Source organism: Larkinella sp. C7 (assembly GCF_006149005.1).
Lineage (GTDB): Bacteria > Bacteroidota > Bacteroidia > Cytophagales > Spirosomataceae > Larkinella.
The window spans coordinates 1-230,686 of sequence record NZ_VBSL01000006.1; the positions used below are offsets into that span (position 1 = coordinate 1).

Annotated in this window: 194 protein-coding genes, 1 tRNA gene, 3 pseudogenes and 1 riboswitch (1 of these 199 cut by a window edge); of the genes and pseudogenes, 94 read left to right on the forward strand and 104 right to left on the reverse strand. The window is 51.5% G+C overall.

Translation table 11 applies throughout. The features are described 5' to 3' along the window. Nucleotides 1-2,064 (forward strand): annotated as a pseudogene (locus tag FH871_RS33150) (hypothetical protein); the annotation flags it as partial. Here FH871_RS33150 and upp read toward each other — a convergent pair. After that, on the reverse strand, nucleotides 2,065-2,709 hold the full coding sequence (gene upp, locus FH871_RS16240) for a uracil phosphoribosyltransferase (protein ID WP_138992476.1): 645 nt from the start codon (nucleotides 2,707-2,709) through the stop codon (nucleotides 2,065-2,067). Nucleotides 2,710-2,839: 130 nt separating this feature from the next. Between upp and FH871_RS16245 the strand changes: the two genes are divergently transcribed. The 3 genes from FH871_RS16245 to FH871_RS16255 all read left to right on the forward strand — a co-directional run bounded on the left by FH871_RS16245 (nucleotide 2,840) and on the right by FH871_RS16255 (nucleotide 8,208). Continuing rightward, nucleotides 2,840-4,633 carry a hypothetical protein gene (locus FH871_RS16245; protein ID WP_138992477.1) on the forward strand — a complete coding sequence of 598 codons (1,794 nt, stop codon included), beginning with the start codon at nucleotides 2,840-2,842 and terminating at the stop codon, nucleotides 4,631-4,633. 74 nt (nucleotides 4,634-4,707) lie between these two features. Continuing rightward, nucleotides 4,708-5,286 carry a D-sedoheptulose 7-phosphate isomerase gene (lpcA, locus tag FH871_RS16250; protein ID WP_138992478.1) on the forward strand — a complete coding sequence of 193 codons (579 nt, stop codon included), beginning with the start codon at nucleotides 4,708-4,710 and terminating at the stop codon, nucleotides 5,284-5,286. A gap of 72 nt (nucleotides 5,287-5,358) precedes the next feature. Further along, entirely contained in the window at nucleotides 5,359-8,208 is a 2,850-nt protein-coding gene (locus tag FH871_RS16255; RefSeq protein ID WP_138992479.1) for an AsmA-like C-terminal region-containing protein, read from the forward strand. 23 nt (nucleotides 8,209-8,231) lie between these two features. On the opposite strand, the gene FH871_RS16260 is transcribed toward FH871_RS16255, so the two are convergent. Then, nucleotides 8,232-9,290, reverse strand: coding sequence for a class I SAM-dependent methyltransferase (locus tag FH871_RS16260; RefSeq protein WP_138992480.1), 1,059 nt, complete (start codon nucleotides 9,288-9,290; stop codon nucleotides 8,232-8,234). Between the two features lie 318 nt (nucleotides 9,291-9,608). On the opposite strand from FH871_RS16260, the gene FH871_RS33155 reads away from it, so the two are divergent. Further along, nucleotides 9,609-9,995, forward strand: a complete 387-nt coding sequence (locus tag FH871_RS33155; RefSeq protein WP_171062861.1) for a cupin domain-containing protein — start codon at nucleotides 9,609-9,611, stop codon at nucleotides 9,993-9,995. A gap of 117 nt (nucleotides 9,996-10,112) precedes the next feature. Here the strand turns inward: FH871_RS33155 and FH871_RS16270 are convergent, their stop codons facing one another. From FH871_RS16270 to FH871_RS16320, 10 genes and pseudogenes are all read right to left on the reverse strand, one after another. Then, nucleotides 10,113-11,276: a P1 family peptidase gene (locus FH871_RS16270; protein ID WP_138992482.1), complete on the reverse strand. Its 1,164-nt coding sequence runs from the start codon at nucleotides 11,274-11,276 to the stop codon at nucleotides 10,113-10,115. Further along, a complete protein-coding gene (locus FH871_RS16275) occupies nucleotides 11,273-12,289 on the reverse strand; it encodes a proline iminopeptidase-family hydrolase (RefSeq protein WP_138992483.1) in 1,017 nt (338 codons plus the stop codon). Before FH871_RS16275 ends, FH871_RS16270 begins: the two co-directional genes overlap by 4 nt. A gap of 634 nt (nucleotides 12,290-12,923) precedes the next feature. Further along, nucleotides 12,924-17,390, reverse strand: coding sequence for an S-layer family protein (locus FH871_RS16280; protein ID WP_138992484.1), 4,467 nt, complete (start codon nucleotides 17,388-17,390; stop codon nucleotides 12,924-12,926). 774 nt (nucleotides 17,391-18,164) lie between these two features. Further along, nucleotides 18,165-20,303: an FAD-binding protein gene (locus FH871_RS16285; RefSeq protein WP_138992485.1), complete on the reverse strand. Its 2,139-nt coding sequence runs from the start codon at nucleotides 20,301-20,303 to the stop codon at nucleotides 18,165-18,167. A gap of 83 nt (nucleotides 20,304-20,386) precedes the next feature. Beyond that, a complete protein-coding gene (locus FH871_RS16290; RefSeq protein ID WP_138992486.1) occupies nucleotides 20,387-20,965 on the reverse strand; it encodes a Crp/Fnr family transcriptional regulator in 579 nt (192 codons plus the stop codon). Between the two features lie 136 nt (nucleotides 20,966-21,101). Next, nucleotides 21,102-21,377 (reverse strand): hypothetical protein, encoded by a 276-nt coding sequence (locus tag FH871_RS16295; protein WP_138992487.1) that lies wholly within the window; start codon nucleotides 21,375-21,377, stop codon nucleotides 21,102-21,104. 69 nt (nucleotides 21,378-21,446) lie between these two features. Beyond that, the gene (locus tag FH871_RS16300; protein ID WP_138992488.1) at nucleotides 21,447-22,268 is read right to left on the reverse strand and encodes an alpha/beta fold hydrolase; all 822 of its coding nucleotides are present in this window, start codon (nucleotides 22,266-22,268) and stop codon (nucleotides 21,447-21,449) included. Nucleotides 22,269-22,478: 210 nt separating this feature from the next. Further along, nucleotides 22,479-22,675: pseudogene (locus FH871_RS34195) on the reverse strand (transposase). A 594-nt stretch (nucleotides 22,676-23,269) separates the two neighbouring features. Continuing rightward, complete coding sequence (locus FH871_RS16315; protein ID WP_138992490.1) at nucleotides 23,270-24,040, reverse strand: formyl transferase; 771 nt, start codon at nucleotides 24,038-24,040, stop codon at nucleotides 23,270-23,272. Then, nucleotides 24,030-25,013, reverse strand: coding sequence for a polysaccharide deacetylase family protein (locus FH871_RS16320; protein ID WP_138992491.1), 984 nt, complete (start codon nucleotides 25,011-25,013; stop codon nucleotides 24,030-24,032). Before FH871_RS16320 ends, FH871_RS16315 begins: the two co-directional genes overlap by 11 nt. Nucleotides 25,014-25,474: 461 nt before the next feature. Here FH871_RS16320 and FH871_RS16325 point away from each other — a divergent pair, with 461 nt between their 5' ends. Then, nucleotides 25,475-26,131: a hypothetical protein gene (locus FH871_RS16325; RefSeq protein ID WP_138992492.1), complete on the forward strand. Its 657-nt coding sequence runs from the start codon at nucleotides 25,475-25,477 to the stop codon at nucleotides 26,129-26,131. 9 nt (nucleotides 26,132-26,140) lie between these two features. On the opposite strand, the gene FH871_RS16330 is transcribed toward FH871_RS16325, so the two are convergent. The 17 genes from FH871_RS16330 to FH871_RS16410 form a co-directional block, all read right to left on the reverse strand. Then, nucleotides 26,141-26,524 carry a TfoX/Sxy family protein gene (locus FH871_RS16330; RefSeq protein ID WP_138992493.1) on the reverse strand — a complete coding sequence of 128 codons (384 nt, stop codon included), beginning with the start codon at nucleotides 26,522-26,524 and terminating at the stop codon, nucleotides 26,141-26,143. Between the two features lie 36 nt (nucleotides 26,525-26,560). Then, on the reverse strand, nucleotides 26,561-27,265 hold the full coding sequence (locus tag FH871_RS16335; protein ID WP_229317343.1) for an AraC family transcriptional regulator: 705 nt from the start codon (nucleotides 27,263-27,265) through the stop codon (nucleotides 26,561-26,563). Nucleotides 27,266-27,437: 172 nt separating this feature from the next. Continuing rightward, nucleotides 27,438-28,400 carry an aldehyde reductase gene (locus tag FH871_RS16340; RefSeq protein ID WP_138992495.1) on the reverse strand — a complete coding sequence of 321 codons (963 nt, stop codon included), beginning with the start codon at nucleotides 28,398-28,400 and terminating at the stop codon, nucleotides 27,438-27,440. A gap of 161 nt (nucleotides 28,401-28,561) precedes the next feature. Continuing rightward, nucleotides 28,562-29,314 carry an SDR family oxidoreductase gene (locus FH871_RS16345; protein WP_138992496.1) on the reverse strand — a complete coding sequence of 251 codons (753 nt, stop codon included), beginning with the start codon at nucleotides 29,312-29,314 and terminating at the stop codon, nucleotides 28,562-28,564. A 72-nt stretch (nucleotides 29,315-29,386) separates the two neighbouring features. Then, a complete protein-coding gene (locus FH871_RS16350; protein ID WP_138992497.1) occupies nucleotides 29,387-29,962 on the reverse strand; it encodes a Crp/Fnr family transcriptional regulator in 576 nt (191 codons plus the stop codon). 35 nt (nucleotides 29,963-29,997) lie between these two features. After that, nucleotides 29,998-30,684: a PD40 domain-containing protein gene (locus FH871_RS16355; RefSeq protein ID WP_171062862.1), complete on the reverse strand. Its 687-nt coding sequence runs from the start codon at nucleotides 30,682-30,684 to the stop codon at nucleotides 29,998-30,000. Nucleotides 30,685-30,976: 292 nt separating this feature from the next. Continuing rightward, on the reverse strand, nucleotides 30,977-31,366 hold the full coding sequence (locus tag FH871_RS16360; RefSeq protein ID WP_138992499.1) for a VOC family protein: 390 nt from the start codon (nucleotides 31,364-31,366) through the stop codon (nucleotides 30,977-30,979). A gap of 107 nt (nucleotides 31,367-31,473) precedes the next feature. Continuing rightward, nucleotides 31,474-32,604 (reverse strand): NAD(P)/FAD-dependent oxidoreductase, encoded by a 1,131-nt coding sequence (locus tag FH871_RS16365; protein ID WP_138992500.1) that lies wholly within the window; start codon nucleotides 32,602-32,604, stop codon nucleotides 31,474-31,476. 73 nt (nucleotides 32,605-32,677) lie between these two features. Then, nucleotides 32,678-33,433, reverse strand: a complete 756-nt coding sequence (locus FH871_RS16370; protein WP_138992501.1) for an AraC family transcriptional regulator — start codon at nucleotides 33,431-33,433, stop codon at nucleotides 32,678-32,680. An 81-nt stretch (nucleotides 33,434-33,514) separates the two neighbouring features. Continuing rightward, nucleotides 33,515-34,411 (reverse strand): NmrA family NAD(P)-binding protein, encoded by an 897-nt coding sequence (locus FH871_RS16375; protein ID WP_138992502.1) that lies wholly within the window; start codon nucleotides 34,409-34,411, stop codon nucleotides 33,515-33,517. 28 nt (nucleotides 34,412-34,439) lie between these two features. Next, nucleotides 34,440-35,378, reverse strand: coding sequence for an alpha/beta fold hydrolase (locus tag FH871_RS16380; RefSeq protein ID WP_138992503.1), 939 nt, complete (start codon nucleotides 35,376-35,378; stop codon nucleotides 34,440-34,442). A 73-nt stretch (nucleotides 35,379-35,451) separates the two neighbouring features. After that, a complete protein-coding gene (locus FH871_RS16385; protein ID WP_138992504.1) occupies nucleotides 35,452-36,015 on the reverse strand; it encodes a Crp/Fnr family transcriptional regulator in 564 nt (187 codons plus the stop codon). Between the two features lie 16 nt (nucleotides 36,016-36,031). After that, nucleotides 36,032-36,397 (reverse strand): DUF2200 domain-containing protein, encoded by a 366-nt coding sequence (locus FH871_RS16390; protein ID WP_138992505.1) that lies wholly within the window; start codon nucleotides 36,395-36,397, stop codon nucleotides 36,032-36,034. 60 nt (nucleotides 36,398-36,457) lie between these two features. Continuing rightward, on the reverse strand, nucleotides 36,458-37,051 hold the full coding sequence (locus FH871_RS16395) for a dihydrofolate reductase family protein (RefSeq protein WP_138992506.1): 594 nt from the start codon (nucleotides 37,049-37,051) through the stop codon (nucleotides 36,458-36,460). A 157-nt stretch (nucleotides 37,052-37,208) separates the two neighbouring features. Then, nucleotides 37,209-37,634 (reverse strand): DUF1801 domain-containing protein, encoded by a 426-nt coding sequence (locus FH871_RS16400; RefSeq protein WP_138992507.1) that lies wholly within the window; start codon nucleotides 37,632-37,634, stop codon nucleotides 37,209-37,211. Between the two features lie 82 nt (nucleotides 37,635-37,716). Then, nucleotides 37,717-38,217 carry an SRPBCC domain-containing protein gene (locus tag FH871_RS16405; RefSeq protein WP_138992508.1) on the reverse strand — a complete coding sequence of 167 codons (501 nt, stop codon included), beginning with the start codon at nucleotides 38,215-38,217 and terminating at the stop codon, nucleotides 37,717-37,719. Then, the gene (locus FH871_RS16410; RefSeq protein ID WP_138992509.1) at nucleotides 38,207-38,539 is read right to left on the reverse strand and encodes a helix-turn-helix transcriptional regulator; all 333 of its coding nucleotides are present in this window, start codon (nucleotides 38,537-38,539) and stop codon (nucleotides 38,207-38,209) included. The genes FH871_RS16405 and FH871_RS16410 overlap by 11 nt, the downstream gene beginning before the upstream one ends. A gap of 251 nt (nucleotides 38,540-38,790) precedes the next feature. On the opposite strand from FH871_RS16410, the gene FH871_RS16415 reads away from it, so the two are divergent. Further along, nucleotides 38,791-39,513 (forward strand): DoxX family protein, encoded by a 723-nt coding sequence (locus FH871_RS16415; protein ID WP_138992510.1) that lies wholly within the window; start codon nucleotides 38,791-38,793, stop codon nucleotides 39,511-39,513. 25 nt (nucleotides 39,514-39,538) lie between these two features. On the opposite strand, the gene FH871_RS16420 is transcribed toward FH871_RS16415, so the two are convergent. Both FH871_RS16420 and FH871_RS16425 read right to left on the reverse strand, forming a co-directional pair. Then, entirely contained in the window at nucleotides 39,539-39,940 is a 402-nt protein-coding gene (locus FH871_RS16420; protein ID WP_138992511.1) for a DUF2809 domain-containing protein, read from the reverse strand. A 166-nt stretch (nucleotides 39,941-40,106) separates the two neighbouring features. Continuing rightward, entirely contained in the window at nucleotides 40,107-41,885 is a 1,779-nt protein-coding gene (locus FH871_RS16425; protein WP_212768241.1) for a hypothetical protein, read from the reverse strand. A 519-nt stretch (nucleotides 41,886-42,404) separates the two neighbouring features. On the opposite strand from FH871_RS16425, the gene FH871_RS16430 reads away from it, so the two are divergent. The 3 genes from FH871_RS16430 (at nucleotide 42,405) to FH871_RS16440 (ending at nucleotide 47,278) form a co-directional block, all read left to right on the forward strand. Continuing rightward, the gene (locus tag FH871_RS16430) at nucleotides 42,405-45,212 is read left to right on the forward strand and encodes a TonB-dependent receptor (RefSeq protein WP_138992512.1); all 2,808 of its coding nucleotides are present in this window, start codon (nucleotides 42,405-42,407) and stop codon (nucleotides 45,210-45,212) included. Between the two features lie 48 nt (nucleotides 45,213-45,260). Then, entirely contained in the window at nucleotides 45,261-46,613 is a 1,353-nt protein-coding gene (locus tag FH871_RS16435) for a T9SS C-terminal target domain-containing protein (RefSeq protein WP_138992513.1), read from the forward strand. 200 nt (nucleotides 46,614-46,813) lie between these two features. Then, nucleotides 46,814-47,278, forward strand: a complete 465-nt coding sequence (locus tag FH871_RS16440; protein ID WP_138992514.1) for an Rrf2 family transcriptional regulator — start codon at nucleotides 46,814-46,816, stop codon at nucleotides 47,276-47,278. 92 nt (nucleotides 47,279-47,370) lie between these two features. Here the strand turns inward: FH871_RS16440 and FH871_RS16445 are convergent, their stop codons facing one another. From FH871_RS16445 to FH871_RS16475, 7 genes are all read right to left on the reverse strand, one after another. Continuing rightward, nucleotides 47,371-48,846 (reverse strand): DUF4301 family protein, encoded by a 1,476-nt coding sequence (locus FH871_RS16445; RefSeq protein WP_138992515.1) that lies wholly within the window; start codon nucleotides 48,844-48,846, stop codon nucleotides 47,371-47,373. A 118-nt stretch (nucleotides 48,847-48,964) separates the two neighbouring features. After that, complete coding sequence (gene ybeY / locus FH871_RS16450; RefSeq protein ID WP_138992516.1) at nucleotides 48,965-49,384, reverse strand: rRNA maturation RNase YbeY; 420 nt, start codon at nucleotides 49,382-49,384, stop codon at nucleotides 48,965-48,967. A 100-nt stretch (nucleotides 49,385-49,484) separates the two neighbouring features. Continuing rightward, nucleotides 49,485-50,639 (reverse strand): acyltransferase family protein, encoded by a 1,155-nt coding sequence (locus FH871_RS16455; RefSeq protein WP_138992517.1) that lies wholly within the window; start codon nucleotides 50,637-50,639, stop codon nucleotides 49,485-49,487. Nucleotides 50,640-50,784: 145 nt separating this feature from the next. Beyond that, on the reverse strand, nucleotides 50,785-53,058 hold the full coding sequence (locus tag FH871_RS16460; protein WP_138992518.1) for an ATP-dependent helicase: 2,274 nt from the start codon (nucleotides 53,056-53,058) through the stop codon (nucleotides 50,785-50,787). Between the two features lie 116 nt (nucleotides 53,059-53,174). Further along, nucleotides 53,175-53,807: a redoxin domain-containing protein gene (locus FH871_RS16465; protein WP_138992519.1), complete on the reverse strand. Its 633-nt coding sequence runs from the start codon at nucleotides 53,805-53,807 to the stop codon at nucleotides 53,175-53,177. Between the two features lie 341 nt (nucleotides 53,808-54,148). Beyond that, on the reverse strand, nucleotides 54,149-55,429 hold the full coding sequence (locus tag FH871_RS16470) for an MFS transporter (protein WP_138992520.1): 1,281 nt from the start codon (nucleotides 55,427-55,429) through the stop codon (nucleotides 54,149-54,151). Nucleotides 55,430-55,552: 123 nt separating this feature from the next. Then, on the reverse strand, nucleotides 55,553-56,782 hold the full coding sequence (locus tag FH871_RS16475) for a peroxiredoxin (protein WP_138992521.1): 1,230 nt from the start codon (nucleotides 56,780-56,782) through the stop codon (nucleotides 55,553-55,555). Between the two features lie 200 nt (nucleotides 56,783-56,982). Between FH871_RS16475 and rsmH the strand changes: the two genes are divergently transcribed. The 13 genes from rsmH (at nucleotide 56,983) to FH871_RS16545 (ending at nucleotide 69,742) form a co-directional block, all read left to right on the forward strand. Beyond that, complete coding sequence (rsmH, locus tag FH871_RS16480) at nucleotides 56,983-57,912, forward strand: 16S rRNA (cytosine(1402)-N(4))-methyltransferase RsmH (protein ID WP_138992522.1); 930 nt, start codon at nucleotides 56,983-56,985, stop codon at nucleotides 57,910-57,912. A gap of 153 nt (nucleotides 57,913-58,065) precedes the next feature. Then, complete coding sequence (locus FH871_RS16485; protein ID WP_306439241.1) at nucleotides 58,066-58,425, forward strand: FtsL-like putative cell division protein; 360 nt, start codon at nucleotides 58,066-58,068, stop codon at nucleotides 58,423-58,425. After that, nucleotides 58,422-60,602, forward strand: a complete 2,181-nt coding sequence (locus FH871_RS16490; RefSeq protein WP_138992523.1) for a penicillin-binding protein — start codon at nucleotides 58,422-58,424, stop codon at nucleotides 60,600-60,602. Before FH871_RS16485 ends, FH871_RS16490 begins: the two co-directional genes overlap by 4 nt. Before the next feature lie 31 nt (nucleotides 60,603-60,633). Further along, nucleotides 60,634-62,088, forward strand: coding sequence for a UDP-N-acetylmuramoyl-L-alanyl-D-glutamate--2,6-diaminopimelate ligase (locus FH871_RS16495; protein WP_138992524.1), 1,455 nt, complete (start codon nucleotides 60,634-60,636; stop codon nucleotides 62,086-62,088). 158 nt (nucleotides 62,089-62,246) lie between these two features. After that, nucleotides 62,247-63,464: a phospho-N-acetylmuramoyl-pentapeptide-transferase gene (mraY, locus tag FH871_RS16500; protein ID WP_138992525.1), complete on the forward strand. Its 1,218-nt coding sequence runs from the start codon at nucleotides 62,247-62,249 to the stop codon at nucleotides 63,462-63,464. Nucleotides 63,465-63,509: 45 nt separating this feature from the next. Further along, nucleotides 63,510-63,875 (forward strand): hypothetical protein, encoded by a 366-nt coding sequence (locus FH871_RS16505; RefSeq protein ID WP_138992526.1) that lies wholly within the window; start codon nucleotides 63,510-63,512, stop codon nucleotides 63,873-63,875. 126 nt (nucleotides 63,876-64,001) lie between these two features. Beyond that, complete coding sequence (gene rplM, locus FH871_RS16510; protein ID WP_114407664.1) at nucleotides 64,002-64,451, forward strand: 50S ribosomal protein L13; 450 nt, start codon at nucleotides 64,002-64,004, stop codon at nucleotides 64,449-64,451. Between the two features lie 86 nt (nucleotides 64,452-64,537). Then, nucleotides 64,538-64,924, forward strand: coding sequence for a 30S ribosomal protein S9 (gene rpsI / locus FH871_RS16515; RefSeq protein ID WP_114407663.1), 387 nt, complete (start codon nucleotides 64,538-64,540; stop codon nucleotides 64,922-64,924). Nucleotides 64,925-65,089: 165 nt separating this feature from the next. After that, complete coding sequence (gene rpsB, locus FH871_RS16520) at nucleotides 65,090-65,932, forward strand: 30S ribosomal protein S2 (protein WP_138992527.1); 843 nt, start codon at nucleotides 65,090-65,092, stop codon at nucleotides 65,930-65,932. A gap of 166 nt (nucleotides 65,933-66,098) precedes the next feature. Continuing rightward, nucleotides 66,099-66,932, forward strand: coding sequence for a translation elongation factor Ts (tsf, locus tag FH871_RS16525; RefSeq protein ID WP_138992528.1), 834 nt, complete (start codon nucleotides 66,099-66,101; stop codon nucleotides 66,930-66,932). 203 nt (nucleotides 66,933-67,135) lie between these two features. Beyond that, complete coding sequence (locus FH871_RS16530) at nucleotides 67,136-67,747, forward strand: RNA polymerase sigma factor (protein WP_138992529.1); 612 nt, start codon at nucleotides 67,136-67,138, stop codon at nucleotides 67,745-67,747. Nucleotides 67,748-67,981: 234 nt separating this feature from the next. Beyond that, nucleotides 67,982-68,815 (forward strand): hypothetical protein, encoded by an 834-nt coding sequence (locus FH871_RS16540; protein WP_138992531.1) that lies wholly within the window; start codon nucleotides 67,982-67,984, stop codon nucleotides 68,813-68,815. A 30-nt stretch (nucleotides 68,816-68,845) separates the two neighbouring features. Next, nucleotides 68,846-69,742 carry a DUF3078 domain-containing protein gene (locus tag FH871_RS16545; RefSeq protein WP_138992532.1) on the forward strand — a complete coding sequence of 299 codons (897 nt, stop codon included), beginning with the start codon at nucleotides 68,846-68,848 and terminating at the stop codon, nucleotides 69,740-69,742. Here FH871_RS16545 and FH871_RS16550 read toward each other — a convergent pair. After that, on the reverse strand, nucleotides 69,739-71,601 hold the full coding sequence (locus FH871_RS16550; protein ID WP_171062863.1) for a histidine kinase dimerization/phosphoacceptor domain -containing protein: 1,863 nt from the start codon (nucleotides 71,599-71,601) through the stop codon (nucleotides 69,739-69,741). The two genes, FH871_RS16545 and FH871_RS16550, sit on opposite strands and share 4 nt — an antisense overlap. A 39-nt stretch (nucleotides 71,602-71,640) precedes the next feature. Further along, nucleotides 71,641-72,423: a response regulator gene (locus tag FH871_RS16555; protein WP_138992534.1), complete on the reverse strand. Its 783-nt coding sequence runs from the start codon at nucleotides 72,421-72,423 to the stop codon at nucleotides 71,641-71,643. Nucleotides 72,424-72,632: 209 nt separating this feature from the next. Here FH871_RS16555 and FH871_RS16560 point away from each other — a divergent pair, with 209 nt between their 5' ends. Continuing rightward, complete coding sequence (locus FH871_RS16560) at nucleotides 72,633-73,010, forward strand: LytTR family DNA-binding domain-containing protein (RefSeq protein WP_138992535.1); 378 nt, start codon at nucleotides 72,633-72,635, stop codon at nucleotides 73,008-73,010. Between the two features lie 87 nt (nucleotides 73,011-73,097). Continuing rightward, nucleotides 73,098-73,454, forward strand: a complete 357-nt coding sequence (locus FH871_RS16565) for a LytTR family DNA-binding domain-containing protein (RefSeq protein ID WP_138992536.1) — start codon at nucleotides 73,098-73,100, stop codon at nucleotides 73,452-73,454. A 74-nt stretch (nucleotides 73,455-73,528) separates the two neighbouring features. Here FH871_RS16565 and FH871_RS16570 read toward each other — a convergent pair whose 3' ends face one another. After that, the gene (locus FH871_RS16570) at nucleotides 73,529-74,467 is read right to left on the reverse strand and encodes a hypothetical protein (RefSeq protein WP_138992537.1); all 939 of its coding nucleotides are present in this window, start codon (nucleotides 74,465-74,467) and stop codon (nucleotides 73,529-73,531) included. 283 nt (nucleotides 74,468-74,750) lie between these two features. On the opposite strand from FH871_RS16570, the gene FH871_RS16575 reads away from it, so the two are divergent. Both FH871_RS16575 and FH871_RS16580 read left to right on the forward strand, forming a co-directional pair. Beyond that, on the forward strand, nucleotides 74,751-75,584 hold the full coding sequence (locus tag FH871_RS16575; protein WP_138992538.1) for an Fpg/Nei family DNA glycosylase: 834 nt from the start codon (nucleotides 74,751-74,753) through the stop codon (nucleotides 75,582-75,584). A gap of 110 nt (nucleotides 75,585-75,694) precedes the next feature. After that, entirely contained in the window at nucleotides 75,695-76,885 is a 1,191-nt protein-coding gene (locus FH871_RS16580; protein WP_369008803.1) for an acyltransferase family protein, read from the forward strand. 82 nt (nucleotides 76,886-76,967) lie between these two features. Here the strand turns inward: FH871_RS16580 and FH871_RS16585 are convergent, their stop codons facing one another. From FH871_RS16585 to FH871_RS16595, 3 genes are read right to left on the reverse strand one after another with little or no spacing between them, the layout of a single operon-like run. Beyond that, entirely contained in the window at nucleotides 76,968-77,702 is a 735-nt protein-coding gene (locus FH871_RS16585; protein ID WP_138992539.1) for a DUF3823 domain-containing protein, read from the reverse strand. A gap of 12 nt (nucleotides 77,703-77,714) precedes the next feature. After that, complete coding sequence (locus FH871_RS16590; RefSeq protein ID WP_138992540.1) at nucleotides 77,715-79,505, reverse strand: RagB/SusD family nutrient uptake outer membrane protein; 1,791 nt, start codon at nucleotides 79,503-79,505, stop codon at nucleotides 77,715-77,717. Between the two features lie 13 nt (nucleotides 79,506-79,518). Beyond that, entirely contained in the window at nucleotides 79,519-82,794 is a 3,276-nt protein-coding gene (locus tag FH871_RS16595) for a TonB-dependent receptor (RefSeq protein WP_138992541.1), read from the reverse strand. 303 nt (nucleotides 82,795-83,097) lie between these two features. Here FH871_RS16595 and FH871_RS16600 point away from each other — a divergent pair, with 303 nt between their 5' ends. The 4 genes from FH871_RS16600 to FH871_RS16615 all read left to right on the forward strand — a co-directional run bounded on the left by FH871_RS16600 (nucleotide 83,098) and on the right by FH871_RS16615 (nucleotide 92,034). After that, a complete protein-coding gene (locus FH871_RS16600; RefSeq protein WP_171062864.1) occupies nucleotides 83,098-85,686 on the forward strand; it encodes a galactose oxidase in 2,589 nt (862 codons plus the stop codon). 238 nt (nucleotides 85,687-85,924) lie between these two features. Continuing rightward, nucleotides 85,925-88,384 (forward strand): glycoside hydrolase N-terminal domain-containing protein, encoded by a 2,460-nt coding sequence (locus FH871_RS16605; RefSeq protein ID WP_138992543.1) that lies wholly within the window; start codon nucleotides 85,925-85,927, stop codon nucleotides 88,382-88,384. A 27-nt stretch (nucleotides 88,385-88,411) separates the two neighbouring features. Continuing rightward, the gene (locus FH871_RS16610; RefSeq protein ID WP_138992544.1) at nucleotides 88,412-90,652 is read left to right on the forward strand and encodes a c-type cytochrome; all 2,241 of its coding nucleotides are present in this window, start codon (nucleotides 88,412-88,414) and stop codon (nucleotides 90,650-90,652) included. Between the two features lie 95 nt (nucleotides 90,653-90,747). After that, nucleotides 90,748-92,034 carry a glycoside hydrolase family 71/99-like protein gene (locus FH871_RS16615; protein ID WP_138992545.1) on the forward strand — a complete coding sequence of 429 codons (1,287 nt, stop codon included), beginning with the start codon at nucleotides 90,748-90,750 and terminating at the stop codon, nucleotides 92,032-92,034. 9 nt (nucleotides 92,035-92,043) lie between these two features. Here FH871_RS16615 and FH871_RS16620 read toward each other — a convergent pair whose 3' ends face one another. The 3 genes and pseudogenes from FH871_RS16620 to FH871_RS16630 form a co-directional block, all read right to left on the reverse strand. After that, nucleotides 92,044-92,736: a thiopurine S-methyltransferase gene (locus FH871_RS16620; RefSeq protein WP_138992546.1), complete on the reverse strand. Its 693-nt coding sequence runs from the start codon at nucleotides 92,734-92,736 to the stop codon at nucleotides 92,044-92,046. A gap of 242 nt (nucleotides 92,737-92,978) precedes the next feature. Further along, the gene (locus FH871_RS16625; RefSeq protein ID WP_138992547.1) at nucleotides 92,979-93,494 is read right to left on the reverse strand and encodes a hypothetical protein; all 516 of its coding nucleotides are present in this window, start codon (nucleotides 93,492-93,494) and stop codon (nucleotides 92,979-92,981) included. 5 nt (nucleotides 93,495-93,499) lie between these two features. After that, nucleotides 93,500-94,756, reverse strand: a pseudogene (locus FH871_RS16630) (TCR/Tet family MFS transporter); the annotation flags it as partial. 70 nt (nucleotides 94,757-94,826) lie between these two features. On the opposite strand from FH871_RS16630, the gene FH871_RS16635 reads away from it, so the two are divergent. Next, complete coding sequence (locus FH871_RS16635; protein WP_138992549.1) at nucleotides 94,827-95,693, forward strand: aldose 1-epimerase family protein; 867 nt, start codon at nucleotides 94,827-94,829, stop codon at nucleotides 95,691-95,693. Between the two features lie 54 nt (nucleotides 95,694-95,747). Here FH871_RS16635 and FH871_RS16640 read toward each other — a convergent pair whose 3' ends face one another. The 3 genes from FH871_RS16640 to FH871_RS16650 all read right to left on the reverse strand — a co-directional run bounded on the left by FH871_RS16640 (nucleotide 95,748) and on the right by FH871_RS16650 (nucleotide 99,280). Then, the gene (locus FH871_RS16640; protein WP_138992550.1) at nucleotides 95,748-96,587 is read right to left on the reverse strand and encodes an OmpA family protein; all 840 of its coding nucleotides are present in this window, start codon (nucleotides 96,585-96,587) and stop codon (nucleotides 95,748-95,750) included. A 133-nt stretch (nucleotides 96,588-96,720) separates the two neighbouring features. Beyond that, nucleotides 96,721-97,917 (reverse strand): L-2-hydroxyglutarate oxidase, encoded by a 1,197-nt coding sequence (gene lhgO, locus FH871_RS16645; RefSeq protein WP_138992551.1) that lies wholly within the window; start codon nucleotides 97,915-97,917, stop codon nucleotides 96,721-96,723. A gap of 163 nt (nucleotides 97,918-98,080) precedes the next feature. Then, on the reverse strand, nucleotides 98,081-99,280 hold the full coding sequence (locus FH871_RS16650; RefSeq protein ID WP_138992552.1) for an anhydro-N-acetylmuramic acid kinase: 1,200 nt from the start codon (nucleotides 99,278-99,280) through the stop codon (nucleotides 98,081-98,083). A gap of 86 nt (nucleotides 99,281-99,366) precedes the next feature. Between FH871_RS16650 and FH871_RS16655 the strand changes: the two genes are divergently transcribed. The 3 genes from FH871_RS16655 (at nucleotide 99,367) to FH871_RS16665 (ending at nucleotide 102,507) form a co-directional block, all read left to right on the forward strand. Continuing rightward, nucleotides 99,367-100,245, forward strand: coding sequence for a fructosamine kinase family protein (locus FH871_RS16655; RefSeq protein ID WP_138992553.1), 879 nt, complete (start codon nucleotides 99,367-99,369; stop codon nucleotides 100,243-100,245). Between the two features lie 32 nt (nucleotides 100,246-100,277). Next, entirely contained in the window at nucleotides 100,278-101,663 is a 1,386-nt protein-coding gene (locus tag FH871_RS16660) for a DEAD/DEAH box helicase (RefSeq protein WP_138992554.1), read from the forward strand. Nucleotides 101,664-101,904: 241 nt separating this feature from the next. Then, nucleotides 101,905-102,507, forward strand: a complete 603-nt coding sequence (locus FH871_RS16665) for a M48 family metallopeptidase (protein WP_229317345.1) — start codon at nucleotides 101,905-101,907, stop codon at nucleotides 102,505-102,507. A 23-nt stretch (nucleotides 102,508-102,530) separates the two neighbouring features. Here FH871_RS16665 and FH871_RS16670 read toward each other — a convergent pair whose 3' ends face one another. From FH871_RS16670 to FH871_RS16695, 6 genes are all read right to left on the reverse strand, one after another. Then, a complete protein-coding gene (locus FH871_RS16670; protein ID WP_138992556.1) occupies nucleotides 102,531-103,247 on the reverse strand; it encodes a DUF2306 domain-containing protein in 717 nt (238 codons plus the stop codon). Nucleotides 103,248-103,400: 153 nt separating this feature from the next. After that, on the reverse strand, nucleotides 103,401-104,276 hold the full coding sequence (locus FH871_RS16675) for a LytTR family DNA-binding domain-containing protein (protein ID WP_138992557.1): 876 nt from the start codon (nucleotides 104,274-104,276) through the stop codon (nucleotides 103,401-103,403). Nucleotides 104,277-104,355: 79 nt separating this feature from the next. Then, nucleotides 104,356-104,976, reverse strand: coding sequence for a rhomboid family intramembrane serine protease (locus FH871_RS16680; protein ID WP_138992558.1), 621 nt, complete (start codon nucleotides 104,974-104,976; stop codon nucleotides 104,356-104,358). Nucleotides 104,977-105,048: 72 nt separating this feature from the next. Continuing rightward, nucleotides 105,049-106,032, reverse strand: coding sequence for a polyprenyl synthetase family protein (locus FH871_RS16685; RefSeq protein ID WP_138992559.1), 984 nt, complete (start codon nucleotides 106,030-106,032; stop codon nucleotides 105,049-105,051). Between the two features lie 63 nt (nucleotides 106,033-106,095). After that, nucleotides 106,096-107,022: a tRNA (adenosine(37)-N6)-dimethylallyltransferase MiaA gene (miaA, locus tag FH871_RS16690; protein ID WP_138992560.1), complete on the reverse strand. Its 927-nt coding sequence runs from the start codon at nucleotides 107,020-107,022 to the stop codon at nucleotides 106,096-106,098. A gap of 75 nt (nucleotides 107,023-107,097) precedes the next feature. Next, entirely contained in the window at nucleotides 107,098-108,018 is a 921-nt protein-coding gene (locus tag FH871_RS16695) for a hypothetical protein (RefSeq protein ID WP_138992561.1), read from the reverse strand. A 134-nt stretch (nucleotides 108,019-108,152) separates the two neighbouring features. On the opposite strand from FH871_RS16695, the gene FH871_RS16700 reads away from it, so the two are divergent. Genes FH871_RS16700 through FH871_RS16715 form a run of 4 tightly spaced genes read left to right on the forward strand, consistent with a single transcriptional unit; the run spans nucleotide 108,153 to nucleotide 115,211 of the window. Further along, on the forward strand, nucleotides 108,153-108,893 hold the full coding sequence (locus tag FH871_RS16700; RefSeq protein WP_138992562.1) for a hypothetical protein: 741 nt from the start codon (nucleotides 108,153-108,155) through the stop codon (nucleotides 108,891-108,893). Beyond that, entirely contained in the window at nucleotides 108,890-111,661 is a 2,772-nt protein-coding gene (locus tag FH871_RS16705) for a TonB-dependent receptor (protein ID WP_138992563.1), read from the forward strand. The genes FH871_RS16700 and FH871_RS16705 overlap by 4 nt, the downstream gene beginning before the upstream one ends. Nucleotides 111,662-111,663: 2 nt before the next feature. Next, nucleotides 111,664-112,800: a DUF4249 domain-containing protein gene (locus tag FH871_RS16710; protein WP_138992564.1), complete on the forward strand. Its 1,137-nt coding sequence runs from the start codon at nucleotides 111,664-111,666 to the stop codon at nucleotides 112,798-112,800. 14 nt (nucleotides 112,801-112,814) lie between these two features. Next, a complete protein-coding gene (locus tag FH871_RS16715; RefSeq protein ID WP_229317348.1) occupies nucleotides 112,815-115,211 on the forward strand; it encodes a hypothetical protein in 2,397 nt (798 codons plus the stop codon). Here FH871_RS16715 and FH871_RS16720 read toward each other — a convergent pair whose 3' ends face one another. Continuing rightward, nucleotides 115,212-116,027 carry a hypothetical protein gene (locus FH871_RS16720; RefSeq protein WP_138992565.1) on the reverse strand — a complete coding sequence of 272 codons (816 nt, stop codon included), beginning with the start codon at nucleotides 116,025-116,027 and terminating at the stop codon, nucleotides 115,212-115,214. Beyond that, nucleotides 116,027-116,575 (reverse strand): hypothetical protein, encoded by a 549-nt coding sequence (locus tag FH871_RS16725; RefSeq protein ID WP_138992566.1) that lies wholly within the window; start codon nucleotides 116,573-116,575, stop codon nucleotides 116,027-116,029. Before FH871_RS16725 ends, FH871_RS16720 begins: the two co-directional genes overlap by 1 nt. Nucleotides 116,576-116,817: 242 nt before the next feature. Here FH871_RS16725 and FH871_RS16730 point away from each other — a divergent pair, with 242 nt between their 5' ends. Next, nucleotides 116,818-117,894 (forward strand): type I restriction endonuclease, encoded by a 1,077-nt coding sequence (locus FH871_RS16730; RefSeq protein ID WP_138992567.1) that lies wholly within the window; start codon nucleotides 116,818-116,820, stop codon nucleotides 117,892-117,894. 93 nt (nucleotides 117,895-117,987) lie between these two features. Here the strand turns inward: FH871_RS16730 and FH871_RS16735 are convergent, their stop codons facing one another. From FH871_RS16735 to msrB, 6 genes are all read right to left on the reverse strand, one after another. Next, nucleotides 117,988-118,614 (reverse strand): gluconate 2-dehydrogenase subunit 3 family protein, encoded by a 627-nt coding sequence (locus FH871_RS16735; protein ID WP_138992568.1) that lies wholly within the window; start codon nucleotides 118,612-118,614, stop codon nucleotides 117,988-117,990. A gap of 14 nt (nucleotides 118,615-118,628) precedes the next feature. Then, nucleotides 118,629-119,093 carry a four helix bundle protein gene (locus tag FH871_RS16740; RefSeq protein WP_138992569.1) on the reverse strand — a complete coding sequence of 155 codons (465 nt, stop codon included), beginning with the start codon at nucleotides 119,091-119,093 and terminating at the stop codon, nucleotides 118,629-118,631. Between the two features lie 59 nt (nucleotides 119,094-119,152). Continuing rightward, nucleotides 119,153-120,898, reverse strand: a complete 1,746-nt coding sequence (locus tag FH871_RS16745; RefSeq protein WP_114408622.1) for a GMC oxidoreductase — start codon at nucleotides 120,896-120,898, stop codon at nucleotides 119,153-119,155. 109 nt (nucleotides 120,899-121,007) lie between these two features. Continuing rightward, the gene (locus tag FH871_RS16750; protein WP_138992570.1) at nucleotides 121,008-121,481 is read right to left on the reverse strand and encodes a hypothetical protein; all 474 of its coding nucleotides are present in this window, start codon (nucleotides 121,479-121,481) and stop codon (nucleotides 121,008-121,010) included. Between the two features lie 111 nt (nucleotides 121,482-121,592). Then, nucleotides 121,593-122,873, reverse strand: coding sequence for a D-alanyl-D-alanine carboxypeptidase/D-alanyl-D-alanine-endopeptidase (locus tag FH871_RS16755; RefSeq protein ID WP_138992571.1), 1,281 nt, complete (start codon nucleotides 122,871-122,873; stop codon nucleotides 121,593-121,595). A gap of 242 nt (nucleotides 122,874-123,115) precedes the next feature. Then, complete coding sequence (msrB, locus tag FH871_RS16760; RefSeq protein WP_138992572.1) at nucleotides 123,116-123,511, reverse strand: peptide-methionine (R)-S-oxide reductase MsrB; 396 nt, start codon at nucleotides 123,509-123,511, stop codon at nucleotides 123,116-123,118. Between the two features lie 114 nt (nucleotides 123,512-123,625). Here msrB and FH871_RS16765 point away from each other — a divergent pair, with 114 nt between their 5' ends. Both FH871_RS16765 and FH871_RS16770 read left to right on the forward strand, forming a co-directional pair. Next, a complete protein-coding gene (locus tag FH871_RS16765; protein ID WP_138992573.1) occupies nucleotides 123,626-125,545 on the forward strand; it encodes an ATP-dependent DNA helicase RecQ in 1,920 nt (639 codons plus the stop codon). A 4-nt stretch (nucleotides 125,546-125,549) separates the two neighbouring features. Next, the gene (locus FH871_RS16770; protein WP_138992574.1) at nucleotides 125,550-126,953 is read left to right on the forward strand and encodes a DUF5723 family protein; all 1,404 of its coding nucleotides are present in this window, start codon (nucleotides 125,550-125,552) and stop codon (nucleotides 126,951-126,953) included. A gap of 78 nt (nucleotides 126,954-127,031) precedes the next feature. On the opposite strand, the gene tpiA is transcribed toward FH871_RS16770, so the two are convergent. Then, entirely contained in the window at nucleotides 127,032-127,799 is a 768-nt protein-coding gene (tpiA, locus tag FH871_RS16775; RefSeq protein ID WP_138992575.1) for a triose-phosphate isomerase, read from the reverse strand. Between the two features lie 123 nt (nucleotides 127,800-127,922). On the opposite strand from tpiA, the gene FH871_RS34200 reads away from it, so the two are divergent. Beyond that, nucleotides 127,923-127,988: an SEC-C metal-binding domain-containing protein gene (locus FH871_RS34200; protein ID WP_114408734.1), complete on the forward strand. Its 66-nt coding sequence runs from the start codon at nucleotides 127,923-127,925 to the stop codon at nucleotides 127,986-127,988. Nucleotides 127,989-128,030: 42 nt separating this feature from the next. Continuing rightward, nucleotides 128,031-129,284, forward strand: a complete 1,254-nt coding sequence (locus FH871_RS16785; RefSeq protein WP_138992576.1) for an aspartyl protease family protein — start codon at nucleotides 128,031-128,033, stop codon at nucleotides 129,282-129,284. A 144-nt stretch (nucleotides 129,285-129,428) separates the two neighbouring features. Here the strand turns inward: FH871_RS16785 and rpmB are convergent, their stop codons facing one another. Then, nucleotides 129,429-129,668, reverse strand: a complete 240-nt coding sequence (gene rpmB / locus FH871_RS16790; RefSeq protein WP_114408630.1) for a 50S ribosomal protein L28 — start codon at nucleotides 129,666-129,668, stop codon at nucleotides 129,429-129,431. A 159-nt stretch (nucleotides 129,669-129,827) separates the two neighbouring features. After that, a complete protein-coding gene (locus tag FH871_RS33160; RefSeq protein ID WP_171062865.1) occupies nucleotides 129,828-129,989 on the reverse strand; it encodes a DUF5522 domain-containing protein in 162 nt (53 codons plus the stop codon). 114 nt (nucleotides 129,990-130,103) lie between these two features. Here FH871_RS33160 and rocD point away from each other — a divergent pair, with 114 nt between their 5' ends. From rocD to FH871_RS16810, 4 genes are all read left to right on the forward strand, one after another. Next, nucleotides 130,104-131,357 carry an ornithine--oxo-acid transaminase gene (gene rocD / locus FH871_RS16795; RefSeq protein ID WP_138992577.1) on the forward strand — a complete coding sequence of 418 codons (1,254 nt, stop codon included), beginning with the start codon at nucleotides 130,104-130,106 and terminating at the stop codon, nucleotides 131,355-131,357. A gap of 308 nt (nucleotides 131,358-131,665) precedes the next feature. Then, nucleotides 131,666-132,238 (forward strand): RNA polymerase sigma factor, encoded by a 573-nt coding sequence (locus tag FH871_RS16800; protein WP_138992578.1) that lies wholly within the window; start codon nucleotides 131,666-131,668, stop codon nucleotides 132,236-132,238. A 95-nt stretch (nucleotides 132,239-132,333) separates the two neighbouring features. Continuing rightward, nucleotides 132,334-132,915 carry a hypothetical protein gene (locus tag FH871_RS16805; protein ID WP_306439242.1) on the forward strand — a complete coding sequence of 194 codons (582 nt, stop codon included), beginning with the start codon at nucleotides 132,334-132,336 and terminating at the stop codon, nucleotides 132,913-132,915. After that, the gene (locus FH871_RS16810; RefSeq protein ID WP_229317350.1) at nucleotides 132,890-133,945 is read left to right on the forward strand and encodes a hypothetical protein; all 1,056 of its coding nucleotides are present in this window, start codon (nucleotides 132,890-132,892) and stop codon (nucleotides 133,943-133,945) included. Before FH871_RS16805 ends, FH871_RS16810 begins: the two co-directional genes overlap by 26 nt. Here FH871_RS16810 and FH871_RS16815 read toward each other — a convergent pair. Together FH871_RS16815 and FH871_RS16820 are read right to left on the reverse strand one after the other, a co-directional pair. Then, nucleotides 133,939-134,445: a cupin domain-containing protein gene (locus tag FH871_RS16815; protein ID WP_138992580.1), complete on the reverse strand. Its 507-nt coding sequence runs from the start codon at nucleotides 134,443-134,445 to the stop codon at nucleotides 133,939-133,941. The genes FH871_RS16810 and FH871_RS16815 overlap by 7 nt on opposite strands. A 33-nt stretch (nucleotides 134,446-134,478) precedes the next feature. Next, nucleotides 134,479-135,900: a M14 metallopeptidase family protein gene (locus tag FH871_RS16820; RefSeq protein WP_138992581.1), complete on the reverse strand. Its 1,422-nt coding sequence runs from the start codon at nucleotides 135,898-135,900 to the stop codon at nucleotides 134,479-134,481. 174 nt (nucleotides 135,901-136,074) lie between these two features. Between FH871_RS16820 and FH871_RS16825 the strand changes: the two genes are divergently transcribed. Next, complete coding sequence (locus FH871_RS16825; protein ID WP_138992582.1) at nucleotides 136,075-137,406, forward strand: APC family permease; 1,332 nt, start codon at nucleotides 136,075-136,077, stop codon at nucleotides 137,404-137,406. 89 nt (nucleotides 137,407-137,495) lie between these two features. Then, complete coding sequence (locus FH871_RS16830; protein WP_138992583.1) at nucleotides 137,496-137,948, forward strand: DinB family protein; 453 nt, start codon at nucleotides 137,496-137,498, stop codon at nucleotides 137,946-137,948. Here FH871_RS16830 and FH871_RS16835 read toward each other — a convergent pair whose 3' ends face one another. The 6 genes from FH871_RS16835 to lipB form a co-directional block, all read right to left on the reverse strand. Then, a complete protein-coding gene (locus FH871_RS16835) occupies nucleotides 137,949-138,518 on the reverse strand; it encodes an NADPH-dependent FMN reductase (protein WP_138992584.1) in 570 nt (189 codons plus the stop codon). 42 nt (nucleotides 138,519-138,560) lie between these two features. Further along, entirely contained in the window at nucleotides 138,561-138,998 is a 438-nt protein-coding gene (locus tag FH871_RS16840; protein ID WP_114408640.1) for a nucleoside deaminase, read from the reverse strand. 66 nt (nucleotides 138,999-139,064) lie between these two features. Next, on the reverse strand, nucleotides 139,065-141,443 hold the full coding sequence (rnr, locus tag FH871_RS16845; protein WP_138992585.1) for a ribonuclease R: 2,379 nt from the start codon (nucleotides 141,441-141,443) through the stop codon (nucleotides 139,065-139,067). A 150-nt stretch (nucleotides 141,444-141,593) separates the two neighbouring features. Next, nucleotides 141,594-142,325, reverse strand: coding sequence for a ribonuclease H-like domain-containing protein (locus FH871_RS16850; protein ID WP_138992586.1), 732 nt, complete (start codon nucleotides 142,323-142,325; stop codon nucleotides 141,594-141,596). Between the two features lie 35 nt (nucleotides 142,326-142,360). Continuing rightward, nucleotides 142,361-142,774 carry a hypothetical protein gene (locus tag FH871_RS16855; RefSeq protein ID WP_138992587.1) on the reverse strand — a complete coding sequence of 138 codons (414 nt, stop codon included), beginning with the start codon at nucleotides 142,772-142,774 and terminating at the stop codon, nucleotides 142,361-142,363. 1 nt (nucleotide 142,775) lies between these two features. After that, entirely contained in the window at nucleotides 142,776-143,510 is a 735-nt protein-coding gene (gene lipB / locus FH871_RS16860) for a lipoyl(octanoyl) transferase LipB (protein ID WP_138992588.1), read from the reverse strand. A 93-nt stretch (nucleotides 143,511-143,603) separates the two neighbouring features. Between lipB and FH871_RS16865 the strand changes: the two genes are divergently transcribed. Next, on the forward strand, nucleotides 143,604-143,957 hold the full coding sequence (locus FH871_RS16865) for a YraN family protein (protein WP_138992589.1): 354 nt from the start codon (nucleotides 143,604-143,606) through the stop codon (nucleotides 143,955-143,957). A 67-nt stretch (nucleotides 143,958-144,024) separates the two neighbouring features. After that, on the forward strand, nucleotides 144,025-145,551 hold the full coding sequence (locus tag FH871_RS16870) for a S41 family peptidase (protein ID WP_138992590.1): 1,527 nt from the start codon (nucleotides 144,025-144,027) through the stop codon (nucleotides 145,549-145,551). Between the two features lie 108 nt (nucleotides 145,552-145,659). Here FH871_RS16870 and atpC read toward each other — a convergent pair whose 3' ends face one another. Together atpC and atpD are read right to left on the reverse strand one after the other, a co-directional pair. After that, complete coding sequence (atpC, locus tag FH871_RS16875) at nucleotides 145,660-145,908, reverse strand: ATP synthase F1 subunit epsilon (protein ID WP_114408647.1); 249 nt, start codon at nucleotides 145,906-145,908, stop codon at nucleotides 145,660-145,662. A gap of 99 nt (nucleotides 145,909-146,007) precedes the next feature. Beyond that, nucleotides 146,008-147,531, reverse strand: a complete 1,524-nt coding sequence (gene atpD, locus FH871_RS16880) for a F0F1 ATP synthase subunit beta (protein WP_138992591.1) — start codon at nucleotides 147,529-147,531, stop codon at nucleotides 146,008-146,010. Nucleotides 147,532-147,929: 398 nt separating this feature from the next. On the opposite strand from atpD, the gene FH871_RS16885 reads away from it, so the two are divergent. From FH871_RS16885 to FH871_RS16920, 8 genes are all read left to right on the forward strand, one after another. Further along, complete coding sequence (locus FH871_RS16885; RefSeq protein ID WP_138992592.1) at nucleotides 147,930-150,959, forward strand: lipopolysaccharide assembly protein LapB; 3,030 nt, start codon at nucleotides 147,930-147,932, stop codon at nucleotides 150,957-150,959. A gap of 41 nt (nucleotides 150,960-151,000) precedes the next feature. Further along, nucleotides 151,001-151,501, forward strand: coding sequence for a hypothetical protein (locus tag FH871_RS16890; RefSeq protein ID WP_138992593.1), 501 nt, complete (start codon nucleotides 151,001-151,003; stop codon nucleotides 151,499-151,501). A 49-nt stretch (nucleotides 151,502-151,550) separates the two neighbouring features. After that, nucleotides 151,551-152,288: an ABC transporter ATP-binding protein gene (locus tag FH871_RS16895; protein ID WP_114408651.1), complete on the forward strand. Its 738-nt coding sequence runs from the start codon at nucleotides 151,551-151,553 to the stop codon at nucleotides 152,286-152,288. A gap of 119 nt (nucleotides 152,289-152,407) precedes the next feature. Beyond that, nucleotides 152,408-153,172 (forward strand): carboxypeptidase-like regulatory domain-containing protein, encoded by a 765-nt coding sequence (locus FH871_RS16900; protein ID WP_138992594.1) that lies wholly within the window; start codon nucleotides 152,408-152,410, stop codon nucleotides 153,170-153,172. Between the two features lie 97 nt (nucleotides 153,173-153,269). Beyond that, nucleotides 153,270-153,743, forward strand: coding sequence for a (2Fe-2S)-binding protein (locus tag FH871_RS16905; protein ID WP_138992595.1), 474 nt, complete (start codon nucleotides 153,270-153,272; stop codon nucleotides 153,741-153,743). 18 nt (nucleotides 153,744-153,761) lie between these two features. Next, complete coding sequence (locus FH871_RS16910; RefSeq protein WP_138992596.1) at nucleotides 153,762-155,966, forward strand: molybdopterin cofactor-binding domain-containing protein; 2,205 nt, start codon at nucleotides 153,762-153,764, stop codon at nucleotides 155,964-155,966. A gap of 115 nt (nucleotides 155,967-156,081) precedes the next feature. Next, nucleotides 156,082-156,438 (forward strand): DUF6152 family protein, encoded by a 357-nt coding sequence (locus FH871_RS16915; RefSeq protein WP_138992597.1) that lies wholly within the window; start codon nucleotides 156,082-156,084, stop codon nucleotides 156,436-156,438. Next, complete coding sequence (locus FH871_RS16920; protein WP_138992598.1) at nucleotides 156,435-156,923, forward strand: DUF6644 family protein; 489 nt, start codon at nucleotides 156,435-156,437, stop codon at nucleotides 156,921-156,923. The genes FH871_RS16915 and FH871_RS16920 overlap by 4 nt, the downstream gene beginning before the upstream one ends. Before the next feature lie 154 nt (nucleotides 156,924-157,077). Then, a riboswitch (SAM riboswitch) is annotated at nucleotides 157,078-157,185 on the reverse strand. Between the two features lie 347 nt (nucleotides 157,186-157,532). Here the strand turns inward: FH871_RS16920 and FH871_RS16925 are convergent. The 5 genes from FH871_RS16925 to FH871_RS16945 all read right to left on the reverse strand — a co-directional run bounded on the left by FH871_RS16925 (nucleotide 157,533) and on the right by FH871_RS16945 (nucleotide 165,865). Beyond that, entirely contained in the window at nucleotides 157,533-158,645 is a 1,113-nt protein-coding gene (locus FH871_RS16925) for a mevalonate kinase (protein WP_138992599.1), read from the reverse strand. A gap of 17 nt (nucleotides 158,646-158,662) precedes the next feature. Next, entirely contained in the window at nucleotides 158,663-159,958 is a 1,296-nt protein-coding gene (locus FH871_RS16930; RefSeq protein ID WP_138992600.1) for a DUF3472 domain-containing protein, read from the reverse strand. A 10-nt stretch (nucleotides 159,959-159,968) separates the two neighbouring features. Further along, entirely contained in the window at nucleotides 159,969-161,420 is a 1,452-nt protein-coding gene (locus FH871_RS16935; protein ID WP_138992601.1) for a RagB/SusD family nutrient uptake outer membrane protein, read from the reverse strand. Between the two features lie 12 nt (nucleotides 161,421-161,432). After that, nucleotides 161,433-164,360: a SusC/RagA family TonB-linked outer membrane protein gene (locus tag FH871_RS16940; protein ID WP_138992602.1), complete on the reverse strand. Its 2,928-nt coding sequence runs from the start codon at nucleotides 164,358-164,360 to the stop codon at nucleotides 161,433-161,435. 134 nt (nucleotides 164,361-164,494) lie between these two features. Further along, nucleotides 164,495-165,865, reverse strand: coding sequence for a Gfo/Idh/MocA family protein (locus FH871_RS16945; protein ID WP_138992603.1), 1,371 nt, complete (start codon nucleotides 165,863-165,865; stop codon nucleotides 164,495-164,497). A gap of 240 nt (nucleotides 165,866-166,105) precedes the next feature. Here FH871_RS16945 and FH871_RS16950 point away from each other — a divergent pair, with 240 nt between their 5' ends. After that, the gene (locus FH871_RS16950; protein ID WP_138992604.1) at nucleotides 166,106-167,128 is read left to right on the forward strand and encodes a LacI family DNA-binding transcriptional regulator; all 1,023 of its coding nucleotides are present in this window, start codon (nucleotides 166,106-166,108) and stop codon (nucleotides 167,126-167,128) included. A gap of 286 nt (nucleotides 167,129-167,414) precedes the next feature. Here FH871_RS16950 and FH871_RS16955 read toward each other — a convergent pair whose 3' ends face one another. After that, nucleotides 167,415-168,893, reverse strand: coding sequence for a xylulokinase (locus tag FH871_RS16955; RefSeq protein ID WP_138992605.1), 1,479 nt, complete (start codon nucleotides 168,891-168,893; stop codon nucleotides 167,415-167,417). 179 nt (nucleotides 168,894-169,072) lie between these two features. Here FH871_RS16955 and FH871_RS16960 point away from each other — a divergent pair, with 179 nt between their 5' ends. After that, on the forward strand, nucleotides 169,073-171,106 hold the full coding sequence (locus FH871_RS16960) for a serine hydrolase (RefSeq protein ID WP_138992606.1): 2,034 nt from the start codon (nucleotides 169,073-169,075) through the stop codon (nucleotides 171,104-171,106). 325 nt (nucleotides 171,107-171,431) lie between these two features. Here the strand turns inward: FH871_RS16960 and FH871_RS33995 are convergent, their stop codons facing one another. Further along, entirely contained in the window at nucleotides 171,432-172,262 is an 831-nt protein-coding gene (locus tag FH871_RS33995) for a M23 family metallopeptidase (RefSeq protein WP_138992607.1), read from the reverse strand. A gap of 103 nt (nucleotides 172,263-172,365) precedes the next feature. Further along, nucleotides 172,366-174,438: a S9 family peptidase gene (locus FH871_RS16970; protein ID WP_138992608.1), complete on the reverse strand. Its 2,073-nt coding sequence runs from the start codon at nucleotides 174,436-174,438 to the stop codon at nucleotides 172,366-172,368. A 158-nt stretch (nucleotides 174,439-174,596) separates the two neighbouring features. On the opposite strand from FH871_RS16970, the gene FH871_RS16975 reads away from it, so the two are divergent. Continuing rightward, complete coding sequence (locus tag FH871_RS16975; protein ID WP_138992609.1) at nucleotides 174,597-176,105, forward strand: M20/M25/M40 family metallo-hydrolase; 1,509 nt, start codon at nucleotides 174,597-174,599, stop codon at nucleotides 176,103-176,105. Between the two features lie 209 nt (nucleotides 176,106-176,314). Continuing rightward, nucleotides 176,315-177,763 (forward strand): Gfo/Idh/MocA family protein, encoded by a 1,449-nt coding sequence (locus tag FH871_RS16980; RefSeq protein WP_138992610.1) that lies wholly within the window; start codon nucleotides 176,315-176,317, stop codon nucleotides 177,761-177,763. A 71-nt stretch (nucleotides 177,764-177,834) separates the two neighbouring features. Here FH871_RS16980 and FH871_RS16985 read toward each other — a convergent pair whose 3' ends face one another. From FH871_RS16985 to galK, 3 genes are all read right to left on the reverse strand, one after another. Next, nucleotides 177,835-178,287, reverse strand: a complete 453-nt coding sequence (locus FH871_RS16985) for a PIN domain-containing protein (protein ID WP_138992611.1) — start codon at nucleotides 178,285-178,287, stop codon at nucleotides 177,835-177,837. Continuing rightward, a complete protein-coding gene (locus FH871_RS16990; protein ID WP_138992612.1) occupies nucleotides 178,284-178,490 on the reverse strand; it encodes a hypothetical protein in 207 nt (68 codons plus the stop codon). Before FH871_RS16990 ends, FH871_RS16985 begins: the two co-directional genes overlap by 4 nt. A gap of 88 nt (nucleotides 178,491-178,578) precedes the next feature. Further along, a complete protein-coding gene (gene galK, locus FH871_RS16995; protein ID WP_138992613.1) occupies nucleotides 178,579-179,763 on the reverse strand; it encodes a galactokinase in 1,185 nt (394 codons plus the stop codon). A 229-nt stretch (nucleotides 179,764-179,992) separates the two neighbouring features. On the opposite strand from galK, the gene FH871_RS17000 reads away from it, so the two are divergent. After that, complete coding sequence (locus tag FH871_RS17000) at nucleotides 179,993-181,534, forward strand: YifB family Mg chelatase-like AAA ATPase (RefSeq protein WP_138992614.1); 1,542 nt, start codon at nucleotides 179,993-179,995, stop codon at nucleotides 181,532-181,534. A gap of 4 nt (nucleotides 181,535-181,538) precedes the next feature. Here the strand turns inward: FH871_RS17000 and FH871_RS17005 are convergent, their stop codons facing one another. Both FH871_RS17005 and FH871_RS17010 read right to left on the reverse strand, forming a co-directional pair. Then, the gene (locus tag FH871_RS17005) at nucleotides 181,539-182,669 is read right to left on the reverse strand and encodes an ATP-binding protein (protein ID WP_138992615.1); all 1,131 of its coding nucleotides are present in this window, start codon (nucleotides 182,667-182,669) and stop codon (nucleotides 181,539-181,541) included. Nucleotides 182,670-182,757: 88 nt separating this feature from the next. Next, on the reverse strand, nucleotides 182,758-183,843 hold the full coding sequence (locus tag FH871_RS17010) for a DNA replication/repair protein RecF (RefSeq protein ID WP_138992616.1): 1,086 nt from the start codon (nucleotides 183,841-183,843) through the stop codon (nucleotides 182,758-182,760). A gap of 169 nt (nucleotides 183,844-184,012) precedes the next feature. Here FH871_RS17010 and pdhA point away from each other — a divergent pair, with 169 nt between their 5' ends. The 7 genes from pdhA to serS all read left to right on the forward strand — a co-directional run bounded on the left by pdhA (nucleotide 184,013) and on the right by serS (nucleotide 190,153). Further along, nucleotides 184,013-185,071: a pyruvate dehydrogenase (acetyl-transferring) E1 component subunit alpha gene (gene pdhA, locus FH871_RS17015; RefSeq protein WP_138992617.1), complete on the forward strand. Its 1,059-nt coding sequence runs from the start codon at nucleotides 184,013-184,015 to the stop codon at nucleotides 185,069-185,071. Between the two features lie 186 nt (nucleotides 185,072-185,257). Next, nucleotides 185,258-185,959, forward strand: a complete 702-nt coding sequence (locus tag FH871_RS17020; protein WP_138992618.1) for a tetratricopeptide repeat protein — start codon at nucleotides 185,258-185,260, stop codon at nucleotides 185,957-185,959. Between the two features lie 200 nt (nucleotides 185,960-186,159). Next, nucleotides 186,160-186,657, forward strand: coding sequence for a 6,7-dimethyl-8-ribityllumazine synthase (gene ribH / locus FH871_RS17025; protein WP_138992619.1), 498 nt, complete (start codon nucleotides 186,160-186,162; stop codon nucleotides 186,655-186,657). Between the two features lie 112 nt (nucleotides 186,658-186,769). After that, nucleotides 186,770-188,104, forward strand: a complete 1,335-nt coding sequence (locus FH871_RS17030; protein WP_138992620.1) for an aspartate kinase — start codon at nucleotides 186,770-186,772, stop codon at nucleotides 188,102-188,104. Nucleotides 188,105-188,175: 71 nt separating this feature from the next. Beyond that, the gene (locus FH871_RS33165) at nucleotides 188,176-188,319 is read left to right on the forward strand and encodes a hypothetical protein (protein WP_171062866.1); all 144 of its coding nucleotides are present in this window, start codon (nucleotides 188,176-188,178) and stop codon (nucleotides 188,317-188,319) included. A 306-nt stretch (nucleotides 188,320-188,625) separates the two neighbouring features. Continuing rightward, nucleotides 188,626-188,880: a HEPN domain-containing protein gene (locus tag FH871_RS34205; protein ID WP_138992621.1), complete on the forward strand. Its 255-nt coding sequence runs from the start codon at nucleotides 188,626-188,628 to the stop codon at nucleotides 188,878-188,880. A 1-nt stretch (nucleotide 188,881) separates the two neighbouring features. Next, on the forward strand, nucleotides 188,882-190,153 hold the full coding sequence (gene serS, locus FH871_RS17040) for a serine--tRNA ligase (RefSeq protein WP_138992622.1): 1,272 nt from the start codon (nucleotides 188,882-188,884) through the stop codon (nucleotides 190,151-190,153). 41 nt (nucleotides 190,154-190,194) lie between these two features. On the opposite strand, the gene surE is transcribed toward serS, so the two are convergent. After that, nucleotides 190,195-190,932: a 5'/3'-nucleotidase SurE gene (surE, locus tag FH871_RS17045; RefSeq protein ID WP_138992623.1), complete on the reverse strand. Its 738-nt coding sequence runs from the start codon at nucleotides 190,930-190,932 to the stop codon at nucleotides 190,195-190,197. Nucleotides 190,933-191,008: 76 nt separating this feature from the next. Between surE and FH871_RS17050 the strand changes: the two genes are divergently transcribed. Beyond that, nucleotides 191,009-191,911 (forward strand): diacylglycerol kinase family protein, encoded by a 903-nt coding sequence (locus FH871_RS17050; protein WP_138992624.1) that lies wholly within the window; start codon nucleotides 191,009-191,011, stop codon nucleotides 191,909-191,911. Between the two features lie 24 nt (nucleotides 191,912-191,935). On the opposite strand, the gene FH871_RS17055 is transcribed toward FH871_RS17050, so the two are convergent. Continuing rightward, on the reverse strand, nucleotides 191,936-193,378 hold the full coding sequence (locus FH871_RS17055; RefSeq protein ID WP_138992625.1) for a TonB family protein: 1,443 nt from the start codon (nucleotides 193,376-193,378) through the stop codon (nucleotides 191,936-191,938). Nucleotides 193,379-193,440: 62 nt separating this feature from the next. Continuing rightward, on the reverse strand, nucleotides 193,441-195,171 hold the full coding sequence (locus FH871_RS17060) for a serine hydrolase (RefSeq protein WP_138992626.1): 1,731 nt from the start codon (nucleotides 195,169-195,171) through the stop codon (nucleotides 193,441-193,443). A 166-nt stretch (nucleotides 195,172-195,337) separates the two neighbouring features. On the opposite strand from FH871_RS17060, the gene FH871_RS17065 reads away from it, so the two are divergent. The 5 genes from FH871_RS17065 to FH871_RS33175 all read left to right on the forward strand — a co-directional run bounded on the left by FH871_RS17065 (nucleotide 195,338) and on the right by FH871_RS33175 (nucleotide 198,368). After that, on the forward strand, nucleotides 195,338-195,664 hold the full coding sequence (locus FH871_RS17065) for a hypothetical protein (RefSeq protein WP_138992627.1): 327 nt from the start codon (nucleotides 195,338-195,340) through the stop codon (nucleotides 195,662-195,664). After that, nucleotides 195,661-196,332 carry an ATP-binding cassette domain-containing protein gene (locus FH871_RS17070; RefSeq protein WP_138992628.1) on the forward strand — a complete coding sequence of 224 codons (672 nt, stop codon included), beginning with the start codon at nucleotides 195,661-195,663 and terminating at the stop codon, nucleotides 196,330-196,332. The genes FH871_RS17065 and FH871_RS17070 overlap by 4 nt, the downstream gene beginning before the upstream one ends. Before the next feature lie 87 nt (nucleotides 196,333-196,419). Continuing rightward, on the forward strand, nucleotides 196,420-197,187 hold the full coding sequence (locus FH871_RS17075; protein WP_138992629.1) for a YHYH protein: 768 nt from the start codon (nucleotides 196,420-196,422) through the stop codon (nucleotides 197,185-197,187). Next, nucleotides 197,159-197,692: a toxin-antitoxin system YwqK family antitoxin gene (locus FH871_RS33170; protein ID WP_171062867.1), complete on the forward strand. Its 534-nt coding sequence runs from the start codon at nucleotides 197,159-197,161 to the stop codon at nucleotides 197,690-197,692. Before FH871_RS17075 ends, FH871_RS33170 begins: the two co-directional genes overlap by 29 nt. 43 nt (nucleotides 197,693-197,735) lie before the next feature. Beyond that, nucleotides 197,736-198,368: an SCO family protein gene (locus tag FH871_RS33175; RefSeq protein ID WP_171062868.1), complete on the forward strand. Its 633-nt coding sequence runs from the start codon at nucleotides 197,736-197,738 to the stop codon at nucleotides 198,366-198,368. Here the strand turns inward: FH871_RS33175 and FH871_RS17085 are convergent. Further along, nucleotides 198,365-199,258 carry a porin family protein gene (locus tag FH871_RS17085; RefSeq protein WP_138992631.1) on the reverse strand — a complete coding sequence of 298 codons (894 nt, stop codon included), beginning with the start codon at nucleotides 199,256-199,258 and terminating at the stop codon, nucleotides 198,365-198,367. The genes FH871_RS33175 and FH871_RS17085 overlap by 4 nt on opposite strands. A 38-nt stretch (nucleotides 199,259-199,296) precedes the next feature. On the opposite strand from FH871_RS17085, the gene FH871_RS17090 reads away from it, so the two are divergent. From FH871_RS17090 to FH871_RS17105, 4 genes are read left to right on the forward strand one after another with little or no spacing between them, the layout of a single operon-like run. After that, nucleotides 199,297-200,274 (forward strand): gliding motility protein, encoded by a 978-nt coding sequence (locus FH871_RS17090; protein WP_138992632.1) that lies wholly within the window; start codon nucleotides 199,297-199,299, stop codon nucleotides 200,272-200,274. A 39-nt stretch (nucleotides 200,275-200,313) separates the two neighbouring features. Continuing rightward, nucleotides 200,314-202,128 carry an ABC transporter ATP-binding protein gene (locus FH871_RS17095; RefSeq protein WP_138992633.1) on the forward strand — a complete coding sequence of 605 codons (1,815 nt, stop codon included), beginning with the start codon at nucleotides 200,314-200,316 and terminating at the stop codon, nucleotides 202,126-202,128. Nucleotides 202,129-202,153: 25 nt separating this feature from the next. Further along, nucleotides 202,154-202,585: a Fur family transcriptional regulator gene (locus FH871_RS17100; RefSeq protein ID WP_138992634.1), complete on the forward strand. Its 432-nt coding sequence runs from the start codon at nucleotides 202,154-202,156 to the stop codon at nucleotides 202,583-202,585. Then, entirely contained in the window at nucleotides 202,585-204,393 is a 1,809-nt protein-coding gene (locus tag FH871_RS17105; RefSeq protein WP_138992635.1) for a DNA mismatch repair protein MutS, read from the forward strand. Before FH871_RS17100 ends, FH871_RS17105 begins: the two co-directional genes overlap by 1 nt. Here FH871_RS17105 and FH871_RS17110 read toward each other — a convergent pair. The 3 genes from FH871_RS17110 to FH871_RS17120 form a co-directional block, all read right to left on the reverse strand. Beyond that, the gene (locus FH871_RS17110; RefSeq protein WP_138992636.1) at nucleotides 204,390-205,604 is read right to left on the reverse strand and encodes an acetyl-CoA carboxylase biotin carboxylase subunit family protein; all 1,215 of its coding nucleotides are present in this window, start codon (nucleotides 205,602-205,604) and stop codon (nucleotides 204,390-204,392) included. The genes FH871_RS17105 and FH871_RS17110 overlap by 4 nt on opposite strands. Before the next feature lie 192 nt (nucleotides 205,605-205,796). Further along, nucleotides 205,797-207,260 (reverse strand): M17 family metallopeptidase, encoded by a 1,464-nt coding sequence (locus FH871_RS17115; protein ID WP_138992637.1) that lies wholly within the window; start codon nucleotides 207,258-207,260, stop codon nucleotides 205,797-205,799. 30 nt (nucleotides 207,261-207,290) lie between these two features. Further along, a complete protein-coding gene (locus FH871_RS17120) occupies nucleotides 207,291-208,349 on the reverse strand; it encodes an alpha/beta hydrolase (protein WP_138992638.1) in 1,059 nt (352 codons plus the stop codon). Nucleotides 208,350-208,512: 163 nt separating this feature from the next. Here FH871_RS17120 and FH871_RS17125 point away from each other — a divergent pair, with 163 nt between their 5' ends. Together FH871_RS17125 and FH871_RS17130 are read left to right on the forward strand one after the other, a co-directional pair. Beyond that, complete coding sequence (locus FH871_RS17125) at nucleotides 208,513-210,147, forward strand: carboxylesterase/lipase family protein (RefSeq protein WP_138992639.1); 1,635 nt, start codon at nucleotides 208,513-208,515, stop codon at nucleotides 210,145-210,147. Between the two features lie 155 nt (nucleotides 210,148-210,302). Further along, a complete protein-coding gene (locus tag FH871_RS17130) occupies nucleotides 210,303-211,256 on the forward strand; it encodes an HNH endonuclease (protein WP_138992640.1) in 954 nt (317 codons plus the stop codon). Between the two features lie 477 nt (nucleotides 211,257-211,733). Here the strand turns inward: FH871_RS17130 and tnpA are convergent, their stop codons facing one another. The 3 genes from tnpA to FH871_RS17145 all read right to left on the reverse strand — a co-directional run bounded on the left by tnpA (nucleotide 211,734) and on the right by FH871_RS17145 (nucleotide 214,686). Continuing rightward, nucleotides 211,734-212,195, reverse strand: a complete 462-nt coding sequence (tnpA, locus tag FH871_RS17135) for an IS200/IS605 family transposase (protein ID WP_138992641.1) — start codon at nucleotides 212,193-212,195, stop codon at nucleotides 211,734-211,736. A gap of 237 nt (nucleotides 212,196-212,432) precedes the next feature. Further along, on the reverse strand, nucleotides 212,433-214,151 hold the full coding sequence (locus tag FH871_RS17140) for a GMC oxidoreductase (protein WP_138992642.1): 1,719 nt from the start codon (nucleotides 214,149-214,151) through the stop codon (nucleotides 212,433-212,435). A 13-nt stretch (nucleotides 214,152-214,164) separates the two neighbouring features. Further along, the gene (locus tag FH871_RS17145; protein WP_138992643.1) at nucleotides 214,165-214,686 is read right to left on the reverse strand and encodes a gluconate 2-dehydrogenase subunit 3 family protein; all 522 of its coding nucleotides are present in this window, start codon (nucleotides 214,684-214,686) and stop codon (nucleotides 214,165-214,167) included. 348 nt (nucleotides 214,687-215,034) lie between these two features. Here FH871_RS17145 and FH871_RS17150 point away from each other — a divergent pair, with 348 nt between their 5' ends. Next, nucleotides 215,035-215,895: an outer membrane beta-barrel protein gene (locus FH871_RS17150; RefSeq protein ID WP_229317352.1), complete on the forward strand. Its 861-nt coding sequence runs from the start codon at nucleotides 215,035-215,037 to the stop codon at nucleotides 215,893-215,895. Between the two features lie 90 nt (nucleotides 215,896-215,985). Here the strand turns inward: FH871_RS17150 and FH871_RS17155 are convergent, their stop codons facing one another. Then, nucleotides 215,986-218,418, reverse strand: a complete 2,433-nt coding sequence (locus tag FH871_RS17155) for an ABC transporter permease (RefSeq protein WP_306439243.1) — start codon at nucleotides 218,416-218,418, stop codon at nucleotides 215,986-215,988. Between the two features lie 594 nt (nucleotides 218,419-219,012). Between FH871_RS17155 and FH871_RS17160 the strand changes: the two genes are divergently transcribed. Beyond that, nucleotides 219,013-219,996: a glycoside hydrolase family 43 protein gene (locus tag FH871_RS17160; RefSeq protein ID WP_138992645.1), complete on the forward strand. Its 984-nt coding sequence runs from the start codon at nucleotides 219,013-219,015 to the stop codon at nucleotides 219,994-219,996. Between the two features lie 581 nt (nucleotides 219,997-220,577). Here FH871_RS17160 and FH871_RS17170 read toward each other — a convergent pair. Beyond that, nucleotides 220,578-220,650 (reverse strand) — tRNA-Phe (locus FH871_RS17170). 65 nt (nucleotides 220,651-220,715) lie between these two features. Between FH871_RS17170 and FH871_RS17175 the strand changes: the two genes are divergently transcribed. From FH871_RS17175 to FH871_RS17195, 5 genes are all read left to right on the forward strand, one after another. Next, nucleotides 220,716-222,056, forward strand: a complete 1,341-nt coding sequence (locus FH871_RS17175; RefSeq protein WP_138992646.1) for a (Fe-S)-binding protein — start codon at nucleotides 220,716-220,718, stop codon at nucleotides 222,054-222,056. A gap of 129 nt (nucleotides 222,057-222,185) precedes the next feature. Then, on the forward strand, nucleotides 222,186-223,460 hold the full coding sequence (locus tag FH871_RS17180) for a hypothetical protein (protein WP_138992647.1): 1,275 nt from the start codon (nucleotides 222,186-222,188) through the stop codon (nucleotides 223,458-223,460). Between the two features lie 6 nt (nucleotides 223,461-223,466). Beyond that, nucleotides 223,467-224,267 (forward strand): (Fe-S)-binding protein, encoded by an 801-nt coding sequence (locus FH871_RS17185; RefSeq protein WP_138992648.1) that lies wholly within the window; start codon nucleotides 223,467-223,469, stop codon nucleotides 224,265-224,267. Nucleotides 224,268-224,286: 19 nt separating this feature from the next. Beyond that, nucleotides 224,287-224,784, forward strand: coding sequence for a hypothetical protein (locus FH871_RS17190; RefSeq protein WP_138992649.1), 498 nt, complete (start codon nucleotides 224,287-224,289; stop codon nucleotides 224,782-224,784). Between the two features lie 7 nt (nucleotides 224,785-224,791). Continuing rightward, complete coding sequence (locus tag FH871_RS17195; protein WP_138992650.1) at nucleotides 224,792-225,277, forward strand: GAF domain-containing protein; 486 nt, start codon at nucleotides 224,792-224,794, stop codon at nucleotides 225,275-225,277. A 31-nt stretch (nucleotides 225,278-225,308) separates the two neighbouring features. On the opposite strand, the gene mnmD is transcribed toward FH871_RS17195, so the two are convergent. Further along, nucleotides 225,309-225,989: a tRNA (5-methylaminomethyl-2-thiouridine)(34)-methyltransferase MnmD gene (mnmD, locus tag FH871_RS17200; protein ID WP_138992651.1), complete on the reverse strand. Its 681-nt coding sequence runs from the start codon at nucleotides 225,987-225,989 to the stop codon at nucleotides 225,309-225,311. Between the two features lie 30 nt (nucleotides 225,990-226,019). Between mnmD and FH871_RS17205 the strand changes: the two genes are divergently transcribed. Continuing rightward, nucleotides 226,020-226,493, forward strand: coding sequence for a DUF4293 domain-containing protein (locus FH871_RS17205; protein WP_138992652.1), 474 nt, complete (start codon nucleotides 226,020-226,022; stop codon nucleotides 226,491-226,493). Nucleotides 226,494-226,591: 98 nt separating this feature from the next. On the opposite strand, the gene FH871_RS17210 is transcribed toward FH871_RS17205, so the two are convergent. Continuing rightward, nucleotides 226,592-227,569 carry an SIS domain-containing protein gene (locus FH871_RS17210; RefSeq protein WP_138992653.1) on the reverse strand — a complete coding sequence of 326 codons (978 nt, stop codon included), beginning with the start codon at nucleotides 227,567-227,569 and terminating at the stop codon, nucleotides 226,592-226,594. Between the two features lie 87 nt (nucleotides 227,570-227,656). On the opposite strand from FH871_RS17210, the gene recQ reads away from it, so the two are divergent. After that, nucleotides 227,657-229,867 carry a DNA helicase RecQ gene (gene recQ, locus FH871_RS17215; RefSeq protein ID WP_138992654.1) on the forward strand — a complete coding sequence of 737 codons (2,211 nt, stop codon included), beginning with the start codon at nucleotides 227,657-227,659 and terminating at the stop codon, nucleotides 229,865-229,867. An 87-nt stretch (nucleotides 229,868-229,954) separates the two neighbouring features. After that, nucleotides 229,955-230,686: the 5' portion of a phosphoribosylamine--glycine ligase gene (purD, locus tag FH871_RS17220; RefSeq protein ID WP_138992655.1), read on the forward strand. The gene runs 558 nt beyond the window's last position; the window shows 732 of its 1,290 coding nt (coding positions 1-732); the start codon lies at nucleotides 229,955-229,957; its stop codon lies off the right edge, out of view.

Below are 230,686 nucleotides of genomic sequence, written 5' to 3' on the forward strand. Positions count from 1 at the left end.
AAAGGCACGGTGAAACGGGCGGATTCGGAGGCACAGTCTGAAAACATCAAGTTTAACAAAGAAGGCTTTACGGCGGGCAATGCGCAATTCCGCGTCGTGGCGGATAAGCAGGGAACCACGACGAAACCCATGTTGCTGGGCACAAAGGTCGATCTGGATTTCAATCAGGTGAAAGGCGTCGTAACCATTGCCACCAACAATGCGACGACCTCGTTCAGCGACACCCTGCTGTCGAGTCTGGAGTTCCCGAATGCTGCTTATAAAACGTCGATCAGCAAAGCGCAGTGGAACATCGCGGCCAAAACCATCACGATGAAAGCCGCCAAAACATCCACCTTTACGGCCACCGCAGAGGAACAGGAAGGGCTGACATTCAATGCCACATCGGCGGTGTATGATGTGGAAAAAGCGACGCTGAACATCAGCGGAGTACCATACGTGACGTCGGCCGATGCCCGGATTTACCCGGAAAAAGGCCTGATCACGATCAAACGGAACGGGGAGATGCTGCCGCTCAAGAATGCCCGGCTGGAACTGGATACCACCAGCCTGTTCCATAAATTGAAAGGCGGTAACATTCAGGTGCAGTCGCGGACCCGGTTTTCCGGGGAAGCTGTCTACCAGTTTGCGGCTGCCAAAGGCGATACGGCTAACATCAAAATGGGGAGTTTTGAACTGAAAGAAGCCGCTCCGGTGGCACTGGCATCGAACACCCGGAGTGTCGGCCGGAAAGGGAAAAATGGCAATGAACTGGCCAAAACGTATTATACTGTGGCCCGCGCCGACGTCGACGAACGGGACAACGTGACGCTGGCACCCAAAGTGGCCTTCAAAGGCAGCATCACGATGATGGCACCCGAGCAGGATCTGAAACTGGAAGGGGCGATTAAAATTGCGCTGAAAAAGCGGGCCAATCTGGTAAGTGACTGGATTCCAATGAAGGAGAAAATTGGCGAAACCTTCAGCATCAAAGTCGATCAGACGCTCAAAAATGACGGTAATCAGCCACTGACCGCCGGTTTGCATTTCCGGGGCGGGGGCACCGCCGGGCTGTATCCGACATTTTTATCGATGAAGGAAAGCGACAAGGATGATGATTTGTACCGCGCAACCGGCGTCATGACCTACGACGAGAAAGACAAAGTTTTCCGGATTGTGAAGAAGGATGCCGCCGGGCTGGAAGATGTCGAAGGCGCGTTTACGTTCAACGATGCCACGGGTGTCATGAATTTTCAGGGACCGGTCAATGTGATGAATACCGGTATGACGGGCTCGGCGCCGAACAACTTTGTTTTTGCCGCCGGAACGGGCCGGGCGCAGGTCGATAGTTCGACGTTGCGGCTGAATGCGCTGGTCGGTTTTGCACTGCCGATTCCACAGCCGGTGAATGCCGCCATTGCCGAGAAGATGGTAAAAGCCAACCTGGACGAAAAGAACGACGAACCCGCTGATGACGATCTCGACCGGTTGACCGCCAAACTAGCCGCCATTATCGGCCAGAAAGCGACGGATGTGTACCGCACTAAAGCGCAGAACCAGCACGTTTCGATTACGCAGGCTGCACCCAAATTTGTGGCTTCGCTGGTGCTTTCGAACGTCAATCTGCGCTGGTCCGACAAATACAATGCGCTCTACAGCACCGGGCCGATTGGGGTTTCCAATATTGATAACGTCGATATCAACGCGGAAATGGAGGGTTTTGTCGAAATCCGGAAGAGCGATGGGGGCGACGAAGCGACGATTTATCTGGAAGCCTCGCCGGATGTCTGGTACTACTGGGATTATAAATCGTCGGGGGGCGCAACGGCCCAACTGGCGCTGTTGACGTCGGATCAGGAACTGAACGACCGCATCATGGCGGGGGGCAAAGCGGGAAGCAAGGCCATTTCCATCATCGCTGCGGACGTATTTGAGAAAACGCAGTTTACGGACCGGTACATGGATCAGTACAAAACCAAAGAAAAGCCCAAACCGCAGCCTAAAACCGCCACTTCGAAGGACGCTCCGAAGAAAGTAGTGGAGAAGAAAAAAGAGAAAGCTGACGAGAAAAAAGAAGGGTTCTGATCAGATTTTTTCGCCAAAAGCCAGATCGCCGGCATCTCCCAAGCCGGGCACGATGTAGTAATGGGCATCCAGCCGCTGATCGATGGCTCCCAGCCAGAGGTGGCACTGCGGCATTTTTTCCTGTACATAGCGGACGCCTTCGGGGCTGGCCAACACGGCGGCAATGTGCGTTTTGGCGGGCGTTCCAAACCGCAGCAGAGCGTGATACACCTTCTCCAGCGACCGGCCGGTTGCCAGCATCGGGTCCATCAGAATGACGGTTTTGCCGCTCAAATCGGGGCTGGAAATGTAATCCATCGCCACTTCAAAATCCTCACTCGTTGGCAGATAACCGCGATACGCACCGATAAATGCGTTTTCGGCCCGGTCGAAATAATTCAGGAAACCCTGGTGAAACGGCAGGCTCGCCCGCAAAATGGTGGCCAGAACCGGCGGTTTTTTGATCAGTGGCGTAGACGACACGCCCAGTGGCGTCTGCACGTTCACGACCTGAAACGACATCGACTTGGATATTTCGTAGGCCATCAGTTCTCCCAGCCGTTCCAGATTGCGCCGAAAACGCATCGGATCTTTCTGAATGGTTACATCGCGGAGTTCGGCAATAAATTGGTCGGCAAGAGAAGGATGATCGGCGAAAACAAACATAGGGGCTTTTTCAGTGTAATTTAAAGGGAATGTGTCGGATAATCCAAACCCTTTCCCTAATTTGTGCATTGAAATAAGAAGATGTTATTTAGGGTACACCGTCCACACGGTTGCCAGTGTGAAGCTTCCAATGAGGACTATTTATACAATCGGGATAGCTTTTGTTTTGCTGGCGTCGGGGTCGGCGCAAGGTCAAAGTCAAAAGATACCTTTAAACAGTGATTATTACCACCTGATCGACCGGCTTGAAATCAAACAGGGCCGGTGGACGAGCGGTTTCCATAGTTCGGTAAAACCGTATAGTCGCCAGGCAGTCGTTCAATTAACCGACAGTATTCTGGCTGATCCCTTTGTTCGGTTATCCCCGGTAGACCGTTCCACCGTCCGCTACCTGCGTGACGATAGCTGGGAATGGGTTCCCAAAGCGTATCCGGATTCTCTCCCTCTGCTACAGGAACGAACGGCTGAATTACACGCGGGTCAGAAACGGGCGGGCGACAGCAAACGGGCTTTCAGTGCGTTTTATAAGAAAAAAAATGACCTCTTCAGCTACGAAAACGAGGATTATGATATTCACGTCAGTCCGGTGGTCAACTTTAGCTACGGAGTCGAAACCAATTCCGGAACGGTGGGCTCGTCAGTTAACCCCTACGTTAATTCAAGAGGAGTTGAAATTCGCGGGAGCATTCGCAAACGCTTAAGTTTTTACACATTTCTGTCTGATAATCAAGTGCTGTTTCCCCGGTATATCTGGGAATATGGAAATCAGTATACCACCAATTTCAATGAAGGCTTTGCCCCCAATGAAGGCTTTGCCAAATTAATTGCTACCCGCCATGCGCCCTATGGCGGAGCGGATTTTTTGTCGGCCCGGGGATACATTACCTTCAATGCCTTAAAAATTATCAACATTCAGTTTGGCCATGACCGGAATATCTTTGGCAATGGGTATCGTTCCCTGTTTTTATCGGACAACAGTTCGCCATACCTTTTTCTGAAGATCAGTACCCGGTTTGGGCGGTTCCAGTATACCAACCTGCTGACGGAATTTCAGAACAGTCAGAAACCGGCCGGTGCATATGAAGAACTGAATCCGCAAAAATACACGGCGATTCACCACCTGAGTGTCAACATTGGCGAGCATGTCAACATTGGTCTCTTTGAAGCGGAAGTATTCAGCCGGAGCCAACTGGAATTGAATTATTTTAACCCCGTTATTTTCTACCGTTTCATCGAATCGTATCGGGGCAGTGCCGACAATGCGCTGGTCGGTCTGGATTTCAAAGCCAATTTTGCCGGTCATTTTCTGGCCTATGGTCAGTTGATGTTCGATGAGTTCAAGATTAGCGAACTGCGGGCGAGAAACGGATCGTGGGTCAATAAATTCGCGTTTCAAACGGGCCTGAAGTACATCGACGCCTTCGATATTCCGAATCTTGATTTACAGGCCGAAATGAATCTGGCGCGGCCCTATACCTATTCCCACCGCTCCGGCCAAACCAATTATGTGCATTACAATCAACCGCTGGCGCATCCGCTCGGGGCCAATTTCATCGAAGGCCTGGCCATTGTGCGCTACCAGCCCCGCGACCGCTGGAATCTGACCGGGACGTTTGGCGTCATGAAGTACGGGGCCGATCCGCCCAACTACAATTATGGCGGCAATTTGCTGAAACCGTATGAAAGCCGGGTGGAGTGGCCGGGCCAGGCCGTGGGGGCGGGCCACCACATCGCTCAGGGGCGTAAAACCCTGGTCACCTACGCCGACGTACGGTTGTCGTTTATGTTGAAACACAATCTGTTTGTCGATTTCCAACAGCTCGTTCGCAAAAGCGACAGCCAGGCCGACCGGTTGAAATACAACACGTCGTCGACCTCCCTGGCCCTGCGCTGGAATCTGCCCTATCGAACCCTGGTTCTTTAAAATGAATTGGTTCATACGGTTTCCGGTCGTTATTTTACCGGAAACTGTACCAACGGATTAACCCCTATTCGGGAATGCTTGACCAAATCATTCGCCAGGAACTGACCGAAGCCCGCTCGGTTCTCGATGCGTTTCTTAGCGACGCTAACCAAATTACGGCCATCGGACAAGCTGCCCAATTGATGGCAGATGCCCTGCAAAACGGCCATAAAATTATTTCCTGCGGCAACGGCGGCTCCCACTGCGACGCCATGCACTTTGCCGAAGAACTGTCGGGCCGGTACCGCGACGAACGCCGGGCGCTGGCGGCTATCGCCATTTCCGATTCCAGCCACCTTACCTGTGTGGGCAATGACTATGGCTACGATTTCGTATTCTCGCGTTTTATCGAAGGGCTGGGCAACGAAGGCGACGTGTTGCTGGGCATTAGCACAAGCGGTAATTCGGCCAACATCATCCGGGCCGTGGAAGCGGCCCGGCAGCGGGGCATGAAGGTGGTTTTGCTAACCGGCAAAGACGGGGGCAGGCTGGCCGGAACCGCCGACGTTGAAATCCGCGTCCCCCACTTTGGCTATGCCGACCGCATTCAGGAGATTCACATCAAAGTCATTCACTTGTTTATTCTGCTCATCGAGAAGCGGCTGATGGCCTAAGCCGGTCGCGGAAATTATTCAAACTTTTTCAGCTTTTGTTTGTCCTATATAAATAGAAAACAAGCAATTAGCATGAAAAAAACCGGAATCATCCTGGCATCACTGCTGGGCATACTGCTCCTGGTCGCCTGGATTGTGCCGATGTTTTTTCGGGATAAAATCGTAACCCGCCTTCAGCAGGAACTGACCAATCGGGTGAACGCCCGGATCACGTTTCGGCCTGAAAAAGTGAGCCTGTCGCTGCTTCGCCACTTTCCCAATCTGACCTTGCAAACCGATTCCCTCAGCATAGTCGGGCGGACGCCGTTTGTGGGTGATACCTTGCTTAGCACCCGCGCCTTCGAAGTAAAAATCAATCTGCTGAGTGTGCTTTCGGGCGATAAATTGAAATTGAACGGGCTGTATCTCAACCAGCCACGCGTGCTGGTGAAAATTCTGCGCGATGGTCGGGCCAACTACGACATCTACAAAGCCGTTGAAAGTGACGAACCGGAAAAGGCCGACACCAGCCAGACGGCTTTTACGCTCGACATCGACGAATGGGAAATAAAAGACGGTCTGATCCGGTATGACGACCGGAGTTTGCCGATGACGGTTCGGCTGGAAGCGGTCAACCATGTCGGCAGCGGCAGTTTGTCGGCGGAAGTGGCGGATTTGGTGCTGAAGACGAAGGCAGAACGGATCACGCTGAACTACGGCGGCATGGAATACCTAAGCGATAAAAAGCTGGATGCCGACATGAAACTGCGGGCCGATCTTGAAAAGTCCGTCTATACTTTTGCCAACAACCGCATCCGCGTGAATGAGTTGCCGCTGGAGCTCAACGGCTCGATTGCCACCGGCACATCGGCACCGGCGGATACGTCCATGCGGTTCGATTTGACGTATCGGTCGCCCGACAGTGATTTCAAAAACCTGCTGTCACTGGTGCCCGGGATGTATTCCGAGCGGTTTCAGGACATCGATGCCGACGGAACGGTGCGTTTCGACGGAACGGTGAAGGGCGTTTACAATGCAAGGCAAATCCCGGCGTTTCTGCTGAATCTGGTCGTCAACGACGGGCGGTTCAAATACCCGGATTTGGCGTCAGCGGTCGAGCACATTGCCCTGGATCTGACCGTCAGTAACGCAACCGATCACTTTCATAATACGGTGATTAACCTGAAAAAACTGGTTGCGGATCTGGGCCGGAACCCGATTCGCGGGCGGGTGCTGGTGCAGGGGCTCACCCGCTCCCGCATCGAGGCCGATTTGACCGCCAAACTGAATCTGGAAGAGTTGACGCAGTTGTTTCCGATGGATAGCATGACGCTGCGGGGGCTGGCGGATCTGAATCTGAAAGCAAAAGGTGTCTATGATAAAACCGCCAAGCTCTTTCCGGTGGTCGATGGGCTGATCCGGTTGGAGAACGGATCGGTGAAGTCGATGAAGTTTCCGGAACCGGTGGAAGCGATCAATGTGCAGGCGAGCCTCACCAACCGGACGGGCAAACGGGCCGATACCCGCGTGGACATAGCCAATTTGCAACTGAAACTGGCCGGTGATCCCTTTCAGGCCAAAGGCTGGGTGCAGAATTTCGATGATTATACTTTCGATGTAATTGCCAAAGGTCGGCTGAATCTGACGAGTTTAACCCGGATTTTTCCGATGGAAGGCACCCGGCTGGCCGGGCTGATCGACGCCAGCATTGAAACCAAAGGCCGGCTTTCGGACGCCAAAGCCAAACGGTATGACCAGCTTCCGACCAGCGGCACGATGGCGATTACCAACCTGAACTACCGGGGCGAAAGTCTGCCGCAGGGGCTGATTCTGAATTCCGCCCGACTGAGGCTGCTGCCCGGAAAACTAAACGTCGAACAGGCGCAGGGCTTGCTGGGAACCAGCACCTTCACGGCCGACGGTTTTTTGAGCAACTACATTCCGTTTCTGCTGGACGAAAACCAGCCGCTGGAAGGGACGCTCAACGTTCGGGCCAATCGATTGACTATCAACGAATGGATGAGTGACGATCCGCAGGCAAAAACCGCCCAGCCGTCGGTGGTTGAGATTCCTGATAACATCCGTTTTGTGGTCAATGCAACCATCGGTCAGGCGGTTTACGACAAAATGCCGCTGAACAACGTCAAAGGACAACTTGAAATGGCCGACGGAATCCTGCGGATCAAGCAGGTGACATTCAATTCGCTGGGCGGACAGTTTGTTACCAACGGCACCTACGACCCGAAGGATCTGGCAAAACCGCGGTTTGCCTTTGATGTCAACATTGCCAACGCCGACATTGCGCAGGCTCACCGGCATCTGACGCTGGCCAAAGTGGTTTTTCCGCTGGCGCAGTACATGATCGGGCGGTTTTCGAGCACCTTTGCGGTCAACGGGCGGTTGGAGCCGGATATGATGCCGGATTTGAATAGTTTGACGGGAAATGCGCTGGTGAAGATCGTACAGGCTACGCTGAAAAATAACCCGATTTTGGAACGTCTTGTCGAAAAAACGAAACTGTCCGATCTCCGGAATGCGCAGTTTAAAGATCTGCTGATGAAAGTGGACGTTAAAAACGGGTTTGTAACCATCAAACCATTCGATGTCAGGATCAATGACAATATCGTGACGGTTTCGGGCTCCAATTCACTGGAAGGAGACCTGAAATACGTCCTGAAACTGGATGTGCCAACGGGCAAAGCAGGTGTCCAGTTTGCCAAAGCGTTTTCGTCGCTAACGGGCCAGCCGCTCGAAAACGCCGATCGCGCCAAAATCGACTTTGCGTTGAACGGGAGTTACAAAAAACCACAGCTTCAGTTTCTGGCGGGTCGGACGGCCGCCCAGGTGAAGGATGTCGTGGTGAAACAGGCGAAAGAAGACCTGAAAGAGCAGGGGTTGAAACTGCTGCAAAAACTGGCTAAATCGCCGAGAGACTCGACGTAAGGATTGAGTGATACAATCAGCCGTTACTTTTTGGCAACGACCATGGCCCGGCCCGGAATCGAGAGGTAGGTGATGACTTTCGACGGTTTTAGTCCGGCCTCCTTTTGCCAGTCCTGAATTTCCCGAACGGAGTAATTCCCGGCGGTGCTGGTCAGGCCATAGAACAGATCCATGCTGTTGCCCACCAGATTGGTGCCGACGCCGGCCGAATTTCCGTCATCTTCGGGCCGGATAAATTCATTGACAATGTATATGCCCCCCGGTTTCAGGGATTTGGCCACTTTCCGGGCCACGTCGCGGTTTTGCTCTTCCGAAAAATGATGCGCCAGACTGGACATCAGCACGATATCGTATTGGGCTTCCCCAAACGCATCCGTCAGTGCGTTGCCTGCCTGGTGCCGCACGCGGTCGCCCATGCCCAGGCGCGCCAGCAGCGGAGCCGCCTGCTCGATGGCCGGTGGTAAATCCAGAATAACCGCCTGGAGATTCGGTAGTTTTCGGCAGAGAGCCACCGAATGCTGGCCGTGTGAGCCGCCAATGTCGAGCATGAGCGTGGCGTTTTTGGGCACCGGGGCTTTCCGGCCAAACTCCCTGGCTTCCGTACCGGTGGCTGCCACCATTGCCTGTTGGTAATACGCCCATTGTTCGGTGGTCAGGTGGTCGTGATACTGAATGCCTTCGCCGGTTTTCAGGTAATCTCCCAACTGCTCCAGCCACGGCCAGACGACCCGGTTGTTGAACCGCATCATGCCAAAAACCGACTCCTGCTGGTCTTTCAGCAACCAGCGTCGGCTGATGCGGGTCAACGTATACCGGTTATCGCGTTGTTTGAAATAGCCCAAAACCAGCAGCAGGCCCATCAATTCGCGCAACGCTTTTGGATTCAACCGACACTCGGCGGCAATCTCATCCACCGTCTGTTTGCCGTTGTGAACCGCTTCGAAAATGCCTTTGTCGGCGGCTTCGAGCACGGCTTTGCCCACAATCGGGAAAATCTGGGCGTGCAAAAGCGGTAGCGGTACCAGATTGATTTTAAGGGCAATCCATTCGAGGAGGTTTTCGGGCGTAACGGTGAGTCGCATGCGGTTCTGGATGATTAATTCTTATTATTTTTCGACGTATATTCGTTCTTAGTTAAAACCGGATTTGACCGGTAGAAAGCTGAAATCGTCAGGATTTATTTTCAAGGCATGAGTAAGGTACAGGAATTTATTAACTCGGGAATACTGGAGGAGTATTGTCGTGGCCTTCTTCTGCCCGGAGAGATTCAGGAAGTAGAGCGAATGGCCCGTGCGTATCCTACTGTTCAACAGGCAATTGATCATATAAGCCTAACATTGAAGCAGGCGGGAGAACCGCTGATAACGCCGGATGCAAAACTGAAAAACCGCATCCTCGGTATGTTGAACGACTTGGGAGAACCCCCGGTTTTCGATTTAAGTGATCTACCGCTCATCAATGCCTATTCCGACGCCGAGCAGTGGCAGCGAACGGTGGCTTCGATTCTGCCCACCCGCGAATTTCGGAACCTGTATGTTCACCCGCTGCGGTCCGGCAACGGTATCGAGCAGTTTATTCTGTGGGTAAAAGAAGAAGTGAAACCCGAAGACCACCACGAAGAACGCGAGAGTTTTCTGATTCTGGAAGGGGAATGTGAATGCCAGATTGGGACAGAAAAGATCCGGCTTTCGGCGGGGGATTATGTCGATATTCCGCTGGATACCGAACACATGGTTCGGGTGTTGTCGCCCAAGCCGGTGAAAGCGATCATTCAGCGGGTGAAGTGAGCGGTTTGTTGGTATTCGCAGCCGGGTCAAAAAAAGCACAACTTTCCGGACTTATTTTTGAAAGAACAGACGCGAGGTACGCAGAACCGTCGTTGGCGCAAGTCCTTCTGCCGAAATTTACCTGATCCGTCGATACTTCCGCAATAAATCTATCACCTTCTTGTGCGGCAGGGCATACGCCTTGTTGCCATTGATGCCTTCCATCGTTTCGGCAGCCACCATCGCGTTGAGAATGGATTCTTCCACGGCCTGAACGGTGGCGTCAAACAGCGGATTCATCTGGTCGTTGGGAAGCTGGTCGAGTTTGGTCAGTTTTTCCCGTTGAAAAGCCGTGGGGTTCGCCGTTGAAAAGGCAATGAAAATATCGCCGGAACCATTGTTCCCTCGCCCGCCAACAATGCCGATGCCGAGCGACACGCGGGTGGCAATCCGTTTCAACTGATGCGGCAGCAGGGGTGCATCCGTGGCAACCACCACAATGATGGAACCGTCGCCCTCTTCCCGGTAAGCTGGTGGCCCTTTGATTTCATAATTTAGCGTGTCTTTTAACTCCTCACCAACGGGGACGCCGGCAATGGTCAGTTGTCGTTTAGCGCCAAAATTGGATTGCACCAACACGCCAACCGTATACGTGGAATCTTTGATTTTGATGAGTCTCGATGCGGTTCCGGTGCCGCCTTTAAAACCCAGACACATCATGCCGGTTCCGCCCCCCACATTACCCTCCTGGACACGGCCCGATTTGGCGTTGTCCAGGGCTTCGAACGCATGGTTTTCCTTGACGTGGAAGCCATAAATGTCATTCAGAACGCCATCGTAGGTTTCGGCAACGACCGGGTACGTATACCAGTAATCTTCTTTATACCATCCGGTTTTTACAAACCATTTCAAAACGGCATCGCGCACCACGCCCACGCTGTTCGTATTGGTAATCAGGATCGGTGTTTCCAGAAAACCGGATTCGGTGATCCAGGTCGTTCCCGTCATTTCTCCGTTTCCATTGAGTGAATACCAGTTGGCAAAAACCGGGTTGTTTTTCCGACCTCTGGGTAAAATGGCGGTGACGCCGGTTCTGACCGGTCCTTTTCCCCGAACGTTTTTTCCCTGGCCTGAAATGATGGTGCTATAACCCACTTCGACGCCCTTGACGTCGGTGATGGCATTCCATTTTCCGGGGATTCCCGAAAACGGAATGCCAATGTCCCGCGCCCTCGGTTTTTGGGCCAAAGCTGAAAATGCGATGAGCAGCAGTAAACTCAGTATGGGAAAACGGGTTCTCATAAATTTCCGGAATCGACATCATGGATAAATTGAATCACGCCGGTCATAAACACTTTTTGGTCGTCCCACATGGCCAAATGGCTGCCATCCGGGCAATAGAGGTAGCGGCCTTTCTGCACCAGTTTGCTCTGTTCTTCCATCGCTTTTGGATCCATCGTATCATGTTTAGCGCCAATCATCAAGGTCGGAATGGTAATTTCCTTCAACCGGTTTTTGATATCCCATTTTGCCAGCCGCCCGCCGATTCCAAATTCGCTGGGGCCCTGCATCATCGTATAAATCACGCCGTTTCCGTGCTTCATAGAGCGGTTAAAACCGTCCGGCCATGTAGTTAACCGACATAAATGTTCCTTATAAAAATGGGGGATGAGCAGTTCCATATACCGCGGATTCGCAAAATCCTTTTTGGCTTCAATGGCCCGTATTTCGGCGAGCACGTCCGGTTTCATCTGCTTCGCGAGCACGTCGTCGGCATACTTTCCATACTCGGGCGCACTGGCCATCATATTCGCAACCAGCAGCGCTTTTAAATTCTTCTGGTATTTCAGGGCGTATTCCATGCCAAGAATCCCGCCCCAGGAATTACCGAGCACATAAAAATTGGAGCTGTCGGCGCCGATGGCCTGCCGAACCTGCTCCACTTCCTCCACAAAACGATCGGTAGTCCAGAGCGTGCTGTCGGTTGGCTGGTCGCTATAATAGGAGCCTAGTTGGTCGTATTCATAAAATTCAAAGCCCTCTTTTTGAAAAAAGGTCTCAAAACATTCCATGTACTCATGCGTCATGGCCGGGCCGCCATGCAACAGCAGAATCTTTATTGTAGGATTGGTGCCAAAGCGCTTTGTCCAGACTTTAAAATCACCCACCGGGGTTTTAATGGGTATCATTTTTACCCCACCCGCCTGGATGGAATCGCCATACGTAAAATAGTCAGACATCGACGTAGAAGCGGTTTTTTGTTGGCAGGAAGTAAGCAGCAGGAAACCCGCTAAAATGAAGAAGAGAAACCGCATGTTGGTAGGTTAAGATTTTTTATGATTTTATAAATGTCAACTCCTGTCGTTGCATCGGTTGAATTTTCCAATAAGTTAAGCGATACCACGCCCATTCCAATGGACCAAAACGAAAATACTTTTACCCGATCAGGCTGGCAATCAATGGCAACCGCCCGATGCTGAATGCAAGGAAATATAGCTCACGCCGTTGCCATTTCCGGCACCTTGAAAAACCGGTTCACCAGGAAAATACGATTGGCAATGAGGGTGTACCTGGTTTCTTTTATGTCGGCTTCGCTTTTGGCCCGCTCTTCGACCAGGTACAGTTTTCGGTAATGCCAGACCGGCTCGCGTAGACGTTGTAATACAGCTTCCCCTTTTTGCTGGCATACATTTCTTTGTAGCTATAAGTGGGCATCCGCGAAACCAGGTAGTCGCGGTGGCTGGGGTCGCCCTGGTCGAACGCTTTGAACAGGGCATAAACCGGGAAAACGGGACGACAAGATGCGGTTTCCTCAATGAAAAGGCTTCTGCTATTGTGCCATAACCTTCGTGTATTGTTGCAGAAGGGGGTGTTTTTTACAAAAGGACAAAAAAACACCCCAGTCCGAATCACCAATCCGGGCTGGGGTGGATAATCAAAAAACCGTACCTATTTCAGCACTTTCACGGTCACACTTCTTAATCCGCTCGTCACCCGGAGCAGCAGCAAACCCGCCGGTTGATTCTGAAGCGATAGCGTCTGACGTTCCACGGCTTGGGCCTGTTCAATCTGGTGTTCACCAACGAGACGGCCGCTGAGGTCGGTCAACCGCATCCGCAGTGGCTGGCCTTCCGCCCCCCGGATTTCGACGGATAGCGCTGTTCCCAGAACCGGGTTGCCCAACACCGCCACCTGCAAATCCGGTGCGGTTTCGGCCGATAACCGAACGGGGACGTTACACGTCAGTGGTTTGCCCGAGTCTTTCAGCACAAACGTGCTGCCCTGCACCCGGCCGTAAATCAGGCGCGACGTGCCGTCTTTCAACACCGCCGGCACATCGAAACTGTAAGCGTGTGCCCCGTTGCCTTTGCCCGCATTCTTCAGGTCCACCCGGTAGATATTGGCCACCACGCTGCCCCAAACCGTATTGCCGGTATAGAACTCGACGGTCACCGGGGTGTTGGGCTTGTTGCGGTCCCAGACCCAGCCGCGAATCGTGCCGCACTCCACCTTGTCGAGGTAGCCTTCGAAATTGCCCGTGACGGTGGTGGTTTCCGCCGGGTTGATTGTCAGGTTAAAGCTCACGCTGTTGTTGGCTCCGCCTTCGTCGGTGGCGGTATAGGTTAGCACGAAGGTGCCGGCTTGGGTGGGCGTGCCGCTGATCACCCGACTGACCGGATTCAGGCTCAATCCCGCAGGTAAATCGCTCAATCCGTAGCTCATCGTGGTGCCTTCCGGATCGGTGAAAGCCACCAGTGTACCCGAGAACGGCACCCCGACCTGCGCCGTCAAAGGCGCGTTCAACACCGTGGGCGTAGGGGGCTGGGGCGGTTTGTTGCCTACCGGTGCGGTGCCCACGCAGATGAGGGCTTTGGGTGAATCTTTCAGGATGAAACTGCTGCCAGCGACGCGGGCCGAGAGGTTGTGGGGCAACCCGTCTTTGACACTTTCAGGAATGGTGAAGCGGAAGGCGTGTTTGCCGTTGCCTTTCCCCGCATCGAGCAAGTCCTGTCGGAAGTCCCCGGCGGGCAGGGTGCCGATGACGGTTGAACCATCCATAATTTCGATGTTGATGACGGTATTGGGTTTGTTGCGATCCCAGGCCCAGCCCCGGAAAGTGCCGCAATCGGCGCCGTTGACAAAGCCGTCGAAGCTGCCGGTGGTGGTCCCGGTGGTGACGGTAATGGTGAAACTGGCGGGCGGGCTGCTACACGCGCCTTGCTGGCAGAAAACCGTGTAGCTCAGGGTGCCGGTGGCCGAAGTGGGCACTGTAATCGTCGATCCGCTGGGGTTGTTGGGCCCGGTCCAGGCCAGGGTTCCGCTGCAGCCGCTGGCGGTGAGGGTGACGAAAGGGGTGTTCTGGATGAGGGTTGCGCTGCCCGGACTGCTGGGGACCACATTCGTGGTGAGGTTGGGTGCGGGAATTGCGTTTTCGGTGACGGTTTGGGTCGCTGTCGCCGAACAGCCATTGGTGATGCCCGTCACGGAGTAGGGCCCGGTGGCTGAGACGCTGATGGTGGCCGAGGTCGCGTCGGTGCTCCAGAGATACGTGTCGGCTCCCGACGCTGTCAGGGTCGTGCTTTGCCCGGAACAGATAGACGGATTGTTGGGGTTAATCGAAACGGTTGGGGGCGTCTTGACCACAACGGTAATGGGTTTCAATGCGGAAGGCCCCCCTTCCTGACTGGTGGCTTTGACGTAATAAGTTCCCTCGCCCACAGCCGCCGGATTGGGCACGAGCTGCGTACCGTCGGCATCGGTATAAAAGCTAAAAGTGGCATTGGGTATGCTGGAGGTGGCCACGCCCTGGGTGAGATCGACCGTAGCGGGGGCGCAGACGGCCGCCGGATTGGTCACCGTCACGTCGGTTACGACATTGACCGTCAGCGTAACGGAAACCACTTGAGAACAGCTACCGATGGTACCGGTGACGGAATAGGGTCCGGCGGCTGTTACCGAGATGGCGGGGGTGGTCTCTTCTGTCGACCAGCGGTAACTGGTGGCCCCCTCGGCGGTCAGCGTGACGCTTTGCCCCTGGTCGACGGTCAGCGAAGGCGAAGCGGTAATGGTGGTGGCCGCCGTTCCTTCGGTGGTGGTGAGCACCCCAGTATTGGTTGTGATGGTGAAGGTACCGCCATTGAGATTTCGGACCAGACTCGAATTCGAACTGATGCTGCTGTTGCCGCTGGCCTTCTCGATGATGGTGCCGTTATTCGTAAAGGTGCTGGTATTCATAATGATTTGCCCGGTAGTGATCATACCTCCACAGTTGTTGTTGATCGTGTTGTTGTTGAAAATACCATAGGTAGCCATCGTAGTTCCGATGGTCAACAATGCTTCGTTGATGACCGTACCATTATTGGTCAAACCACTATTCGTGATCCGGTCAATCTGGATATTTCCCCCGGCCTCGTTCCTGAACGTATTAACCGTAAAAATGCCATATTGACCGATCTCAGCGATGCTCCCGATGGTGAGCGCAGCCGCGTTGGTGAATGGACCGCCATTGTTTATGCCTTCAGAGCTTGACCGGTCAATCTGAATGCTGCCCCCTGCATTGTTGTTAAACGCTCCAGACGTCCAAATGCCAGTATTTCCGACAGCAGCGATGCCTCCGATGGTGAGCGTAGCCGCGTTGGTGAAGGTACCGCCATTGTATATGCCATTCGAGTTTGACCGGTCAATCTGAATGCTGCCCCCTGCATTATTGTTGAACGTTCCAGACGTCCAAATTCCAGTACTTCCGACAGCAGCGATGCTTCCGATGGTGAGCGTAGACGCGTTGGTGAAGGTACCGCTATTGTTTATGCCTTCAGAGCTTGACCGGTCAATCTGAATGCTGCCCCCTGCATTATTGTTAAACGCTCCAGACGTCCAAATTCCAGTATTTCCGACAGCAGCGATGCTTCCGATGGTGAGCGTAGCCGCGTTGGTGAAGGTACCGCTATTGTGTATGCCTTCAGAGCTTGACCGGTCAATCTGAATGCTGCCCCCTGCATTATTGTTAAACGCTCCAGACGTCCAAATTCCAGTATTTCCGACAGCAGCGATGCCTCCGATGGTGAGCGTAGCCGCGTTGGTGAAGGTACCGCCATTGTATATGCCATTCGAGTTTGACCGGTCAATCTGAATGCTGCCCCCTGCATTATTGTTGAACGTTCCAGACGTCCAAATTCCAGTACTTCCGACAGCAGCGATGCTTCCGATGGTGAGCGTAGACGCGTTGGTGAAGGTACCGCTATTGTTTATGCCTTCAGAGCTTGACCGGTCAATCTGAATGCTGCCCCCTGCATTATTGTTAAACGCTCCAGACGTCCAAATTCCAGTATTTCCGACAGCAGCGATGCTTCCGATGGTGAGCGTAGCCGCGTTGGTGAAGGTACCGCTACTTTGGTTGTATATGCCATTCGAATTTGACCGGTCAATCTGAATGCTGCCCCCTGTATTGTTGTTGAAGGTAGCCACGTTGATTATTCCATAAGTGCCCACCGACCCGGATGCATTGCCTCCAATGGTAATCGTTGCGGAATTGGTAAAGGTCGAACCGGTGTTATTGAACAAACCACTGTTGCTGGCCCGATCAATCTGAATCGTTCCGCCCGCGTTATTGTAGAATGTGGCACTATTTGACAAACCCGCATTGCTTGTTGAAGCGATGCTGCCAAGAACGATTGTTGCCGCATTGGTGAAGGTGCCGCCCGTATCATTGTATAAGCCATAAATGCCTGTCTGGTCGATCTGAATGCGCCCCCCTGTGTTGTTGTTGAATGTGGCGATATTGTAGAGGCCGGAACCGTTTACGCTTGCAAGGCTCCCGATGGTGATTGTGGCCGCATTGGTGAAGGTGCCGGTGTTGTTATACAAAGCGTTGACCACTCGGTCAATCTGAATTGTTCCGCCCGCCTTATTGCTGAAGGTACCGTTGTTAAGAATACCATACGACCCCGCATTGTTGAGGTTGCCAATGAACAGTTGCCCACTGTTCTGAACATCGCCTTCGTTAACGAAAGAGACGATTCCGTTTGTCGTAGTTTTGTTGTCATTGATGGACAATGTAGCCGAGCTGGCGATGGTGAGCGTAGCGCCACTCTGCACCTCCACCGACTTGGCCACCGCCGAAGTGCTGGCCCCGATGGTGGGTGAGGGCGTTACATTCGGGATGACGGCGTCAAGCGTCGTTGTCGGGACGCCCGCCGACCAGTTGCCGGCCGTGTTCCAGTCGGCGTTGGTGTTTCCGGTCCAGGTGGTCTGGGCCAGGGTGGGCAGGGTGGCTAATCCCCAAAATAAAGCCAGGAGAAATGGTCGGAAACGGCTGAGTAGCGTGCGGGTAGTTTTGTAAAACAGAGACATAAAAAGGAATTTGAGGGTTAAAATAGGTACGGTTTTTTGAAAACCGATGCCGGTTTTCGGGTTCATTCAAGGGTTGTTGGGGTAGAGGTTGGTGAAATGACTTTAGTCGGTGTAACCCGGACCGGCTCAGTCCCATTTCCCGGCAAATGGTTTCACCCGATAGCGAAGAATCCGTCAAGTTTTTGTCATTCAGCGATTTCAGTTTCGGCAGAAAGGTATCGTCGGAACTAATCATGGATCGAATACAGGGTAATCGGGGAGACCATGCGGTGCTGATCTTCTAGCTACAAATTAATTGTAAAAATACACATAAGACTTGGTTGACAAGGACTTGCGGTTGTACGTATGAAATTTTTATCACCTACATAAACAAAACCCGGCCTATCCAGGCCGGGCTGTCCATTAACACTAAGTAAAACAAAGCGATAAAAGTCATCCTTTCGTTCTTTGAGCTGAAATACTCCTTGAACTACGGGTTTAGTACTTTCACGGTCACGTTTCTTAACCCGCTCCACATCCGCAGCAGCAAACCCACCGGGTGATTCTGAAGCGAGAGCGTCTGCCGTTCCAGGGCGCTCGGCAGCATCGCAGCCGCCTAGGGCTGTTTGGCGGCTGCAAGGTGCGGTTTTCCCTACGAAAAGGCTTCTGCTATGGTGTCAAAAACTTCGTGTATTGTTGCATGAGGGGATTTTTTCAGGAAAAATCGGCCAGCCGGGTTTATTTTTCGATACGGATCTTTTCAGAAGTTTCCAATCGCTTGGGGCGCCACGGTTCAAGTTCAAATATACCTTTGGCTCACAAACCGCAGCGGTTTATCAAAATCCAGCCTGTTCATCGGGTCTACTCCGGTTTGCTGTGCCATTCGTGAAACAGGCCGTGGGGGTCACGCTCGGCCCGGATGGCCTGTAATTTGCTCAGGTTTTTGGCGGATAAAAACGGCGACGTTCTTTTGTGCAGTCCTTCGTCGGCCAATTGAATGCCCGTGGAGAGGTGCGCCATTTTTTCCATCATGGCAACTGCCCAATCGCCATAGCGGGCGGTGTCGGCCGGGTTTTTCCAGTTGGCATACAAAGCCAGGTACGTGGTATCTTCCTTCGAATAGGCCATGTCGGGGATGGTGGGATTGGGGTGCCAGTTCAACCACAAAAAGTGCGACGGTGCGGGCGGCAACGTCCGGGCGATTTCTTTGATGTAAGGCATTAACTCGCCGATCGGAGCGTGGGTCCACATGTTGTCGACGCCCCAGCAATGGTTTTCGGGATAATGGCTCATCACGGTCTGGTATAAGGCATCGATTCCGGGGTTAAAAGCCGGTGTTGCGATGATCGCTTTCTTTTTAATCGGGCTGTTTTTCATGAAAGCCATCGCATCCTCGTATTCCTCTTTGGTGTCCGCAAAAATCGGCGCGATTGCTTCGATGCCCGGCCCGAGCAGGTTCAGCATGTTATTGCTCATCAGCATCTGAAACTCGACTGCTTTGGGAACGGATGGCCCGACTTCATACGCCCAGTTGTAGACATCTTCCAGGTGCTTGATGTGAAAATCATGCGCGATGATGGCCCGGTAGGGTGGAAGCGCAAAAAGTTTTAAATGAAAGCAAACCACAACCCCAAAAAAACCACCGCCCGAACCACGGGCGGCCCAGTATAAATCGGGATTTTCGGTTGCGCTGGCGTGAACAAAATCGCCGTCGGCGGTAACGATATCGAGGCCGATCACGCTTTCGCAGGCCATACCGGTTTTGCGGCCATTCCAGCCATAACCGCCCTGCAGCAGATACCCGCCGATGCAGACACCCTTGCAATGCCCGGCCGGGAAAAACAACTGGTGTTTGTATAACTCCAGCATCAGCGCACTCCCGCCCACACCCGGCCCGGCTTTTGCTGTCCTTTCATGGACATTGATTTCATACCGGTTAAATTTTTTCATCAGGATCAGGACGCTGTTGTCGCGAACATGGTTGGCACTCCAGCTATGGCCACCCGAACAAACGGTCACTTTTTTCCCTTGTGCTTTGGCATACCGGATGGTTTCAATGATGTCCTGAACGGTTTTGGGTTCTACGATTCGGTCGGGCCTGCGTCCCGGATCGATTTTGTTGAACAGGGTTCCCAGCAGGATGGTCTCGAAATTGGGGTCGGTTCGGTCGATGATCCGGCCTTCTACGGTTATTTTATCCGTTTTTTGGGTATTCTGCGCATAAAGTTCGGGCAGGAAAGCCGCCAGGTGCGTCATTTCTTCGGAACAGTGTTTCACCAAATCGGCCGCAAATTGCGCCGAAATCGTTTTCATTTTTCGTAAAAAAACAGACACAAAATTCGCAACGGCCCCTTCGGTACGGAGCTGGATGTATTGCCCGCCCATCCAAAACCGGGAACGCATTTCTGAACCGCCCTCCACTGCCCGTACCTGGTGGATCAGATACCCATAATCAAGCGGCAACGACGGATGGCCGATTCGGGCGCCGATGTAAACCGCTTTGGCCGGGTTTTTTAGGGCTTCATAGGAAATGCCAAACTCCGTGGGCGTCTTGAACTGGATGGAAGCCGCCAGAAGTTCGTCACCGATGTATTCTTCGATCAGGGAGTTGCGGCCAATGTAGGCCACGTCGTCGTTACCATCTTCCCAGCGGGCGCTCAGGTGGGCTTTGGGATGCCATAATTTATAACGGCTGTCGTGACATCCGTGCCAGCCAAACCACCAGTCCCACATTTCGGGTGTAACGCGAGGCATATACGTTAGCACGGCAACGTGCGCCGATCCGTCGGGTTCAAGCGTAAAGCCTGATTCCAGCGCCGTATAACCCGGTGCCTGCAGGTAGGCTGCGCGGGAAAAAGGCGGCAAACTACCCGGCGGGAACGGCGACTTGTCAAGGGCTTCCGCCACCGGGGCCGGGATTTTCTGAATGGATTCGTTGTAATACCGGGCGTAGTCGGTGGCCAGATCGGGTGCGGTGTAGCCAAGGTAGGGAGTTGCCATTTCGGGAAGAATTTGGAGTACAGAAGTTACCTGGCAAAAGTAACCTGCCGCGAAAAAGCCATCACTTGAATTAATTCAAGAAATCAGATGCGGTGTTTTAATTTGCTCAGCCATTCCGGCGAAATCCCCATGAACTCGGCGATGAACCGGGCCGGCACTTTTTGAATGACGACGGGGCAGTGGGTCAGTAGATAGTCGTAAAGCTTTTCGGACGAGTAGGAGATAATTTTTAATTTGAAATCATTTTCTCCCTGCAATGCCTTCGTCACCAGCGAGTGATAAAATGCAAACAAGCGATTATCCCGATCAATATGGGCTTCAATATCGCGTTTATGAAATGCGATGACTTCTGAATGGCTGATGGCGCGCAGTTCGCAGTTGGTTTTATTTCCGGAAAAGAAACTATCCACGCACGACATAAAAGGCTGAAAATCGTCCAGAAAAAAGTTGATGGTTTTTTCGATTTCCAGGTCTTCGTTCCTATACCGGCACACGAAACCGCCTTTCAGTACAAAATAGGCCTGATCACAAATTTGATGGGGTTCAACAAGCCGGGATTGATTTTTTACTTTCATCACGTTCCCAAGGCGTATTATTTCCTGAATAACCGCCGGCGACAAACTGGCTTTCGTGAGCTCGTCCGCAAATCTGTTGATTCTCATGGAACGGATTGATAAAAGGCCCCATCATGCCGCATCGGTTTGAAATCGCCGACCGGTCGTTGTGTATACAAATAAGTTTTTTTGTGTCTAAAAAGCAAAACCGTGCGCAGAACACTTTAAAATGGGTTGCCGAAAATCAGCTTTGAAGATGCCCATTAGCGGTGAATTGCAAGCCGTGGTTTTGGGCCGCGCGTTGTCGGCCCCTACTTCCCAACTGGATCAATCGAACGGTAACGCAACGCTCCAGATAAGCTGCGTCACTGTTGATAAAAACCAGCGTGTTGGTGCTCTTTTCGGTTGGGTCAAAAACGGTTTGAAAACCGAGTGATTGAAAGGCGGCCATCATGGCTTCCGGCGCGTTCAGAATACGGGCGGTGTGCTGAAACCTGAATTTTTGAATGATGTCCTGCATGCGTTGCAGTATCGTTTCGTATACAAAGTGGCCGGTGAAGACACCGGCCACCGAGAAGGTATATACGTTTTACGATTGAATAAACGCCAGCAGGTCGGCATTGATGGTGGCTGCTTCGGTCGTCGGCATGCCGTGCGGAAAGCCGGGGTAGGAGATCAGTTTGCCGTTCTTTAGAAGCTTCACTGCCTTCACGGCGGTCAGATGAAAGGGAACGATCTGGTCATCTTCACCATGCAGAACCAGGACCGGTATGTCGACACTTTTCAGGTCTTCGGTAAAATCGGTTTCGGAGAAAACTTTAACGCAATCGTAATGGGCTTTGATGGCGCCCATCATGCCCTGCCGCCACCAGTTATCCCGAATGCCTTGCGAGACTTTGGCGCCTTCCCGGTTAAAGCCGTAAAAAGGCATCGTAAAATCCTGAAAGTATTGGGGGCGCTGGGTGGCCGTACCGGTCCGGATGTCGTCGAACACCGACATGGGAATCCCGTCCGGATTTGATTCGGTTTGTGCCATGAGGGGCGTAACGGCACTGATCAAAACCGCTTTCGCAACCCGACCCTGGCCGTGTTTGGCCACGTAGCGGATCACTTCACCACCACCGGTGGAGTGGCCGATGTGTACCGCATCTTTTAAATCCAGAAACGCCGTCAGTTCAGCCACATCGGCGGCATAGGTATCCATGTCATGGCCGTTTTCGGTTTGCGACGACCGGCCGTGTCCCCGGCGGTCATGCGCAATCACGCGAAAGCCCTGGTTCAGGAAAAACATCATTTGGGCGTCCCAGTCATCGCCGGACAACGGCCAGCCGTGGTGGAATACGAGCGGCTGACCGGTACCCCAGTCTTTGTAATAGATTTCGGTTCCGTCTTTTACGGTGATCTTTCCCATTGTTTTATGTTTTGGTTGGTTATATTGATAAAGTTTCGGAAAGATACTTTTTTTGACGTTTTAGGCCGTCACGAGACCGCTCTTTTCTTTCACTACACCGCCTGGGCGCGGTTTCGGAATCTACTTTAACGTGAACTATGAGATCCCAATATCGGGCTGAAAGGGGCAACTCCAAAGGCTTACTCCCCCAGCGTGAGCTACAAAGAAGACCTAACCCTTGCCATTGATTAACAAGTGAACTTTGAGTCCAAAGGACCAGCCTACGGAGGTCTTTCCCAAGCGGCAAAGCCTCTTAACGTGCGATGCTGGTGGGCTCGTTTAGGATGACAAGCCGCCAGCGGAGTAGAATCAATATAGTAAATACCTGCGCGCAAACTGCGTTGACAGCGGTAGGCCAGATACAACATCAGAGGGATGAGAGTGGAGAGTGCGGGGAATTAGGGTCACAAAGCGGTCGTAGCTAACCAGGTCTGGAAAATCGCAGTGGAAATCCTGACACACATGGCGGGTGTAATAAGCTTTAAAGTTTTGTAAGGACTCAGGTGGTAATAGACCAAAATCGTCATCACTTCACTCAGCGAGAGCTGGATAGGGTGGATTTTCTTATAAGCGCCACAATAAGTGGAGAGCATTAGCGATCAGTGTCATTTTGGCTTTGCAAAAGTCATCGACATCAACGTAAATTTCAGTCAGCATATGAGTCCGAGGATAAGTATTTTTGATTGGTTCGCACTGCACAGATTTCCATAGACTAAAACTACCATTTTTGGCCCATATGACCCTTAAAATGCTGTTTACCACATTAGTAATCTCATAGTTCACGTTACTTTACTCATCTAAATTGGCTACTTTGAAGAAAGGAAACAGGCATCAGTTTGTTTCCTGCTCATGGCCTGTGCTCCCGCCGACCGGAAAGTGGGCTTGAAAAGATTGTAGATAAGGATAAGTGTGATGAGGGAAACTAACGAGTGCAATCGTTCATATTACCTTCGAGGGCAGGATCATTTCACCTTTCGGACAATTCGGTAATAGATATACTGTCCAACCGTGGGATGGTAGTATAATTTACTCGTACCAGGATTGCTTTTTATTTTTATAGTTTCATTGAAGAATCGGTGAACAACATCAGCTAACAATTCGATACCAACACTTATTTGTAAGAGGGGATAGGTGACAAAATTATCTCTTTCAGTAGGCTTTACTATTTGCTGTTCAATAATATTTCCGGTATCAATGCCTTTATCGACATAGTGGACGGTTACTCCGCTGTTGAGGGGGTCATTATTGACTAATGCCCAGTACATACCATGAACTCCTCGGTATAAAGGCGTGATACCAGCGTGTGTATTGATAAAACTACAATCTGTACATTGAAGTATTTTCGTTGAAAGTATTCTAGTTCCGTTAATAATTATTAAATCAGGAGAATGGTTTTTAATTAATTCAATCGTTTTAGCTGAGTTGATCGAATCTACTTTCTCTATTTTTGAGGCCGGTATGGCATTCGTATTAAGATTGTTTTTTTTTATGATTTCTGCAATTCGCTTCTTGGAAAATAAAGAAAGTATTTTTACAACAACTACCTGAAAAATAATCTGTCCCAGAACGGTCAATAAGCCTAGCCGTTTTATCCTTCGTTTTAAAAAAATATTTAGTGGCTCTTTTTCTTCGATAATTGTCAGGAAAATTCCATATTTATTGTCAAGGTAATTAAATACTATATTAGTCGAAATGCTATTTCCTCCTAGTATAATTATTCGTTTATCTTTCATGGACTACTTTTTTTGCTAAGTTGGTCATGGTAATACTCTGAAAGTCGTATTTCTCCTGTAAGTACTTGTAATGGTTTAATATTTTTTCTAATAAAAGGAAATTCTCTTTTTGATTTATTCCAAAATTGTGAGGATGCCACCAAAGGTGATATGTTAGATTGTGTTTAGCCGCGTATGTCATCCCCGTTTTTATTCTATGATATCGTAAAGGTTCCAAAATCTTGAGACTTGGTATATAAGGACGCAAGAAGCGGCTTGAGGGAATATTGACGGGAAATGTGCTGTTTAGACGCTTATCGGTATAGCAATTATGACCTGATAAATTGAGGTAAGCGTCCAATAATCGACATGCACGTCGAAATAAGCTTTCGTCGGTTTCATTTTTCGCAGTATACAACCAGGACTGCTCATTTCCGCGATAACAGATTATTCCTAATTCTTCACATATTTTTATATAAGAATCATTAAACTGATTTCTTGGGAAAACCAATGATGAAAGAGAAATAGAATAGGCTTTTGCGACGTCAATTGCTGCCTGAATATCGTTTTTAAATTCTTCAATGACTTGTCCTTCTTCCAGGCAATAGTAATGAGAAAATGTATGCGTACCTATTTCTTGATCTGGATACTTTTGTATAAGTCTTATTAGTGTTGGGGCATAATGATATAGATCAGAATAAAAGTCTTCACCAATTAAATTAATATAGCCATCATAAGGAGATAAATTCTTATTTTTATATGATGGTATCTGCTTAGGGATACTATTTAGAAGCTGTATTTTGTTTTCGAAAAATAAGAACCCAACGATTGAAAAAGTACTTTTAATACCATTTTTATGAAAAATGTCTAAAAGTGTGGGTATCACTTGATGAACCCCCAGGATATTCGCGCCATAATTTTCTTTAGTCGTTTTATCTCTTACACCCCACATCAGTTCAAAGTCAAGAGAAATAACAAAGTTTCCACCGGACATAAAATATTACAATATGGTTAACTCTCAATTTCTGCCCTTACCAGAATCAGGAAAAATCTACTATTTGCATGTCAATGCAAGTAAAAAATTTTTCCAAAAAAAAACAATGGTTGTTAGAATAATTTCGTGATATAGACTTGCAATAAACTGTCCAAGACGAAGGACGGGAGAGCAGGCTGATGGAATGAATGGGAAACTGCGAGTGATGACCGAAGTTAAATTAACCCCAAACTAGTAACGGATTTACTGTGCGTGGCGCAGTCCAGGTGGATGCCCAAATGAATAGCTTCTTTTCGGTGAAATCAAGTCTTCTGATTTAAACCGCAAGACAACGCATTCAAATACTATCAGACACGGTTGGCATAAAACCCATTCAGATCGGCAGACACGGCAAGTAAGTTCGTCTGTAAATGTAAAGTGGGTCTATGTCATTCGTAACCGTATTATCCCGTTTATGCCTGTTGGCAGTTGTTCTTGTCCTGCTGGATTGCAAGCCGACATCCCGAGAGGATAACAGCCCCAAACCGCGGCTTGAGCCAGGGTTTGGCAAATCGAAAGAACGGCCCGTCGGTACACCTTTTGTATGGCCCAAAGGCATTACGTTGATCGGCAAACCCGGAACCGATTATGACTGTCAGGAAGAGGCCGGGAGAGAACGGGAATATGGAAACGGAGGAGCCGTTATGCTCTGTCTGAATTTTTATAACAGTACCAACCAACCCATTACCATTCAGTTACCACCCGGATTGCTTTTTATCAGTAAATCGGGCAATGTTCAGAATGGTATTTTACCTTCCCGAGTGTCCATCGAGGTGCCTGCGAAAGAACGCTATTTGGCACTGCTTTTTCTTTACTGTGTCAATATTGATCGGGAGGTATCAACTCCCGGCGACGAATTTGAAGAGCAGCCCATCGTTGCCCGCCATCCTGGCATGGAGGAACTCTACCAGTTGCTCGCGAATAAAAAGGCCAATTTTGAAGACTACCCCAAACGCCGGGCCGATCCGAACACGTTGAATGCGGCTATTTGTGTTACCAGCGCGGTTCACAGTATTGCAGAGGGTAAACCCATCCGTGAAAAAACACTCCAGCAAATCCTGGATTTGCCCAATAAATAATGAAATCGATCAGTGCGGTTTTTCCGAAATGCGTCCGTTTGGTTTGCTCTTTTTGGCCAGCGGGTTGTAATCCAGACAACGCTGGAGCCAGCGGTCCAACTCTTTCGGGCTTTTGAATCCGTTTTCGGTTACATACACATAACCCTTCATGGTTTTTCCCGAAAAGTCCATCGGAATGCAGTCATTTTCTTCCAGGGCGGTTTCGTAGGCATCCGTCCCGACGCGGCAAAGCAGGAGGTCTTCGTCCCGTTTTTTGTCGAAGTGCGTGGCACAGAACAACTTGTCGTCCACCAGAAAACACAAACCGCTGAACATCTTCTTTTCGGTGAAGTCAACCCCTTTGTCGACTAAAATCTGGCGGATTCGGTGAACGGTTTCTTCGGTATAAGCCATAATCGGATTCGTTTTTTGCAGTAGGTTTCCCTGATTCTACCTGTTTGTGTTTTGACTTTCAGCTACTTCCGTTGGTGTTTTGCCAAACTGCTGCTTGAAGGCAAAAGAAAAATGCGACAAATCTTCAAATCCTACTTCCAGATACACCTGGGTTGGTTTGAGGTGCTGGTTCGAAAGTTGAAAATGAGCTTCATCCAGCCGTTTCTTTTTGAGCCAGTGGTAAGGCGTTGTTCCGAATCGTTTCTGAAAATCCCGCTTGAACGACGACAGACTTCGGCCCGTGAGATACGCAAACCGTTCCAGACTGATGTTGAAGCGAAAATTACGGTTCATGAATGCTTCCAGATTTATCTTTTCGGGAACGCTGAAATTAAAGAAAACGCCGGCCAACTGCGGATTGGCTTTCAACAGGATCAGCAGCAATTCTTCCCTTTTTAAATCGGCAAAAGTGTCGTCGATCTGCAGGTCGCCGGTGTAATAGGGTTCCAGAGAATGGACAAAACTGTGGATGAATTTAGTTTTTTCGATCAACAAAAACGAGTCATCGTTGGCAAAAACCGGTACATCGACCGGATGGCGTTCCTGGAATCTTCTCAAAAAGGGTTCGTCCAGCGTAATGATAATTTTCTCAAACAGATCGTTTTCCTTGTATTTCGTATACCGCACCAACTGATTTTTCCGGGCGATTACGGCATCGCCCGGATTCATCGTATACGTGTTTCGCCCGTCAAACGCCTTCATCGACCCCTTTAATAAATACAGAAAAAAATGGTCTGATATAAATTGCTCCGGAGAAATTTCGGGGCCTAAATGGCAGGATTGAATGTTATGAACTTTCACGTATAGCGTCTTTTGTCTGTTACTTCCATTTCATCAAAAATGCCCCTAAATCCCATAGACGTCAATCTAAAAATTAATTCTTTTGCAAGCTATCGACACTGGCCAGTAAGGCCGCTTCTTTGCTGCGGGGATGCCAGCCCAACACGGTTTTGGCTTTCCGGTTCGTCATGTCCATGTAAAATTCCGGGGCCGTCGGCCGCATCTCGGCGATGTGTTTCGCTAATTCGGGCCGTTCTTTTTTATACAGTTCGGCGACATCGTAAAAGCTCATCACGCCATCCGAGGTAGCAATAAACCGTTCTCCACCCGCTTCCGGATGCGTCATGGCCGTTATGTGCAGAGCGGCCACATCCCGGACATCGACAACGCCCATTGTAAAATTTGGACTTTCCCTGATAACGCCATTCAGGATTCCGGAAACCGCAATATCCAGCGACGCCGAGGTGATTCCACCCAAAACCGGTCCAAAAATTCCCACCGGATTGATCACCGTCAGTTCCAGATTCCCGCCTTCGGTTTCCATGTACGCCCAGGCCGCTTTTTCGGCCACGGTTTTCGACTTGATATACGGCGGAATCGGTGCCGAAGCATCCGTCCAGTCTTCTTCGGTAAAAAGATGGTCTTTGGGATTGCGACTGTAGCCGATGGCCGCAAACGAGGAAGTCAGCACAACTCGTTTGACACCGGCTTTTTGAGCGGCTTTCAGCACGCGCAAAGCGCCGTCCCGTGCCGGAATGATCAGTTCGTTTTCATCGGTAGGGTCCTGCGCCGGAAACGGCGACGCGACGTGCAGCACATAATCCACACCCGCCACGGCTTCCTCCCAACCGGTGTCGCTGGTCAGATCGGCCTCAAAAAACGCCAATGGGGTAAAATCGTCAATGCCGGCTTCTCTTAAGGCGTCGATGATGCGGCCTTTTTTCGACAGGGAGCGCAGTGTGGTATTTACGTGGTATCCTTTTTGCAAAAATTGTACAATGGTGTGTATCCCCACAAATCCGGTGCCGCCGGTTACTAATACGGTTTGGTTTGTCATTTTGGTTGGTCGTTTATGAACAGCACAAAATTCCGGATTAGAGCGACCGTCAACTTTGCTGTAACGTCCAATTTTAGTTTGTTGTGAAGGTCACTTCGGGGAATAAAAAAGGATTGCCACGACAAGGCAATCCTTTTTTATTCCGGGTGTGCAACTGCGGTTTAGCGCTGGTTGTCCGCTTTCGAAATCCATTCGCCATAGGTTTCACGGCCCACATACCCGGCATCATCGGGTACCAGCGTCGTAGCGTTAATGGCGGCACCTGAATAAACCGCGTTGGCATCGGTTACCACTTCCTGCGGGTTCTTAATGCTCGCAAAATAGCGTCGGATCCAGGCATCTAGCTCAAACCGCTCGGGTCCGGCAATGTCTACGATGCGATTTGTTGGCGTTCCGGTGGCGGTTTTGGCCAGAAACGACACCACATCGGCACTGGCGATGGGCTGCACAAGCCCACGGGGCAGCACGATTTTCCCGTCGGCCGCACACATGTGGGCAATGCCTGCCGCAAATTCGAAAAACTGGGTCGCCCGTACAATCGAGAATGGAATGCCCGATGCCTTGACCAGTTCTTCCTGCACCTGCTTGGCCCGGAAATAACCGCTTTCCTGGAGTTTGTGGGTCCCGACCACCGAAAGGATAACATGGTGTTGAACGCCGGCTTTTTTTTCGGCCGCCAACAAATTTTCCGTGGAGGTTTTAAAGAAGGTCATTACGTCCTCCGTGGCGAAGGAGGGCGAGTTGGAAACGTCGATCACCACGGTGGCGTTTTGCAGGGCTTCCTCCAAACCAACCTGGGTAATCGTGTTGACGCCGGTGTTGGGCGATGCGGCCAGAACGTCGTACTGATCTTGTAGCGTACGGGTTAATTGGTTGCCAATGAGGCCGGTACCGCCGATAATGACTAGTTTCATCTTGCTTCGTTTTTAACGGGTTAAATGTGACGCAAAGGTGAAAACCGCATCGTTCAAAAATCTTAAACTGGTTTAAGAAATGCTTTTCCGGCGAATTTCGCTCAGGTATTCGGGCGTAAAACCCAGGTAGGAAGCCAGCAGGTATTGCGGAATGCGTTGCAGAAACTCGGGATGTTTTTTGCAGAAATGATGGTATAATTCTTCCCGCGAAAAGCCATACATAAACTTGATCCGCATTTGAGCGGCTGCATACGCTTTTTGATAGACACACCGGAAATATTTTTCCATTATGGGATGTTGCGCCAGCAGTTTTTCCCGGGCATCCCGATGCAGGGCGAGCACGTCCGTAGGTTCAACGGCCTGAATGGTAGACTCGGTGATCGATTGGCTTTCGTAGGCAAAATGGTCGGTTATCCACCAGTTTTCGATGGCCAGTTCTGTGGTTTGTTCCACGCCTTTTTCATTGACAAAAAACTTTCGCAGAATTCCCCGCTCTACAAAATAATGCCATTGGCAGACCTGTCCTGCCGTGAGCAGGTTTTCTTTTTTAGTCGCCGTTCTGGTCTGAAAATACGAAAGAATCCGGACCGCTTCGTCATCCGTAACGGCTGTGAATTTAGTCAGATGGGCTTTGAAGCGTTCGGGCATGGATCGATGGTTCGCAGCGGTTGTTGATGCCGTTTTTACTTGTATTTTTTTATATCAAAATCGATGTAAAGCAGGTCTTCTTTCATTTTATCACCTTGCTTCTCCTGTCTGGAAAAGTAGAGTCTTTTTTCTTTGGTATGGACAAATGGGCAAAATTCCGCCAGGCTGGAATTGATGGGTGATCCCAGATTTTTCGGGGTGGTCCATTTGCCTTTTTTCTGAAAGGAAATGTATAAATCGACATCGCCGAAACCGGTCGGATCCGACGAAAAATAGAGCAGGTAATCTTCGTCGGGAGAAATAAAAGGGTTTGATTCCCGCTCCGTCGTATTGATGGGCAAACCTAGGTTTCGAGGAGTTTGATAGTTGCCATTTTTAAATTCTGAAACATACAGATCGGACTTGCCTTTGCCATCTTCATTTTCCTTCATGAAATAGATGTTGCCGTTTCTGGATACGGAAGCATACGATTCGGAGCTTTCGGTATTGATTACACTGCCCAGATGGTACGGTTTACTCCATTGATTATTCGCTAACGTAACCGCCCAGATGTCGAAATCTTTCCGGTCAGCGTTCCTTCCCGTGGTTCTGTTGGATTGAAATAGCACTGTTTTTCCGTCGGGACTAAACAGGGGGTCAATGTCTTTCCACTCGCCGGTTGGTGAAGAAAAAGAAGCCACAACCGGCGTCGACCAGGTGCCATTGTTTTTCCTTGACTCCATTATTTTTAATGTATCTCTCTTCCCATTTGAACGTACCCAAAGAGCAATTTTAGAATCAGGCGAAATGGTTAGCCCAAAAACGCCACCGTTGGATATTAGCGAGGGTTCAAATAGTTGGGGGGCAACTTGGGCTTTACAAAATGTCGTTATACAGAGAAAGGCTATTAGTACTGAATAGTTCATGCGTATTATTGATTAAAGATCACTTTTGCATTGTTTATAAATTGCTTTCAACGGTTTTGGTACCCAGTCGTTGCGGTCTGATTCAGGATTATAACTGATTTTCTCAACCTTAGAGGGTGTACCCGATTTCCCAAATGTGTCCAAACGGGTCTTTCAGTTTTCCTATTCTCCAGTCGGTTTCGGTCGTCATGGGACAAATTTCTGTCGCACCAAACGTTACCGCTTTTTCGAATAATTCGTCCGCATTTTCAGTCTGTAAGATTATTCTGACCGGGCTCGTTAAACTGAAGTCAGGGCTTACATTACCAAATTCGGGTTCTTCGTCGCCCACGAAAAATTCGGCCCCTTCAATGCTTATTTTGGAGGTCAATTTTTCGTCGGGCCGATCATACCGTTCCAGTTCAATGGCTCCAAAAGCAGATCGATAAAAGTCAACCGCGGCTTTTCCATTGTTGACGGTCAGGAAAGGCGATACCGTTGTGGTAGTATTTGCTGTCATGTGCAGGTCATTTATCTTTGGTTGTTGGTCGTTAAATTTACGTACTATTTCGCTTATACCGGCTTACAGCCGCGTAGCGATTTAGGGTTTGGTCGCCGTGCACAAAACTACTGATAAAGCTTTTGGAAGGAAAAGGTGGGGAGCAGCATCTCTATTTCATTCTGGCTCGTTTCACGTTGTGCTGCAGTGGCATAACCAAACATTTTTCGTTCATAGTCGTCGATAGCGGCTTGAATGGTTTCATATTGTCCGCTGGTCAGGTTGTCTGATAAAACGAATGCATCGAGTAGCCCGGTGTTTACACCCTGACCGGCGAAAGGCGGCATACTGTGTGCTGCATCTCCAACGAGCGTGATCGGTAACGGGCGATTGGTTTTCCAGGGTTTATCCAATGGCATTTTTCTCGTGGGCAATACAACAAAGGAAGAGGTTGCGCGGAACAACTGGTGATAACAGGCATGCCAGCGAGCAAACCGATGGGAAAGAAACGCAATGATCATGTCCGTATTTTGTAAATCTGATTCAGTTCCCTGAGCCCATTCTTCAGGCTTTTTGAAAATTACGTTGTAGCTCAAGATACTGCCGTTCTCAGGATTTGCAATTAATAAATAGCCTTCACCTGAGGCCATTAGTATGGTATTGTCGCAAAGCTGATAGAACTCCGCACAGTTTCGTTCCGGTTGAACGACTTCGCCCTGGAGAATCAAGGTGCCGGTATATTCAATGTCGGCATCCGTAACCTGTTTTCTTGCTCTGGACATTCCCCCATTCGCTCCGATAACAACGTCTGCGGCTGCATGAATGTCATTTTCAAAATGCACAAGCCATCTTCCGTTGTGCTCTTCAAGTCCGGTAAATTTTCGGTCCCAAACAACGGTATCGCTCGCCAAACTGTCAAGCAACAGTTGTCTTAAATCGTTTCGGTTGATCTCCGGATTGTCATATTGCTCTGCATGACCCGGTTTTTTAGAGAATAAGACGTTGCCCTGGTCGTCAACCACGGTTCTTCCCATGGGTTTTGCCAGGGCATAATAACGTTCCAGCAATCCGGCTTTTTTCAGGGCTTCCTGCCCGGAACCTTTGTGCAGATCGAGCGTACCGCCTGAAATCCGGGTTTTGGCATCGCCGTCTCTTTCGTAAACGTTCACATCGATTCCGGCTTGCTGTAGTAATGTTGCCAGGGTCAGACCGACGGGACCTGCACCGAGGATGGCTATTTTTTTATTTTTCAGTAACATGATTTTGCATGGTTTAATGACGATGCAAAATTGCTGCGGTGGTGCGGAGTGGAATAGTAAAAATCAGCCGTTTTTAAGAAGGTAGTTTTTTGATGGAGACAAGATCGATAAAACGCTCATCTTGGTTTTTGCTCAACACTTTTGGTGTAACACCGGCATACTTCTTAATTTCTTTGATAAAATGCGTTTGGTCGGTGAAATTTTGCTCCGGAAACAGGTTGCCTTCGCTGATGTTTTTGAACGAAGCCCCGAAGCGAAGAATGTTGCAATAGGCCTTGAGTGACATGCCAAACTGCTGATTGAAGTACCGATTGATTTGCCGGCTACTCCAATACACGTTGTCGGAGAGCTCCTTTACCGTCATCGAGCCCTGGGAAGAATAAATGAGCGCAAATAATTTCTTCTTTCGGCTATCCACGTTTTCCGGTGAAAGGATTTTTATTTTTTGTGTCGCCTTGTTGCAAAAACTTTCCAGGCTGTTCAGGTCAACGGTTTCAAATTGCCAGAACTCATCTGAAACAGGCTGTGCTCCATTCAATACGCCTTTGATCGAATTTCCGAGCAGGTATTCCACGGCCAGTAACTTAAAACCGATGGAAAACAGTTGCGCATCGGCCGGGATCGTTACCTGGCTGGGCATCGTGTCAATGCCTCGCACGACCATTTCCCAATCCTTAGAATTCACGTTCACCAGCATCATATCCATCATTCCATTTGGAAGTACCGTCGACGAAATGTCTTTCCCGGTTTTGTTTTCCACCATCCAAAAGCTGTGAACAAACTGCGAAATGGAAGGATCGGGTAAAGCGGATTGGATCGTTAACTCCATTTTTCTACGTCATACCACTTGATTGAAAAGAAAAGATCATGGTAGTTATGTAGAGCCTACCAATTGGTAGGCTCTACATACTTATTTTACAAAAGACTTGATAAATGCCAAACTCGTTGTCCAGGTCAGGTTTTTATACCGGTCATTCGCCAGTTGATGGTGTTGCGTCGAAAACATGGAATACATATACTGGCTTTGCTGCCATTTTGCATACAACTCCTGTTCACCAGCCGGGTTGTCGGCTCTTTGTTTGTGGATAAATCGGGCAAAGTCTTCGAGACTGGCTAGTTGGTGGAGCCTGAACTCCTGACCCGTTGCTTCTTTCACATCAGCCCGTAATCCACTGGGGCTGACCTGAAAACTGGCGATCTGCAAATCCCGGGGTGCACTGTCGTCCAGAGCCACTTCGGCGGTAAAGGCAGCGGTATCGTCCATAGTGGTGAAGTCCAGTTTCCAGTCTGCTTTTTCACCCCAGTAACCAATGCTCCTGTCTTTTAAGTTTAAAACCGGGGTATTGTATTTCAGGATGTCCGCAAAGGCCCCGTTGAAAATAGACGATGCCTGTATGGACGTGCTGTCCAGGTACGCTTTAAATTCTCTTCGTAAATCAAAATTCCGGTTTTCGCCCGGCACCAGGCCATTGTAATCCGTGCAAAAGTCGGATGGAATAAAGCGTGGAACCCCGGCTTGCAGGGCACCATCCAACATCCGCTTTTGTAAGTCCACAATGACATCGCCCAGGCCCGCGAGTGCGGACACCACGCAATGGATACCGGCACAGGCTTTCGCAATGTCATCAGGGCTGTTGAAATCAAACTCCATAACCTTGACGCCCATTTTGGCAAGCATTTCAATTTTTTCGGGATCAGACGACGGGCGAACGATGGCACTGACGTCTGCTTCTCGTTTTACTAATTCCCTACAGATTCTACTTCCTAAGTTACCGGTAGCACCGGCTACCAAAATTGCTTTTTTCATGTCTGAATTTTTATGACTGTTTGTTTCTCTAGGATGCCAGAAAGCTCAAAACCGCGTCCACTACTTGTTCCGGCTTCTCTTCATACAGGTAATGGCCACTTTCTAAAATCCCTAGTACGTGTACATCGTTTGCTACGTAGGGCAATCCCATTTTCATATACTGGTAGCTAATGTAACTCCCAATCCCTAATACCGGCATGGCAAGCGGCTGGTAGGTTTTTGCATCGTCGATATCCTGCGTAAAGGATTGATACCAGGCATTGGACGCCCGGATGCTGTCGGCTTCATTGTAAGCGGACGCATACACGGCTCGTTCAAACGCAGTCATTTTACGATCATCGATCATGACATAGTGAAAAAGCCAGTCCAGCAGGTATTGGAAACGTCCTTCCAGGATCTTTTCCGGCAATTCTTTTACCTGGTTAAATCCCATCCACCAGGCATACGGCATCCTGGCATCCATTTTTTCCGTAAACGTGCCGGCGGCTGGCATCAATGGCATTTGCATCATGCCTTCACTGGGGTGAGAGCCATCCAGAACAATGAGCTTTTGGGTGAATTCGGGGTAATTGAAAGCAAAACTCATGGCTACCATGCCGCCAATGTCGTGCCCCATGATATGAACCTTTTTTAAGCCAAGTTGCCGGACCAGCTCCCAAATATCCGTTGCCATCGTTTTCTTGTCGTAGCCCGACGCGGGTTTGTCCGAACTGCCCATGCCTCGGATGTCAACGATGATGACGCGGAAGGTTTTGGCCAGCTCGGTGGCAACCGGATGGTAGGAATACCAGGTTTGGGGCCAGCCGGGCAAACAAATCAGCGGCATGCCGCTACCGCCTTCTACGTAATGCAGCTTCACTCCGTTGACGGTTGCATACTGATTGGTAAAACCAGGGAAATCGTTAATCAATTCATCATCAGAATAGGGATTCTGAGGCTCCGGTGTGTGGTCTTTCGTTTGAGTCATCGTTTTGTTTTTAACGACTCAAAGGTAGACGGCTGGTGAAGCGCGAAAACTACCAAGTGGTAGATAATGAAAATTACCGGATGTTTTTTCGGATCCGGCTTAAAGCGTTGGGGGTAATGCCCAGCACCGCAGCCAGCTGTTTGATGGGTACTTTTTGTAAAAATTCCGGGTTGCTCATAAATTCCAGATACCGTTCTTCGGCTGACAGGGTCTGGAAATTCAAGATCTGATCGATCATTCGCACCGACATCGCTTCCCAGATTTTCCGGCCAAACTCTTCCCAAACGGGAACATGGCTGTATAAAAAGTCCATGTCCTTTTTATCAATCACAACCAGTTTCGAATCTTCAATGGCCTCAATCGTAAACCGGGACGGTTTTTGAGGATGGAGGCTGGAAATCTCGGTGAAAAACTCATTTTTAAACGTTACCCAGGTTGTATTTTCCTGGTCATTCCGGTCATAAAAAAACCGGACCCCGCCCGACACAATGAAGAAGTATTGCTTTGCGATTTGTCCTTTTCTCAGGATCGTTTTCCCTTTGGGGATTTGCCTTTCGGTGCACCGGGAAAGGACCAGTTGCAAATCGGAATCATCGATCCAGATAATGGTTTTTATAAATCGGATAAATTCTTCCATGATTGTCGCCGTTCGTCTACACAACGCGCAAAATTTTCTCCATCGCACGACCTTTCGCCAATTCATCCACCAGCTTGTCCAAATACCGGACCTGCTGCGTCAACGGATTCTCGATTTCTTCCACCCGATAGCCACAGATGGCCCCTGTAATGCGATGAGCAGCCGGGTTTAGTCTGGCATTTTGAAAGAAGGCTTCAAATGTCACCTTTTCTTCGATGAGTTCCTGCTGTCTTTTTTCATCAAAGCCGGTTAGCCAGGCAATTACCTGATGCAATTCGTCTTTTGTTCGGCCTTTCTTCTCCACTTTGGTGACATAGTGCGGGTATACTGAAGCGAAAGTCAGTTTTGCGATCCGCTCATCGTGTTCGGGCGTTGCTTTCATACCCTCTATTTTACTATAAATTCAGCTAACGGGCATGGTCTGTTCGGTATTTTTTCGATCTTAAGCTCCAACAGCACCGGTCTTGACTTCTCCCGCCCGCTGGTAACAGGCAATCAGTACACCACTTGGAGTAACGACATTCTCCGTTAGGGCAAAGGCTGCCGGGATCGGGCCATTGCCGAACAACTTTTTCCCTTCACCGAGCGTCAGGGGGTAAATTTTGAGCCGGAGTTCGTCCACTAAGTCATGCTGGAGTAGCAACTGAATAAGCTTGCTGCTGCCCCAAACCTGGAGGTCAGCCCCATCGGACTGTTTGAGCTTTTTGATAGCGGCCACGCTGTCGAGGAATACCGAGTTTTTCCAATCGGAGCTTGTCAGGGTTGTAGACAGGACATATTTGGTACCTTCATTGATCCCTGGCCATACATTTGCGTGCTTTGGCCAGTAGTCTTCCCAAATTTCAAAGGTTTTTCGACCCAACAGATAATCGGTCGGTTGCATCTCCTTTTGCACGACCTCACCACTCACTTCGTCACCATAGGGAGCCACCCAACCGCCATAGATAAAACCGCCTTCGGTATCTTCCCCAGGTCCGCCGGGTGCCTGCATGACGCCATCCAGGGTAATCATGGACAAAACAATTATTTTTCGCATCGTATCGGACGGTTTTAGTACGACATAAATCTCGCTAAAAAATCCACTTCAATGAGAGTGTGAATGCGACAAGTCTGATGGCTGAATGCGACCAGAATGGCGTGGCCAGTGTAGAAAGAGCATCATGTTCCCGGTCGGTGTCCGCGCCGACCGGGAACTAGTGCTCCTGCGCAAGACCGTATCGTATGGCCGCTTCCAGTACCGCGATGTGTATATCGTTCAGCGTTTTGAACTTGATGCAATAGCCGCTCACACTCGCCTTTCCGAGCGTTGTTCCATAGGTCTGGGCCAGGTAGGTCTTATCTTCAATCCCAAGAACATAGACGGATATACCGCTTGTGTTTGCACTGAGACCAATCTGATAAAACTCCCGGGTTGTTCCATCCGCGTAGCGAATGGTCCGAAATCCATAGCCAATGCTGGGGTTCGAAACTGTTTTATTTTCACTGTTTTTACCATCCAGAAACCATAATTTACCGGCAGGCAGTTCGCGCAGCATGGTGCGGTGCAACGCTTGCAGGTCGCTGCGTTTGGGTTCGGGCTGGCTACTGATATACTTTTCGATTTGCTCTTCGACGTTCATATCAAATGATGGGTTCCTTGCGTTGGCTTTCTGCTTTGGGCAAGCGACAACGGTGTTTTTACCGACGAATTGACAACGAAAATCAGTTTTGCGATAAAGTGGCCAATACGGTTTCCAGGTTGTTCAGGGCCATGCTGAATCCTTCTTTGAAGCCCATTTCAATCATTTTCTCCATGCGTTCGAGGGATTCATTGTAAATCGTGATACTGACTTTTGTCGTTCCGTTGTGTTCACTGAAATGTATATCCCAATCAGAACCGGGCAATTCAGGGTTTTCATTCGGGTCGGCAAAGGCATTGAGCAGCTTGAAATTGGTTTTTGGACTAATGGATGTGTATTTCTGAATGGCCCAGTGCTCTTGTCCTTCCGGGCTTACCATCGCGTAAAACCGTCGGCCACCCACTTCAAAATTCATAACTTTTGTTTTGGAAGTCCAGGGTTTGGGTGCCCACCATTGGTCAAGAATTTCCGGTTTGGTATACGCATCCCAAACGAGTGAAAGGTCAGCCGCAAATTCTCTGGTTATAAACACCGTTTTGGCGGCTTTGTCTACGGTAAAATCAACTGGCAACTCATTTTTCATTTTGCTGTTTTTTAAGGGTGGCTAATACAGTATCTAATTGGTTGAATCGATCTTCCCATAGTTGCCGGAATGGCTCGAGCCAGGTATCGATTTCTTTCATTTTGCCGATTTCAAGCTGGTAGTAAATTTCCCGGCCCGAAAGTTCCTGTTTTACCAGTTCGCATTCGGCCAATACTTTCAGATGCTTTGAAACCGCTTGCCGGCTGGTGTGAAAATGCTCGGCCAGTGCGTTCGGCGTCATTGCCTGCATGGCAATAAGCACCAGAATGGCCCGTCGTGTCGGATCGGCAATCGCCTGAAAAATGTCTCGTCTTGTTTCCATCTTTACCTATCTGCTACCATGTGGTTGCAAATATAAATGCAATTATCTGGTTGCGCAACTATTTTTCAAACTCAAAATTTGGGAATCTTGAAAGTCATAAGGTGTTACTTGTCTTTTGAAATGGAATCAAATTCTGTTACTTTGTATCTCAAAGTACTTCGAGTGAAAAGTTTGAGTCTGTATCGCATCGACCTGGAAGAAAGATAGAAGGAGTAAACACAAAATGATTCATAACCATCAACTCAACTTTTATGAGTTTATCAAGCCGGCTTACCCAGGTGTATGAGGAAGCAAAGGGAAACAAATGGTTTCATTATTTTGCCGTTTTCTGTCGCATCATGCTGGCGCTGGGATTCATTCCATCGGGGTTTGTCAAAGTGAATGGAGAACGGTTTGCCAGCGGTTTGTCCAACAACCATCCGCTGGGACACTATTTGGAAGCACTACACCAAACCGAATACTACTACACCTTTATCGGCATTTCGCAGTTGGCCATTGCGCTCTTGTTACTCATTCCAAGAACAGCACTTCTGGGTGCACTGATGTATTTTCCCATTATCCTGAATATTTGTATCCTGGCCTATGCTACCCGCTTTGAAGGTACTCGGATTACAACACTCATGTTGCTGGCCGATTTGTATTTATTGTGTTGGGACTACGACCGGATCAAGTCCATTTTACCGGTTAAACAAGGCAATGAAGCGGGCTACTCAGCAAGCAAAAAACCGTTGAGCAACCGATTTCCGTTCCTGTTTTTTGGGTGTGTTTTTGTGATGGTCGGAGCCGTAATCGTTGTAAACCAGTTTCTGTACGACATTCGACCGGGTAGTTCCCCGATGGAATGCACCAATGGATGTCCTGGCAATAGCAATCCAAAGGCCTGCGAAGACTTTTGTGACTGCATTCACAACCGGGGCAAACCGCTTCACGAGTGCCTGACCGTGTATAACAAAGCAAAGAGAACGAATCAATAGGCTGGCGAAACCGTACTGGAACAACTTAGGCTATTTTACTTCCGCTGCGATTCCACCGCCGGGCGGTTTTTGTCTTTTCAAGGTAGACAACAAAAAGAACGCCGAGGGTATACGCCAGTAAATCAATCCATTCAAAGGAGGTGCCAATCACGATTCGGGCCAGTTTATACTGTTGAAGACCCAGCCGCTCAACCAGGTTAAAGTATTGCAGCACTTCAAGCGTATAGGAAAATACCAAAACAAAGAGGGCCGTTGGTAAAACCGTTATGTTCAGGAAGGCGCGTAAAAAACAGTAGATCAAAATCACCACCAGGAAATCACCCACGTACGGTCGAATGAATTCATCATGGAGAAATAAGGCAATTAGGACTTCGGTGATGAAGAGGAGTAGGGCGAGGATGAAGTAGTGGGGGCGGAATTTTAGCAAGGTTTTGACTAGCGTGTTTTAGAAGTTGGTAGTTTCTTTTGGGACGGTTTTTCTCCGTTCTTGCTCGCATGTCGCGAGTGAGAGATAAAAGGAAGGGCTTCTAGCCTGAAGCCGGTTTTTGGTGTAAATTTCAAACTATTGCGACTCCTATCCACAGGGCTTCTGGCTAATTTTTTACTGTATATAAAATCTGTAAATCATCATCTATTTTCAACATAGTCAATATAAGCAACTTTAAGTATACGAAATAGTTATACTCGTGTTTTTGAATTTCTTCTGGGTTTGCTTGTGTGCCGTGTAAGTAACTATTTCTTAAATCTAATCCATTTGTAAACTCACTTTTGTTTAGGAAATAGTTGAAATAGGATTGTTCTGACTTTGAAAATAATGAACTCTCAAAGAATACTATATTTTCGGTTGCCATTTGTAGAGCTTCTTTCTGAAATTCTAAAGGATAACGATAGAAAGAAACAAATTCATTATCGTACAAATCTTTAAATATTAGAATCCTTTCCGTATTTGTAATCTGAATAAAACCGTTGTCGTCTAATTTGATAAAATTTTTACTTATCAAATAATTTAATTGTGGCTTTTGATGTTCTTCATACATGTTTAAGCTTACTTGTTCGTTCACAAGCAATTCGAAAAAAGTATGATATTTTTCTTCTTTGAATGGTTCAACGTAGGCGAGAAGTGTTTGGTCGGAGAAAAATAAATTTGAACAACTAACCATTTCTTTATTAGCAGCATTGAAATAGATATATTTATTTTTATTCAGGCTGGGAATGTCTTTAACTGAGTGTGGTGATGAAGATATTTGAAAAAGTTCAAAATCTATATTTCTATCTTCAACAAAAAGTTTGAATTGCTTTAAAATTGATTCGAATTCAGGTGCTAATAATCTTACTTTTTCAAAATATGAATTTTTTTCTGATGGTATTAAAAAACGAGCATTATCTGAAAAACTGTATATTTCTTGAAATACCGTTGTAAAAACATAATGTAAAATATTCTCTAATGATGTATCTAACTCGCTTACAATTTTGTTGTAACAATAAATCTGAGCTTGTGACGTCATCTCAGATAAGGAAAATATTTTACCAATCCTGTATTCATTTTGAGAGTAAACTCCCATAACTCTTTCAAGTGTACCCATTTGGTTTTTCTTGCTTACAAGACTTATTCTGTTTTGATTATCAAGAAATTTAAATAAGTATTTGAAATTTAGGAAGAGGAGATATGGGTTATCGTTTTTTCTAATAAAGTCCAAACTGTAAGTATAGTGCATCACAGATTTATCGTCAACGTAATCGTCTTTTATTTTACTTGTATTCTCTATAAAACTGACTGACACGCTATAAGTCTTCCCAGCTTTATCAGCAAAAAACCTTTCTGTCTCACTTTTGTGTAGCCGTTTTGCTTTTAGTCTTATCCTGTCTGAAATTTTGAAGTCGTTGCTATTCCTTACATTTTTAATTAGTTTAATGTAATTCAAGTTTGTTTCGGGTAATTCCAAATAATTTGAAATAATATTTTCTTTATCTGTAATGGTCAAACTTTTAGGAATAAATTTTTGGTTTTTATGAAATTCATCTTCAGATTCATAAAAAGAAAGCAAAATTTCAGCAGATTGCGGATAGGTTAATAAAAAATTCTTTAATTCTGTATTGTAGTAATCAACTATTCTTTTATGAGTTAAAATTTCATATATTAAGTGGGGTTCATTTTCAAGGATTTTACTAAAGTTTGGTTTTGATATTTGTTTGAATACATTATAATTACTTACTATTTCCCAAAATGAATGAATATAATTGTGTAATATTTGTTCGTATAATTCAGTTATATTGCTATCATTTATACTTGAAAAGAATTGTCCAGTTATCTTACCATATTCTGTCGCCTTTTGTTTGAAATTGTCAATTTCTTCTTGTATCCAGCTTTTCAAATACAATTCATTGTCAAAGTATTTTTTTAAGTTGTAAAGTTCTAAAAACTTCGTTGATGTCAGAATAATCGGATTTTATATCGTTTCTTAAAATATGTTCTCCTTTTGACAGTTGATGTCCACCTGCCATATCTTCTTTAGAATAGAATTCAACTCGGTTTAAATCATGTTTACGCATATTTCTTACGGACTGTTGCTATAGGGTTACATTTAACTCTTACAATATGCGAAATTTTTACCGTAATATATGTGTTTTGATTTGTGTTATTACAGAATCTTATGTATTTTATATATTTGCCTTCGGCTTGACTATTCATATCATTAGCGTAATCATTCAGCTTCAGTTGGCCGAACGAGCTTTTGATGTTTTGGGCTCGTTAGGATATTGATGTTTAAATAAAACCGCCCATTTTTCTACCCAACCCCCCGATCAAAATCACAACCCTCCCATAACCTTCCCGTAACATTGGGGTAATATAGCCACCCTACCTTTGGGTCGTCAAAAAACGACACCAAACCATGAAATTTCTTCTATCAGGAATCTGTTTACTTTTCCTCCAGTTCAGCGTCCTTGCCCAGAGCGGTTCCCTCAAAGGGACGATTAAAGACGCCAAAAACAACGAAGCCATCATCGGCGCCACCATTCAACTCGTCGGGGCAAACCCCGTCATCGGCTCGGTCACCGACGTTGAAGGGAATTTCGAGATCAACAAAGTGCCCGCGGGCGTTCACCAACTGCAAATCAGCTACGTTTCCTACGCCACCAAAACCATCGACAACGTGCGGGTGGAAGCCGGAAAAACCACATTGATCAACTCGGCACTCGCCGAAGACAACAAAACCCTCGCGGAAGTCATAGTAAAAGGCCAGCGCGGCACCAACACAGAGGTCGCCGTCATCACCGAAATCAAGCAGATCGAGCAGGTGGCCGTCGGGATTTCGGCGCAGCAGATTTCCCGCAGTCAGGACCGCGATGCGTCGCAGGTCATCCGCCGGGTGCCGGGCGTTTCCATTCAGGACGACCGCTTCATCATTGTCCGCGGGCTGAACGAACGTTACAATACCGTGATGCTGAACGACGTCATCACGCCGTCTACGGAGGTGGATATCAAGGCGTTCTCGTTCGACCTCATTCCGAGTTCGGCCATCGACCGGATGCTGATCTTCAAATCGGGAGCCGCCGAACTGCCGGGCGATTTCGGGGGTGGGATCATCAAAATCTACACCAAAACCATCCCGGACGCCAACAGTTTTTACGCCGGTATTTCGACTTCCTACCGGGGCAACACGACCTTCCAGAATCACAGTTCGTACCAGGGTGGCAAAACCGACTTCCTCGGTTTCGACGACGGCACGCGCCGGTTGCCGTCCAACTTCCCGTCGCAACGCCGGATCAACGCTTTCGGTGCGTCATCGGAGCCGGTCATCAACAAGTTTAAATCGTTGTCGCCCTACTTTGCGCTGAACAACAAAATGGTTTCGCCGGATTTGCGGGCGCAACTGGGCTTCAGCCGCCGGTTTTACCTGGGCAGCAAGGAACTGACTACGTTTACCAACCTGAATTACACCAACACGCACACGTTCTCGAACGTCGAGCAATACCGGTATTTTGCTGCCAACGCCACCACTGGTTTGAGCGATATTCAATACGCCTACAACGATCAGTTTTTGACCGAAAACACCCGCCTGGGTGTGTTGTCCAACTGGGCGCTGATTCTGAATCCGCGGACGAAAATCGAATTCCGGAACCTGTTCAACCAGTTGGGAACGAAAGAAACGACGCTGCGGAACGGCTATAACGACAACAACCTGGAGCTGAACAACTACGCGTTCCGCTACGAACAGAAAAGCATTTACACCGGTCAGTTGAACGGAACACACGAACTGAACGGCCAGAGCCGGTTGCGCTGGACGGGCGGTTTTGGCTTTACCAACCGCCAGGAGCCGGACTACCGCCGGTTCACGTCGAGCCGTCCGCAGGGCAGCAGCGAACCGTTCCGCATCGACGTTCCGCAGCAACCCAGCCCGACTTTCCAGAATGCCGCCCGGTTTTATTCGAACCTGACAGAATACGTCACCACGGGCCGCGTCGATTACGAATACAAAAAAGCTGCTCCCGCCGATACGGACGACAAACAGGTGTTGAAACTGCGCGCCGGGGTTTACAGCGAATACAAAGACCGGGTGTTCAAGGCGCGGTATTTCGGGATCGTCAACCCGAACAACGTGAGTGCCGAAGTCCTGTCGCAGTCGCCATCGCAATTCTTCCAGGCATCCAATCTGTCGTCCAGAGGATTGTATTACAACGAAGGCACGAACACGCAGGATCATTATGACGCCCAGAACCTGATGATGTCGGGTTATGTGGGCGCCTACCTTCCGCTGTCGGCCCGGTTTAACGCCACGCTCGGTTTCCGGGGCGAATACAACCGCCAGCAATTGCAAAGCGTCGTAAATGGCGTGCAGCCGATTAGGGTCGACAACCCGATTTTCAGCCCGCTGCCGTCGGTCAACGCGTCGTATAATCTGTCGGACAAATCGCTGTTCCGGGTCGCGTATAGCATGTCCGTCAACCGGCCGGAGTTCCGCGAGCTGGCACAGTTTGCCTATTATGACTTCAACTACGACGTGTCGCGCGTCGGGAATCCGAACCTGAAAATTGCCAAAATTCACAACGCCGACGTTCGCTACGAGTTTTATCCGGGCGAGGGCGAACTGATTTCGGTCGCCGGTTTCTACAAGTACTTCATCAACCCGATCGAAGCCAAAATCAACTATTCGGGCAGCGGGGTTTCCTACACCGTCGATAATGCCAACAACGCCTACAGCATGGGGGTCGAACTCGAAGCGCGGAAATCGCTGCGGGGTGTGAGCGGTTCCGGTTTTCTGGACAACATGACGGTTTTGCTGAATGCGGCTTTGATCAAAAGTTCGGTCATCAACTCCTTTGTCGGTCAGGAAAACAACCGGTCGTTGCAGGGGCAGTCGCCGTATCTGGTCAATGCCGGGGTGTATTACACCGATCCGAAGCAGGGCTGGCAGGTCAATGTGCTCTACAACGTCATCGGCCGCCGGATTTTTGCGGTGGGTGACCGGTCGGTGCAGCCGACGATTTACGAAATGCCACGTAACGTGATCGATTTAACGGTCACCAAGAAAGTGGGCGAACACCTTGAAATCCGGGCCGGTATTCAGGATCTGCTGAACCAGCCGTTCCGCCTGATTCAGGATTCCAATCTGGACAAGAAAATTACGGACAGCGATGATGTGTACCAGCGTTTCAAACGCGGCTCGTACTCGACGGTGGGGGTAACCTACAAATTCTAATGCGTTTCAAGTCAATTTAATCAATACACACAACCAATTTAAGCAAGTATGAAAAAGTTAACAACCTGGATGCTGGCCTTGCTATTGAGCGTCGTATCGCTGGGTCTGATGGTTTCCTGTACCAATGACGACGACGATGATGATGATCTGGGTGTAGTGCCTGTGCCGGGTACACTGACCGAGGTAAGCGGAAATATTACAGCCAATACGACCTGGTCGGCCAAAAATCAGTATCTGTTGAAAAGCTTTGTCTATGTGCAGCCGGGCGTGACGCTGACCATTGAACCGGGTACGGTCATCAAAGGCGATCAGCCATCGAGAGGAACGCTGTTTATCCTGCCGGGTGCTAAAATCATTGCCGACGGAACGAAGGAGAAACCCATCGTTTTTACATCCAATCAGGCCATCGGTTCACGCCGGGCGGGCGACTGGGGTGGTGTCGTTATCATGGGAAAAGCCCCTGCCAACAAAAAAGATTTTAAAATTGAAGGGGAAGAAGTATCGGTGGTACCGGGTGGTACGACGGGCGATGCTGCCGACAATTCCGGGATTCTGCGGTATGTCCGCATCGAGTTTGGCGGTATTGCATTCCAGACCGACAAAGAAATCAATGGGTTGACGCTGGCCGGTGTGGGCAGCGGCACGGTGATCGACTACGTACAGGTTTCGTACAGCGGTGACGACGCCATCGAATGGTTTGGCGGAACGGTTAATGCCAAACACTTAGTGTCTTACCGGACGCTGGACGATGATTTCGATACAGATTATGGCTTTAGCGGCAATGTGCAGTACGGTTTGATTCTGCGCGATCCGGCGGTTGCCGATCAGTGTAATTGTTCGGACTCCAACGGTTTTGAATCGGACAACGACGGAACCGGTTCGGCCGATCTGCCACAGACGTCGGCCAAATTTGCCAACATCAGTGTCTTTATGGGTAGCGGTACGGTAAACAGCAAATACCGGTCAGCTTTCCGGATTCGCCGGAATTCTGCCATCAGCATCTACAACTCGACCGTGGTAGGTGCGTTCCCGAAAGGTGGTCTGGAACTGGAAGCAGATGCTACGCAGAATAACTTCAAAACCGGCAAAAGTGATTACCGTGGTTTGGCCATTGTGAACAGCAAAGCGGTGGTTTCGGGCGATACGGTTATGCTGAAAGCTACCGATCGCAAAAACATGCTGGGTGCGAAAGAAGCGGATCTGAAATTGCCCGCCAACTTCAACGTATTAACCGGCAAGCCGGGCATTCTGCCCCAAACCGGTTCTCCCTTGCTGACGGGCGGTGTAACGCTGCCAACGGGCTTCGAAACCAATACGGTTATGGGGGCTTTCGGAACGACGGACTGGACCGAAACCTGGACCAACTTTGATCCGCAGAATACAGACTATACCTTGAAGTAACTCTCTCAATTCTTTATATTTGGTGTCGCACGAAAAGGCCGGGGCTTTGCTCCGGCTTTTTTCTTATTTTTACCCCATACCGTGCGGACACCATTCACTACCAAATCTATTGAGGAACTTGTCTATAGACTAATAAGTTAATATCTTGTCTGGTTGTACGCCAAAACCGACACCTGAAACCGTTTCATATCCGTAACGCAATGATTTCAAAGAAAGCCAAGTATGCCATCAAAGCCCTGAAAGTTCTTACCGAAGAATTTGGCAAGGGGCCGATCCTGATTTCGTATATTTCGGCGAAAGAGAACATTCCTAAAAAATTCCTGGAAGCGATTTTACTGGAGTTGAGGAACCACGGCATTTTGCAAAGCCAGAAAGGCAAAGGGGGCGGTTATCTGCTGCGCGTCGATCCCGAACGGGTCAATCTGGCCCAGGTTCTGCGTGTCATCGACGGCCCGATTGCTCCAACGCCCTGCGTTTCCCTCAATTTTTACGTTCGCTGCGACGACTGCAACGACGAAGTAACCTGCGCCATTCGCCCGATTATGGAGCGCGTCCGGGACGCGAATCTGGCGGTCTACGAACAAACCACCCTATCAGCCTTTGCCCGCCGGGAAGCCGAACACCAGGAAGTGGTTGTTAGTCTGGTCGATACGGAGAATAAATAGTTTACGGTATACGGTTTTCAGTTTACGGTGGCTACCGCATGCTTAGTGACGCGTCAGCCACCGTAAACCAAATACTGAAAACCGTAAACCCTTTAAACCGGCTGGTGCTCTTTCCGCAGCAGATCATTCACGGTTTTCACCGGATTGAACGTAATCAGCGGCACTTCGACAAAAACTGTGTTCCAGTCGGCCATCGCGCCATTCCACAATCCCGGCAATTCCTGTGCTTTCAGTTCCTTCCCATCTTTCGATTTTGCGGTATTGAAACCCGTTTGCGGATCGCGGTAAGCGGGCAGGTTATACTTTTCGCCTTCCCGGTTTTTCAGCGCACACACCAGATCGACCGGATTGAAGTGTGTCGCCTGATCGAAAATCTGTTTCTGCTCGGCGTTTTTGAGGTCAATCTGCGCCGATTCCACGATTTGCAGCGAAACCGAACCGTCGGCGTTTTTTGCCCAGAACGGCCCTCCACCGGGTTCACCTACGTTCTGCACCATGCCACAGGCCCGCAGCGGCCGGTCGAGTTTCTTCCGGAAATACTCCACTTTCTCGTCCTGGAGCCAGGTATCAAAACCGTCGGGCGGGAGAATGCAGAGCGTCGTCCGCAGAAATTCATCGAGTTCGGCCAAGTAGCCTTCGCTGATCATATCGTCGCCGAGGATTTCCTGAAACCGGAAAATTTGCTGCTGAATGTCGAGCAGAATGGCACCCAATACTTTTTTGTAGGTGATGGTCGGCTCTTTCAGGGCATCCGGCACCACGTTGTCGATGTTTTTGATGAACACCACGTCGGCGTCGATATCGTTCAGGTTTTCGATCAGCGCACCGTGACCCGCCGGGCGGAACAGCAGCGAACCGTCGGCGTTGCGGAACGGCGTGTTGTCGGGGTTGACCGAGATGGTATCCGTCGATTTTTTCTGTTCCGAAAATGTGATTTCAAACGTAACGCCCAGTTTGGCTTCATACTCCGGCTGCACGCGTTCGATGAGGTCTTCAAACCGGCTGCGGTGTTCGGGTGAAACCGTGAAGTGAATCCGGACGCGGCCATTCGAATTGGCGTATGCCGCGCCTTCGATCAGGTGCTCTTCTACGGGCGTGCGCGGTCCTTCGGGATACCGGTGAAACAGCAGCAGTCCTTTGGGTAAACTGCCGTAATCCAGTCCCTCTTCCGTAAGCAGTGCCGACAGAACGTGGTGGTTGGGCTCGCCCGAAACGCCTTTCAGGGCGTCGTAAAAGGCAAAATCGGACAGGCGGTTGAAAAATTCTTCCACCGATTTATCGGTTTTTCCTTCCAGCGCGGCAAACAGCGACTTGAACATCCGCGTGGCCGCTCCCGATGCCGGCACAAATTTCAGCAGCGACAGGGCCGGAGCTTTCTGGTCGAAACCCGCCACGATGCCAGCCAGTGCCTGCTCATCGACGCGGATTAGACCGTCGCCCACCGTAGCCGCTTTGATGACGGGCAGATACGGGAAGTTATCGACAAAATGCTGGATCTGTTCTTCAACCTGCTCGAGCGTAGCGCCCTGCGCCAGAATCTGATGCTGATCTACTTCAGTGAATTGCATAGAATAATTCGGTAAGAGATGCGGTTGTTGTACGAATGGCAAATACGGGAATTTGCGGGTTTCAATCAAGGCGTAAAAAAGTAAAAGATCAGACGGTTCGCAAATGGGTTGATATCTGTTAAATTCCCCAACTCGCTAAACTTTCTTCTTCTTTCTCCCGCATTCGTTTCACTTCCTCATCGGTTTTGTCGCCGTAGCCGCAGAGGTGCAGCAAACCGTGCGCCAGCACCCGCCGGAGTTCCTGCTCTTCCGGAATCGTCAGTTGCCGGGCGTTGTCGCGGACGCGGTCGATGCTGACAAAAATGTCGCCTTCCAGCCGGTTTTCTTCTTCTGAATTGTCAAAGGTGATGATGTCGGTGTAATAATCGTGTTCCAGATACTCGCGGTTCACCTGAAGCAGATACTCGTCGGAGCAGAAAATGTAGTTCAACTCACCAACGCTGAACCCTTCTTTCAACGCCAGCTTGGTGAGCCACTGCCGGGTGGGAATTTTCCGGGAAAGTGTAAAGGAAATGTCTTCCGTAAAAAATCGAATCATACCGCAAAGATAACCAACCTTGTGGATGGGAACGCGGATGGAACGGATTAAACCGATTGACGCAGATAATCTGTTCCATCCGCCTAATCCGTTCCTATCGCTATATTTTGACGAAAATTTTGTGTCGGTAGAGGATATACAGAAACGTCCAGACCAGTGCGAGCGCACCCAGCGCGTTCAGCGATTCATGAAACGGTTCGGGGGTATGCCGGTAGAAGCCTTCAAACAACAATTTGGAGGTGTGGTTAAAATCGATAAACCGATACGCCAGGTAAACGACCAGCGAATTTACCCCGATCACCTTGAAGAAAAAGGACCATTTCCGAAAGCCCAGCACGTCGATGAGGCCGTAAAAAAGTGCCAGAAACAGCGCGCCCATGCCCGCCGTAACCAGAATGAAAGAGCTGGTCCACAAGTGCTTGTTGATCGGGAAATGCAGGCTCCAGAGCAGGCCGATTCCAATGCTGTACAGGCCGGGTGCCACCAGATAGGTGAGTTTCGTCCGTTCAGATCGATCCGATTGCAGCAGTTCTCCGGCCACCGTTCCCAAAACCGCCAGACAAAGCGCCGGAAACTGCGTCAGCAGGGCCAGTTCATCGTAGGTTTTCTGGAGCAACCGCCCAGGCATAAACGTCCGGTCGAACCAGCCGACCAGATTGCCTTCAAACGACAGATCTCCGCTGCCGAAGCCGGGAACCGGAATCAGAACCAGGGCGGCATAGTAAGCCAGCAGAATACCGCCCGCTGTATAGAGCCGCTGTTTCCAGGAAAAGTTCAGGAATAAAACCGTGGCAACCAGCGTGGCCAGGCCGATGCGGCCCAAAACCGTCCCGTACCGGATGTTCGCCGGGTCGAATACATCCAGCGGAATGTTTTTATCGAGAATACCCAGCAGGTAAAGAATGACAAACCGGCGAAACGCTTTTCTGTATAAAACGGGCTTGTCGATGCCTTTGGCTACGGCCGTTTGCAAAGAAAAAGAAAGCGAAACACCGGAGAGAAACAGGAACAGGGGAAAGATAAAGTCGTAAAACGTAAACCCGTTCCAGGCTGGATGCGTCAACTGATCGCCCATCCAGTCGACCCAGCCTAAACCGGTTTTTCCATTGAGTCGTTCGATGAACGCGCCCCCACCCGCAATCAGCAGCATATCGAACCCGCGGAGGGCATCGATGGAGAGCAATCGTTTGGCTTTAACGGTAACCACTTCTTGCGCTTGAAGGGGTACAGAACCGGCATTGACATCGGATACCATACGGGTAGGGAATCGTTTGAGTCAAAAGGAGATAAAGGGGCTGGTATACTGATTCATAAGAGAATCAGGAGTCATTTTTTCCACTTGATCAAACGAACAAACCTGCAAGGTCTTAAAGACCTTGCAGGTTTTCAGGCTTTCAGTCTCACACAATTTTCAACTTGGCAAAACTCAGCAGCAACGTCTTTTCTCCCGCCGTTTCGAACTTGATCACCGCTTTCCGGTCGTTGCCGTTCTGGTCGATTTTCTGAACCAGCCCGAAGCCAAATTTGAGGTGTTCGACGCGCATGCCCTCCGCCAGTTTCGATGTATCGCTGGGCGTGAAATCGGTGGATGGAACGTGGGCTACTGCCGGTTGCGGAGCTTGTTGCTTAGCGGTTTTCTGGGCCAGACTCCGCACAAAACTCATTGATCCACCAGCGGGTGTGTCTCGTTTTAATTCCTGGCTTTCTTCCCGTTCCGCCTTGCGGGTTTTGGCTACTTTCAGGAAGGCGGGGTCGATTTCCATCAAAAACCGGCTGGGCTCACAGACTTTCAGCCGCCCATAATGATACCGGGATTCGGCATAAGAAACCGTCAGTTTCTTCTCGGCGCGCGTGATGGCGACGTAAAACAGCCGCCGTTCCTCTTCCAGGTCCGCCCGGCTTTCGAGCATCATCTGCGACGGAAACAGATCTTCCTCCAGCCCGACGATATACACATTCCGGAACTCCAGCCCTTTGGCTCCGTGGATGGTCATCAGGGTCACTTTGTCGTTGTCGCCGTCGTCATCTTTTTCGTCGGCGCTGGTCAGCAGCGAAACCACCTGCAAAAAGGCGCTGAGGCTCTTGTCATCGTTGTCCGGATTGTCGACAAATTCCTTGATCGAGTTCAACAACGCCTGCACGTTTTCGTAGCGTGACAGCCCTTCAACGGTTTTGTCGTCGTACAGCTCTTTCAGAATCCCGGAGGTTTTGGCCACGTGAGCGGCCACGTCATAGGCGTCTTTCTTGTCGAGCAGCAACTGATAACTCTTGATCAGATCGGCAAAAGCTTCAATGGCAATCCCGGCCCGTCCGGCGACGTATTTGTTGACGTTGCTCACCACTTCCCAGATCGGCACCTGATTTTCGGAAGCGACCACCGCAATTTTCGCAACGGTGGTGTCGCCAATCCCGCGTTTGGGCAGGTTGATGATCCGTTTGAAGGCTTCCTCGTCGCTCTGGTTGACCGTAAAACGCAAATACGCCAGCAGGTCCTTGATTTCTTTGCGCTGGTAAAACGACAGACCGCCGATGATCCGGTATTTAATGTTCAGTCGCCGGAGGGCTTCCTCAAATGCCCGCGATTGCGCGTTGGTGCGGTAGAGAATGGCAAAATCCGTGTTGTGCAGCCCGTCCTGCATCTTGGCTTCGAAGAGCGACGTGGCAATCAGGCGACCCTCCTCGTTGTCGGAAGCGGCTTTGATGACATCGATCAGCGTGCCGTCTTCGTTGTCGGTAAAAACGCTTTTGCGCAACTGCGCCCGGTTTCGGGCAATAATGGAATTAGCCGCGTTGACGATGGTTTTGGTCGAGCGGTAATTCTGCTCCAGTTTAATCGTGCGAACGTCCGGGAAATCTTTCTCAAAATTCAGAATGTTCTCGATGTTGGCACCCCGGAAGGCGTAAATGCTCTGCGCATCGTCGCCAACGACGCAGATATTCTGGTTAACCGCCGATAATTTCCGGGTGATGAGGTACTGCGACACGTTCGTATCCTGAAACTCATCGACCAGCACGTGTTTGAATTTGTGCTGGTATTTGTTCAGAATGTCGAGGTGATCGCGGAAAAGCACATTTGTGTTGAACAGCAGATCGTCGAAATCCATGGCGTTGGCCTGAAAGCAACGCAGGGTGTAGGCTTTGTAGATCCGGCCGATTTCGGGCATCCGGGCGGCTGCATCATCCGTCTGAATCAATGGATTGGCCAGGTAGTCCGCCGGGCCGACGAGCCGGTTTTTAGCGCCCGAAATCCGCGAAAAGACGACATTGGCGCGATAAATTTTATCGTCCAGCCCGAATTCCTTGATGATGCTTCGCAGCAGCGATTTGGAATCGTCGGTATCGTAAATGGAAAAGTTGCTGGTAAAACCCAGAGCCTTGGCTTCGATCCGCAGAATTTTGGCAAAGACGGAGTGAAAAGTCCCCATCCAGATGTTGCGGGCTTCCGTACCCACCACACTCTCGATCCGGTGACGCATTTCACCGGCGGCTTTGTTGGTAAAGGTCAGCGACAAAATCCGGAACGGATCGACGCCTTTTTCAATCAGATGCGAAATCCGGTAGGTCAGTACGCGGGTTTTTCCCGATCCTGCACCAGCTATAATAATCAGCGGGCCGTCGCCATGCAGCACGGCCTGCCGCTGAGGTTCATTTAAGGTTGAAATATAATCCGTCATCAACTGCGCTCCGCTTCAGGTTTAATCGTCTTGAAAGAACATTCAAAACTACTAAAAAAGTTGCGGATGACCGGATGTACGCCCGGACTAAAGTCCGGAGGCACGTCCGGGGTACGTTAAGCGGCCAGACTCAATAACGCCGTTTGCTGCCCGTTGATGTGGTGCAGCAATTCACCAGCGGGGAAAGTTTCCGTAAAATTCCGGTCGGCATAGCTGAACTGAATCTGCCGGTTGGGCGCTACCACAAACAAGGCCGGGTAGGGGACATCCTCTGTAATCCCGGCAATCAGGTTCCAGACCGGATCTTCGGTTGAATAAACGCCGAATTTGGCCGCAATCTGGTTGTCAACATCCTGCGCAATTGTGAACGGCAGATCGTGTTGCTCAACCAGTGTTTGCAGCGATTCGAGGGAATCCGGTGACAACACCAGCAAGGTCCCGCCGTTCTCCTGAATATGGGTGTAAAGCCGGGTCAGTTTTTGCAGATAGCGGTTGCCGTAGCCACTCCAGCCAGCACTGTAAAAAGCGATGATCAGCGGGCCGGTTTGCAGCCAGTCGTGCAAATGAACGGTTTTGGAATAGTCCGTTTGCCACGTGATATACTGCCCGATGGCCCGCTGGCGGTGAACGCCAAACAACGGGGCTTTTTCACCCACTTTCAGGGGCGAAATGGGCGTTAATTTCCGAAATACTTGTGGAATGGAATACAAGTCAGAATCTTCGGGGATAGAATCAAAAAAGGTTGCCATTGTAAGTAAGTTTATAGACTATATAGATTTTAAGTCAATTAAAAGAATCGACGTGGGCAGATGGGTTGAACCAGTGCATGCACCGGTTTCACGTTAACTGATTCGTCGGGTAGAAATTGGGTAACAGGGAAGGAAGAGATGGGCTAACAGCCCATCAGGAATCGCTGCCAACAACAGCCATTCACCCAAACGTTGTGCAGTGGGAGAACCCGTTCAAACGGGCGCGTGGCGGTTTTCTGTGCAGAAACAGACATTACTATACTTTGTCAATAGAATATGTGCAAATGTAAGCAGCCGAACTCATTCCCTCCAAATTTTCCGGTTAAATTTTTAGGAAATGGTTATAGTGCTTCAACGGGTCGGTTCACATCCGGGCGCTTGGGCGCAGGGTGTACAGGTTCAGGAGGCTGTGGGTTCGGGGGTGCCGATTTTTCATCGACCGGCCGAAGTTTCCGGGCGATGAACACACTTGCGAAAATAGCCGCCATCGCCAGATAACCCACCCAGGAATAGTGAATCAACTGACCACCCGCCGTTTTGGTAACGATCAAACCAGCTCCGTAGGTAGCCAGCGCCTGCGCCAGCAGTTGCACCGACGAGTTCATGCTCATAAAACCGCCCCGCTGCTGTGGCAACACAACCGACGAAACCATCGCCTGGGTCGGGATAAACCGGCCATTAGAGAAAATAAAAAACAGCGCATTGACGGACAGAATGTAGGTCAGGCTGGACGGCTGCATGGACGTCAGCAGAAACATCGGGATCATCGACAACAGCGCGAAGACGACGAAAACCGGGTATTTGCCGCGTCGGTCGGCCAGACGCCCCACGATGGGGGCCGTAAAAATAGTAACCAGACCGCCCACGAAATAAATCAGGTATAACTGGTCTTCGCCCAGGCCGACATTGGCGACCAGGAATGGCGAAAGCAGCGGAATGATGCTGAAGTGGCCCAGCATGATAGTGGTCGTTAGCCATAACGCGCGCATCTGGTTCGGATTGCGCACAATGGTGGTGATCACCTCCAGCGGATTAAACCGGGTCCCATTCCGTTGTAAATGGCCATCCAGCCGGGGAATAAACTTGATAATCAAGCCGATTACAATGACGCCCAAACCGCCAATGGCCAGAAACGGCGCGTGCCAGCTGATTTTCGTTGCCAGATACAAGCCGATGGGTACCCCCGCCACCGAAGCCACCGAGAAAGCCGTCATGATGACTGACATCGCCTGCGCCCGTCGCTCGTAGGGAACCACGTCGGCCACAATCGAAAACACCTGTGCGCCCAGCACGCCCCCGAATAAACCAGCGGTGGTGCGGGCCACGATCAATAAACCGAACGTGGGGGCGAGTCCGCAGGCAATCGTGCCGATTACAAAACCGACGTAGGCCGTTAACACCACTTTTTTCCGGTCGAAGCGGTCGACGAAGAACGCGGCCAGAAAACCGGAAATACCGGCGCTGAGGCTATAGGCCGAGACAATGAAGCTGAATTCCTGCGGATTCAGGCCGAAATGCCGCATCAAATGCGGACCCATCGGCATCATGATGATGAAGTCGACAATGTGCGTGAAGTTGATGCACGCAAGAACAAAAAGCAGTAATTTTTCCTGACGGGACATAAATGTTCAAGATGTGAGACGATAGACCAGAGAGCAAAGACATCGAAAACCGTACGGTCTCTTGTCTGTTATCTCATGTCTTTACGCTCTGATGTGGATTTGTTGTTTACTAGTTATTTTGTTTTACTCAGTTACCAACTTATCAATCAGCCGGTTAAAGTCTTCGACAAATTCGTCGTAGTATTTGCCGGTTCCCGGTCCGGTAAAACCGGTGTGGATCTGGCGGACGGTTCCTTTTTTATCAATGACGATCATTGTCGGGAAACCCACCACCTGATTCAGCATGGGCAGGGTTTTCGACGCTTCGGATTTGACGCTGGTTCCGGCCAAAACCACCGGATAATCAATCTTGAAGCGGGCGATCATGCGTTTCAGCATCGGTGCCGATTCCGCCAGATCCGCCGATTTTTCGTAGGCCAGGCTCACAATCTCGACGCCCCGGTTTTTATTCTTTTTGTACCACGGACTCAGAAAATTGGTTTCGTCCATGCAATTCGGACACCAGGAACCCAGAATCTGAACCACTACGACCTTGTTTTTAAACCGGGCGTCCGTCAGCGAAACCGGCTTGCCGTTGACATCCGGAAACGTGAAGGCAATGGTTTTATAACCCGGTTTCAGATACGTCAGTGTGGTGGCATCCGGCAGTTTGGCTTTCGGATCAAATCGCGCCGTCCAGCTTTCATACCCGCTTTCGCCCGACCAGAAACCGCCTTCCAGCGTATTGTCGGGCTTGCGCCGGGCCTTGAACAAATACAGGTGAGTTCCGTCGAAGGTGGAGAGTAACAGGCTGTCGCCCAACACATTGCCTTCCAGAAAACGGTAATCGCCCGTCGTCGTCAAAAACGTACCGGTTAGCTTATTGCCTCTCTGGTGGAAAATACCAACCGAAACCGTCGAATCCGCCCCGGACCGAAAGGTTGTTGCCCAGGTGCCGGTCACGTTGATCTTGGGTGTCTGCGCGCTTGGCGTAAACCGGTAGGTCAAACCGTGCCGGGCGCTAAACGGCAGCGAGGTGTAATTTTGCCCCGTCCGCCGGCGACGCCAGATGCCATGCATGGTGTTGCCGTCCACTTTGGCCCGGATTTCGGCTTCAAAAATGGCAAGGGTCAGACGAACCGAATCGCCTTTGACCGTCACGTTATCGAACGCAAGCCGTTCGGCTCCATTGCGGACGAAAGCCGTATAAGTTGCTCCGGTTTGATTGAGTTCCAGCCCGAATGGGAGTTCTCCGCCCTTGCTTTGTAAAACCGCCCGCCAAATCCCGGTTTTTAGTTTTGAATCCGATTGAGATACGCCGGAGAAAGGAATCCAGAAGAGAATTGCCAGCAGCAACACAACGTTTTTTTTCATACAATAAAAAATAGCAGATCCAGTTCTCTTCGGGGTAGAAATAGGGGCGGTTTTGTTAAGTTTGTAACGGATGAAGATTTTGTTTTAGTTCCGAAAAGGTTTTTTGAAACGACCGGTAAGTCGGAATTCCTACAAAATGGACCAGAAATCTTCTGCGGATTGCACGTTCATGCTGGTTTATAGGAAGTTTTACAAGGACAATGACAGCGACCAATTACCACGAACCGGTATTACTTCAGGCTTGCGTAGAGGGGTTAAATCTGAAACCCGGCGGCACGTACATTGACGTGACGTTTGGGGGCGGAGGCCATTCCCGCGAAATTTTACGACAATTACCGTCCGGGCCAGATTCGCCGGGCCGCCTGATCGTTTTTGATCAGGACCCCGACGCGCGCGCCAATGCGGACGCCATCGACGACCCGAGGCTGACTTTTATAGCAGCCAATTTTCGGCATTTGAAGCGGTATTTACGACTCTATAAAATCGATCAGGTCGACGGTATTCTGGCGGATTTAGGCATTTCGTCGCACCAGATCGATACGCCCGAGCGCGGTTTTTCCACCCGTTTCGACGCCGATCTCGACATGCGCATGAGCCAGTCGGGCGAGTTGACGGCCCGTAAGGTAATCAATGAGTATCCGGAAGATCAGTTGCATAAAATTTTTGGCATGTACGGCGAAGTGACCAACGCCAAAACCCTGGCCGGCGTTATTGCCGCCAACCGGGTGAACCGGCCGCTGGAAACGATCAACGACCTGAAAACCGTCTTGCAGCGGTATGCGCCACGCGGGCGGGAATACAAGTATTTCGCCCAGGTTTTTCAGGCGCTGCGCATCGAGGTCAACCAGGAACTGGTGACGCTGGAAGAGTTTCTGACGCAGGTTCCGGAGGTGCTGGCTACCGACGGACGGCTGGTGGTGATGGCGTATCATTCGCTGGAAGACCGGCTGGTGAAAAATTTCATTAAGTCGGGCAATTTCCGGGGCGATATCGAAAAGGATTTATACGGGAACGAGATCAAACCGCTCCAGTCCGTCACGCGCAAACCGATTGAAGCGTCGGCAGAGGAAGTGGCCCGGAATCCGCGGGCGCGGAGTGCGAAGTTGCGGATTGCAGAGAAACGCCCCTAAATCCCCTAAAGGAAACTTGGACCGTCCATAATTGAAGGCTAAAAGTCCCCTTTAGGGGATTTAGGGGTAGTAAAGAAGAAACCGGCACGATAGACACTTTGATCAACGATAATGGCACAAAATACTTACAAACATCCGCCAAAAGCGCCGATCGTGAAGAAAAAACGAGAAAACCGGCTTTTAAATTACCTGAACAATACCATCGGTTTTGAGCGGCTTTTCGGCGAAGACAATGCCTGGCCGATCAAGCATTTCGATCGCATCATGTGGATTTCGTTTCTGCTGATTTTGTACATCGGCTTCAACCACAACGCGGAGCGGCTGGTGCGGAATATTCAGCGGGTGAAAGCCGTGGTCGATGAAAAACGGGCGAAATACATGACCCTACAGGCCGACTTCAAGAAAAGCAGCAAACAATCCGAAATCAGCAAGCAGGTGATTGCCACCGGTTTAACGGAGCCCGTCACCCCGCCTTTAAAAATCGTTGTTAAACCGGAAGAGCCGCAGCCATGAACGTAAAGAAAGCCATTCTCCGCCGGGCTACCCTGGCCTCCGTGGCCATTTGTCTGTTTGCCCTGGCGATTATCGGGCAACTGATTTATGTTCAGTTTTTCCAGAAACTGGACGGTCGAATGTGGAAAGATCGCATTACGCAATTCCACATCAAAAAAGACACCTTGCGGGCCACGCGGGGCAATATTTATTCGCGCAACGAAGATCCGCTGGCGATCTCACTGCCGTATTATTATGTTGGAATCGACCCCCGCGTTGCCAAAGCCGACTCGTTTGACAAGAAGGTCGACTCCCTCGCCATGCTGTTGTCGCAGAAATTTGGGGAGCGCTCGCGGAATGAATACGCGTACATGATCCGGAAAGCCCGGGAAAACGAACGGCAGTACCTGTTGCTCAGTCGAAAAAAAATTACCTACCAGGAGCGGCTGGCCATGCAGAAATGGCCCTTTTTCCGTCGTGATCGCTCGAAAAGTGGTTTGGGTGGTGGCAAATTCGACCCCGTTTACCAGCGGTATCACCCCTACGGGCGAATGGCGCTGCGGACGGTCGGTTACCTGAATCCGGAAACAGCCAGAGGATTGGTTGGGCTGGAAACCAGTTTTCAGAAAGAACTGGCGGGGAAAGACGGCGTTGGCCTGGTCGAATCCCTGTCGGGCGGGGTGCGTATGCCGATTGAAGACGGGTCGGATATCAAACCGGAACCGGGTATGGATGTGTATACGACCCTCGATGTCAATTTTCAGGACATGGCCGAAACCGCGTTGCTGCACGGACTGGAAAAATACGAGGCCGAACGGGGCTGTTTGATTGTGATGGAAGTGGAAACCGGCGAAATCCGGGCCATGGCGAACCTGACGCTGAAAGACGGCAAGTACGTTGAAAACTTTAACCACGCGCTGGCGGGTGGGGGCGATCCTGGTTCTACCTTTAAGCTCCCAACCTTCGTGGCACTGCTGGAAGAAAAACTGATTCGGCCCGAACAGATGGTTCATACGGGCGGTGGCATCGTCATGTACCGGGGCCGGCGGATTTCGGATGCCAAACGGAGCGGTCACGGGAGCATTACGGCCGCGCAGGTTTTCGAAAAGTCATCGAACGTTGGCGTTCACCTGCTGATGAGCAGTAGTAATATGTATAACCACCCGGACACGTATTGCCGCTACATGCGTCGTTTCAAACTGGACAAACCCAGCGGTCTCCGGCTGATTGGCGAAACCATGCCCGTGATTCCCAACCCGCAGTCGCCGGGCTGGAGCAAACTGTCGCTGAACTCGATGGCCATTGGCTACGAACTGAAACTGACGCCGTTGCAGATGCTGACGTTTTACAACGCCATTGCCAACGACGGCAAGTGGGTTCAGCCGATGCTCGTCAAGCAGGTTCGCAGGGCCAACGAAGTGGTGAAAGATTATGAACCGTATGTGGCTCAGGAACCGATTTGCTCTCAAACGACCATTCGGCAGGTGAAAAAGATGCTCGAAGGCGTTGTGGAACGCGGGACGGCCAAGAAGAGCCAGAGTCCGTATTACCGGTTTGCCGGAAAAACCGGTACGGCCCAGAAGCTCATCAACGGACGGTATCAGGTGGGGAAATACCTAACCTCCTTCATCGGGTATTTTCCGGCTGAAAAACCGAAGTACAGCATTGCCGTCATCATCGATACCCCGCATGGGGCCAACATCGACCTGCTGTACGGGGGTAGTGTGTCGGCACCGGTTTTTCGTGAGATTGCCGACCGGATTTATGCGTATGATGTCCAGATGCACCGGCCTGTTGCCATTGCCTCCAAAACCGTTCGTCAGTCCGGAAAAGGTGTCAAAGCCGGTTTTGCCGACGACATTCGAACCATCAGTGCGGAATTGAATATGGACGCCAAACCCGATGCCGACGGCTGGGTGACCACCGAAACGCAGGGTTCAAGAACGCAGTGGGTGAGCCAAACCACCCAGAACAAGGTTCCTGATTTGCGTGGAATGACGCTGCGGGACGCCTTGCATCTGCTCGAAAACCGGGGTTTTCGGGTGCGTTTTGAAGGCTACGGCAAAGTGATCGACCAATCGGTGCCACCGGGCGATCCGCTGCCGAATCCGCGAAAAATCTCGCTGACCTTGCGGCAGAGTGCGCGACCGGATACGCTGGTGGTGGCCGTAAACAAAAAAAATCAATCCGGAAGATAACCGCCTGACGGACTGTCTCCGCCACTTTCTTATGCAGTTAACCACCCTATTATATAAAGTACCCTTGCAGTCGACGTCCGGGAATATGAACGTCGAGGTCCGTAAATTGACGATGGATTCGCGGCAGGCGGCCCCCGGCGGTTTATTTGCCGCCATTCGCGGGACGCAGACCGATGGCCACCGGTTTATCGAAAAAGCCGCTGAACAGGGCATTTCGGTCATTCTGTGCGAAGAGATGCCCGAAAACCGGTCTGAGCAGGTAACCTACGTTCAGGTTCTGGACAGCAGTTATGCACTGGGGCTGATTGCGGCTAATTTCTACGATCACCCTTCCAAAAAGTTGAAACTCGTTGGGGTGACGGGGACTAACGGCAAAACCTCGACGGCGACGCTGTTGTTTCGGCTTTTCCAGCGACGCGGCTACCGGTCGGGCCTGCTTTCGACGGTTCAGAACCAGATCGACGAGACGGTTATTCCGGCGACGCACACCACGCCCGACACCATTGCTTTAAATGAACTGCTGGTGCAAATGACGCAACGCGGTTGTACGCATTGTTTTATGGAAGTGAGTTCGCACGCAATGGTGCAGCAGCGGGTGGCCGGTTTGCATTTTGCCGGGGGCATTTTCACGAACATTACCCACGATCACCTCGATTTCCACGAGACGTTCGATAACTATATCAAGGCCAAAAAAAGCTTCTTCGATCAATTACCCGCGTCGGCATTTGCACTCACCAATCTGGACGATAAACGGGGGCTGGTAATGCTTCAGAATACCCGCGCCCGGAAGGAAAGTTATTCGCTGCAAACGCTGGGGTCTTTCAAAGGGCGGATTCTGTCGGAAGGTTTGTTTGGGATGCAAATGGAGGTAGACGGTCGGGAAGTATGGTTCAAACTGACGGGCCGTTTCAACGCTTATAACCTGCTGGCGGTGTACGGAGCGGCTGTTTTGCTGGGCGAAGACCCCGAAGAATCGCTGACGCAGCTTTCGGATTTGCCCAGTCCGCCGGGCCGGTTTGAGATGGTAATTTCCGATACGAAAATCGTGGGTATTGTCGATTACGCCCATACGCCGGATGCATTACAGAACGTGCTGGAAACCATCGCGGGGTTGCGGCAGGGCAACGAGCAGGTGATTACGGTGGTGGGCTGTGGGGGAAACCGCGATGCCGCCAAGCGTCCGATTATGGCCGAAATTGCCTGTAAATTCAGCGATCGGGTGATTTTGACGTCCGACAATCCGCGCAACGAAGATCCGATGGCCATTCTGGAACAAATGCAGGCTGGGGTGCCACCGCTTCATTTCAAGAAAACCCAGACCCTGGTGGATCGGCGCGAGGCCATTTACCGGGCTGTTGAACTGGCGCAACCCAACGATGTCATTTTAATTGCCGGCAAAGGCCACGAAACGTACCAGGAAATCAAGGGCGTAAAGCACGACTTCGACGACCGTAAGATCCTTCGTGAAGCCTTTCAACAATCATGATTGAATGGGTTAGATGGATTTGATGGATGAATGGCTTTAATGGTTGGATGGTTAAATGGTTACTGCATGCATACGAACCATTAGAGCCATCCAACCATTAAAAACCGTCTAACCATCTAACCATCAATCCCGTTCCGCTATTCAACCATTCAGACTTTATGCTCTATTATCTCTTTACGTATCTGGATCAGCAGTTCAATTTCCCCGGTGCCGGGGTTTTTCAATATCTATCGTTTCGGGCGGGGGCAGCCATTACGCTGTCGCTGCTGATTGCGGCCGTGTACGGGCGGCAAATCATCGATAGGCTCCGAAAATTGCAAATTGGTGAAGAAATCCGGGACTTGGGGCTGGAGGGGCAAATGCAGAAACGCGGCACACCAACGATGGGCGGTTTTATCATTCTGGCATCGCTGGTTTTCCCGACCTTGCTGTTTGCCAAATTGACGAATGTCTACATCGTCTTGCTGCTGGTTTCCACCGTCTGGACTGGTCTGATCGGGTTTATTGACGATTACATTAAAGTATTCAAAAAAAATAAAGAAGGTTTACAAGGGAAGTTCAAGGTCGTCGGGCAGGTTGGACTGGGGCTAATTGTTGGGTTGACGCTGTACTTTAACGAACACGTCAAAATCCGGGTCTACAAACCGGGGCTGATCAGCACGTCGATTGGTCAGGTTGAATACGGGGCCTATCAGGACATCAAATCCATGTCGACTACGGTTCCCTTTTTGAAGAACAATGACTTCAATTATACGTCTTTACTGCCCGATTTCATTCCGGCCGAATACACCTGGATTCTGTACGTCGCCATCGTTATTTTTATTGTAACGGCGGTTTCCAATGGAGCCAACATCACCGACGGCATCGATGGGCTGGCGGCCGGTACCTCCGTCATCATTGGCCTGACGCTGGGCGTGTTTGCGTATCTGTCGAACAACAAACCGTTTTCGCAATACCTGAGCATCATGTACATCCCGAATTCGGGGGAGATGGTGATTTTCTGTGCGGCTTTTGTGGGCGCCTGCATTGGTTTTTTGTGGTACAATTCCTATCCGGCCCAGGTGTTCATGGGCGACACGGGAAGTTTGATGCTGGGCAGTATCATCGCCGTGCTGGCGCTGGCCACCCGGAAAGAACTGCTGATTCCGATTGTCTGCGGTATTTTTCTGGTGGAACTCGTGTCGGTGATCATGCAGGTCAGTTATTTCCGGTACACCAAGCGGAGGTATGGCGAGGGGCGACGGATCTTCCTGATGTCGCCGTTGCACCACCATTTTCAGAAAAAAGGGTATCACGAAGCCAAAATTGTCACCCGGTTCTGGATCGTTGCCATCATTTTAGCGGTTATCAGTTTGGTGACTTTGAAGCTCCGCTAACGTCAAAGTAGTAGTAACTCCTCAATCCTTTGACGAAATTGAACCATGGCCGAGAAAGAACGCCTTGAGCAACTGGAGCCTTTGGTCGCCGACATCGCCCTCAAGCAGGACCGCATGTTGGGCCAGATTGGCATGATCGTAGACCAGGTCTCCCTGCATACCGTGCGGCTGGACGATCTGACCCGCCGGGTCACCAGTACCGAAAAGAAAATAGACTCCCTGGCCAACGGGTTGGCTAATGTGACAACCGACTTAAACGAAACGAGACAGGAAATGCGGCAGCGTTTTGAACAGGTTGAGCAACATTTTGACAAAGTCGATCTGCGTTTTGACAAGCTCGAAACGCGACTAGAGAAAATAGAACAAACGCAGCAGCTCGTTTTAATGTTGTTGAAAGAACATCTGAAATAGCTGAAAATTTCATTCGACCTTGTATTTCAGAAATATAGACTCTATATTTGCACTCCCGTTTTTGGACGGGAGTTTTTGTGTATAGCGCAAGTATTTGTCTATCAATATATAATCTCCCATAAACAAGTGGATACGTTAAGCTACAAGACCATTTCGGCCAACAAAGCGACGGTGCAGAAAGACTGGGTGGTCATTGACGCGGAAAACCAGGTTCTCGGTCGGTTGGCTAGCCAGGCGGCAAAAATCATCCGTGGCAAGAACAAGGCCAATTTTACGCCCAACGTTGATTGTGGTGACAATGTCATCATCATCAATGCCGAAAAAATCAAACTTACCGGTAAGAAAATGACCGATAAGGTATACGTTCGTCACACGGGCTATCCCGGTGGTCAGCGTTTCCGGACACCCCGCGAAATGATGTCGAAAAATCCGGCTTTTATTCTGGAGCACGCCATCAAAGGGATGTTGCCGAAAAGCCGCCTGGGCAGTCGGTTGTTCACCAACCTGTACGTCTATGCCGGTGAAAAACACCCCCACGCGTCGCAGCAACCGAAAGAAGTTAAACTGGAATATTAATAACAGAGAATAGACCATAGACAAGAGATAAAAGAATGCAAGCGTATCATCTCTTCTCTCTCGTCTTCCGTCTCACATCTTAAACAATGGAACGAATCAACGCATTAGGTCGCCGGAAAACAGCCGTGTCGCGCGTATACCTGTCGATAGGTACGGGCAGCATCGTTATCAACGGCAGAGATTACAAAAACTATTTCCCTACGGAAGTTCTGCAAATCGTTCTGAAGCAGCCGCTGGCAACCATCAATGCTCCGGAAGGTTACGACGTGAAAGTAAACGTTCGCGGTGGTGGTATTTCCGGTCAGGCAGAAGCAACCCGGATGGGGATTGCCCGTGCGTTGTGTGAGATCAACCCCGAGTTTCGGCCGGCTTTGAAAAAAGAAGGCTTCCTGACTCGTGACTCGCGCATGGTAGAACGGAAAAAATACGGTCGCGCCAAGGCTCGTCGGCGGTTCCAGTTCTCGAAACGTTAATAGGAGTTTATGGTGTATGGTTTATCGTTTCTGGTTGAACGGAGCATCCGCCAACTATAAACAAGAAACCATAGCCTGTAAACCGGTTTGTCCAGACCACACTTGCCTGATGCCGATGTGTGGTGCTGCGTAATCACAATTTTTATTATTCATTCTTATTTTCAAATGGCACAAGTAGAGTACAAAGATCTTCTGGATGCAGGTGTGCATTTTGGCCACCTTACCCGGAAATGGGACCCCCGTATGGCACCGTATATCTTCATGGAGAAAAACGGTATCCATATTATTGACCTGAACAAGACGCTGGCGTCGATCGACGAAGCCGCGGCTGCGATGAAAGGCATCGTTCGTTCAGGCCGCAAGGTGATGTTTGTTGCCACCAAGAAACAGGCACAGGAAATTGTCACGGAAGAGGCTCGCCGGCTAAAAATGCCGTTCGTAACCGACCGTTGGCTGGGTGGTATGCTGACCAACTTTGCCACGATCCGCAAGTCATTGAAGAAGATGCAGGGCATCGAGAAAATGATGAAGGACGAGGCAACGTACAAAAGTCTCGCCAAACGCGAGCGGTTGACAGTATACCGTGAGAAAGAGAAACTGGAGCGTGTGTTGGGCGGTATTGCCGACCTGACGCGTTTGCCGGCAGCCTTGTTTATTGTGGACGTAAAGCGCGAGCACATTGCCGTTGCTGAAGCAAAACGCCTGGGTATCCCGGTTTTCGCCATGTGCGATACCAATTCAAACCCGAGCGATGTTGATTATCCAATCCCGGCAAACGACGATGCGTACAAATCGATCCGTTTGATTACCCTGGCGATTGGAAAGGCCATCGAAGAGGGCCTTCTGGAGCGTAAACAGGATAAAGACGATCAGCGTTTGCAGGAAGAAGAAGAAGCAAAACGGGCTGAAGACGTAAAAACAGCGAAGGCCGAAGGCGAAACGGCTGTTGATGCGGAAGATGAAATCAGCCCGGTTGTCGCTGAAGAAGCCGAAGAGCAGGAGGATTAAGACTATCTGGGAGCAACCATGTTGCCATACTAATATATTCGGATAGCCCGTAGCCTCGCTATGGGCTATTCCGTTTCAGGAGATCAGGTGCAGGATGCCGCAGCCTGAAACAGTGCCTTCCAAATCACAGTAACGAACTCGATAACAGACAATTAATAAAAAAACAATGGCTATTACCGCACAAGACGTTAACAGACTCCGGCAGGAAACTGGCGCCGGTATGATGGACTGTAAAAAAGCGCTCACCGAAGCCGATGGCGATTTTGAAAAAGCAAAAGACATTCTGCGCAAGCAGGGTCAGAAAATTGCCAACAAGCGGGCCGACAATACTACTTCCGAAGGAATCGTTCTGACGCACGTGAGCCCGGATGGCAAAACCGGTCGTGTCGTTGGCTTTGCCTGCGAAACCGAACCCGTTTCGAAAGTGGCTGACTTCCAGAACCTGGCCATGGCCCTGATGGATAACGCCGTGGCGGCCAAACCGGCCACCAAAGAAGAACTGCTGGCATTGCCTCAGGGCGACGGGCGTTCTTTGCAGGAACATATTACCGATCTGATCGGTAAACTCGGCGAAAAATTAGACGTGACGGCCTATGAAGTTGTAACGGCTGAGCAGGTGGTAGCTTACAACCACTCCAATGGGAAATTGGGCGTGCTGGTGGGTCTGAATAACGCCGGTACGACGGATGTATCCGAAGTCGGAAAAGACATTGCCATGCAGATTGCAGCCATGAAACCCGTTGCCATCGACAAAGACGGTGTTGATTCGAGCATCGTTGAGCGCGAAATCGAAATCGGTAAGGATCAGGCCCGTGCGGAAGGAAAACCGGAAGCCATGCTGGAAAAAATTGCGATGGGTAAACTGCAAAAATTCTACAAAGACAACACGTTGCTGAACCAGGAATTTGTCAAAGATTCCTCCGTAACGATTGCTCAGTTGCTCGAAAAAACCAGCAAAGGATTAACCATTGTGGCTTTCAAGCGCATCGCAATCGGCTAAGCTTGGTGGGTCGCATCAAAAATTATTTTTTAGTACAAAAAGTCCGGTCTATTCGATCGGACTTTTTTTTATGAAATATACTGTTTTTTGATTTTATTTGTACACTCAAGTCATTTATGGACTGATTCAGTAACAAGTAGGGTGCCTTTTGCCACAGAGATAACCGGGAAGCATTACTTTATCACTTTTAAGCGTCTTACAGAATGATTGCGTCGTTGGAAGTAAAGCGGATGACAGACGAAGAACTCGTTCGTCTGTATGTCGATAATCAAAGTAATCGCTACTTTGAACACCTTTACAGTCGGTACAGTGACAAGGTCTACCGAAAGTGTCTGATGTTTACGAAAGATCCGGTGAAAGCGGAAGATTTCACGCACGACATTTTCCTGCGGTTAATCATGCGGCTGAGCAGTTTCAAGGAACAGTCCCGCTTCTCAACCTGGTTGTTTTCGATTACCTACAATTATTGCACCGATCAGATGCGCAACAATCGGAAAAAAGCGGAAGTGCCGGTGGATGACGACATGGACTGGCTGGACGACGATTCCGATGAAAATCTGATTGAAATGGAAGCCGGCCGTTTAAAGTCGGCGCTGACCTATCTGACGATGGAAGAACAAAGCCTGCTGTTGATGAAATACCAGGATGAGGTGAGCATCAAAGAGATTGCCGACATTCACAACCTGAGCGAGAGTGCCGTAAAAATGCGACTGAAACGGGCGAAGGAAAAACTGAAAAAACGGTACCTGGAAACGCTGATCTTCCTGACGCTGTTGGTCGCCAAATTCGTGGCATGGACGAAATTTGATAAGTAGGACGATAAAGGAGCCCGATGGAATCGATTTACAATGTTTTTAAAGAAATAGAACTCCCGGATACCTGTCCACCCAATGTAAAAGAAGAACTTATTTCAGAGATTGATCTGATTCGTAATTCACTCTCCATTGTGGAAGTTTACGTCGATGATTTATTTAACGTAGCATCAGCTCTGGTATCCGTTATTAAGCTTCCCAGTAGAACTCCACAACCGTAACAAAGCAGACTGTGCCATGGATCGGATTCCAGCGTTCATTGATATTTTAATCAATACATTTACGACCCTGATTACCCAGTTTATTGATTTTGTTCCCCGCATTATCGGCGCAGCTTTTATCATTGCGGTAGGATTTGGGGTGGCAAAAGCCTTGTCAATTCTGGTGTCGAAGGTCCTGGCGCGGGTCGGTTTTAACCGCATTGGGGATCGGCTGACGGAAATCGATTTCATTAAACGGCTTAAAACCGAAATCAAGCTGAGCGAAATCGTTGCCAAAATTCTGTATTATTTCGTATTGCTGATTTTCCTGATGGCTGCCACCGAAACGCTCGGGGTTTCGGCCATCACGGAAATGGTCAAATCACTGGTCGACTTCATTCCCCGTTTGATTGCCGCAGCCATCATGTTGCAGGTGGGTGTGTTGGTGGCGGATGCACTGAAAGGGGCCGTTGTCACGCTTTGTCAGTCGTTTAACATTGCGTCCGGAAAGCTGCTGGGCATGATTGTATTCTTTTTTTTCCTCATCATCACCCTCATCAGTGCATTAGGCCAGGCCGGCATCAACACCGAATTGCTGGAATCGAGCTTCAATTTGCTCATTGGGGGCGTTATTTTTGCTTTCGCCATCGGCTACGGTATGGCCTCGCGTGACGTCATGGCCAACATCCTGTCGTCCTTCTACAGTAAAAACCGCTTCTACGAAGGGCAAATTATCCGGGTTGGCGATACGAAAGGGCAAATTATCCGCATGGATAATACGTCATTGACACTCCAAACCGGCGACACCGTTACGGTTATTCCCCTGCAAAACCTTCAATCACAGAACGTTGAAGTATTTGATTCATTTTAGACGCTTGATATCCACCAACCTGTTTGCGTAATGAAAACCGCTTTCTTTCTCCTCTTTTTACTAGGCTGGAGTGTCGGCGCTATGGCCCAAAAACCGACCCGGCTGGACTCCATCAAGGTCGTTCCGATCGATACGGTGTACTGGAAACGGTCGGCGCAGGCCGGGATCAATTTGAACCAGGGATCATTTAGCAGCAACTGGAAGGGGGGGGGCGTCAATTCGATCGCATTGGGAGCCTTTTTCAATGCCAAATCCGACTACATGCAGCGACGCTTCAACTGGACGAGCGAGGTGCAGTTGCAGTATGGTATCGTCAAAAATCAGAACCAGGATTCCCGCAAAAATGTCGATCGCATTTTTCTGGATACCAAAGTGGGGCATCGTTTAAGCCCGGTTTGGCTGGCATTCGGTAACCTCAACTTCCTGTCGCAGTTTGCCACGGGATACCGCTATGAGCAACTGCCCGGTGGTGGTGAGCGGAACGTGCTGATCTCCAATTTTTTCGCTCCGGCTTATCTGACCGAATCTGTGGGGCTGGAATATAAACCCACGACCTATTTCAATCTGCAATTCGGGTTGGGGACCATCCGGCAAACCTTCGTAATCGATGATGCCATTACGATTGGAGAGCCATCGCGCTACGGGGTTGCTCCCGGAAAAAATGTTCGAAATGAAGTGGCCTTCCAGCTCATTGCCAATTTTGACCGCAATCTGATGGAAAATCTGAACCTGAAAGCCCGGTATCAGCTTTTTGCCAATTATGCAACCCTGAACGCCATTGATCACCGGCTTGATATTTCCCTGACCGCCAAAGTCAACAAGTACGTCAATGTGAATCTGACCGGCATTGTCCTGTACGACAAAGACCAGGACGATGCCATTCAGTATAGCCAGGGGCTGGCCATCGGTTTTTTGTACTCGTTTTAGGCAGCCTCCGATTCGGTTCTGTACAAAGGCGGAATCACCAACCGGTAATACGTTCCGTTCCGGTTGCTGACCTCCAGTTGGCCACCGGCCTGTTCGCTCAGCGACGTAATCAAGCGTTTGCCGAATGAGCTATTGGGGCGTTCCCACCGCCGGAGGTCCAGACCCCGGCCGTTGTCCTGCACTTCCAGCGTGAGCCGGGGTCGCACCACGTTCGGTTCGTTGGAATAGTGGGCGGCCAGCCGGATGCGGAGAAAGGGCCTTGAAACGTGCTCGTAGGCATATTTGAAGGCATTGGTCAGGATTTCGTTCAGAATGAGGCCGAGCAACACCGACAGGTCGACATCCAGTTCTTCCTGCTCAATGAGCAACTCCCGGTCAAAATTCGCTTTATCAAAACCATAGGCCAGCAGCAGACCATCGAAGAGATCGGTAATGTATTCTTTGATGTTGATGGCCGATACGTTGTCGGTCATGTAGAGTCGCTGGTGAATCAGTGCCATCGCTTCCACCCGCTGTTGTCCGGCCCGAACTGCCTGAACCGCTCCCTCATCTTCCAGTCGTTTCGATTGCAGCCGGAGCAGGCTGGAGACAATGGCCAGGTTATTTTTGACCCGGTGGTTCAACTCCCGCAGCAACGTTTTCAATTGTTTCGACTGTTCCGAAATTTTCTGGTGGCTTTCCGAAATCACCCGGTTACTCTCCGTGAGTCGGGCGTTGGTACGCCGGATGGTACGGTATTGCCAGAACAAGAGCCCCGTTAACCCTACCAGAATCACCAAACCGGCACTTAGCCAGCCCAATTGCTGGGCTTTCTGGGTATTTTCCTCATCGAGCTTTTGGATTTGGCTTTCTTTTTCCCGTGCCTGGTAGCGACTTTCGGCCATAATCAGTTGACGTGCTTTGTCGGCATTCAGGACGCTGTCGCGGTACATGGTTTTTTGGCGGTAATAGGCCAGTGCCTGCCGGTCCTGCCCCCGTTTTTCGTAGATGCGGGTGAGAATATCAAAAATCTCTTCCCGCAGTTTCAGCCGTTCCGGGCCGTTTTCGCTCCATTTCAGAGCCAGCTGAGCGTATTTCTCGGCCTCATCCGGCCGGTTGAGCAGCAAAAGGGTGTTGGGAAGGTTGACATACACGTAACCTTTCAGGTATTCATCTTTCTGTTCTTCGGCGTGTTTCAGGCATTGGCGGTAAATACGCTCCGACTCGGTGTAGAGCCCGGCATTCTTGTATTCGATGGCGCGGTTAAAGAGAGCCGCCGTGTAATCCTCACCATTGGCCTGGTAAATGGCAATGGCCTTGGCATTGTAGGCGAGTGCTTTCCGGGAATTTTTCCGGGTGTCTTCCAGGTTAGCCAGTTCAGAATATGCATCGGCCATTAAAACCGCCCGATTGTTTTGGCGGGCTAACTGCCACGCCTGGCGGTAATAGTTTTCGGCTTGTTTCAGGTCATTAGCCAAAAAATAGGTCTGGCCGATGCGCAGCAAGATCAAAATTCGCTGGTTGAGAGCCGGAGAGTCTTTGAGATAATCGAGTGCCTTCTGAAAATGATTCAGGGCCTGAGCAAAGTTTCCCTGGTCAATTTCCAGACGGCCGAATGATTCATACACCTTGCTGATCTGGCGCTCATCCTGTTTTTTTTCGGCGATGGACAGTGCTTCTGACAGAGCGGTTTGGGAGTCGCCCACCCGACCTTTCCGGAGCATCTCTTCGGCAAAATTCTGGTAGTTGGCAATCTGAACCGTATCCGGTTTAGACGCTAGTTGGGCTTTCAGGCTGTCGTAAGCGGTGGGTGAAGTGGGCTGAGCGTAAGTTTGTTGTAGAAAAAGGAAAACCGAACAGCGAAATAGAAACCCTTTCATAGAGACAGGAAATAACATCAAGCAACAAATTCAACTTCGTTACCAAATCTGAAATTGCTGGATAAACGCCTGTTTATATTGCCGGCCCAGCGGGATAATGTGTTTTCCAATCGTTATTTCACGATCCGAAAATCCTTCGACTTTTTTGATATGAACCGCAAAAGACCGGTGAACGCGAGCCAATTGCATTTCGCTTAGCCGTTCCAGCAGGGTAGTAAGTGTCAATCGGATGGCATATTTCCGGTCGTTGGTAACGATGGTGGTATAGGGGCCGTCGGCTTCCAGAATCAAAATATCTTCCAGCAGGATTTTAACAAACTGGTAGTTATGTTTGATAAAAATCAGGTTGTCGATGCGAAGAATGGTTTCACGGGAGGGCGAATCTTTTTCCAGAATATTGTTGAGCTCAACGGCCTCATCCGGAACCGCCAGTTCCTGTTTATGGCTAAAATTATGAAGGGCTAACTCCATCGCAATGCGAAGGCTGCTGATGATAACGGGCTTCGTCAGGTAGGCGGCCGGGAGGGTTTGTTTAGCCCGTTCCAGGGTGATTTTATCAGACAATGCCGTTGTGTAGATTACTGGTACCGGTCGCACGGTCTGGATTTGCCCGATGGTTTCGATGCCGTCCCAGTCCCCTTTCAGTTGAATGTCGCACACCACGAGGTCGACTCGCTGCGTTTTAAACAATTCCAGTGCTTTTCGGCCATTGTTAGCAATGCCGACTACATAATAGCCTTCTTCTTCCAGTGTATCGGATAAATCCATGGCCAGAACGGCCTCGTCTTCAATTACCAATATGTGGATCTGCTCCTTCTCCATGCCTCAACCAGGTAAAGGGGTAAATTACTGATTATTACTGATAGTATCAGGGAAACGGATTCTTTTTATTCCCTTACCAAAATCGACCGTTCAGGTACCAATACCAGTCGTTAGTAACCATTTGCCTACATCTTATTTTTGGGAAAGTATATTTGCACAATTATTCAATAACTTCCTGTATTTGCACCCTTTACCCAGAAATTTAAAGTATGTTAATTCCCGCTTCTACTTCTTCAGCGTCAGTTGCTTCTGATTCTGTTTTACAATTGTATTTTCGGGGTTCCCGGCAACATGTTTTTCAGGCATCCGATTTGGTTTGTTTGCAGGGAGACGGTAATTATACCTGGTTGCATTGGAGAAATCGCCCGTCCATCATTATGCCCAAGACCCTGAAGCAACTGGCGGGAATGTTGCCGGCCGATGGCTTTGTTCGGGTACATCGCAATAGCATTGTCAATTGTGAGTACATTGAACGGGTAGAGCGATTGAAAACCGGTTTAGGAGCGATTCATTTGCTGAACGGAACCGTGGTGCCGGTGTCACGGCGTCGGTGGGAAGTTATTTCTGAATTATTAGGCAACGCATGAAGTGCACATAAACGAGTATTTGATCCTGAAAAGGTCAAAGATTAGAAGTAAAATCTATTTCTCTGTCAGAATCGTAAATAGAGTACTATGCTGTCAATCAATGACCCCAACGTCAAGCACCAGATCGACTTGTTAAATATTTTTTACCTTCACAGCGAAGGACAACAGACCTGGATTATCTATTTTGACAATGCCGTTCAGAAGTGCGTTTCCATTGCCGATTCACTCAATGACTGGGAAAAACAATTGCCCGATTTCTGGCGGATCAATGAAAGCTATCTGATCAATCCGGGCATTATATACCGGTTTTATCCGGCCGAAATGCCCCACTTTCCACTTCCGCTGGTGGAGCTAATTTCCGGGCGCGTTCTGGCAGTAAGTCGCCAGAAAACCAAGACGATTTTGCAAAAATGGAACCGGATCCAGCGATCGATAATTTCCTGATTAAAATTCGACACACCATAGAAAAGGCGCGATACCCAACGGTATCGCGCCTTTTCTATGGTGTGTCGAACGACTTACTTAATGGCAAATGAACCTTCGCCAATCCGGAAACCTTCCGAGTAAAATTCGATGGTGTATTTCCCGGCTTTGTAAGGCACCGTACCCCGGTTATAGGTCAGTTCCACATTCTGGTTGTTATTGGTGAACGGAACCGTCTGCTTTACGGTATATATCTGTTCCTGCCCATTAACCTGGAATGTTCCGGAGCCATTGGCCATATCCGAAACCACTGCACCGCTCGGATCCAGTACCCGAACAAATACCTCTTTCTCCTCCTGTTTGGTCAGCGGGTTTTCAGGCAGCATATAGACCACTTTTAGCTTGTCAACACGCTTTGATTTTACCTGGTCTTCCGTTGCGTCGCGTTGTTTGCCGCGTGAATTCAGCGCAAATACCCGAACATTCTGAGCTTTCAGTGCAGAAGCGCGGGTTACTTTCTCCGCCAGATCCTTATTGACTGTCGCAATGTTGGTCACTGAGTCCTGTAGCGATTGCTTTTCAGTTTGCAGCGTCGTGTTTGCGTCGGCCAGGGTCTGGTTGTTGGTAACCAATAACTGGTTCTCGGTTTTCAATTGGGCAATCAGGGTATCTTTTTCGACCAGATACGCTTCGTATTGCTTGATTTTTGCCTCATATTTGGCGATCGAAATCCGTTGCCCTTTCCGAAGGCTCGCTTTGTCGCGTTCCAGATCCGCTTTTACACGCTCCAGATCCGTAATATCACCACCCAGTTTTTTTACTTCCGCAATTTTAGCGTCCAGGGCCGTTGAGATTGAATCCAGTCTCGTTCGGGTGGTTGCTAATTCCTCTACGCGGGTGGCAATCGTTGCTTCCTGATTTTTACCCACTTCTTTCTGTTCGTATAACAGATAACTGGACACACCGGCCAGAATGGTCATAATAACTAAGGCTGCTACGAGCGCTCCGTTTGCTTTTGGCTTATTGTTTTCCATAACTACTTTGTGCGGTTTGAATTGAATTAGACAGAATTAAACAAAAAAAATTGAGTAAATTATTGTCATTCAATCATGTTAGGGTTAAAAAGAAGATTACATTGTAACCATAACGGGAGCCTCTGTAAAGTTAGTGTATTACGGAATTAAATTTTAGTAAAACACTACCTCCTGACTTAGAGCACGTTCGTTATCAAGCAGACTATTAGTTATAACACTCTCGAAGTAGAAAATGTTATAGGAATTAGTAAAACATTGCTAAAAGGTCAATTAGTTCCCGACTATGCCTGAGTTACCCGAGGTCGAAATATACCGGCGTTATCTCGAAACCTCTTCACTTCATCAATCCATCGAATCCATCGAGGTTGAAGACCCCAAACTGCTGACAACCGATTTCGCCACTCTGCAGGAGGCACTGGTGGGTCGTTGGTTCTCCGGCACCCATCGGGTGGGTAAAAATCTTTTTGTGACCACCGACGGCTCCGGCCAAATCAGCGAACCGGTGATCGTGCACATGCATTTCGGCATGACGGGCGATCTGGACTATTACCATTCTTCACTCGACCGACCGAAGTATGCCCGGATTGTATTTCACTTCCGGAACGGCTTCAATTTGGGCTTCATTTGTCCGCGAAAATTTGAGCGGATTGGCCTAATCAGCGACATAGATAGCTATTTAAAACGGAAAAAGATTGGTAAAGATGGGTTAGAAATCACTTTTTCTGAGCTAACGGGACAGGTTCGGCGTAAAAAAGCCCTGATTAAACCACTGTTGATGGATCAAACTACCGTGGCCGGATTGGGAAACTGGATCGTGGATGAAGTGCTCTTTCAGGCAAAAGTCCATCCTGAAACGCGAACTGAACGCCTGACTGATGACGAGATCCGGCAGCTTTACGACGCCATCCGGCTGGTGTTGACCACTGCCATTCGCCACGAAGCCCAATACCGTGATTTCCCGGCTGGCTTTCTGATACACGTCCGGGAGTGGGACAACTCACCTTACGACGACGTGGAAGCCCACAAATTCTGCCCCCGGTGCGGCACCAGGATCGAGAAGATTGAAGTCGGCGGGCGAACGACATATTTTTGCCCGAGCGATCAGCTTATTTCCTGAAATTGGCTTTTCTGGGTAATAGGGAGGTGCCAGACCGAAAAAACACAGACTGGAGTCGGTGGACGCATCAAAAAAATCCCGTTCTTGCGATTTCCTAATCCTGAACCACCTTGACTACTGTACTTGCTGAATTTCGTGCCGGTCGACTGATGTCGATGGACGCCTATCGCGGCTTTGTGATGTTTCTGATGGCCGCCGAAATCCTCCACTATGGCCGAATCTCGGAAGCCTTGCCCGACAGTTCGTTCTGGCGTTTCATGGCGCACCACCAGGATCACGTCGAATGGTTTGGCTGTACGCTGCACGATTTGATTCAGCCGTCGTTTTCGTTTCTGGTAGGTGTGGCCCTGCCGTATTCCATCGCCAGCCGACAGGCCAAAAACGAGCCGTTTGGGGTGATGTTTGCCCAAACGCTGCGACGCTCCCTGATCCTGATTCTGCTCGGTATTTTTTTGCGTTCAGTTGGCCGTGAACAGACTAATTTTACGTTTGAAGACACCCTGACGCAAATCGGCTTGGGCTATCCATTCCTTTTTTTACTGGGTTTCCGGCTCACGCGCACCGTTTGGATCGCCTTGGCCGCCATTCTGGTTGGGTATTGGCTGGCGTTCGTGCTGTATCCTTTGCCCGGCCCGGGTTTTTCATACGAAGCCGTGGGCGTTCCCGCCGACTGGCCGAACCATAAAACCGGCATAGCTGCTCATTTCAACAAAAACAGCAACCTGGCCTGGGCCTTCGATACCTGGTTTCTGAACCTGTTTCCCCGCGCCAAGACCTTTCTGTTCAATGGGGGAGGCTACGCGACCCTGAGCTTTATCCCGACTCTGGGAACGATGGTGCTGGGCTTGCAGGCCGGTCGATGGCTACGCGCCGGTTTGCCGCATGGCGAAATCCTGAAGCGGTTTTTAGTCGCCGGCGCCGTTGGTCTGGCAACGGGCTGGCTGTTGACCATCACGGGCATCAGTCCATCCATCAAGCGCATCTGGACGCCCGGCTGGGTGTTGTTCAGCGGTGGCTGGTGTTTTTTGCTCCTCTCAGCTTTCTACTATATAATAGATGTCCGGCAATGGCGTGGCTGGGCGTTTCCGCTGGTCGTGATTGGCATGAATTCCATTGCCATTTACTGCCTGGTTCACCTCATCGACCATTTTATCATCGATACCTTCAAGACGCATCTGGGACAAACCGTATTCGAGCAGTTTGGCGCTTACGAACCGCTCGCCAGTGGCGGAGCAGCCCTGCTGGTTTTCTGGCTGATTTTATACTGGATGTATAAGAAGAAGCTGTTTATTCGGGTGTAGAACTTGCGATGAAAGTAGCAACCAGAAAAACACCCCTAACCTGAAAGGTCAGGGGTGAAAAGTAAAGGGAAGGAATGGAATCTTAGCGAACCGTGGCTTTTACCACCGGGCTGTAATTGTATTTGGCGACGGCGGTGGTTCGAACACCGACCCGGAAATAGTACTCGCCTTTGGGTAAATGCGTATCGGCCCATTTGAATGTAAACGTACGGGGGGTGCCCAAAAGACTGGCGTCCGTTACATTACCGGCAATGTCCTGTCTCCAGAGATTGATAAAATAGCCCGAGGTATTCGAACTGATGCTTTCATCGACCTTTGCATAATCGTTGATCATAAAAATGATCTGCGAAATTTTCGTCGTCGTGTTGGCCGCCGGTTTTGTAATCGTATACGTAAACGTGCTGTCGGTTACACTCGCCGTCAGCCGGTAGAAGGGCGTGACCTTAAAATTCACTTCCTTCCGGTCGCCGTTGCCAAGATCCACCGTTGCCGAATCACCGGGTTGATACAGGAAAGCCCCGTCGCGCGGCAGGGCTTTGTAGGTACCCGCAAAAAACTGCGTGGCCGAAAATTCGCCGTTGGCTTTTAGCTCGATATCGGTCGTGCCGGGGTTGGGATATTTCACTTTATCCCACTGAATAAACCGTACGGTCCCACCGCCGGGCTGCCTGATTTCCAGCGGCTGACCATTTTCGGCGTCCGTCACTTTGCCATAAATGCCCGCATCCGGGGCCACAAAATTATCCCAGTTCTTGCAGCCACTGATGAATGCTACGAGCAAAATGGGGAGTAAAAAGATTCGTTTGATCGATTTCATAGGGTACGGTTTTTAATAGCCGGGGTTTCCATTGCCTAATAATGAGCCAGCCTTGCTGCGTTCCGACGCTGGAATCTGGAAGTAATAGTCTTTGACCTGATACGTTTTTCCACCGCCATTTGGCGTTTTTTCGAAGACATAATCCTTCGAGTTGACATCATAATAGATATACAGTCCGTTGGGAATCCAGCCGCTGAATTCGGTCGTCAGGGTCCGCCATCTTCTCAAATCCCAGAAGGTCCGGTTTTCAAAGGCCAGCTCCACATTCCGTTCATTCCGGATTTTAGCCCGGTCGATGGTGGTCAGTTTGGCAATACCCGCCCGGGTGCGGAGTTGATTCACAGCGTCCAGGGCTTCAGAAGCCGGTTTTCCCAGTTCAAAAGCGGCTTCCGCATAATTCAGCAGCACTTCGCCCAGCCGCATATCGAGCCAGTCCGTTTCTGAGGTCCAGTCCACGCACAAATTAGCGGGCCGAACCGGATCAAGCCATTTTTTCAGCCAGAAGGCGCTGGCACCGTTGTTCGAATTACCGGTGGCTCGTACCGAATTGGCCGTCGGGTTGGCCACGATCTGTTTTTTGTCGATGTCGAAATACTGGTTGAGCGCCGTTCCGTTATATCGTACCCCGTTGAAAATGACCCCGCGCTGACCGGTAATTTCGACGCCCTTGAATGAGCTGCCCGTTGAAATGACGGAGCCGAAAAAGCGCGGATCTTTGTTTTTGAAAACGTCCTGCGGGTTTTTGTAGTGGACATACGCGCCGGGCGTTCCGATGTTCAGCGTTCCTTCCGAACCGTCTACGTATTCAAACCGCTCGATCATGTCCAGGGGCGGGGTCAGGCGGTTGGCATACCCGATTGGCGAACGAATGGCTTCCGGCAAGGCCATCAAATCCTGCGAGTGCGTCCGTCGTGTCGATTCATAATCCCAGCCCTTACAAAAAATGGCTTCCGGATTGCCTTGCAGTTCATAAAAAAGCATCTGGAAGTTCTGCGCTTTGTCGGTCGGATACTTGTTGAACAGGCTGTATTTTCCACCATCGATAATGGCTTTGGACGCATCGTAAGCGGCTTGCAGATAAGGCGTTGCCTTGGCCGGGTCAACGCCCACCAGGCCTTCCAACTGAACGGTTCCAAATTTGGCGATCGAACCTGCGTGCAGCATCGACCGTGAAAGCAGCGCCAGGGCCACAAATTTGTTGGCCCGTCCGTATACGCTGTTGGCCGGTAGGTTGGCGGCCGCAAAATCCAGGTCCGATTTAACCAGATCCCAGACGTCGGCTTCCTTGCTTCGCGGCAGGTTCAGTTCCTGCGTATTGCCATCGACGGCGGTTTGTGGTTCCCGTAAAATCGGCACACCACCCCAATACTTGACCAGTTCCTGGTAATAATAGGCCCGCACAAACCGGGCTTCGGCGACGTACACATTTTTGGTCGCTTCCGGAATCGAAACCGTCGCAATTTCCTTGATAAAGGTGTTTACATTCCGAATCGCCCGGTATAATTTTCCCCAGTTTTCGTCATTGTTGGAGGCATTGGTCGAACTGGTCGCTTCCCAGGTCCAGTTGGCCGTATATCCGTCGCCATTTCCCGGAAATTCACCAAACCGACCGTTGCAATAACTGAAATCCTCGACGGGTAGATCTTTGTACAGCGTGGCAAAATAGGCTTCCACAGCCTCCGGACTGCTGAAAACCTGTTCGGCCGTCAGCAGATCGACCGGTTTTTTATCCAGAAAACTATCGCTGCAGGCCGATAAGCCAACCACGCCTAGCAAGACAATGTATTTTTTAAGGTTTTTCATGGGTGTTGGGTGATCAAAAAGAAAGTTGGAGGCCCAGGTTCACGTTCATCGTCAGCGGATAATTGTAGCTGTAAAGCCGGTCGTCGGTGTATTCCGGGTCTACAAAGTCAAGCCCTTTCGAGAAAGTGAACAGATTATAACCGTTGCCGAAGACACGCAATCCTTTGATGTGTGCTTTGCTCAACAAGGTTTTCGGAAGACTGTAGCCAATTTCCAGGCTTTTTACGCGCAGATAGGTCGCGTCGAACCGCCAGAATTCATTGCTTCGGTAATTTTGCCGCTGGCCGGTCGATGGGTATTTTCCCGGAATCCATTCGCTGGCGGCATCCACGACATCCGAACGATGCCAGCGGTCGTTAAACGCGCTGATCGGGTTGGCGGTGGCAAAATAAAACGGTCTGGATAGTTGATCCTGGTAGGCCACCTGATACATGGTTGCGCCCTGCAAGAGCATCGAAACGTCGAAGCCTTTCCATGAAACCGTAAGGTTGGTACCGAAATAGATCGCCGGTTTGCTCTGTCCGCGTCCGATGACGGTTTCGTCAAGATTGGAAATAATGCCGTCGCCGTTCAAGTCGACGTATTTGATATCACCGGGCAGAACCGTCCGGTTGCCCGCGCCGTCCATGATCGGAGCATTCCGGATTTCCTCCAGCGTTTGAAACTGTCCGTCGGTTTTGTAGCCCCAGACAATGTCGTTGAACCGACCGGCATTCCGGTTTCGCCAGAAATCATAATCGCTGTTGGCGGGCGTTTCTTCGCGATACCGGTATTGCGTCCGGGCGTAACTCATGTTGGCCGAAATCGAGTAATTCACATCCCGAATCTTGTTGCGATGGCCCAGCACGATTTCGAATCCCTGCGTACGGTCCTGATTCAGATTGACTTGCGGAAGATTGACACCATAGGTTGCCGGAATGGTCGAAATCCGGTCGCCCAGCAAACCGTCCCGATCCCGGCGAAATACGTCGGCTTCGAACGTGAGCAGGCTGTTCCAGAGTGCGCCTTCCAGACCAAAATTGGTGGTTGTCGAGGTATACCACGTAATGTTGGGATTGGCCGAATTTTTGAAACCGAGCCCGCCCACGAAGTTCGTCCCGAACTGATACCCGCTGCTTGGGTAGGTATAACCGGTCAGAAACTGAAACGACGAACCGGAAATGCCGTCATCACCCAGAACACCGTACGAACCGCGTAGTTTCAGGTTGGAAATGAAAGGTAGACTGTTTCGAATGAAGGCTTCTTCTGAAAGCCGCCAGCCCGCCGAGACATACGGAAAGAAACCCCAGCGGCTGTTTTTGGGGAAACTGGACGAACCGTCGTAGCGAAAACCGGCCTCAACCAGGTACTTCCCGGCGTAATCATAATTGACACGACCCACGTAACTCATGTTGGCGCTCGAACTGTAGCCGGAGCCGATGGCGTCGGTTTTCCGGCTTCCGGCAGCGAGTTGGTCAACAGCATCAATGATAAACTGGGTGGACGCGTTGTTGCTGTTGTTCACCCGGTCGATCTGTTCATACAGACCCAGCGCGCCGACGTTGTGCTTTCCGAAGCTGTTCTGGTAGTTGAACGACAACTGAACATCATTCCGTTTTCCCTGGCCGAACGCTTCATTGATGCGGGAAGGGGCAAGGTGCAAATACGGTTTTTGATAATACGTCTGCGTGGCTGCGTCGAACAGATACTCGTACTGGTTGTATTTCTTGGTAAACTGCTTGCGGAAACTGTAGTTGTTGTCGTAGGCATACTGCGCCTTGAGACTCAGCCCTTTCACAAACGGAACCACATACGACACCTGAAACGTGGAGGTCAGAAATTTCTCATCATTCCGGTTGTACCCACTGTAGGCTTCGGAGAAATCGGCAATCGGATGGCTCAACGCGCTCAGGGGTTGACGCAGATAGGCCGGGTCGTTGTTCGAATAGAGCGGTTCGGTCGGGTCCCATTGCCAGGTATTTTTCAGCAACGCCCAAATCCCCTGGCTCGGTTCGTTGCTGATCGAATTGATCAACGCAATGTTCGCGCCCATCGTCAATCCTTTGGTCAGTTCAGCGTCGATGTTGAGCCGCAGGTTGTATTTTTTTCCGGTCAGGATGTCCGATTTAAACAAACCGCCTTCGCCAAAAAAGCCGGCAGAAGCAAAATACCGGAGTTTGTCCGTTCCACCGTTAATGGTCAGATTGTGTTGCTGTTGCGAAGCCCGGTCGCGCAAAACCGCCTTTAAAAAATCGGTACTGGTGGCCTTTCCGCTTTGAAAATCGGCCAGTTGTGCCGCCGAATACTTGGGGGGCGTAAATTCACCCCGGTTACTGATGTTGTTGTTGACGTGTTGTTCGTTGAAGAGGGTTGCGTACTGAAAGGCATTGGATAGTTGGGGGTATTGGGTAATGATCTGTTGCCCGATGTGTGTCGTATAGTTCACCTGAACCTTGCCCTGGCTCCCTTTTTTGGTGGTAACCAGCACCACACCGTTGGCTGCTTTTACCCCGTAAATAGCCGCCGTGGCATCTTTCAGGATCGAGACACTTTCAATTTCGTTGGGATCAAGTCGGTCAAAACCGGATTTGTCGCGCTGAACGCCGTCCACAATGATCAGCGGTCCCCCGGTTTGATTGCCGTTGATGTCATTGGGGTCCGTATAACTAAACCCCCGAATGTCGATCTGGGAATCGTATTTGCCGGGTTGGCTCGACAACTGCACCACCCGGACGCCGGGGGCGCGCCCGGTCAGTGTGTTGGTCACGTCGTTGTTCGAATTAATCACCAGCTCTTTACTGGCAACCGTTGCGATTGCCCCCGTAACATTCACCTTCCGCTGCGTACCATAACCCACTACCACCACCTCGCCCAGCGCCTGCGCATCTTCTTTCAGCGTAACATCCAGCGAACTCCGGTTGTCGACAGCCGCTTCGTAGGAAAGGTAACCGACAAACGAAAAAACCAGTGTTGTGGCTTCATTCGGAATGCTCAGGGTATAAACGCCTTTTTCGTTGGTGGTCGTGCCACGGGATGTCCCCTTGATTACGATGTTGACACCCGGTAATGCGCCCCCTTTTTCGTCGGACACTTTCCCCGTTATGGTCCGGTCCGGCAGGCTCTGGCGGGTGGTTGCAGGTTGTAACCGCAGAGGCCGGGCTAGTGAAGCCGAGGGTGGACTGGATCGGTGCGCCAGCAATTCCTGGGCTTTTACGGGCAGCGTGCCGACCAGTCCGATGATCAGAAACGCCCGGATGAGGTGCCCATATGGCACCCGCATCATGTTTAAGGCAAATAAAAATTTTTGCATAAACCCTGATTTTATTGGATTAGATTTTGGGCGAAGTACATCGGCAGGGCTTAAAAAAATCTTAATAAATGCTTAATTAGCAGGGCTTCACTCTGTGTTTTATCACTATTAATATGGTTTTTTTATAATTTAATGCCTTCTGCCCGGACCTGGGTGAGACCCTTCAGGGGTTTTGACAGGAGGTGAATATTGGATAACTTAGGGGCATTGGCGGCATCAGTCGTCTCGAATAGAATAAGCCGCAGCATGAAAGGCGACGCTCAAAGAGCCCAACAATACCGATTGGCGGGCTGGATAACCAGAATGATGGAAGGCTTTCCCGAAACGTTGTCCAGTCCGTTCCTGCGTTTATCTTTTTATACCGTCGCCCTACTGCTGGTGGTCACTACTTCCGCAACGGCTCAATCCTACGGGTTGCGCTTCGCAGGTCACGAAGAAATTCAGGACAACCGGACTTCGCTGGATTTGACGCCCGAAAAACCGCTGTGTCTCAACGGCAACGTCGAACTGTCGTTTGATGTGTCACTGGCGGCCAGCTATAAAACGTATTTTGGCTACATTTTCAGGATTATTCAGGACGAGAAGCAAAACCTGGATCTGCTGTACGACCAGAAGTCGCTCAACTTCAAAATGATCATTGGCGAACGGTTTTCTCCATCCGTTATCAAGCTCGATTCGGCGCATGTATTCAACCATTGGAATCATTTTAAACTCCAACTGGATCTGAAAAACCGCACCATGAGTGTTTACGTAAATAACAAAAGGGTTATTACCGATAAAATCGCATTCAAAGAATCCGGATGTTTCAGGATCTTTTTTGGCAGCAACGAATTCCGGGAGTTCAAATCGAAAGATTTGCCGCCGATGGATATCAAAGACATCAGCCTGTCTGAAAATGGCCAACGGATTCATGATTGGCCGTTGAATGAAGTCAGAGGAACAACCGCAAAAGATGAGCTTTCCGGGCAGCCGGCCGTCGTTAAAAATCCCGTCTGGATTAAAGCACTGCACAATGAATGGAACGTGGCGGATCAGTTTACGCTGAAAGGCCGGGCCACCGTAGCGTTTGATCCGGCGTCTGAAACCGTATGTGTTACGGGGTCGGATGCGCTTTATCAGTATTCGGTGCGAAACCGGCAGGGTGTTCTCCAGGGGCAAAAAACTCCTCCCAAAAGCTTTTTTCTGGGTAGTCAGGCCGTCTACAATCCTTTTACCGCCCGGTTTTATGATTATTACGTCGACCAGAAAGCCGTGTCGGTGTATGACCCCGTTTCACGTAGCTGGACCACCGAAACCATGACGCCCAGCCCGGTGAAAGTGACCGAATACTGGCACGCGAACCAATTTGTTTCCGGGCTTGATTCATCCCTGTATATTCTGGGCGGTTATGGCCAGTTAACGTATAAAAACAGCATCTTTCGCTATCACTTTGCTTCCGGAAAATGGGAAACGCTGCCCACCCGGGGCGATGTTTTTACCCCCCGATATCTGGCGGCTTTGGGCACAACCGCCCAGGCCGACACCGCCTATTTAATCGGTGGGTACGGAAGCCTGACGGGTGAACAAATGGTTAATCCGAAAAGCAATTATGATTTGTTGCAGTATGTGGTGAAAGACAATACGTTCCGGAAACTGTATGAATTGAAGGTTCCGAAAACGGATTTTGCGTTTGCCAATTCCCTGGTGATCGATTCTAAATCGAAGACTTTTTACGGCCTTATTTTTCCGAATCAACAGTTTAAGTCACAGCTTCAACTGATTCGGGGTTCGCTGTCGGAACCGACGTATGAACGGGTCGGTCACTCGATACCGTACCCCTTCCACGACATTCACTCGTATTCAGATCTCTATTATTGCCCGATTAGTCAGAAACTGATCGCGGTTACGCTGTATCGGAATGAGCCGAACAACACCACGGATGTGAAGCTCTATACGATTTCGTTCCCGCCCAACAAATTGGAGGTGCAGACGGCTTCGGTAAAACCGTCGTCGGGCTCCGTTTGGCCGTGGCTGCTGGCCGGATTCGCCGTCGGTGCGGGCGCTCTGGTTTGGCGGTATGTCCGCACCAAACGTCGTTCCGCATCGAAAACAGAACTTGTACCGGTTTTCGACAATCACCCGGTTACCGCGCCAGGAAGTAGCTCTCAGGCTTTGGTGGTTGATCCGACGCCGAAAGCAAGCATTTTCTTTTTTGGCAATTTTCAGGTGCTGGATCACGCTGGAAACGACATTACCAAAGCGTTCACCCCCCTGCTAAAAGAGCTTTTTCTGCTGCTGGCGCTCAATAGCATCGACAAACAACGCGGGCTTCCGTCCGAAAAACTCAACGAAATTCTCTGGCCAGACAAGTCGGGTCGGGACGCGAGTAATAACCGCTCCGTCAACATCGCCAAACTAAGGAGTATTCTGGATAAAGTCGGTTTCTGCTCGCTCTCCAAAGAGTCCGGCTACTGGAAAGTGGAGTTTGATTTTAACCAGCTCTATGTCGATTATGAACGCTACGTGGCCATTATCAACAACAAAGCCGCGCTGACCAAACAGACGATTTTTGAATTGGGCGAAATCACCAAACGCGGTTCGTTTTTGCTGAACACCGAGTACTACTGGCTGGACGATTTCAAAGCCGATATTTCCAACAAAATCATCAACACCTTTCTGCAATACGCGGATAAATTAAGCATCAGCGAAGATCCCGAGTTTCTGATCCAGATTACAAACTTCATTTTTTATTACGATCCCGTCAACGAAGACGCCATTATTCTGAAGTGCAAAGCCTTGTCATTGATGGGAAAACACACGCTGGCGAAGAACACCTTCGAGAAATTTGTCCGGGATTACAAAGCCATTTACGGCGAAGAATACGAGCAATCGTTCTCGGCCATAATCGATTAGTCTGTGCTGGCCGGAAATGATTGATCCGATTTTCCGGCTGTTCTTCCGGTTTTTTGCCCCGTTAAGCGTTTATTAAGATTTTTTTAAGCTTCGCAGCCGTACTTCACACCGGGTTGTCGCTATAGGTATTGTTGGCAAATTTGTCGGGGCCATAACCGGTATGAAATTCTTCGCGCGGCCTTTGGTGAAGGAGTTCATCTCTTCCGAAACGGGTAAATGGCGATATTCTGGAATTCCTATGAAAAAAATACGACTACTCGGTCTTGTGTTGTTCAGCCAAATCGCGGCACTGGCGCAGCAACCGAACTCTTTAAAACTTTGGTACGACAAACCCGCCGGCAAAACCTGGACGGATGCCCTTCCCGTTGGCAACGGACGACTGGGCGCGATGGTCTACGGCAATCCGCAACAGGAAATCATCAAACTGAACGAGTCTTCCGTCTGGTCGGGTGGTCCAAACCGCAACGATAATCCCGATGCGCTGGCGGCCTTGCCCACCATCCGAAAGCTGATTTTTGAAGGCAAACACGCCGAAGCGCAGAAACTGGCAGCCGAGAAAGTCGAGTCCAAAAAGGCGCAGGGTATGATGTTCCAGCCCGTCGGAAACCTGAATCTGGCGTTTGCGGGTCATGATTCGTTCACCGATTATTACCGGGAACTGGATCTGGAGCGCGCGGTTTCGACCACGATGTATACTGTTGACGGTGTGCGCTACACCCGGCAGGTGATCGCTTCGGTTCCCGATCAGGTGATTGCCATTCGACTGACGGCCAGCCAGCCGGGCAAGCTGACGTTCACGGCTTTTATGAATAGTCCTCAAAAAACGGAACGCAAAACCGAGGGCAAAGACAAGCTGGTTTTGACCGGCATCACCAGCGACCACGAAGGCGTCAAAGGGCAGGTGCGGTTCAACGCTCATGTTAACATACGGCCGGAAGGCGGACAATTGAGTCCTACGGATACATCGGTTGTCGTAACCGGTGCCAATGCGGTTACCCTGTATGTTTCAATAGGGACTAATTTCGTGGATTATAAAACCCTGACCGCCAACCCGCAAGCTCAAGCCGACCAGCCTTTGAACCGCGTCATCACGCGACCTTTCAGTGCGGTTTTGAAAGGTCACGTGGCCGCTTATCAAACGTATTTTAACCGGGTAAAACTGGATCTGGGCACGACCGACGCGGCAAAGTTGCCAACCGATGAACGCATCCGGCAGTTTGCGTCGGGCAACGATCCGCAACTCGTTTCGCTGTATTTTCAGTTTGGACGGTATTTGCTGATTTCCTGCTCGCAACCGGGAGGGCAACCCGCTACACTGCAAGGCATCTGGAACCAGCAAATGAGTCCGCCCTGGGACAGTAAATACACGATCAACATCAACACCGAAATGAATTACTGGCCCGCCGAGGTCGCCAACCTGACCGAATTGCACGAGCCGCTGATTCAGATGGTGAAAGACCTGTCGCAAACCGGTCAGCAAACCGCCAGAGAGATGTATGGCGCGGGTGGTTGGGTGGCCCACCACAACACCGATTTGTGGCGGATCACCGGGCTGGTCGATCCGGTTTTCTACGCCATGTGGCCAATGAGTGGTGCCTGGCTCAGTCAGCATGCCTGGGAAAAATACCGGTATTCCGGCGACAAAACGTACCTGAAAACGGTCTATCCGGCGATTAAGGGAGCGGCTCAATTCTTCGTCGATTTTCTGATCGAAGAGCCTACGCATCGTTGGCTGGTGGTTAGCCCGAGCATGTCGCCCGAAAACGCGCCGACGAGCCGCCCGAATGTGACGATTGGCGCGGGGCATACGATGGATAATCAACTGGTTTTCGATATTCTGACGGCGGCCATGCGGTCGGCGGAAGCCTTGAATACCGATGCGGAATTTGTCAAAATTCTGAAAGAAAAACGCGCGCGGCTGGCTCCGATGCAGGTGGGGCAGCACGGACAGTTGCAGGAATGGCTGGAAGATCTGGACAATCCGAAAGACAACCACCGGCACATTTCACACCTGTATGGACTGTATCCGTCGGCCCAATTATCAGCCTATCGCACGCCCGAACTGTTCAGTGCGGCCCGGACGTCGCTCGAACACCGGGGCGATGTTTCAACGGGCTGGTCGATGGGCTGGAAAGTGAACTGGTGGGCGCGGCTGCTGGACGGAAACCGGGCGTATAAACTCATTACCGATCAACTTTCGCCCGTCAATGCACCCGGCAAAAAAGGCGGTGGCGGTACGTATACCAACCTTTTCGACGCGCATCCGCCGTTCCAGATCGATGGCAACTTTGGCTGTACGGCGGGCGTGGCCGAGATGCTGCTGCAAAGTCACGACGGCACCATTCACCTGCTTCCCGCTTTGCCGGATGTCTGGAAATCGGGTAAGATCAGCGGTTTACGGGCGCGGGGCGGTTTTGAACTGGTGGCCATGGAATGGAAAGAAGGTAAAGTGGCGAAGGTAACGATCAGGTCGAATCTGGGTGGGAACTGCCGGATTCGTGTACCAAATGCATTGAAATCCACTGGATTGGCCTTGAGAACAGCTCAGGGCGTCAATCCCAATTCGTTTTACCAGCCGGAAGAAACGGCCAAAGCGCTGATTTCAAGCCAGGCCACGCTGAATCCGTTGCCGATGAAGGAAACGCTCGTTTACGATTTGCCGACGCAAAAGGGAAAAACCTACACCCTGACGTTATAGCTATTTCGAAATTTGTAGTCTAGACCCATGAAAAAAACAATCTGGATCAGTGGCATATTGGCCGCTTCCATGCTGGCCGTAACGTGTCAGGTATCCCGGCAAAACGCCCAGGGCACGGCGCAAACCCGGACGAGTCAAACCGTTGAAACGGTTCCCGCGTTTACGGCCAACCCGTCACCGGCCCATTTGACGCCTGAGCAAAGTCTGAAGTCATTCCGCTTGCCCAAAGGCTATCACCTCGAACTGGTCGCCAGTGAGCCGATGATTCACGAGCCGGTGGCCGTGGCCTGGGATGGAAACGCCAGAATGTACGTCGTGGAGATGAATACCTACATGCAGGATGTGGACGGTTCGCATGAGCACGATCCGGTCAGCCGGGTGATGTTGCTGGAAGACACCAACAACGACGGAAAAATGGACAAAAGCTCCGTGTTTATCAATAAACTGCTGTTGCCCCGCATGTTGCTGTGCGTCGGTCACGAGCTGCTGGTCAACGAAACGGATACCTACGACATTTATAGTTACAAGGACACGGACGGCGACGGCGTGGCCGATCAGAAAAAACCGGTTTTTAACCCGGGGAAAAAAGCGCCCGGCAACCTGGAACACCAGCGCAGCGGTTTGGACTGGAATCTGGACAACTGGATTTACGTCACCGTTGATCCGGTGCGGTTTCGCTATACCAACGGGATTTTGAAAGCGGATTCGATTCCGAGCGGTTCCGGCGGGCAGTGGGGGTTGACGCACGACAATTACGGACGGCTGTATTTCTCGTCGGCGGGTGGCGAGGTTCCGGCTCTGGGTTTTCAGATCAATCCGATGTATGGTCGACTGGAATTCAGGGACCAATATAGTGAGGAATTCAACGCCGTCTGGCCGATCATTAAAACACCGGATGTTCAGGGCGGGGTGCAGCGCATCCGGACGACGGATACGACCCTGAATCACTTTACGGCCAGTTGCGGTCAGGTAATTTTCCGGGGAGACCGGTTGCCCGCCGATTTGTCGGGCGATTTGCTGATCAGCGAACCGGTCGGTCGGCTGATTCGCCGGGCGAAAGTCAGCAATAAAGCCGGCAAAACGATGCTGGAAAACGCGTATCAAAAAGAAGAATTCATTGCATCGACGGATATGAATTTCCGGGCGGTTAATATGTATACCGGGCCGGATGGCTGTCTTTACATCGTCGATATGAACCGGGGCATCATTCAGGAAGGCAACTGGACGCGGGAAGATAGTTACCTGCGGCCCCAGATCACGCGGTTGGGACTGGATAAAAACATTCAGCACGGCCGGATTTACCGGTTGGTCCATGACGGAATCAAACCGGGCACCAAACCACAGATGTTGGATGACGCCAGCAGTAAACTGGTCACCTACCTGGAGCACGCCAACGGCTGGTGGCGTGATAATGCCCAGAAAGAGCTGATTGTGCGGAATGATCAATCCGTGGTTCCGGCCTTGAAAGCGATGGCTACCGGACAAAAAACTACCTCCGCCTTAGGCCGGATTCATGCCTTGTGGACGCTGGAAGGACTAAACGCCGTGGATAAAACCGTCATTTTGAAAGCATTAACGGATGAGGATGCGCAGGTGAGAAGAGTGGGAATTCTGCTGGGTGAACCGTATTTGAAACAGAATGACGAGTCGTTGCTGGCGCGGTTGGGAGATTTGAAAACCGACCCGAGTTTTGATGTTCGCACGCAACTGGTGCTTTCGCTGTCGAATAGTTCCTTGCCCAAAGCCAAAGCCCTGGCGCAGGAAGTGATTGCCCTGGCACCCGACAATGAGATGGTGGCCCGGGTACAGAAAAGCCTGGACAAAAACGAAGATGTCAAGAGATTCGGACGGCGGCTGGGCAGTCTGGACGAAACCGACCGGAAGCTGGTGTTGAATGGCTCAACGATTTATAAGTCACTGTGTACGACCTGCCACGGTTCGGATGGCAAAGGGCTGGAAAGCAAAGCCGCCCCGCCGTTGATGGGTTCGCAACGCGTTCGCAACCGCAACAAGGAAATTGCAATCCGGATTTTGCTGCACGGTCTTTCCGGCCCGATCGACGGGCAAACCTACCCGGATGTGATGCCCGCGATGGGTGCCAATGATGACGAGTGGCTGGCTTCCGTACTGAGTTACATCCGGTACGAATTCGGTAGCAACCAGAATCCCGGCATACGTCCCGCCGACGTAAAAGCGGTTCGGGAACAAACCGCCGGACGCGAGAAACCCTGGACGCTGGAAGAACTGGTGAAACCAAATCAGAAATAAGCATCAGCGTATTGCCCTTTCAAAACCCGACCGGATGATGCTCTAAACCGCACGCGACCTAAGTAAACTAATACACTCGATTTTACTTTAATACCATGAAAAAACGCTTTTTCCTGGCCGGGATTTTTGTGGCCATTCTATTTGGTTTTGAGGCAAACAGCCAGCCTGCTGAAGTCAAATATGACGAAACCGGCTGTCTCTATACAAGTTACAACGGTTTGGTGATGGCGGGTTATCAGGGCTGGTTTGCCGCCCAGGGCGATGCGTCTGACCGGGGCTGGCATCATTATCAGAAACGGGGGAAATTCGAGCCGGGCTATGCGTCGATTGATTTTTGGCCGGACGTAAAAGAGTACCCCAATACCTACAAAACCGCTTTTCAATACGCCAATGGCGAAAGCGCAGCGGTTTATAGTCCCTACGATGAAACCAGTGTCGATCTGCATTTCAAATGGATGAAGGACTACGGCATCGACGGTGTGTTCATGCAGCGGTTTTTGTCCGAAATCAAGTCTGAGAAAGGCAAACGGCATTTCAATAAAGTGTTGGCGAATGCGCTGAAATCGGCAAAAAAACACCAGCGCGCACTCTGCATCATGTATGACCTCAGCGGCTCGACGTCGGCCGACATGGACATTTTGGTGAATGACTGGAACGAGTTGCAGCAACTTTTTGCACTGTTTAACAACCAGGAGAATCCGACGTATCTGCGGCACAATGGAAAACCGCTGCTGGCCATCTGGGGCGTGGGTTTTAACGATAACCGGCGGTATACCGTCGCCGATATTCAGGGTCTGGTGGAAAAGGTAAAAGGTCCCACCAAAAAAACATCGGTTTTGCTGGGTGTACCGTATTACTGGCGAACGATGACGAAGGATACCGAGCCGTCTGAACTGCTTCATCCGCTGATCAAAAGTGCCGATATTATCATGCCGTGGGCGGTGGGGCGGTATAATCCGGCGACATACGCGACGGTTTCGGGCCATACACTGGCGGGTGATGTGGCCTGGTGCCAAACCAATAAAGTCGATTACGTGCCGCTGGTGTTTCCCGGTTTCAGTTGGGGAAATTTGAAAAATAGCCCGAGTGTTTATAACCAGATTCCACGGCTGAAAGGTGATTTTCTGTGGAGTCAGGTGGCCGGAGCGAAGCAGGCCGGAGCACAAAGCTTATACGTCGCGATGTTCGACGAAGTGGACGAAGGAACGGCGATTTTCAAAACCCGAAAAGAAGGCGAATTACCACTGAACGGCGATGGCAAATTTGTCGGCATCGAATCCGATCTGGACTCTGATTATTACCTGTGGCTGACTGGTCAGGCCACCCACTGGTTTCATGGGAAAAAGGGCTATACAGCCCAAAAACCGGTCAGGAAAAAGTAAGACAATCCGTTACGAAAACTCGTAGAAACGGCGGCTGGCCGATTCATGGAGTGATGCATACGACGCGTTGTGGAGCTTCCGCATCATAAAACCGTGTTCCCGCAGAAAATGCAGATTGAATTTCCGCATCAGGCGGTGGTGGGACACTTCCGGGCTTTCAACGTGCTTGATGACGTAATTCGGAAAATACCCGTAGACCTCTTCCGGAGCAATGCTGAAAGGTGCCGTGTTTAGGGCCGGCGCATATTCCAGCGTGTTCAGAAAATACTCCGTTCCCGGAGCGGTCAGTGTTTCCATTTTTTGCAGGTACTCAACCCGCAGGGGAAGCGGTAACGCAACCAACGAAGCCCGGTCGTAAACGAGGTCAATCTCACCGACTTCTTCGGGCGTTAAGGCGAACAGATCTTTGCAAAAGATGGTCAGATTGTTCGAGATATACCGCTCCCCGACTTTTTCATACGCAAGCTGGTTTTCCGCAAAAAACTGCAGGATTACCTCCTCGACCTGCTCCACACCCACGACGCGTTCCGCAAATTGACTGAAGTACACCAGGTCGAGCGACCGGCCGCAGAGCGGCACAAAAATCGACTTTTCCATCAACGCAAAGGGCGTCAGGTGTTTCAGTACGTACGGGTGAACGTCCGGACGGTGGAAGCGGGTATTCGAATCTTCCCACGATTCTGCCCAGGCTTGCTTTTCCATTAGTACGTGTTGTTGTTCTTGTTGTTCAGTAGTTGTTGTTGCTGTGTCTTTCGACGCTACAAAGGTGGCAGATGGAGCGGCTTTTTTTTAGAGGGAATTTACGGAATCTTAAAAACAGGTACTTCTACGTACCGAAAGCGATGTAAAACGCAACCGCCGTCACAACAAGCCTGAAAGGAATGCCTATAGATAGCCCCGGGTTGTATCCGGGGCAGGCGCACGGATGAGGGGGAATCGGTGAGCTAGGGGGCGACTTCCAGTTTCAGAATCCGGTTATTAACCGTTCCATCGGTAATAACGGGTTCATCGTAGTAGTGAACCCGCATGTACATCCCGTTGCGAATAGGAATCCGAATCGAATCATTATTTTGAAAACCGGCCGCACTGCCTCCCCCCCGGATGTAATAGCCAAATTTTACGTTATTGACCATAAAGCTTTCATAATGATAATTCTGCCACTTGTTGCTGGCATCTTTATCCCGCCAGATTTTCTCCCAGTAACCGGTTACAATGCCCTCGGCTTTCAGGCAGTCTGGTGCTTCCAATTTGCTCTTCAGGTGGTTATAATCCCAGAAAGGTATTCCGAAAGTTACCACAGAGAGGCCGCAGGTGACAAAAAGGAGTATCTTCCGGTGTTTCCAGGAACGGAAAAAAATAAAAACGATCAGCGTGGCGGCAACGAATCCGGCGGAAATATACGCCCACAACCACTCTTCGTAGCCTTGGGCTGCGATGTCATAAATCGTACGGTATTGCATAGGTATTAAAGCCCGGAAGTCGATTCTTCCGTTTTGGGTACCAGTACTGGATCAGCTCCCAAGGCCTTTGCCACTAAAAAGACGCTGATGAGCGTCAACACTGCGCCCATGAGAAAGGGCGCTCCCGGAAAATACACCGGCGCTTCGGGTTTGGTAAAATACGCAAACAAATGCGTCATTAGCAAGGGGCCAACAATGGAAGTCATGCTCGCCAGACTCGTCAGCGCACCCTGCAATTCGCCCTGTTCATTGGGCGGTACCTGCGACGAAATGAGACCCTGAACGGCCGGACCCGCCAAACCGCCCAGTGCATACGGAATCATAAACGCAAACATCATCCAGCCCTGCGTGGCAAATGCAAACAGCGTGAACCCAAGGATGGAGAAGCTCATCCCGGTAAAAACCGCCTTACGCTGCCCCAGTTTCGGAATCGCGACCCGAATCAAACCGCCCTGAACGATGGCCACCGTCAGGCCGATGAAGCCGAGCGAATAGCCTACCCACGTTTCGTTCCAGCGAAATTTTTCGATCACATAATACGTCCAGGTCGATTGGGGCGCCTGACCGGCAATGTACAGCAGCACCATCGTGCTGACCAGACCCAGAATGGTGGGATACCGCTTCAACCGGGCCAGCGAGCCAATCGGATTGGCCCGTTTCCACTCAAAAGTCCGGCGGTGTTCCTGGGGCAACGATTCCGGAAGGATGAAATACCCGTAGATAAAATTCAGGAGCGACAGCCCCGCCGAAATCATGAAGGGAACCCGGCTGCCGTATTGACTGAAAACCCCGCCGATGATGGGACCCACGATGAACCCCAACCCAAAAGCTGCGCCGACCAAACCGAAGTTCTGCGCCCGTTTTTCCGGTGGGCTGACGTCGGCAATGTAAGCCGATGCCGTGGTGAAACTGGCTCCGCAAATACCGGCAATAAACCGGGCCACAAACAGCCAGGCAATGGTGGGCGCGAAGGCACAAAAGACATAATCGAGGCCCAGGCCGAAGAGCGAAATCAGCAGAACCGGTCGTCGGCCAAAGCGATCGCTCAATCCGCCCAGAATCGGGGAAAACACAAATTGCATGATCGCGTACGAGAACGTAAGCCAGCCGCCGTATTGTGATGCTTCACTGAGATCTCCGCCGGTCAGTTCTTCGATCAATCGGGGAACAATGGGAGCGATTACGCCAATGCCAGTGCAGTCAATCAGAATGGTAATGAAGATGAACGTCAGCGCCCGGTTGCGTTGTGGAGCCATGCGGTAAAATTTTGCCCAAAGTTACGGCTTTCTGCCCATTTTTGTCACGAACTTGCCGAAACCATTCATTCCGACGATGACAACACTCGAAAACGACTTTATCAAAGTGAGCATCCGTTCCCAGGGGGCCGAACTGACGTCCATTTATAACAAACAAACCGGTATTGAACACCTCTGGCAGGCCGATCCGGCGGTTTGGGGCTGGCACGCGCCGAATTTATTTCCGGTGGTGGGCGGCTGCCTGAACAACGAGATTATTGTCGATGGAAAACCGTACCCGATGGAGCGGCACGGTTTTACGCGGCAGTCCGAATTCACGGTGGTTGAAGCCACACCGACGAAGGCCTGTTTCTCCCTGAAATCCAACGAAAAAACGCGGGCGGTTTACCCCTATGAATTTGATTTCCAGATCGAATACCAGATCGACAACCAGGTGCTGACGCTTATTTACCGCGTGATCAATCGGGAAGACAAGCGAATGTATTTCTCCGTGGGCTCGCACCCGGCGTTTGCGGTGCCGTTTTTCCCGAACGAAAAATACGAGGATTATTACCTGGAGTTTCAGAACGAAGAACCGCTGGAACGCCATATGCTGTCGGCCAAAGGCTATTTTACGGGCGAAACCGAGCCGGTTCTGACCGTCGACAAGCAGTTGCCGCTGACCGCCGATTTATTCAATGACGACGCACTGGTGTTTAAAAACCTGGCTTCCCGCAGCGTAACGATTCGGAGCCGCAACCACGATCAGGCCGTAACGGTCAGCTTTCCGGCATTTCCGTATCTGGGTATCTGGGCCAAGCCGGGCGGAAAGTTCGTCTGCATCGAACCCTGGCTGGGCTGTGCCGACCGCGAGGGAACGCCCGTGCCATTCGAAGAAAAAGAAGCCATTCAGCACATTGATCCGCATGGTTCGTTTGAAACCGGGTATACGATTGGGGTATAAAAAAACTGGCCGGCAATCAGTTGATCGCCGGCCAGTTCAGTGGTTAATTTTAGATTATTTCTGCTCCGTCAACAGGTTGAAGAATTCATCCAGTTTCGGCAACAGAACGATTTCGGTCCGGCGATTGGCCTGACGACCTGCTTCCGTGGTGTTGTCTTCTTTCGGGATAAATTCCGAACGACCGCCAGCCGTTAAGCGGGACGGTGCTACGCCAAACTGGGTTTGCAGCGTCCGAACCACCGAGGTTGCCCGCATCACGCTCAAATCCCAGTTGTCTTTCAGGAATTGCGTCGAGATTGGATAAACATCCGTGTGGCCTTCCACCAGCACATCCAGGTTGCGGTGGTCGTTGATGACCTGCGCTACTTTACCCAATACCGTCTCTGCCTGTTTGTTCAGCACGTAACTGGCCGAAGGGAACAACATTTTGTCCGAGATAGAAACGTATACAACGCCTTTTTTTACTTCCACCTGAACATCGCTGTCGTTGATGTCGGACAGAGACCGTTTCAGGTTTTTCACCAACAACAGGTTGATGGAATCTCTTCTCTGGGCAGAAGAAGACACATTAGAGAGTGTTTCGAGTGACCGACGGATGCTTTCGGCACCCGCTTTGCTAACAATCGACAGATCAGCCATCCGGTCCAACAGGTTTGTGTTGGTTTTTTTCAGGTAATCCAACTGGCTCTGTAAATCGGTAATCTGACCGTTTTTGGTGAGTAGTTCCGCGTCTTTGGTTCCGATGGTGCTTTGCAGACTGGCCGTTTTTTTGGCGCAATCTTCCAATTCCATTTTTACTTTGTCATGAACGGTTTGCAATTCAGCTAATCGCTTTTTGCTTTTGCAGGAGGTTATTACGGTTAAGAGGGCAATGGCAAGCAGGAAATTTTTCATATTTTTTGTTAGGGATAATAAAATTATTTAGGGTTAACGCTAAAGCTCTGCAAGTTACGAAGCAATTGGGGAAGGTAACAAATGGATTTTTGCATTATTTCTCTTTTTAAGCTTTTTCTAATTATCCGGTCTTTTAAAACCGCGCCAAGGCTTTTTCCGAGACCGTCAGCCCGATGGATAAGGAAGAGGTTGCCGCCGGAGAAGGCGCATTGCAGACGTGGATCGCCCGGTCGGTTTCCAGAATTGCAAAGTCGTCGAGCAAGCCGCCGGTTCGGTCGCAGGCCTGGGCGCGGACGCCCGAACCGCCCTCCATCAGGTCGTTTTCCTGAATTTCCGGGATCAATTCCTGCAAGGCTTTCGTAAAAGCTGACTTTGAGAAAGACCGGTACATTTCGCCCAGCCCCGTTTCCCAGTATTTAGCCGCCACTTTCTGAAAACCGGGCCAGCTCAGGGTTTCGTACATTTCCTTCAAATTGATGTCCGACTTCCGGTAGCCCTCCCGCTGAAAGGCCAGAACCGCATTCGGTCCGGCTTCCACACCGCCATGAACCATGCGCGTAAAATGAACGCCGAGAAAAGGGAAGTTCGGATCAGGAACCGGGTAAATCAGGTTCCGAACGAGGTACTCTTTGTCGGGCCGGATCTTGAAGTATTCGCCCCGGAAAGGGATAATCCGGACGTCAATCTCCTGTCGTTGGGTGAGTTGCGCGATTTTGTCGGAATACAGCCCGGCGCAATTGATGACCAGCTTCGTTTCGTAGGTGGCCCGGTCGGTCACCACCACCGAGAGCGTATTGCCCGGGGTGATCTGGGTGACTTTCTCGCCCAGCCGAATTTCTCCCCCCAGTTCGCGCAGCTTTTCGGCGTATTTTTCGCACACCTGCACGTAGTCGATAATACCGGTTTGCGGCACCCACATGCCCGCGACGCCCCGAACGTGCGGTTCGATTTCGTGCATTTCGGACAGCGTCAGCTTTTTGAGCCCTTCCAGACCGTTTTGCTGTCCGCGCTGGTATAAATTGTCCAGAAGGGGTACTTCTTCCGGTTTAGTCGCCACGACGATTTTGCCGCAGAGTTCATACGGAACATTTTCCTGTTCGCAGAATTCGAGCAGCATCCAGTAGCCCCGGATGCAGTTGGTCGCTTTCAGACTGCCCGGTTTGTAATACAGCCCCGAATGAATAACGCCACTGTTGTGGCCGGTCTGGTGGGCGGCCAGCCGGTTTTCTTTCTCGATGACGGTGACCGAAAGGCCGGGCCGCTGCCGCTTGATTTGCAGGGCCGTCGCCAGCCCGACAATACCGCCCCCGATGATAATGATGTCATTCATGTCACTTTACTTTAGGAGGATGAAACATCATAAAAACAGAATGATCAATGTAAAATGATGAATATCGAATGTAAAAGGGCCTGGTACTCATGAAACACTTTTATATTTAATATTCATCATTTTACATTTGTTATTTTTGTAGTAAAAACAAACCGCTTACTATTTAATTCGGAAATGAAACTTTGCCCATCGACACCGTCGGAACGCCCTGCCGATTGCCGAATGACGTGAAGCCGCCCGCGACGGCTTCGTTTGCCAAAACCGCAAACAGAATGGCCTCTTTGGCGTCGCCGGAAATGCCCAGTTCGTCGGTATTGGCGAAGCGGCAGTCGGGCAATAATTCCTGAATCGCGCCGGTCAGAACCGGGTTGTGCATGCCGCCCCCGCTGCGGTAAACGACATACGATTCTCCCGGTTTGATGACGGTTTGAATCGCTTCGGCAATGGTTTCCGCGCTGAACCGGGTCAGGGTCGCAATCAGATCTTCGGGCGTCAGGTCTTTGCTGGTCTGGCTGCGTTGCAACGCCTGTTCGACGTAATCGGGGTTAAATACTTCCGGTCCTGTAGTTTTTGGAAAGGACGCCTTGAAAAACGAATCTTTTTTCAACATTTGTACTAAATCCTGATTCACGGTTCCGCTGGCGGCAATTTGGCCATTGGCGTCGTACGGTTTGTTGAAAAGCTGCCGGGTAAACGCGTCGATGAGCGTGTTGCCGGGGCCGGTATCGGTCGTAAAGACTTCGTTGGCATCCAGATTTCCCGGCAGATAGGTAAAATTGGCAATCCCGCCCATGTTGAGCATCAGGCGGTTTTCGTCTTTCTTTGAAAAAATAAAATAATCGCCATACACGGCCAACGGAGCGCCTTCGCCCCCTTTGGCAATGTGTTTCTGACGAAAATCACTGAGGGTTATGATGCCCGTGGTGACGGCAACGTGGTCACCGTCACCGATTTGGAGTGTTGCATTCGGGAATTGATCGAGCTTATGCTGGCTTTTGGGCGCGTGAAAAACCGTTTGGCCGTGGCTGGCCACCAAATCGACATCGCTGGCCGTCAGGTTCCAGTGGCGCAGGCAGTCGGTCACCATTTGGCCGTGCAATTGCCCAATCCAGGCGTTGAGCAGACACAGATGTTGAAAATCAATTTCTTTTTTGGCAAAAACTTTCCGTATTTCCGCCTTCAGGTCGTCGGTATACGGAACGGTCTCGAAATGGGTGAGCGACACGTCGGTTTGGGGGCCAAAGCCTTTAATACGGCAAAGGGCCACGTCCAGACCGTCCATCGAAGTACCCGACATCAGCCCGACGATCCGGCGTTCCGGGCGTTGGGCCAATTCATACAGGTGTTGTATCTGGATATTCATAGCGCGGGAACAAGTTGGCAAAAGTACCAACTTGAAACTGTAAATCGAAACGTGAACCACGACGACAACCGAAACAGTAACTAGCGATGTGGCTGGGAGAAGAACAGTTTGATTTTTTTGAGGGGGTATTTTTCCAGACCCTGGGCCGATCGGTCGAGGTGTTGGAAGCCCGGTTTTTGGTGGGTGGTAATGTCAACACGGCTGCGCAGGTTTTTTCGTCGGAAGGGCTGTTTTTTGTGAAATGGAACCCCGAAGAGAATGTCGACATGTTTGAATGGGAAGCACGCGGGCTGGACCTGCTCCGGTCGACGGAAGCCATCTACATTCCCGAAGTCATTGGCTACGGAAAATACCGCGACAAGACCTATCTGGTGCTCGAATACATCGATCCGGTCGTGCCTAAATCCAACTACTGGGAATCATTCGGGCAGTCGCTGGCGTTGTTACATTCACACACGCAATCCAAATTCGGATTACACTTTGATAATTACATCGGTTCGCTGCCGCAAAGCAACACATTAACAGACAACGGAATCACGTTTTACATCGAACAGCGTCTTCAGCCGCAGGCCGGTATGGCTCTCTACAAAGGACTTCTTTCGAAAGAGTTGTATACCAAATTTCAGAAATTATACCAACGGCTTCCTGATTTATTACCGGTCGAGCGCCCGGCCTTGTTACACGGTGATTTGTGGTCGGGCAACGTGATGGTGAACGAACAGGGCGACGCAGCCCTCATCGATCCGGCGGTTTATTACGGTTTGCGCGAAGCCGAACTGGCGTTTACGACGCTGTTCGGCGGTTTCGATGAACGGTTTTATGATGCCTACGATGAAGCGTTTCCGATGGAAGACGGTTTTCAGGAGCGGATACCGATTTACAATTTGTATCCCCTGCTGGTTCATCTCAACTTGTTTGGAACCGGTTACCTCAGTGGCATTGAGCGGGTGTTGAATCGTTTCTAGACCGCCCGTGCGGTCTGGATTATCTTTACTATATGGAAATCACTTCCTTCGAAGATTTTAAGCTCAATAAACAGTTGCTGACGGCGGTTGCAGAAGCGGGGTATGAGCAACCCACCCCCATCCAGCAACAGGCCATTCCGCTGGCGATGGCGGGGCATGACGTGCTGGGCATTGCGCAGACCGGCACCGGCAAAACCGCAGCTTACCTGTTGCCGCTGCTGATGAAAATTAAATACGCCCAGGGTCAACATCCCCGGGCGTTGATTCTGGCGCCCACGCGCGAGCTGGCGATGCAAATCGACGCGGCCATTACGGAACTGGCCAAATACACCGATATCCGGCATATGGCGCTCTACGGCGGAATTGGTCCGAAAGCGCAGATTGAAGCCGTTCAGAAAGGCGTCGATATTCTGGTGGCCACACCGGGGCGGTTTTCGGATCTCTATTCGCGGGGCGAGATCGTGGTGAAGCAACTGGCGACAATGGTGATGGACGAAGCCGACAAAATCATGGACATGGGGTTCATGCCGCAGATTCGGAAAATTCTGGAAGTTATCCCGGTAAAACGGCAGAATATGCTGTTTTCGGCCACCTTCCCACCCAAAGTAGAAGAACTGTCTTACGAATTTCTGGAGTTTCCGATGCGGGTGGAGGTGACACCCCAGGCGTCGACTGCCGATATGGTGACGCAGAAAATCTACGCCGTTCCTAATTTCAGAACCAAAATCGACTTGCTGGCGTATCTCATGAGTTTCGAAGCCGCCAGCCGGGTAATTGTGTTTGCGCGCTCCAAAGAAACCGCCAACAACATCTATAAATTCCTGGCCCGGAAAGTCATTGCCGACGACCGGATTCGCGTTCTGCACGCCAACAAAGGCCAGAATACGCGGATCAATTCGATGGAAGCCTTTAAGGAAGGCAACATCCGGGTGCTGGTGACCACCGACGTGACGGCGCGGGGCATCGATGTCAACCTGGTGAGTCACGTCATCAATTTCGATGTGCCGCTGATTTACGAAGATTATGTCCACCGGATCGGGCGGACGGGCCGTGCCAACCATACCGGCGAAGCCATCACATTTGTAACGATGGCGGAAGAGTACCACATCCGGCAGATTGAGAAGATTATCCGGATGCAGATTCCGCGCGAGCCCATCCCGGAAGCCGTGCCGATTACGGAAACGCCGTTTGACGAACAGCAGGATTATTTGCGGGAGATCGACGACCAGCGGAAAAAAGAAGATCCAACGTTTAAAGGGGCTTTTCACGAGAAAAAAGGAATTCCCATCAAAGGCCGAAGCACATCCACAAAAACAGCATCCACCCGCAGCACGTCGACGCGCGGAAATGCCCCCAAAAGCCCGGCAGCCCGCAGTGGAAAACCCAAAAACGGCCCACCCCGTCGCCGGAAGACGTAACCGTTTTTCAATATTTTGTACTAAATTGAATCCCCCTACGTTTTATAGGGGTTAGTACGTTGAACGTCACATGAATAATCGGACAAAAGGAATACGGTTTTTCGGTCTTTTGCTTTGCCTGCCTCTGGGCGTTTTTGCACAGACCGGATCACTGGTAAGTTCTGCCCGGAAGGTCGAAGCCGGTAAGAGTGATACCGTTGTTGAGGTTTCCAAAGAGCCCAGCCACACAGTAGCTAACCCCATGGTGACGCCTTTGTTTGGAGAACAGGCAAAATCGGCGAAGCACATCGACTGGGAAGTACGGTTTTTGAACGAATGCGACCAGAGTTTTGCCAACCGGAAGGAAGCGAGCCAGTTTTTCTCGACCCGCGCCTGGGAATACCTGACGGAAGGGCAACTGGATACCGCTACCTACCGCTTTAATCTCGCCTGGCTGCTGGACGACAAAAATTCCGATACGTATTGGGGACTGGGCGTTATCAGCTACCAGCAAAACAAGATGCCTGAGTCGATTCGGCTTCTGAAGAAAGGGCTGGCCGTCGCCGACAGCAATGCCGTTCTGATGACCGACCTCGCCACGGTAGAGCTCAAGCAGTATAAGGAAAACAAAGATGCCGAACTGCTCGAAGACGCCATTTCGGTACTCAACAAAGCGCTTCAGTACGACGTAACGAACGCCAATACCTTCATGCGGTTGTCGTGGGCCAATTTTTCCAAGGGCGATTATCCCGCAGCCTGGGAGAACCTGCACAAAGGCCGCGCACTGGATCTGGGTGCCGTTGACTTCGTTTACCTTCAGGAACTCCGCGAGAAAATGCCCGATCCCAAAGGCTTTTTCAAATAAATACACACGGCTGTCGGGGTGATTTAAACCGCAACGGTCTTTGCTTTGTCTGGATTAAACTTCTGCATGTAGTACCGGATCGTCCGACCGATCAGAATTCCCCCAATAACCCCCGGCAATACCCAGGCTGCGATGTCGATCATGAAATGATGGTCGGGCAAATACCGGGTATTGACCACCGCAAAAGCCGTCAGTGTGGCAATGTAGGAACCGCACATGCGGCTGATATGCCCAAAGAACCACTCCATCTTGCCGTACCGGGCTTTTTCCGGATTGTGGAATAACCTGACATCGTAGAGGGCATTGGAAAATAGAAGACCGGCAAAGAAGAAATAGAGCATGCCGAACGTGGAGATACTGCCCGTCGAAAACCAGCCCACAACCGCCTGAACACCCAACCCGAACATCACGAGCGACGCGCCCAAAGCCCCATACGCGGCAAGCTGATCCGTCCGGGTCAACCGGTTTTGTGATTTTTTCAGCCGCAGAATGCGCCGACCGGAAAAGCAGAAGTAAAAGCTCAGGATCGCGATAAAAAGCAGGAACAGGGTGCTGGGTTTGAAGAAAACCAGGTAAACGGCCGTCAGGCAGACGGCGGCCATGCACCAGTAAAACACCAGCCCGGTCAGTTTGTGCAGGCGACCGCCTTTTTTCGATACCATAGGAACAACGCCCACCAGCAAGGCCAGAAAACCCGCCGTGATGTGGACAATCAACATGAGTTTTAACAAGAGATTCATGACTCCGAAAGCGTTTAGATGTGTTCGATTCGTTGAAACAAACCTACGCGGAGCCGTCAAACCGGGCAAATCAGCGGGGTGTATAGCGGTTTTTTGGGGCGTTTGGCAACCTTCGGGGAATTTGACAAAGCCGCTGGGACGTTTGGCAAAGGCTCAGGCCATCGATTTCAGTTGGGCCACCAGCGTATCGTTGTATTTCCGGGCCACCGGTATTTGAAAAGAACCGTCGTGCAAATGGAGTTTGTAGCCCTGCGCGTTGCCCGTCACCTTTTCCACGTTCTCCAGATTGACGATAAACGACCGGTGGCACCGCACCAGGACAGCGTTCCCGGCAAACTGCGTTTCCAGCCGGCTGAGGCTGCTGCGCAGCAAGGCTTTGACGGGCTGGTTGTTTTTCAAATACATCACCGTCGAGTAGTTGTCACTGGATTCGATGTAGAGCAGGTCGGCGGGCGGGAAGCTGAGGGTATCCTTTTCGTTTTCGGCGGTTAGCGTCACCAAAACAGGTTGGGCCGACTCCGCGCCGGGAATTTCTGCGTGGTGTTCCCGAACCGGTATCTCCCGGGCGGCCTGCTGGTATTTTTTGAGCTTAAGAATGTAGTTGACCAGCACAGACCCCGCCGAGGGAAAGATGCCAATCAGAAACGTGACGACGATCATCCCGAACAACTGAATTGCGTAGATGGGATTGGCAATCAGCCAGTTGATGTAAAAATAATTGACCAGCCCGATCAGCGTAATGTGGGCCGTTATCCAGAGAATTTCGCGCCCCACCGTCCAGCGTTCGTTGGTGAAAAGCTTTGGGAGAAAAACCGGCAGCAGCAGACTGAGACCGGCTGTCACCAGAAACGAAATCAGGCCAAACCCCAGGATTTTAAGGGTTTTATTGGGTGTTACCCAGATGTTCAACCCGAAGGGCTGGAAAACCAGCAGGAACAGGCCCACAAAAACCCCGATCCAAAACGCCTTGGCCCACCGCCGGCGAACCGGGTCTTCACACGGATACGGTTGATTTAGTAGCTGCCACATACCAGACAAGAGAAGCTAGACAAGAGAGCAAAGACAAAAAGCCGAAGTCTGTAGTCTCTTGTCTAGCTTCTTTTTTCTATCAAAACAATTTCCAGGTCGAAATCTGTTGGATAAAATACGGAACAACGGGCGGATAGAGCAGAACAACGACGAAAATTCCGAAAATAGCGCCGTATAAGTGGGCATCGTGGTTGATGGTGCCGCGCCCGCGCCGGGATTCGTAGAAGGAATAACCCATGTAGAGGGCGCCGAAAATAAAACCGGGTACGCCAATGATGCCCATGAGATAAATTTTTTCGGTGGGTTGGAACATAATCGCGCCAAACAGCAACGCCGAGACGCCCCCCGACGCCCCCAATGAATTGTAATTGGATTTATTGCGCTGCCGGATCAGTGTGGGAATGTCGGACACTACAATCGCGACCAGATAGAAAATCAGCAGGTAAAGTGGGCCGGAAGGACCAAATAGGGAACCGAAAACCTGCTCGATCAGTGTTCCGAAAAAAAACAGCGTGAACATGTTGAACAGCAAGTGGCTGAGGTCGGCATGAATGAATCCCGAAGTCAGAAGCCGGTACCATTGGCCTCGTTTGAGCACTTTTTGCGGGTTCAGAATCATACTGTCCAGAAAAGACTCGTTTCGCCAGGCGTAAAAGCTAACGAGTCCGGTAATGACGATAATGGCAAGCGTAACGGTCATAACGTGTTGTGGAGTAAGAAGTGGCGAGTACGGGTTAATCAGGCAGAAATTTAGATGAAGCCTGGCCTTTCATCAGCTTTCCCGTTCGATGAGCTGTTCTGTAAAATCCAGCAACAGGGCTTTCCGGGCCGGATCGACCGAAAGTTGTTCGAAATTAGCAAAGCCACGCGTAAAAAAGTCATTGATTCGGGCTTCCGTCAGTTGCCGAATGCCGAGCTGGTCATAGATGGCGGTGACGGCCTGAACCTTTTCCTGCTTGTCAAACTCGGTAGCGCTGAGCCAGCCGATGAGTTCATTTTTCAACGCGCCACCCGACTGTTGCAGAGCTTCGATGAGTAAAAACGTTTTTTTGTTGGCAATAATATCCCCTCCAACCTGCTTTCCGAATTTCGCCGGATCACCGTAGACATCCAGCAAATCATCTTTCAACTGGAATCCCAGCCCGATGTTAATACCGCCTTCGCGCAGCCGCTGGCTCTCCACGTCGTCGGCTCCGGCAATGATGCTACCCAGTTCGAGCGCAAAACCGAGTAAAACCGACGTTTTGAGCTTGATCATCTCGATGTACTCGTCTTCCGAAACATCCCAGCGGGTTTCAAAATTCATGTCGAGCTGTTGTCCTTCGCAAACTTCGGCGGCTGTGCGGTTGAAGCGGGCCAGCACTTTTTTCAAATACGGCGTTTCGACATCCAGCAGCAATTCGTAGGCATTGACCAGCATGACGTCGCCCGACAGAATGGCGATGTTGTGATTCCATTTCTCGTGCACCGTCGGCTGGCCCCGGCGCAGGGGTGCCTGGTCCATGATGTCGTCGTGCATGAGCGTGAAATTGTGGAACACTTCAACGGCCACGGCGGGTTTGAGGGCTTTCCGCCAGTCATCTCCAAACAGGTAAGCGGCCATGAGCGTCAGCAGCGGTCGCATCCGCTTGCCGCCCAGGTTCATGATGTAACTAATCGGGTCGTATAATTCCGCGGGTTGCCGGCCGTATTTCGTTTGTTGAATCTCCTGATGAAGCGCTTCTAAAAAAACAAGGGGGTTGGTGGTTTGGGTCATGGCTCAAAAATACGGAAAACTGCCGGAATGGGAGTTAATAGTTAGGAGTTATGCGTGAAGAGTTTAGGAAATAGCCTGTGATTCAGATAGGATACGAGCAACTAAGTACGCCGTTGGCTGTAAACCATCGAGCCAGTGGATGCGTAAACCGTCGCGTTCCAGTTTGCGGAAAAACGTCATCTGGCGCTTGGCAAACTGGTGGATGGCGGTTTCCAGCCGGGCGGTCATGGTCGCATACGCCAGTTCATCGTGCAGATACTGCGTGATGAATTTATACTCCAATCCGTAAAAAATCAGTTTTTCGGCCGGAATCCCGCTCTCCAGTAAGCGTTGAACCTCGTCGATCAGACCGTTTTGCAGCCGTTGGTGCAACCGCTCCGTGATTCGCTGCCGCCGAACCTCGACGGGTAAATCGATTCCAAAAACCACCGCGTCGGGCCGCGAAATCGGTGCTGACAGATCAATTGACGGATTTTCGGTTAAATACGTGGCAATTTCAATCGCCCGAATCAGCCGCTTGCGGGTGGACGTATCGGCCAGATTGGTATAGTCGGAAGGAAGGTGCCGGAACCGCTCGCGCAATTCGTCGTCGCTTTTCGTTTCCAGCGCCGTGCGCAAGGTCTGATTGACGGGAATGGCCGTGTACCGGTGCCCTTTCAAAACCGCTTCCAGGTATAAACCGGTTCCGCCACAGAGGATCGGAACGTGGCCACGTGCCAGAATTTCGGGCAGAACGCGGTTGAAATCCTGCTGATACTGGTGCAGATTGTAATCACTGCCCGCGTCGACGATGTTGATAAGGTGATGCGGAATCGATTGATTATCAATTCGGTATTCGTCCAAATCCTTGCCGGTGCCGATGTCCATGTCCCGGTAGACCTGCCGTGAATCCACGCTGATGATTTCACCCTTAACCCGCCGGGCAAGCTGCACCGCCAGCCGGGTTTTCCCGCTTGCCGTCGGACCGAGAATGACGATGGTTTTTAGCATGGGTTAGGATAGAAACACGGATTTAGCGGATTGAACGGATGGGCACGGATAAAATAAAAATCTGTTTTGATCCGTTCAATCCGCTAAATCCGTGTTCCTATAAATTTTTACAAACTTAACACTCCCCGCATTATAAACCGGAATATACCCGCTATCCGCCATCTCGATTTCCGTTAACCCGTCGAGCAACTGACTGGGGTAATGCCGTATCCACTCGCCGGGGCGCACCCAGAACGGGTTGGGTTCAGTGGTTTCCAGCCTTGTGAAGCCCAGTTTTTCATAACTCCGGCCGTTCGACCAGTCGCGGTCAGCGTAGGTCATGATGTCGTCGGGCTGAACGTCGGTCACGAAGGCTTTCAGGAGTTTGTCCAGCCCGCCGACCACCGTGCAGTTCAGGTGATTGGCAAACCGCACGAGTTCGACCGAGCGATGGACAGTGCCGTTGCGGGTGATCGAACGCGGATGGCTAAAAGTGGCAACGGCCACCAGCAGTTCCGTCGCGTTGACGGGTTGTAAGCGGAAATCCACCGACAGAACCCGAAAATATCGCGCGGGCAGAAACAGACCGTACTTGTATTTGGCGTTCGTCACGACCTGTAAATGATTTTCCTGCAAAAACCGCCCGGCAGTGGGCTTGTCGATGCGTCGAACCTGCGTCAGCCGGGCCGGAATCCGTTCGGAAAGGCCCACCATCGCCCGAAGTCGTGAAAGGACAACGGCCGGCCGTTGTCGCCAGACATCTTCCCAAAGATGAATCAACTGCTGGTTTTCGATGGAAAATCGGGCGGAAAGTTGCTGAAAAAAATACCGTACATCCGTTTGCTGTCGGAGCCGGGAATAGGTCTCAAAGTCGATGCAGTGCAAAACAAGAGAGGTGTCTGCAACGCGGAACAGGGAAAACGGCGTATAGACTGTTGTCTTGAACGGTGTTAGCGTCAGTTGGGCCGAAAGAAGCTCCTGAAAAGCAGCAGGAAATTTAATTGAGGTGTTTTCCAACGGATTGACGCAAAAAGTTGTCTATACGGCTACTATAACGCAGGAAGTAACCGAAAAAACCGGAAATTACAGTATAATTGCTAAGTTAATCTAGTTTAATTACACCTAAGCTCCCTGACCGACTCCCCTTACCAATGAATCATCGTGTTATCTGGGTTATTTTGATCGCCCTTCTTCTACCCTGCACGGTTTTCGGACAGCGTGCTTTGTCGGTGGATAGTTCATTCCGGGAACAGGCCATTCGGTACGCACACGCCCGCTACGTTCGTTCAACCGCCGACCAGGCGCGGTTATACAACGGCGCCGAATACGTCGGCCACCTTCCGACCATCAAAGGCTATCCATACCTTGACTCGCTCTGGCGCACCGGCTCCGTCACCTACGATGGCATCACTTACCAGAATATTCGCCTGCTCTACGATCTGGTGGATGACGTCGTGGTGGTGCCCCACATCGATAGCGTATACCGGATGCAGTTACAAAATATTAAAGTAAGCCGGTTTTCGATTGCCGACCACCAATTCGTTCGGATTGTGCGGGATACGGCCCACAACATCGGCCTGCGAACGGGCTTTTACGACCAATTGTACGATGGGCGGTCGAAAGTGCTGGCAAGGCGGGTCAAAACCATCCGAACCGAACTGGTGCAGAACGCCGTCAAGGAGGAGTACTTATCAGAAAACAGTTTTTTCATTGGCAAAAACGGCCTCTTTTATCCGGTCAAAACCAAACGATCGGTCTTGAATCTGTTTGCCGATCAAAAGAAAACCCTCCGCAAATACCTCCGCGAAAACCGCATCAAATTTGCAAAGAACCGCGAAGCCGCCATTGTAAAACTCACGCAGCAGTACGACGCAGCAACCCGATCGTTATGACGAAATTCTACCGAACCTTATTCCTGTTGTGCTGTTTTGCGGGCTCGCTCACCGCCGGTTTTGGGCAGCAGGCGGCTGAAAAAACCATTCGCGGACCGTTCACCAACCTATCCTTTGAGCAGTTTGTCCGGGAGGTGGAAACCCAGACCGAGTACCGGTTTTTCTACAACCTCCGCGATGTCGACAGCATCCGGGTCAACTACGACAAAAGCGGCCAGAAACTGTCGGCGGTTTTGCAGGAGGTGCTGCAAGGGACCAGCCTGTATTACGCCATCGACGCTAAAAAACAGGTTTTCATCACGCCGGAACGCGCCATTCGGACGGAGTTGCCCATCGGTTTTTTTGACCGGGGCAACAGCACAAACGAGGGCGACACCAACGTGGTCGATTATCTGGCGGAAAAAGAAAAACGCCGGATTACGCTTGAAACCCGCTTGTTCAACATCGGCCGGGCCACCAATCCCGTCCGACCCGGCAACGCCAACCTGGCGGGCCACATCCGGAATGCCGCTTCGGGCGAACCGGTGATTGGCGTGGCGGTGTACATCGAAAAACCGCGCATTGGCGTCGTTACGGATCAGTTTGGCTATTACTCGATTACGCTGCCGCGGGGTCGGCACGAACTCCGGGTGCGTAGCATCGGGATGAAGGATACGAAACGACAAATTATGCTGTATTCAGACGGGAAGCTGGAAATTGAGATGGAGGACGACGTGATTGCGTTGAAAGAAGTGGTGATCGAAGCCGAAAAAGACGTGAACGTGTCGGGGCTGCAAATGGGCCTCGAACGGCTGGACATCCGCACGCTCCGGCAGGTGCCGACGGCTTTTGGCGAAGCCGATCTGCTGAAAGTGGTGCTCACCTTGCCGGGCGTCAAATCGGTGGGGGAGAGCAGCGTTGGGCTGAACGTGCGGGGTGGTTCGACCGACCAGAACCTGATTTTATACAACGACGCCACAATTTATAACCCATCGCACCTGTTCGGATTTTTCTCGGCCTTCAATCCGGATATGATCAAAAGCGTCGAACTCTACAAAAGCGGTATTCCGTCGCGGTATGGCGGGCGGCTGTCGTCGGTGCTGGAAGTGACCACGCGCGACGGCAACAAGAAAAAGCTGTCGGGGTCCGGCGGAATTGGCGTTCTGACGGGGCGGTTAACGCTGGAAGGTCCGATTGTCAAGGAAAAATCGTCGTTTCTGATCGGGGCTCGTTCGACCTATTCCGACTGGTTGCTCAGCAGCCTGAAAAATCCGGCATTCAAAAACAGCCGGGCGAACTTCTACGATCTGAACGCCCACATTACCCACGAATTCAACGAAAAAAATACGATTTACCTCACCGGCTATTACAGCCAGGATGAGTTCCGGCTCAACAGCGATACGGTTTACAACTACAACAACATGAACGCGACGCTGAAGTGGAAACACATCTTCAACACCAAACTCTACAGCGTTTTTACGGGAACCACCAGCCGGTACAAATATTCCGTTTCCAGCGATCAGAACCTGGTTAATGCCTACAAGCTTACGTTTCAGATCGATCAGACGACGTTCAAAACGGATTTCAACTATTACCCGACGGCCAAACATACCATCGATTTTGGCGTCAGTTCGAATCTGTACAAACTGCACCCGGGCCAATTCCAGCCGCTGGGCGGGGAGTCGCTGGTTCGGCTGGACGTGGTGCCGACGGAGCAGGCGCTGGAAAGTGCGTTTTATGTGGGCGACCGCTTTGATATTTCGCCCCGGTTTTCGATCAATTTCGGGTTGCGCTATTCGCTGTTTAATTACCTCGGCCCGAAAGATGTTTACGTGTATCCCAATGGTTCGCCCAAAACCGAAGCCAATATCCTGGACACGCTTTCGTACGGAGCCGGAAAAAACATCAAAACGTATCACGGCCCCGAATACCGGGTTTCGGCGCGGTATGCGTTCACACCCGATGCGTCGATTAAGGTCAGTTTCAACCGGATGCGGCAATACCTGCACATGCTGTCGAACACCACGGCGATGGCTCCCACCGACATCTGGAAGCTGAGCGATCCGAATATTCTGCCGCAGGTGGGCGACCAGTTTTCGGTTGGTCTCTACAAGAATTTCAAAAACAACACCATCGAAACCTCGGTCGAAGGCTATTACAAAACGATGGATAATGTGCTGGATTTCCGCAGCGGTGCCACGCTGATCATGAATCATCACCCTGAAACGGAGGTGGTTCGGGCGGAAGGAATGGCGTATGGCGTTGAATTTCTGGTTAAAAAAATCACCGGGCGGTTCAACGGCTGGCTGAGTTATACGTATTCCCGCACGTTTTTGCGCGTGGATCAGAGCGTGCCGCAGGAGAACATCAACCAGGGCGAGTACTACCCCAGCAATTTCGATAAACCGCACGACGTGACCTGGGTGGGCAATTACCGCATCAACCGCCGGTTTAGTGTTTCGCTCAATTTTACGTACAGTACGGGTCGGCCCATTACGCTGCCGCTGGCAAAGTACGAGCTGGCGGGTTCGCCCCGGGTCTATTATTCGGAGCGGAACCAATACCGGATTCCGGATTATTACCGCGCCGACTTATCGCTCAACATCGAGGGCAACCACAAGGTTAAAAAGCTGGCCCACAGCTCCTGGACGGTGGCCGTTTATAACCTGACAGGCCGACGGAATGCCTATTCGGTGTATTTCACGTCCCTCGGCGGGGTGGTACGAGGGTATAAACTCTCCATTTTTGGGCAGGCGATTCCGACGCTCACGTACAATTTCAAATTCTGATCATGAGAAAGTATCTAACGATAGTGATGGCGGTAGTGATGGGGAGTTGCGTCGATCCGTACCGGCCACCGGCGGTTTCGGCTCCCAACACCTACCTGGTAGTCGACGGTTTTCTGAATGGATCGGGTGCCAGCAGCATCCGGCTGACGCGCACGCAAAACCTGACAGACGGCAGCAAACCCACGGTGGAAACCAAAGCGACGGTGACGGTGGAGGGCGAAAAAGGCGGGAGCCAGACCTTTGTCGATAAAGGTGATGGGACGTATACACTGGCCGCTGGCGGGTTGCAGTTTAATCAGAAATACCGCCTGAAAATCAAAACAGCCGCGGGACGCAACTATCAGTCCGACTACGTAACCATCAAGCAAACCCCAAAAATCGATAACGTAAGCTGGAAGGCGCAGGATCAGGGCGTGCAGTTTTATGTAACGACCCACGATCCAACGAACAATACCAAATATTACCGCTGGGAATACGAAGAAACCTGGGAGTTTTATTCCGCATTTTACTCCCGGGTCGAATACCTGAACAAAAAATTTGTTTCCCGGATGGACGACGTCAATCATTGCTGGAGCAACGGGAAATCAACCGGTATTTTCATCGGCTCGTCGGAGAAGCTGACGCAGGACGTAATCGATCAATTTCCGCTGGTGTTCGTTTCCAATACGTCTTCCAATCGTCTGAAGATTCGGTACAGCCTGCTGGTCAAGCAGTATGCCCAAACCGCAGAATCGTTTGAATACTGGCAGAATCTGCGCAAAAACACCGAGAGCCTGGGGTCGATTTTCGATCCGCAGCCGTTTCAGGTCATCGGCAATATCCACGGCGTAACCGACCCGAACGAACCCGTGGTAGGCTATCTGAGTGGTTATTCGGTGGAGGAAAAGCGCATTTTTGTCAATGCCTCCGAGCTGCCGCCCTGGCGGATTCCGAGCATGTACGAAGCCTGTCTGCCGGATACCGCTCCCATCTTCAGAACGCCGGAAAAACCGTCGGCGGCCGATCAGGCGGAGTCGGGGGCCATTCCCATCGATGAGATTCTGTCCCCTTTGGGTCAAATAATCGCTTACCGGATGAGTTCGGCCTATTGCGTCGATTGCCGGACATCGGGTACCAACGTTAAACCGACTTTCTGGTGATGATCTCGCAACCCATGAACCCACTCAAAAAAACCGCTCAGGCTGTTTTTCTCCTCCTGACTCTCGTTGGCACCGTGCCGGTTTGGGGACAAACGGAAAATCCGATCCGGAAGCAACTCGATACCTACCGAAACCAGACATTGCAGGAAAAACTGTTTGTCCACCTCGACCGCTCGTTTTACGTAGCCGGGGAGTTGATGTGGTTCAAAATCAATTACGTCGATGGGACGTTTCACCAGCCCTTGTCACTGAGTAAAGTGGCCTATCTGGAGGTGTTTGACAAAGAAAACCGCCCGGTTTTGCAGACCAAAGTGGCCCTGGCCGACGGTTCGGGCAACGGTTCTCTGTTTTTGCCCACCACGCTGGGTTCGGGGAATTACCTCGTTCGGGCGTATACCAACTGGATGAAAAACACCGACCCCGACTATTTCTTCGAAAAACCGGTTACGATTGTCAATACCTTCCGGAAATTGGAATTGCCGGTTTTGAAAGATTCGCTGGCGTATGATGTTCAGTTTTTCCCGGAAGGCGGTAATCTGGTTCGGAACCTGCCCGGCAAGGTGGCCTTCAAAATGGTTGGAATAACCGGAAAAGGAGTTGATTTACAGGGTGTTGTTCTGGATCAAAGCAACGATACCGTCGTCCGGTTTAAACCGCTGAAGTTCGGCATGGGGCGTTTTGCGTTGACCCCCGCCGAAGGCAGGCAATACCGGGCGGTGTTGACCGATGCCGCTGGCAAGACCTTCACGCGTCCGTTACCCGCCGTTCAGGAGCAGGGCTACACGATGCAGGTCGAAGAGGAGGGCAAAGACCAGCTTCGGGTGACGGTGAAAACCTCGGCCCCGGCGGCTTCGCTGGTGTATTTGCTGACGCACACGCGACTGGCCGCCATTCGTGCCGATGAACAAGGCCTGCGCGACAATACGGCCTCGTTTCTGATCGATAAAAAGACGCTGGGTGAAGGCATTTCACACCTGACGGTTTTCGACGCCAGCCGGAAACCGGTGTGCGAACGGCTGTATTTCAAACGGCCGGAACGGCGGCTGACGATCGACGCCAAACTGACGAGCGGAGCGTTATCGACCCGCGAAAAAGCGGTTTTTGACCTGACGACGCAGGATGAAACCGGGAAATCAGCACTCACGGATCTGTCCGTAGCGGTCTATCGGCTCGACTCGCTCCAACCGGCGGAGTCCGGGGATATCCTGAGTTATTTGCTCCTGACGTCCGATTTGCGGGGCGGGGTCGAATCGCCGGACTATTATCTCCAGGCCACGGGAGCCGAGGTGAACGAAGTGACGGACAACCTGATGCTGACGCAGGGCTGGCGCCGGTTTCGGTGGGAGACGGTTTTGCAAACCGACCGACCGGCCGAAGTGCATCTGCCGGAGGTGAACGGGCATTTCATTCGCGGAAAAGTGATTCATCCGGGAACGGGTCAGCCGGGATACAACATCAGTTCGTACCTGTCGGTGCCGGGCAAACACATTCTGTTATACGGTTCCCGGTCGGACAAAGCGGGGCGGATTCACTTTGAAATGAAGGAGTTTTTTGGCCCCAAAGACCTCGTCGTGCAGCTCAATCCGAAAGACAGCCTGTTTAGGGTCGAGTTGCAGAGTCCTTTTCACGACCGGTTTTCGGCTTCCCGGCTGCCGGTTTTCGATTTTCCGACGGCGTTGAAAGAGCCATTGCTGGCCCGCAGCATTCCGATGCAGGTGCAGAACGCCTATTACCGCGAAAACCTGAGCCGCTATCGCTTGCCCCAGATCGATAGCGTGGCGTTTTATGGCGTTCCGGACGAAAAATACCGGCTCGACGATTTCACCCGGTTTCCGGTAATGGAAGAGGTTTTTCGCGAATATGTGCCGGGCGTAATGGCGCGAAAACGCCGGGATGGTTACGTGATCAGCCTGCTCGATACGCCCCACAAGCAGTTTTTTGAAGGAAGCCCCCTGGCATTGCTGGATGGCGTTCCGATTTTCAACATGGACAAAGTGATGGAAATCGATCCGCGGAAAGTACAGCGTTTGGATGTCATGACCCGGCGCTACATTGTTGGGCCGCTGGTTTTCGACGGCATCATCAGTTTTACGACCTACAAGGGTGACCTGGCGGGCTATCGGCCGGATGCCAAAGCCTTGCTGGCCGACTACGAAGGCTTGCAGATTCCGCGCGATTTCTACACGCCCCGCTACGATACGCCCCAGCGGTCGGGGAGCCGGATGCCGGATTTGCGCAACCTGCTGCACTGGGCTCCCACGCTGAAAACCGATGGACAGGGCAAAGGAAAACTGGAGTTTTATACGTCGGACGAAGAAGGAACGTACCGGTTTATGATCAACGGGATTACGGCCGACGGCCGGGCCGGAAGCCGACAGGGAACGTTTGAGGTTACGAAAGTGATCAAGTAATCAGATCATGTCGTGGAGTTTTTCGCGCTCCGACCAGTCGATCTTTTCGGAGCCGGTATTTTCCAGCAGGTGATTGATGAACGTTGCAATCCGGGTGGGCACGTAGCCGGATGCCGTGGTGTCGATCAGCGAAATCTTGCGTTTGACAAACCGGCCTACGGTGGATTTCTCCGCCAGTTCAAACAGGAAATTGGTTTTGGTGATGCTGTTGTTGAAAAAATACGGATTGCTGCCGGTGATGTAGTTGATCAAAACCAGGCGCGACGACGACTGTTTGACGACGGCGTGCAGCCGGATTTGCTTCTTCTCATCCAGGTAAACGCCCAGATCTATCTTCTCCTTGGGAATGACGGTTTGCAGGTATTCGTTGGCCGACCGCCGGAACTGCTCCTTGGTTTCCCGCTCCTCGCGTTCCACAAATTCGATTTCAGACGTGCTGACCATGGCCGCAATGAAATTGGCCATATCGAAAACCAGCGACGGAACGGCAATGGGCGTGATGGTTTTTTTGTAGAAATAAGTCTTCTGGCTGGGGCCTTTGATTTCCTTGATACTGAACGCGTTGAAATAATGGTGGGCAATTTTTCGGAAGGTGTCGTCTTCCAGCGTAAACGAGTTCTCGTAGAACCCGCTGTCGAGCCAGCCTCCGTCGGAAACGACATACTCCTCGTCTTTGAACGACAGGAAAACGGAAATGAATTTCTGCGTCGTCGTGGTATACGGCGTAATAATTTCCAGTGATTTTCCCCGCTCTTTGAACGTCCAGAGCTGGCCGAAGGCGGTTTTGATGTCGTTGTAAATCTCCTCGAATACCATTACAGAAATAAAACCGTTGAGTTGGGGTCTTTTTGAGTCACGTGCAGCGGCAGCGCGTTGGGCAACACCCGGATCTGGGGAAATTCGTCGTCGCGCAGATTCAGCTTCGCTTCCTGGCAAAAATACGCCATACGGCGGGAAATATCGTTCTCTTTCGTGGTTTCCTGTAGCGGGTAGGTCACGTTGGCTCCCTGCTGGTTATACTGGCTGAAATGGGGCGTGGTAATGCGTTGCTGGGCGAGCGGAATCGATTCGTCGGCGTTCCGGTGGGTGCAACCGTCGCTATGAAATTCAAAAAACGGTTCTTCGCTTAGTTCGAGGCACCGCAGTTCGAACCGGAAAAAATCGTGATCGTTGCATTTGACCCGAACCGTCAGCGTGATTTCCGCGTCGAGGTCGCTGTGCGAAACTGTAGCCTTGCCCTCCAGAAACGTTGAGTTACCAGCTACTTTGACGACATCGACCGTATCCCGCAGCACATACTTATGTTCCCGCAGCAATTTCCGATAGAACCCGTATTTGCTTCGAATCGCCGGTACGATGGACATTCTGAGTAACGATTACGACTAAAAATCAAAAAAAAAGAAGATTGGTAAGTACGTAAAAGAAATTGAAAAAGAAGTGGGTTTGAGGAAAATTAATGTGTTGGCGGGTTGTAAACTGATCGTGGTTAAAACGAATTGTCAGGTGACAATAAAGTAATTCTACTTATTCCAATAAATACTTTTGATGTCAACTTGTTTTTGTCTGACAACGGTTTACGTTTGTATATCCTAAAACCTTTTACCTAATGGACTTCAAAGATCAGATTAAACAATTGGGCGACCGAATTGTCCGATTAAAAGACTCTATTCAAACTGAGGAAGCGACTAAGACCGCTCTTATCCTCCCGTTTATCAACGCGTTAGGTTATGACGTATTTGACCCTCATGAAGTGTCACCTGAATTTATCAGCGACATTGGTACCAAGAAGGGGGAGAAGGTTGACTACGCTATTTTGAAAGAAGGACAACCTATTATTCTCATGGAATGCAAGCACCATAATCAAAGTTTAACCCTCCATGATAATCAATTACTCCGGTATTTTCACGTAACAAAAGCCCGGTTTGGCGTACTGACCAATGGCGTTATTTATCGGTTTTATACTGATTTGATAGAGCCAAATAAAATGGATCAAAAGCCATTTCTGGAAATTAACCTAACGGATATGAGGGAGGTCCATTTTGAGGAGTTGAAGAAATTCCACAAGTCCTACTTTGATGTGGATTCCATTCTTTCAACGGCGAGTGAACTTAAGTATATGGGAGAACTGAAACCACTGATCGTTCAGGAAATGTCGGAACCCTCCGATACGCTGGTTCGCTATTTAGCCAAACAGGTGTATCAAGGGCAGATTAATGCAAAGTGGTTCGACTACTTTAAAGCCTTGATAAAAAAAGGATTTCAACAAATCGTGACTGATCAGATCACCGACCGTCTGAAATCAGCGCTCACCAAGGAAGAACAGCAGGAAATACCCGGTTCAGTAGCTACAGTAGCAGATCCCGTAGTCGAAGCGAAGAAGGACCCCATTATCGTGACTACGGCTGAAGAATTGGAAGCTTTTTATATCGTGCGGGCCATCCTCCGGTCAACTATCAACGGCGAGCGTATTTATCACCGGGATGCGCAAACGTACTTTGCAATTTTGCTGGATGATAACAATCGAAAACCGCTTTGCCGGCTGTATATGAACAGTCAGAAGAAATACATCGCCTTTTTAGATGAAGCCAGGAAAGAGATAAAACATGAAATTCAGTCGCTGAATGATATCTATAACTTTACCGAACACCTGCAGAAATCCTTGGCGATGATGGACACGAAGTAGCTTGTTGTTCTACCAAGCTACGCCCTGCCGGGAGCAAATGATCCGTAATGAAAAAAGGCCGGGTCAGAAGTGATCCCGGCCTTTTTTCGTGTCCTATTTCTTCGCTTCGTCGTAGCTCAAGCCATACTGTTTCAGCACGTCGTCCGGGACGCCGTCCCATTTGTTGGGTGTATTGCCGACATAGCCCAGGTCTTCGATGCCCATTTTGCTGGTGTAAAAACCGCCCAGCACAAAATTGCGCATCATCGTAAAAAACGCGACACCCTGCGTCATGTCAGCCGGGACTTTTTTGGCCGGATAGGCAATCTGCTCGACCATATCGATTTGCTGTTCTTTGGTGCATTTCGCAAACGGATTGCCGTAGCGGCTGACGCACTTGGCGTTCAACCAGCGGAGTCCACCGCGCATCGGCGTCTGGTTGCGGGGCTGATCGCGCATCATGAACTCGATGAAAGCCGGTACGCCAGCCTGCGACGCGCTGCCCGATTTGGCATCGGCCGGAATGATGATGTCGCTCAGGATGGTGACGGTTTGCAACTCCGCCGGGGTGAAGAACTTCTCAGCCGCGAGCAGTTTCAGATCACGTTCGGCCTCGAATTTCTGCCGTCCCGGCAACAGCTTGACGGCGGGTTTGGGTTCGGGAACTGCGGCTTCCACCGGGTTAACCGCCAAACCGAGTGACGTCAATGATATCGCTTTTAATGTATCTCTGCGTTTCATAGTAGTTTAAAGGTTTACGGTATACGGTTTTCAGTTTTCGGTAGTAAATCGGCATCCTCTTCAATTTCATAGGCTACTTCATCCTCAGCAACTTTGTATTTCAAACCCCGCACGGGTGATTTTTTCAGGGATTGAATTAATCCAAAAAGCATTTTCCCGATACGGTCTGTATTTGAATAGAACAACTCGAATTGTTCTTGCTGAATATGCTTGCAATCCAATGCTCGATATAATTGCGATTTAACCTCGGTACTCGATCCGGTTGAATAACCAAGGAACAGAATAAATTCCGCCCGATTCGCCCGCCCGAAGCCTTCGGCAATGTTATCCATAATTGAACCACTCGCGCGATTTACCTGATTTTTTAGCTCGAAATCTTTCGAAAAACTACCTTCCTGACTGAGCCAGAAGATGTCTTGAGCTAGTTTTCGAGATAGTTTCCAGACTTCTAAATCCTCAAATCGATTGATCTTAGCCATTGTCGAATAATTGTAGTACGCAAAAACCGTATACCGAAAACTGAAAACCGTATACCGATTTAAATATTTTTCCGCTTGACTTCATCGATCAAATACTCACTCGTGCGCATGGATGCGGCCAGGATGGTCCAGGTGACGTTCTTATCGCCCTGCGTGACGAAGGGGGCTGCATCGACGACGAACAGGTTCTTGACGTCGTGGGCCTGCTGAAACTTGTTCAGCGCCGACTTGGCGGGGTCGTTCCCCATCCGCACCGTCCCGACTTCGTGGATAATCCGGCCGGGAGCCGCCAGTCCGTAGTTCTGGTCTTTGCCAGGTTTATTGCCCATCGGCATGCCGCCCATCGCGTCGATGATTTGCTCGAACGTGTCCTGCATGTGTTTCGCTTGCTTGACCTCGTTATCCGACCATTTGTAGTGAAACCGCAGCGTCGGAATCCCGTATTTATCCACGGTATTCGGATCGATTTCGCAGTAATTGCTCTCTAGCGGAATCGGTTCGCCCCGGCCCGACATGCTCACGTAGGCGCCATAAAACCGGCGAACGTCGTCTTTCAACCCGGCACCGTAGCCGCCTGCGGGTTTCATCTTGCCATCGCGTCCGGGAATTTTGCCGTTCAGATTTTCAATGCCACCCCCAAAACCGTAGCCGGGCATGCCCATGCCGCCACCGTATTCGATGTGGTAGCCGCGCGGAAAATCCAGTTTTTTGTTATCGAGCCACCAGGGCGTAAAGACGTGCATACCGCCCACGCCATCTTCGTTGTAGCGTTTGCGATCCATCAACGCCGGGACAAACCCGGACCGGGAGGCTCCGGTGGAATCATTCAGGTATTTGCCGACCACGCCACTCGAATTGGCGAGTCCGTTCGGGAAACGGGACGATTTGGAATTGAGCAGCAGCCGCGCCGATTCGCAGGTACTGGCCCCGAGAATCACGGTTTTTCCGTAGACCGACACTTCCTGCATGCTGATCGTATCGACGTAGGAAACGCCCGTGGCCAAACCGGTTTTGGCGTCGGTCAGCACTTCCCGCACCATCGCGTTGTTTTGCAGCGTCAGGTTACCGGTTTTCATGGCCGGGATGCACAGCACCGACGACGACGAGAAATCGGCATAGGCCGAGCAGCCCCGGTTGCACTGGCGACAGTAGAAACACTGCCCGCGCTCTTTGTTAATCGGCTGGGTCAGAATGGATAAGCGCGACGGAATGACGGGGATGCCGATGCCGGTAGCGGCTTTTTTGAGCATCAGCTCGTGCAAACGCGGTTTGGGCGGTGGCAGAAAATGGCCGTCCGGTTCGTTGTGCATGTTTTCGACCGACCCGAAAACGCCGATGAGCTTATCCACCCGGTCGTAAAACGGTTTCATGTCGTCGTAGGTGATGGGCCAGTCGTCGCCGATTCCGGTGAGGGAGCCGCGCCGGAAATCGTCGGGGCCGAAGCGCATCGAAATGCGACCCCAGTGGTTGGTGCGACCGCCCAGCATCCGGGAGCGGAACCAGTGAAAATCGGCACCGGGTTTTGAGGAATACGGTTCGCCTTCGATTTCCCATCCACCCCAGGCGGCATCGAAATCACCGCCCGCCCGCGTGGTGCTGGCCCCGCGCCGGGGCGATTCATACGGCCATTTGAGTTGGGTCATGTATTTCGGATCGGCCGGATCGAAATACCCGCCGGCTTCGAGGAGCAGCACTTTGGCCCCGGCTTTGGTCAGCATGTAGGCTGCCATGCCGCCCCCGGCACCCGATCCGACGACGATGGCGTCGTAAACCGTCGGGGCTTTTTTGAGTTGAAAAAGATCCATTGAACGAGGCTATAGGATAAGGAGTTATCCCAAAAAGCAGTAAAACCGCATCACCTACTGATGCGGTTTTACTGCTTCTGATTTTCGTGGATCAGCCGGGTTTAGAAGCTTATAATTTATCGGTATGGCCCCGGTTGGCAGCGGGTTCCGTGGGGTTGATGGTTCGGGAAGGAAGCGGGTTAACCAGCTTTGTATCCAGCATTTTCTGGTCCCAGAGTGCAATGGAATCGTGGGAAACGTTTAGTTTGGACAACTCGTTGACCAACTCATTATAAGCCCGTTGGTTGAGGCTTTTCAGGCTTTGCAGATCCGCCGGTTTCAACAGGGCCAGCGTTTCGATGAGCGTCAGTCGCCCCACTTCTGCCAGATTGCAGACTTTCCGGCGCCGGACGATGGAGTAGAACGTCATGCGGGTTTGCACCCGCAGCGGGATTTGTTCGAGGGTGATGGCGGGAATTTCGCTGAGGATCTGTTTTCGCCGTCGGATTTCACTTTCCAGAAACGACTGCAACCGGATCAGCTCAAGCCCGGAGATGGTCGCGATTTTCTGGCGCAACTGGTCGAGGTTATATTCCTCCTGCATGGTGTGTATCGTCTGATTCGGTGGGGCATTGTGCAGAACCAAAATTAGCGGGTGAAACCGTGGCTTTCAACGGAAACCGCCCGTTTTTTTAGAGAAATTTACGGTATTCACTCAATAGTTCTGGTGGATTTCAGTCAGAAAAGCCGCCGTCCGGTTCCGCATATCGGCCACCGATCCGGCAAAATTGTTGTGCATCATGCTGAACAACAATAACTTCCCTTTCTTCGTAATCAAATAACCGCTCAGGTTATAAACGCCCGTCATTGACCCGGATTTGGCGAAGACGAACGGTCGGTCGGTTTTGTAGACCCGCTGAATGGTTCCCGTTGAGCCGCCAATCGCCAGCAACTGAAACAGCCGTTCCTGCGGCACGGTTTTGTAGATCTTCTGCAACAACGCGATAATCGAACGCGGGGTGAACAGATTATACCGCGACAGGCCCGAACCGTCGACCCAGTTGGGTTTGTCCGGCAAATCCGCCAGATGCTTTTTCAGGACGGTTTGAATGCCCACCGACAGGTTGACGGTATCCTGTACCGACGAACACAGCAGCATCAGGTGTTCGGCCAGGGTGTTGTCGCTGACCTGCAACATCCGTTTATAAAGCGAATCCGCGGGCTGGCTATACAACGTTTTGGCCGAGCGGTCGAAAGGGATGGAAGCCGTGGCAACGTCGCGGTGCAGGGTGTCGGCCAGCAATTGCGCGGCCAGTTGTGGAGACCAGCGAAAGGGAATATCCTGATGAAACGGCCGCACGGCCGCCGGGCGGTCGAAACGGTTGCGATGCTCGTCGCGCTGAACACTTCTCGAAAATTTCCGCCCCGAAACCGCCGACACGCTATCCCGGAAAAACCGGGGTTCTACGTCCAGCCGCGCGATACGATCCGGTGAACCGAAGCGAACAAAATTACCGTATAAGGGGAGAGGGGCCAATTCCGCCGAATAGTCATCGTTGAAATCATCCCAGGCCCAGCCGGGTCCGAAACGCTGGCCGCTGTAATTGGCCGTTGAAAAGACCAGCCGTTCGGAGCGATTCCGTAAAAACCGCAACACCGTGGTGTCGGGCAGATTCTGGTTCAGCAGGGAAGGGTCGCCGGTTCCCCAGAAAATCAGGGAATCAGAACGTGTGATGTAGCGCAAGGCCGGGATGGAATCGCCCAAGGTGACTAAACCGGCGTAAAAACTGAACAGTTTGGTGTTGGATGCCGGGGTAAAATACAGATGGGCCTGGTGTTGAACGACCATTTTCTGCTTTTCCCAGTCATACAAGGCAAAACCGGTAGCATGATCGGTGAGTTGGGGATTCTGGCGAAGCTGACGCTGAATCGGGCGGTAGGTCGAGCAGCCGGTCAGCACCAGCCAGAGGCAGAGGAGGTATACGGGGAATCGCATACCCCAAAATACGGATTTTTGAATTTAGTATAGCGAACCAGGCCGAATTATAGCCCCAGAGGGGCTAAATGTTAACAGGCCATGATTTTTCAGGTCGCCAAAAGCTCCGGAGGAGCGCCCTAAGCAAAACAAGGGTGCTCCTCCGGAGCTTTTGAATTTTAGCGACTTTTTTCTATTAACAGTCCACCCCTCCGGGGTAAAAAATCTCCCAGACTACTAGAAACCGGCGATTTTCCTGAAAATCACATGGGTTTCAACTTCAGCGATACCGAATTCAGGCAATACCGCAGGCCCGCTGGCGGAGGTCCGTCGTTAAAAACGTGGCCGAGGTGGGCGTCGCAAACCGCACACAACACTTCGACCCGCGACATCCCGTAGGTATAATCGTTTTCGAGGTGAATCAATTCCGGATCCATGGGTTCGGTAAAACTGGGCCAGCCCGTGCCGGAATCAAATTTCTGCTTGGATTCGAACAGGTCGGTGCCGCAGCAAACGCATTGGTAAACGCCGGGGTCGTGGCTTTCGCAGTATTCGCCCGTAAAGGCCCGTTCGGTCCCCTTCTGGCGTGCAACCCGGTATTGTTCAGGCGTCAGTTGCTGGCGCCATTCTTCATCGGTTTTAATGACTTTTGTGATCATGATTTTTATTTGGTTGTACGCCACTTTTTCAGCCGATAACTTTTAAAGTCGTCCAGCGAAAGTTCAGTTACGAACATAAACTAATTTTAGATTGATTTATCTTTACGGTAGGTTATGACCATCCACCAAATTCTTAAACAATTCTGGGGGTACGAGTCGTTCCGGCCTTTGCAGGAGGACATCATTCGCTCCGTGCTTGACCGGCGGGATACGCTCGTGCTGCTGCCCACCGGCGGGGGCAAATCCGTTTGCTTCCAGGTACCCGCCCTGGCGATGGGCGGTGTCTGCCTCGTCGTAACCCCGCTGATTGCCTTGATGAAAGACCAGGTCGAGCAACTGCGGAAACGCGGTATTTCGGCGGTGGCGATTTATTCGGGCATGCACTGGCGGGAAATCGACCGGGCGCTCGACAACTGCATCTACGGCAACGTCCGGTTTCTGTACGTTTCGCCCGAACGACTCCAGACCGAAATTCTGATTGAACGGGTCAAGCAGATGAAAATTAGTTTGCTGGCCGTCGACGAAGCGCACTGTATTTCGGCCTGGGGCTACGATTTTCGACCTCCTTATCTCCAGATTGCAGCTTTTCGCGACCTGCTGCCGGGCGTTCCGGTGGTAGCCCTGACGGCTTCGGCCACGCCGGATGTGCAGTCGGATATTGTTGAAAGGCTCGAAATGCGACAGCCGCAGGTGTTCCGTCAAACGTTCGCCCGCAAGAATTTGTCGTATTCTGCGTTTTACGAAGAGAATAAAGAAGCCCGCTTGCTGAAAGTGTTGCAGGGCGTTCCGGGTTCGGCCATTGTTTACGTGCGCAGTCGGCGGCAAACGCAGGACGTGGCCGAGTGGCTGCACCACCAGGGCATCCGCGCCGATTATTACCATGCGGGGTTGACGGCAAAGCAACGGTCTGATAAACAGGATGCCTGGGTTCATAACCGTATACGGGTGATCGTGGCTACGAACGCCTTTGGCATGGGAATCGACAAACCGGATGTTCGGACGGTGGTTCACCTGGATGTGCCGGACAGCCTGGAAGCCTATTACCAGGAAGCCGGCCGGGCGGGGCGTGACGAGAAGAAGGCGTATGCGGTTTTACTGTATAGCCACAAGGACTTAAGCGACATCGAACAGCGGGTTATTCAGCAATACCAGCCGGTTGAAATGCTCCGGCGGGTGTATCAGGCACTGGCGAACTACGCCAACCTGGCCATCGGTGGCGGGGAGTTTTCCGACATTGATTTCGATCTGACGGCGTTTTGTCAGGCGTTTCAATTGCCGGTAACGGACACGCATTATGCGCTGAAACAGTTGCAGTTGGAAGGTTTTATCGAGCTGAGTGAAGCCTATTTCAGTCCGTCGAAAGTGATGATTGCGGTGGATAACCGGGCGTTGTATGAGTTTCAGGTCATGAATCCGCATTACGATTCCTTTCTGAAGCTGTTGCTGCGGATTTATGGGGGCGAGTTGTTCACCAATTTCGTCAGCATTTCGGAAAGTTCGCTGGCCAAAACCACGCGAATGCCGGAAACCGAGGTTCTTTCGTATCTGGAACAACTGTCGCAACGATCGATTCTGGTGTATGAAAAACAGAAAGACAAACCGCAACTGACGTTCCTGACTCCGCGTTTCGATGCCCGGAATTTGCCGGTTAACGTCATGCAACTGGAACAGCGGAAACAGCGGGATCTGGCCAAAGTACGGGCGATGGCCGATTACGTTCAAAACCCCATTCAGTGCCGAACGCGGCTGTTGCAGGCTTATTTTGGCGAAACACCCGGCGATGCCTGCGGAGTTTGCGACCACTGTTTAAGCCAGCACCAGCACCCGCCGGATTCCGACGAACTCCGGCCGCGGATTCTGCAGCATCTCGACGCTGCGGGCGGACAGGGACTTGCACCCCGGTTGCTGGCCGATCGGTTGCATCTGACCACCGACCGGCTTTCCGCCGTTCTCCGCCAGATGCTGGCCGACGAACAGTTGCGGATCGATGCCGCCGGTAATTTGCACAAAATGAACACAATGAATCAACGATAAGTACATGAAAAACTCTGTTTTACGCTTGCTCCTGACCATTCTGGTGGGTTCTACTTCCTTGATGGTCCGGGCACAATACCAGCCGGGTTTGGTAAGCAGCAATTATGGGGGTATTCACCGGATGCTTCAGAATCCGTCCTCCATTGCCGGTTCGCGGTATAAATTTCAAATCATTGCCTTCACCGGCACATCTTCCGTTAATTCGTTATACACGAAATATGTGTCAAAGGGTCTGTTTCAGACGATTCAATTGCCCTATAGTCAGGGACTTAGCCTGCCTCTCCGAACGATTGGTTCCATTACGAATGCGCCCCGAACTACTTCGTATTCCGAAATTCTGGGGCCGTCCATTTTGCTCAATGTCGACGGCAACCAGACGATTGCGCTCCACACACGGATGAAAAGTTACCTGTATGGCTCCACTTTGCCCGAAAACTTAACTGAAGCGTATCGCAACCGGCTTTTTTACAGGAACTTACAGCCGTCGGCGGGGAGCATGGATTTCAATCTGGCGCACAACAGCTACGGAGAAATTGGCCTGACCTACGGTTTGCAGGTATTCGACGGGCATTGGCACCGGTTGAATGTGGGAGCCACGGTTCGGCGGATTGTGGGCGCTCAGCTCAGTTACCTGAACGCCCGGGGCAATTACGCGATTCTCCAGAACAACGGCGATGTGGAGAAAACGCTGGACATTACCAATCTGCAATATGAACTCGGCCAAACGACGCCCCGCAAGGATTTTGGCCTTTCGTCGGTTTTTTCCAGTGCCTACGGCAGCGGTTGGGGGTATGATCTCGGTGCTACCTATGAAATCGGCCGCCGAACCACCGGAAGGAGCTATGAATCGTATGCGTCGACAAAAGACCCGCGCCCGGCCTACTGGCTGCGGTTATCGGCAGCTTTGATGAACGGCGGAAGTATCAAATACCCGGTGGGTCAGTCGGTAACCGGAAGTGGTCGATTGACGTTTCAGCAGGAAGAACTGGAGAAATTCGGGAACGCGCCAACGGATTATCTGACGACTAAATCCGACAACCTCCCGCAGCCGTATGATCCTGGGAAGGTCGCATTACCGCGCATGGTTCATTTTGAAGCGGATATGCGTCTGATGCCGTCCTTTTTCGTCAACGGTTTGTTGATGAAAAATCTTTCGGCGGCTTCAGCGACTCAAATGCCAAACATGCTGATTATTACGCCCCGTTTTGAAGATGAGGATGTTGAATTTGGCCTGCCGATCTCCATTATCGGTGCCGATAGCCGGGTTGCGGTTGGGATGTCAAGCCGCTTAGGCCCCATCACCCTCGGTTTCAGCGATATGGGACGGCTCTTCAGCAAGAAGGGAGATAACCGAAGTTCCATCGCCTGGATCGGTTTCTCCGTCTGGAAATGGCGGCAAAAGAATTAAGAGTGAAGAGTTATGAGTGAAGAGTTGGCTGACGCCTTTGTTTTAAGCTTGCGTCGGCCAACTCATAACTCTTCACTCTTAATTCTTCACTCCCTTCACGACAAGGGTGAATTCCCGGGATTTTAGGGAAGCACCGCCAATCAGACCGCCGTCGACGTCCGGCTGGGCGAAGAGTTCGTTGGCATTTTTCTCGTTGGCACTACCCCCGTAAAGAATTGAGGTGTCGTCGGCTACTTCCTGGCCATATTGGCTGGCGATGTGTTGCCGCAGCATGGCGTGCATTTCTTGCGCCTGGTCCGAGGTGGCGGTTAGGCCCGTGCCGATGGCCCAGATGGGTTCGTAGGCAATGACGATGCTGGCAAACTGTTCCGGAGAAAGGTGGAACAGGCTTTCGGTCAGTTGGGTGCGTACAAAATCCAGGTGGACTTCGGTCTGGCGTTGTTCCAGCGACTCACCACAGCAGAAGATGGGCGTCAGGCCGTTGGCCAGCGCACTGTTTACTTTTTCAGCCAGTTGTGCGTTGGTTTCACCGAAATATTGCCGCCGTTCGCTGTGGCCCAGAATCACGTACCGAACACCGAGTGACTTCAGCATCGGAGCCGAAATTTCACCCGTATACGCTCCGGAAGCCTTTTCGTGGCAATTCTGAGCACCCAGTGCCACCCGTGTCTGGCCTTCCAGATAGGGTTTGAGGGTGGTAAGGTAAAGAGCCGGAGGGCACAGCACGACATTGACCTCTCCCGTTACCTCATCTTTGATCATATTGACCACTTCCGACACCAACGCGACAGCCTCGTCGAGCGTCTTGTTCATTTTCCAGTTTCCGGCAACAATTTTTTTACGCATTGGTTATTGGATGGTTTAAGCCCTGATTACGAATCGAATACAGTAAGCAGGGTGCCTCTAAACTTAATTTTACGGTTTCTTGTTCAGCCACTCGCAGGACGAAATTAGCGGTTTTTCAACAGCATTTGCCATTCGAATAAAAAGTATAAAAATTGTTGCGCAACGATTTTAAAAAAATTGTGTTATTAGACAAAATAGTTGTAACTTTCTTACGTATTCACAAAAAAAGCCATGAAGCTGTTTGTCGTTTTCTTCGGATTATTGCTTTGCTGGCAGGGGGTTTTAGCAAATAATGACGAGCTGAGTGAGCGATATGGGTATTTCATTGCTAATAACCGGAAGCAAACCCGGATTCCGTTCCAACTGCATTCCAATCTGATCATCGTTCCGATTCAGATTAACAATTCTGATACACTCCACTTTATCCTCGATACCGGCGTTAGTTCGGTGATCATAACGGACCCCGCAGCCGTCCGGCGGCAGCCGCTGCGTTTCACGCGGAAAGTGAAATTAACCGGTGCCGGAGAGGGCGGTCAACTGATGGCGTCGGTAGCGATCGACAATTTGCTGATGATGGGGCATATGCGGGCAACTCATCAGAATATCGTTGTGCTAGATGATGACATTCTGCGGCTGTCGGAATACGTCGGCGTTCCCATTCACGGTATTTTTGGCTACGAAGTGTTCAACAATTTTGTAGTAACCATCGATTTTCAGCGCCGGGAACTGGTGTTAAATACGCCCAAAAACTACCGCTATCGCCGGTCACACGGTTCGCGTTATCCCATTGCCATTCAGGACACCAAACCGTATACCGATGTCATGGCATTGCTCGAAGGCGGCAAAACCCTGCCAATCCGGGTGGTAATCGATACGGGTGCGGGCCATGCGCTGCTGATCAATCGCAGCAATGGTGACGACATTCGGCTGCCCGACAAAGTGATCCGGGCGCAATTGGGGCGCGGTTTAAGTGGTGTCATCAACGGGAATCTGGGGCGGATCGAGAAAATCCGTCTGGGAAATTTCGAGATGGACAATGTCGTGGCGTCTTTTCCCGATAGCACATCATTTGGCTTGAAAATTGCCGAACATGCCGCCGAGCGGAACGGCAATCTGGGGTGTGAAATCCTGCGCCGATTCCGGGTCACATTCAATTACCAGGACAAATACATGGTTTTGAAGCCCATCAAACGCATTTTGAAGCAATCGTTCGAACATGACATGAGCGGACTTGAACTGAAAGCGCGTGGGGACAATTTCCGGAATTATTACATCGAGAAAGTGATCGACGATTCGCCTGCCAGCCGATCCGGTTTGAGAGACGGCGATGAGGTCCTGTTTATCAACAACCTGCCAGCGGGCGACTTAAACGTGAGCGAGATCTACAAGATGCTGCAAAAAGGCGAAGGCAAGGAAGTCAGTATCCTCGTTCGGCGCAATGGCAATATCATTTTTGCGCAATTTGCGTTGAAGCGCATGATTTGAGCTTAATAAAACACAAAATACAGGCGGATGAATGTGAAAGAATAATCTTTCCATTTATTCGCCTGTATTTTTCGTTTTACCTAAAAAGTGACCCGATCCCGCAGGAAACAGCCACCCGGAAAACCGTCAACTACCGTGGTTTACTTAAACAGACAGCGTTCCCTTGCTGTGTGCATCTTTCAACACGGCTTCAAGACCTTTCTTGTTGATGGTACGCATGGCTGAAGTAGCTACCTTCAACGTAATCCATGCTCCCTGAGACTCAAGGAAGAAGCGTTTCTTCTGCAAATTGGGATAAAACTTCCGTTTTGTTCTATTGTTAGCGTGTGATACGTTGTTACCAACCCGCGTCCGCTTTCCTGTAATTTGACAAACTCGTGCCATGACAATACCTGTTTCTGAATGAGCCTGCAAAATTGGGGAATATTTTATTTAAATACAACCGTAACGGGTTAAAAGTTAAGAATTAAAGTTAAAAGTAACGCCTGACTTGTCAGTCAAAACAGGATGTTCAGGTCCGTCCTTACTCTTTATTTTTAACTCTTAATTCTTCACTCCGCCCCGCCAGGGACAGTGCTTGCAGCCATTTTTGCAGCAGTAGCCGCGTTTCAGGTGATAAACCGTTGTGAAAACGACGTATCCCTGTTCGTTGTAGTAGTAATCTTCATCATCCAGCCCTTCAATTTTGGGGTTAGTAGACGGCATTGTTTGTCTGACTGAGCAAGGAAGTGTAATTTTGAAGCCATCGACTACCCATCGGCTTGGCCCTAAAATTACGCATCCGCCCACAATTTACCCACTCACCTCCCACATAGCACTATGGAAACTCTACCAACGATTTCGGCGACCCAGCAGGCCATTGACCTGGAATGGAAATACGGCGCACACAATTATAAACCGGTTCCGGTTGTGCTGAATCGCGGAGAAGGCATTTTTCTCTGGGATGTGGAAGGACGAAAATACTTCGATTTTCTGTCGGCCTACAGCGCGGTTAGTCAGGGACATTGTCACCCCCGGATCATCAACGCCCTCATTGAACAGGCGCAACGGCTAACGCTGACGTCACGGGCTTTTCATACGGATCAGCTGGGCGTGTGTGAAAAATACCTGTGTGACTATTTTGGCTATGATAAAGTCTTGATGATGAACTCGGGCGCGGAGGGTGGCGAAACCGCCCTGAAGCTGACGCGAAAGTGGGCCTACAAAGTGAAAGGTATTCCGCAGAACCAGGCGAAAACGGTGTATGCAACCGGCAACTTCTGGGGTCGGACGCTGGCGGCCATTTCGTCGTCAACCGATCCCGAAAGTACCAATGATTACGGACCGCTGTTGCCGGGGTATCTATTGATTCCGTACAACGATCTGAATGCGCTGGAGGCTATTTTTCGGAAAGAACCCCACATCGCCGGGTTTATGGTGGAGCCGATTCAGGGCGAAGCCGGGGTGGTGGTGCCAGACGAAGGCTATTTGAAAGGCGTTCGGGAATTGTGTACAAAATACAATGTGCTGTTCATTGCCGACGAGGTGCAAACCGGCATCGGACGAACCGGCAAACGCCTGGCCTGCGATCACGAAGACGTAAAACCGGATTTGCTGGTGCTCGGAAAAGCCCTATCCGGCGGAACCATGCCGGTGTCAGCCGTATTGGCCAGCGATGAAGTGATGTTGACCATCAAACCGGGGGAACACGGTTCGACTTACGGCGGAAATCCACTGGCCTGTGCTGTGACAATGGAAGCCCTGCGCGTGGTGGAAGACGAGAAGCTGGCTGAAAATGCTGCAACGATGGGTGAGGTTTTTCGGAGCCGCATGAATGCGCTGGTTGACAAAACAGCAATGGTAAAGCTGGTGCGCGGGAAAGGGTTGCTGAACGCCATCGTTATCGGCGAACATCCGGCTTACGGTGAAAAAACGTCCTGGGAAATTTGCCTGCGGTTGAAAGACAAGGGATTACTGTGCAAACCGACCCACGGCGACAAAATCCGGTTTGCTCCGCCTTTGGTCATTACCGACGAACAGATGCAAGAAGCGTGTGATCTGATTGAACAGACCATCCTGGAATTAGAACCATAAAATCAGGTGGGTATCTGAAGCCACCATCGCCCCATCGCTGCCTTCGGGCAATTTTACCTACTAGTTTACCGCCACGCTAAACGGTTGTCAAACCGCCGGTTCGATCCCGGTTTTGGTACCCTGATCAGGACGTTTATCTGGGCCGCTTCGATTGGGTGGTCCCTTTTTCTTCATATGAAATTTTTCAAAAACGGTCGGCAAACGGTTTTAGTACAGTCGGTTGAAAAAAAATAATACCTTGTGCAACGTTGACCCATCATGCCGTGTCATTGAGAAGAAATTCAGCCGCATCCGATTCCTCAGGCCGCTTGGAAACAAAGTTGTATATAGACCGACATGTCGAACTCGTAGAAAGGTGTAAACAAGGTGAAAGACGTGCTCAATACGAATTGTATAAGCATTATTCGAAAGCCATGTTCAACGTCTGTATGCGCATCCTGAACCACGTTGGGGAGGCCGAGGATGTGTTGCAGGAAGCCTTTCTAGATGCTTTCAACAATCTCCATTCGTTCCGGAATCAATCGACGTTTGGAGCGTGGTTGAAGCAAATCGTCGTCAATCGGGCTATTAACCACCTGCGGAGCCGAAAAAGCCGCTCTGGTCTCCAATGGGTCGATCTCGACTCGCAGCGTCTGGGGGAAGACGATGGCCTGGATGTGGCCGACACCGAACCGTTTGACGAGGACGGGATTCAACTGGAAGTGGATCGGGTGCGACAGACCATGCAGGGACTGCCGGAAGGCTATCGGGTGGTGTTATCGCTGTATTTGTTTGAAGGCTATGATCATGAGGAAATCGGAGCCGTACTGGGTATCAGCGAAACCACATCCCGGACGCAGTACATGCGGGCAAAAAAGCGGCTTTTGGAATTGTTAAAATAAATTGTGCTTGAGTGAATGTGTGAATGAGTGAATAAAAAAGCTGTTCGAAAGCATATCACTCAATCGCTCAATCGCTCATTCACTCAATGAACATGATGAAAGACAAATTAGAACGATTTGTCCGGGATAACCGGGAAGATTTCGATGTATTTGAGCCCAGAGCAGATTTATGGAAAGATCTGGAGAAAGGACTCGGGCACAAAGAACGTCCGTTGTGGCAACGTCCGTTGGGGCTGGGCTGGTCGGGCTCGAACGCATCCCGCCGGATGGTCTGGCAGATTGCGGCCACCGTTTTGCTGATGCTGGGTCTGGGCGGTTTCTGGTATGTTAACCAGAAGTACGGCATGACGGATCAGCCTGATATGATGGCTTTCAATCCGACCTATGCCCGAACCGTGCAGCAATATACCCGTCTGATTGAAGACAAACGGGGCGAATTGAAAACGGTCCTGGAAAGCAATCCGGCTCTCTATCAACAGTTTGCGGCTGATTTGGACCGGCTGGAGAAAACCTACCAGAACTTAAAGCAGGAGCTTCCGAAAACACCCAATCAGGAAATGATGATTCAGGCAATGGTACAAAACCTGAAAACCCAAATCGACTTGCTAAACCAGCAGTTGATGATTATCCAGCGTATTAAGCAACAAAACAATGAAACGAATAAACTTCCTGTGTAATTTCCTACTGGTCAGCATCCTGTCTGTCGGTCTGGTTATGGCCGAAAACACGGAACTGAGCGAGCGGAAAAAGACGATCGTAAAAGTATACGACGTAACGTCCAAAGATCACTTAATGGTTGAAAATCAGTTTGGTAATGTTAACATCAACTTGTGGAACCGGGATGAAATCCGGGTAGATATTACCATCAAAGCGAGTTCCAGTTCCGACGATCGCGTTCAGAAATACCTCGATGCCGTCGACATCAGCGAAAAACGCAACGGCGACCAGATTATCCTGAAAACCACCATCGATAAAAGCGGTTTTGGCGGAAACTGGATCATGAACCGCAACAAAGACGGCGAGAAGAATTTTGTTCAGATCGATTACCAGGTTTCCATGCCGAAAACCAACGCGTTAACGGTGAAAAACTCCTTCGGCAACACGACCATTCCGACGTTCAGCGCACCCTTGACCATCAACCAGCAGTACGGTAATTTCTCGACTACGGAACTGAATGGCAATCAGGTCGATGTCGACGTACGCTTCGGGAAAGCCGATATTCAGGAAATGGGTAACGGAAAACTAAACATTCAATATTCAAAACTGCAGTTGGAGAAGGCCAACAACATCAACCTGAACAACCAGTTTGGCGGACTTTGGATTGGCGAAGTAAGTCGGCTCGATGGCAAAATTGGCTATTCGGGTGCCAAAATCGGAACCATCAAACAGTCGTGCAACATCAAACTGGATTTCTCGGGCGGTTTCAAGATCGACCAACTGAACAAATCCGTCGATAACATCGACATCCAGGCCAATTATTCGTCGGTTGTGTTGCCGATGGCGCAGAGCAGCGACTACAATTTTGACGTGACCGTGAGCTACGGTGGGTTCAAGTACCCTTCCGATGGCCGGATTATGATCAACGCCCAGCCCAACGACGACGATCGGGGGGTGAAATTGAAGAAACAATACAGCGGCAAGGTCGGAAAAGGAACCGCTACCAAAGTCCGCGTGGTGTCAACCTTCGGCGATGTGAAATTTCAATAGGGCGTGAGCAACTCGATCACTTCCCGGCACTGCGGATAGTCGTTTAACAGCTCAGCCCGGTTGGCCAGCTCAAAATCCGCAAAATCAAATCCCGGCGCCACGGTGCAGCCCACCAGCGAGTAGGCGGTTTCCGGTGCCGGTTTCGAGCCAAACCAGCACCCGGCTGGCACAACGGCCTGAAAGACTTCACCCCGTTCCGGGTTATTCCCCAACCGAATGATTTCCAGTTCGCCCGACGGATGGATCACGTACACCTGCAGCGGGCCACCGGCGTAGAAATGCCACATTTCGTCGGCCTGAATGCGGTGCAGGGCTGATAGGTTGTGGTTTTCCAGCAAAAAGAAAATGCCGGTGCTGAAGCTCCGTTCTCCGGAAAACCGGGCGGGCAGGGCGCTATGCGGTATTTTTTCGGCGGAGCGATAGGTTTCAGCAAAATAACCGCCTTCGGGATGGGCTTGCATCCGGTAGGCGTCGATCCAGTATTGCGCGGGAAAATTCATGAAATTGTTTTGTTGGATAGTACTTCCAGAGGATTATTCCACCACGCCGGTGCCTAGTTTATTGGCACCGTTGCTGACATCCAGCCAGAATCCGTTGACAAAGACGTACCGCAACTGATTGCCCCGGCGCAGGACGAAGGTCGGAATCCGGCCGGTCTGAATGGGCCTGGCGGCCGAGGTGGTGGGCTGCAGCACATGAACCGGCGCAAGGTGCGTGGTTGCCCGCGACGGTGCGGCCAGCCGGAACGTGGTGACGCCTTTCTGCACGAGTGAATCCAGTTTGTATTTTTTCAAATCCGCCAGCGAACGCAGCGTATCCGGATGAATCTGCCCCGGCGAAACCGTTAAACCGGTCGCGTCAATTTCCTCAATTCCGAAAAAGGTGGACAAATCGCCAAAATCGTCGATGGAACTGCGGTAGCCGAACGTGGCCGCATTACCGACATTTACTTCGTTCCGGTTGATGCCAATATCGACCGTAACCGGTTTTCCGCCCCGTATGATCTGCGCTTTCCGAATCAGCACATCGAATAAATACCGCTCGTTTTCGGGAATGGTGTTGTATTCCGAACGGGATTCGGCCTTGTACGAATCCGTCGCAATGGCTTGTAGAGCCGTCAGAATGGACACGTAATTCAGTTTGCGGATGAACTGCTTCTCGGGATCGTTCGGATAACCGCCCGATTCGATCAGAATCAGCGTCGTTCCCCATTTCTGGATGTTGTCGCCGAAGGCGCGCGGCTCAAATTCGTCGGAATACCGTCCGACGCCCCCCGGAATAAATTGCTGCAACACCCGGTTCATGCCCACGATCAACTGCATCGACCGTTCGCGCACGGGATTGATGTTCCGGGCTTCGTCGTAGGCCGTCGCCAGAAACGAAATGGTGGCTTGTTTGGGTGTATGGCCGACGCTGTAGCGGGTGCTCTGGTCGTGGAGGTTAAAACCCACCTCCGGTTTTAGCGATTGCTGTAAACCCTTCAGAATCACCGATTCCGGCGATTGCAACCGCAACGCATCCCGGTTCAAATCAATATCCAGGGCATTCCGGCGCTGGTACCGTTCGGCACCGTCAGGGTTCAGCATCGGCACAAAATAGAGCGTCGTTTCGGCCAGCAGCTTGGTTTTGAACTCGTTAAATTCTCCATCGGCCCGAAGCAGGTTGAAGATGTCGAAAATTGCCATCGTTGCCGACGGTTCGTCGCCGTGCATCTGCGACCACAGCAGCACTTTTCGCGGGCCATTGCCAACTTTAATCATCTGAATCGGCCGCTTTTCGACGGATTCGCCCACTTTCGTGATGTCAAACCGGCTGTCGGTTTTCAGCTTGTCGATGAGTGGTAAAATGTCGGCCTGCTTGAACCGGCGGTGGGTGAGGGCCGTATCGCGGTACGTATCGTACGTATCGAATAAATGCCGGGAGAAGGTCAAATCCTGACTGTATGCGGTGGTCATTATGACTAAATTAAACGCAAAGATCGAAAAGGCGGTAGTAGATTTCAACATCTTTGTCATTCGTTTATCCTGTGAATCCCGTAAAAAAACAGGTCGAAACAGATTCTTCCTGGTTTCTGCCAAATCTGGGGCTAAAAATAGCCGGTTTTTGGCGAAAAAGCCTATTATTGTAGGATGACACCCCCCGAAACAAACCGTCCTTCCCAACTTCTCCGCCTGTTGGGCGTAGGCTTCGGCGTTGCCGTTACCATTGGTGGTACCATCGGCACCGGTATTCTCCGCCGACCCGGCACCATTGCGCAGGAGTTGGGGCAGCCGTCGCTTGCGTTGCTGGTGTGGGCGCTGGTGGGGGTTTACGCGCTGATTGGCTCGCTGCAGGTGATTGAACTGGGCACCATGATTCCGAAAGCAGGGGCATGGTATGTGTTCGCGCGTCGGGCGTTTGGTGATTACGTCGGGTTTGTGATCGGGATCAGCAGCTGGCTCGGGAGCATTGCGGCCATGGCTTTCGGCGCGGCTGTGATGGGGGAGTACATTGCGCTGCTGATGCCCCCCCTGACGGCGTATATCAAGGCAATTGCGATTGGGATATTGCTGGCTTTCACGGCCTTTCACCTGATCGGCGTTCGACTGGCCAGCCGGGCGCAGGAGGTCATGAGTTTCATCAAGGCGGTGGGCTTACTGGCTTTTGTAGTCATTTGCTTTACATACACGCCCGACGAGCCGCTGCAATTTTCCGGCGACAACACCATTCCCATCGAAGGGTCGCTGCTGGTGGGTATTCTGGCCGCTTTGCAATCGGTTTTTTATACCTACGATGGCTGGCACACGGCGGCTTATTTCACGGAAGAAGACATCAATCCCAACAAAAACCTGCCGCGTTCGATGATGATCGGTGTTCTGCTGATCATCGGAATTTACCTGCTGGTCAATCTGGCGTTGTTTCACGTGCTGCCCATCGAGCAACTGGCGAAATCCAAACTCCCGGCTGCTGACGCGGTTCAGGTACTTTTTGGCCCCGCCAGCGCAAAAGTGGTGACGCTGCTGCTGATGATTTCGATTATGGGGATCATCAACGCGCAGATCATGTTCAACCCGCGGGTGTTGTTTGCCATCAGCCGTGATGGGTTGTTTGCCAAAGCCTTTACCCGCGTCAATACCGGCGGAACGCCCGCTCCGGCCATGTTTCTGACCGTCGCCATGTCGATTCTGATGATTGTTACCGGCACCTACAGCAAACTGTCCGATGTGGCCTCCTTCTTTTTCGTACTCTGTTACGCAGCGGCTTTTGCTTCGCTGATCCGGTTGCGAAAAACCGCCCCCGAACTCCCGCGCCCGGTTTTGGCCTGGGGCTACCCGCTGACGACCTGGCTGATGTTGCTGGCGTCGCTGGCGTTTCTGGTGGGCGTTATTTACAGCGATCTCTACAGCAGTGCCTACGCCGTCGGGTTCATCATCCTGAGTTATCCGCTGTTTTTGCTGGTGAAGCGACTGAACCGGGTGTAAGGGTATTATAAATTAGCCCACGGTTTTAACCGTGGGCTGGTAAGCAACTAATTTCCGATAGACCACTGATTTTTGTCTCCCGAACCGCTATGATTCAAACCCTACAATCCCTTTTTACCAGAGATCTTCACCGACTGAAACGGGAAATCGAACTCTATCAGGATGAAGCGAACTTATGGATTACCGACCGGGCCATTACCAACCCGGCCGGTAATCTGTGTCTGCATCTTGTGGGCAATCTGAATACCTACATTGGGGCGGTTTTGGGCCATACCGGCTACATCCGGCATCGTGAACTGGAGTTTTCGCTCCGTGACATTCCCCGAATCGAACTGTTGCAGAAAGTGGATGAGACGATTCAGGTCGTTCTCGATGCCCTCGATCAGATGCGGGAAGAGCAGCTTCAGGAGGAGTATCCCCTGCTGGTGTTTGATGAGAAAACCAGCACCGAATACTTCCTGGTTCATCTGACAACCCATTTAACGTACCACCTGGGGCAAATCAATTACCACCGCCGTTTGCTGGATGCGGAAGCGGAATGATCAATCGTTTTTGCGAATCACCGTCATGCCTTTCGTCCAGCGCACCAGTTCAGTAAGCATCGTCTGAGCCGCTTTGTGGCTCGTTTCGTTGGGCTCAAATTCTTCCTGCTCGTTGATAAACTGATCAAAAAACGGAATGTTGACGGCTTCGAACAGGGGAACCACTTTCAATGCGATCAGGTCTGATTTGAGGTGACTGGCAGCCCGCGTGCCGGCCGAAATACCGCCGTAACTGACAATACCGGCGGCTTTGTAGGCCCATTCCTGCACCAGGTATTGCAGGGCATTTTTCAGTGGAGCGGGGTAGCTATGATCATATTCTGCCGTCACGAAAATAAACGCATCGGCTTCGTCGATGCGGGCACTCCATTTTTTCGTGTGTTCATGAACGTACTGCTTCAAACGCGGATGAGCGGGTTCGTCCATGAAAGGGAGCTTGATGTCGGCCAGATCCAATACTTCGACCTTAAAACCGCCGTGCTGCCGGGCTACTTCCGTGATCCAGTCCGTAACCAGTGGTCCTTTTCGGCTCGGCCGCACGGTCGAATTGATAATTTTGAGATTGTACATGGGTTAGTTCAATTGGATTCGCACAGCGCGACCGCTCCGCGGCTACAATTCCCCAATATCCTCGTTCCATACCTCCGGTTTCTGAGCGATAAACTGGTTCATCATGTCGACGCATTCCGGCAGATCGAGGTCGATAACTTCCACGCCGTGTTCTTCCATGAACTCCCGCGCTCCGGGAAACGTTCGCGATTCCGCCACAATCACTTTCGGAATCTTGAACTGCACGATGGTTCCGGCGCACATGTAACACGGCATGAGCGTCGAGTAAATCACCGTATTGCGGAAGGAACCCACCCGACCGGCGTTGTTGAGGCAATCCATTTCGCCGTGCAGAATGGGGTTGTTTTCCTGCACCCGCTTGTTGTGCCCCGATGCGACCAGTTTTCCGTCTTTCACCAGGGCCGAGCCGATGGGAATGCCGCCTTCCGAAAGGCTCTTCCGGGCCTGACGGATGGCTTCCTGCATGAATTCGTCGTTCATAAAATTCTCAGGGATTCTCCCTGGGTTAGTGATGAAACGCCTACAGCGTTTGGGGGCTCTACAGATTTAACGCCGTCGGCGGTCTTTTCCAGCTTTTGCGGTTTTCGGGCGACCTCCGTCGGACGACGAACCGGAGCGTCGTTGCGAACGAGCTTCACCCGCGGTATTTTCACGGCGGGTCAGGCGGCTTTTGAGGGGCGTTTTCAGGGAGCCTTTGTCATCGACCAGGAACAGATCCAGACTCCGGCGGGCCAGATTGGCTTCTTTCACCCGAACCGTTACGGCATCACCAAACGCGAAGATTTTTTTGTTCCGTTTGCCGATCAGCCGGTAATTGTCCTTGTCGAAATCGTAGAAATCATCGCCCAGATCGGTCATGCGCACCAGCCCTTCCGCGCTGGTTTCGGTGATTTCGACAAACAGGCCAAAATCCGTTACGCCCGTGATGATCCCTTTGAACTCCTGGTCTCGGTCCATGCGGTTCATGAACTCGACCTGCTTGTATTTGATGGAAGCCCGTTCGGCTTCGACGGCCACGCGTTCGCGGTCGGACGAATGCTTGCAACGCGCTTCATATTCTTCCTTGTCAACCGATTTGCCGCCGTCGAGGTAGTGTTGCAACAGCCGGTGGGCCATCATATCGGGGTAGCGACGGATGGGCGACGTAAAGTGCGAATACCGCCGGAACGAGAGGCCAAAATGGCCAATGTCCTCGGTGCTGTACCGGGCTTTTGCCATCGTCCGAATGGCGAGTTGTTGTAAGGCATTCTGCTCGGGTTGCCCTTCCAGGCTCTCCATCATCGTGTTGAACGACTTGGACAGCTCTTTTTCACTATCGATCTGGAGCTTATATCCAAACCGCCCGGCAAACGTGGCAAACGTCTTCAGTTTCTCGAAATCCGGCGAGTCGTGGACCCGGTAAATCATCACATTCGGGTGTTCTCCGCGCGACAAACCGTGGACGAATTCAGCGACCCGCTTGTTCGCCAACAGCATAAATTCTTCGATCAGCTTGTGGGCGTCTTTCCGTACTTTCGGATAAACCGACAACGGAACCCCGTTTTCGTCCAGCTTAAACTTGACCTCAACGGTTTCGAAGTTGATGGCGCCGTGTCGAAACCGATCGTCGCGAAACTTGAAAGCGAGGTCGTTCAACAGCCGCAGCTCTTCCAAATAATCCCCGTGACCGCGATCGACAATGTCCTGCGCTTCTTCGTAGGCAAACCGGCGATCGGAGTGAATCACCGTCCGCCCAAACCATTCCTTTTTGATTTTGGCGTCGGGCGTCAGCTCAAATACCGCCGAAAACGTCAACTTATCCTCATTCGGGCGCAGCGAACACAGGTTATTCGACAGCTTTTCGGGCAACATTGGCACCACGCGGTCCACCAGATACACCGACGTTCCGCGTTTGAAGGCTTCATCTTCCAAAGCCGTACCCGGCTGAATGTAGTGGGTGACGTCGGCAATGTGAACCCCGATTTCGTAATTGCCGTTGTCCAGCATCTGAATCGACAGCGCATCATCGAAATCCTTGGCGTCGTCGGGGTCAATCGTAAACGTCGTAATGCCGCGCATGTCGCGCCGTTTGGTGATTTCTTTCTTCGGAATTTTCTCCGAAATCCCTTTCGACTCTTTTTCTACCGCATCCGGAAAGTCCACGGGCAGGCCAAATTCGGCCAGAATCGCGTGCATTTCGGTGTTGTTCTGCCCGGCAGGCCCCAACACGGAGATAACTTCGCCTTCGGGCCGGTGACGGCTGTCGGGAAAACGCGTGAGCCGAACAATGACTTTGTCGCCATCTTTCGCGTCGCTCAGTTTGTCTTTCGGAATATAAACTTCTTCGTAAATCTTCTTGCTGTCGGGAATCACCTGCCCGTAGTTCGGCCAGGTCGAAATCCGGCCCACCAGCTCAGAACGACCACGTTCCACAATGCTGACGACTTTCCCTTCAATCCGACGGCTCCGGGTTTGCGAACCGCGTGAAAAACCGCCGGAATTGGACGATCCGCTCAGTCGCACCACCTTCACTTTGTCGCCGTCGATGGCCCCGTTCAGGTCGTCGGTGCTGACGTAAATATCATTGTCGCGGTCGCCACTGCCGGTGCTGACAAAGGCAAACCGGGGATTCACGTGGTCGACGGTGCCTTCGGTGGTTCGGTCGGTTTCGTTAAACTGATACGTTCCGTCGGGGTGGCGGGTCAACTGGCCTTCGTCGGCGAGTTCGCCCAGCAAGCCGTGGGCAATAAATTTCGTTTTCCGGTCAACGATGTCGAAGTTGTCGAGGACATCGTTCTGTGAAAAAGATTCTTTGCTATTTATTTCAAAAAAAGCCGCAATGTCATTCTTCATTTCGTCCAGAAATGAGTCGGCCGACGGAACCGGGCGGTTCTGCGGGCTTCTGCGGCTTTGTTGTTCTCGTGGTTTACTTCGGTTATTTCTCATGTTTTTCGTTTAAAAGACGTTGGAGCCTAAGGAGTTGTTACACAGAGTTGATCAGAGAAAATCAGAGTTACACAGAGAAAACTTTGATTAACCGCTCGGGCGGCCCGTCTGATTTTCCCCTGGTAAACTCTGTGTAACAGCCTCCAAAAATCACTCCAAGCGCGTGATGTGTTGGTCTTTCACCAACGGGGTACCCAGTAAGCGCAGATACACCTGCACCAGCGTCACAATGGACGAACGGGCATATTCGCGCACTTTGGCCAATCCCTGCTTCTGGTAATAGACTAAACTGGTTTGGTCACCGGTCAGTTCGAGCGGTTTGATGGGCAGGTTCAGAACGGCTGCCAGCAGATCGAGCGGGACGAAGTGGCGACTATCGCCAAACCGCCACATTTCCAGCACATCTTGGTGCGGAATGTCCCACGGTTTTCGCCCCGACAGCCGGAGCGTTGCCGGCAGTTGGTGCTGATGAACCAGCATCCGGCGGCACAGGTATGGATAGTCAAATTCCTTGCCATTATGGGCGCAGAGAACCAATTCGCTGGGCGGGTATTTTTCAATAATGCTGATAAACTCGCCCAGCAGGGCCTCTTCGTCATCGTTGGCCAGTGTTTTGACTTTCAGGAACATATTCTCTTCCTCGTCCCAATACAAACCGCCAATGCCGATGCAGACGATTTTGCCGTATTCGGCGTAATACGAAGCCCGGTTGTCATACCATTTCGCGACCGACCAGTGTTCTTCGTTCTGGAAATAGCTGATTTTCTGGCTCCACTGTTGCCGGATTCGCTCGTCCAGTTCATCGTAGGAGGGGGCTCCGGCAACGGTTTTGATGTCGATAAACAACAGGTTTTTAAGGCGTTTTTTCCAGGATACGGGCATGGCAGTGGAATAGCAAAAAAGCGGAATGACCAGGTTCAGGCGTGCAGAATTCCTTCCAGCCCCAATTCACTGATCAGGATCAGGTTCTGTTCGGTAATGCTGTCCGGCACGAAGATAAACTTTTTGTCAAAAATCTGGTCGCCAATGTAATAGCTAACCCAATATTGGTTGTTCAGATGAAACACATCCGGCATGATGGTTTCGACGGCCACGTACTCATTCGGCTGAAGTTCAGCAAAATAATGCCGCAACGTCGACGTCGTTTGCTGCTCTTTTTGGGTTTCATCCAGAAAACCGTATCCTTTCGACGTCACAAACACGTTCCGGATCATCGTATCATTCTGATTGATCAAAAACACCTGCCAGTCATACTGATCCAGTTCCGTCGGTTTCCGTGCAATGACGACTTGTACTCCTTCAACGGGTAAAAACGAAATATCTCTCTTCATTCTAACGAATTAACTCCATTTCAAATAAATCCGCCAGATGTTGGCTGACGTGTTCCATCACGTCCGAAACCGGAACCTCCCGGCCCAGTTCTGCCTGCATCGACGTAACGGCCTTGTCGGCAATGCCGCAGGGCACAATATGATTAAAATAACGCAAATCCGTGTTGACATTCAACGCAAATCCGTGCATCGTTACCCAACGGCTCGCTTTGACGCCCATGGCGCAGATTTTTCGGGCGGTTCCATTCCGGCGGTTTTCGTCGGATTCATACCCCAGCCAAACCCCCGTCAACCCGTCGATCCGGCCCGCATCCAGCCCATAATCCGCCAAGGTTCGGATGATGGCTTCTTCGAGCAGGCGCATGTAGCGGTGAATGTCCGTGAAAAAATTATCCAGATCCAGAATGGGGTAACCCACCAACTGGCCCGGCCCGTGGTAGGTGATGTCGCCCCCCCGGTTTATTTTATAATACGTGGCCCCAATGCTTTCCAGAAACGCATCGTTCGCGAGCAAATGATCTTCTTTTCCACTTTTTCCCAGCGTATACACATGCGGGTGCTGGCAGAACACCAGATAATTGGACGTCAGACGGTGCTGGTCGGCGGGCTGGCTGCGGTTGGCGATTTTGGCCGCAACGATTTCCGCCAATAACCGCTCCTGGTAATCCCAGCCAATTTGGTAATCGAGGAGGCCCAGATCCTGAATCTGTACCTGTTTATTGCAATGACTATTCATTTTTGCGTAATCAGTACAGAAAAAACACCAAAGCGGGTCGGTTTCGTTCGTATCCATTCAATCGGTTTTCCGTCTAAGTAGTAAAAACGATCGATGGCACAGCACAATGACACCGGCAAACAGGGCGAAGACGAGGCCGTTCGCTACCTCCAACAGAAAGGCTACCAGATTCTGGAACGCAATTACCGCCACCAACACGCCGAAATCGACCTGATCGCCCACAAAGGAAAACTGGTCATTTTTGTGGAGGTAAAAACGCGAACCAGTACCCGATTTGGCAATCCGGAAGAGTTCGTGAACTCCGCCAAAGCGCGGCTGGTCATGAAAGCGGCTGAGCATTATATTTTCGCGAAAGACTGGCAGCATGACGTCCGTTTCGACATTGTTGCCGTTACGGTGACGCCGGAAGAGGTAAACGTAAAACACATCGAAGATGCCTTTTACTAATTTTGTTTCCCACAAAAAAAAGGGTAGTTTCGGGAACCGAATTTACTGATTTAGTCAGAAAAATAGTATGCGGTTCCTTGCGTTGCTGCTGGCACTGACCATCAGCACAGCTTATTGTTTTCCGGGCCATCCGAAAAAAGCGACGTATCGCCCCCGGATGTATACGGTCGAGCAGTTGCGGAGCGACTTTGCGGTACTGCGGAAGACGTTGGAAGAGCGCCATCCGAGCTTGTACCGGTATGCCCCGCGCGAGGAAATGAACCGTAATTTCGACGCCGTGGCCCGGCAACTCTACCGTCCGATGTCTGAAGTGGAGTTTCGGGAGTTGCTGCGCCCGCTGATTGTCCAGATACGTTGTGGCCACACCGATGTGCAGGAATCGCTCTCTTCCAGCCGGAAAGGGCAAAAACCGCAGCCCGAATGGCTACCCTTCGATATTATTCTGCAAAACGACCGGATGTTTATTGGCCGAAACCGCAGCACGGATTCCTCGCTGGTTTGCGGTACGGAAGTGCTCAAAATGGGGGGGCATCCGGTCAAAGAAATTATTCAGGCCGCCCGGGATCGCTGGCCGTCAGACGGTTATAACCAGACTTTCAAGAATTATTTTCTGGAATTGTACCACCTCGAAGAAACCTACTGGCGGCATTTTGACGGCCATTCGCCCTGGACACTGACCGTGCGGGACACCACGAGTTCTGAGCGCATCACCACCGTTCGTCGCCGTCCGGTCAGTACGGGGGATATTCCGACGACGCCAGCCCCGGCAACCGTCAAGCGAAGCCGGAAAAACCGGTCTAAAACAGAAGCTTCTTTTTTCGATGAGGATGCCAAATTGCAACTCATGCGCTCGCTGCATTTTCTGAACGGTGATTCGACGGCGGCTATGCTGATCATCAACAGTTTTGGCTACGATCACTACGGGTCCTATCACCGGGAGGTGTTTGAAACGCTGGAAAAACTGAAAGTGCAGGATCTGGTGATCGACTTACGGCAGAATACCGGTGGAAATGCTGAAATCGGCTCGGATCTGATGTCGTACCTGATGAAGTCGGATTTCCGGCAGGTCGACCGGGCCGAATGCCGCGTCCGCCGGCCTAATTCCTGTTCGTATTTCGACCGGAAAGAGAAGCGGCTGTTGCGGCAGAATTTCCGCTACATGAAATCGGACGGTGGCCGCTACCAGTTTGGTAAATCCAATGTCGGCTGGAACAAACCGGCTTCCGATCATCGGTTTAGCGGAAAAGTGTATATTCTCACCAGTGGCCGAACCTTCTCGGCGGCTTCCATTTTTACTGCCAGCCTGAAAGCCCAGCGGCCCGTCACCATCATCGGTCAGGAAACCGGTGGGGGCGAAGCGGGCTGCAACGGCGGTATTATTCAAACCCTGACCTTGCCCGAAACCCGGCTCCGGGTTCGTTTTCCGGTTTTCTGGATTGCCACCGCCAGTCGGAATCCCGACCAGGGGCGCGGTGTGATGCCCGACTATCCCATTGACTACACCGTTACGGACCGCATCAAGCAGCGCGACCGGGATTTAGAAAAAGCACTGGAACTGATTCAGGATGGCAAGCGGAAAATGACGGCGCGGTGAGGTAGGTCCCAACAATCTTTTCAGGGTTGACTAACCCCGTATTATATACACGAAAAGCGGACCGATCTTTCCAGACCGGTCCGCTTTGTATGGATAGTCGATACCCGATTAAGCCGCAATAACCGCTTCGGCCAGCACCAGTACTTTGTTATTCAGCACTTCCACCACGCCACCATCGACGGTAAACGTCTGGGTGCCGGAGCTGGTAGCCACCGTAACCGGTCCCCGCGCCAGCGTGCTGACAATGGGAGCGTGGTCGTTCAGAACCTGAAACTGACCCTCCGTACCCGGAAAAGTAACGGCGGTAGCCTCACCGGTAAAGACCTTCTTATCGGGTGTAATGATTTCGAGTTGCATGTTGCTTTTACTGTAAGATGAAAGATTTAAGCAATGAGACAAAAGACAACCGTTACAATGATGTCTTTTATCTCACCTCTCTTGTCTTTTGATCTACTATTATTTTCCCGCTTCCTTCAACAGACGCTCGCCTTTGGCGGCTGCGTCGTCGATGGTTCCAACGAGGTTGAAGGCGGCTTCGGGCAGGTGGTCCCACTTGCCGTCGATGATTTCATTGAAGCCCCGGATGGTTTCTTCGATCGGAACCAGTACGCCTTTCAAACCGGTGAACTGCTCGGCCACGAAGAACGGCTGCGACAGGAAGCGTTGCACGCGACGTGCGCGGTTTACCGTCTGCTTATCTTCTTCCGAAAGTTCTTCCATCCCGAGGATGGCGATGATATCCTGCAATTCTTTGTAGCGTTGCAGAATTTCCTTTACGCGCTGAGCGGTATTGTAATGCTCGTCACCCAGGATTTCGGCGGTCAGAATCCGGGAGGTTGAATCCAGCGGATCCACCGCCGGGTAGATACCTAACTCGGAAATTTTCCGGCTCAATACCGTCGTGGCATCCAAGTGGGCAAAGGTCGTAGCCGGTGCCGGGTCAGTCAAGTCATCGGCCGGTACGTAAACCGCTTGTACCGAAGTGATTGAGCCGCGTTTGGTCGACGTAATCCGTTCCTGCATGGTTCCCATTTCGGTGGCCAGCGTGGGCTGGTACCCTACCGCCGAAGGCATCCGACCCAAAAGAGCAGACACTTCCGAACCGGCCTGCGTAAACCGGAAAATGTTATCGATAAAGAACAGAATGTCGCGGCCTTGTCCGGTGCCGTCACCATCGCGGAAGTGTTCCGCAATCGTCAGCCCCGACAGGGCGACACGGGCGCGGGCTCCGGGAGGTTCGTTCATCTGACCGAAGATGAAGGTAGCCTGGCTTTCTTTCAGTTCTTCCGCGTCTACTTTCGACAAATCCCAGCCGCCTTCTTCCATGGAGTGCTTGAAGTTGTCGCCGTATTTGATAATACCGGCTTCGATCATTTCGCGCAGCAGGTCATTCCCTTCACGGGTCCGTTCTCCCACACCGGCAAATACCGAAAGACCAGCGTATGCTTTGGCAATGTTGTTGATCAATTCCTGGATCAATACGGTTTTTCCTACCCCGGCACCACCGAACAGACCGATTTTACCACCCTTAGCGTAGGGTTCGAGCAAGTCGATCACCTTGATCCCGGTGAAAAGTACTTCGGTGGATGTGGCGAGGTCCTCAAACTTCGGAGCGTTCCGGTGAATGGGTAAACCGCCGGTGCTTTTCGGCTGGGGAATTCCATCGATGGCCGTACCTACGACGTTGAACAACCGTCCGCGAATTCCGTCGCCAGTCGGCATGGTAATCTGAGTGCCCAGGTGGACCACGGTCATCCCGCGCTCCAGTCCTTCGGTGGCGTCCATCGAAATCGTCCGGACACGGTCTTCACCGAGGTGTTGCTGGCACTCCAATATAACTTTTTGGCCATTGGCTTTTGTGACTTCCAGAGCATCCAGAATCGACGGTAGCCGCGACCCTTCGCCCTCAAAACTCACGTCAACAACCGGGCCGATCACCTGCGTGATTTTACCCGTATTCGTTGCTGTTGCAGTTGTCATGCTATGAAGTTGAGAAATTTTAATAGGAAAAGCGTACTCAATGCGACCGCAAAATTAGATGATAATTTGCTTAAACCCAAGTTGCCTTTTAATCTATTTTTAAGATTTACAAGACGAAATCGTTTTTGTTCCAGTTAGTTCGCTGATAATAACCCGAATTCTGCGGTTTGCACAAAACAAAGATTTCAGCTGGAATCGGTCTTATTTGTATGTAAACAGGTTAAGCGGCTCGTCTTCGAACCGTTAAAGAGGAATGATCCACCTGGTTACGGGGCGGTAAAAATAAATGGATTTACCGGATCAAACCCGGAAACACGCACTAACTCATCCGCCCCAGCGTTGCTATGGGTAGTTTAACCGGCAAAGTTTTTGAAACTTGCCGGTTCGTTTTTGATCCTATGCTTTTTTTCTGGAAAAACTGGAATACCGCCCATCGAATCGCCTATTGGGCGGGTTTACTGCTATTCGTTACGGCCATCACGGGCATGATCTGGGCCTGGATGAAGGGCCTGCAAAACGTCGTTCGCTGGGATGTCCTGAGTGAACTGACGGAACTACCGGCGTCCATCGGCACCTTTACCGACGGTTTGTTTGATTACTCCGTTGCGGGCAAAGCCTATGTCGTTACGGAACAGTTCGTTGCGTCGGCCATGCAGGGGAATGTGGTGGCGGCTAAACTGGTTACGCTGGGCATTTGCCTGGGGCTGGCGTTCATTCTGTCGGCGGCCACCCGGTTGCAACGCTGGCCGTATCTGGTCGCCATGGGCGTGTTGATTGTGCTCGTCGCTACGTTCCGGCTGGAAGTGCTGCAACTACCCGGTTTTTTAGGAACGGCTTTCGGGGGGCGGTTGCCGTTTGTGCTCGTCGTGCTGGCGCTCGGTCTGGTCAGCTACTATTTTCATGCGTTCAAATCGTACGTTTCGCTACCCGTTCGGCTGGCCGTTTTTGCGGGCATGATCGTGCCGGGCTGGCTGGTGGTCAACCGGCTGGCCGGACAACCGTTGCCGGCGTCGGCTTTTGTCGGCTATGCGCTACCGGGTCTGCTGGTGATTTCGCTGGGATTCATTTTCTGGATTTCGACGGAAAGCATTGCGGCTCTCGTCTACCTGACCTCGGTGACCCGCACCAACCGAAGCGACGGTTCGGGACGCCCACTGGGCATGAACAATTTCCTGCTCATCAGTTTGTTGTATCTCGTCAACCTGCTGTTGATCTGGCTGAGTAACACCAAAGTGATTGACTGGAATCCGGTGGTAATCAGCCCCTTCGTTTTGTTTGTGGTTTCGCTGGTGCTGGGCATCTGGGGATTTCGACAGCAGTTGCGCCAGAACGAAGCCTTTCTGTCGTTTCGCGATGGCGGGGCGTTTTTGTACCTCGGTCTAGCCCTCATAACCGTCATGACCATTACCTACGCCTTTTCCTCGGCCAACGACCCGCTGGTAGAGGCTCTGGAGGACATGATCGTGTATACCCACCTGGCTGGCGGACTGCTGTTTGTCGTCTACGTGGTTTTTAATTTTCTGCCGATCTACCGCCAGGGCCTGCCGGTTTATAAAGTGCTGTACAAACCCACGCAGCTTTCGTTGCAGCAAACCCGCTTGATTGCCGCTGTGCTGACGGTTTTGATCGGGGCCTACCAAAGTTTCTTCACCTTCAAGCAGGCCACCGCCGGGTATTTCAATACCGTGGGTGATTTTCATGCCGCTACGGGCGAACTGCGGGTGGCGGAGCAATATTATACCCTCGCGTTAGCCAGTGAGTTCCAGAACCATAAATCCAATTACGCCCTGGCGTCGCTGGCCCTGACGCAGGGCGACAAGGTCACGGCGGCTTATTACTTCAATCAGGCGTTGTTGAAACAGCCGTCGCCCCAGGCGTATGCCGGGCTGACGTCGGTGTTGCTGGGCGACAACCTGTTGTTTGAAGCGATCAAAATGCTGCAACGGGGCATTCGCGCTTTTCCGAAAAACGGCGAATTGCAAAATAACCTCGGCTACCTCTACGCCCGAACCAGCGTGGCCGATTCGGCCTATTATTATCTGGCGGCTTCGACCGGCAACACCGCTCGCGAAGAGGTTCCGCAAACCAATCTGCTGGCGTTCTGGGCGCGCAATCCACGGCTGGTTTCGCTCGATTCGCTGGCGAACGTGTCAAAAGCCGGTACCTATGAATCGTATGAAGCCAACCGGGCCGCTTTGGCTTTTTTTCGGAATACCACCGACAGCGCGGCCGTTCCGCGTCCGGCCTGGCTCAGTGAACCGAACGCGGAAGAAGGGCTGAATGTGTCCCGGTTTGCCCGGTTGTATAATTATGCCGTTCAGAACCGGCGTGCCGACACGACTTTGCTCACGGTTCTGAGACGGACGGGCGAGAATCCGGCGAATCAGGATTTTACGGACGATTTGCTCTTTGCCCAATCGGCGGTCCAGTATTATACCGGCAACAAACGCACTGCTTTTGAAATTACCGAGCAACTGGCCCGCGACAACCAGCAGAATGGGGCATTTTACAACTTCATTTCGGGACTTTGGATGATGGAACAGGGCCTGAATCGCAAGGCTGCCGATATGCTGGCGCAAAATGCCGACACGCTTTCGATGTATTACCAGGCCCTGGCGCTGACTAAATCGGGCGATCCGCTCATGGCCCGGCCGCTCTGGGAAATTGCCGGGCAGAACGATTCTGGTGTGCGGGGTCTGGCGGAGGTTTTATACGCCCAAAAACAACCCTCATCCGATCTGGAAAAAGCCTTTGTGCTGTTGTATGACCCGCTGATCGATCAGGCCGGGCCACAGCGGGTGTTGTATAGCTCCATGCGGGATGATAACCTGAAAACGATTGTTGCATCGACACTGGTCAGCCGGTATTTAGGCCTTGAGCAAATCCCGGTTGCCCAAGGCTGGTACGAACAAATCCCGCAGGAAGCAAAACTGAATGCGTATGCCGGCTCCGCGATGACCATTGCTTACCTGCGGCTGCGAAATGCAAAGGGGCAGTACGATCAGACCATTACGGACGCCCGGCAATCCGTTGCAGCGGCTTTTCAGGCTGAGAAGGATTTGGTGTTAGCACAGGCCTATCAGGCCAAAAAACAACCGGCTGAGGCTCGCCGGTTGTATGAAGAGGCCCTTCGGCAGGCTCCGTTCAATGCCGAACTGGTGGCGGCTGCAGCCGGTTTTGAGCGGGACAATGGCCAATCCGAAAAAGCCTATAATCGCGTCCTCGAAGCCTTGCCCCTGAACGAGCGGAACCCGGCCCTGCTGAAACTGTATGCCCTGCTTTGCCTCGATCTGGGCCTGGCCGATTATGCCGAAGAGAGTCTGGCGCGGTTGCGGGCGGCTACGTCACCTGCCGATTATCAGGCATTTCTGGTAAGCTATCAGGCGAAACGCGCGTTGATTGAAAAACAGCGGGAGGCATTTCAATAAATTGAGTAAGTTTAAGAGGTGGTTTCTACTCCCCTCTTTTTATGGAAAAGCAACTTCACTGGGTTAAAGCAGCGTTCAGCCGGAGCGTGGTGATCATGAAAGGTGATGAAGTCGTTGGAGGTATGCACCGCGACCTGTTGGTGCGGGATGTCGATGCACACCTGAACGGCGTTCACATCTTTTTCGACGTTGCGGGGTTTCTGGTTCACTCGGTCAATATCCACGACAAAACTGCCGGTGATCAAATCATTGGCCGGATTGATTTTGAAGGCTTCAATGGCGCGGTTGTTCAGTTGGAAACCGGTGAAAAATACACCTGGCAGCGTGAAAATTTCATGATGCACGAATGGAGTCTCGTCGCCGATAAGCCGGAATCAAAAACCGCTCAGGAGATCATTCATTACGACCGCACCCGGATGTTTCTGGCCGATGAAGGCACCATCGAGTTGGTGACCGACTTGCCGAACGCCGAAATGCTGATCCTGACGGGCTTGTTTGTCCGAAATTTTTTTCTGCGTAAACGCAAAATTGCCGCCACCTAGTCACCGTAGTCATGCGGTTTCCGTATGGCGCTGACGCTTCTAACTGATCATGAGCAAGAATATTATTGAAACCAACGAGATCTCAAAACGGTACGTGATGGGCAGTGAAGTCATCGAAGCGTTGAAATCGGTGACCATTACGATCAAAAAAGGCGAATACGTGGCGTTTATGGGGCCGTCGGGTTCGGGCAAATCGACGCTGATGAACATCGTTGGTTGCCTGGATACGCCCACGTCCGGTACGTACATCCTGAATGGCCTGGACGTCAGCAACATGAGCGAAAACGCGCTGGCCGAAGTCCGGAACAAGGAAATTGGGTTCGTGTTTCAAACCTTCAACCTGCTGCCCCGCCAAACTTCGCTGGAAAACGTAGCCCTGCCGCTGATTTATGCGGGGTTTAACAAAGCCGACCGCACGGAAAAAGCCATGCAGGCCCTGAAAAACGTCGGGCTGGAACACCGGGCGGGCCACCGGCCCAACGAGCTTTCCGGTGGTCAGCGACAACGCGTGGCCGTGGCACGGGCACTGGTGAACGACCCCAGTATTCTGCTGGCGGATGAGCCGACGGGTAACCTCGACAGCAAGACGTCGTACGAAATCATGGATCTGTTCGATCAGATTCACAGCAAGGGCAACACGGTTATTATGGTGACGCACGAAGAAGACATTGCCGAATACGCCCACCGGATTGTCCGGCTCCGGGATGGTCTGATCGAAACTGACCTCATGAACGCCAACATCCGAAAAGCCAGAGCGTTTATTCAAACCGCCGAAGAAGAGCATTGACCGGTGCATTGGGCTCTGACTCGGCGTCTCGTGGAACCCTAAAAAATGTTAAAATCCACGCGGCTTATCCTAAAAACGGTTAGTTTGCGTTCGGATGATAGCACAGGTTTCCACAGGGTATGAAAAACGCACTACTTTTCTTTCTGTTTTCGGTACTAACGGCAGCGGTCGGCAGCGCTCAGGACATCCGAAGCGGTTCGGTAGTCGATCAGAACAGCCAGAAACCAATCGTGTCGGCAACGGTACAAAACACCTCCCTCCGCCGGGCCACCCTCAGCAACGAAGCCGGTCATTTTCGGATCACGGCTTTTCCCAACGACACCCTGCTGATTTCCTGCATCGGCTATAAAGCCGTTCAACTCGCCGTGCCACCCACAGAGCAGGAATTGGTGATTGAAATGGTTCAGGATGTGAAAATGCTGAACGAAGTCGTCATCAAAGGCTGGACCGAAAGCCGCTTCAAGCAGGAATTCATGAAGCTGAATATTGCTGAAAAACCGCTCATCGAAATCAAGACACCCCCGGAACTCGTCGGCATTTCCATGGGAAATATCGGTCGAATGGGCTACGACTACGCGACTTTGGCCCCCAAAATGACGCTGAAAGGACCGGTTTCTGCGCTATACGGCAAGTTTAGCAAAGAAGCCAAAAACGAGCGGAAATTACAGCAGTTTACACAGGCCGAGCAAAACAGGAAACGCTACCAGTCGCGGCTGGACCCCATCTGGATTTCGCGCATTACGGAGCTAAAAGAGGAGCGGCTGACGGCCTTTATGCAATTCTGCAAACTTCCTGAAAAATTCGTTTTGGAATCGACCGAATATGATCTGATCGTTGCGATTCGCGGCTGCCTGAAGGATTTTCTGGTGCAGGAAAAAGGATAGGCGTCTCTATTACCGACCGACTACGGGTACTTCCTGTCAACAAATTGCTTTTTTACGGGTTGTTCCTTTTTTTACCTGTGAATCAAATAGCAAGACGATGAAAGCCCGGCTGGTTATTGAGGTAAACCGAAAACCGCATACGGTGGAGGTCGATCCGAATACGCCCCTGTTGTACGTATTGCGGAATAACCTCGAACTGAACGGCCCCAAATACGGCTGCGGTCTGGAGCAATGTGGTGCCTGTATGGTGCTACTCGACGGCAAAGCGACACCCAGTTGCCTGTTACCGGTCGGAACAATTAAGAAACAATCCATCGTCACTTTAGAAGGACTTACCCAACCGAACGGATCCTTAAGTCCGGTACAACGGGCATTTGTGGAACAGCAAGCCGCCCAGTGTGGCTATTGCCTCAATGGCATGGTGATCTCGGCCACGGCGTTGCTGGCTGAAAATAAACAGCCCGATGATACCGCCATTCGCCAGGGCATGGAGCGGGTTTTGTGCCGGTGTGGAACGCAGTCGCGCATCATCCGGGCCATTCGGCAAGCGGCCAAAGAAGCCAATCCGTAACGTCTAAATCCTCCCGGAATGAAAGAAACTGCGGACTCACTCACCCAATCACGACGGAATTTCCTGAAAACCGCCGGTTGTCTGACCATTGGGTTTTCCTTTTCCTGTCAGCCGTTGTCGGCTTCCGAAAAACCGCCATTGCAGGATTCGCTGCCGGGGAGCCTGCGACAACAGCCCCAGATCAACGCCTGGCTGGAGGTGCTGGACGACGGCCGGATTCGGGTTTTTACCGGCAAACTGGAACTGGGGCAGGGCATTCGCACCGCCATTGCGCAGGTGGCCGCCGAGGAACTGGACATGGATTTGAACAAGGTCGAGGTTCACCTGGCCGAAACCGGTCGCACGCCCCACGAAGGCTACACCGCCGGGAGTGGTTCGATTGAAAATAGCGCGATGGCCGTGCGGTACGCAGCCGCAGCCGCCCGGCAGAAACTGCTGGAACTGGCCGCCAAACGGTGGAATAAACCGGGCAATCAGCTCCGCATCACCAACGGGAAGGTGGAGCTGAAAACCGGCACGGAGCAACTTACGTTTGCCCAATTGCTGAACGGAAAGCAACTGGAAGATACCGTTCAATTGCCGGTTGCGCTCAAATCCAAATCCGACTACCGTTGGGTGGGCAAACCCATTCTCCGAACCGATATTGAGCGAATGACGCGTGGGGAGCCGGTTTACGTCCAGGATCTGCGGTTTCCGGGCATGGTACACGCGCGAATCGTACGACCACTGGCGCACGGTGCCAAACTTCGCTTCTTTGATGTTGCGGCTTTGAAGAAAACCATACCGGGTGTCCTGAAAACCGTTATCAACGGCAACTTTGTGGGCATTCTGGCAACCGAAGAATACGAAGCGGTTCAGGCCCAGTGGTTTGCCCGCGAACAGGCCCGCTGGGAAACCGCCAAACCGTTGCCGGATGAAAAGAGGCTGGCGGAATACATTAAAAAACTCCCGGCTAAAACCCGAACCGTCAAAGAATCCGGTGATCTGAAAGCACCGGAGCAGACGGAAGGTATTTTGTTGCAAGCCCGTTATTTCAAGCCGTATCACATGCACGGGTCGATTGGCCCGTCCTGCGCGGTGGCGCTTTATCAGGAAAACAAGCTGCACATCTGGACGCACAGCCAGGGTGTTTATCCGCTTCGGGAAGCACTGAAAAAGATGCTGGGGCTGGAAACGGATGCGATTCATGTCGTGGGCGTTCCCGGTTCGGGCTGCTACGGTCACAACGGCGCGGACGATGTAGCGGCTGATGCGGCTTTGCTGGCGATGGCCTATCCGGGCAAACACGTTCGGCTGCAATGGTCGCGCGACGATGAACACGGCTGGGAACCCTACGGCAGCGCCATGCAGATGGAAGCCGAAGCCCGGCTGGATCGTTCCGGAAAAATAACCCACTGGCGGTATGATCTCTGGACCGACTCCCACAGCACCCGGCCGGGCGGAGAGCCGGGCAATTTGCTGGCGGCCCGGTCGATTGATAAACCGTTTTCCGCGCCAACGGGCGGGTATAGCGGGGGCGGGTATCGCAACTCGGAGCCGTATTACACCATTCCGAACCTGAAAGTCGATGCTCATTTTTTTGAAGGACCGCTGCGGGTTTCGGCTTTGCGGAGTCTGGGGGCCTACGCCAACGTGTTTGCGATTGAGTCGTTTATGGACGAGCTGGCCGAAAAAGCCGGGCAAGATCCGCTGGAATTCCGCCTGGCGCATCTGGACGACGAACGGGCAGTAGCCGTAATCAAAAAACTTCAGGAATTGACACGTTCCGAAAAAGTGGCTGCCAATGAGGGAATCGGTTTTGCGTTTTCCCGTTATAAAAATGTAGCGACCTACTGTGCCGTTGCCGCCCGGGTTTTCGTTGACATCAAAACCGGTACCGTTCAGGTTCGGAAAATGTGGTCGGTGATTGACGCCGGTGAAGTGATCAACCCCGACGGCCTGAAAAACCAGACCGAAGGCGGCATGATTCAGTCGGCCAGTTGGACGCTGAAAGAACAGGTTACCTTTGGTCGTGAGCACGTTAGCAGCCGCGACTGGCGTTCGTACCCGATCTTTCGGTTTAGTGACATCCCGGAAGTGGAAGTCGTGGTGATCGCCCGGCCGACCGAAAAACCGCTGGGTGCGGGCGAAGCCGCCCAGGGTCCAACGGCGGCCGCCCTGACCAACGCCATTTACCGGGCCTGCGGCAAGCGGATTCGGGATTTGCCGGTGCGTATTTTATAGAAATGAGAAGATAGACAAGAGAATAAAGACTTGATCACGGTTTCTTTGTACTCTCCTGTCTTTACTCTCTTGTCTTTACTCTTTCATCTATATTCCAACATAACTCCAAACTCCCATGACCTTACTGAAAAACTGCTCGTTTGCGTTGCTCCTGTTTCTGGGAACCGCCTTTGCACCCCTCCACCACGGTTGGGGTGATTACGACCAGACCAAAGTGCTGGATTATACCGGCACCATCGAGGAATCGAAGTACGAAAATCCGCATGCCACGGCCAAAGTGAAAGACAAGGACAAAACCTGGCTGGTCTATCTGGCCCCCACGAGCCGGATGAACGAGCGGGGCGTAAGTGCGGCCATGCTGAAAAAAGGCGGTTCGTTGCGGGTGGTCGGTTATCCACACAAAACCGTCAAAAACGAAATGCGGGCGGAGCGCATCTTCATCGACGGGAAGAAATACGAATTGCGTAAATGAGGCTGGGCATTCCCGTCGAGTGGCTGCAAGGCATTGAAAACAGTGCGCTGGCTGTGAGTATCCGTCAGTCGCTGTGGTTATATCCGGCGTTGGAAATTGTACACATCGTCGGGATCGTTCTGGTGGTCGGCGGAGCCTTTCTGTTTGATTTCCGGCTGCTGGGCTTTTCGAAAAAAATACCGGTTGCCGATCTGGCCATGCATGTTCTGCCCTGGTCGCGGAGGGGGCTGATTCTGGTGATTCCGTCCGGTTTACTGCTGTTCAGCACCAATGCCGAAGCGCTGGGAAAAGACCCGATCTTCTGGCTAAAAATGGGACTGTTGGCCGTTGCGGGCATCAACGTGGCGGTTTTTCACCGGATTACCTTTCGCTCGACGACTGCCTGGAAAACCGGTCAAATTCCGGTTGGCGCAAAAGCTGCGGCCGTTGGTTCCATTCTGCTTTGGCTGGGTACCATTGCCTGTGGCCGTTTGCTGGCCTATTGAACGAAAAATGGAATGCTAAAAATGCGAATAGCCAACGATCAGAGTCGTTGGCTATTCATTTGTGTGGTGTGTGACTTATCGGATTGGACACAGGTGCCAGTCCTGATCGGGGTCACAACGATGCTTCGTTGGTTGATTTTTCATGATGGTTGTTAATTTATAGTTCCTAATTTTTTTAGGCAGGTTAGCACTGATTCCTCAGATCGTTTGGAAAGTTGCTAAGGGTTCATCGAGCCTGTCTCTCCCCCTTTCTGTATAAATCTCGAACCGGCGCACCGGCAACTACTGGTTACCAGAAGTAGTAATTGAGATAACGATACAAAAGTAAAACACGCTCTTCTGTATTCCAAACTAAATCTATATTTTTTGTAGGGTAGTGATGGATGTATTTTTATTGTTCTGATTTTTAAGAGCTTGTGTCTAATAATTTTGTATATATTTTTGCTTTTTGCCCCGTTTCTCTGATCGGTATAAACAACATAACCGCCAACTATGAGATGATGCCATGCCTAACTGTTGTTTAAGTAACTTTGGACCCCTCCGGGGTCAATAATCCCACAGTTTGCGTTTATTTAAATAAATGAAGGAAACGGGGCAGAAACAAAAGTCCTATTTTAATTGGGGTATGAAAAGGTTTTTTGAAACCGGATTTTTTGAAACCCCCTGATCAACCCGGATGATGTATGCCTTACCGCCTGCCCGCTCGATGGCTTCGGCCACGGATTCCGGTTTTTCGGGCGCGTAGGCAAACATGCAGCCCCCGCCCCCGGAACCGTTGATTTTTCCGCCGTAGGCACCGGCTTTGAGTGCTTCGTCGATCATGTGGTCGATTTTAGGCGTCGAAACGCGCTTGGCATCCCGCAGACTGGTCTGGTGAATGGTGAGCAATGCCCCCAGCCGCTGGTGATCGACGGTTCCGCTTTTGAACATCGCCAGAGCCTCCCGCAGGACATCGCGGTCGGAGAGATTACCCTTCAGCAACGCCATTTCATCGGGCGTCAGGATCGATCGGTATGCGTCGGCGGCTTCCAGCGGGTAGGTGGTGAGCAAAAAGGCCGGGTCGTACTGTTTTATTTTTTCCATTGCGCGAAGCATCCCGAATTTGACGTGTTTCAGAACGCCGATGGTGTCTTTCGGCTGGCGCGAATCGCCCAGCACCAACGCGCCAAGTTTCGGCTGAAAGGATTCGAGGTGAATTTTCGGAACGGATTCCAGGTAAATTACGCCCCCAACCGCCGTGGCGTAGTGGTCCATCATGCCGCCGGGTTCGCCAAATTCCAGCACTTCGGCGGCATAGGCGAGTTCCGCCAGCTTTTCGGGGGCCAGCGTTTGCGGGTTGTCGGCAAATTGAGTGAGAATGGCCAACCAGGTGACCAACAGGGCTGAAGAACTGGACGTACCCGCATTGATGGGAATCTCGCCCCGGATTTCGCCCTGAATCCCCGTCGAAAACCGGAAACCTTCCCGCAACAGAATGTTGACCGCGCTGCGGAAGTAATCCCGGTCTTGCCGGTACGTCAGCGGAAGGGTTGCCAACGAAAACCGTTCTTCGGCGTCGATGTCGGGCAAAAACAGCCGAACCTCCGGCTTCGTGGTGGATTCGGCGTTAATCCGGATGCGTTGGGAAATGGCCGCGGCAATAACGGGCAAGCCCAGATAATCCTGGTGTTCTCCGAATAGACAGATGCGACCCGGCGTGGATATAGACAGCGGAAAGGACATAATCAAACAATCACAAATTAGGGTAATCGGGAAAAATCAATCAATGGGGCTTTTTTTAGCGGTTTTCGCGTAAAATCGGTGTTGAGCGGAACATGGTCGTCAAAAAAACCGCAATTCTTAAGGAAGAATTGACGGGTTGGCAATAATCCGCCTGCGTAATCCTGCCGGAAACCGGCCCGGGCGGTGGCGTCGCCGGTAAATTTGGCGCTTACCAATTCCTGCCAGAAGCCTTCTTTGCTCCGAACCCACTGGTTTCCAAAAGCCACCTGCCGCGACGTATTACCCGTATTCGGCATAAAATTCTCCAGAAAAGAATGGGGCGATTTGAGGTACGTCGTCGTCTTCGGGCGTTTGAAACTGGCGATCAACTGCCAGTCTTTGTCCTCAGCATCGGAGAAATAGGCCGTGTAGGTGGTGTACCCGTTTTCCGTTGGTCGGCCCCGGAGCAAAAACCGGTAGGTTCGGCCCGCTTTCCAGTTGTAGCGCAGGTAACTCTGTCCGCCGGACCCTTCGTTGCCGAAATCGTTGGTCGTTACGCCCTCTCCTTTTTTCTCCAGCAGGATTTTCTGATCGTCGGGAATATCTTTCGGATTGTCGGTTTTGAACGGACTCCAGACCGAGAACAAAATCCGCCGTTCGGTCGGCGAATTGATCTGCATCCCGAAATAGCCCTCCGCAAAACCGTTGGCCATGAAGTAGGAACCCAGCACATCACTGCCTTCAGGAACTGTCATTTCGTTGTAAAACCACTCCGAATCGGAATGCTCCGGTGCGGTATATTTCAGGTGGACCGATGGCCCACGTCGGCCCCAATGAAAGTAATTACCCTGGTTATTGCGGACAAAAACCGTCTTGTCATCGACTAAATCGCCACTGATACCGAGTTCACGAAGCTGCCCGAACGCCGGGCCGGATTTGGTCACTCCCTGTAGGTCAATCTTGACGTAGCCCGGTTTTGGAACAGCCCATTCGCCCAGATAATACTCCTTGTCCGCATTGCCGCTGGCCGAAAACTCGACGGATTTCCCCAATACACTCACCCGGATCTTGCTTTCGCCTTCCGAAACGCTCATCGTGGCCGATAGTTTCAGCGTTCCGGCGCGTTCGAACCGGATGTAGGTGGAAACGACACTTTCCGGATGAGTCCAGCCGGTCAGGCCGTCGTTGGTGATTTTTTCGGGAGAATGAGACGGTTTTGTTACCCAGGCGTTGCCGCCGATGGGAACCGACCGGCGATTCGCATCGTGCGAATCGCCGGTCAGCGTGAAAAACCAGGCACTAACTAAAAAAAGGATCGGATTTAGGATAGTCATTAGACGTTTACTACAACGGGTTCTGCTTCAGGTTGGAATTTAAGATAATTTCCGCTTCCGGAATCAGGTGAACCACTTGTTTGTCGGTCGCCGGAACGGTTTGCTGACCGGTTGTGGTGTTGTGATAACCGGGATAATTCCGAACCAGGCTGCGGCCATTGCGGTAGAGGTCATACGCCCGGTGGCCCTCAAACGCCAGTTCGAGCCGGCGCTCCTGCAACACGACGTCCAAAACCGTTGGTAATCCTTTCAGATCGGATACCGAATACAACTCCGTTCCGGTCAGCCCCGCCCGTTGCCGAATCAGGTTGACATCCGCGATGGCTTTGTCTGTGGCACCGGTTTTGGCGTAGGCTTCGGCCCTGTTCAGGTATACTTCCGAAAGCCGCAGCAAAATCGGTGAGCTGAGCGTCGCAATACCGCCCTGGTTGGAAAACTTCGTGACGTATACTTTGTCGATGCCGTTCCGCTTTTCCTGCGCGCCCTGCGCGGTCAGTTTCCGAACCAGAAACGTCCGCCGTTTGTCGTTCGCGTTTTTGTTCACCAGATCCTGATAGTCCTGCGACGCATAAACCTCGCCCCAGCCGACGCCACCCGGTGAGGTGTAGAGCATCGAACCCAGTGAACTCCAGGCGCGGTCGTCTTTCAGCGTGTGTTTGATCGCCAGAATGACTTCCTTGTTCTGCTCATTTTCCACCGTGTAAAAATCGGGAACCTGCGTCGGTGTCGCCAGCGTAAACCGGTTTTCTGCAATCACCAGATCGGCGTATTTAATGGCATTGGCGTTGTCGTTCATGTAGAGATACACCCGCGAAAGCAGCGCGTTGGCGGCCGCAGCCGTGGCATAACTGCTGATGCGCGTCACCGTCATCAGTTTGGCGGCTTTCTGCAACTCGCTGACCACAAACGCATAGACCTCCTTCACCGTCGCCCGGGCGGCATTGTCGTCGGCTTTCGTGTCGGTTTTGATGATCACGCCCAGATTCGTTTCGGGACTTTGGGCATACGGCCGTCCGAAAAGCCGGACCAGCTCGAAATGGACCATGGCTCGCAGAAAGATGTTCTCGCCCAGAATCTGATCCATTTCTTTCGACGTGCCTTCCTGAACGGCTGCAATCACTTTGTTCGCGCCGACAATAACCTGATAGGCTTTGCGGTAAATCTGGAGCGCGTTGGCCTGGTCGGAGGTGTGCCGGTACGTATACGTCAGAAAAAGCGCATCGGTAGTGGTGCCGCTGAGGGTCAGGTTGTCGCCCGGATATTCGTTCATAATGAACAGGTTACGGGTATAGTCGGACTCTTTCAGGAAGGTGTAATTTCCGTCGGTAGCCGCCCGCAGCCCCTGCGCCCCTTGCAGAATCGCCGACTCGGATAAACCGTTGTACGGGGTTGTATCAATTTCACAGGAGGTGGTTACCACCACACAGCCCAGCAACAAAAAGCGCGAAAGAGAGAAGTTCATGGGTGCTGATGATTAAAAGTTAAACTGGAGACCAAAAACCAATTTCCGGCTGAACGGGTATTTCGTACCTACTTCGCCCGTCTCGGTTACGTCCGGGTCGATGCCCGAAAACTTCGTGATCGTGAACACGTTATCGGCCGAAACCGACAGCCGGACGCCATCCAGTTTGGCTTTGCTGACCAATGCCGTCGGCAAATCGTAGGTCAGGCTGATGTTCCGCAGACGGAGGTAGTTGCCATTTTCCAGAAACCGCGACGACGGGCGCTGGGCGTTGTTGTTGCCGCCGATGACGTACTTCGGATGCGTGGCAATGTCGCCGGGTTGTTCCCAGCGGCTCCAGCCATCCTGCAAGGCCATGAGGTTGTAGCGGTCGTAGGCACCGTCGTTGTCGAACAGGTTCCGGTCGCCGTTGTAGAGAATGGAACCGGTGCTGTAGGTAAAGAAAGCGTTCAGTTCCAGCCCTTTCCAGCTCAGCACCTGCCGAAAACCGCCGAACAGTTTGGGGTTGGCGTTGTTGCCGATAAACTGGATCGTGGCGTCGTTGTAGTTGTTCGTCGTGGTGCTGGTGCCGTCGGTGCCTACTTTTTCCCAGAGCGGTCCACCGGTTTGCGGATCGACGCCCATCCACCGGCGCATATACCAGCTATTGAGCGGCTGATTGAGCGCGTAAGGACGCTGGCCGTTGGCGACCAGCACGCGGTCGCCATAGAGAGCCGTCACCTCGTTTCGGTTCATACCGGCATTGATGTCCATCCGCCATTTCAGGGCGGTTTTCTGCAAAATGTCGGCCGATAAAACCACTTCAAGTCCTTTGTTTCGAACGGCTCCCACGTTTTCCGTAATGAACGTGTAACCGCTGGTGGCCTGGAGTGGTCGGTTAAACAAGAGGTTGTTGGTCAGACGGTTGTAGAGATCGACAGTGAGCGAAAGCCGGTTCCACAAACTGGCGTCGATTCCGAAGTTGGTATTGTTCGATACTTCCCACGACAGGTTCGGGTTTTCGATGCGAGTCGGGTAGGCGGATGGAATACCGGCGTATTGGCCCGTCAGGTTATACAAACCCTGGGAAGCATAGTCGTTGATGCCGTCGGCGTTGCCGGTGGTTCCGTAGCTCAACCGGAATTTGAGGTTGGTCAGCAGTGGATTGCTGCGTAGAAACGCTTCGTTGGAGGCATTCCAGGTCAGGCCGACCGCGTAGAAGTTGCCGTATTTCTTATCCCGACCGAACTTGGACGAACCATCCCGGCGGAACGAGGTCGTAACCAGGTATTTATCCTGATAGCCGTAGTTGGCCTGGAACAGATACGAAGAGAACGCGTTGTCGGTTTTGGTTCCGCCGATGGTTTCGGGTTGCGAGGTTGCATCCAGAATGCTCAGGCCGGAGAAAATGCCTTTTCCGGTGGCCGCCAGCGATTCGTAATAATAGGTCTGGTATTCGTAACCCGCCAAACCGTCCAGCGTATGCCCGCCGTTGAAACTATGCCGGAAGCGCAACAGGTTCGACGTCAGCAAGGTATAATCGCGGGTGTTGGTTCTGGCCAGCCGTCCCTGCACATCCAGGGCGCTGGGGCCACGCATGTCCTGGCTGCTTTCACTGCCGTAATAACTGGTTTGGGCGCGGTTTGTGGTTGTCAGCGTCAGCCAGGGCAATACGTCATACTCGGCTTTGAAGAGCAGATCACCCGACAGCGTGTTTTCCTTGAACGTGTTGAACTGGCGGTTGTAAATGAAGTTGGCGTTATCGCGTCCATACCATTTTTTCGCGCCGGTTACGGGATTATAGGGTTGTCCGTTGTAATACGGATCATCGTAGGGCAGGTAGGTATAAGCCGCGTAAAGACCGCCGTTGCTGTTGTCGTAGCCGCGCGTCGACAACCCGGCCCCGTTGACGTTTACCCGGAATTTGTCACTGATGTTGTGGCTGAAATTCAGCCGTGCGCCAAACCGGTCGAGGCCGGTTCCCTGCAAAATGCCCTGTTCCTTGTAGTAGTTCCCGCTTAGGAAGAACTTGGTTTTGTCACTACCGCCCGACGCACTCAGTTCCGCGAGCGTGTTGCTGGCCGTCCGGAAAGCCTGGTCGAACCAGTTGGTATTGGCGTTGGCTTCGGGCGTGGGCAGATAATCGTTCAGAACACCCGTTGGCCGGTCGCGCTGAAATACCCTTTTCTGCAAATCATACAGTTGCGGACCGTCCAGTAACCGGAAGTTACCCAGGCTCAGCGTGCCGACGCCCTGATTCAGCCGGGCAGTCAGGCGGGTTTTGCCGGAAGCACCCCGTCGGGTGGTAATGACAATGACCCCATTGGACGCCCGCGCTCCGTACAGAGCCGTTGCCGAGGCATCTTTCAACACGGTGATCGATTCAATGTCGCTGGGGTTGGGAATCCCGCCAATGACGCCGTCGACCACGTAGAGCGGATTGGAACTGGCCGTGAGCGTTCCAACGCCCCGAACGAGTACTTTGGGTGTACTGCGCGGATCGCCGGAGCTGCTGCCGACGAATACACCGGCCGCTTTGCCCTGCAGCATCTGGCCGACGCTGTTGGCCGTCACGTCTTTCAATTCTTTGGCCGTCACCACCTGCGCTGAACCCGTCAGGTTACGCTGGTTGGTGGTAGTATACCCCATCACGACCACCTCATCGAGCATGGTGTCGGCTTTTTTGAGCGTAATCTCGATCGTTGTGCGGTTTCCGACCGTTACGGCGGTTCCCTGGTACCCAATGGAACTGATTTCCAGCACGTCCGTTGGCGTTGTGCGAACGGTGAAAGTCCCTTTGTCGTCGGTGGTGGTGCCCTGTGTAGTGCCACGGACGATGATGGTGGCTCCCGGTAGCGGTTGCCCGGCATCGTCGCGAATGGTGCCCCGCAGGCTTGACTGCGCATAACCGCAAACGGTTACCGATAGCCACAGAAGTAAACACACGGAAAGCTGTTTCATGGGTTGGAAGATTGATAAAGTGGAGACTAAGAAGCAGAAGGCAAAGGGCTTAGGGCATTCGGTAAAGGCAAGCGAAGGGTAGCCTGGTCAAAACCGGACGGTTTTGACCAGGTGGGATAGTTGAGCAAATCAGATCAATAAATTTCGTTCAGGCCGAAAATGGGGCGGTTGGTTTTCCATTTTCCCCGGGTGAAATCCGGGATTTCGATGGGTTTGCTGCCCTGCGCAATGGATTGTTCGGATAACGGACTGATGGCACTCCAGACGGCGGCATCGTAGACGTCGATCGGTGGGGCGGTTTGGGCTTTGATGGATTCGATGAAGGCCCGCATCACGAAAAAGTCGATCCCGCCGTGGCCGCCACTCTGGGCCGTTTGGCCGTGTTGTTTCCAGAGCGGGTGGTCGTATTTATCCTGATAGGCCGCGAACGGTTCCCACTGGTGCGGTTTCGGGCTGGTTCCTTCCAGGTAAATCGTTTTGCCGTCATCCATCCAGATGCCCTGCGTTCCCTGCGCCCGGAAACCGAGTGAATAGGGGCGGGGGGAGTTGGTATCGTGCATGATGACGATGTTCTCACCATTTGCGCAATTGACCACGGTGGTAACCACATCGCCCAGCTTGAAATTGACTTTGGCGTTGGGATGATCGAAACCACCTTTATCAACCACATATTTGTGCAGGCTCCGGGCTTTGGTGGCGGTTGAGGTCAGGGACAAAAACCGGTTGCCCCGGTTGATATCCAGCCAGTGAGCGACGGGCCCCAGACCGTGCGTTGGGTACAGATCCCCGTTGCGATCGACGGAGTGCTGCGTCCGCCAGCGGGCTTCGGAATAGCCTTTGGCCCCAAATTCGACGCCTTCTTTGCCCATGCCGCCATTGAACTTGACGTTTCGCAGGTCGTGCTGGTACCCGCAGTGGGCATACAGCATTTCGCCGAACATACCCTGACGGATCATGTTCAAAACCGCCAGCACATCGCGCCGGTAGCAGACGTTTTCCAGAATCATGCAATGAGACCCGGTTTTTTCGAACGTATTGACCAGATCCCAGGATTCTTTCAGCGTGACCGTCGCCGATACTTCCACACCGGCATACTTGCCGGCTTTCATGGTGGCAACGGCCATCGGCACGTGCCATTCCCAGGGGGTGGCAATCACCACGCCGTCGATGTCGTCGCGCTTGAGCATGTTCACAAAATCCTCCCCGCCTTTCGTGAAAGCAACCGGCACTTTCTTGCCGCTTTTTTCGATCATGGCGTTGGTGCGGCTGATGGCTTCCGGGTCCGGATCACAGATGGCCGTGATCACCACATCATCGCGGAAAAGGGCCTGACGGACGTGGCTGCGACCCCGCGAACCGACCCCGATAAAAGCGAGACGAACCTGTGACAAAGCCGACGGTTTCGAAGCGGCTGCCGCCGGTTCGAACAGCGAAGGAAGAAAGGGCGCAGCAGCGGTGCTGAGGGCGGCCGTACGCAGAAAATTTCGGCGGGAAGAAACAGGCATAGGAGGAGTTAGCTGAGTTGGAATACGCGTTAGATTGACGGTTTGGGGTTCAATTCCATGCTGAAATTGGAGAAAAACCGACAACCAATCAATCAAAACCGGGGCGTCAGGGCTCTGATTCTGACGGTTTTGGCCTGCGCAAACGTTTGTTCAGACCTGTGCAAACGTTTGTGCAAAACCGAAGGAAATTTTGCGTTTTTTAGGAATAAGAGTAAATTGTAAGGCTGAACAGGACGCGCGATGAAGGATGTTATTACAATTAAGGAGATTGCCCGGCAATTGCACGTGTCGCCATCCACCGTGTCCAGGGCTTTGCAAAACCACCCCCGCATCAGTGTACACACCCGCGATGCCGTTCATGCGCTGGCCGATCAGTTGAAATACCTGCCCAGCACGACGGCCCGCAATCTCCAGCGGGGCCGGACGGGCGTGATCGGGATGGTGTTGCCGGAAATTCGGGAGAATTTTTTCTCGGAAGTAATCAATGGCGTGGAAGAACTGGCCTTCGAACACCAAGTGACGGTGGCACTCTACCAATCGCACGACCGGTTCGACCGCGAGAAGCAGATTCTGACCGTGCTGGCTTCCAACCGGGTGGATGGCGTGTTGCTGTCGGTTGCCAAAGAAACGCAGCAGACCCACCACATTCAGGAGTTGCTGGATCGCCAGATTCCGCTGGTACTTTTCGACCGCATTCCGCCCCACATTGCGGCCCACCGGGTCGAGTGTAATATGGAAAAAGGCGCGTATGAAGCCACCAAATGGCTGGCCCGACGCGGTCATCGACGCATTGCGCTGCTGAACGGCCCCCACGCCTTGATCGCCAGCGAGGAGCGGTACCGGGGCTATATCACGGCCTTGGTGGAAGAAGGATTACCTGTCGAAAACGCCCTGATCAAGCGCAGTGACCTGACCACGCCGGAAACCCTCCTGAAAATGAATCAGCTTTTGGCATCACCGGCCCGGCCGGATGCGGTCCTGACGTTCAACGATTACGTCGCGCTGGATGCCATGCAGGTGTGCCGCAGTTACGGGCTGGTCGTCAATCAGGATATTTCGTTTGTCAGTTTTGCCAATCTGCCGCTCAATACCTACCTCGAACACCCACCCCTGGCGTCGGTCGAACAGCATCCTTACCAGATCGGGTTTATGGCGGCTGAAATTCTGCTCAACGTGATTAACGGGAAGATTGCCCCGACGGATTTGCAGAACGTGATCCTGGAGCCCGAGCTAGTGGTTCGGGAGCCGAATGCGGTTTTCTGAGCGAAGCTTTTTCTGGTTAGTCTAACCGTCTATCCCGAAACCTTTCAATTTACCCCGAAGGGGTGTTCTGTTAATAGGAAAATCGTATCAATAGTGGTTCAAGCTCCGGCAGGAGCGCCCTGACAACGCCAGGATGTAGGCCGCCCCTGCCGGGGCTTAAATCTATCGCTGATACCGTTTTCCTATTAACAGAACACCCCTCCGGGGTACGTAAAATGGCTATAGGTAAAAACGTCGCCGACTATTGACATTAAACCTCTCCGGGGTAATTATATACAGATCATTATCAGTCTGTGAGCACGTTCCGCCATTTTTCGTAGGCATCGCGGTAGGCTTCCTGTGCCCGCATATCGGGTTCGATGGTGCGGATTATCTTCAAACCGGTGAAGGCTTCCTGGCGGTTTTTGTAAATACCCAGTCCCAATCCGGCCCCCCGGGCCGCACCTTGTGCGCCGTCGGTATTGAAAAGCTGGATTTCAGCCCCGGTCAGGTTGGCCAGCGTGTCGCGGAACAGCGGGCTGAGGAACATGTTGGCTTCCCCGGCGCGAATGGTTTTCAGACCCACACCCACTTGCTCCATGACCTGAATGCCGTAATAAAAGGAAAAAACGATGCCTTCCTGCGCGGCCCGAATCCAGTGGGGGAGGCTGTGGCGCGTCAGTTGCAAACCGTGGAACGAAGCCCCTAAATCGCGGTTTTCCAGCACGCGCTCGGCGCCGTTGCCAAAAGGCAGACACAGCAAACCATCGGAACCGACGGGCGCATGGGCCGCCAGGTCGTTCATTTCGGCGTAACTGACCGAGCCACGCAGCAGGTGATTCCGCAGCCAGCTATTGAGAATACCGGTGCCGTTGATGCAGAGCAAAACGCCGTAGCGCGGGGCTTCCGGCGTGTGACTAACGTGGAGAAAGGTGTTGACGCGGGATTGCGGATCGTATTTGGCCTGATCGCTGACGCCATAAACGACGCCCGACGTACCCGCCGTGGCGGCAATTTCGTTGGGTTCCAGCACGTTGAGCGAAAACGCATTGTTGGGCTGGTCGCCCGCGCGGTAGGTAACCGGCGTTCCGGTGGCCAGACCCAGCTCGCTGGCGGCTTTCGACGTCAGTTCGCCTTGTACCGAGAATGTTGGTTTTAGATTGGCAACGAGCGAGGGATCGAAGCCGAAATAATCGAGCAGAAAATCCGCCGGTTGTTCGTTCTGAAAATCCCAGAGAATACCTTCCGACAAACCGGAGGGCGTCGTGACGATTTCGCCGGTCATGCGGGTGGCCAGATAGTCGCCCGGCAGCATGAACTTGTGAATTTTGTTGTAAATCGCCGGTTCGTTTTCCTTCACCCACGCCAGTTTGGCGGCCGTAAAGTTGCCCGGCGAATTGAGCAGATGTTGCAGACTTTTGGTCCGACCAACGGTTTCGAAGGCTTTTTCACCGTAGGAAACCGCCCGGCTGTCGCACCAGATGATCGACGGACGCAGCACGTTTAGGTCTTTATCCACGATCACCAGTCCGTGCATCTGGTAGGAAATGCCGATGGCTTTCACGTCTTCCGGTTTCACACCGGTTTTCGACAACACGGTTTTGGACGCCAGGCAGGCATTTTTCCACCACGCATCCGGGTTTTGCTCGGCATAGCCCGGCAGGGGGGCGTCGATGGGCATTTCCGATTCGGGGAAAAACGCGGAGGCCACCACCGCACCGGTTTCAACTTCGAGCAAACAGGCTTTTACGGACGAACTACCGACATCAAATCCAAGGAGATACATGGGGTACGCAAGGTTCAGATACAAAACAAGGTGCAAAGTACGCAGAGCTTAGAAGTTAGGCAAACGGTAAATACGGGGGGCGGGCCTACTGATCGGTTGGTTTTGTTGTCGAAAGCAATGAAATTAGACCATTATCCAGTTGGTTTGTTCTTTTCACGGTACCAGAGAAGCGGTCTTGCATGAAAAAAATTACCTCGATTGTTGTTCTGCATATTCTCTTATCGACGGCCGGTTTTGGGCAATTGATCATCCAAGGCACGGTTTTAAACCGGGCGACCCGACAGCCGGTTCCCTATGCCAACATCGGGATTGTCCATTCGAATATTGGTACGCTGTCCAACCCGGATGGTAGTTTTTTGATCCTGGTCCCTGAGAAATTTCGGGCGGATACGCTGCTTTTTTCCGCGCTCGGTTTTGGAAGAAAAGCGGTGCCGGTGCGGTTTTTTCGTCCGGAAAAACCGGTTGTCATTTTCCTTCCTGAGCGTGCGATCCCGTTAAATACGATTACAGTAACGGTGAAAAAGAAACGAAATCAGGCGTTTGAGCTGGGAAACCGCACGTTTCGGGGTGGTGTGCTCGAAAACGATACGACGTATGCCGGGCGGTCCATAGCGCTGTTGATTGAACCCAAAGAACCGCATTTGAAGAAAGGATTTACGTTCCCGGTTTATCTCGAAAAGGCGAACCTTCGCATTTTTAGGAATAACCTGAAGTCGTTCCGGTTCAGAATCCGGTTAAATGCCGTCGATCGGTTGACGGGCCAGCCCGGCGAAGACCTCATTCAGCAAAGCATTGTGGTGGAATCGGCGATGAAGAATGGCTGGCTGGAGTTTGATCTTTCGGCGCTGAACTACCCGGTTTCCGGACCGTTCTACGTTACGTTCGAACAAATCGTGGATTTACAGGATCGCACCGACATTGCGGATGGATACCGGAAATACATTCAGGAGCATCCTGAAAAACTAAAAATTGATACCGTCGAATTTGAAGGGAAAAAGGAAGTTCGACAGATGCTGCGGGGCGGTATTGATTTGCCCGGAACGTTTATCGGCATCGTCGATACACCGGCAGCCGCCGAACGGTATACCAGCTACGTGCGAGAAACCAGCTTTGGCGAATGGAAAAAGGTACGGGGCATTGTTTCTGCCACGGTCACCGTCAGTACTTATCTGGACGCCAATCCGAAGCAAGCGCCGGAAGCACCCTGTCAGGGAAACCGGCCTGAATGCCTCGCCGAGCAACTTTGTCGGGATTTTATGGACAACACGGGGACGAACGGCATGCAGATTTGTGTCAGTGTGAATAACCAGATTAAATGGTTCGCGGCTCTGGGGTATGCTGATTGGGAAAATAAGAGTGCGGTAACCGATTCCACACTTTTTCGGATCAATAGCGTGTCGAAATCGATGACTTCCCTGGCGTTGCTTCAACTCGTTTCAGAAAGGAAACTTGATCTGGATGCGCCCGTTCAAAACTATGTCCCGTCTTTTCCGGTCAAGAAATACCCGATCACGACCCGTCAGGTAGCCGGTCATCTGGCCGGATTTCGGGATTACAACGAGACTGACCTGAGCGATTTCATCCGAACGGAGCATTTTGAAAACGCAACCGCGGCCTTGCGGGTCTTTGCAAACGACACTCTCTTATTTAAACCGGGTACAAAATTCGGGTATTCGACCTTCGGCTGGAATCTCCTGGGAGCCGTCATCGAAGGCATCAGTGGCGAAAACTACCTCGATTATATGGCTAAAAATCTGTGGAAACCGCTGGGTTTATTCCACACCTGTGGTGATGATATTCATAAAACAAGGCCCAATCGTAGTAAATTTTACGATGGTACGGGGGAAGAAAATGAACTGGGAGACTGGAGTTATAAATACGCGGGAGGTGGACTTCTTTCAACGGCCAACGATCTGGTAAAACTTGGAAATACGTTGTTATACGGAAAAGAACCGTTTTTAACTCATAAAACGGTTCTTTTTACATCTCAGGTTACGGCAGACGGGAAAGAAACCGGATACGGTCTGGGTTGGTATGTTGGCAAAGACAAAAATGGTCACCGGGTCTGGCACCATGCCGGCGATTCGTTCAGCAGCAGTTCCCACCTCCTTGTTTATCCGGATGATAACCTGGTTATTGCCTTTTTAGCGAATTCACAGGACGGCGCTGCGTTTGATCTTCAGCGGATAGGCGAGCTATTTTATAAAAAATGATAATCCGCGTCAGGATGATGAGCCTGCTGGCTTCAATAGTCTGCCTAAGAGCGTAGCCAGTTCCCCGAACTCATTACCGACCGGCAGGGACTACCACAGACCTTTGTGCCCGCTATACTTCAGGATAAACCAGGCTTCTGGGCGGCTACCCGTGACGGTCTATGCCGATACGATGGATACCGATTCAAAGTCTTTCAGCCCGACATCCGCACCTACGATCTACAGCCGAGCCTTCTGGTTCGATGGATTATCAGCGTTTTAATACAGCGCCTGAGGGTAAGTCGGAAATTTGCCCTCTTGTTTGGTTAGGTTCATCAATACCTGATCAATTGATACTGGGTAATTTAGCGGGGTCCTCCAGCAAAAATGCCGGGTCAATCCGGGCATCATGCCAGCGTACACCCAGGTGCAAATGCGGGCCTGTTGCCCGGCCGGTTTCGCCCACTTCGCCGATTTTCTGGCCTTTTTTTACCCAATCTCCTTTTTTGACCGAAAAACCGCTCAGGTGAAGATACATCGCGATCAGGCCGTTGCCGTGATCAATAAAGACAGAATTGCCCCCAAAAAAGTGATTGCCCGTCAGAACAATTTTCCCGTCGGACATGCTCAAAACCGGCTGGCCGGTTCCAATGGGATAATCGGTTCCGGTATGGCGGTTGCGGGGTTGACCATCGAACGTCCGGTAAGCACCAAAGTTGCCTTCCGTTGCGGGGAGCGGATTGGCGGGTTTGCCTAGTGGGAGCGTAAAGAGCGGTTTGGTTTCCGGGCGGTTGAATAACGGCCAGATCTGCGCCTGTTCCCGGTGTTGGCGTCGCAGATTAGCGGCCGAAACATGGATGTATTCCTTCTTCTCAAAATCCTTAAAATCTTCGTTTTTGAAGTCGCCTTTGACAACCTGAATCGTCCGTTTTTTTCGCAAACCGCTTTTCGTCCAGCGGTAAACCCGGTGGTAGCCAACTTTTTCAATCAGGTCGATGGGGAAATAGCAGGTGCCATCCACGGCCCGCCAGCGGTGATTGTCCATCGCACAACGGACGCAGTTGTCGGCCCAGCGGACAACGGCGCCCTGTTTGACCTGAACCGGTGAATTCTGCCCGTAACTGATGGATACGCAACTGAGGAAACAGACAATGACAAAGAAATTAGGGAATTTCATGGGGTGATGATGCCGGAGATGTTTGCCGGGGACATACCCTTTGGAAGTAAAAAGCCCCCGATTGTCACAGCAATCGGGGGCTTTATTTATGAAACGGCTTCAGTTACGCTCTGATTCCTACCAAATTCAGCATGAACGCATACTCCAGCGCAATCTCTTTCAAGGCTTCAAACCGCCCCGATGCCCCGCCGTGGCCAGCTTCCAGGTTGGTGTGCAGCAGGAGTTGATTGGTGTCGGTTTTCATGGTGCGGAGTTTCGCAACCCACTTGGCCGGTTCCCAATACTGCACCTGCGAGTCGTGCAAGCCGGTCATCACCAGCATGTTCGGGTAGGCCTGCTCTTTCACGTTGTCGTAGGGCGAATACGACAGCATGTAATCGTAGTATTTCTTGATCTTCGGATTGCCCCATTCTTCAAACTCGCCGGTCGTCAGCGGAATGCTTTCGTCGAGCATGGTTGTGACCACATCGACAAACGGCACCGATGCCACGACGCCCCGGTACAATTGCGGTTTTTGGTTTACAACGGCACCCATGAGCAAACCGCCCGCGCTGCCACCCATCGCAAACAGCTTGTCGGCGCTGGTATAGTTGTGCTGAATCAGATAATCCGAAACGTCTACAAAGTCGTTGAACGTGTTTTTCTTCTTGAGCATTTTGCCGTTGTCGTACCACTTCCGGCCCATTTCCTGACCACCCCGAATGTGGGCAATGGCGAACAGAAAACCACGGTCAAGCAAGCTCAGTCGCGTGGAGCTAAAACCGGGATCGGTCGAATAACCGTAGGAACCGTACGAATATTGCAGCAGCGGAGCCGAGCCGTCTTTGGGCGTGTCTTTTCGGGACACCACCGAAACCGGAATTCGGACACCATCGCGGGATTTGACGAAGAACCGCTCCGACGTGTAGTTCGCCGGATCAAAACCACCCAGCACCTCCTGCTGTTTCATCAGCGTTTTTTCCTTCGTTTCCATGTTGTAGTCGAAGGTCGAACTGGGCGTTGTCAGCGACGAGTAGCCAAAACGCAGGGTGGTGGTGTTGAAATCCGGGTTGTAGCCAATGCCGGCCACATAAGCCGGTTCGCCGAAATCCAGGTAATGTTCTTCTTTGTTCCGTCGATCGATCACCCGCAGATGAATCAGTCCCTCTCTGCGTTCGCCCAGAACCAGGTGGTTTTTGAAGACATCCAGTTGCTGTAAATAGACGTGGTGGCGGTGCGGAATGACTTCTTTCCAGGCCGACCGGTCGTTGGTTTTGGTTTCTTTCGCTTCCATCAGCCGGAAATTTTCGGCTTTCCAGTTCGTCCGGACGTAGAAGCTCGTTTCCAGGTGCTGAATGTCGTATTCATGGCCTTTTTCGCGGGGCAGAAAGACGACAAACTCGCCCGTCGGATTGCTCGCTTCCAAAAGCCGGTATTCCGTCGCTACGCCGTTGTGGTCAGACACCACAGCGATGTACTTTTTCGACTTCATCCGGCCCAGGCCCATGTAAAACTGGTTGTCGGTTTCTTCGTAAAGCAGCACGTCCTGCGCCGGATCGGTGCCCAGCACGTGACGGTATACCTGATAGCCCAGCAGCGTTTGCGGGTCTTTCCGGATGTAGAAAAGGGTCTGGTTATCAGCCGCCCAGGCGTAGCTGCCGCCTTCGGTGTCGGGAATGGCATCCGGGTAAATCTCCCCGGTTTTCAGGTTTTTGATGCGCAGCGTATACATCCGCCGGCTGACGGTATCTTCGCCATAAGCCACCAGTTCGTCGTTGTCGGACACTTCCAGGCCGCCGATGTTGTAATACGAATACGGTTTTGCCAGTTCGTTGACGTCCAGCATCACTTCCTCTTCGGCATCCAGCGAACCGGGTTTCCGGCAATACACGGGGTATTCGCCCCCTTCGACAAACTTAGTATAATAGTAATAGTTGCCTTCCTTGTAGGGTACCGATTCGTCCTGCTGTTTGATGCGGCCTTTCATTTCCTCAAACAGCTTCTCACGAAAGTCTTTGACGGGCGCCAGTACGTCTTCCAGATGCGCATTTTCGGCTTTCAGGTAGTCGATCACCTCGGGATTTTCCCGTTCGTTGAGCCAGTAGTAATTGTCGATCCGGGTGTGGCCGTGAGTGGTCAGTTCGGTCGGTTTGATGGCCGCCTGGGGCAAAACCGGTGTCGTCTGCGCGTTTGTCATAAAATTCGATGGGACTGAATACGAAACCCAATAACACCTTTTTTTCAGGATTCGTTGAGGTGTTTCGATTTGGGGGAGAAACTTAAAGTTTTTTCCCCACTTACGCGGCATTCCCTCGCTTTTTTGTTATTTTGAGGAGTTATACGGTTATCCTCACTATGCGAAAAAAAGTCTACGTTTATCTGCTGCTTTCTGGCGGTATTTGTTTGCTGAGTGCCTACACACTGAAGAAAAAGGGTGATCGGATCGACGAAGGACAATCCCGCCCAACGCTGGAAAAAGTTTTTGCCAAAATCAATCAGGAAGTACTGCAAAACAGCCGGGTTTTTGAAACCCTCACCGATGCCACGCAAAAAATTGGTCACCGGCTGACGGGCAGCGCCAACGGAAGTCGCGCGGAGGAATATACCTATAATCTGCTGAAGCAATACGGCTATTCGGATACGAAATATGCCCCTTTCGAAGTAGAATCGTGGATGCGCGACACGGTAACGCTGGCGGTGGTGCCCCGCAAAAGCGATAATTTCCGGGATGTCGAAGTGGTTGCCCTGGCGCATTCGCCCGTCGAAGCCCACGTGCAGGGTGAAATCATTGACATCGGCAACGGTCTGGAAGGCGATTTTGCGGCACTGAAAGACCGGATCAAGGGGAAAATTGCGTTGGTGAACATCGGTCTGGCGGCTCCCACGAAGGGTGCCCGGAACCTCCACCGCTCCGAAAAAACCGCGCTCGCCATTCAGCACGGCGCCATTGGTGTGATTATGGTGAATCTGGTGCCGGGCAATGTGCTGCTGACCGGAACGGCCTCCGTAACCGGCAAGCTCATTCCGGTGCCATCGGTCTGTATTTCGCTGGAAAGTGGTCAGGAAATTCGTCAGTGGATGCAGGATCAGAAGAACCTGATGGCGGTGATCGACATGACCAACGTGAGCCGAAAAATCCGGGCGCGGAATGTCGTCGCTACGCTGAAAGGCTCACAGTTTCCCGACGAAAAAATCATCATCGGTGGTCACCTCGACTCCTGGGATCTGGCCACGGGCGCCATCGACAACGGCATTGGCTCGTTCTCCATTCTCGACATTGCCCGTACATTTAAAGCCCTGAAAATAAAGCCGAAACGCACCATCGAGTTTGTGATGTTCATGGGTGAGGAACAGGGCTTGCTGGGCTCGCGCAGTCTGGTGGACGATTTGAAAAAAAGCGGACAGTTGGACAACGTCCGTTACATCCTGAATCTGGACATGACCAACGATCCGAGCGGTTTTAATGCTTTTGGGCGGAGCGAAATGGTGCCTTTCCTGACCGAAATTGGCGAAACCGTCAAGCTGGTCGAACCGGCTTTTCAGAATACGGTATCGAATCAGGCCGGGTTACACAGTGATCATCAGCCGTTTATGATGGAGGGCGTGCCGGTGGTCGGCATGAGCGGCCATCTGGACCGGAACGTGCTGGATTGTTACCACGCCAATTGCGACAACATGAATCTGGTCAACAAAGACCAGTTGAAAAATACCGTCCGTTATTCGGCGATGTTGCTCTACGCGCTCGCCAACGCCGATGCGATTCCGACGCAACGCATGGACGACACCAAAACCCGCGATTTCCTGATTGCGCAGGGCCTCAGGACGCCCCTGCAAATCGCGAACGAATGGCGTTGGAAGGAGTAAGTGTTCTTTTCAATAAACCGTATCAGATTGAGACGCCCCGTTAAACCGAAACCGGTTTAACGGGGCGTTTTTTGGTTATGCGATCAAAAATCTGAGCAGTATTTTGGGGTTGCACTAGCCCAATCGCGCCCTTTTGTCGTATTGATTTCAGCCTTAGCGCATTGACGTGCGTACAAGCCTGAATTTTCTTCTTTCTAAACCCTCTTTTTATGGAAGACAACCACTCTACTGCGGAAGATTCCGGTCGCCGGAATTTCCTGAAAACGTCGTCACTGGCGGCTACTTCTTTTCTCATCGTTCCCCGGCATGTCCTGGGAAAAGGCTTCATTGCCCCCAGCGATAAACTGAACATTGCCGGGATTGGCGTAGGCGGAAAGGGCAAAAGCGACCTGGCATCTTTTGCCAAAAGTCCTAACGTGAACATTGTTGCGCTCTGTGATGTGGATGACCGTCAGGCGGTTGACTCCCGCTCCAAATATCCGAAAGCGACGTATTACAAGGATTTCCGGGAAATGCTGTCGAAAGAACGCAAGAACATCGATGCCTGCTCCATTTCGACACCCGACAACACCCACGCTGTGGCCACGCTGGCCGCGATGCAGTTGGGCAAGCACGTGTATACCCAAAAACCGCTGACGCACGATATCTACGAATCCCGGATTCTGGGGCAGGCGGCTAAAAAATACAAGGTAATTACCCAGATGGGTAACCAGGGCGGTTCGGGCAACGGCGTCCGGCGGATGAAGGAAATCTACGATGCCGGCACGATTGGCGAGGTGCATAAAGTGCTGGCCTGGACCAACCGTCCGGTTTGGCCACAAGCCGTTCCAAGCGATCAAACCTACGAAATTCCGAAAGAACTGGACTTTGATCTGTGGCTGGGTCCCGCGAAGAAAGTGCCGTACAATCAGTCGTATTTGCCCTGGAACTGGCGGGGCTGGTGGCCGTATGGAACGGGTGCGCTGGGCGATATGGCCTGCCACATTCTGGACCCGGTTTTCCGGATTTTGCCGCTCGATTATCCCAATTCGGTGGAATGCAGCGTGGCCGGAACCTGGACGTTTACGCTTCGGGAACAGGATCACAACCCGGACTGGACCCCGTTCTCGTCGTCGATTCACCTGAATTATCCCCGGAAAGACAACAAAGGCGATATCAAATTAAGCTGGTATGACGGTGGCATTTTGCCCGAACTGCCGGAAGAACTCCAGCCGGGCGAAGCCTTCGGGAATTCCGACGGGGGCGTCTTGTTCATCGGGTCGAAAGGGAAACTGATGGCCGACTGCTACGGTGCGAATCCGCGACTGCTGCCTTTGAAAGCCAACGAAACGCTCAACATTCCGGAAACCATTGCCCGCGTGCCAAACGAAGATCACTATCTGCAATGGGTCGATGCCTGCATCGCCGGGTATGGCAAAGGCGTGACGAGTTCGCCGTTCGAATACGCTGCACCGTTTGCCGAAAGCATTCTGATCGGGAATCTGGCCCTGCGGAGCTGGATGCTGCGCGACAATCCGACGGCGAAACGATCGGCGGATCGGTATAATGGCCGGAAAAAACTGCTTTGGGATGCTGCCAACATGAAAATCACAAATTACGATCTGGCCAATCAGTACGTGAAGCGGGAGTATCGGGAAGGCTGGAGTCTGGTAGTGTAAGCCTTATGAAGAGCAGTATTAAGAATCGGTTATTGTAGGTAATCCTGATGTCAGCTTGGGAAAGAGCGTAATTAGTCTTCTTTCTCAGGCTGATTCAGCATCTGATACAACTCTTCCGTATTGAGAACCCGGTTAAAGCCCAATGCCTGCAAATGGGTGGTCAGTTTTTTATCTCCAGTCCAGAGCCATCCACCGGTCTGCAAGGTCAGAGCAACGTAACTGATATCGAAATGATCAATATTGGTTGTAAGGCGTTCCGCTTCTTGCCAATGGTGAGGCTCAATCAGGCTTTCATTATATAGTTTCAAATTACCAATGAGCATGGAGAGATCATCAATTACGTCCTCAAGCGGTTTTTTGGCGTATTTGACGATTTTTGGCTGGTGTTTGAATAGCTCGACTACTGCATAATGACAACTGACGCGTCGGAGCGAGAGAGAAGGATCCGTCAGAAGGCGTGCTATTCTGCCATTGGCTGAAATTAGGGCACTAAACAAAATATTCGCATCAACGGTAACAATCATGGAATGAAACGATGCTTGTTTTCTTTCCACCATTTCGTGTCCACTTCCCGCGCTAATTCTGTAGCTTGTTCTTCCGTTCCCTGGTTGCTGGCATTGGATTCCAGAAATCTAAAATAATTGACAAACTTCTGCACTTCCTCCATGTCGATTAAGGAACTGTTGAGTCGAATGACTATTTCATTATTTTGACGCTCAATGACCATAATTTTCTCTTTTTACAAAGATAACATTTTGAACGGAGTCCTTTTGCGTTCTTTGCCGCTGTCAGGGCCGCCGAAACCCTGACAGCGGTTATTGGCCAGCAGACCACTCAAGCACCGACGTCCCGTCCGTGATCCGCACCGGATAGCATTTCAATGCAATGTTGAAGGCTTCCTGATAAACTGTACTCATGCGGCTAATAAACGCATCGACAGCTTCGCGTTCGACGATGTTGATGGTGCAGCCGCCAAAACCGCCCCCCATCATCCGCGCGCCCAAAACCGCAGTGTCCTGCCGCGTTTGGTCAACCAGAAAATCCAGTTCCGGGCAACTGACTTCGTAGTCGTGCTGCAAACCGTCGTGGGTTTCGTACATCTTTTTTCCAAAAGCAGCCAGATCGTTTTGCAGTAAAAATTCGCAGGCTTCCCGGACGCGCTGAATCTCTTCGGTCACATACCGGCAGCGTTGGTAAACCTTGCCCGGCATTTCGTCGCGGTGGGCATCCACCAGTGCTGTCGTGGCGTCGCGCAGCAGGCGGATGTCGGGGTTGTAGTTTTGCAAAATGGCAACCCCGGTTTCGCATTCTTCCCGCCGGGTGTTGTATTCGCTGTCGCCTAAAGAATGTTTCACGCCCGAATCACACAAAATCAGGGCGTAATCGGTGGTCTGGAACGGGAAATATTCGTGGTGCAGCGATTGGCAATCCAGTTGAATCACCGACTGGTCGCGCCCAAACATGGACGCAAACTGATCCATGATGCCGCAATTGACCCCAACAAAGTGGTTTTCGGCCTTTTGGCTCAGTTTCACCATGTCGATGGTCGATAATCCTAAACCGTACAATTTATTCAACCCGAACGCCAGTCCGCATTCGAGCGCGGCCGACGATGATAAACCCGCCCCAGAAGGAATGTTTCCGCCAAAAACCAGGTCGAAACCGCCCGGCTGATGCCCGGCTTTCTGCAACTGATCGACCACGCCCATCAGGTAATTCGGCCAACCCAGCGGAGACTGCGTAAAATCGTCGAGCGAGAAGGAAAACGATTGACTGACATTTTCGGCGAAAATGCGCCCGGTTCGGTCATTTCGCCGGGAAATGGCGAAGATAATTTCTTTGTCGATACTGGCTGGTAGCACCAGGCCACCGTTGTAATCCGTGTGTTCGCCCAGCAGATTAATCCGTCCCGGACCGCGTACCAGCAACGCCGGTTGCCGGTTAAATTCTTTCCGAAAAACAGCCTCGATGTGGTGAATGTAAGGATGCTGAGCAATCATAGTATGAGCGTTAAGGGACTTTTCTAGTGACAGAGATTCCAATTCGGTTCCAAATTTTGCTGCCTTTTTACAGTTTACAAACAAGCCCGTGGGAAATCTGTCGATTCAGACAAAAAAACTTTGCTACGTCTTCGAACAGCAATGGCAAAGAAAGTCCCGGCTTTTCGGTGTCCTTTCGATCAGTTGCGCGTCTAAGCAGAGTAACGATCATAACCGAAATTCTGCTTTTATGCTGGCAAAAACCTTTGGAAGCGCCGTTCACGGTGTTGGTGCCACCATCATCACGATTGAAATCACGGTGGCACAGGGATTACACTTTTTCATGGTCGGTTTGCCCGACAGTGCCGTCAAAGAAAGCGAACAGCGGGTCGAATCGTCCCTGAAATATTTTGGCTACCGGATGCCCCGGCAAAAAGTCGTAGTTAATCTGGCCCCGGCCGACATCCGCAAGGAAGGCTCGTCCTACGATTTGCCGATCGGCCTCTGTGTGCTGCAGGCGTCGGAACAAATTACGCTGGTGCGCAATCTGGAAGACTACGTCATCATGGGCGAACTGTCGCTCGATGGCAAGTTGCGGCCCATCAAAGGCGTGTTGCCGATTGCGATTGAAGCCCGTAAACGCGGTTTTAAAGGCTTCGTTTTGCCCGCCGAGAACGCGCCGGAGGCTGCTATCGTGAATAATCTGGACATCATCGGAGTCGAAACCATGATGGATGCGGTGGAATACTTTGAGGGAAAGAAAGAAATACCACCACTGGTGACCGATACGAGAGAACTCTTTACCAATACCCAAAATGCCTACGACGCCGATTTCGCCCACGTTCAGGGGCAGGAAAACATCAAACGGGCGATGGAAATTGCGGCTGCCGGTGGTCATAATGTGATCATGATCGGTCCGCCGGGGGCCGGGAAAACCATGCTGGCGAAACGATTGCCCAGTATTTTGCCTCCTTTATCCTTACACGAAGCGCTGGAAACCACCAAGATTCACTCCGTAGCCGGGAAGCTCGGAAGCAGGGCCACGCTGATTGCCACGCGTCCGTTTCGATCACCGCACCACACCATCAGCGATGCGGCTCTGGTGGGTGGCGGCAGTTTTCCGCAGCCCGGTGAAATCTCGTTGTCGCACAACGGCGTTTTGTTTCTGGACGAATTGCCGGAGTTCAAGCGGACGGCGCTGGAAGTGATGCGTCAGCCGCTCGAAGAACGGAAAGTGAGCATTTCGCGCGCCAAATGGGCGGTGGAATTTCCGGCCAATTTTATGCTGATCGCCAGCATGAATCCGTGTCCGTGCGGCTATTACAACCATCCCGAAAAAGAGTGCGTTTGCGGACCGGGCGTCGTGCAGCGGTATTTGAATAAAATCAGCGGACCGTTGCTCGATCGCATCGATTTGCACGTGGAAGTGACGCCGGTTTCGTTCGACCAGATGACCGCCAACCGTCCGGCGGAAGGCAGTGCAACCATTCGGGAGCGGGTAATCCGGGCGCGGGAAATCCAGACGAAGCGGTTTGGTGAGCAATCCGGTATTTATTCCAATGCCATGATGCCGTCGCAGATGGTCAAGGAAATCTGTGTCATCAGCCCGGCGGGTTTGGCGTTGTTAAAAACCGCGATGGAACGGCTGGGCTTGTCGGCCCGCGCCTACGACCGGATTTTGAAAGTGTCGCGTACGATTGCGGATCTGGCGGGCACTGAACACATCGAGATCGAGCATTTGGCAGAGGCCATTCAATACCGGAGTCTGGATCGGGAGAATTGGGCGGGGTGATTGTCTACGCAGGCGGGTTCAATAAGAATTCCTCAACATTCTCGGGAGAAATAACCGATGTTCCTGACCCCGCATAGTTTTCGGTAAAGGTCTGAGGAAACCGCACTTTATCCCGTTTATTCCATTTGAATTCATAAGCTTCCAGACGTTCACCGTGGTCCTCGATCAGATCGATTTCCTGCTGTTGGGTTGTCCGCCAGAAATACTGAGTTGCATTTAAATCCTGATAATGCAGGTATTTCATACGTTCAGAGATCACGTAGTTTTCCCACAAAGCACCTACATCCGCTCTAGAATGGAGGGGTTTAAAATTGTTCAAAATGGCATTTCGTATACCACAATCATAGAAATAGACCTTCTTACCCTTTTTGATTTCGTTCCGTACATTTCGGTTGAGTGCCGGTAATCGAAAAACAACGTAGGTTTTTTCCAATAAATCAATGTATTTGTCGACGGTTTTATGATCACTGTCGATTGTTTGTCCGATCTCATGATAACTGATTTCACTTCCAACCTGTAAAGCAAGTGCTTTAAGCAGTTTTTCAAGAAGTAGCGGTTTTTTGATCTGTTCCAGCATTAATAAATCTTTATAGAGATAGCTGCTTGCCAGGAGTTTCAGCAATTCTGCTTCTTCTCCAACTTTGGTAACGATTTCGGGATAACAACCATAAATCAATCGGTTTTCGATCAGTCTTTTTTCATGAACCAGTCCATCGTGTTGAACCATTTCAGCAAAACTCAGCGGGTAAAGCATGAATTCATATTTGCGCCCGGTCAACGGCTCATTCACTTGGCTCGATAGCTCAAATGCGGAAGAACCGGTCGCAATCACCTGAACATTTTTGATCTGATCGGTGAATAATTTAATGGTGAGGCCAATGTTGGGAATCCGTTGAGCTTCGTCAATAAACAGGATGGGTTTGTTACCGACTACGGTTTTTAGTCGGGTAGCGGTGGTATTGGTTAATATTTCCCGGACGTCGGCATCATCTCCATTGAGGTATAAATGGTCCTTTTGCGCCAGCATTAGTTCAACAAGAGTAGATTTACCCGATTGACGGGGACCAAAGAGTGAAATAGCTTTTCCGCGAAAAAACCGCTGCTCTATCTTTTTCTGGATTATTCGCTCAATCATACTTTTTTGGGAATTGATTCCCCAAAATACATAATATCCTGGGAATTGAATCCCAAAATATCATAATATTCTGGGATTTGGCATTGATTTACTCCTCCGTCCGGAAATACGCGACATCGGCTTTCACGGACGTCAGCAGTTCACGCGTACGGTCGGGCCGGGCGTCGGTGATAAAAATCTGGCCGAAGGTGTGGTGTTCCATCAAGGTGATGAGCTTGTCGATCCGGCGGTCGTCTAGTTTATCGAAAATATCGTCCAGTAGCAGCATCGGTTTTACACCCTTTTCGGCCTGCAACTGTTCGAACTGTGCCAGTTTTAGGGCGATGACGAACGTCTTCTGCTGGCCTTGCGAACCGAATTTTTTCAAGGCCACGCCATTGGCTTCAAACACGTAATCGTCTTTGTGAACGCCCTTGTTGGTGCGCTGCAACTGGATATCCCGCTGGCGGTTTCGGCGGAAATCTTTCGGAAATTCCTCGTTTCCCACTTCTGATTCGTAAATGATATCGACGGCTTCGCGGGCTTCGCTCAGGTAGGCGTAATGTTTTTGAACGATGGGCAGAAAGTCGCCGATGAACTGTTTCCGGCGCTGGTAAATCCGTCCGGCCAGTTGCAAAAGCGGTTCATTGTAGGTTTCCAGCAACTCTTCATCCAGGTAATTTCGTTCGGCAAAAAGCTTTAAGGTTCCGTTTCGCTGTTTCAGAATCTGCTGGTAGAACAGGTAATCGCGCAGGTAGTCGGCATCCAATTGCGACAGAACACCGTCGAAAAAGTGCCGTCGTTCTTCGCTGTGTTCGCGCACCAGATCGGTGTCGTTGGGCGCCAGCATCACCACCGGAAACCGTCCGATGTGTTCACTGATGCGCTCATACGGTTTTTTGTCCGACAACAACACCTTCCGCTGTCCGCGTTGCAGGCTGCAGGTGATCTGCGTCGGTTTATCGTCGTGGCGGAAAATACCGTCGATGATGAAAAAATCGCTCTGGTGGTGAATGCTCAACGCATCCTGGTTGTGAAACGCACTCTTGCTCAGCGACAAAAAATAAACAGCGTCGAGCAGGTTGGTTTTCCCGCTTCCATTCGGTCCAACGATGCAATTAATCTGTTCGCTAAATGTAAAACTCCCTTCCTCGTAGTTTTTGAAGTTGGTCAGGTTGAGTTTTTCCAAATACATCGGTATGGTTGTTAGCAGGAATTGCGTATTTTCGCGGCATCGTGGTGGTAACAGCCGCGTGTTTAAGCAACAAAGATACAGGTCGTTTGTTACGTTAGGACCGGTTACCTGTATCGCACAACGATTTCCGTTTTATTCGGTTATCCTTTTTTTACGCCCAACGAACTCTATGGCAAGTGTAAAGGAAAAATCTAAGCCAGGCGACGCTTCGCCGGGCGACGCATCGCCAGCCGCTGCTAAAACCAAGCATCCGAAAGAACGCTACCTGTACTGGTATGAGTCGATGATGCTGCAACGTAAATTTGAAGAAAAAGCCGGTCAGCTCTACGGACAGCAGAAAATCCGGGGTTTCTGTCACCTTTACATTGGGCAGGAAGCCTGCTCTTCGGGGTCGTATTCAGCCCTGACCAAAGATGATAAATGGATTACGGCCTACCGCGACCACGGCATTCCGCTGGCGTTGGGTTCTGACCCGAAAGCCATCATGGCCGAATTATTTGGCAAACAAACCGGTTCGTCGAAAGGGAAAGGCGGTTCGATGCACATTTTCGATAAGTCGGTGAATTTCATGGGCGGCCACGGCATTGTGGGCGGCCAGATTCCGATGGGAGCCGGGATCGCTTTTGCCGAGAAATACAACAAAACCACCAACCTGTGCATGTGTTTCATGGGCGACGGCGCCGTTCGGCAAGGTTCGTTCCACGAAACGCTGAACATGGCCATGACGTGGAAACTGCCGGTTATTTTTGTGGTAGAAAACAACGGTTACGCGATGGGAACATCGGTGGCCCGTACGTCGAACGTAACGGATCTCTATACGCTGGGTGAAGCCTACGACATGCCGTCGGAACCCGTCGATGCGATGGATGTGGAAGCCGTTCACGAAGCCGTGAGCCGGGCTGCCGAGCGTGCCCGCAAAGGCGACGGTCCGACGTTCCTGGAATTCCGGACGTACCGGTATCGGGGGCACTCGATGTCTGATCCGCAGAAATACCGTACGAAAGACGAACTGGAGCAATACAAGCAACGGGACCCGATCGAGAACGTCCGGGCGACGATTCTGAGAGAGAAACTGGCGACCGAAGAGGATCTGGCAGCCATCGATCAGAAAATCAAAGGCATCGTGGACGAGTCGGTGAAATTTGCCGAAGAATCGCCCTATCCGGGACCGGAAGAGGCTTTCCGCGACGTCTACATGCAGAAAGATTATCCGTTTATCATGGAATAATCAGAAGAAGCGTACCCGTAGAAAGGGAAGAAGGGAGGAAAGAAACGGTTGTCGGCTGGTCTCTTTCTCGCCATCTTCCCTTTTTCATGTCGATTGTTCGGCCTTTGGGAGCAAAACTTTGCCTTTCTTCTTTCTATTATCCAGAGATTTACTAAATTTGCAGTCCGAAATTTTGGATAATTATAAATGAGTAAGACACAAACAAACTCCAAAATGGAGTTTCTGGAAGATCCCGCTGCTCTGGCGGGTTCGTTAGGGAAGGCGGAGTTGTTTTTTGAAAAAAACCAGAAGCTGATTCTGGGTCTGCTGGGCGGTATTGTCCTGGTGGTGGCCGGTTTTATCGGTTATCGCTACTGGGTGAGCAGCCAGGACCAGGAAGCCCAAACGGCCGTGTTCCCGTCGGTTTACGAATGGGAGGCCGATTCCCTGAAAAAATCATTGAATGGTAACGGCGCTAACGAAGGTCTGGTCGCCATTTCCGAAGAATATAGTGCTACCCCTACCGGTAACGTCGCCAGTTTCCGCGCTGGAGTCGCTTTCCTGAAATTAGGCCAGTACGATCAGGCCATTGAAAAACTGAAAAGTTTTAAATCGTCGGATTTGCTGGTGCAAGCCCGTGCCTACGCCCTGATTGGTGACGCCAACATGGAAAAGAAAGCCTACGGCGATGCCATCGAGTATTATAAAAAAGCGGCTGATTATAAGCCCAATCCCTATTTTACACCTGCTTACCTGATGAAGCTGGCACTGGCCTACGAGCAAAACAAGCAAAGCCAGGATGCGATTGATACGTATAGTTCGATTATCGACAAATACCCTACCTCTTCGGAAGCGGCAAACGCCAAGAAGTATAAATCGGTGTTGGAAAGCACGGTCGGTGAGTCGTAAGCAGCGTTAATTCAACCATTGCGAAAGGACAAAGCCGACCGGGTTTTGTCCTTTTTTTTGACCAGGATTTAGCTGATTAGAATGATTAACTATGATTCTTTTTAATCAATCGTCTTACTAATCCGGGCAACGACAATCGTATCCCATCCACTTACTGAAATCATAGTTAATCCTTTTAATCAGTTAAATCCTGGTTCAGAATGGCATCCGAATTAAAGAACTTAAGTGTTTTTTCAACCGATCACCTGCCCGACATCAGCCATCGCCAGTTTGCCATCGTGGTGGCGGAGTGGAATGCTGAAGTAACCGAAGCCCTGTTTTCGGGCGCTTACCAGACTTTGCTCAACTACGGCGCGAAAGCCGAAAACATCGTCCGGGGTAACGTTCCGGGGAGTTTCGAGCTGAGTTTGGGTGCGCAATGGTTTGCCCAACGCACGGAAATCGATGCGGTTATTGCCTTAGGCTGTGTGATTCAGGGCGAAACGAAGCACAACGATTACATCAACCACGCCGTGGCGCAGGGGTTGACGAACGTTGGGCTGCAAACCGGAAAACCGGTCATCTTCGGTGTGCTGACGCCAAACAACCAGCAGCAGGCCCTCGACCGCGCAGGCGGTGTTCACGGCAACAAAGGCGACGAAGCCGCCATGACCGCCATCAAAATGTTAGGATTACAGCAACAAGTGTATAGTTTATAATCATCTAATTCTGAATGAGTGAATGATAGAGTGAGTGAATAGCTCTGCCAATACCTGCTTCTCGCGAAGCTATTCACTCATTCTATCATTCGCTCATTCACTCATTAAACCCATGCAAGTCTGGAAATTTGGCGGAACGTCCGTTGGCAAGCCCGAACGGATGCACTCGATTCGCAACCTGATTACCTCCGATGATCAGCAAAAAATCATCGTCCTGTCGGCCTTGTCCGGCACCACCAACGCCCTGTTGTCCATTGGCGAATCCCTGAAATCGGATCAGCCGGGCGAAGCGGCCGAGAAAATCGAGCACCTGAAGGCGCATTACGATTCGTTCGTTCGCGACTTGTACAAGACCAGCGAGGGATTGACGAAGGGACAGAAAATCATCGAAAACGAATTTTCGTTCATTCGGTCGCTGACGCGCATCAAGCCGTTTACGCTGAAACAGGAAAAAGAACTGGTGGCCGAAGGCGAGTTGCTGAGCACGCAAATCTTTCAGGCGTATCTGGAAGAACTGGAACACGACTCCATTCTGCTGCCCGCGCTGGAGTTTATGCGAATCGACGCCGACGGCGAACCGGAACTGGACTATACGGAACGCAAACTGCGGGAATTACTGCGGGCGCACGGTGATAAAAAACTCATTGTGACGCAGGGGTTCATCTGCCGCAATCCGCGCGGTGAAGTCGATAACCTGAAACGGGGCGGTTCGGACTACACGGCTTCGCTGATTGGCGGGGCCATCCGCGCCGACGAAATCCAGATCTGGACCGACATTGACGGCATGCACAACAACGACCCCCGAATTGTCAAGAAAACCTTCCCGATCCGGGCATTGACGTTTGAAGAAGCCGCTGAATTGGCCTATTTTGGGGCAAAAATCCTGCACCCGTCCACCATTACGCCGGCCAAGATGTTTGGCGTTCCGGTTCGGTTGAAAAACACGATGGACCCGACGGCGGAAGGAACGCTGATTGCCAACAAAACGTCCGATCAGGTGTTCAAGGCTATTGCGGCCAAAGACAGCATTACGGCTCTGTACATTCATTCGTTGCGGATGCTGAATGCCTACGGTTTTCTGCGCCGGATTTTTGAAGTGTTTGAAAAATACAAAACGCCGGTCGATCTGATTGCCACTTCGGAAGTATCGGTTTCGGTAACGATTGACAAAACCGACAACCTGACGGAGCTGATGGCCGAGTTGCGGACGTTCTGCGAACTGGAAGAACCGGATTACGACCAGGCGATTATCTGTATTGTCGGTAATTTCAGCGCCGATCAGGCCGGTATTGCCTTACAGGTTCTGAAAGCGATGGAAGGCATTCCGATCCGGATGATTTCGTACGGCGGAACGGAACACAACATCTCGCTGCTGGTTCACGGCCGTTACAAAGCCGAAGCCCTGAATGCGCTGAACGAAGGACTTTTTGAACTGAAAGAAGCCTGAAAAAACGGAAGACCTGACCGGTTTTAAAACCGGTCAGGTCGGGCTAATTTTATACCCAAACCGTTACGGCCATGAACCGCCTTACCAACAAAGCATTTCTGCAAAAGGTCAAGGAATCGGTGCATTCGATTGACCCACAGGCTGATGTCTATCTGTTCGGTTCACGGGCGCGGGGGGGCATCGCAAGGATTCAGATTGGGATTTTCTGGTGTTGACTGAGAAAAAATTAGACCAGCAATTGGAATATGCGATCTGGGATACGTTTACAGAACTGGAATTATCGTCTGAGCAGATTATAAATCCCGTGGTTCAAGAAAAGCAGGAGTGGATAAAACACCCTTTTTCTCCTTTCTATTGGAACGTTCTTACTGATGGTAAACTCCAATATGAATAATTATAAGGAGGAAGAGATTAAGTATAGATTATCCCGTTCAACTGAATCTTTGCAAGATGCACTGGCCCTGATTGCTATTGAAAGCTGGAAAGGTGCCGCAAACCGTCTTTATTAGGCGGCTTACTATGTGGTAGTAGCACTCATGGTAAAACATGAAATTAAGATTACTTCCCATGATGGTGCAAAACATATGCTCGGCCTGCATTTTGTGAAAACTGGTCGGCTAGACGTCCGATTTAGTAAGATTTACGGTCACCTATTTAATACAAGTCAAAGTGGCGATTATGGCAATTTTATCTATCATTCGTCAGAAAAGATTTTGCCATTACTAGACGAAACCGAACAATTCATTGCTGCCGTCCGGCAGTTAGTAGCTGAATAACATGCTTTTACTTCCATTCATCCGCGACAATAAAGAAGCCACCCTGGCGGGGCTGAAAAAGAAACGGTTTGCCAATGCAGAAACCGCCGTCGAGCAGGTGCTGGCGTTCGATCAGCAACGGCGCGATGCCCAAAAAGAACTGGAAGACGTCCTGGCCCGCTCCAACGCCAAAGCCAAGGAAATCGGGGCTTTGATGAAAGCCGGTCAAAAAGCCGAAGCAGAGGCCGCCAAAGTCGAAACCGCCGAACTCAAAACGCGCTCGAAAGAACTGGAAGAAAGCCTGAAAATTGCCGAACAGCAGTTGCAGGAGGTTTTGGTGACTTTGCCGAACCTGCCCCACAGCAGCGTTCCGGAAGGCCGTACGCCCGAGGACAACGAGGTGGTTCTGGCGCATGGCGACATCCCGGTTTTGCATGAAGGCGCGTTGCCGCACTGGGAACTGATCAAAAAGTACGAGATCATCGACTTTGAACTGGGCAATAAAATCACCGGCGCCGGTTTTCCGGTGTATCGGGGAAAAGGCGCGCGGATTCAGCGGGCGATGATCAATTTCTTTCTGGACGAAGCCCTGAAAGCCGGGTATTTCGAGATCCAACCGCCGATTTTGATCAACGAAGACTCCGGTTTTGGTACGGGGCAATTGCCCGACAAAGAAGGACAGATGTATTTTGCGACGGAAGATAAACTGTATTTGATTCCAACGGCGGAAGTACCTATCACTAATTTATACCGTGACGTCATTTTATCGGACGATCAATTGCCGGTCAAGAACGTTGGGCACACGCCATGCTTCCGGCGCGAAGCCGGTTCCTGGGGCGCACACGTCCGGGGTTTGAACCGGTTGCACCAGTTTGATAAAGTAGAGATTGTGCAAATCCGCAAACCGGAAGAATCGTATCAGGCACTGGAAGAAATGAGTCTGCACGTCCAGATGTTGTTGCAGAAACTGGAACTGCCCTACCGCGTCCTGCGGCTTTGCGGGGGCGATATGGGTTTTACATCCGCGCTGACTTACGACATGGAAGTGTGGTCGGCGGCTCAGCAACGCTGGCTGGAAGTGAGTTCCGTATCCAATTTTGAAACCTATCAGTCCAACCGCCTGAAACTCCGCTCACGTGTTGAGGGGAAAACCCAGCTGCTGCATACCCTGAACGGTTCTGCCCTGGCATTGCCCCGGATTCTGGCGGCCATTCTGGAAAATAACCAGACGCCGGAAGGTGTTCGGATTCCGAAGGTGCTGGTGCCGTACTGCGGCTTTGACATGATCAACTAGAAGCTTAGCTTCCGGCCAGCCGGAAGCTAAGCTTGCTTTTTCTAGACAATAGCGGGTTGCTCCAGTGCTTTCTGGAGTACTTTTTCGTCGGTTAAATCGAGCCGCAAGGGCGTGATGGACACGTAGCCCTGATCGATTGCCCAGCGGTCGGTTCCTTCTTCGGCTGGTTCCAACGGACTTACCGTGAACCAGTAATGTTTACGGCCCATCGGGTCGATACCGGGTACAATTGTTCCATCGTATAGCCGAACCGACTGCCGGGTCCACCGGATTTCGGTCGGCTGCTGGGGGAAGTTGACGTTGTAGAGCGACAACTCCGTATCTTTTAGTAACAACTCCAGTGTTTTGGCCACAAACGGTTCCAGGGCCTTGAAGTCCGGTTCGGTCTTGCCGACCGGCGTACTGAAGGCAATTCCCTTGATGCCGAGCAAAACCGCCTGCTTGGCAGCCGCCAGCGTTCCCGAATGCCACATGGAGTTACCCAGATTTGGCCCCATGTTGATCCCCGACAACACCACATCAGTATGCCCCCACAAGTGCGTTCCCAGTGCTACACAATCGGCGGGTGTGCCGTTGACGCGGTAGGCGTCGATGCCTTCAAACTTAATGGGTGACGTTTTATAGGAAAGCGGCCGGGAATGGGTGACCGCATGGCCCATCGACGATTGTTCTACATCGGGAGCGACAACCCGAACTTCCCCGAACCGGGAGGCTATCTGAGCCAGGGCGGCAATGCCCGGGCTGTAAATGCCGTCATCGTTGGTGATTAAAATTCTCATGGCAGTACCATTTTTGTCTTCTTATTCCAACAGAAAAACCGTTCGGGATGTTTAATAGATCATTCGAACGGACTTTATGAAAATCGCTCAGCTCTTACATAATCCCGGTGCCGGTGATGAGGAACATTCCCGGAAAGAACTCGTGGCACTCATTGAATCGGAAGGGTTTATTTGCCGGTATGCTTCGACGAAAAAAAATGACTGGAAAGAATTGAAATCCGACGTCGATTTTCTGGTCGTTGCGGGGGGAGACGGTACCGTGCGGAAGGTGGCCAAACATCTTTTGAACCGGAAGCTAATCGAAAAACCGCTGCCGGTTGCCCTGTTGCCCAGCGGAACGGCCAATAACATTGCCAGAACATTGAACATCCCGGCTGACGATCCACAGCCAGTTGTCCAAAGCTGGCGCACGGATCAGCGGAAGAGGTTCGATGTCGGGCTGGTGGAAGGCTTACCGAAAAAACCGTTTTTTCTGGAGGGAATCGGGTACGGCGTTTTTCCCCAACTGATGAAGGAAATGAAGGATCATCCGGTCAATTCGTCCGATTCGCCGGAAGATAAACTCCGTACAGCACTGGAAGTCCTCGCGGATATGATTCAGTCTTACAAAGTCCAATCGTGCCGGATCGAAGTGGATGGCGTCGATTATTCGGGCGAATACCTGCTGGTGGAGGTGATGAACATTCGTTCCATTGGTCCCAATCTGGTGCTGGCCCCGACCGCCGATCCCGGCGATGGACTGTTCGAGGTGGTGCTGGTTTCGGAAAGCCAGCGCGACGGACTGCTGACCTACGTGCAGAACCGACTTCAGGGTGTCGAAGGCGACTATTGGGGAACGGTTTTGAAAGGAAAATCCATCCACATGCAGTGGGAAGGCGTCGAAATGCACCTGGATGACCAATTGATCAAATCCAAAAAGCCACGGGCGTTGCAATTGACGCTGAGCGAAGGACTTCTTTCTTTTTTAGGAGCTGGCTAACCCCATCATCCCACCCATAATGTCTTATTCAAGAGCAAAATTGATCGGTAAGTTGTATTTGACCCGTACCCGCCGACCCCGGATGGACCCCGGTTTCCATTTGCCGTTGGAAGCTTTCACGACCCGTAACGCTTCCTTGTCGACGGTCGAATGGACACTTTTGATGACATCGTAATTGCAAAGGCTACCGTCTTCGCAGACTACAAAACTGACAAAAACCTTGCCCTGGATGTTGGCTCTGGCAGCATATTCCGGGTAATGCAGGTTGGTAGATAAAAACCGCCCTAAACCAGATAGTCCGCCGTCAAATTCGGGGTCTTGCATGGGGTCCTGATAGGCTACCGAATCCTGCCCGTAATAAGCCACGCCGGAAACGCACTTTCCGCCCTGATACGACTCTCGGTAAGCCGGTTTTCCATCGGCATATTGACCTTGCCAGATGCCTTCTTTCCGCGTCTCTTTGACAGAACCGGTTTCGGTAATCCACTGCTTATCCTGTCTGGATACAAAACTTGCCTTCCCGTTGCCGTTCTGTACCACTTGGTTTCCTGCCATATCCCACTGACTCAACAACTGGTAATCGTCACCCATCATCGCTACTATCTTTAGTTCAGTTACCTGCCGGAGCATCCCGTTCGGATACCATACCCATTCACGGGTTTGATCTTTCGCCGGATATTCCGTAACCCGTTTCACCATCCCGTTTGGATAATAATGAGCCGATTCTCCCACGTGCTGACCCATTGCATATTGTTCGCGGGCCAGCAGGGTTCCATCCGGGTAAAATGAATAAACCGTGCCGTCGAGTTGGAGGAGTATATCTTTGATTACCAGACGGTACCCATTGATGGAGTCCGGTAAAGCCGGGTCGTCTTCATTCGTGAAGGTATGCGGTTTTCTTTCGAACGTATTTTCGAGTGCCTGTTGCCATTTCGCGCCTTCCAGTTTAGAAAAAACCGGATTGCCATTGGGAATCCCCATCGTATCGACAGGTGTCACAAGCCGAAAGAGAGCCTGGGATTCATCACCGGTTTGCTCGCCGTCGTTTGTATAGTAAGCGGTTCTGGCTCCGGGCTCGCTTTTTGCCAGACTGGGCGCAAACCGAACCGGATACGTAAACTGCTGCCGAACCGGCTGGCCGGCCTTCAACGCCGGTTTCCAGGCTTTGAACAGACTCAGAACCCGAATGGCCTCGCGGTCGCAATCGGGGCGGAGGCTGCGGAGCGTTTTTACTTCCGAAACCGTTCCATTGGGCTCAACTACCCCCGACAGAATGACAATCCCTTTGGTGCGGCTCACTTCGGCCGAATACGGCATTCGCCGGTTAACCTCGATAAACTTTTCCAGCAGTGGTATGCCGCCAATAGGCCGGGCGGCCGAATCGACTTCAAACTCTTTGTAAGCAGTCTGGGCGCGAACCGCCAACGACGTTGATAGCAAAAGCAAGGTGTAGAAGCAACGTTTCATAGGTGGATATGGAAATTTTGGTATCTAAGTTATAAAAAATACTACTAATTCCCTTTTATCATCTATTTACCCGTCATGGGTGGTTTTCCGGTGCCAAAATCATCGGGCAGTCGCTGGAGCCACAGATTGCGAACCCGCCCGTTCGACATCCGGATGCCCACAATCTGCTCCGCCGGGTTGCGAACCACATCGATGGTCTGCACATACCACCAGGGAACCTGCAAACGATCCCTGGACACTACGTTGATGGATACTTCCCCGTGGTGGACATGCTTTAGTTTTAGCGTATCGTGTTCCTGAATGATGGAATAAATGGTTTCCAGTTCCGGGCTGTAATACTGGCCGACGAGTTGTTTCTTCTGCTCCACCGAAATTTCAAATGGTTTGACCCGTTTTCCCGGATGATTGCCATTCTGGATAAGCGTGATTTGGCTCACTTTTCCGGTTTGCGGGCGATGAAAGATTACTTTGGCATCCACGACTTTTAGAAAGAACGTGGTGTCGGACGATGGAAACATCTCCACCTGGCCCTGCCCCGTAGCCTGCGTGAAATACCGGTTGCCCTCCCGCTTGAACGACAGGATAAAACCGGGTGCTTCGGAAAGTTCATACTCACCGGCATAGGTATCGAAGAGCGCGGGGTCGATGGCATGCACATTGGCGGGAGTCGGAGCCGTCGGGGCTTTCACGACCTTGTCCGCTTTCAACTGCGAAGCCAGGTAAATATCGGCCAGTTCGAAGGCTTTTTTGGCCGGATCAAACTCGGCTTGGTTGCTCAACACGATAAAACCGTAGTCTTCTTTCGGAAAATAGCACAGAAAGGACCGAAAACCGGCGTCGCTGCCACCGTGATTGAGGTGCGACAATCCTTTGTGCTTGCCATGCAGGAGCGCAAAAGCATAGGGCAGGGTGTCGCCTTTGGTAAGCCGCCCCCGTTCCAGCATCTGTGTCATGGTGGCCTGATTGCCGACGACGGGTGAGCGGAAATTATCAATCCAGCGCGCCAGATCGTTTACCGTCGTGAATAAACTGGTAGCACCCGCGTTGGCGTAACTTAGCACACTTTTTTTGTAGGCATTGGGGCCGTCGCCTTTCGAAAACGAATACGCCCGGCCTTTGACAATCCGTTCGTGATCGTCGTAAAACAAGGTGTTTTTCATGCCCAGCGGTTTGAACACCCGTGCTTGCATCCACTCCCGAAACGGCTGTTTCGTTACGCGGGCGATGATTTCACCCAGTAATGTATACCCCGTATTGCAATAGGTATAGGCAGAACCCGGCTCAAAATTCAGTTCCTGCTGCCGTTTGACGAGGTTGAAGACCTGTTCTTTGGTAATGACATCGTCCAGTTGCCAACCCGCCATCGCCAGCAGATTCCACTGGTCGCGCAAGCCGCTGGTGTGGTGAATGAGGTGCCGGATGGTTATTTTTTTGCCAAAGTCGGGCACTTCCGGCAGGTAGTTATGAATGTCATCGTCCAGCGATAGTTTGCCTTCCTGCGCCAGCAGCACAATCCCGAAGGCCGTAAACTGTTTCGACAAAGAAGCCACATGGAAAATGGTTTCCGGGCCAATCGGCGCCCCGGTTTCCACGTCGGCTTCACCAAATCCTTTGGCATAAATCAGCTTGCCCTGATGCACCACCCCGACGGCGGCTCCGGGGCTACCGGTTTTTTTCCATTCCCGGAAAAGTGAATCGGCCCGGGCCGTCAATTTGGGCGATTGTGCCAGGGTGAATGAACCGGAAAGAACGAGCAGGATCAAAGAGGAAAGGAGTTGGAGGTGCGGCTTCATAGGCTTACGGTTTTCGGCAAATTAAGCATTTGGTTTGGCAAAAAACAGAGGGCATACACGGTATTTAAACGCCGTTCATCCGGCCTTTTTTTAGGCGCTGTTAAAGTTTGTTAAGGCATTTCGAGAGGTCATGGAATTCCGCTATTTTGCCCAAAATCAGCTTCCTATGCGCCTTTTGAAATTACAGGCCATTTTTCTTTTTTACCGAACGTTCCGGGTATTCAGCAACGCCGTAACCGTGGGATTGATCGGAGTGAGTCTGATACGAATAAGGGATTACTTTCCGCTTTTTCTGGTTTATTTTCTCTGGTTCAAGCTGCTCTCCGAGGTGGCAGTCTGGTATCTGGTGCGGAAAAATCAGCAACCGCGATTCTGGTTTTACCACAACCTGGGTTTGTCAGAAACCGTCTTGTTCGCTGGGGCATTTGCAATCGATCTGCTGATCGCCTTTCTGCTGATCGGTCTGGCGTATCAACTCATGCGCTTTTTATGAACCGCCAACCCTCTGTCTTGGAAGCCGACGGAATCTGGCTGCAATTGGGCGGTCGAAAAATTCTCCAGAGCGTGTACATCAAACTGCAAACCGGGCACCTGACGGGTTTGCTGGGCCGCAACGGAAGCGGCAAATCCTGCCTGCTGAAAAGCATCATGGGCCTGATGCCGACCGAAACCCGGTCGGTGCGGATCGATGGCCACTATCTTGACAAACCGTATCAGCGGCCTGATTTGATTCGCTATTTGCCCCAGCATTCGTTCGTTCCGCCCTCGTTGACCATCCGGGCGGCTTTCGACTGGTACGGCGTGAAAATGGATGACATCGCCGGAGACTATCCAAAAATTGCTGCCCTGAAAAACCAGCGGATGGGCCGTTTGTCGGGGGGCGAAAAGCGGCTGGCGGAGATTTTGCTGGTTCTGAAATCCGATACGGCTTTTGTGTTGCTGGATGAACCCTTCTCACACCTGATGCCGGTTCAGATTGAGCAGTTGCACGCGACGATCCGGCAGGAATCCCAGCGCAAAGGCATTCTTCTGTCCGATCATCTCTATCGCTCCGTGCTGGATCTCAGCGATTCCGTCTACTTTCTTAATACCGGCGGGCGAACCGTTCGGCTGGAGGCTCCGGAACAGGAGTTGAAAGACCGGGGCTATCTGAGCTCGTGAATGCTCGTCAGTAAAAAAGTTTTGCCGGGAAAATGTGCTTTTAGCGGTTCCGCGCGTCTAAAGAAAAAGCCTTCCGCAAACTGACCGATGAGAAGAAAAATCCTGGCCGTCTTCCTGACCGGCCTGACCCTGTTGACCGCTGCCGGAATCACCGTTTCCTGCATGAATGATCCTGACCCCGAATCGGAAATCATTTTGACGGACGTGCCGGAAGTGTACAAAAAAATCTACGGCGCCACCAGGATCACACGTTCCGGCGATTACGTAACGATCGAAACAACGGGCGTTCCCGACCATAAAAGCCCGTATTTTCAGAATACCCGCTGGGCTATGGCGCAATACGAAGCCTATACCGGGACCAATCCCGCCTGGAAGCAGAATCCGAACAAAATCGTGTCCTTTAGTTATTCCTTCCGGCTGCCGGTTTCGCCGAAAGAAGCGACCACCAAATCGGCGACGGCGGGCGGCCCCATTGGCGTTTCGCTCAACGGTGTTCCGTTCTTCAATCAATATGCCGCCATGCAGGCCTCGCTTACGGATGAAATCAACAGCTTCGATCAGTATAACGGCCACCCCGCCCAGGCTGGGGATTACCATTACCACGCCGAACCGACTTTCCTGACCGCCAACAAAGGCAAAGAAGCTTTGTTAGGGTTTCTGCTCGACGGTTTTCCGGTCTACGGGCCCGTTGAAAATGGCAAAACCGTTACAAACAGCGATCTGGATAAATACCACGGCCATTCACACGCGACAGCGGATTATCCGAAAGGCATATACCATTACCACATCACGGCCACCGATCCCTACATCAACGGCAACGACTATTATGGGACGCCGGGGACATATACCAAATAACCGGTTTGTGCTGCTGGCGGTTGCCCTCCTGGGACTGGCTTCGTGCGCGGATTTGACCAACCAGAACCAGTTGGTTATGAACCGCGATGCGGCTACGGTATCTGTGAAAAACGGGCGGTATTACCTGAATGAAAAACCGTTTACCGGCCAGTTCTACCAACTGAACGAGTGGGCGGATACGATTTTTCTTGGTACCTACCGGAATGGACTGGAACACGGCATTCAGAAAACCTGGTATGCAAAAGGGCGGTTGCGGGAGGTCCGGCTTTTTAACCAGGGCGAAAAAGAGGGCCGGCATATCGGCTATTGGGAAAATGGGAATAAGCGGTTTAACTACCTGTTTGAACAGGGTTTATGGAGCGGTGTTCAGCACGAATGGCACGCCAACGGGCGGCTGTTCAAACAATCACAGTATCAGGCGGGCCACGAACAGGGGCTGCAACGGGTTTGGGATACAGACGGCACACTCATTGCGAATTATGAAGCCCGAAAGGGCCGAAACTAAGGGAATATTGGCCGCAAAAACTGCCAGTCGAGTTGGCAGAACGATGCGGTTCGGGTGGCTGCTGAGTAGCCTGTGGCTGGCGGGTTGTTCAAAACCGGAGGGCGTTCCGTATTACCACACGGCTGATTTTACGCCCATCTGGACAACGGATCAAAACCAGATCGACACGCTACACACGGTTTTTCCTTTCCGGCTGACGGACCAGTTTGGCGATACGATCACGGAACAAACCGTTGCGAACACGGTTTATCTGACCAATTTTTTCTTCACGGCCTGCCCTTCCATTTGTCCGAAAATGATGGAAACCGTGCGCGTCGTCTATGATCACTACCGGGGCAATCCGGCGGTGCAATTCCTGTCGCACAGCGTGACGCCCGAACGAGATAGCGTTCCCGTTTTGAAGCGATATGCCGAACGAAAAGGCATCGAAGGGCATCAGTGGCATTTATTAACCGGTAAACGAAAATCGATCAATACCGTAGCCCGTCTGAGTTATTTTGTGGAGAAAGAGCAGGGTTTTCTCGCCGATTCTACGCGGTTTTTACACTCCGAAAATCTGATTCTGGTCGATCAGCAGGGGCACCTCCGCGGACTCTACAACGGCACGCTGGCGGTGGAAGCCGACCGCATCATTCAGGACATCGACTGGCTGCTGAACGAAAACCGGAACCGCTAGAATTTCAGCCCCAGATCCAGCGAAACAACGTGGTTTTTTGAAACCAGATCGCGCGCCCGGGCGACATCCGTCAAACCCCGCTGGTAGCTAACCCCCATGATCAACGCCTGACTCTGGTTCAGCCGATACTGAATGCCCGTTCCGAGCAACAGGCTAAGACTGCCCCGGCTGTACTGACGGCTGTAGTTACCACCATCTTCGGCATTCTGAAACAGGGCGTTGTGCACAGAATCGAGCGGTTTCTCGGCCAGTTTGATGTTGATCAAACCGCCGGTCTGAATGTAGAAACGGGCGTTGGGAAACAGGTTGTTGGCGTACATTTTAACCGCCAGGGGCAATTGGATATACTGCAAATTATAGGAAGACTGCTGAAGTTTGGCACCAGGGTCCCACACTGTCTGCCCGAATTGCCCCGGAATCCGATACCCCGACCGGTGAATCGTATACCAGATGCCGGAACTGAGTGAATACCGGTCTTTAAAAAAGAAATAATCGATGCTGGGACCGATGCTCATGCGCAGGGCGGCCCCATTGTCACGGAACCCTGCATACGAATTGAAGCCTTCGGCGGTATTGAGCGTTACCGACGGCGCTACACGAAAACTCATTTCAATCAACTTTTGCGGGGGCGCGTAGTCGATATCGTCTTCCTGAATCCGGCGAAATACCTTCTCTGTTTCGCGACTGGGGCGGTTTTGGGTGTTGGTCCGGCGGTTACTTTTCCGGGGTGCCGGTTGCCCCCAGCCATCGTCGTCGGCTGTTTTGTTCGATTTACTGGGTTCCTGCACCGTCACCCGTCCCTGACTGTGGGCGTTCCTTGCCAAGCCCAAAAGCAGGACGACTACCGCAATCATCTGCCCGGAACACCGGTATGAACCCAACTTTTTCATAAATTTGTATGTTTCCAAGAGAACGCCCATTAGGAAGGATGAAGATTTCACCCGTTGTTTTTTGCTTAGTAAGTATACTCATTTTCAATGCGTGTTCCAAAACCGAGGAACTGGTAACGATTGAACGGCCGGAACAGACGCTTTTTGGCTCCCGAAAGCCGGAAGCCATCCGCGCATGGCTGGACGATCACAAAGATATTGCTCAAGTCTATTTCGGAACCACCACCTTCGGCAAGGATACGGCTCTGGTAAACGAATTGCTCAAACGAGTTAACGATAAGGAGCTTGACGTATTGTATAAGCAGGTTAATGCGGAGTTTGGAACGCTCGGCGACGTGCAGGATCAACTGTCGGAAGCCTTCAACCGGATGCACGAAAACTTCCCGGATTTCAGGCCGCCGAGGGTCGTCACGATGGTCTCCGGTTTCATGGGGCCGGATCTGATCATCAGCGACTCGCTGGTGGTAATTGGATTGGATTATTTTGCGGGACCCGAGGCCAAATACCGCCCCAAAGGATTACCGGCCTATATTTTACGGCGGTATCAGAAAGCATTCATTGTGCCAACCGTCCTCTTTGCGCTGTCGGAACGGTTTAACAAGACCAATCAGCAGGACCAGACGTTACTGGCCGACATGGTTTATTACGGGAAAAGCTACGTGTTCACGAAAACCATGCTGCCCTCCACGCCCGACAGCCTCATCATCGGTTACACCGACCAGCAACTGACGCAGACTAACAACGTTCAGGAGGACATCTGGGCCTATTTCATCGACGCCCAGTTGCTCTACGAAGTGAGTCCGGCCATCAAAAACCGGTACCTGAGCGAACGGCCTTTTACGGCCGAAATCAGCTCGAAAAGTCCCGGAGCGATTGGCCGCTGGCTGGGCTGGCGGATTGTCAGGAAATATTATGACGAAAAAGAACCCGGTATTAAAGCGCTGATGGACAACGCGAACGCCCGGCAGATTTTTGAGCAATCCGGCTACAAAGGATTCAAAGACGACAAGGAGTAAAATAAAATAATCGGTTCGCCGACTTTACAGGAAAAAAGAATGGCAAAGAGAGGAAGGGGTTCTGAAGAGAACGAAGAAGATAAAAAAGTGAAGGTAAACCGGGATGCACTGAAAAAATCGTTGCGGCTGTTCCGGTTTATCAAACCGTATAAGGGGTATTTCATCACGGGACTGGTATTCCTGTTGCTGTCGTCGGCCACGACGCTGGTGTTCCCGAAACTGCTGGGCGATATCCTGAAAGTAGTCGAAAACAAGCTGTCGGCAGGTTCACTCAACGAGTTGACGCTGCTTTTATTCGGGTTGCTGGTAATTCAGTCGGCGTTTTCGTTTGCGCGGGTGTATTTATTCGCGCAGGTCAGCGAACGGTCGATGGCCGATGTCCGGCGGGCGGTTTACAAGAAAATTGTGACGTTGCCGATTTTCTTCTTCGAACAACGGCGCGTCGGCGAACTGACCAGCCGCATTTCGTCGGACGTTACCCAGTTGCAGGACGTGTTATCGACCACGCTGGCCGAGTTTCTCCGCCAGATCATTACGCTGCTGGCTGGGGTAGCCCTGATTTCCTTTACTTCCCTGAAACTGACCGGATTCATGCTGGCCACGGTGCCGGTGGTAATCGTGGCGGCTATTTTCTTCGGTAAATTCATTCGCAAACTGTCGCGGAAAGCGCAGGACGAACTGGCCCAGGCCAACGTTGTGGTGGAAGAAACGTTGCAGTCGGTCAGCGTGGTGAAAGCCTTCACGAACGAACCGTATGAAGTCCGGCGCTATTCGACGGCGCTCGATAAAGTGGTGCAGAACTCGCTTCGGGTGGCGAACTACCGGGGCGGTTTTGTGTCATTCATCGTTTTTGCGCTCTTTGGCGGCATTGTCGGCGTGGTCTGGTACGGTGCCCAACTGATGCTGGCGGGCGAACTGACGTTTGCGCAACTGGTAACGTTTGTGATTTATACGATGTACATCGGCGGGGCCGTTGGCGGTTTGGGCGATCTGTACGCCCAGATTCAGCGAACGATTGGAGCTTCGGAACGGATTCTGGATATTTTGGAAGAGACTTCCGAAGTGGAACTGCCCGAGACGGAACCGGCTCAACTGGCGATCCCGTTGCAGGGCGACATCCGGTTTCGCAACATTCATTTCTCGTATCCGTCGCGCCCCGACGTCGAAGTGCTGAAAGGCGTTTCGCTGGAGGTTCCGGCGGGGCATAAAATTGCGCTGGTGGGCCAGAGCGGGGCCGGTAAATCGACGATTGTGCAGTTGCTGTTGCGGTATTATGCCACGACGGGTGGCTCGATCACCATCGACGGACGACCCATTCAGGACATCGACATCCGGTATTTGCGCCAGAATATTGCCGTGGTTCCGCAGGAAGTGATTCTGTTTGGCGGCACGATTCTCGAAAATATCTCGTACGGAAAACCGGGTGCGACCGACGCCGAGGTGATGGAAGCCGCCCGAAAAGCCAATGCGCTGGACTTTATCGAATCGTTTCCCGAGAAATTCCAGACGATTGTGGGCGAACGGGGCGTTAAACTGTCGGGTGGACAGCGGCAGCGGATTGCCATTGCCCGCGCCATTCTGAAAGATCCGGCGATTCTGATTCTGGACGAAGCCACCAGTTCGCTCGATGCCGAGTCGGAACGGCTGGTGCAGGAAGCGCTGGATGTGCTGATGCAAAACCGCACGACCGTTATCATTGCGCACCGGCTGGCAACCATTCGGAAGGTGGACACCATCTACGTAATTCGCGAAGGGCAGATCACCGAAACGGGCACGCACGACGAACTGAGCACCCTGGAAGACGGTTTGTACGCGAATTTGGTTAAATTACAGTTTGAAACAACGGATAATTAACGAGCCACACCGGCTTTTTAAGGGTATGAACGCTGCCATTAAACAGACTTTGAATGACTTTCAACTGCGACATACCAGTTGTCGGGAGGAAGTGCTGGATACGTTTTTCACCGCCAATTACGCCCTGGGACACCACGATATTGAAGAAAGCCTGAAAGACGACTTCGACCGGGTGACGATTTACCGGACGCTCAAAACGTTTGTCGACAAGGGCATTCTGCACAAGGTACTGGACGACGAAGGCGGGTTGAAATATGCCCTCTGCCGCGAAGCCTGCGCCCACGATCACCACCACCACGACCACGTTCACTTCAAGTGTGAACAGTGTGGCCAGACGACCTGCCTGGAAAACACCCTCATTCCGGCGGTTAGTTTGCCCTCCGGATATAGTCGCAAAGAAACTAATCTACTGATTCAGGGCGTGTGTTCGCTTTGTAATAAAAACATTGCGTTGTAATGCCCCATTCGATTTTTGCGGAACGTGAGACCCGGTTTTTACAGGAAGAACTGAAAGCCCGTGCGGGCTACAACCGCCTGTCCATCATCCGGGTAATCTGGTTTGTTGGCGTGGCTTTTCTGGTCTATTTTTTACTGAATCGCGAGCAGGACGGTCTGGCCATCGGTGTCGGTTTGCTGGGCATAATCGGTTTTCTGGTGCTGCTGAAACGCCACCAGGCCGTTCAGCGCCGACGTGATCGCGTCCGTTGGCTGGCCTTCATCAACCGCGACGAAACCGCCCGGCTGGAACGCAAATTTCTCCGCCCCGAAACCGGCCTTGAGTTTGCCGATGCCAACCATCCCTACGCTGGCGACCTCGATATTTTCGGGAATCATTCCATTTTTCGATTGCTCAACCGGACGTATACCTACGAAGGGAGCCGCAAACTGGCGGCTTATCTGCGGTCACCCGTTCCCGTCGATGAGGTGCTGCTTCGCCAGGATGCCGTGGCCGAATTGCGCCCTCTGCTCGACTGGCGGCAGGAACTGGCGGCTCTGGCGTACCTTAATCCGTCCGTTGGCGAGTCCCCGCAGGCCCTGAAAAACTGGGCAACCAAACCGGCTGACCCGCTGCCGGTGTATTTAACCATCGCCCGCTGGCTGTTTCCCGCCATCACGCTGACCTTGCTGGTGCTTTGGATGACCGGTTATTTGCCGGGCTGGGCCGTTACGGCTTCGCTGCTGGTGCATGGCGTGTTGCTGGGGCAGGCGGCTGAACGGGCGAAAAACGTGAGCGAACAGACCTTTGCGATGTCGCAGGCCCTGAAAACGTACCACGACTTGTTGAAGCACCTCGAAAATCCGCGCTTTGAATCGGCTATTTTGCACCGGTTGCAGGCCGTAACAAATCTCGAAAACCGGTCGGCAGCGGCTGCCATTGGCAAGCTGAGCCAACTGGTCGAGAACCTCAATTTTCGCCGGAATCCGTATTTCTTTCTGCTCGTCGGCATTGTTACTCTTTGGGATATTCACTATTTGCAGGCCCTCGACCGCTGGCAGCGCACCTACGGCCCGCACCTGAACGACTGGCTGGATGCGCTGGCCGAAGCCGAAGCCTTGAACAGCCTGGCGGGTCTGGCCTACGCCCATCCTGACTACGCGGTTCCGGAGTTTAGAGAAGAACCGCTGCAACTGGATGCGCAGCAGGCCCGGCACCCGATGTTGATGGCCAACAAAGGCGTCGCCAACTCGCTGAAAATTGACGGAAATGGGCAAACGATTCTGATTACCGGTTCGAACATGTCGGGGAAAAGTACGTTTCTCCGGACGATTGGCACCAATGTCGTGCTGGCCCTGGCCGGATCGGTGGTGGCGGCAGAGAAGCTGATTTGTTCACCGGTGCAGGTGTTTACGAGTATGCGGACGCAGGATTCGCTGGAAGAAAACACCTCATCGTTTTACGCCGAACTGAAACGCCTGAAAACGCTCATCGATCGCACGCGGCAAACGTCCAACTGGCCGGTTTTGTATTTTCTGGACGAAATTCTGAAAGGTACCAACTCCGCCGACCGCCACCGGGGCGCGCGGGCCTTGATTCTCCAACTGCATGAAACCTCAGCCTCCGGTTTTGTGTCCACCCACGATGTCGAGCTGGGCGAACTGGCGACCACGCACCCGTTTGTCCATAATTACAGCTTCCGGTCCGACGTGGTTGATGGAAAACTGCACTTCGATTACCAGTTGCAAACCGGCGTTTGCCGGAGCTTCAACGCCAGCCAGTTGATGGAATCCATTGGCATAGAAATGCACAAGTTTCAGGAGGGTTAATTCGTCGGTTTGTCGGGAACGGGCGCCGACGCGTGGTATTCCTGATAAATCCGTTCCATGTAGTTGTCGAGGAGTTGCAAAACCCGCTCGCGGTCGGGCGATTGGACGATGAAACCAACGTGGTGTTCCTTGTTCATGCGCCACTCGATTTCGCTGTCCGTAAAACAGTCGGTGTTGGGCCACGGCTGGCGGGCGAGCGAAATAATCAGCCCGGCATAGTGGTGTTGGACGGCCGGTAATTCATACGGTTCATTCCGGGCCATGGCAGATTCGAGTTTGGCCCATTCGGCCCAGAGGTTGATTCCCGACGAGATTTCGACCAGTTCGGCAATGTTGGCCCCGCCCACGCGCGACGAGGTTTCCAGAAAATAGTATTCCCCATCGTGATCACCCCGGATGTATTCAGAATGCGAGGCACTCGACTGCATCCGAAATGCTTTTAAAACGGCATCATTCAGTTCGTACAGGTTTCGGGCTTCGTCGGAGTCAAAGGGCAAAATAGCCGTTCTGAAAACGCCCCCGCCGTGGGCCACGTCCATCGGTGTAGCCAGATACTGGCTGGCGCGGGTAAAAATTGTTTTCCCATTTTGCGACAGCGAATCGACGTGAAACACGCGCCCCGGTTTGAATTGCTCGATCAAAAACGTATGCCGCAGGTCGCCCAGCGAATGAATCACCTGCCAGGCTTCGTCCAGCGAATGCACTTTTTTGATCCCGGTGGCCGATGCTTCGGAGCGCGGTTTGATGAGCCAGGGCGCTTCCGTGTTTCGCAGAAAGTCGGTGATGGTTTCGTCGTGAAACAGACTGCTGAACGCCGGAACGCGAATGCCATCGGCAGCCGCCCGCATCCGCATGGCCAGTTTGTCGCGGAAAAACCGCGCCGTGGTTTGGCCCATACCCGGAATCCGGAACGTTTCGCGCACCAGGGCGGCTTTCTCGACGTCAAAATCATCCATTGCCACCACCCGATCAATTTGATGCGATCGCATGATGTGCGCCAGTCCGTTAATCATCACATCCAGATTCTGCGACGAATTATCCTGCGACGGCAAATAAAAGAATTCGTCGACGGCTTCCCGCGGCCAGGGATGATCGGCCAGTTTCTCGTAGGTCAGCAGATAAACGGTGTTGCCCGCTTCCTTGCAGGCTTTCAGAAAAGCTTCGCCCTTGAAATACGTTGAGATGCAGAGGAATGACAATGTCTGGGACATCAGGATTAGATGGTTGTTGATGGGTAAATGATTCTGATGGTTAAAACGGTTTTGGGTGCTTAAACCGTTGAAACGGTTCATCGTCAATTTCGCGATTTCTTTTCTCCGGATTAAAATCCGGGGCTATTTTTTCCACGACGCCCGTAACCAATTTAACCATTTTTTAACAATTTAACCATCAAACCATCTACTTCAACCATTCCGCAAAAAATCAATCAATAACCGAATCCCGAAACCGGTTGCGTTCTTTTGCGTTCCGAATTCCGTGTCGGTGAACGCCATGCCGGCAATGTCCAGGTGCGCCCAGGCGGGGTGCGATTCGGTGAATACTTCCAGAAATTTGGCGGCACTGATGGCACCGGCCAGCGGTTTCCCGCTGAAGTTTTTCAGGTCGGCCACATCCGACTGAATGTCTTCCTTGTAAACATCCCAGAGTGGCAGCGGCCACAGCCGTTCGCCGGTTTGGGTAGCGGATTTCAGGAGCTGGCTGGTCAGATCGTCGTTATTGCTGAACAAACCGGCAGCATGATACCCCAGCGTGCCGATGACACTGCCCGTTAACGTTGCGAGGTCGATCAGGACGTCGGGTTGGAAATTGCGGACCATATAACCCAGGCCGTCGGCCAGAATGATGCGGCCTTCGGCGTCGGTATCGATCACCTCGATGGTTTTGCCGAGGTAGGAGCCGATGACGTCGCCAGGTTTGGTGGCGTGGCCGTCGACCATGTTTTCCGTTGAAGGAATAATGCCGATCAGGTGAACCGGTAACCGGAGTTTAGCGGCCACTTCCATCGTTCCCAACACCGCTGCCGCTCCGCCCATGTCGCTCTTCATCAGGTGCATCCCGGTCGACGGTTTGATGGAAATACCGCCCGTATCGAATGTGACGCCTTTGCCCACCAGTCCCACTTTTTTAGCATCCGGCAGATCGTCGGGCTTGTATTCCGCGATGATGAAAACCGGGGGATGCTCGCTGCCTTTGTTGACGCTCAATAAAGCTAAAAGTCCCTGCCGTTCGATTTCGGTTTTGTCGAAAACCGTCACCGAATAGCCATGTTGCTGGCCGGAAGCGATGGCCCAGTCGGCCAGGACTTGCGGAATTTTGTAGTTGGACGGCGAATTCATCAGGTCCAGCATCTGGCGGTGCGTGGCCGCAATGGCTTCCGCGCGGTGAAGAACTTCTTCGGCGATACCCTGCTGTTGATCCCCAATATAGATTTCCAGAACGCCTTCTTCCGAATAAAACTCAGCGGTTTTGGGTTTATCCGTGCTGTGCAGTTTCAGGTCATAACCACCCCAGCGGATGCCCAGCGCCACACTCTCGATGACGTCGGCATCAAAACCGCTCAGATCGACGCCGACGGTTGGGGTCAGCCGGTCTTTTTGCCGGAAAAATAACTCTCGGAAGGACCGGAGCCAGACCATGGCGGTAAGTTCTTTCCCTAAACCCAGCAGATACGTTTTTCGTCCTTCGGATTGGTAAAGAGGAAGAACTTCCCGGAAGTCGGCTTTGAAATCGTGCTGCAAAGCAGTCGGTGTCAGGTTAAACCGGTCGGCCAGGGCATTCAGCACTTCCGGTAAGTCATCGGTTTGCTGAATCGGTAGAATGAGCGTGTCGACAGACAGCGACTGGGTGGTCGTGAGTTGGATTTGCATCAGGAAGTAAGGTTACGACAAAGGTAACGATCAAAAAAACAACCATTCTACGGCCTGTGGAAATTCCCGGCCCCAGCGGCTTTCGGTGTGTTTTCCATTCGGATCGATGGACAGGTGGATTTTCAGGTTTGGGTGGCTCTTTTGCCGCAGCAGGGATTCCTGCAAACGCTGCAGAGCCGGAACCATGTAAGCCGACTCCTTCTTGCCGCCATAGAGATATACTTTCGTCGGTTCAGGATGGTAAAACCGCAGCGCATCGGCATACACTTTGGGAGCCGCCCAGAGTGAAGGCGAGAAAACCAGCAGCTTTCCGAAGGTTGAAGGATGCCATAAACCGGCATACACACTGATCAAACCACCCATCGAACTGCCACCGATGCTGGTGTGGATTCGGTCGGACAGAGTACGATACTGGGCGTCGATGTGCGGTTTTAGCGCATGAACGATGAAGTCGAGATAATGATGCCCTTTGCCGTCAGCGAGCCGGGTGTTGTAGGGCAGAAATTCCGCAACACGTTCGCTGTCACCGTGGTCGATGGCGACGATGATGATTTTGTGATGATGCCGGTGCGCCAGAATCGCCAGTTTCTGATCGATGGTCCAGTTGCCAAACGATGAACCTTCGCCAAACAGATTTTGCCCGTCGTTCAAATACAAAACCGGGTAACGGGCGCTGGAAGCGTCATAATCGTGGGGCAATAACACCCGAATCCGGCGCGTCGTATTGATTTGTGGCGCGTCAAAGGCATCGCTGACCAGGCTAATTTGGGGCAAAAAGGCCGGATTGAAGGGAAAACCAAACCACCGCCAGTGCGGAACCACATCCCGGCGGGTGCCGATCTGGCGACGGGAAACCCGGTTCGGAACGCCTTCGCCAGCCGCGCTCAGTTCCACCGAATCCCAGCTTCCGCGCGTGTATTTGTATTCCAGCGGAACAATCCCGGCCGGCAGTTCAATACAATACTTTCCTGGCCCGGTTTTCTCTAGTTGAAATCGTTCTACATCCGGATACCACTGGCAAAAGGGGCCGGAAATAAATACCGGTCGGTCGTCGTCAGTCGTGGAGAGTTCAAAGCGGATGGAAGCCATGCAGGGTTATCTAATCAAGGTCTTTACGCCCTGCCGTTGTAAAGGTTAGGGTAAATCTCTATTATTGTTCGCAAAATGAGACAATAAAAGATTCGCTTATTCCTAAGTCGTGAGCTTTTGATGGATGCTTTGCAAGTTCTCATTTTATACGAAACAAAAGACTATGAAAACCCTTTTAATCCTGACAGTATTGACGATTCAGGTAGCCGAGATGGCGAATGCGCAATTGAACAAGACGCCCCCGCAAGCCAAAACCGCCAACGGCGTAGTCGAAGGCATCACCGAACCCACTGGAATCCGGGCTTTTAAAGGCATTCCGTTTGCCCAGCCGCCGGTGGGTGAGCTACGCTGGAAAGAACCGCAGCCCGTCAAAAACTGGCAGGGCGTCCGAAAAACCAATCAGTTTGGTCCCCGGGCCATGCAACGCGCGGTTTTTGGGGATATGGGATTCCGGTCGAATGGCATGAGTGAGGATTGCCTGTACCTGAACGTGTGGACGCCCGCGAAGTCGGACAAGGAGAAACTGCCGGTTCTGGTGTATTTCTACGGGGGCGGTTTTATTGCGGGTGACGGCTCCGAAGGTCGTTACGATGGTGAGAGCATGGCAACCAAGGGCATGGTGGCCCTTACGGTCAACTACCGGCTCGATGTGTTTGGTTTTATGGCGCATCCCGAGTTGACGAAGGAGTCGGCCCATCAATCGTCGGGCAATTATGCGTACCTGGACATGGCTGCGGCTTTGCGCTGGGTGCAGCAAAATATTGCGGCTTTTGGCGGTGATCCCAAGCGGGTGACCATTGCCGGAGAGTCGGCAGGGTCGATTGCGGTGAGCGGCCTGATGGCATCGCCCCTGTCGAAAGGCCTGATTGCCGGAGCCATTGGCGAAAGCGGTTCCTTGCTGGGTGGGTTGCCACCCGTTCCGCTGGCGAAAGGAGAAGAAGCGGGAGCGGCTTTTGCGAAGGGCGTAGGCGCCAGCTCCTTAGCGGATTTACGGGCCATGCCGGCGGAAAAACTGCTCGAAGCCACGGGCAAACCCGGCACCCCCCGGTTTAGTGCGACGGTGGACGGGTATTTCTTCCCGAAACCGCCGATGGAAATTTTTACCGCTGGCGAACAGGCGCAGGTGCCGTTGCTGGCGGGCTGGAATTCGGAGGAGATGAACGCCCGGGCGGTATTGGGACAGGAAAAACCGACGCCCGAAGGCTACGCCAATGCCGTGAAACGACTCTACAACGACCGCGCCGAGGAGGTGTTGAAACTGTATCCGGGTTCGACGGAAGAAGAAGTGCTGGAATCGGCGACGGCGCTGGCGGGTGATCGTTTTCTGGCCTACAGCACCTGGAAATGGGCGGATTTGCAGAGCAAAACCGGTGGTGGCAAACCAGTGTACCGGTATTATTATTCACGTCCGCGCCCGGCGATGGTGCCCGAAATGGGCAATGCCGCTCCCGGTCTGGCGGGCGGTGTCGTGAAATCGACGGATGCCAACGCCGTGAAAGTACCGCCCGCACGGGGGGCCGTCCACTCCGCCGAAATCGAGTATGCGATGGGGAACCTGCCGAAAAACAAGGTTTACGCCTGGACTCCCGATGACTACAAAGTTTCTGAGGTGATGCAGAAGTATTTCGCCAATTTCGTTAAAACCGGGAATCCGAACGGTTCCGGTTTACCCAACTGGCCCGCCATCAACAGCGGCAACAGCGTTCAGTTTATGCAAATCGACGTGAACACCCGCCTGGAGACGGAGAAAAACCGGGCGCGGTATCTGTTTCTCGATCCATATTATACAAAGCAGTAGATTTCGGGATTGTTATTGGGTAGAAGCGGGGGCGGTTCTTTGGGAACTGCCCCCTGTTTTTTGGGAAAGGGTTAGGGGAGTTTAGAAACTTGCAAGGACTTTAAGATCTTACAGGTTTTGGGCTTTTCGCGCTAAGATCTGTAGATTATGAACTTATGATTCCTGAATCGTCTATTCTTAGAAAATACATTCGCGCCTTTCAAAAGTTGAAGCAAGGAGGAACACGGTATGGCAAAGCGCCACACAAGCCGGTTTTTCTGTTGACTATAATCGAACTCATTGAAAAACAACTTATCACCCAGAACCGCCTGCTTATCACGCCTGAACTCGTTGCGACATTTAAGGAAAACTTTGCTCTTTTGGTTAAGACCGCCCATAAAGATGACTTCACACAACCATTTTATTACCTTCAGAGTGAAGGTTTCTGGTTTCTGAAAGCAAAACCGGGTTTTCAGATTGACACGTATATTAGTAGTGTTCAAACCTTAAATGACCGACTGGAGTATGCTTTTCTGGCCGATGATTTATTTAATCTGCTGATCAGTGATGCTCATTTCCAACTAAAACAAGTACTTCTCGACACTTATTTTGGCGATACTAAACCGGCATTTCTGCACATCAAAAACGAGGGGCGGAGCTACTTGCAGGATTTGGAATCGGATCTGTTAAATGAAAAAGAAACGATTTATCCGGCTTTTCAGCCAGTTGAAGACGAAGAAACGCGTTTTGTCCGGGGTGGTTTGTTTAAAAGATTAGTACCAAAAGTATATGATTTCACCTGCGCTATTTCAGGAATGAAAGTAATTGCCGTAGATGGATCTTCGCTGGTAGAAGCCTGTCATATTGTGCCGATCAGCATTTCCGGTGATGATAAAGTCACGAATGGAATTGCCCTCTGCCCGAATCTACATACGGCTTTTGACAGAGGGATGATTGGCGTGGACGAAGACTTGAGAGTTCAAGTCTCTCCGTTACTTGCTGAAAATCAGAAAAGCCCGTATAACCTGCGGCAGTTTCATGGAAAACCGTTGCAGTTGCCATTTGGGGAAGTTCATTATCCGAAGAGGGCGCATTTTGGGTGGCATATGAGGGAACGGTTTAGGCGATGACCAATCAAATGACCCGAGCTGTCCGTCTTTTTTTTAGACGTAATTAAAAGCATCCTCCCGGGCATACTGTAAACCTCCAAATTTGTCAATTTTTCGTTTGGTTGTTTGAATAGTGCAGGGCATGTCTTCCATGAGGTGTTTCGTCGAGAATCGCAGAACGTTTAGGGGCAATCCGCGTCGTGGCGTTGTTGTCGAGGTAAATCATGGCAAGACAGATCTATCGAAAAGCCGGGACTGTTGTGCCACTTTTTTGCGCCGTCAGGCGCTGAACAGCGCAGCGTCGGTAGCCGATTCGGTTGTTCCCTGCCCTCCCCGTGTGCCGTCAGGTACACAACCGGAGGTTTGATGGGAATTATTGCGTGCCTCACGGCACGCGGGAGCGTTGGGAAGATCGTTGTTGCTACCGACGCTGCGCTGTTGAACCCCTACGGCATGAATGGTTTGGCTCGTTCTTGTTTATTAATATTAGGCGAATTCTCATTCCAGCGGCTTAAACAAATACCGTTCGTCATAGTCGACGTCAAACGCATCTAAAAAACGGCGGTATTCGTCTAGAAATGTTCGGGTTCGGTGGTGTTCTTCCTGGTTTTCAATGTAATGAATGACGGCGGGTAGCTGGCTCTTGCCGTATGAAAATGCGCCGTAGCCTTCCTGCCAGGCAAAACGGTTGGCCGTCAGGCGGTTTTCATTGATCCATTTTGACGAGTCCTGTTTGAGTTGCTGCATCAAATTGGAAAGTGATTGAGTCGGGCGCATTCCCATTAACAGGTGAATGTGATCCGGCATGCCGTTGATCGCGAGGAGTTTGTGTGTATGGTTGTGGATGATGCCCGTCATATAATGGTACAGTTTGTATTTCCACGATGGCGAAATGACGGCGGTTCGGTGTTTCAACGCAAAGACCAGATGCAGGTGAATTTGGGTGTAGGTGTTTGGCATGGTGGTGTGGGTTGTTCGTTTTGAAGGAAGGTTTTGTCCCTACGGGACACCGTGAGGAGCAGGGCGATTGTTTCTACCGACGCCTTCGGCTGTTGTATCCTTACGGGATGGTCAAATGATTGATCTGTTATTTCTATAGACGCTTTGGATCTCTATAATATACTGAATATGTTTGAACAAACATTTATCTATAAAAAAAGGGTGGTAGGCTAATCGTTAGCTTACCACCCTTTTTTCCTACAAATTTCCCTTCTTCAACTCACTCACTGCATGATTGGCCGCCCGCGCCGTGATGGCCATAAAGGTCAGCGACGGATTTTGGGTGGAGGTGGAGGTCATGCAGGCACCGTCGGTGACGAAGACGTTCTTGCAGGTGTGAAACTGGTTCCACTTGTTGAGGAGCGACGTTTTGGGGTCTTTGCCCATCCGCACACCGCCCATTTCGTGGATGTCGAGCCCGGGGGCTTTGTCGGGTTTGTCGTGGGTCTGGATGTTGGTGAAACCGGCCAGCGTCAGCATTTCGGTCATTTGCTCGTGGAAATCCCGGATCATCTTTTCGTCGTTGTCGTCGTAGCCCACCGACACCCGCAGTTGCGGAATGCCCCAGGCGTCTTTCAACTCCGAATCCAGGGCCACAAAACTCTCTTCTTTGGGAATGGTCTCGCCCATCATGTGCGAACCCACGCGCCAGTTGCCGTATTTCCGGTTGAACAGGCTCGCCTTCAGTTCTTCGCCAATACCGGCGGTGTCGTTGCTGGTAATCCGGCTGCCGCTGAAACCGGCGGCATAGCCCCGCAGAAAGTCAGTTTCCTGCTTGAAGACGTTGCGGAAACGCGGAATGTAGCTGCCGTTGGGCCGGATACCGTCGGTGGTTTTGTCGAGCAAGCCTTCGTATTCGGCCGAAATGGTTGTTCGGAAATTGTGGAAAGCCATGTATTTGCCCAATAAACCGTTGTCATTTCCCAAACCGTTCGGAAACCGGCTGGATTTGGAATTCAGCAGAATCAGGTTGGAGTTCAGACAAGCCGCGTTGACGAAGATGATTTTGGCAAAATATTCCGTCTCCTGTTTGGTGTTGGCGTCAATCACGCGCACGCCCGTCGCCTTGTTCTTCTTGCCGTCGACCAGAATCGAATGGACGACGGAATCGGGCCGTAGCGTCATTTTGCCGGTTTTGGCGGCCCAGGGCAGTGTGGACGAGTTGCTGCTGAAATACCCGCCGAAAGGACAACCCCGCTGGCAAAGGTTCCGGTTCTGGCACTGTCCGCGTCCCTGCTTCAAGTGAATTTCTTTGGGTTGGGTCAGGTGCGCACAGCGGCCGATGATGATGGGTCGCGCGCCTTTATAATGCGTCGCCATCTGATCGGTGAAGTGTTTTTCCACACACGACTGCTCGTGGGGAGGCAGGAATTCGCCGTCCGGTAATTGCGCCAGGCCGTCTTTGTTGCCAGCTACCCCGATAAACCGCTCGACGTGGCTGTACCAGGGCGCGATGTCGGCATAGCTGATGGGCCATTCCACCGCAAAACCGTCGCGGGCGGGACCTTCGAAATCATACTGCGACCAGCGTTGGGTGCCGCGCGCCCACATCAGCGACTTCCCGCCGACCTGATAGCCCCGAATCCAGTCGAACGGTTTTTCCTGAACGTACGGATGTTCGGCGTCTTTGACGAAAAAATGGGCCGCGTCTTCGTTGAAGGCGTAGCAGCGGCTGGCAATCGGATTGGCGTCTTTCAGCGCCTTCGGAATTTGGCCCGCGTGTTCAAATTCCCACGGATTCATCATCGTGGTGGGGTAGTCGGTCACGTGTTTGACGTCGCGGCCGCGTTCCAGCACCAGCGTGCGCAGGCCTTTATCGCACAGTTCTTTGGCCGCCCAGCCGCCACTGATGCCGGAGCCGATGACAATGGCATCGTAGGTGCGGTCTTTTACCGAATCGATATTGAAGTATGACATAGGAGAGGAAGGGTCAGTTGTTGATAAGGTCCACGCAGCCGTGGTAAAAACCGGGTGCCATGACGTATTTCCGGACGTTGACGAGGTAATATTCCGAGTTGGTATACCCCCGAATGGTCAGGCCTTTGATCAGATTGGTGAATTGTTGCGTTTCCGGCTCGACAGCCGCGCTGAGTTGACGCAGGAGGTCAGTGCGTTGGGTGGCATCGCAGGCCGTAAACGGTTTGCTGTACGTCTGCTGGGCAAACTGGTCGGTTTTGGCCAGGCCGGTCTTCAAGAGTTCCTGCGCTGTTTGATCGTAACAATCGGTAATCATGCGCATGACGAACTGATGCACTTTCAGGGATTTGGCGCCGGGCGTGGTGGTTTCGGGAATGAATGTCTCGACCAGTTCGGCCAGCATCGTTTCTTCGGCGCGGGATGCAAACGTGGTCTGACCAACGGTTTCGGGCGTCCAGCCGGTAGCCCAGGCGGGTAGTGTCACCAGACTCCCGGTTGCCATCATCAGGCTTTTTAAGGCGGTACGTCGTTTCATGAAGTAGGGGTTTATGGAACAAAAGTATTAAACCTTTTCGGGAATCAGAACTGCGCCGGATTTTCTGATACCGGCTTTGTCTTCGGGGCCGAACACCGGGTGGTTTATTTAATAAAAAGAACGTTTGACCCGGCAAAGCGAGTGTCTTGTACAAATTTTACCCTGTAATTTTTTTTACCAAAACAATGTCATTATATATAAGTAACTGATTTTGAGTGAATTGTGTTGATGGGCTTAGCCGGATTTGCGGGTTAAAGTGTAGGTAGAAAAACATTGTTGATGCGAAGACGGTTTAATTAGGCGCAATGAATATTGCACCTACTATTAATCAACGTTATCCAAACCGTTATGAAAGCACAATTCACATTAATGGCAAGCTGCCTTTTGGGGGCGCAACTGGCGATTGGTCAGAACACTACCAACACGACGTCTACAACGAGCACATCGACCTATAGCGCACCCGCAACCGACACGACCAGTGCGACTGGTACGACCTATTCTACGACGCCAAGCACCGTGTCGACGGACAATAATGCAACGCAGACAACGGGTACGACCTACTCAACGACGCCCGCCCCCGCTGCGAACAGTGCCAATACCGTGACCACGACCACGACGACCACTTCATCGACGGACGACCAGATGAGTCGCAACAACCGGAATAAGGCGGACAGACCGGCGGGAAAAGATGGTAAATTCGGAATCTATGCGGGGGTGAACTTTTCCCGTTTTATGAACGAACCCATCCCCTCCGACGCCTACCGGGTTGGTTGGCAGGCCGGCTTGTACGGTCGTACGGGCGGAACGGTTTTTGGACAAATTGGCCTTGAATACCGGAATTCAACCACCGATTTGATCCGGACGGGTCAGGGCACTACGCCGGGATCGGTTTCCGGTGAAGTTCGTGGCAAAATTGACCAGCATTTTCTGGCGATTCCGGCCTATGTCGGTCTGCGCATTGGCAGCGCACTGGGCTTGCGGGTTCAGGCAGGGGCTGAACTGTCTTCGCTGGTGGCCATTGGCGACAACAATTTTCAGTTGGAGAAAGACGATCTGAATCGCACGATCCTGAATGGTCTGCTGGGAGCGGGTATCAACCTGGGCCCATTGACGCTGGATGCGGTGTATAACCACGGTTTTCAGAATGTATTCGATGATGCCGATGCCAAGCGCCGGACGTTTGCTGTTAACCTCGGTTTCCGCTTTTAAGTAAACGAGCAACTTTTTTCTGTAACCTAAAGTGTGCCGAAAGGGGCGCTTTAGGTTATTTTTTTGTGGGGTAGGATCGTGGTTTTTCTTTTATTCACTCCTCAGCACTTTCGCCGGGTTACGCCTTGCCGCCTTCATCGTCTGTGATCCGATCATGATGAAAGCAATCAGCAAAACCGCCAGCAAGCCGACGAATAGCTCGACGATTTGCACGGGGGTGTGATACGGGAAATTGGTGAGTACAACATTCTCGAAGAAAAAGTACGTTACGGGCAGCGCAATGAGAGCCGATATGGACAGCATTAGGAGAAAACCACGGCTCAACAAGTAGACCAGGTTGCCGGAAGTGGCGCCCATCACTTTGCGGATGCTGATCTCCTTCAGCCTGGTTTCGGTTGTATAGGCCACCATCCCGAACAAACCCATTGATGCGATCGAAATGGCGAGGAATGAAAGAAAACCGATGATCTTGATCAGGATGGAAAATTCGTTGTAGGCATCTTCTATGGCTTCGTCATAAAATTCAGCCTGAAAAGGATGAACCCGATCGAATTTCTTCCAGGCGGACTCGATTCTGGCCCTGGTCGCCAGCAGATCAGTGCTTTGTATTTTAACATTAATGACTGCCCGGTCTTCAGGTGTCCAGGGCATGAAGGCTACCGGTCCGACGAGGTTGTCGACCTTGCCGTAGTGAAAATCTTTCATCACGCCAACAATGGTCATCCTGCGTCCATGCAATTTGAAACTGGTAAATGTGATCTCTTTCCCGATTGCTTTCTCGGGGTCGTTGTTAGCTATGTTGAATCGTTTTAGCAGTTGCTGGTTTACGATCACTTCCGTGACGGCTTCGGCTGTGGTGGGTCGTGCCTTGAAATTTCCCCCGGCAATGAGCTTGTATTCATGCAGCGACAAGTAGTTTTCGTCAACGTGGTTGGTCATGATCAAGGCAGAGTCACGCGAATCATTGTATTTCATAAAACCGCCCCAGGCATTCCCAACGCTGGTAATGATTAACGACCGGGACACTGCGGTTACTTCCGGCATCTCGCTCAGTTCTTTCAGAAACCCATCGGGTTTATTTCCCTGCATCGTAATGTTCAGGATGTTTTCCGTGTTGAATCCCAGGTCGAATGCCAATATATTTTTATACTGCACATAGCCAACGGCGGTTGTTGTGATAAAGATCAGGGTGAGCGTGTATTGAATCACCACCAAAGCGCGTCGACCAAGCGCGGCCCGGACTGTTGCGTGTTTCAATACTTTCACCGAGGCCACATTCCTGAGCGCATTGATTGCGCTGACTTTCGAAAAGAATAGGGCGGGCATGAAACCGGCAATCACACCAACGAGAATTGAAAAGACCATAAAAGCTACGATCATCGAAGGAGTGAGCTCGAGCTTCACCGTGGCCTGCATCTCAGGAGCCAGGTTGATCAGCAGCGGCCGCAAGACGAGAAAGATAAAGAAGGAAAGAAGAAGGGCTGCCAGGGAGATCAGGATCGCTTCCACCAGAAACTGTTGCCATACCTGGCTCTTTCCGGCACCAATCGCTTTGCGAATACCTACTTCCTTAAAGCGTCGCAGGGCTCGTGCCATCGACAGGTTGGTGTAGTTGAAACACGCCGACAGGATCACTACGAGAGCCAGCCCGCCGAGTATCCAAAGCACCACCGGAGGCATGTGGGGGCCCAGGGAGCCAGGCCCTCCTTCGGAGCGACTGAGCGACTCTCCGACTACAATCCGGTATAAAGGAAGCAACTCAAGTTGAATCGTTGTCTTTTTTTCGGCGCGGTTTTCCTCCTTTGCAAGGGCGTCGAGCTGCGACTGGATGGAAGCCGGGTCGGCAGTTGGAGCCAGCCGGAGGTATACGTAGTTCGACGACATGTTTGCCCAGTTATAGAAGCTGTCGTTGTTTCTGTTGAGTTGCTCGGCCGTCGACAGCGATACCAACGCTTCGAAGTTGATGTGCGAAAAGAAGGGAACGTCCTTCATAACACCGGTCACCTGGTAGTCGAGTGTATCGAACCGGATGGCTTTGCCAAGCGCCGATTGGTTGCCGAATAACTTTTTTGCTGCCGTCTCCGTCAGAACGATCGAGTAAGGATTTTTCAGCGCCGTTTCGGGATTGCCTTCCCGCATCGGAAATGTAAAGACCTTGAACAGTGAGGGATCTGCCCAGAAGCCCTTGATAGGAACCATAGCGGAGCCAATCTTCGCGTCCTGCGAAAAGTCGTTGTGCACAATCGCCACTTCGTCGATGCCGGTCACTTTCTGCCGGATCAGCTTTCCGGTTTTTATGGATGCGGTTGCAAACTTGTCTCCGGACCACGATTGGCCGGGCCGCGGACGGCTTTGTCCACGATTTTCAGTCACTATGCTGGTAATGCGATAGATTCTTTCCCCGTTCTTATGGAACCGGTCGTATGAATGCAGGTCGAGCACGAACGCGATCAGCAACAATCCGACGGACATGCTGATGGCCAGGCCAACCATATTGATGAATGAGAAGAGTTTGTTGCGCATTAGGCCGCGCCCCGATGTTTTGAGGTAGCTTCCGATCATGATCCAGCTGGTAAAAAGGTTAACAAATTGGGGTCTTCATGCTGTTTAGGCATTGCATTTAATGCCCGGTTTTCATCTTTTCAGGCGTTATTCCGCGATGCAATCGTTTCGTGCGGCAAGCATACGAAAGTAGTTGAAGCTGAATGAAAAAATGATGTAAACCCGGCAAAAAGTGGGGCGAATAATTGTGGGAAATCCCGCCTTTATTGACAGGGAAAAGCCTTGAAAAGAAGAAGCGTGTTGCTGAAAATGGAACTACCAAAAGACAATCCTGGTAGGTTTTTTCGATCGTATTTCAGCAAGAAATCTTTCAGTGATAGCATCTTCCGTCCAACTTGGCTGGCTATGTATCGGCAAGTGCGCCTGATCATTGAATGTTTTGATAGCCGCCATTCTCTGGATGATGACTGGCCGATCTGTCTGGAGGATTTTTGCTCCCGCAATCGAGTATGTTAACTGACGGTTAGATAGGCTATGGCAGCGGCTTTTAGAGGAGGTACACCTAATTTTACCCGATACAACAATCAATACAATAATTCATTATAACCTGAAAAAATGAAATCAATTCTGCTCTATTTAATCCTTTTATTCTCTGCATTGCACGCATCGGCACAGGCAAAGCGAGAGATTTTTTTTGCCGATGTAACTATTTATGTTGAAGGAGGCAAATACTACCTTACCGGATCTAAAGGTGGGAGCGGTGGTCCACAGGGATTTGCCTTTTTAGAGTCAAAGGATCTCAAAACATGGACAGTACCTGCTCAGTCAAACGATTCACTGGGTATGATCCTGACCAAAGGTGACCACACCTTCGGCACCAGGGGCTTTTGGGCACCACAAATAGTCAAAGAGAAGGGTACGTATTATCTTACCTATACGGCTGATGAGCAAACCGTAGTGGCGGAATCAAAATCGTTATTGGGCCCCTACAGACAAAAAGAAGTTGGGCCTATCGATGGGTCTGAGAAAAACATCGATTCCTATATTTTCAAGGATACCGACGGTAAGTATTACTTCTACTGCGTCCGTTTCAATAAAGGCAATTACCTGTATGTAGCCGAGTTTGATATGAAAACCGGCAAGATAAATCCCCAAACCCTGAAACGATGTTTTGACCAAACGGAGCCCTGGGAGGCCACGCCCAACTATAAATCAGCACCCATTATGGAGGGTCCTACCGTTATCAAATTAAAAAATAAATATTACCTGTTTTATTCGGCCAACCATTTCCAGAACATCGATTATGCGATTGGCTATGCCGTGGCCGATTCGCCCTACGGGCCTTGGGTAAAATATAAGCATAACCCCATCGTGCATCGCTCTATCGTTGGCGAGAACGGATCTGGTCATGGTGACCTGTTTGAAGGATTAGACAAGCAATTGTATTACGTATACCACATTCACAACGCATCCGACAAAGTAAGCCCGCGCAGGACCCGCATCGTGCCGGTCGTAAAACAATGGGATAAAAAAGCCAGCGTTTATACGTTTAGTGTAAAAGGAGATGCGGTAATTGTACCTGTACTGGCTGAAAAATAAGAATTTTTCTGTCGTTTCGACCAGCTAGGCAAGTGCTATTTTCTACTGAAAGATGAGCTTTATGTCTGAAAAAAAAGATTCTTGAACAAGATTTAAATCTTCGACCGTCCTCACATTCCTTATGGTGTTCCCTGTTTTTTTTCACTAAATACTACACTTTTTCGGCCTTACACCCAATTTGATGTTGAGAAGCCGCATGGCCTCTTCATCAGCTACCCACTTATCTTTCTCTCCGCCGTTTTTTTCCTTGAGCCTGGTGACAACCTGCTCAACCAAAGTGTAAAATGCGGCATCTTCAAGGCAAATAACTTCTATCGGTCTTTTTATCGCAAAATAATACTATAAACTTACCCTGAAAATGTTTAACCCACAGATTGTCATCACAATGACGGAATCTATGCAACTAGCAGAAATCGTGTCCGAAAGAAAAGGTCTTGTAAGATCATTTTCTTTTACAACTTTTCTTCAAATTGCCGCCGTTTAACTTCAAAGAGAAAAAGCTACTATGAGCGCGTCACAATATTGTTTACGAAAAGAAAAAGGCAGCTACAACATTTCGTCGTAACTGCCTGATTTGGAGGTGGTGATGGACGGAATCGAACCGCCGACACAAGGATTTTCAGTCCTTTGCTCTACCGACTGAGCTACATCACCAGGTATTGTCGGTAGCAATTTTTGTGGGTGCAAATGTATAGCTTTTTTCTTTTATACCAAATAGTATGGCAATTCTTCAGCAGATTTTATTTGTAGCGGCCCTGGCAACGGCGGCCTGGTTTCTCATCCGACGCGCTGGACTGATCCGGCGCGCCATTCAGCTCGGGAAACCGGAAAACCGCACCGACCGGCCCAATGAGCGGTTTTCCATCATGCTGCGCGTGGCTTTCGGACAGAAAAAAATGATGACCAACCTCACCGTCGGGCTCATGCACTTCGTCATTTATGTCGGCTTTGTTATTGTCAACATCGAGGTACTGGAAATTGTGCTCGATGGAATTCTGGGCACCCACCGGCTGTTTGCACCCTACACCGGAGCGGTTTATCCGTTCCTGATCAATACATTCGAAATTCTGGCACTGGGTGTCTGGATCGTCTGCGTGGTTTTTCTGATCCGGCGGTTTGTGACGAAAGTGCCACGTTTCCAGCCGGAACGGCACCGCGAAATGACCCGATGGCCCCGCACCGACGCGGCCTTGATCCTTATTCTTGAAATTCTGCTCATGACGGCTTTCCTGACCTGGAATGCGTCGGACAGCGTTTTGCGCGAGCGCGAAGTGGGGCATTATGGCGAGTTGAGCAACGTCGGCACGTTTGTCGTCAGCCAGTTTCTGATGCCGTTGTTTGCCAACTGGAGCGACGCGGCACTGGTGGCTTGCGAGCGGTTTACGTGGTGGTTCCACATTCTGGGCATTCTCTTTTTTGCGGTGTACCTGACCTACTCCAAACACCTGCACATTGTGCTGGCTTTCCCGAACACGTACTTCTCCGACCTGAAACCCAAAGGCGAAATGAAGAACATGGCCGACATCACGAAGGAGGTACAACTGGCGCTCGGCATCGCTCAGGCCGATCCGAACGAAGCCCCGGCCGAACCCGGGCGGTTTGGGGCCAGAGACGTACGGGATCTGACGTGGAAAAACCTGATGGACGCTTACAGTTGTACGGAATGCGGACGCTGCACAGCCGCCTGTCCGGCCAACATTACCGGCAAAAAACTGTCTCCGCGCAAAATCATGATGGACACCCGCGACCGGCTGGAGGACATTCAGCGCGGCTGGCAGCAAAACGGCCCCGAGCATGACGACGGCAAAACGTTGCTGGGCGACTACATTACCGCCGAAGAAATCAACGCCTGTACGACTTGCCAGGCGTGTGTGCAGGAATGCCCCGTCAACATCAATCCGCTGGACATTATTCTGCAACTCCGCCGGTATAAAATTATGGAAGAAGCGCAGGCACCAGCTTCGTGGAACGCCATGTTCAGCAACGTTGAAAACAACATGGCTCCGTGGAAATTTTCGCCCGGCGACCGGTTCAACTGGGCCGATCAGGTCAATCAGTAGACGAGGGACACTGGCCGTCGGCTGGATTTTTGGGGTGCCTCTGCGCCATCCTGAAAAAACTGGCTACTTTTACTCCCTAACTAAAATGAGGGAGGAGATAACAACTCCCGGGGTCGTTGCCACTTTTGTATGTCCGTACTTTTTTTGAAAATAGCCATTGCGTTGGCAGGTTCGTTGGTGACGATCGGGGTCGTGCGTTTCCGAAAAACGATTGATCAGGTGAGCATGAGCCAGCAGGGGCCGATTTTGCTGACGGTTTTTGTGTTGCTGCGAATCATCCCGTTTGTCGTCGTCTATGTTCTGATGGGCCAGAAATCGGGTTCCGACATCCCGGTTTTCTACGATGCCGCTCTCCATGCCATGCAGGGGAAAGTGGTCTATCGCGATTTCTGGACGCCTTACAGCCCGCTATTTCCGTATGTTACCACACTGTTGCTGCCTTTCTGGAATAGCCCGAACGCGATTGTCCTCCTGATGATCCTCATGGAAGGCGTGGCACTCTGGCTGACCTGGCGCGCCTACCGAACCGAGATCCGGGGCCTTTTTCTGCGAATGCTGACGTATCTTACGCTGGTCGGCCCGATGGTGTTGTGTGTGTTGGGCGGTCAGGAAGACATCTGGATGTGGCTCTTTGGGGCGCTGTCTGTGTTGGTCTGGCAACGCACGGGCGACAGTTTATGGATTGGCGTGGTGCTGGCCCTGGCCCTGATATTCACCAAAGCCCTGCCGGTTTTACTGGTCATTCCGCTGCTGTTTCTGGTCGAAAAACCGGTGCGTTACATTATCGGATTAGCCATCACCGGTTTGCCCGCGCTGGGAATTCTGGTGGCGCTCGTGGGAACCAAATTCACGACGCCCATGTCGATTGCCGAGCTGCCTTTCGCGCCCAATCTCTGGACGGTATTGAGTCCGCTCACCGGCGATTTTCGGAGCTATTCCAGTCTGTTGCTGTGGGGGGGCGTTGGTTTGACCGTGGTCGTTACCACCCTGGGCGCCATGATATTGAAGCAGCGAATGTCGTATGCCAAAGCCTTACCGGTTTTGTGGACCCTGTGTTTTTGCTTTATGATGTTTATCCATAAAAACTCGTTCAGTAATTACGCGTTTATCTTTCTGATGCCGATGCTGCTCAATACCGTCGATCTTAGAAGCCGCCGGCAGGTGGCGGTGCTGATCCTGTTCAACGCGCTGGTGGTGATCCAGCCTTCGTACTGGTGGCGGATGGGCAATCCGATTTTCACCCAATGGAGCGATCTGACGTCGATGGCGAACCTGATCGAATACGCCATGGAGTTGACCATTATGGGCTGTTTGGTGTATTTTCTGCACCACCTTTACCAGATGATCAGTCATAATCAATTTCAGCACGTCAATGCACCGGCCGAGTTTCCAATAACCCGATAACCAACGATGAACACCGAAACCAACTACCAGGTGCCGACGATGGCCGACCTGGCCGCCAAAGGCGAAACCCCGGAAGTGCTTTTCTGGGTGGGCTGTGCCGGTTCGTTCGACGACCGGTATAAAAAAGTGACCATCGCTTTCGTCAAAATCCTGAACCACGTCGGCATCAAATTCGCCGTTTTGGGAACGGAAGAAACCTGTACGGGCGACCCCGCACGCCGGGCGGGCAACGAATTCCTGTTTCAGATGCAGGCCGTGGCCAACATTCAGGTGATGGACGGCTACGGGATCAAAAAAATTGTGACGGCCTGTCCGCATTGTTTCAATACGCTCAAAAATGAGTACCCGGAACTGGGTGGCACCTACGAAGTGATCCACCATTCGCAGTTTTTGCAGCAACTCATCAACGAAGGCAAAGTGACGCTGAAAGGAGGAGGGGCGTTTAAAGGCCGTCGGATTACGTACCACGATTCGTGTTATCTGGGTCGCGCCAATAAAGTCTACGAAGCGCCCCGCGAGGTGTTGCAGGCACTGGATGCGGATCTGGTGGAAATGAAACGCTCCCGTACCAAAGGGCTGTGCTGTGGAGCCGGAGGAGCGCAGTATTTCAAAGAACCGGAACCCGGCCGGAAAGACATCAACGTGGAACGCACCGAAGAAGCCCTTTCGACCGGTGCCGACACCATTGCCGTGGCCTGCCCGTTTTGCATGACGATGATGACCGACGGCATCAAGAACAAAGACCGGGAGGATTCGGTCAAAGTCTACGACCTCGCGGAACTCGTTGCGCAGGCGCAGAGTTTGTAAAGTAAGATTTGAAAACGCTATGTGGATTTCCTTCAACCAACTTCCTGATACGGCCCGCGTCTGGGTTTATCAGTCGGCCCGCCCGCTGACCGACGCCGAAGTGGCGGCCATTGAAACCGATCTGCAACCCGCCGTCGATGGCTGGGCCGCTCACGGAACACCGCTGCTGGGTTCGGCCCAATTGCTGAACAACCGGTTTTTGATCGTTGCCGTCGATGAAGGCCATCACCTGCCGAGCGGTTGCTCCATCGATTCGTCCGTTCGCTGGGTGCGGGAAATCGGGCAGACGCTCAACACCGACTTTTTTGACCGGTCGGCGGCTTTTGTAACGGCTGATGGATCGATTGAAACCGTTGCCCTGCCGCAGATCAAAACCGCCGTCGTTGAAGGACGCCTGACGCCCGACACCACGGTTTTCAATAACCTCGTGGCCACCAAAGCGGAATTGCGCAATAACTGGCAGATCAAAGCCGCCGATTCGTGGCTGAAACGGTATTTCAAAAACGTAGCCGTCTGATTGCATCATGGCCGAATCGCTGGTACTTCCGAAAACCGCCCACCGTCAGGAAATCTACAAAAGTTTGCTGCCGCAACTCCGGGCCCTGACCGACAGTGAACCGGATCTGATTGCCAATCTGGCGAATATTTCGGCGGCCTTAAAGGAAGCCTTCGGTTTTTTCTGGGTCGGTTTTTACCTCACAAAAGGCAATCAATTGGTTTTGGGGCCTTTTCAGGGACCGATTGCCTGCACCCGGATTCAGTTTGACAAAGGCGTTTGCGGGGCCAGTTATTCACGGAAAGAAACCCTTCTGGTGCCGGATGTCGAGTTGTTTCCAGGGCATATTGCATGCAGTTCCGCTTCAAAGTCGGAAGTGGTCGTGCCGGTTTTCGACAAAACCGGTGCTGTCGCGATGGTGCTGGACGTTGACAGCGACCAACTGAACGACTTCAGCGAGGTGGACGTACGGGAGCTGGAGAAAATAGCCGCGCTCATCACCTCGTTCTTATAAATAAAAAACAGCCGCGTTTAAAACCGTCCGTTCAGGCGAGTTTAACCGCCCGCAACACATCCCGCTTGTGGGCGGGCCCCCGGTGTTTCTCAACCAAAAAACCGGCGGCTCTCAGATTCCGCTTCACCGAACTTTTTGAGCAGTAGGTCGTCAGTAATCCACCTGGGTGCAGCATCGTGGCCAGTTGTTCAAAAACCGCCTGCGTCCAGAGTTCCGGTTGCGCTTCCGGGGCGAAGGCGTCAAAATAGACCAGATTGAACCGGTTTTCGGTTCGAAAATCCTCCAAACGACCTTCGTGTTTCAGGACTTGAAAAAAAGGCGTGATCGCGACCGGTCGGTTCCAGGGTGCTTCATGCAATGAATTCAGGTGGTGACTGCCCAGCAAAGCATCGAAATTAAGCTGGCCGGCTTCCTCCAGCGACAGCGGTTGGGTTTCAACGGCCGTATAGGTAACGATTCGCTGTGACTTTTCGGCTTCCAGCAGCGTCAAAAGAGCATTCAACCCCGTCCCAAAACCCATTTCAAAGACGCTAAGCTGTTCAAACCGCTTGAAAGCTTCATATAAACCCAGTTCGATGTAAACCCGCTGAGATTCCTGCAAGGCACCAAAAACGGAGTGATAATGCTGTTTAAATTCCGAATTGTAGGCCGAACTAGAACCGTCGTGGGTTAGAACGATACGAGTTTCTGTTTTCTTTTCAGGATTCCTCATGTATCTTCGCAAGCTCAAAAATTCAATACTATGCTTCAACGCATCCAAACCATATTTCTGTTCCTCATTGTCGTTTCCATGGCCGTGTTACTGGGCTTCCCGATTTGGGAAAAAACCGGGGCGGTTCCCACCGAAACCGCCAGCCTGACGGCCTGGCAGTTGGTCTATACCCAAGGCATTAGCTCACAAATTACGCCGGTTTATTACCTCGCCCTTATGTCGCTCGTGGTGGCCGGTGTTTCGTTGTTTACCATTTTCAAATACCGGAACCGGTTGCTGCAAATGGGTCTTTGTGCCATCAATGCCATTGTGCTGACCGCCCTGATGGGTTTTGTCCTGTATCTGACGCTCTACAAAGGCAAGGATTTTTTCAACCCGGATGATCAGGGCCATTTCCGCTACGGTTTTTTCGCCATCGTAGCCGCCCTGATTTTCAATATGTTGGCCAACCGGTTTATCCGCCGGGACGAAAAGCTGGTTCAGGAGTCGAACCGCCTGCGCTAGAGAGTTAAGAGTGATGAGTTAAGAATGAAGAGTTAAAAATGAATGCGTCAGCCAACCGCACGGGCGGCCCGTCTTAACGCTTCATTCTTAACTCATCACTAAATCAAGCCTTCTTTCAGCAGATCGTGGAGGTGGATGAAGCCTTTGATTTGGTTATCGACGGCGACAATCAACTGCGTAATGCTACGATCCTGCATGATTTTGAGGGCGTGCGTGGCGTATTCGTCGGGGTCGATGGACAGGGGCGAAGGGGTCATGATGTCAGAGGCCCGCAAATGTCCGAGGTCCAGCGTATTGAAACGGTTCAGCATCCGTCGCAAATCACCGTCGGTAACAATACCCGCCAGTTGACCGTTTTCGTCGGTCACGGCGGTGGCTCCCAGCCGTTTCGAGGTCATCTCGATAATCACTTCGTGAACCGTCGCGTTGAGAGGAACGGTCGGAATTTCGTGATGTGGATAAATATCACTAACTTTTAGGTACAGCTTTTTGCCCAATGAGCCGCCGGGGTGGAAACGGGCAAAGTCCTGACTGGTAAATCCCCGGGCGTTGAGGAGGCTAACGGCCAGCGCATCGCCGAGGGCCAGGGCCACGGTGGTGCTGGTGGTCGGAACCAGATTGAGCGGGTCGGCTTCGTGTTCGGCATAGGCTTTCAGAACAAAATCGGCCTGTACGCAGAGATAGGAGCTGGTTTGGGAAGCCAGTGCGATTAGTTTGGCACCGGTTCGTTTTAAAAGCGGAACCAGAACTTTGATTTCGGGGGTGTTCCCACTTTTGGAGATGCAGATCACCACATCGTTGGCCTGAATCATTCCCAGGTCGCCGTGAATTGCGTCGGCTGCGTGCATAAAAAGCGAGGGAGTGCCGGTAGAATTGAGGGTTGCAACAATTTTTTGTCCGATTATTGCACTCTTTCCAATCCCGGTGACTACGACCCGGCCGGAAGTTTGCAGAATCGTTTCAACGATTTGCTCAAATTGGTCGTCGATGCAGTCCATCGCCTGCCGAATGGCTTCCGACTCAGCCAGCAGCACATTTCGGGCAGTAGACTGAATATTTTTTTTAACTAATTTCAATGTTGCTTTTGTCAATCGGTTTTTGACTAATTTTATAAAGGCAAAGATACAACCAAATAAAGTGTAGTAACCTTCCGCAATTTTGAGATGACGACGACGCAGTTAGATCCATCGGTGCAGGTATCTCTAAAAGAGAAGCTAAAAGATATATTCGGATTCAGCCAATTCCGGGGCGACCAGGAAGCCATTATCCACAATATTCTGGCGGGGATCAATTCATTTGTAATTATGCCTACTGGAGCCGGCAAATCCCTGTGCTACCAGCTTCCTGCCATTTCCTCAGAGGGAACGGCCATTGTCATTTCTCCCCTGATTGCCCTGATGAAAAACCAGGTCGATCAAATGAATGCCTTTGGTATCAACGCCCAGTTTCTGAATTCGACGCTGAGCAAGGCGGAGATGAACAAAGTCAAGAAAGATACCCTGAACGGTACGCTGAAACTGCTTTACATCGCCCCCGAATCGCTGACGAAAGAAGAAAACCTGGACTTTCTGAAGAAAGCCAACATCTCGTTCGTGGCCATCGACGAAGCGCACTGTATTTCGGAATGGGGCCACGATTTCCGGCCTGAATACCGCAAAATCCGGGGCATCATCGACAACATTGGTAATCTGCCGGTGATTGCTTTGACAGCCACAGCAACGCCGAAAGTGCAGTTGGACATCCAGAAAAACCTGCAAATGGAGGATGCCCACATCTACAAAACGTCCTTCAATCGCAAAAATCTTTACTACGAAATTCGCCCGAAAGCGGACGCGAAAAAGCAGCTCATCCGCTACATCAAGAACAACAAAGGCAAGTCAGGCATTGTCTACTGCCTGAGCCGGAAGATGGTGGAAGAGATTGCCGAACTGTTGAATGTCAACGACATCAAGGCGCTGCCGTATCATGCCGGGCTGGATTCGCAGACGCGGATGCACAACCAGGATGCTTTCCTGAACGAAGACGTGGATGTGGTGGTGGCTACGATTGCCTTTGGCATGGGCATCGATAAACCGGATGTCCGGTTCGTGATTCACTACGACGCGCCCAAGTCGCTGGAAGGCTACTACCAGGAAACCGGTCGGGCGGGTCGCGACGGGCTGGAAGGCAACTGCCTGATGTTCTACAGCATCGATGACATTGTTAAACTGGAGAAATTCAACAAAGACAAGTCGGTTACGGAACGCGACAACGCCAAGCACCTGCTTATGGAAATGGTGTCGTATGCGAATCTGGGCGTCTGCCGTCGCCGGCAACTGTTGAGTTATTTCGGGGAATACCAGGACAAGGATTGCGGATTCTGCGATAATTGCATGAAACCGACCGAGAAGTTTAAAGCACAGGACGAGATCGTACTGGCACTTCAGGCGGTTTTGCAAACCGATCATCGCTTCGATGCCGCCCACCTGGCCGACGTTTTGACTGGTACTGAAAACCAGTATATTACGAGTTATGAACATCATAAGCTCGATGTTTATGGCAAAGGCAAAGAGTTCAACGAAAGCGTTGAATTCTGGTGTTCGCTCATCCGGCAGATTACGATTTATGGGTATCTGGATAAGGATGTCGATAACTACGGTGTCCTGAAACTGTCGGCGAAGGGACAACACTACATCGAGGATCCGTATTCCATCACCTTGTCGAAAGATCACAACTACGAAATCGACGAGGAAAAGGCCGAGGATGAAGACAAGGACAGCGGCATGTCGTCGGGCAGTGCCTACGATGAAGCCTTGTTGGGTCTGCTCAAAGCCCTGCGGAAGAAAATAGCCAAAGAAAAGAACCTGCCCCCGTATGTCATTTTCCAGGATCCGTCGATGGAGGAAATGGCAACGACCTACCCGACCACACGGGAAGAAATGGCCCAGATCAATGGGGTCGGCATGGGGAAAGTGGTGAAATTTGGCAAACCGTTCATCGACCTGATTGCCAAATACGTTGAAGAAAACGACATCGAAACGGCGAAGGACGTCGTGGTGAAGTCGATGGTCAACAAGTCGAAGGTCAAGATTTTCATCATTCAGCAGATCGACCGGAAGGTGGATCTGGAGGAAATTTCGGAGTCGAAAGGCCTGACGATGGAAGATTTGATTGAAGAAATCGAACACATCTGTTATTCGGGAACGCGCCTGAATCTGGATTATTACATCAACCAGATCATGGACAGTGACCGGCAGGACGATATTTACGACTACTTCATGCGGGCCGAAACCGACAACATCGGGGTGGCCATGCGGGAGTTTGCCAACGACGATTATTCAGAAGAAGAATTGCGGTTAATGCGTATCAAGTTTTTATCGGAAGTAGCAAATTAAGTTAAGAGTGAAGAGTTAGGAGTTAAGAGTTAGCGGATGCATATAACTTTTAACTCTTGACTCTTAATTCTTAATTCTTAACTCAGAATGAATATACTCATACTTGGATCGGGCGGAAGGGAACACGCATTTGCCTGGAAAATAGCGCAAAGTCCACTGTGTAACACATTGTATGTCGCACCCGGTAATGCCGGAACAGCCCTGGTCGCCACCAATTTGCCGATTGCCTTCAACTATGCCGATGCCATCGCGGAGGCCATTCAACAACACGAAATCGATTTGCTGATAATTGGCCCGGAAGAACCGCTCGTGAAAGGGCTGGTCGATACGCTCCGGACTCGAAAAAATCTGGAAAAACTGCGAATTGTCGGACCGGATCAGCGCGGAGCCCAACTTGAAGGCAGCAAGGATTTTTCAAAGCAATTCATGCAGCGGCACGGTATTCCGACAGCGGCATCGCGGACGTTTACCGCTGAAACGCTGGAAGAAGGGTTGGCGTATCTGGACACGCATCAACTGCCGGTGGTGTTAAAAGCCGACGGGCTGGCAGCCGGAAAAGGCGTTATCATTGCCGAATCCATTGCCGAAGCCCGGGCGGTATTGACCGATATGCTGACCGGCGGCCGCTTTGGCGAAGCCGGCAATAAAGTCGTTGTCGAGCAGTTTCTGAAAGGCATTGAACTGTCGGTTTTTGTGTTGACCGATGGCGTTAACTACAAAATCCTGCCTGAAGCAAAAGATTATAAGCGCATCGGCGAGGGCGATACCGGCCCGAATACCGGCGGCATGGGGGCGGTTTCGCCTGTGAAATTTGCCACG

What these genes read in the sequence shown, in the direction of transcription:
- FH871_RS16725 (WP_138992566.1), bottom strand. Translation starts at nt 116,575, where the DNA reads ATGTCCATCGTACCGGCGATTCGAAGCAAATACGGGTTCTATCGGAAA.
- FH871_RS16870 (WP_138992590.1), top strand. Translation starts at nt 144,025, where the DNA reads ATGCGGTTCCTTGCGTTGCTGCTGGCACTGACCATCAGCACAGCTTAT.
- FH871_RS17150 (WP_229317352.1), top strand. Translation starts at nt 215,035, where the DNA reads ATGAAAGCACAATTCACATTAATGGCAAGCTGCCTTTTGGGGGCGCAA.
- FH871_RS16395 (WP_138992506.1), bottom strand. Translation starts at nt 37,051, where the DNA reads ATGCGAAAAATAATTGTTTTGTCCATGATTACCCTGGATGGCGTCATG.
- FH871_RS16705 (WP_138992563.1), top strand. Translation starts at nt 108,890, where the DNA reads ATGACGAAATTCTACCGAACCTTATTCCTGTTGTGCTGTTTTGCGGGC.
- FH871_RS17055 (WP_138992625.1), bottom strand. Translation starts at nt 193,378, where the DNA reads ATGAAACGTTGCTTCTACACCTTGCTTTTGCTATCAACGTCGTTGGCG.
- rpmB (WP_114408630.1), bottom strand. Translation starts at nt 129,668, where the DNA reads ATGGCACGAGTTTGTCAAATTACAGGAAAGCGGACGCGGGTTGGTAAC.
- FH871_RS16655 (WP_138992553.1), top strand. Translation starts at nt 99,367, where the DNA reads ATGTGGCTGGGAGAAGAACAGTTTGATTTTTTTGAGGGGGTATTTTTC.
- FH871_RS16435 (WP_138992513.1), top strand. Translation starts at nt 45,261, where the DNA reads ATGAAAAAGTTAACAACCTGGATGCTGGCCTTGCTATTGAGCGTCGTA.
- FH871_RS16285 (WP_138992485.1), bottom strand. Translation starts at nt 20,303, where the DNA reads ATGGCAACTCCCTACCTTGGCTACACCGCACCCGATCTGGCCACCGAC.
- FH871_RS16405 (WP_138992508.1), bottom strand. Translation starts at nt 38,217, where the DNA reads ATGAAAAATGAGTTGCCAGTTGATTTTACCGTAGACAAAGCCGCCAAA.
- tsf (WP_138992528.1), top strand. Translation starts at nt 66,099, where the DNA reads ATGGCTATTACCGCACAAGACGTTAACAGACTCCGGCAGGAAACTGGC.
- FH871_RS16415 (WP_138992510.1), top strand. Translation starts at nt 38,791, where the DNA reads ATGAGTTTATCAAGCCGGCTTACCCAGGTGTATGAGGAAGCAAAGGGA.
- FH871_RS16910 (WP_138992596.1), top strand. Translation starts at nt 153,762, where the DNA reads ATGAAAGAAACTGCGGACTCACTCACCCAATCACGACGGAATTTCCTG.
- FH871_RS16605 (WP_138992543.1), top strand. Translation starts at nt 85,925, where the DNA reads ATGAAAAAAATACGACTACTCGGTCTTGTGTTGTTCAGCCAAATCGCG.
- FH871_RS17010 (WP_138992616.1), bottom strand. Translation starts at nt 183,843, where the DNA reads ATGTATTTGGAAAAACTCAACCTGACCAACTTCAAAAACTACGAGGAA.
- FH871_RS16390 (WP_138992505.1), bottom strand. Translation starts at nt 36,397, where the DNA reads ATGAAAGCAACGCCCGAACACGATGAGCGGATCGCAAAACTGACTTTC.
- FH871_RS17125 (WP_138992639.1), top strand. Translation starts at nt 208,513, where the DNA reads ATGAAAACCCTTTTAATCCTGACAGTATTGACGATTCAGGTAGCCGAG.
- FH871_RS16865 (WP_138992589.1), top strand. Translation starts at nt 143,604, where the DNA reads ATGGCACAGCACAATGACACCGGCAAACAGGGCGAAGACGAGGCCGTT.
- FH871_RS16465 (WP_138992519.1), bottom strand. Translation starts at nt 53,807, where the DNA reads ATGGCAACCTTTTTTGATTCTATCCCCGAAGATTCTGACTTGTATTCC.
- FH871_RS17145 (WP_138992643.1), bottom strand. Translation starts at nt 214,686, where the DNA reads ATGAAACGACGTACCGCCTTAAAAAGCCTGATGATGGCAACCGGGAGT.
- FH871_RS16600 (WP_171062864.1), top strand. Translation starts at nt 83,098, where the DNA reads ATGATGGAAGGCTTTCCCGAAACGTTGTCCAGTCCGTTCCTGCGTTTA.
- FH871_RS16675 (WP_138992557.1), bottom strand. Translation starts at nt 104,276, where the DNA reads ATGTGGCAGCTACTAAATCAACCGTATCCGTGTGAAGACCCGGTTCGC.
- FH871_RS17005 (WP_138992615.1), bottom strand. Translation starts at nt 182,669, where the DNA reads ATGATTGAGCGAATAATCCAGAAAAAGATAGAGCAGCGGTTTTTTCGC.
- FH871_RS17070 (WP_138992628.1), top strand. Translation starts at nt 195,661, where the DNA reads ATGAACCGCCAACCCTCTGTCTTGGAAGCCGACGGAATCTGGCTGCAA.
- FH871_RS16590 (WP_138992540.1), bottom strand. Translation starts at nt 79,505, where the DNA reads ATGAAAAACCTTAAAAAATACATTGTCTTGCTAGGCGTGGTTGGCTTA.
- FH871_RS17190 (WP_138992649.1), top strand. Translation starts at nt 224,287, where the DNA reads ATGTGGATTTCCTTCAACCAACTTCCTGATACGGCCCGCGTCTGGGTT.
- FH871_RS16765 (WP_138992573.1), top strand. Translation starts at nt 123,626, where the DNA reads ATGACCATCCACCAAATTCTTAAACAATTCTGGGGGTACGAGTCGTTC.
- FH871_RS16850 (WP_138992586.1), bottom strand. Translation starts at nt 142,325, where the DNA reads ATGCCCGTATCCTGGAAAAAACGCCTTAAAAACCTGTTGTTTATCGAC.
- FH871_RS17075 (WP_138992629.1), top strand. Translation starts at nt 196,420, where the DNA reads ATGAGAAGAAAAATCCTGGCCGTCTTCCTGACCGGCCTGACCCTGTTG.
- rnr (WP_138992585.1), bottom strand. Translation starts at nt 141,443, where the DNA reads ATGAGAAATAACCGAAGTAAACCACGAGAACAACAAAGCCGCAGAAGC.
- FH871_RS16970 (WP_138992608.1), bottom strand. Translation starts at nt 174,438, where the DNA reads ATGACAAACGCGCAGACGACACCGGTTTTGCCCCAGGCGGCCATCAAA.
- lpcA (WP_138992478.1), top strand. Translation starts at nt 4,708, where the DNA reads ATGCTTGACCAAATCATTCGCCAGGAACTGACCGAAGCCCGCTCGGTT.
- FH871_RS16745 (WP_114408622.1), bottom strand. Translation starts at nt 120,898, where the DNA reads ATGGATCTTTTTCAACTCAAAAAAGCCCCGACGGTTTACGACGCCATC.
- FH871_RS16890 (WP_138992593.1), top strand. Translation starts at nt 151,001, where the DNA reads ATGGAAAAGCAACTTCACTGGGTTAAAGCAGCGTTCAGCCGGAGCGTG.
- FH871_RS16945 (WP_138992603.1), bottom strand. Translation starts at nt 165,865, where the DNA reads ATGCCTGTTTCTTCCCGCCGAAATTTTCTGCGTACGGCCGCCCTCAGC.
- FH871_RS16490 (WP_138992523.1), top strand. Translation starts at nt 58,422, where the DNA reads ATGAACGTAAAGAAAGCCATTCTCCGCCGGGCTACCCTGGCCTCCGTG.
- FH871_RS16610 (WP_138992544.1), top strand. Translation starts at nt 88,412, where the DNA reads ATGAAAAAAACAATCTGGATCAGTGGCATATTGGCCGCTTCCATGCTG.
- FH871_RS33165 (WP_171062866.1), top strand. Translation starts at nt 188,176, where the DNA reads ATGAACCGCCTTACCAACAAAGCATTTCTGCAAAAGGTCAAGGAATCG.
- FH871_RS16650 (WP_138992552.1), bottom strand. Translation starts at nt 99,280, where the DNA reads ATGAATATCCAGATACAACACCTGTATGAATTGGCCCAACGCCCGGAA.
- FH871_RS16540 (WP_138992531.1), top strand. Translation starts at nt 67,982, where the DNA reads ATGGATCGGATTCCAGCGTTCATTGATATTTTAATCAATACATTTACG.
- FH871_RS17115 (WP_138992637.1), bottom strand. Translation starts at nt 207,260, where the DNA reads ATGCAAATCCAACTCACGACCACCCAGTCGCTGTCTGTCGACACGCTC.
- FH871_RS16345 (WP_138992496.1), bottom strand. Translation starts at nt 29,314, where the DNA reads ATGAAACTAGTCATTATCGGCGGTACCGGCCTCATTGGCAACCAATTA.
- FH871_RS17095 (WP_138992633.1), top strand. Translation starts at nt 200,314, where the DNA reads ATGGCAAAGAGAGGAAGGGGTTCTGAAGAGAACGAAGAAGATAAAAAA.
- FH871_RS16680 (WP_138992558.1), bottom strand. Translation starts at nt 104,976, where the DNA reads ATGACCGTTACGCTTGCCATTATCGTCATTACCGGACTCGTTAGCTTT.
- FH871_RS16980 (WP_138992610.1), top strand. Translation starts at nt 176,315, where the DNA reads ATGGAAGACAACCACTCTACTGCGGAAGATTCCGGTCGCCGGAATTTC.
- FH871_RS16335 (WP_229317343.1), bottom strand. Translation starts at nt 27,265, where the DNA reads ATGAAGGCGTTTGACGGGCGAAACACGTATACGATGAATCCGGGCGAT.
- FH871_RS33170 (WP_171062867.1), top strand. Translation starts at nt 197,159, where the DNA reads ATGGGACGCCGGGGACATATACCAAATAACCGGTTTGTGCTGCTGGCG.
- msrB (WP_138992572.1), bottom strand. Translation starts at nt 123,511, where the DNA reads ATGATCACAAAAGTCATTAAAACCGATGAAGAATGGCGCCAGCAACTG.
- FH871_RS17090 (WP_138992632.1), top strand. Translation starts at nt 199,297, where the DNA reads ATGAAGATTTCACCCGTTGTTTTTTGCTTAGTAAGTATACTCATTTTC.
- FH871_RS16755 (WP_138992571.1), bottom strand. Translation starts at nt 122,873, where the DNA reads ATGCGATTCCCCGTATACCTCCTCTGCCTCTGGCTGGTGCTGACCGGC.
- upp (WP_138992476.1), bottom strand. Translation starts at nt 2,709, where the DNA reads ATGTTTGTTTTCGCCGATCATCCTTCTCTTGCCGACCAATTTATTGCC.
- FH871_RS16720 (WP_138992565.1), bottom strand. Translation starts at nt 116,027, where the DNA reads ATGGTATTCGAGGAGATTTACAACGACATCAAAACCGCCTTCGGCCAG.
- FH871_RS16460 (WP_138992518.1), bottom strand. Translation starts at nt 53,058, where the DNA reads ATGACGGATTATATTTCAACCTTAAATGAACCTCAGCGGCAGGCCGTG.
- FH871_RS17050 (WP_138992624.1), top strand. Translation starts at nt 191,009, where the DNA reads ATGAAAATCGCTCAGCTCTTACATAATCCCGGTGCCGGTGATGAGGAA.
- FH871_RS16555 (WP_138992534.1), bottom strand. Translation starts at nt 72,423, where the DNA reads ATGGAGAAGGAGCAGATCCACATATTGGTAATTGAAGACGAGGCCGTT.
- FH871_RS17060 (WP_138992626.1), bottom strand. Translation starts at nt 195,171, where the DNA reads ATGAAGCCGCACCTCCAACTCCTTTCCTCTTTGATCCTGCTCGTTCTT.
- FH871_RS16330 (WP_138992493.1), bottom strand. Translation starts at nt 26,524, where the DNA reads ATGGCTTATACCGAAGAAACCGTTCACCGAATCCGCCAGATTTTAGTC.
- FH871_RS16810 (WP_229317350.1), top strand. Translation starts at nt 132,890, where the DNA reads ATGAAACGAATAAACTTCCTGTGTAATTTCCTACTGGTCAGCATCCTG.
- FH871_RS16290 (WP_138992486.1), bottom strand. Translation starts at nt 20,965, where the DNA reads ATGAGAATCAACAGATTTGCGGACGAGCTCACGAAAGCCAGTTTGTCG.
- FH871_RS16960 (WP_138992606.1), top strand. Translation starts at nt 169,073, where the DNA reads ATGAAAAAAATTACCTCGATTGTTGTTCTGCATATTCTCTTATCGACG.
- FH871_RS16560 (WP_138992535.1), top strand. Translation starts at nt 72,633, where the DNA reads ATGTTAATTCCCGCTTCTACTTCTTCAGCGTCAGTTGCTTCTGATTCT.
- FH871_RS16660 (WP_138992554.1), top strand. Translation starts at nt 100,278, where the DNA reads ATGGAAATCACTTCCTTCGAAGATTTTAAGCTCAATAAACAGTTGCTG.
- rpsB (WP_138992527.1), top strand. Translation starts at nt 65,090, where the DNA reads ATGGCACAAGTAGAGTACAAAGATCTTCTGGATGCAGGTGTGCATTTT.
- rpsI (WP_114407663.1), top strand. Translation starts at nt 64,538, where the DNA reads ATGGAACGAATCAACGCATTAGGTCGCCGGAAAACAGCCGTGTCGCGC.
- FH871_RS16255 (WP_138992479.1), top strand. Translation starts at nt 5,359, where the DNA reads ATGAAAAAAACCGGAATCATCCTGGCATCACTGCTGGGCATACTGCTC.
- FH871_RS16940 (WP_138992602.1), bottom strand. Translation starts at nt 164,360, where the DNA reads ATGAAACAGCTTTCCGTGTGTTTACTTCTGTGGCTATCGGTAACCGTT.
- FH871_RS16955 (WP_138992605.1), bottom strand. Translation starts at nt 168,893, where the DNA reads ATGTATCTCCTTGGATTTGATGTCGGTAGTTCGTCCGTAAAAGCCTGT.
- FH871_RS16370 (WP_138992501.1), bottom strand. Translation starts at nt 33,433, where the DNA reads ATGGAGTTAACGATCCAATCCGCTTTACCCGATCCTTCCATTTCGCAG.
- FH871_RS16260 (WP_138992480.1), bottom strand. Translation starts at nt 9,290, where the DNA reads ATGCGACTCACCGTTACGCCCGAAAACCTCCTCGAATGGATTGCCCTT.
- FH871_RS16685 (WP_138992559.1), bottom strand. Translation starts at nt 106,032, where the DNA reads ATGACCCAAACCACCAACCCCCTTGTTTTTTTAGAAGCGCTTCATCAG.
- FH871_RS16665 (WP_229317345.1), top strand. Translation starts at nt 101,905, where the DNA reads ATGGTGACGCCTTTGTTTGGAGAACAGGCAAAATCGGCGAAGCACATC.
- lipB (WP_138992588.1), bottom strand. Translation starts at nt 143,510, where the DNA reads ATGAATAGTCATTGCAATAAACAGGTACAGATTCAGGATCTGGGCCTC.
- FH871_RS16360 (WP_138992499.1), bottom strand. Translation starts at nt 31,366, where the DNA reads ATGACAGCAAATACTACCACAACGGTATCGCCTTTCCTGACCGTCAAC.
- FH871_RS16620 (WP_138992546.1), bottom strand. Translation starts at nt 92,736, where the DNA reads ATGGAAAAGCAAGCCTGGGCAGAATCGTGGGAAGATTCGAATACCCGC.
- FH871_RS17160 (WP_138992645.1), top strand. Translation starts at nt 219,013, where the DNA reads ATGAAATCAATTCTGCTCTATTTAATCCTTTTATTCTCTGCATTGCAC.
- FH871_RS16350 (WP_138992497.1), bottom strand. Translation starts at nt 29,962, where the DNA reads ATGCCCGAACGCTTCAAAGCCCATCTGACTAAATTCACAGCCGTTACG.
- FH871_RS17100 (WP_138992634.1), top strand. Translation starts at nt 202,154, where the DNA reads ATGAACGCTGCCATTAAACAGACTTTGAATGACTTTCAACTGCGACAT.
- FH871_RS16585 (WP_138992539.1), bottom strand. Translation starts at nt 77,702, where the DNA reads ATGAAATCGATCAAACGAATCTTTTTACTCCCCATTTTGCTCGTAGCA.
- FH871_RS16550 (WP_171062863.1), bottom strand. Translation starts at nt 71,601, where the DNA reads ATGAAAGGGTTTCTATTTCGCTGTTCGGTTTTCCTTTTTCTACAACAA.
- FH871_RS17205 (WP_138992652.1), top strand. Translation starts at nt 226,020, where the DNA reads ATGCTTCAACGCATCCAAACCATATTTCTGTTCCTCATTGTCGTTTCC.
- FH871_RS16615 (WP_138992545.1), top strand. Translation starts at nt 90,748, where the DNA reads ATGAAAAAACGCTTTTTCCTGGCCGGGATTTTTGTGGCCATTCTATTT.
- recQ (WP_138992654.1), top strand. Translation starts at nt 227,657, where the DNA reads ATGACGACGACGCAGTTAGATCCATCGGTGCAGGTATCTCTAAAAGAG.
- FH871_RS16430 (WP_138992512.1), top strand. Translation starts at nt 42,405, where the DNA reads ATGAAATTTCTTCTATCAGGAATCTGTTTACTTTTCCTCCAGTTCAGC.
- surE (WP_138992623.1), bottom strand. Translation starts at nt 190,932, where the DNA reads ATGAGAATTTTAATCACCAACGATGACGGCATTTACAGCCCGGGCATT.
- FH871_RS16400 (WP_138992507.1), bottom strand. Translation starts at nt 37,634, where the DNA reads ATGAACGTCGAAGAGCAAATCGAAAAGTATATCAGTAGCCAGCCCGAA.
- FH871_RS16640 (WP_138992550.1), bottom strand. Translation starts at nt 96,587, where the DNA reads ATGAAAAATTTCCTGCTTGCCATTGCCCTCTTAACCGTAATAACCTCC.
- mnmD (WP_138992651.1), bottom strand. Translation starts at nt 225,989, where the DNA reads ATGAGGAATCCTGAAAAGAAAACAGAAACTCGTATCGTTCTAACCCAC.
- FH871_RS17175 (WP_138992646.1), top strand. Translation starts at nt 220,716, where the DNA reads ATGGCAATTCTTCAGCAGATTTTATTTGTAGCGGCCCTGGCAACGGCG.
- FH871_RS16950 (WP_138992604.1), top strand. Translation starts at nt 166,106, where the DNA reads ATGAAGGATGTTATTACAATTAAGGAGATTGCCCGGCAATTGCACGTG.
- FH871_RS16905 (WP_138992595.1), top strand. Translation starts at nt 153,270, where the DNA reads ATGAAAGCCCGGCTGGTTATTGAGGTAAACCGAAAACCGCATACGGTG.
- FH871_RS16575 (WP_138992538.1), top strand. Translation starts at nt 74,751, where the DNA reads ATGCCTGAGTTACCCGAGGTCGAAATATACCGGCGTTATCTCGAAACC.
- tnpA (WP_138992641.1), bottom strand. Translation starts at nt 212,195, where the DNA reads ATGCCAAACACCTACACCCAAATTCACCTGCATCTGGTCTTTGCGTTG.
- FH871_RS33155 (WP_171062861.1), top strand. Translation starts at nt 9,609, where the DNA reads ATGTTGAACGACTTGGGAGAACCCCCGGTTTTCGATTTAAGTGATCTA.
- FH871_RS16985 (WP_138992611.1), bottom strand. Translation starts at nt 178,287, where the DNA reads ATGATTGTTACCGTTGATGCGAATATTTTGTTTAGTGCCCTAATTTCA.
- FH871_RS16275 (WP_138992483.1), bottom strand. Translation starts at nt 12,289, where the DNA reads ATGCGGTTTCTCTTCTTCATTTTAGCGGGTTTCCTGCTGCTTACTTCC.
- atpC (WP_114408647.1), bottom strand. Translation starts at nt 145,908, where the DNA reads ATGCAACTCGAAATCATTACACCCGATAAGAAGGTCTTTACCGGTGAG.
- FH871_RS16785 (WP_138992576.1), top strand. Translation starts at nt 128,031, where the DNA reads ATGAAGCTGTTTGTCGTTTTCTTCGGATTATTGCTTTGCTGGCAGGGG.
- FH871_RS16975 (WP_138992609.1), top strand. Translation starts at nt 174,597, where the DNA reads ATGCGAAAAAAAGTCTACGTTTATCTGCTGCTTTCTGGCGGTATTTGT.
- FH871_RS16570 (WP_138992537.1), bottom strand. Translation starts at nt 74,467, where the DNA reads ATGGAAAACAATAAGCCAAAAGCAAACGGAGCGCTCGTAGCAGCCTTA.
- FH871_RS16635 (WP_138992549.1), top strand. Translation starts at nt 94,827, where the DNA reads ATGACAACACTCGAAAACGACTTTATCAAAGTGAGCATCCGTTCCCAG.
- FH871_RS17000 (WP_138992614.1), top strand. Translation starts at nt 179,993, where the DNA reads ATGCTGGCAAAAACCTTTGGAAGCGCCGTTCACGGTGTTGGTGCCACC.
- rocD (WP_138992577.1), top strand. Translation starts at nt 130,104, where the DNA reads ATGGAAACTCTACCAACGATTTCGGCGACCCAGCAGGCCATTGACCTG.
- FH871_RS16300 (WP_138992488.1), bottom strand. Translation starts at nt 22,268, where the DNA reads ATGGGAAAGATCACCGTAAAAGACGGAACCGAAATCTATTACAAAGAC.
- FH871_RS17110 (WP_138992636.1), bottom strand. Translation starts at nt 205,604, where the DNA reads ATGTCCCAGACATTGTCATTCCTCTGCATCTCAACGTATTTCAAGGGC.
- FH871_RS16730 (WP_138992567.1), top strand. Translation starts at nt 116,818, where the DNA reads ATGGACTTCAAAGATCAGATTAAACAATTGGGCGACCGAATTGTCCGA.
- FH871_RS16280 (WP_138992484.1), bottom strand. Translation starts at nt 17,390, where the DNA reads ATGAACCCGAAAACCGGCATCGGTTTTCAAAAAACCGTACCTATTTTA.
- FH871_RS16365 (WP_138992500.1), bottom strand. Translation starts at nt 32,604, where the DNA reads ATGTTACTGAAAAATAAAAAAATAGCCATCCTCGGTGCAGGTCCCGTC.
- FH871_RS16700 (WP_138992562.1), top strand. Translation starts at nt 108,153, where the DNA reads ATGAATCATCGTGTTATCTGGGTTATTTTGATCGCCCTTCTTCTACCC.
- FH871_RS16820 (WP_138992581.1), bottom strand. Translation starts at nt 135,900, where the DNA reads ATGACCACCGCATACAGTCAGGATTTGACCTTCTCCCGGCATTTATTC.
- FH871_RS16915 (WP_138992597.1), top strand. Translation starts at nt 156,082, where the DNA reads ATGACCTTACTGAAAAACTGCTCGTTTGCGTTGCTCCTGTTTCTGGGA.
- FH871_RS16595 (WP_138992541.1), bottom strand. Translation starts at nt 82,794, where the DNA reads ATGCAAAAATTTTTATTTGCCTTAAACATGATGCGGGTGCCATATGGG.
- rsmH (WP_138992522.1), top strand. Translation starts at nt 56,983, where the DNA reads ATGACAGCGACCAATTACCACGAACCGGTATTACTTCAGGCTTGCGTA.
- FH871_RS16380 (WP_138992503.1), bottom strand. Translation starts at nt 35,378, where the DNA reads ATGACTCAAACGAAAGACCACACACCGGAGCCTCAGAATCCCTATTCT.
- FH871_RS16470 (WP_138992520.1), bottom strand. Translation starts at nt 55,429, where the DNA reads ATGTCCCGTCAGGAAAAATTACTGCTTTTTGTTCTTGCGTGCATCAAC.
- FH871_RS16315 (WP_138992490.1), bottom strand. Translation starts at nt 24,040, where the DNA reads ATGAAAGATAAACGAATAATTATACTAGGAGGAAATAGCATTTCGACT.
- FH871_RS17085 (WP_138992631.1), bottom strand. Translation starts at nt 199,258, where the DNA reads ATGAAAAAGTTGGGTTCATACCGGTGTTCCGGGCAGATGATTGCGGTA.
- FH871_RS16445 (WP_138992515.1), bottom strand. Translation starts at nt 48,846, where the DNA reads ATGCAATTCACTGAAGTAGATCAGCATCAGATTCTGGCGCAGGGCGCT.
- lhgO (WP_138992551.1), bottom strand. Translation starts at nt 97,917, where the DNA reads ATGAATGACATCATTATCATCGGGGGCGGTATTGTCGGGCTGGCGACG.
- FH871_RS16710 (WP_138992564.1), top strand. Translation starts at nt 111,664, where the DNA reads ATGAGAAAGTATCTAACGATAGTGATGGCGGTAGTGATGGGGAGTTGC.
- FH871_RS17195 (WP_138992650.1), top strand. Translation starts at nt 224,792, where the DNA reads ATGGCCGAATCGCTGGTACTTCCGAAAACCGCCCACCGTCAGGAAATC.
- FH871_RS16925 (WP_138992599.1), bottom strand. Translation starts at nt 158,645, where the DNA reads ATGTCCTTTCCGCTGTCTATATCCACGCCGGGTCGCATCTGTCTATTC.
- FH871_RS16340 (WP_138992495.1), bottom strand. Translation starts at nt 28,400, where the DNA reads ATGACAAACCAAACCGTATTAGTAACCGGCGGCACCGGATTTGTGGGG.
- FH871_RS17140 (WP_138992642.1), bottom strand. Translation starts at nt 214,151, where the DNA reads ATGTCATACTTCAATATCGATTCGGTAAAAGACCGCACCTACGATGCC.
- FH871_RS17065 (WP_138992627.1), top strand. Translation starts at nt 195,338, where the DNA reads ATGCGCCTTTTGAAATTACAGGCCATTTTTCTTTTTTACCGAACGTTC.
- FH871_RS16740 (WP_138992569.1), bottom strand. Translation starts at nt 119,093, where the DNA reads ATGGCTAAGATCAATCGATTTGAGGATTTAGAAGTCTGGAAACTATCT.
- tpiA (WP_138992575.1), bottom strand. Translation starts at nt 127,799, where the DNA reads ATGCGTAAAAAAATTGTTGCCGGAAACTGGAAAATGAACAAGACGCTC.
- FH871_RS17020 (WP_138992618.1), top strand. Translation starts at nt 185,258, where the DNA reads ATGAGTAAGACACAAACAAACTCCAAAATGGAGTTTCTGGAAGATCCC.
- ybeY (WP_138992516.1), bottom strand. Translation starts at nt 49,384, where the DNA reads ATGATTCGATTTTTTACGGAAGACATTTCCTTTACACTTTCCCGGAAA.
- FH871_RS16825 (WP_138992582.1), top strand. Translation starts at nt 136,075, where the DNA reads ATGACACCCCCCGAAACAAACCGTCCTTCCCAACTTCTCCGCCTGTTG.
- FH871_RS16935 (WP_138992601.1), bottom strand. Translation starts at nt 161,420, where the DNA reads ATGAACTTCTCTCTTTCGCGCTTTTTGTTGCTGGGCTGTGTGGTGGTA.
- FH871_RS16670 (WP_138992556.1), bottom strand. Translation starts at nt 103,247, where the DNA reads ATGAATCTCTTGTTAAAACTCATGTTGATTGTCCACATCACGGCGGGT.
- FH871_RS16840 (WP_114408640.1), bottom strand. Translation starts at nt 138,998, where the DNA reads ATGAACGACGAATTCATGCAGGAAGCCATCCGTCAGGCCCGGAAGAGC.
- FH871_RS16750 (WP_138992570.1), bottom strand. Translation starts at nt 121,481, where the DNA reads ATGCAGGAGGAATATAACCTCGACCAGTTGCGCCAGAAAATCGCGACC.
- FH871_RS16245 (WP_138992477.1), top strand. Translation starts at nt 2,840, where the DNA reads ATGAGGACTATTTATACAATCGGGATAGCTTTTGTTTTGCTGGCGTCG.
- mraY (WP_138992525.1), top strand. Translation starts at nt 62,247, where the DNA reads ATGCTCTATTATCTCTTTACGTATCTGGATCAGCAGTTCAATTTCCCC.
- FH871_RS17185 (WP_138992648.1), top strand. Translation starts at nt 223,467, where the DNA reads ATGAACACCGAAACCAACTACCAGGTGCCGACGATGGCCGACCTGGCC.
- FH871_RS16565 (WP_138992536.1), top strand. Translation starts at nt 73,098, where the DNA reads ATGCTGTCAATCAATGACCCCAACGTCAAGCACCAGATCGACTTGTTA.
- FH871_RS17130 (WP_138992640.1), top strand. Translation starts at nt 210,303, where the DNA reads ATGATTCCTGAATCGTCTATTCTTAGAAAATACATTCGCGCCTTTCAA.
- FH871_RS16530 (WP_138992529.1), top strand. Translation starts at nt 67,136, where the DNA reads ATGATTGCGTCGTTGGAAGTAAAGCGGATGACAGACGAAGAACTCGTT.
- galK (WP_138992613.1), bottom strand. Translation starts at nt 179,763, where the DNA reads ATGATTGCTCAGCATCCTTACATTCACCACATCGAGGCTGTTTTTCGG.
- FH871_RS16625 (WP_138992547.1), bottom strand. Translation starts at nt 93,494, where the DNA reads ATGCAATACCGTACGATTTATGACATCGCAGCCCAAGGCTACGAAGAG.
- FH871_RS16455 (WP_138992517.1), bottom strand. Translation starts at nt 50,639, where the DNA reads ATGGTATCCGATGTCAATGCCGGTTCTGTACCCCTTCAAGCGCAAGAA.
- FH871_RS16855 (WP_138992587.1), bottom strand. Translation starts at nt 142,774, where the DNA reads ATGAAGAGAGATATTTCGTTTTTACCCGTTGAAGGAGTACAAGTCGTC.
- FH871_RS16320 (WP_138992491.1), bottom strand. Translation starts at nt 25,013, where the DNA reads ATGTCCGGTGGAAACTTTGTTATTTCTCTTGACTTTGAACTGATGTGG.
- FH871_RS16295 (WP_138992487.1), bottom strand. Translation starts at nt 21,377, where the DNA reads ATGCAGGACATCATTCAAAAATTCAGGTTTCAGCACACCGCCCGTATT.
- FH871_RS16440 (WP_138992514.1), top strand. Translation starts at nt 46,814, where the DNA reads ATGATTTCAAAGAAAGCCAAGTATGCCATCAAAGCCCTGAAAGTTCTT.
- FH871_RS16735 (WP_138992568.1), bottom strand. Translation starts at nt 118,614, where the DNA reads ATGAAACGCAGAGATACATTAAAAGCGATATCATTGACGTCACTCGGT.
- FH871_RS16920 (WP_138992598.1), top strand. Translation starts at nt 156,435, where the DNA reads ATGAGGCTGGGCATTCCCGTCGAGTGGCTGCAAGGCATTGAAAACAGT.
- pdhA (WP_138992617.1), top strand. Translation starts at nt 184,013, where the DNA reads ATGGCAAGTGTAAAGGAAAAATCTAAGCCAGGCGACGCTTCGCCGGGC.
- FH871_RS16270 (WP_138992482.1), bottom strand. Translation starts at nt 11,276, where the DNA reads ATGAGAACCCGTTTTCCCATACTGAGTTTACTGCTGCTCATCGCATTT.
- FH871_RS16545 (WP_138992532.1), top strand. Translation starts at nt 68,846, where the DNA reads ATGAAAACCGCTTTCTTTCTCCTCTTTTTACTAGGCTGGAGTGTCGGC.
- FH871_RS17155 (WP_306439243.1), bottom strand. Translation starts at nt 218,418, where the DNA reads ATGCGCAACAAACTCTTCTCATTCATCAATATGGTTGGCCTGGCCATC.
- FH871_RS16990 (WP_138992612.1), bottom strand. Translation starts at nt 178,490, where the DNA reads ATGGTCATTGAGCGTCAAAATAATGAAATAGTCATTCGACTCAACAGT.
- atpD (WP_138992591.1), bottom strand. Translation starts at nt 147,531, where the DNA reads ATGACAACTGCAACAGCAACGAATACGGGTAAAATCACGCAGGTGATC.
- FH871_RS17030 (WP_138992620.1), top strand. Translation starts at nt 186,770, where the DNA reads ATGCAAGTCTGGAAATTTGGCGGAACGTCCGTTGGCAAGCCCGAACGG.
- FH871_RS16355 (WP_171062862.1), bottom strand. Translation starts at nt 30,684, where the DNA reads ATGGAGTCAAGGAAAAACAATGGCACCTGGTCGACGCCGGTTGTGGCT.
- FH871_RS16830 (WP_138992583.1), top strand. Translation starts at nt 137,496, where the DNA reads ATGATTCAAACCCTACAATCCCTTTTTACCAGAGATCTTCACCGACTG.
- FH871_RS16900 (WP_138992594.1), top strand. Translation starts at nt 152,408, where the DNA reads ATGAAAAACGCACTACTTTTCTTTCTGTTTTCGGTACTAACGGCAGCG.
- FH871_RS16895 (WP_114408651.1), top strand. Translation starts at nt 151,551, where the DNA reads ATGAGCAAGAATATTATTGAAACCAACGAGATCTCAAAACGGTACGTG.
- FH871_RS33995 (WP_138992607.1), bottom strand. Translation starts at nt 172,262, where the DNA reads ATGAAATTCCCTAATTTCTTTGTCATTGTCTGTTTCCTCAGTTGCGTA.
- FH871_RS16410 (WP_138992509.1), bottom strand. Translation starts at nt 38,539, where the DNA reads ATGGAAACAAGACGAGACATTTTTCAGGCGATTGCCGATCCGACACGA.
- FH871_RS17120 (WP_138992638.1), bottom strand. Translation starts at nt 208,349, where the DNA reads ATGGCTTCCATCCGCTTTGAACTCTCCACGACTGACGACGACCGACCG.
- FH871_RS16505 (WP_138992526.1), top strand. Translation starts at nt 63,510, where the DNA reads ATGGCCGAGAAAGAACGCCTTGAGCAACTGGAGCCTTTGGTCGCCGAC.
- FH871_RS16715 (WP_229317348.1), top strand. Translation starts at nt 112,815, where the DNA reads ATGAACCCACTCAAAAAAACCGCTCAGGCTGTTTTTCTCCTCCTGACT.
- FH871_RS17105 (WP_138992635.1), top strand. Translation starts at nt 202,585, where the DNA reads ATGCCCCATTCGATTTTTGCGGAACGTGAGACCCGGTTTTTACAGGAA.
- FH871_RS16385 (WP_138992504.1), bottom strand. Translation starts at nt 36,015, where the DNA reads ATGGAAGAATTTATCCGATTTATAAAAACCATTATCTGGATCGATGAT.
- miaA (WP_138992560.1), bottom strand. Translation starts at nt 107,022, where the DNA reads ATGCTAAAAACCATCGTCATTCTCGGTCCGACGGCAAGCGGGAAAACC.
- FH871_RS16375 (WP_138992502.1), bottom strand. Translation starts at nt 34,411, where the DNA reads ATGAAAAAAGCAATTTTGGTAGCCGGTGCTACCGGTAACTTAGGAAGT.
- FH871_RS17180 (WP_138992647.1), top strand. Translation starts at nt 222,186, where the DNA reads ATGTCCGTACTTTTTTTGAAAATAGCCATTGCGTTGGCAGGTTCGTTG.
- FH871_RS16805 (WP_306439242.1), top strand. Translation starts at nt 132,334, where the DNA reads ATGAAAGACAAATTAGAACGATTTGTCCGGGATAACCGGGAAGATTTC.
- FH871_RS16835 (WP_138992584.1), bottom strand. Translation starts at nt 138,518, where the DNA reads ATGTACAATCTCAAAATTATCAATTCGACCGTGCGGCCGAGCCGAAAA.
- ribH (WP_138992619.1), top strand. Translation starts at nt 186,160, where the DNA reads ATGGCATCCGAATTAAAGAACTTAAGTGTTTTTTCAACCGATCACCTG.
- FH871_RS16475 (WP_138992521.1), bottom strand. Translation starts at nt 56,782, where the DNA reads ATGAAAAAAAACGTTGTGTTGCTGCTGGCAATTCTCTTCTGGATTCCT.
- serS (WP_138992622.1), top strand. Translation starts at nt 188,882, where the DNA reads ATGCTTTTACTTCCATTCATCCGCGACAATAAAGAAGCCACCCTGGCG.
- FH871_RS33175 (WP_171062868.1), top strand. Translation starts at nt 197,736, where the DNA reads ATGCGGTTCGGGTGGCTGCTGAGTAGCCTGTGGCTGGCGGGTTGTTCA.
- FH871_RS16770 (WP_138992574.1), top strand. Translation starts at nt 125,550, where the DNA reads ATGAAAAACTCTGTTTTACGCTTGCTCCTGACCATTCTGGTGGGTTCT.
- FH871_RS16930 (WP_138992600.1), bottom strand. Translation starts at nt 159,958, where the DNA reads ATGACTATCCTAAATCCGATCCTTTTTTTAGTTAGTGCCTGGTTTTTC.
- FH871_RS16885 (WP_138992592.1), top strand. Translation starts at nt 147,930, where the DNA reads ATGCTTTTTTTCTGGAAAAACTGGAATACCGCCCATCGAATCGCCTAT.
- FH871_RS16495 (WP_138992524.1), top strand. Translation starts at nt 60,634, where the DNA reads ATGCAGTTAACCACCCTATTATATAAAGTACCCTTGCAGTCGACGTCC.
- FH871_RS33160 (WP_171062865.1), bottom strand. Translation starts at nt 129,989, where the DNA reads ATGCCGTCTACTAACCCCAAAATTGAAGGGCTGGATGATGAAGATTAC.
- FH871_RS16815 (WP_138992580.1), bottom strand. Translation starts at nt 134,445, where the DNA reads ATGAATTTTCCCGCGCAATACTGGATCGACGCCTACCGGATGCAAGCC.